This window comes from Frigoribacterium sp. PhB107, assembly GCF_003751515.1.
Taxonomy (GTDB): Bacteria; Actinomycetota; Actinomycetes; order Actinomycetales; family Microbacteriaceae; genus Frigoribacterium.
This window is the reverse complement of record NZ_RJKU01000003.1, coordinates 54562-280760: the sequence shown is the minus strand read 5'-3', so window position 1 is coordinate 280760 and position 226199 is coordinate 54562. Positions and strand designations below refer to the sequence as shown.

The window sequence follows — 226199 nt, the reverse complement described above, 5'->3', positions numbered from 1 at the left end:
CTGACTGAAAGAACAAAACAATCTGACGATTGTTGATTGTCCGTCAATCTCAAAGAAACCTAAACACCATCGACGACCGAAGCCGCCGACAATGCCAGGGTATAATTTGGCATTTGACAATGTGCACGCTGTTGAGTTCTCAAGGACCAAACGCATCAGAGACCCGATCTCATATGAGACCATCGCCCGGAGCGGCTGTGAAACCTTAGCACCGATCTTCGTGATGCAAGACCATCGCTCTTCGACTCCTGAGAGCCGGTGTCGTTCTCACGACGAGCCATGACGCTACACCATCTGGATCAGTGTTCGCAACCCACTTGGTCCGAGGCCAGCTAGCAGAACCAGCAGCAACTCGAGGACTTGGAGGTCAATGTCATCTGGTGGCCGGTGAAGCTTCGCTCCGCCGCACCTCCGTGTTGACAAGAGGAAACATTACAGGCACACCAGGCACATCGCCCAAACCCTGCCGCATCCCGGGCGTGTCGCAACGTCGAACCCCGGAAAATCAAGGGTCGAGGCCGCGTTCGGCCGTCTGGGCCCGGCACAGGGCGTCCCAGGGCGTGGTGAGGATCGCGATCCACCGCCCGGATCGACCCGATCGCTCGGCCGCGCCGAGAGACGAGGGGACTGGGACGAGGGGCGAGGGGCGAGGTCGTCAGCCGAGCGGCAACGCGAGGACGACGAGCAGCGAGACCCCGGCGACGAAGACCCAGGAGCCGAGCCCGACGAGGACGGCGCGACCACCGGTGCGGGCGAGACGCTCGAGCCGGACGCTCGACCCGAGCCCGACGAGTGCCAGGCCGAGCAGGACGGTCTGGACGGTGTCGGCTCCGGTGACCACCGCCTCCGGCAGGTCGACCAGGGTGCGCAGCACGACCGCGGCGAGGAAGCCGACCACGAACAGGGGCACCAGGGGCGGCCGGGTGCCGGCGTCGCCTCCCCCGCGGCGGACCACCGCAGACGTGATCGCGACCACGGGGGCGAGCATCACCACCCGTGTGAGCTTGACCACCACGGCGATCGCGAGTGCCGAGGCACCGGCGGTCTGGGCGGTCGCGACCACCTGGCCCACGTCGTGGACGCTGGCGCCGGTCCATGCGCCGAACTGCACCGGCGTCAGTCCGAGCGCCGATCCGAGCGCGGGGAGGACGGCGATCGCCGCGGTGCCGCACAGGGTGACGAGGGCCACGGGGGTCGCGGCGTCCTTGCCGCGGTCGCGGGTCACCGCCGACATCGCGCCGATCGCCGACGCCCCGCAGATCGAGAAGCCGGCCGCGAGCAGGAGGGGCTGGTCGCCGGGGAGTCTCGCCCACCTCCCGAGCTGCCAGGTCACCAGGAACGTCGCGACCAGGATCCCGACGACGCTGAGCACCGTCGCCCAGCCGAGCCCGGCCACGTCGACCAGGCTGAGCTTGAGCCCGAGCAGCACGACCCCGATGCGGAGCAACCGCTTGGCCGAGAGCGTCAGCCCGGGTGCGAGCACCCCGTCGAGCGTCGGCCGGAACGCCGGGACCTGGCCGAGGACGATGCCGAGGACGACGCAGCCGGTGAGGATCGGGACCGCCGGCAGCACCAGGTGCACGAGCCAGGCGACCCCGAGCACCGCGGCCGCGAGACCGACCCCGGGGAGGACCCGTCGCCGCGGAGGCGCGGCGGACGGTGCCGGGGTCGTCACCGACGGCGCCTAGACGCGGTTCTTGGCGGGGTTGATCAGCGAGCCGATGCCCGAGATCGCGACCTCGACGGTCTCGCCCGCGGTGAACGGGCCGATGCCGGCAGGGGTGCCGGTGAGGATGACGTCGCCGGGCAGGAGCGTGAACACGTCGGTCACGTACTCGATCAGCTCGGGGATCTTGTGGATCATCTGCATCGTCGACTCGCGCTGCTTGACCTCGCCGTCGACGCGGGTCTCGATGGTCGCGTCGCTCCAGTCGAACTCGTTCTCGATGTACGGGCCGAGCGGCAGGAACGTGTCGTAGCCCTTCGCCCGCGTCCACTGGCCGTCGGCCGACTGGACGTCGCGGGCGGTGACGTCGTTCGCGATCGTGTAGCCGAAGACCACGTCCTGGTAGTCCTCGGCCTTGACGCGCTTGGCGATCGAGCCGATCACGATGGCGAGCTCGCCCTCGAAGTCGACCTGACCGATGTCCGGCGGCAGCTGGATCGAGTCGCCGAAGCCGATGACCGTCGTGTTCGGCTTCAGGAACAGCAGGGGCGCCTCCGGCGGGGTCTGCCCCAGCTCGTCGGCGTGGTCGTGGTAGTTCAGGCCGACGCCCACGACCTTCGAGCGCGGGATCACCGGCGCGAGCAGCTTGGCCGAGCGGAGCGAGACGCGCTCGCCCGTCGTCTCGTAGCCGCTGTACATCGGGTCGCCCGCGAGCACGATCAGCTCGCGCTCGTCGACGATGCCGTAGCGGGGGTCTTCTCCGGGGGTCGCGAACCGTGCGATCTTCATGCGTCGAGCCTCGTCATCCATCCGTGGACGTCGTCGCGACGCCCGTACTGGATGTCGGTGAGCTCTTCGCGCAGCGACATCGTGAGGGGTCCGCCCTCGGCGGCGGGCGAGCCGACGTGGAAGCCCTCGCCCTTGAGCTCGGCGATCGGGACGACCACGGCGGCGGTGCCGCAGGCGAAGACCTCGACGATGTCGCCGTTCTCGACCCCGTCGCGCCACTCGTCGAGCGACACCCGCCGGCGCTCGACCCGGTGGCCGCGCGCCTCGGCGAGCTCGAGGATCGAGTCGCGGGTGATGCCCTCGAGGATCGAGTCGCTGTCGGGGGTGACCAGGGTGCCGTCCGCGTAGACCAGCACGACGTTCATGCCGCCGAGCTCTTCGATGTAGGTGCTCTCGGACGAGTCGAGGAACAGCACCTGCTGGCAGCCGTTCTCGTAGGCCTCCTGCTGCGGCAGCAGCGACGAGGCGTAGTTGCCGCCCGTCTTGGCGGCCCCCGTGCCGCCCTTGCCCGCGCGGGCGTAGTTCGTGGTGAGCCAGATCGAGACCGGGGCCACGCCTCCGGTGAAGTAGGCGCCGGCCGGGCTAGCGATGACGTGGTAGTCGACCTGCTGGGCCGCCCGCACGCCGAGGAAGCTCTCGCTCGCGATCATGAACGGCCGCAGGTAGAGGCTCGTCTCGGGCGCGCTCGGCACCCACGAGCTGTCGACCTGCACCAGCTGCTTGACGCTCTCGACGAAGTCGTCGGTCGAGAGCTCGGGCAGCGCGAGACGCCGGGCCGAGCGCTGGAGGCGCCTGCCGTTGGCGTCGGGGCGGAAGGACCAGATCGAGCCGTCCGCGTGGCGGTAGGCCTTCATGCCCTCGAAGATCTCTTGTGCGTAGTGCAGCACCGACGCCGCCGGGTCGAGCTGGAGCGGCCCGTACGGGTGCACGCGGGCAGCGTGCCAGCCCTCGTCGAGGGTCCAGCGGATCGAGACCATGTGGTCGGTGAAGTGCTTGCCGAAGCCCGGGTCGCTGAGGATCACCTCGCGCTCGGCGCTGTCGCGGACCGACTCGGACGGGGTCAGCTCGAAGCTGAGGCCGAACTCGGCGGTCGTCGTGGTGTCGTCGCCGGTCGTGGCGGTGTCGTCGGTCGTGGTGTCGTCGGTCTGGCTCATGATGCGGCCTCCTGGCTGGTGAGGGCGGCGACGCGGTCGGCGATCGCCGTGCCGATCTCGGACGTGCTGCGGCGGGTGCCCGCGGACTGCTGACGGGCGGCGATGTCGGCCTCGACGGCCTCGCGGACCCGCGCCGCCGCCTCCTCCAGGCCCAGGTGGTCGAGCAGGAGCGCGACGGACAGGACCGCGGCGGTCGGGTCGGCCCGCTGCTGGCCGGCGATGTCGGGCGCCGAGCCGTGCACGGGCTCGAACATGCTCGGGAACGCCCCGCTCGGGTTGAGGTTGCCCGAGGCCGCGAGCCCGATGCCGCCGCTGATCGCGCCGGCGAGGTCGGTGAGGATGTCGCCGAACAGGTTGTCCGTGACGATCACGTCGAAGCGTGCCGGGTCGACGACCAGGTGGATGGTCGCCGCGTCGACGTGCTGGTAGTCGACCTCGACGTCGGGGTACTCGGCCGCGACCGCGTCGACGAGGCGCTGCCAGAGACCGCCCGCGAAGACGAGCACGTTGGTCTTGTGCACGAGGGTCAGGCGGCCACGACGGCTGCGCGCCTTCTCGAAGGCGAAGCGGACGACGCGCTCGACGCCGTGCGCGGTGTTGACGCTCACCTCGTTGGCGATCTCGTGCGGCGTGCCGGCACGGAGCACGCCGCCGTTGCCCACGTACGGCCCCTCGGTGCCCTCGCGGACGACCACGAAGTCGACCTCGCCCGGGTCCGACAGCGGCGACGGGACACCTGGGTACACGGTCGTCGGGCGCAGGTTGACGTAGTGGTCGAACGCGAACCGCAGCTTCAGCAGCAGGCCGCGCTCGATGATGCCGCCCTTGAGGCGGGGGTCGCGCGGGTCGCCGCCGACCGCGCCGAGCAGGATCGCGTCGTGCGAGGCCAGCGCCGCGAGGTCGTCGTCGGTGAGGATGTCGCCCGTCTCGAGGTAGCGCGCCGCGCCGAGCGAGAACGTCGTCACGTCGAAGGAGGCGTCGGAGCCTGCCGCGACCTCGAGCACCTTGAGCGCCTCGGCGACGACCTCGGGGCCGATGCCGTCGCCGGGGACGGCGGCGAGGCGGACGGTGCGCGACATGGGACTCCTGGGGTCGGCGAAGCGGGTGACCCTTCACTGTACCTGCGCGGGGAGGGGCGCCGCGCCGCCCGCAGGGGGTCGCGGGCGGCCGTCGGGGACGCGCGCCGCGCCTCCTGGACCGGCCGTCGGGGACGTGACTCGCGCCTCCTGCGGGTCAGTCGTGCGCGGAGGCCCGGCGGAGGGCCACGAGGGCGACCACGACGGCGAGCACCATCACGCCGGCCCCGACCGCCGCGGTCGCGACGAGCCCGGTGTCGAAGGCGTGCGTCGCGGCGTCGAGGAGCGCCGTGGCGAGCGAGGGCTCGAGGGGCTCGGCCGCGGCCACGGCGCCGCCGAGGGTCTCGCGGGCGGCCGCCGCGGCGTCGGCGGGAACCGTGCCGGGCACCACGAGCGCCCCGCGGTAGATCGCCGTGAGCATGCTGCCCAGCACGGCCGTGCCCAGCACCGCCCCGACCTCGTAGGCGGTCTCGGAGACCGCGGAGGCGGCTCCTGCGCGGTCGGCCGGGACCGCGGCGATGATCAGGTCGTTCGAGATCGTCTCGGCCGCTCCCACCCCGAGGCCGACCAGGGCGAAGCTGACGACGAAGACCCACACTGGGGCGTCGGCGCCGGACAGCCACACGGCTCCGTAGGCGACGGCCGCGGCGCCCAGGCCGACCGCGACGATGCTGCGCGGCGCGACCCGGCGGACGAGCGGCACGACCGCCAGCCCGGACAGCACCATGACGACGAGGCCGGGCAACAGGGTGAGCGCCGCGTGCAGCGGGCGGAGGCCCACGACGAGCTGCAGGTGCTGCGTCGTGAAGAAGAGGAAGCCCACCAGGGAGGTGATGGCCAGCAGGTTCACGACGATCGAGCCCGCGAACACCGGGTTCGTGAACAGACGCACGTCGAGCAGCGGACGCGGACGCCGCAGCTGTCGACGGACGAACAGCCAGCCCGCCGTGACGCCGACGACCGCGAGCACTAGCACGTCGAGGCCCGGGCCGTGCGTCGCGAGCTGCTTGATCGCGGCGACGACCGGCGCCATCGCGAGCAGGGAGAGCAGGACGGAGACCAGGTCGAACGGACCGGGCGCCGGGTCACGGCTCTCGACGACGAGGATCGGCGCCGCGACGAGGAGGGGCAGCAGCACCGGCACGGCGATGAGGAAGATCGAGCCCCAGGCGAAGTGCTCGAGCAGGACTCCCCCGACGATCGGGCCGAGCGCGGAGCCGGCCGCGAAGCCGCTCGCCCAGATCGCGATGGCCAGGCGGCGCTGGTCACGGTCGGTGAAGGTGCTGCGGAGCAGCGAAAGCGTCGCCGGCATGATCATCGCGCCGAAGAAGCCGAGCACGGCGCGGGCGGCGATCAGCGCCTCGGCGGTGGGGGCGAAGGCGGCGACGACCGAGACCGCGGCGAACCCGCTGGCCCCGATCAGGAGGAGGCGCCTGCGTCCGAAGCGGTCGCCGAGCGAGCCCATCGCGACGAGCAGGCCGGCGAGGACGAGGGAGTAGACGTCGACGATCCAGAGCTGCGCGGCCGCCGAGGGCTGCAGCGCGGTCGAGATCTCGGGCAGGGCGAAGCTGAGCACCGTGTTGTCGACGGAGACGAGGAGGACCGGGAGCATCAGGACGACGAGCGCGGCCCACTGGCGGGCGCCGGCCCGGGCGGGCACGGGGGCGCGGGTCGTCGCAGGGGTCGTCGTGGGGGTCGTCGGGGCGGGGGTGCGGCGGTCGTCGCGGGTGCTCATGGGGCTCTCGATGGTCGTGGCGGGCGTTCGGGACTGGCTGTACCGTCCGGACGGTACAGCTTGACCGTCCAGACGGTACAGTAACAGGATGAGCCCGCGTCCGTCAGCCCGAGAGAAGATGCTCGACTCCTTCGAGCACCTCGTCGTCGAGACCGGCGAACGGAGCGCCACCTTCGACGCCGTCGCCGCCGCCGCGGACGTCTCGAAAGGCGGGCTGCTCTACCACTTCCCCTCGCGCGAAGCGCTGGTCGACGGTCTCGTCACCCGCCTCGAGGCGCTGCTCGACGACGACGTCGCCCGCATGACCTCGGCTGCCGACGGCGTCGTCGACTACTTCATCCGCACCTCCTCGCGGTCGGCCATCCCCGAGGACGACCCGCTCGACCGGTGCATCACCGCCGTCGCCGGCCTCGGCGCGAGCGGACGCTGGCCGCAGGCCGTCTCCGCGCTGACGGCCATGCAGGACCGCTGGTACCGGGTCGTGCTCGACGAGGTCGGCGACCCCGCCGTCGCCAGCCTCGTGTGCCTCGTCTCGGACGGGCTCTACTTCACGCCCGCGCAGTTCGAGGAGGCGTCGGTCGCGTCGGGCGCACCGGGCGCCTCGGACGCGTCACGTCGCGGGCGAGCGTCGGTCGACGAGGTCGTCGCGCTGCTGCGCAGCCTCGCGCGCTGACCGGAGCTCTCGCGGGTCGGGCGGGTCAGGCGGGTCAGGCGGGGAGGATGCAGGCGGGGCTGCCGAGGGTGAAGACGTCGAGGGGCTCGCCGGGGACGCCCGTCTCGGGGTCGAGCGGCAGCACGGCGACCGTGTCCGAGCCCTGGTTCGCCACGTACATCACGCCGGGCGTGATCGCGAAGTGCCGCGGCCAGGTGCCGCCGCAGGGAGCCTCGCCGACGAGCTCGAGGCGGCCGTCGTCGCCGGGGGCGAGGACGCTGATGCTGTCGCGACCGCGGGTGGCCACGTAGACGCGGCCGCCGTCCACGTCGAGGTGCGAGGGGAAGACCCCGGACGCCGAGGACGAGCCCTCGAAGACCTCGACCGAGTGGTCGACGACCAGCTTCTCGCCGACGCGACGGAGCACGTGCAGGCGGGCGTCGAGCTCGCCGGCGACGACGAGGCGGTCACCCAGCCACGCGACGTGGCGCGGGCCGGCCCCGGCGGGCAGCAGGTGCACGCCGACGATCTCGGGCACGAGGGCGACGGGGTCGACGGCGACCTCGACCAAGCGGTCGGTCCCGAGGTCGCTGACCAGCAGCGTGCCCCACGGGGTGGTCGAGGCCTGGTGGGCGTGCGGGCGCTCCTGGCGCTCCTGCACCGGGCCGTGCCCGACGGGCAGCGCGACGGTGTGCGCGACCCGGCCCGTGAGCGACGGGTCGCTCGAGAGGACGGACACCGTTCCCCCGACGTAGTTCGTGACGACGAGCGCACCGGAGGCAGGATCGAACAGCACGTGGCAGGGCGCGGCCCCGCCCGAGGCGGCGCTCGACGCGGCCACGAGGCGACCGGCGGAGACGGTGTACGACAGGACCCGCCCCTCCGTCGTCTCGGACACCGCGTGCAGAGCGCCCTCGGTCGCGACCAGGAAGGAGGGGTCGTCGGCCTCCACCGTCTGCACCGACTGCCACGGCTGACCCGGCGCGGTGCGCTCGAGCACGGTGATGCCCGCGCCGGAGCCGCCGCTCGAGGCGGTGTACGAGCCGACGTAGAGGCGCTGGGGCGAGCCCGCCTCGACGGCGAACTCGGCCGCGGGCGCGGGGTCGTGCCCGGCTGACCCGTCGCGCCCGGCTGCCGCGTCGGTCACGCCCGGCCCTCGGACGAGGACCCGGCGGCGTCGTTGGCGATGCGCTGGTGGTGCTGGATGACCTCGCCGACGATGAACCCGAGGAACTTCTCGGCGAAGGCCGGGTCGAGGTGCGACTCTTCGGCGAGCTGGCGGAGGCGCTGGATCTGTACGCGCTCGCGCTCGGGGTCGCTCGCCGGCATGCCCGCCGCCGCCTTCAGGTGCCCCACCGACTGCGTGAACTTGAAGCGCTCGGCGAGCAGGTGCACGAGCGCCGCGTCGATGTTGTCGATGCTCTGACGGATGCTCGAGAGCTCGTCGATCGCCTCGCGGTCGTCGGTCGTGAGGGGGCTGTCCGCGCCGAGGGGACTGTCGAGTGCCATGTCCCGACCCTATCGGGGCGCCGCGACGGCAGGCCGGGACGATCGACGACGTTCCGTGTCGCAGGGCGGAGCGAGCAGACGAGGAGGCGCGTCCCGCGATCGCGGGACGCGCCTCCTTCGCTGCTGCTGCGCTGTCGTGCTGCTGCGCTGCTGTGCTGCTGCTGCGTCAGTCGACGAGGGTCAGCGTGACCTCGACGTTGCCGCGCGTGGCGTTCGAGTACGGGCACACATGGTGCGCGGCGTCGGCGAGCTCCTGGCGGCGGTCGGCCGGCACGTTCGGCGTGTAGATGTCGAGCTCGACGGCGAGGCCGAAGCCGCCGTCGCCGTTGCCGCCGATGCCGACGCTCGCGCTGACCGAGCTGTCGCTCGTGTCGACGTCGAGCTTCTTGGCGATGCTGTGCATCGCGCTGAGGAAGCAGGCGGCGTAGCCCGCGGCGAAGAGCTGCTCGGGGTTGGTTCCCTCGCCGGAGCCGCCGAGCTCCTTGGGCGGACGGGTGTCGAAGTCGAGGCGGTCGTCCTCGCTGCGGACGTGGCCGTCGCGACCCCCGCCGGTGGCGTGGGCGATGGCGGTGTAAGCGATCTCCAAAGTCATGAGAGCAACAGTCGACCCCTCATCTGGACGGTTGCTGAACAGTCTCCAGACGCCGCATGAGACCATCCCGGACGCCCGGCCACTCGTCGGCGAGGACGGAGTAGACGGCCGTGTCGCGCCACGAGCCGTCGGCCCGCGGCTGCGTGCGGCGGTGGACGCCCTCGAAGGTGGCGCCGAGCCGGGTGATCGCCGCCCGCGACCGCTCGTTCAGGGCGTCGGCCTGGATCTGGACACGCCCGAGACCGTGGTCGAAGAGCGACCCCAGCACGAGCAGCTTCGTCTCGACGTTGACGCCGGTGCCCCAGACCTCGGGCGCGTAGGCGGTCCAGCCGACGTGGGCGCTCTCGCAGCGGAGGTCGACGAGGCCGACGGTGGTGGTGCCGACGAGCTCGCCGGGCCCCTCGCCGGCCGGGGCCGTGCGGCGGACGCCCCAGACGAGCCCCTCGTCCCAGGGCAGGTAGCCCCGGATGAAGTCGGCCCATCCCTCATAGTCGTCGCGGTAGGCCGCCGCGCCGCCGCCCCAGCCCCCGGCGAAGACCTCGGGCCTGCCGACGGCGCGGTGGAGCTCGGGCAGGTCGTCGTGACGGAGCGGGACGACCGTGACGAGACGGCCGACTAGGGGGACGAAGGGCACCGGTCCGAGCGTGGTCATGCGTCGATCCTGGCAGCGGCGGAGCAAGATGTCAGCGTGACCACACCCCGCACCTTCGGCCAGTCGGCCGAGTCGTTCGTCGACCTCCTCTCGCGAGTCCGCCCCGAGCAGTGGGACGCGCCCGGCCTCGGGCGCTGGACCGTCCGGGACCTGGCGGGCCACACCTCCCGGGCGGTGCTCACGGTGTCGACCTACCTCGGCCTGGACGAGCCGAGCGACGTGACCATCCCGTCGGCCGAGGCCTGGTACTCGGCGTACGCCTCGCAGTTCACCGACGCGGACGGCGTGCACGCCCGCGGCGTCGAGGCCGGCCGGTGGCTCGGCGACGACCCGGCCGCCCGGGTCGCCGAGGCGCTCGTCGAGTCGCGCGGCGCCCTCGACCGGGCCCCCTCGAACCGGATCGTGTCGCTCGGCGGCATGGGGATCCCGCTCGGCGAGTACCTGCGGACCCGGGTGTTCGAGCTCGTCGTGCACACGATCGACCTGTCGCGCGCGACCGGGCTGGCCCACACGCTGCCGACGGCCGCGGTCGCCGACACCGCGGCGCTCGCGGCGCGCACCGCGACGATGCAGGGGCACGGCGAGGAGGTGCTGCTCGCGCTGACGGGACGCGGCCGCCTCGGGGAAGGGTTCAGCGTCGTCTGAGGCGGGCGGCGCCTCCTGGGCTGCCTCCGGTCGAGTCACGGACTCGACTCCGTGACTCAGGAACTCGGGCGTGCGGGTTCCTGAGACGTGCACAGGACAGGAGCCCGAGTCCTGAGTCGTGCGAACTCAGGACCCCTGTTCCTGAATGAGGAGAGCCAGCCCGGGACGGGCGGGTCAGGCGAGGAGGTCGTGGCGGACGACGACGGCCTCGCGGCCGGGGCCGACCCCGATCGCCGAGATGCGGGCGCCGCTCATGGCCTCGACGGCGAGGACGTAGTCCTGTGCGGCCTTCGGGAGGTCGCCGAACTCGCGGGCCCCGGTGATGTCCTCGGTCCAGCCGGGGAACTCCTCGTAGATCGGCACGGCGTGGTGGAAGTCGCTCTGCGACACCGGCACCTCGTCGTGACGCACCCCGTCGACGTCGTACGCGACGCAGACCGGGATCGTCTCGAGGCCCGTGAGCACGTCGAGCTTCGTGAGCACGAAGTCGGTCACGCCGTTGATGCGCGCCGAGTAGCGGGCGATCGGGGCGTCGTACCAGCCGCAGCGACGCGGCCGGCCCGTGGTCGTGCCGAACTCGAAGCCGTTGGCGCGGAGGAACTCGCCGGAGGCGTCGAACAGCTCGGTCGGGAACGGGCCTGCCCCGACACGGGTCGTGTACGCCTTGACGATGCCGATGACGCGCTGGATGCGACCGGGACCGATGCCGGAGCCGGTGGAGGCGCCTCCTGCGGTCGCGGACGACGACGTGACGAACGGGTACGTGCCGTGGTCGACGTCGAGCATGGTCGCCTGGCCGGCCTCGAAGAGGACGGTCTTGTCGGCCTCGAGCGCCTTGTGGATCTCGAGCGCCGTGTCGGCCACCATCGGCTTCAGCCGCTCGGCGTACGAGAGCAGCGACTCGACGATCTCGTCGGCCTCGATCGCGCGTCGGTTGTAGATCTTCACGAGCAGGTGGTTCTTCTGGTCGAGGGCGGCCTCGACCTTCTGGCGCAGGATGCCCTCGTCGAAGATGTCCTGCACGCGGATGCCGACGCGGTTGATCTTGTCGGCGTAGGTCGGGCCGATGCCGCGACCGGTCGTGCCGATCTGGCGCTTGCCGAGGAACCGCTCGGTCACCTTGTCGAGGGTGCGGTGGTAGTGCGTGATGACGTGCGCGTTGGCGCTGACCTTGAGCTTCGAGACGTCGACGCCGCGGGCGATCAGCGCGTCGAGCTCGTCGAAGAGCACCTCGATGTCGATGACGACGCCGTTGCCGATGACCGGCGTGACGCCGGGCGACAGAATGCCCGAGGGCAGCAGGTGCAGGGCGTACTTCTGGTCGCCGATGACGACCGTGTGGCCCGCGTTGTTGCCGCCGTTGAACTTGACGACGTAGTCGATGCGGCTGCCGAGCAGGTCGGTGGCCTTGCCCTTGCCTTCGTCGCCCCACTGGGCTCCGATGATGACTACTGCGGGCATGGTCGTCTCCTCGCGGTCGGCGATCGCACCTGGGTGAGGCACGCGTGCACCGTGTCAGGTGCACTTGAGTCTACCGACGAGGAGGCGCGCCACGCCCGTCCCGCACCGCTCTAGGAATTCGTTGCGCGATACGACAAACTACGGCCATGAGTCTCGTCGCCGGGGTCGACTCCTCGACCCAGAGTTGCAAGGTCGTGATCCGCGACACCGTCACCGGAGAGCTGGTGCGCCAGGGCACCGCCCGGCACCCGGAGGGCACCGAGGTGCCGCCCGACGCCTGGTGGGACGCCCTCGTGGAGGCGATCGACGCGGCCGGCGGTCTCGACGACGTCGCCGCGATCTCGGTCGCCGGGCAGCAGCACGGGATGGTCGTGCTCGACTCCGACGGCGCGGTCGTGCGCGACGCCCTGCTCTGGAACGACACCCGCAGCGCCGGGGCGGCTCGCGAGCTGACCGCCGAGCTCGGGGCGGAGGAGTGGGCGCGACGGACGGGCTCGGTGCCCGTCGCCTCCTTCACGGCCACCAAGCTGCGCTGGCTGCGCGACGCCGAGCCCGAGGCCGCGGCACGCGTCGCGGCGGTCGCGCTGCCGCACGACTGGCTGACCTGGCGTCTGCTCGGGTACGGGACCCGCGCCTCCTCTCCCCTGGGACCCGACCTCGACGAGCTGGTCACCGACCGCAGCGACGCCAGCGGCACCTCGTACTGGAGCCCCGGCGACGAGGCGTACGACCTCGAGATCTTCGAGCGGGCGCTCGGCCGCCCGGGTCGCGTCGCCGGCGGCGACGGGGACGACGCCTCGGCCGTCGTGCTGCCGCGCGTGCTGGGGCCCTCGGAGGCGGCAGGCACCACGGTCGCGCACGGTCCCGTCCCCGAGGGGATCGTCGTCGGGGCGGGTGCCGGCGACAACGCCGGGGCCGCCCTCGGGCTCGACGCCGGGGTCGGCGACCTCGTCATCAGCATCGGCACCAGCGGGACGGCCTTCGCCGTGACGGACGCCCCCACCGCCGACGGCAGCGGCACGGTCGCCGGCTTCGCCGACGCCGCCGGCGGGTTCCTGCCGCTCGTCGCCACCCTCAACGCGGCCCGCGTGCTGTCGTCGATCGGCACGTTGCTCGGCGTCGACCACGACGAGTTCGCGCGGCTGGCGCTCGCCGCGGAGCCGGGCTCCGGCGGGGTCTCGCTCGTGCCGTACTTCGAGGGCGAGCGGACGCCCGACCAGCCCGACGCGACGGCCACGCTCTCGGGGCTGACGCTCGCCTCGACCACCCGCGAGAACCTCGCCCGCGCCGCCGTCGAGGGCATGCTCTCGGCCCTCGCCGACGGTGCCGCCGCCGTGCGCGACCAGGGGGTGGAGGTGCGGCGCGTGCTGCTGATCGGCGGCGCCGCGCTGAACCCGGCCGTGCAGGCCGTCGCGGCCCAGGTGCTCGACGTGCCGGTCACGGTGCCCGCGCCGGGCGAGTACGTCGCGGACGGTGCGGCACGGCAGGCGGCGTGGGCCCTCTCGGGGACGCGACCGGGGTGGGCGTTGTCGACCCGCGCCTCCTCGGAGCCGGACCTCGTGCCCGCGATCGGCGAGCGCTACCGGGCGGCGCAGGCGCTCGGGTCGCTGCCGCGTTGAGCTCGGCCGAGGGCGGGTCAGCGTGGTCGAGGGCGGGTCAGCGGCGACCCGCCCTCGAGCGCGCTGACCCGCCCTCGACGAACGGCATGCGCAAGAGAGGGTGCCGCAGGGGCGCGAGTGGGGGCGCAGGAGGCGGGACCTAGGATCGGGGACATGCCACCGGAACCGGGACCCACCCGCTCGACGATGACCGAGGACTACCTCAAGGTCATCTGGAAGGCCGAGGAATGGGCGGCCCCGGGCTCCCCCGGCATCACGACCAACGAGATCGCGGCGACGCTCGGGGTGGGCGCGTCGACGGTGTCGGGCAACCTCCGCAAGCTCGAGCGCGACGGGTTCATCGACTACACGCCGTACCGCAGCATCGCGCTGAGCGAGCTCGGCCGCCACGTCGCCGTCGGCATGGTGCGCCGCCACCGCCTCATCGAGACGTACCTCGTCGAGCGGCTCGGCTACGCGTGGGACGAGGTGCACGACGAGGCCGAGGTGCTCGAGCACGCCGTCAGCGACCGTCTGCTCGAGGCGTTCGACGTCGAGCTGGGCCGCCCCACAGCCGACCCGCACGGCGACCCGATCCCCCAGGCCGACGGCACCGTCGTGCGGCCCGTCGCCCACACCCTGCAGGAGTTCGTCGAGGGCGAGTGCGGCCACGTCGTCCGCGTCTCGGACGACGAGCCCGAGCTGCTGCGCTACCTGGGCTCGCTGCAGCTGCGGGTGGGCGCGCACGTCCGGGTCGCCGAGCGCCGCGACTACGCGGGGTCGCTGCGGGTCGAGCTCGACGACGGCACGGTCGACCTCGCCGGGCCCGCCGCGGTCGCCGTGTGGGCGACGCGCGACGAGCACGGGCACGCGGCGGCCGCCACGGCCTGACACCGGGCCTGGAGGCGCGGGTCGGGTCAGGAGGCGCGGGCCGGGTCGGCGAGGAGGTCGGCGAACGCCAGCTCGGCGGCTCCGATCATCAGCCGGTCGGCGCCGAGCGCGGCCCGCCGCAGCTGCACGCCGTCACGCGGCCCGGGCAGCGCCTGAGCGGTGACGCGGTCGAGCAGCCGGTCGGGCGCGGCGGCCTGCAGCGACCCGAGGAACCCGCCGAGCACGATCACCGACGGGTTGAAGGCGTTGAGCACGTTGCGGAGCGCCACCGCCACGTAGTCCACCTGGCGCTCGACCTCGCGGCGCACGTCGACGTCGCCCTCGGCGAGCGCCGTCGCCAGCGCGGCGTCGAGCTCGTCCGCCTGGGCGCGGGACAGGCCGGTGACGACCAGCAGCTCGGCCTGGCCGACCTCGGTCTCGAGGCAGCCGACGGCGCCGCAGTGGCAGAGCCGCCCGGCCGACTCGACGAGCGTGTGGCCGATCTCGCCCGCGAAGCCGTCGCGGCCGCGGAGCGGGCGGCCGTCGACGACCACTCCCCCGCCGACGCCGCTCGCGCCGCCGTTGAGGAACACGAGGTCGCTGGCCCCCGCGCCGGCGCCGAAGAGGCCCTCGGCCACGACCGCGGTGCTCGCGTCGTTGGCGGCCCGGGCGGGCAGGCTCGTGGTGTCGGACAGGAGGCGCGCGAACGGCTCGTCGACCCAGCCGAGGTGCGGCGCGAGACGGACGAGGCCCCCGTTCGCGTGCACGAGGCCCGGCACGGCGGCGCCGACGCCGACGACCCGGGCGGCGGGCACCTCGTCGGCGAGCTCCCGGACGAGGCGGGCCGCGATCTCCGCCGCCTCGGCCGCGGTCGGGACGCCGTCCGTCTCGTGGCGGACCCGGCGCTGCACGACCCCGTCGAGCCCGACCCGGCCGACGGTGACGGCGTCGATCTCGGGGTTCACCGCGAAGGCGACGACGTCGGGCGAGGCGGTGACCACCGGGCTGGGGCGGCCGACGCGGTTCGCCGCGACGGGCTCCGACTCGACGACGAGGCCGCGCTCGACGAGCTCGCCCACGAGGGCGGCGATGGTCGAGCGGTTCAGGCCCGTCAGGCGCGTCAGCTCGCTGCGCGAGGTCGGGCCGTCGCCGTGCACGATGCCGAGCACGGCGGAGAGGTTCGAGCCGCGAGGGCGATCGAGGAAGGGACGGGCGCGACCGGCGGGAGGGGCGCCTCCTGCAGTGTCTCGCTCTGCTGCGGCGTCGCCCGGAGTCGCCGGCAGCGTCGCCGACTCGCTCCGGGCCTCACTCGTCTGGTCCTGCACCGTGGCCTCCCTGGTCCACGAGGCTATCGCCCGTGCGGGCGGCGCTCACGCCAGGTGCGGCTCGGCGCCGAGCGGCACCAGCGGGGGCACGTCCGGGCGGGTGACCAGCGTCACGACCGTGCCGGACGCGCTCGACGCGGCCACCGCCTCCGTGATCTCGAGCACGTGCAGGGCGACGTCGCCGGAGGCGCGGTGCGGCTCCCCGGCCGCGACCGCCCGGGCGAGGTCGGCCAGGCCGTACCCGCGACCGGAGTCGGCGTAGCCCGCCGTCGCCGGGACCTCGCGCCAGGTGCGGTCGTCGGCGGTGAGCAGCTCGACGGGGTCGCCGAACATGTTCGCGTCGGGGACGGCGATCGTGCCGAGCGTGCCGAAGAACTCGGTGATCGGCGACCGGGAGCCCCACACCTCGAAGCTCACCGTCACGCTGGACGTCGCTCCCGAGGCGTGCCGCAGCAGCGCGCTCGCGTGCGTGTCGACGTCGACCTCGAGCTGCTCGCCCGCTCGGGGGCCGGTGCCGATCGTGCGACGCCGAGCCGAGCGGGAGACGAGACCGGACACCGAGACGACCGGCCCGAGCAGGTGCACGAGCGTCGTCAGGTAGTAGGGGCCCATGTCGAAGAGCGGACCGCCTCCCGCCCGGTAGTAGAAGTCGGGCGCGGGGTGCCAGGCCTCGTGCCCGGACGCGGTCCACGAGACGGCGGCGCCGACGGGGTCGCCGACCGCTCCCGAGGCGACGAGCTGGGCCGCGGTCTGCACCCCCGTGCCGAGCACCGTGTCCGGCGCCGAGCCGACCCGCACGCCCGCCGCGCGGGCCGCCTCGAGCACCGCGGTGCCGTCGGCGACCGTGAGGGCGAGCGGCTTCTCGCCGTAGACGTGCTTGCCGGCGGCGATCGCCCGCAGCGCGATCTCCGCGTGCGCGGCCGGGATCGTGAGGTTCAGCACCACGTCGACCCGGTCGTCGGCGAGCAGCTCGTCGACGGTCAGGGCGCGGACACCGAGACGCTCCGCCACGGAGGCGGCCCTCGCCCGGTCGAGGTCGGCCACGGCCTCGAGGGCGAGGCCGGGCAGACGCTCGAACGAGGCGAAGTACTGCTCGCTGATGACCCCGACGCCGACGACGCCGACGCGCATCGGCGCCGTGGCCGTGCCGCCGACCGTGCTCTCGCCGACCGTGCTCGTGCCGGTCGTGCCGCTGCCGGCCGCGCCTGCGCCCGCGCCTGCGCTCACGCCGCTCATCGCGAGGCCCACAGCAGGCCGCGCTCGACGAGCGTGCGGACGGTCGGGTGGTCGAGCACGGCCTGCGAGTGCCCCGGGGTGACCACGGCGATGCGGCCGAGGCCCCACTGGCGGGTCCAGACGGCGGGGGAGGTCACCGGGCGGGTCCAGGGGTCGCCGGCCCGCGCCTCCTGCGTGGTCGTCGCGAGCACGTCGAGGTAGTCGTCGTGCAGCAGCCAGTACTGCTCGCTCTCGACCTCGAAGTCGTCGAGGCCCTCGGTGACGGGATGCGTCGCCGCCGCCTCGGTGAAGCGGATCACGTGCCGCACGAAGCCGTCGGTCTCGTCCCCGACCCGGTCGGGCGCGGCCTTGCCGGGGTGCGCCGCGAACTGGCCGCCGATCAGGTGCAGGTAGTCGGCGTCGCCGCGGAACGAGTCGGCGATGCCGCCGTGCCAGCCGGCCAGGCCGGTGCCCGCCTCGACGGCAGCGCGGAGCCCCGCGGTCTGCGGCCCCTCGATCGTCGACATCGTGACGTTCTGCAGCACGAGGTCGGCGCCGCGCATCACGTCGGCGTCGGCGTAGACCGCCGGCCCGTCGTGCAGGCTGACCTCGAAGCCGGACCGCTCGAGGAACGGCACGAACGAGTCGGTCGTGCCGATCGGGTCGTGCCCCTCCCAGCCGCCGCGGACGACGAGCGCGCGGCGGGTCACGAGGTCGCCCCTGCCGTGGTCGCCGCGGGGGTCGTCGGGTCGGCCGCCGACGTCGGGACCGCCTGCAGCGCGGCGCGCACCGAGGTCCACGACTCGAGGCGGGCCCGGACGTCGTCGCGCGCCTCCCGCTCGATCGCCGTCGCGAGCGCCCGCTCGAGCAGGTCGTCGATCACGACCCGCTGCCCGCTGCGCGTCGACTCGATCGCCGCCTCGACCATCGCGAGGCTCATCACGTTCTCGTGCACCTCGCCGTGCGGCACGGCACCGGTGCGCAGGGCGCCGACGAACGCGGCGAGCGAGCCCTCGATCCCGTCGCCGACGGTCGCCAGCCGCGACAGCCGGGGCGACGAGGAGGCGCCCGTCTCGTCCGCGAGGGCGAGCACGGGAGCATCGTCGCCGTCCCAGAGCGCGGTGCCGGCCGAGCCGCCGACCCGCCACGAGCCGTTCCACGAGGTCTCGGCGCCGGGGCTGCACCAGCTGCCCGAGTAGGCGTAGCGCACACCGCCCTCGAGCTCGAAGACGGCGTTCGCGGCCGCGTCGCCGCGGTACCAGCTCCACGACGGGCTGAACGACTCGCACCAGACCGACAGGGGGTCGGCGTCGAGCAGCCAGCGCACCGAGTCGAACGGGTGCACGGCCATGTCGAGCAGCAGGACGTCGTCCATCTGCTCGCGGAAGCCGCCGAAGTGCGGCGCCTTGAAGAACTCGGTCGTGACGACGCCGACCTCCCCGAGCTCGGCGACCTGCTGCTTGAGGGCGACCAGGTGGTCGTCGTAACGACGCGACTGGCTGACCATGAAGAGCTCGCCCGTAACCTCGGCGGCGGCCGCGAGCGAGAGCCCCTCGGCGACGTCGAGCGCGACCGGCTTCTCGCCGAGGACGGGCAGGCCGGCGAACAGCGACTGCGTCGTCACGGGGTGGTGCGCCACCGGCACCGTCACGTCGACCACCGCGTCGGGCGCGAGGTCGGCGATCAGCGCGCCGAGGTCGGTCGAGACGGGCAGCGACGCGTCTCCGTGGTGCTCGACACCTGCCCGGGCGGCGTCGAGGTCGAGGTCGACGATGCCGACCAGCTCGACGTCGGCGCTGTCGGCGAGCGCGCGGAGCCATGCCCGCCCCATGCCTCCTGCACCGACCTGGACGACGCGCAGGGCGCCACCTCGGCTGTCGACCGTGCGGAACGTCATCGCTCGAGGGCCCCTTCGTAGTCGGCTCCCCGGAAGTACTGGCCGGTCTCGTAGCGCAGCAGGGTCGGCGTCTCGCGCTCGCGCTCGGGGCGTGCCCACTCGACGCCGTTCGCGATCACGCGGCGGACGTCGCGGTGGTGGTAGACGGGGAAGTCCTGGTCGCCGGGGCTGAAGAAGAACACCTTGCCGAAGCCACGCCGGTAGGTCATGCCGCTGCGGAACACCTCGCCGCCGGTGAAGCCGGAGATGAAGACCAGCTCGTCGGGGGTCGGCACGTCGAAGTACTCGCCGTACATCTCCTGCTCGGGGATGACGATCGGGTTCGGCACGCCGCGCGTGATCGGGTGCTGCGGGTTGACGGTCCAGACGAGCTCCTGGTCGTGCTCGCTGCGCCAGCGGAGCGTGCAGGTCGTGCCCATCAGCTTCGTGAAGATCTTCGACCAGTGACCGGAGTGCAGCACGATCAGGCCCATGCCGGCGAGCACGTGGCGGTGCACCCGCTCGACGACCTCGTCGCTCACCTCGTCGTGCGCCGCGTGGCCCCACCAGGTCAGGACGTCCGTCTGCTCGAGCGCCTCCTCGCTGAGGCCGTGCTCGGGCATGTCCATCGTCGCGATCGTGATCTGCGCGTCGGGCAGGTTCTCGCCGACGCCCTCGGCGATCGCTCCGTGCATGCCCGTGGGGTAGCGCTCGGCGACGTGCTGCTCGATCTGCTCGTGGCGGTTCTCGCCCCAGACGGTCACGCGGAGGGGGGTGGTGGGGGTGCTCATGGGCCTTCTCTCGGCAGGGACGGGACGGGTCGTGTCGTGTCGGGTCAGGGCGCGGTCGCGAGCCAGCGACTGCCGTCGGCGGCGCTGCGCTCGACGGCGTCGAGCACCCGTTGCACCTGGAGGCCCTCGGCGAAGGAGGGGGTCGGCTGCTCCCCCGCCGCGATCGCGGCGACGAGGTCGCGGGCCTGGTGGCTGAAGGCGTGCTCGTAGCCGAGGCCGTGGCCGGTCGGCCACCACGAGCCCGTGTACGGGTGCTCCGGCTCGGTGACGAGCACGCGCCGGAAGCCGAGCTGGTCGACCGGGGCGCCGGCGTCGTAGACCTCGAGCTCGTTCATGCGCTCGAGGTCGAAGGCGATCGCGCCGCCCGTGCCGCTGAACTCGAGCCGCAGCGCGTTCTTGCGGCCGGTCGCGACGCGGGTGGCCTCGAAGGTCGCGAGGGCGCCTCCTGCGATCTTCGCGGTGAAGAGGGCCGCGTCGTCGACCGTGACCTGCCCGCGCTCGGAGGAGGCGGTGCCGCCGAGGCCGCGGACCTCGCCGAGCAGCGGGCGCTCGGTCGTGAAGGTGTGCAGCAGGCCGCTGACGTCGGTCAGCGCCCGGCCCGTGACGAACTGCACGGCGTCGACGAGGTGCGCACCGATGTCGCCGAGCGAGCCGGAGCCCGCGACGCTCTTGTCGAGGCGCCAGGTCATCGGGCCCTCGGGGTCGACGAGCCAGTCCTGCAGGTACAGGGCCCGGACCTGACGCAGCTCGCCGATCGCGCCCCGCGCCACGAGGTCGCGGGCGAAGGTGATCGCGGGCACCCGCCGGTAGCTGAAGCCGACCATCGCGAGGACGCCTCGTGCGGCGGCCCGCTCGGCGGCCTCGGCCATGAGCTCGGCCTCGGCGACGGTGTTGGCGAGCGGCTTCTCGCAGAGCACGTGCTTGCCGGCCTCGAGGGCAGCGACCGCGATCTCGACGTGCGTCGAGCCGGGCGAGCAGATGTCGACGAGCTGGACGTCGTCGCTCTCGACCACGCGCCTCCAGTCGGACTCGGCCCGCTGCCAGCCCCAGCGCGCCGCGGCGGCACGGGTCGCGTCGGCGTCGCGGCCGACGATCGCCGTCATCCGCGGGACCAGCGGGAGGTCGAAGATCGCGGGCGCCGTGCGCCAGGCCTGCGAGTGGGCGGCGCCCATGAAGCCGTGGCCGATCATCGCGACGCCGAGGTCGCGGCGGGACTCGTCGGGGGACATCTGACTCCTTCGTCACGCGTCACCACGTTCGTTGTGGCCAACAACAAAGTACGGGCGATGGCGGGGGCACGCAACCTGCCCGCACCTCCTCGGGGGATGTCCCGTCGACTCACGGACGTCGGGAGGAACGACGACGACGCTCTTGTGATCACGGGCACGACCGCATATGTTGGAGACGACAACAAACACTCTCGACGACGAGGACCCCGGACATGACGACCACTCCCACCCGCGACGATAAGTTCTCCTTCGGACTCTGGACGATCGGCTACACCGGCGCCGACCCGTTCGGCGGACCGACCCGCCCCGACCTCGACGTGGTCGAGGCCGTCGAGAACCTCGACCGCCTCGGCGCCTACGGCCTGACGTTCCACGACGACGACCTCTTCGCGTTCGGCTCGACCGACGCCGAGCGCCAGAAGCAGATCGACCGCCTCAAGGGCGCGCTCGACGCGACCGGCATCGTCGTGCCAATGGTGACGACCAACCTCTTCAGCGCGCCCGTCTTCAAGGACGGCGGCTTCACCTCCAACGACCGCGGCGTCCGCCGCTTCGCGCTCCGCAAGGTGCTCCGCAACATCGACCTGGCTGCCGAGCTCGGCGCGAAGACCTTCGTCATGTGGGGCGGCCGCGAGGGCGCCGAGTACGACTCCGCGAAGGACGTGCAGGCGGCGCTGTCGCGCTACAAGGAGGGCGTCGACATGCTCTCGCAGTACGTGCTCGACAAGGGCTACGACCTGCGCTTCGCGATCGAGCCCAAGCCCAACGAGCCCCGCGGCGACATCCTGCTGCCGACCCTCGGCCACGCGATCGCGTTCATCGAGACGCTCGAGCACCCCGAGATGGCGGGCGTGAACCCCGAGGTCGGCCACGAGCAGATGGCGGGCCTCAACTTCACGGCCGGCATCGCCCAGGCGCTCTACCAGGGCAAGCTGTTCCACATCGACCTCAACGGCCAGCGCGGCATCAAGTACGACCAGGACCTCGTCTTCGGCCACGGCGACCTGCAGAACGCGTTCTCGCTCGTCGACCTGCTCGAGCACGGCTCGCCCCAGGGCGGCCCGACCTACGACGGCCCGCGCCACTTCGACTACAAGCCGTCGCGCACCGAGGACATCTCGGGCGTGTGGGACTCCGCCGCCGCCAACATGCGCATGTACCTGCTGCTGAAGGAGCGCGCGCAGGCGTTCCGCGCCGACCCCGACGTGCAGGAGGCGCTGGCCGCCTCCCAGGTCGCGGAGCTGTCGACGCCGACGCTCGGCGAGGGCGAGGGCTACGAGCAGCTGCTCGCCGACCGCGCCTCGTACGAGGACTACGACGCGGGCCAGCACTTCGGCGGTCACGGGTACGGGTTCGTCCGCCTGCAGCAGCTCGCGCTCGAGCACCTGATGGGCGCTCGGAACTAGGCAGCTCGCGTCTCGCACCCCGTTGTGGACGATGCACCTCGTAACGACGGGGTGCATCGTCCACACCGGGGTGTTTCGCTGCGCCGGCAGGGTCAGCCGAGGGCGGCTCGGGCACGGTCGGCGGCCTGGCGCGCAGCGGCCGCGTCGGCGTCGGCACGGCGGCGCTCGCGGGTGAGGAACTTCTCGCGGTCGTCGAGCTCGGCGCTGCGACGCTCGGCGGCGGCGAACTCGTCCCGGAGGCGGCGCAGCTGATCGAGGACGTCGTCACGGTCGTGAGCCAGCCGGGTCGCGCGTTCGTCGACCTCGGCGAGCGCCGCCTCCGCGTCGTCGGCCTCGTGCTCGGCGTCCGCGGCCGCCTGCTCGGCTGCTCGTCGGGCGGCCTCGGCAGCCGCCTGCCGAGCGGCCTCCCGGTCGCGTGTCCGTGATCCGCCGCCGGAGGCCGATCCCGTCGCTCCCCCGCCCTCGTCGTCGTGGTCGTCACCGGCGGGGGCAGCGGCGGCGCTCAGCCGCGTCGGGGCGACGCCCTCGGGGGCACGGCCGGCGACGGCGTCGGTGAGGTCCGCCTCCTCGAGGCCGTCGGCGGCGAGCGCCCGCACCAGCCGTCCGCTGCGCACGGCGGCCGCAGCGGCCGCGTCTGCCACGGCGGCACGGAGGGTCTGGTCCACCTCGGTGAGCGCCGGGGCCGAGAGCGGACGGCCCGCGTCGGACGCGAGGAGGCGGGCGCGGGCGACGAGGCCGGCCAGCGCCTCCTTCCGCTCACGGGTCAGGGCGGAGAGCGCGGAGCGGTCGCCGTCGGTCTGGGCGGTGCGGAACCGGTCGCCGAGGGCCGCGAGGGCGACGAGGTCGTCCGGGGCGTCGCGGGCGAGGAGGTCGACGGCCCAGGCGGACGCGGAGGCGCGGCGCAGCAGGCGCACGGAGGTCGCGAGGGCCGCGTCGCCGTCGGACTTCGCGTCGGCGGCCAGGGCGTCGCGGGCGGCGGTGAACTGCTGCGGCGGCAGGGCGTAGAGCTGCCGCGCCGCCTCCTCGAGGGTCATCGCCCGACCCTACCGACGCCTCCTCGTCCCTCTCCCACCCTCACGATCTTGCACACTCGTGTGCAAGATCGTATGATCGGGGACGTGCACTCCCCAGCTTCCCCCTCCTCCCCCACCCGGGCGCCGCGACGCGACGCCGCCGCGAACCGCGAGGCCCTGATGGCGGCCGCCGTGCGCCTCCTCAACGTCGACCCGGCCGTCCCGCTCGAGGCGATCGCCGCCGAGGCGGGGCTGTCCCGACGCAGCGTCTACGGGCACTTCGCGACCCGCGACGACCTCGTGCGCGAGGTGACCCTGCGCGGTGCGGCGCGGATCGGAGCGGCGGCGGTGCCGGCTCCCTCGGACGACCCGGTCGTGCAGCTCGCCGAGCTCGGCGCGCGCCTGTGGGCCGAGGTCGAGCACGTCCGCGTCATGGCGCAGCTCACCGTGCGCGGGCCGCTGATGCGCGACGTGGGCACGGCGCTCGCGCCGCTGCGCGCGTTCCTGCTCGAGACCGTCCGCCGCGGCGTCGCCGACGGCCGGATGCGCGACGACGTCGACGTCGAGACCCTCGCGCACCTCGTCGAGGGGTCGGCGCTGGCCGTGCTCGACGAGGCGACCGTGCGCGACCTCGACCGCGCCGAGGGCCACCGGCTCGTGATGCTCGCCGTGCTCGGCATGGTCGGGCTCGGATGGCAGGAGGCGGGCGAGCTCGTCCGCACCACGCCGGCCCTCGCGCTGCGCACCCCGGAGGACCGCTCGTGAGGCTCGAGCTCGACCACGTCGCCGTCGGCGAGGGGCCCGGGGCGCCGCTGCCCGAGCTGACCGTCGTCGGCGACCGCGGCCTGCCCGGGTTCGTCACCGTCGAGACGGTCGACGCCCCCGTGCTCGCGTCGCTGATCGCCGGCGGGCGCATGGCCCCGACCAGCGGGCAGGTGACCCTGGACGGGAGCGACGACGCGGCCGCGATCCGCGCCTCCTTCGCCCTGGTCGACACCCCGTCGGTGGCCGAGCCCTTCGGCTCGCTCACCGTCGCGCAGGTCGCCCGGGAGGAGCTCGCGCTCGCCGGCCTCCGCAGCGACCGCGCCTCGACCACCCTGCTGCTCGACGAGATCGGCCTCGCCGAGCACCGCCGCACCCGCCTCCAGGCGCTGCCGACGGAGCTGCGCGTGCGCCTGCTCTGCGAGCTCGCCGTGCTGCGCGAGGGCGTGCGGGGCCTCGTCCTCACCTCGCCCGAGCGGCACGGCGGCGACGTCGCCGCGTGGCTCGCCGTCGTGCACGACCTCGTCGCCCGCGGCGTCACCGTGCTGACGATCACCGGGGCCGCGGCGCTGGCCGCCGTCGAGGCGCTGCCGGTGCCCGACTTCGCGGACCTCGACACCACCGACACCACACCCGACGACAGCGCGGTCGCCCCCACCCGAGAGGACCGCTGACCGTGAAGATCATCGCCATCGTCCGAGCCGAGCTGCAGCGGCTGACCTCCACCGGGCTCGCGCGCCTCGCCCTCGTCGCCCTGATGACGGTGCCGCTGCTCTACGGCGGCCTCTACCTGTGGGCGAACCAGGACCCGTACGCGAACCTCGACCAGGTGCCCGCGGCGCTCGTCAACGAGGACCAGGGCTCCGTCGTCGACGGCACCGCGACGAACTACGGCGACCAGGTGACCGGCGAGGTCGTCGACGGCGGCGACTTCGACTGGCACACCGTCTCGTCGGCCGAGGCCGCGGCCGGGCTGCGCGACGGCACCTACGACTTCACCTTCACGATCCCGCGCGACTTCAGCGCCGACCTGACCTCGGCCAGCTCGGACGACCCGCAGCGCGCGCAGATCGTCCTCGCGACGAACGACACGAACAGCTACCTGGCGACGACGATCGCGGGGCAGGCAGGAAAGACCATCCGCGCGTCGGTGGCCGAGAAGGTCGGCAAGGAGGCGGCGTCCACCTTGCTCGTCGGCCTCGCCGACATCCGGACGAACCTCGGCAGCGCGGTCGACGGGGCGTCGCAGCTCGTCAGCGGCGCGGACTCCGCCGTGTCGGGCGCCGACCAGCTCGCGGCCGGGACGGCCGACGCGTCGTCGGGAGCGGACCAGCTCTCGACGGGCGCGACCACCGCGGCGACGGGCGCGCGGTCGCTGGCGAGCGGCACCTCCCAGCTGGCGACCGGCGCGGCGACCCTCTCGACCGGGCTCGACGAGCTGCGCGACCAGACCACCGGCCTGCCCGCCAGCACGCAGCAGCTCGCGGACGGCGCGGCCCAGGTCGCCGACGGCGACCGGCAGCTCGCGACCGCCGTCGGCGACGCGGCGACGGCCAGCCAGGCCGCCGCCGACGCCGCCCCCGAGACGCAGGCCGCGATCGGGCGTCAGCTCGTCGCCCTCTTCGTCTCGCAGGGCCAGACGCAGGAGGAGGCGGTCGCCTCGGCGACCGAGGTCGCCTCGTACTTCGCCCCCGTCACCGACGGGCTGGCCGACGCGAACACGCAGGTGCAGCAGCTGAACGGCCAGGTCGGGGCGCTCTCGACCGGCGCCGACCAGGTCTCCGCCGGCGCGGCGGCGCTCGCCTCGGCGACCCCGGCCCTGACGAGCGGCATCTCCGACGCGGCCGCCGGGGCCGACACGCTGGCGACGGGAGCGCAGAGCGCCGCCTCGGGCGCCTCCTCGTTGTCGTCGGGCCTCGGCACGCTCGAGACGGGGGCGGCCTCGCTGTCGACCGGGCTCGGCACCCTCAGCACCGGCACGGTCAGCCTGCGCGACGGGCTCGGGACGCTCGACGACGGCGCCGTGCAGCTGCGCGACGGGCTGCAGAGCGGCCTCGGCGAGATCCCCGCCAGCACCGAGCAGAGCCGCGACGACCAGGCCTCCGCGATCAGCGACCCCGTCGGGGTCGACGACCAGCCGCTCACGAGCGCCGGCACCTACGGCGCGGGGCTCGCCCCGTTCTTCATCAGCCTCGCGGCGTGGATCGGGATCTACGCGCTGTTCCTGATCGTGAAGCCCGTGTCGAAGCGCGCCGTCACCGCTGTGGCGGCGCCCGCGCGGGTCGTCGCGGCCGGCTGGCTGACGCCCGCGCTGCTCGGCGTGCTGCAGATGGTCGCCCTGTTCGCGATCGTGCGCGGGGCGCTCGGCTTCGAGGTCGCCCACACCTGGGGCATGCTCGGGATGATGGGCCTGGCGAGCGTCACCTTCGCGGCGATCATCATGATGCTCAACGTGCTGCTCGGCAGCGTCGGGCAGTTCTTGGGGCTGGTGCTCATGGTCGTGCAGCTGGTCACTGCTGGCGGGACGTTCCCGTGGCAGACGCTGCCCGGACCGCTCGCCGCGCTGCACTTCGTGCTGCCGATGAGCTACGCGACCGACGGGCTGCGCCAGCTGATGTACGGCGGCAGCACGGCGACGGCGTGGACCGACGCCGGCGTGCTCGCCCTCTGGATGCTCGGCGCGCTGCTGGTGTCGCTGGTCGCGACGGCCCGGATGACGCGGCAGCGGACGCTGCGCGACCTGCGGCCGTCGCTGATCGGCTGAGCCTCAGGGCTGAGTTCCGTCTCCTCGTTCAGGAACTCGAGTCCTGAGTCTGCAGAGATCAGGACCGCGAGTCCTGAAAGGTGCACAGATCAGGAAGCACCAACGGCCTGGTCCTGAAACGTGACGGCGCAGGAGGCGCGGCGGGCGCCGTCAGCGCCGGCCCGCCTCCTCGGCCTCGATCGACGGGGCAGCCGCGGGGTCGGCGTCCGCCAGGAACGTGCCGAGCCGCTCGACCTCGGCGGTCTCGCCGATCGCGGCGGCTCCGCGGCGGAGGGCGAAGAGCGAGCGCAGCACCCCGCGGTTCGGCTCGTGCGACCACGGGACGGGACCCTGTCCGCGCCAGCCGGCTCCGCGCAGCGCGTCGAGGCCGCGGTGGTAACCGACCCGCGCGTACGCGTACGCCTCGAGGTCGGCGCCCCGGGCAGAGGCCTCGTCGCTGAGCAGGGCCCACGCGAGCGACGACGTCGGGTGGGCGACGACGACCTCGGCGAGCGACAGCGTCTCGAGGTCGGCCGTGACGGCAGGGTCGGCGGGCAGGAGGGTCTCGGGCACGCCGAGGAGGTTCGTGGAGGACATGGGTCCATCCTCTCCCGGCTCAGCCGCCGATGAGGCCGCGCTGCGTGGCGGCCTCCACGGCCTCGCGACGGCCGGAGACGCCGAGCTTTCGGTACACGCTCCGCAGCTGCGTCTTGACCGTGTTCACGGAGACGTGCAGCTCGGCGGCGACGGAGGGCAGGCTGCGCTCCGTGGCGAGCGAGCGCAGCACGACCGCCTCGCGCTCTGAGAGCGAGCTGCCGATGGCGTCGGCGGGCAGGTCGCCGGCGAGCGAGCGGCCGGGGCCGAGCATGTCCTCGGCCCGAGGGTCGCCCGACGCGGTCGCCGCGGCGACGAGCTGCTCGAGGTCGTCGCGGGGCACAGTCAGCAGCACGGTGCGGAGGCCGGTGTGGGCCAGCGCGTCGAGCACCGCCGTGAAGGTCGCGAGCGCCGCGGCCGCCCGGTCGAGCCGCAGCTCGGCGACCGCCCTCAGCAGCAGCAGCTGCGACCGGACCCGCTGGTCGGGGACGCCGGCGAGCAGCGCGCCCGAGACGGTGTCGGCGGCACGTCGGGCGTCGGCGCGCAGCAGGTGCGCGGCCCCGCGGCGCAGGACGACCGTGGGGTCGTCGGCCGGTAGGTGCTCCAGCTCCGCCTCGGCCCGGCTCACGCGCCCGACCGCGAGCATCAGGCGCACCCGCGTCGTCGCGAGCAGGTCGCCCGACGCTCCGGCGGTCGGCGAGCGGACGCTCCAGCGCGCCGCCTGGGCGTCGAGGTCGACGAGGTGGCCGGCGACGGCGGTCTGGCCGAGCGAGATCATGGCGGACGCCCGCACGGCGAGGACGATCGGCCAGTGCTCGGACGAGGCCATCAGCGGCTCGACGTCGGGCACGAGCTGCAGGGCCTCGTGCGGCCGGAAGTCCTCGAGCGCGAGCACGGCCCTCGCGAGCCCCACCGGGCCGGCCGTCTCGTCGCCCACCTGGGCGAGCAGGGCGCGGCCGGTGGCGACCTCGCCGATCCACAGGTGCACGAACGCGCTGGCGGCGAGCGACGACGCCCGCTGGGCCGCGTGCTCCGGTCCCGACGCCGCGCCCGACGCCGCGGCGAACGAGCGCAGCGCCTCCTCGGGCGAGCCGTCGAGCAGGGCGGTCACGCCGAGCTGCTGGTGCACGAAGGAGGCGACGGGCGCCATCTCCTCCCGCTCGGCCGGCGACAGGGCCGCGAGCACGACCTCGGCCCGTGCGGCGGCGGCGCGGGCGCGGGCGACGTCGCCGAGCATCCGGCGTGCCTGGGCCTCGACGGCGAGGAGGAACGCCTGGTCGGGCGCGGGGACGGAGCCGACGCGCTCGCCGACGGCCGAGACGACGGCACCGAGGGCCTGCGCGACACGGGCGTGGTGCATGCTCACCGTCGAGAAGGCGAGGGCGGTCATCGCGAGCACGACGGGGTGCCGGGCCGTGCGCCGGCTCGGCAGCGTCCCGAGCACGCCCACCAGCTCGGCCGCGTGCCGCAGGGTGAACGAGGGCCACGACCGCTGCAGCACGCGCGAGAGGAGGGGCATGTCGAGCAGCGCCGCCGCGGCCCTGGCTGCGATCATCGGCTGCTCCGCCTCGAGCGCCCACTCGACGGCCTCCTGGCGCAGCGTGCGGGCGTCGTCGGGCCGCCGGGCGTCCAGCTCGCTCCGCAGCGCCTCGCGCACCGCCGCGTAGTAGGCGAACTCGCCGTGCGCGCCCGTGCTCTCGGTGCGCCAGGCCCCGAGGCCGTCCTCCGCCGCACGGTCGAGCGCGGCCGCGGCGTCGGCGTCGGGCAGGTCGGCGAGGCGCGCCGCGAGCGCCGTGGGCAGGGAGTCGACGACGGAGGTGCGGAGCGCGAACTCCGTGGCGGGCCCGCCACGGAGGTGACGGGCCAGCGAGGCACGGACGTGGTCGAGCGCGCACGCGGCCAGCGCCTCCTCGAACGACCGGCCGCCGCGGTCGACGAGCAGGGTCCGGTCGGCCTCGACACGGTCGGCGACGGCGCGCGCGGACGCCACGACGGCCCCGGCGTGGCCGCCCACGGCGGCGTGCAGCGCGACGACGCGCGAGGCGTCCACGGGACGCCGCAGCACGCCGGTCACGACGACGGCGGCCTCCGCAGGCGTGAGGGCCAGGGCGTCGGGCCCGACCACGACGGTGTCGAGGGCGGCGGCGACGTCGCCCCGCTCGAGCCAGCTGCGGGACCGGGTCGCCACGACCGCCCTGACCCGTCCACCCGAGCCGACGACCGCCTCCAGGTCGGCCCGGGCCGCCGGGTCGTCGAGCAGGTCGAGGTCGTCGAGCACGAGCACGAGGGGCTGGTCGGGGGCGGCGGCGGCCGCGACGAGGGCGGACCGTGAGGGGGCCGGGGCGAGGTCGTCGCCGAGGAGGCGCGCGAGGGCCGACGAGGACCGTCCCGAGGCCCGCAGCGCGAGGCCCACGGCGGCCCAGAAGGCGCGCCGCCGGTCAGCGGCCGGCACGCCGTCGAGCGCCGCGTCGAGGCCGAGCCACAGCACGCGCTCGTCGTCGCGGCGGTGGCGGCGAGCCCAGTCGGCCAGCAGCACCGTCTTGCCGCAGCCCGCCGGCCCGCGGAGCACCACGACGGGCGACCCCGATGCCTCGTCGAGGGCCCTCAGCAGCCGGGGCCGGCTGACCGTCGCGCCCGGCAGCCGCGGCACGCCCGTCGGCGACGCGCCGACCGGCACCGACGCGGCAGGTGCCGACCCGGCGGACGCCGCCGTCGCCGCGCTCGCGGGCACGCCGCTGACGGTGGTCACGCGGCGAAGCGCTCCACGCGCAGCACGCAGCTCAGGTCGGCGGAGTCGACGGCGAGCTGCGCCTCCCACTCGGCGGTCTCGCCCGCGGCGACCGAGTCGAGGTCGACCTGGGTCAAGCCGAGGGTCGCCTGGTCGCCGTCGAGCAGCGACACGTAGATCCGGTAGTGCTGGGCCGCGTCCGTGGGGTTCGCGGCCGTGCCGGTGACCGTGTACGCGCCTCCGTCGAGCTCGCAGGCGGTCTGCTGCACGTCCTGCAGGGCTCCCACGAAGTCGGGCGCCGTGCCCGGGTCGTCCTGGATGTCGGTGACGGCGGGCGCCGCGGCGGCCGTGCTTGAGGGCGTGGGCGACGGGCTGGCGTCGCCGTCGCCTCCCCCGGTGCAGCCGGCGAGGGCGACGACGAGCGCGGCGCCCCCAAGCACGGCCACGGCCGAGCGGGTCAGCGCGGAGCGGGAGCCGGCGGCGGAGGCGCGGAGCAGGGCGGGTCGGGTGGTCATGAGTGTCCTCTCGGGCGAGCGGTCGTCGTGCGCACGTCCCGGTCGCGACGCCGGCCCGTGAGGGCCAGGCCGAGGCCGGCGACCAGCAGCACCAGGGCGAGGAGCGCCGGGGCGGCCACCTCGTCGCCGGTGAAGGCCAGCACGCGGTCGTGGGTCGGGACGACGACGGTGTCGTCGTCGCGGGTCGGGTCGGGGGTCGGGTCGGGGCTCGTCACGGGCGGCACCGTGCCGTCGGGGCCGGTGCCCGTGCCGATCGCGGTCGCCGTGTTGGACACCTCACCGGCTGCCACGTCGGCGGCGGTGACGGTGTACGCGGCGGTCGCGACGACGCGCTGTCCGGGTGCGAGCACGCCGGGCTCGCCGGGCCACGACTCGTACCGTACGTCGCCGAGGCCGGGCATCTCGTCCTCCACGCCGACGCCGACCAGCGTCACCGTGCCGGTGTTGACGACGACGAAGCGGTAGTCGAGCTGCTCGCCGAGGCGTCCGGCGCTGCCGGGCGCGTAGCTGACGGTCTTGGTCAGCTCGACGCCCGAGCGCGGGACCACCGTGACGACGGTCGTGTCCTCGTCGGCGCGCAGGGCGCCTCCCGCGGTCGTCCCGAGGACGGAGGCGGTGTTGCGGACGAGGCCCGCGTCGACGTCGGCCTGGGTCAGCACGTAGTCGGCCGTGGCCGTCACGCCCTGCGCCGGGGCGAGCACGCCCTCGGCGCCGGGCCACGGTCCGAACACGACCTCGCCGAGGCCGGGCAGCTCGTCGGTCAGCGCGAGGCCCGAGAGGGTCTCGTCGCCGGTGTTGACGACCTCGAACCCGAAGCGGACGAGCCCGCCGGCGGCGCCCTCGCCGACGAGGGCGCCGGTCTTGCGCAGCGAGACGCTGGACGAGCCGGGCAGCACGACCCCCGCCTCGTCGACGTCGTCGACCGTCGCGCCGCCGGGCGCCTCGCCCGTGGCGGTCACCTCGGAGGTGACGATCCCCGCGTCGACGTCGCGCTGCGTGAGCACGTACGTGGCGCTCGCGGTCACGCTCTGCCCGGGCTCGAGCACGCCGGGCTCGCCCGGCCAGGTGCCGAACACGATCTGCGAGAGGCCGGGCTGCGCGTCGGACAGCGTCACGCCGCGCAGGGTCACCGAGCCCGCGTTCCGCACGACGTAGCCGAGCTGCAGCACGTCGCCGGCCTTGCCGGTCGCCCCGTCGGCCATGACCTGCGTCTTGGCGACCGTGAGGCCGGCGACGGCGGGCGCGGTGCGCACGGTCGCCTGCGCGGCAGCCCCGACGGCCTCGCCGGTCGGCCGGGTCGAGGAGGCGGTGGCCGTGTTGGTCACGGCGCCCGCGTCGACGTCGGCCTGGGTCAGCGTCGACGTGGCGACGGCCGTCACGGACTCGCCCGGGGCGAGCCTGCCCTCGACGGTCGGCCAGGGGCCGAGCACGAGGGGGCTGAGGCCGGGCAGCGGGTCGGCGACCTGCACGCCCGAGAGCGTGACGCCGCCCTCGTTGCGCAGGGTGATCGTCCAGTCGACGACGTCGTCCGCGAGGCCGGAGCCGCGCAGGGCGCCGGTCTTGGCCATGACCAGGGCGGCGTCCGCGACGAGCGGGGTGCGGCCGTCGGCCGAGGCCGAGACGTCGGCCGGGCCGCCGGGGCTGCCGGGGCCGCCCGGGCCGCGCACGGGCGTGCCGGTCGCGGTGACGGTCGACGCGATCGCGCCGGCGTCGACGTCGGCCTGGGTCAGCACGTAGCCGGCGGTGGCCGTGACGCTCTGGCCGGGGGCCAGCGCGCCGACCGCGCCCGGCCAGGGGCCGACGACGAGGTCGCCGAGACCGGCCTGGCCGTCGGCGAGCCGCACGTCGGTCAGGGTGACCGAGCCGGTGTTCGTGACGGTGAACGTGAAGGGCACGGTGTCGCCGGCGACGCCGGCGGCGCCCTCGGGCAGCACCTGCGTCTTGGTCACGGCGAGGCGCGGCGCGACGTCGGCGGTCGCGATCGTCGCCGCGTCGCTCGCCACGGCCGCGGCGCCGGTCGGGGGGACGCCGGAGGCGGAGGCCGCGTTCACGACCGAGCCCGCGTCGACGTCGGCCTGGGTCACCGCGTACCGGGCCGTGGCGACGACGGACTCGCCGGGGGCCAGCACGCCGGCCGCGTCGGGCCAGCCGTCGGCCGTCCCGCCGGTGTACGTGACCACGGAGAGCCCGGGCAGCGGGTCGCTCACCACGACGTCGGTCAGCGTGACCGTGCCGGTGTTCGTCACGAGGACTCGGTACTCGACCACGTCGCCGACGCGGCCGGAGCCGCCGTCCGCCCACCGCGCCTCCTTGTCGACCGCGAGGGCCGGCGAGGAGGGCAGCACGAGCGGGACGGCGTCGGTCGCCGAGACCGGGGTGGCCGCGGCGTCGTCGCCCACCGCGGTCGCCGTCGCGCGGGTGACGAGCACCCCGGCGTCGACCTCGGCCTGCGTGAGCACGTGCCGGGCGGTGAACGTCGCGGAGGCGCCGGGCGCGAGGACGCGGGCGAAGTCGCCCTGGCCGGTCCACGAGACGAACGAGATGTCGCTGAGGTCCGGCTGCTCGTCGGCGACCGCGACGTCGCGGACGGTGACGTCGCCGGTCGAGGTGACGACCCAGGTGTGGACGACCTCGTCGCCGGCGCGTCCGGTCGCGCCGGGCGCGAGGGCGACCTGCTCGACGAGCCCGAGGCGGGGCCCGTCGGCCGTCAGCGGCACCGTCGTGCGCGCGTCGGCGAGCACGGCTGCTCCCGACGGCGCGGTGCCCGAGACGGTCGCGGCGTTGACGACGCTGCCGCGGTCGACGTCGGCCTGCACGACCACGTAGGTCGCGGTGCCGGTGACGACCTGGCGCGGCGCGAGCACGCCGACCTCGCCCGGCCAGGGGCCGAGCTCGACGGCGGAGACGCCGTTCAGGCGGTCGTCGACCGCGACGCCCGACACCGTGACGGCGCCGGTGTTCGTGATCGTGAAGGCGAACGAGACGCCGTCGCCGACGCGGCCGGTCGTGCCCGAGGGCCCGGCGGTCAGCGCGCCCGTCTTCGTGAGCGCGAGCGAGGCCGTGCCGTCGAGGCGCACCTCCTGCACCTCGGAGGCGCGGACGGCGGGGCCGCTCGGCGGCGTCCCCACGACGCTGCCGCGCGAGGCGACGACGCCGCGGTCGACGTCGGCCTGCGTGAGCACGTAGCTTGCCGTCGCCGTGACCGTCCGGCCGGGCGCGAGGGTGCCGGCCGCCGCGGGCCAGCCGCCGTACGAGACGACGGAGGCGCGGGCCTGGTCGTCCGACACGACGACGCCCGAGAGGGTCGCGTCCCCCGTGTTCGTGACGAGGTACTCGTAGCGGACGACGTCGCCGGCCACCCCGGCGGCCCCGGGCTCCAGGGTCGCCGTCTTGACGATCGACACCGCGGGTGCGGTCACGGCCGCCGCCAGGGCGGCGCCGTCGCGGACGACGAGGGGGTCGCCGGCGCCGGCCGGCGGAGCGGCACGGAGCGTCGCGACGTTCACCAGCGCGCCGGAGTCGACGTCGGCCTGCGTCACGACCCGGTCGACCGTCGTGGTGACGCGCTGGCCCGGGGCGAGCGTGCCGGGGGTGCCCGGCCAGGTCGCCGGCGCGACGACGCCGGAGGGGTCCGCCTCCGTGGCGGCCATCGGGTCGGTCACGACGACGTCGGAGAGCGTCACCGTGCCGGTGTTCGCGACCGCGATCGTGAAGCGGGCGACGTCGCCGACGCGACCGGTGCCTCCGGCGACCCACGACGCCGTCTTGTCGACCGAGGCCGAGGCGGTCCGCGCGAGCTCGACGCCGGCGGCGGCGTCGGACGCGACGACCGAGCCGTCGGGCGTCGTGCCCGTGGTGCGGGCCGGCGAGCTCACGGCGCCGGCGTCGACGTCGGCCTGGGTCAGCACGTACCGCGCGGTGGCGGTGACGCTCTCGCCGGGCAGCAGGCGGTTCGTCGGGCTCGGCCAGGGGCCGAAGACGACCGGGGAGGCGGCGGTCAGGGCGTCCGCCAGGGTCACGCCGGTGAGGGTGGCCGTCCCGGTGTTCGTCACGACGTACGAGAACTCGACCGTGTCGCCGGCGACGCCCGCGGCACCCGTCGCGAGGGCGGCGGTCTTCTCGACGCCGATCGCGGCGGCCGTGGGGGCGGTGGACGCCGTGGCCGTGCTGCGCGCGGTCAGCGGTGCGCCGGTCGGCGGGCTGGCGAGCACCCGCGCCGAGTTCACGACCGAGCCGCTGTCGGCGTCGGCCTGGGTGACCCGGTAGGTCGCCGTGCCGGTGACGGTCTCACCCGGCGCGAGGCGCCCGGCGGTCCCGCTCGGCCAGGTCGCGACGGCCACGGGCGAGAGCCCGACGAGGGCGTCGTCGAACACGACGCCGTCGAGGGTGACGGTGCCGGTGTTCGTCGCGGTGAAGGTGTACCGGAGCGCGTCGCCGGGCGCCGTGCCCGTGGCCGGCGCGACGGTCTTCGCGAACGCCAGCGCGGGCTGCGGCGGCACGACGACGGTCTTCTCGTCGCTCGCGGTCACGGTCTGCGCGGGCGCCGACGAGCGGCCGGAGGTCGTCGCGACGGACGACACCGAGCCGCGGTCGACGTCGGCCTGGGTCAGCACATAGAAGGAGGTCGCCTGCACGGACTCGCCGGGCGCCAGGGTGCCGGCGGTGCCGCCCGGCCAGGTGCCCGTGGTGATCGTGCCGAGGCCCTGCTGGCCGTCGGCGAGGACGACGCCGGTGAGCGTCGTGTTGCCCTGGTTCGTGACGGTGAACGAGTACTCGACCCGGTCGCCGGCGCGACCGGTCGCGCCCTCGGCGAGCTGCGCCTCCTTCGTCAGGCCCACGACCGGGCCCTGCGGCGCCGCCTGCACGGTGGCCGACGCGGGTCGGCGGACGACGGTGCCGTCGGGCGCGGTGGCGAAGGCCGTGGCCGTGTTCGTGATCGCGCCGCCGGCGTCGAGGTCGCTCTGGCGGATCGTGTACGAGGCGCGTCCCATGACCCGCTCGCCCGGGGCGAGCACGCCCACGGCGCCCGGCCAGCGGTCGAACGTCACGTCGCTGAGGCCCGGCATCTCGTCGACGATGTCGAGCAGGCTGAGCGTGACCGTGCCGGTGTTGCGCACCTGGAACGTGTAGTCGACGCCCTGGCCCACCTGGCCGGTCGTGCCGGCGGCGAGGCGCCCTGCCTTGGTGAACGACATGGTCGAGACCTGGTCGACCGTGACTCCGGCCGTGGCGTCGGCGCGCACGGGCGTGCCGCCGGGGCCGGTGCCGGTCACGTGGGAGGCGCTGGTCACGCCCCCGGCGTCGACGTCGGCCTGGGTGAGCGTGTACGTCGTCGTCGCGGTGACGCTCTGGCCGGGCGCGAGGCGACCGGCGGTGCCGCCGGGCCAGGCGCCGAAGACGGGAGCGGGGGCGCCGACCTGGTCGTCGGCGAGCTGGACGCCCGTGACGGTCTGGTTGCCGGGGTTGGTGACGACCCAGCTGAGCTGGACGGCGTCGCCGGCGACGCCGCGCGCCCCCGGCGCGAGCGCCTCGGTCTTGGTCAGCGCGAGGGCAGGTCGTCCGGAGCTGGTCGCGAGCGTCGCGGCGTCCGACGCGCGCACGGTCTCGCCGCGTGCCGGCTGGGCCGAGACCGTGGCGCGGTTCGCGACCGAGCCGGCGTCGAGGTCCTGCTGCGTGAGGACGTAGGAGGCGGCGCCCGCCGCGGTCTCCCCCGGCGCGAGCACGCCCACGACGGCCGGCCACTGCCAGGCGATCGTGCCGAGGCCCGGCAGCGGGTCGGCCACGTCGACGCCCGAGAGCGTCACGGCGCCGGTGTTGCCGACGGTGAACGAGTAGCTGGCGACGTCGCCGACCGCACCCGCGCCTCCTGCGGCGTACGTCACCGACTTGTCGAGCGACACGGCGGCGGGCGCGGTCAGCGGCGTCGACGCGGAGGTGCGCGCGGCGACCGCGTCGCCCTGCGGCGAGGTGCCGGAGGCGACGGCCGGCGACGAGAGACCTCCGGCGTCGACGTCGGCCTGGGTCAGCACGTGGGTGGCCGTCGCGGTGACGCTCTGCCCGGGGGCGAGCGTCCCCGCCGAGGTCGGCCAGGAGCCGACGACGAGGTCGGAGAGCCCGGCCTGCGCGTCGGACAGCACGACGTCGGTCAGCGTCGACGTGCCCGTGTTCGTCACGGTGAACGAGTACGTCACGACGTCGCCGGCCACGCCCGCGGCGCCGACGGGCAGCACCTGGGTCTTGGCGACCGAGAGCGCGGGCGTCGTCGGGGCGAGCGCGAGGGTGTGCACGCCGGTGCCCGTGACGGGCTCGCCCGAGGGCGGTGTCGCGGTGGCGAGCGCCTGGTTGACGACCGCTCCGGCGTCGGCGTCGCCCTGCGTGACCGTGTACGACGCGGTGGCGCGCACCTGCTCGCCGGGGCCGACCTGGCCCACCGGGCCGGGCCACTCGCCGAAGCGGACGTCGCCGACGCCGGCGAGGGCGTCGCGCACCGTCAGCAAGTTCAGGGTCACGTTGCCGCGGTTGACGACGACGAACTCGTAGTCGATGCGGTCGCCGACCACGCCGCGTGCGCCGTCGGCGAGCGTGCCGGTCTTGGTGACCGCGACGTCGGGCCGCTCGACGACCTCGGTGCGCGCGTCGGCGGTGCCGGCGACGCGGGCGCCGCTCGGCGGGGTGCCGCGCGTGGTGGCCGTGCTCGACACGCCGCCCGCGTCGACCTCGGCCTGGCTGAGCACGTGGGTCGCGGTCGCGGTGACCGACCGGCCGGGGGCGAGGGTGCCCGCCGTGCCGCCCGGCCAGGGGCCGAACACGGCGTCGGTGACGCGCGCCTGGCCGTCGCGCACGGTGACGCCGGTGAGCGTGACGCCTCCGGTGTTCGTGACGACGTACGAGTACTGGACGGTGTCGCCGGCGACGCCGGTGGCGTCGGGCGCGAGAGCCTGCGTCTTGACGATGCCGATCGACGGCGCGGCCGAGGTCGCGACGACGGAGGCGGAGGCCCTCGCCGTCGGGGCGGCGCCCGAGCCCGCGGGAGGCGTGCCGCCCGCCGAGGCGGTGTTGACCGCCGCGCCGGAGTCGACGTCGGCCTGCGTGACCACGCGGTCGGTCGTCGCGGCGATCGACTCGCCGGGCAGCAGCGTGCCCTCCGCGGTCGGCCACGTGCCGTACTGCAGCGGCGTCGCGTCGGCCAGCGCCTCGACGATCGCGACGCCGGTCAGCGTCGTCGTGCCGGTGTTGCGCGCCGTCAGCGTGTAGCGCAGGGTGTCGCCGAGCTGGACGGACGGGACGGCCGAGCCGTCGGTCGCGGATGCCCGCTTGTCGAGGACGAGCGCGTTGTCGCGGGTGCTCACGACCGAGCCGTCGGCCTGGTCGGTGACGACCCGCGGGGTGCCCGGGCCGCCGGGCGTGCCCGACGCGCCGGGCGCCGTGCCGCGGGCGACCGCCGAGGAGGCGATGCCCCCGGCGTCGACGTCGGCCTGCGTCAGCCGGTAGGTCGCGGTGGCGGTGATCGACTGGCCGGGCGTCAGGGTGCGGTCCGCGTTCGGCCACGGGCCGAAGACGATCTCGGAGATCCCGGGCTGGGCGTCGGTCAGCTGCACGTCGCTGAGGGTCGTGTCTCCCGCGTTGGTCAGCGTGTACGCGAAGCGCACCTCGTCCCCGGCGACGCCACGGGCGCCTCCGTCGAGCTGCTCGGCCTTGTCGAGCGTGACCGAGGGCGACTGGGCGGCGGTATCGAGGGTGAACGAGCGGGTCGAGGTGATCGGGTCGCCGGCGGGCGGGTTCGCGATGGCCGTGGCGGTGTTCTCGACCCGGCCGCGGTCGACGTCGGCCTGGGTCACCCGGTACGACGCGGTGCCCTGGGCCGAGCTGCCGGGCGCGAGCGAGCGGCCCTCGCCGAGACCCGTGTACGTGACGGCACCGATGCCGGGCAGCGGGTCGCTGACCTCGATCAGGTACAGGGTCACGTTGCCCGTGTTGACGACGTCGAAGGCGTAGTCGACGCGGTCGCCGAGGCGACCGGCCGCGCCGCCGGCGAAGGCGCCGGTCTTCTCGAACGAGTAGCCGGGCGCGGCGGCGACGAGCAGGCTGCGCACGTCGGCGGCCTCGACGCGGTCGCCCGCGGCGTCGACCGAGCGTGCCGTCACGGAGGCGGCGCTCCGGACGCGTCCGGCGTCGACGTCGGCCTGGGTGAGCGTGTACGAGGCCGTGAAGCGCACCGTCTGCCCGGGCGCGATGCGGCTGTCGCCCGTCCACGGGCCGCCGTCGGCGAGGGCGACGTCGCCGAGGCGGGCCTGGTCGTCGCTCACGACGACGTCGGTCAGGGTCGAGGCGCCCGTGTTCGTCACGTCGAAGGTGAACGAGACGCGGTCGCCGGCACGGTGCACCGCGGCGTCGGGGTCGGCGAACAGCTCGGTCTTGACGAGGCCGACCTGCGCGGCGGCGTCGAGCTGGATCGAGGCGCTCGCGACGCCGGTGGGCGTCGTGCCGTCGGGGGCCGACGCGGAGGCGGTGGCCCGGTTGACGAGCCGGCCGTCGTTCGCGTCGACGTCGGCCTGCGTCACCACGTGGCGTCCGGTGCCCTTGACGGACTCCCCCGGCAGCAGCGTGCCGGCGGCCGCGGGCCACGGCCCGAGCTGCACGGTCACGCCTGCCATGTCGTCGGCCACGCCCACGCCGGTCAGCGTCGTGTTGCCCGTGTTCGTGACGAGGAACGAGTACACGACCGTCTCGCCGACGTCGGTCTGCTGGCCGTTGGTCGTCGAGGCGTCGAACGCGGCCGTCTTGGCCAGCGCGAGCGCCGGCGCCCGGGTGACGGGCGCCTCCGCCGCGGCGGACGCCTGGACGGGCCGGCCGTCGGCCGCCGTGCCCGCGGCCGTCGCCGCCGAGCCGATGCGGCCGGCGTCGACGTCGGCCTGGGTCAGCCGGTAGGCGCCCGTCGCCGTGGCGCTCTCGCCCGGCCGCAGCGTCACCGTGGTCGCGGTGCCCGTGCCGAAGGTGACAGCCGAGAGGCGGGCCTGCTCGTCGAGGATCGAGATGCCCGAGACGGTCACGTTGCCGGTGTTGGTGACGACGTAGGTGAAGACGGCACCGTCGTTCGCCGTCGTGGGGCCCGAGGCCGGCGGCGTGACGGTCTCGGTCTTGGTCAGCTCGAGGCGGGGCGCGCTCGTGGCGGTCGCCACGGTCGCGGCCGCGGTGGCCGTGACGGTCCCGCCGCCGGCCCCGGTCGCCGTCGCGCGCGCCGTGTTGACGACGGCTCCCGCGTCGACGTCGCCCTGCGTCAGCACCGAGGAGGCCGTGGCCGTCGCCCGCTCGCCGGGCGCGAGCACGCCGTCGGCGCCCGGCCAGGAGACGACGGGCGTCGTGATGCCGGGCAGGGCGTCGGTGATCGCCGCGCCGGACAGCGTCACCGTGCCGGTGTTGACCAGCACGAAGCGCCACTCGACCGTGTCGCCGACCGCACCGGCGCCTCCTGCGGCCACCTTCCCGGTCTTCGTCAGCTGGACGCCCGGCGCCTGCCGGGTCGTGACCTGTCCGTCGGCGTCGGCGCGCACCACGGCGCCGCGCGGAGCGGTGCCCGTGGCGGTCGCGTTCGAGCCGACCCGCCCGGCGTCGACGTCGGCCTGCACGAGGGTGAAGCTCGAGCTCGCCGTCACCGACTGGCCGGGGGCCAGGGTGCCGGCGGTGCCGCCCGGCCAGGCGCCGTAGACGACGGCCGTGGCGCGGGGCTGCTCGTCGGCCACGCCGACGCCGGTGAGGGTCGTCGTGCCCGTGTTCGTGATCGTGTAGCTGAGGTCGACCGTGTCGCCGACGTCGCCGGCCGCCGTGCCGCGGAGGGCCTCGGTCTTGACGAGCCCGATCGCCTGGCTGCCCACGGCCGTGGGGACGGTCTCGGCGTCGGACGCCGTGACGGTCGTGCCGGGAGCGCCGCCGTCTGCGGCGCCGGCCGGTCCGGTCGCGGAGGCGGTGGCCGTGTTCGCGACGCTGCCCGCGTCGACGTCGGCCTGGGTCAGCACGTAGGTCGCCGTGGCGCGCACGGTCTGGCCGGGGGCGAGCTGGCCGCTCACCGCGCCGGGCCAGGTGCCGTACGAGATCGCGGAGAGGCCGGACAGGCGGTCCTCGACGGTGACGCCCGAGACGGTCTGCGTGCCGGTGTTCGTCACGTCGAAGCGGTAGGTGACGCGGCTGCCGACCGAGCCCGAGCCGGCCACGACGGCCGTCTTGTCGAGCGCGATCGCCGGGGCGGAGCCGATCGGCTGCACGGCCGTAGCCTCGGCCGACGTCTGGACGCCCTGCGGCGTCGCGCCGCGGACGGAGGCGCGGTTGGCCACGCTGCCGGCGTCGGCGTCGGCCTGGGTCACGACGTAGCGGGCCGTGGCGGTGACGGTCTCCCCCGGGGCGAGGCGGCCGGTGGCGCCCGGCCACGTGTAGGCGAGGGGGCCGAGACCGGCCAGCGGGTCGGTGATGCCGACGCCGGTCAGGGTGACGGTGCCGCGGTTCGTCGCCGAGAAGCGGTACTCGAGCGCGTCGCCGGCGCGGCTGGCCGAGCCGCCCGCGACGGGCGCGACCTGCTTCGTGAGCGCGAGCGCGGGCGACGAGGTGATCGGCACGGTCGCGGCGCCGGAGGCGGTGGTCGCCGCCCCGCCGGGGGCCGTGCCGCGGGCCGTCGCCGTGTTGACGACCGCGCCGGCGTCGACGTCGGCCTGCGTCACGGCGGCCGAGGCGCGGGCGACGAGGGCCTGCCCGGGTGCCAGCTGGCCGGGGGTGCCCGGCCAGGTCAGCACGGGCTCGCTGAGGCCGGCGAGCGAGTCGCTCAGCACCACGGAGCCCAGCGTGACCGTGCCCGTGTTCGTCACGCGGATCGTGAAGTCGGCGACGTCGCCGGCGGCGCGGGTCGACCCGGCGCGCAGGGCGCCGCTCTTCGCGACGGCGAGCCCGGCGGTCTGCGGCACCGCGGTCGTGGCCGTCGCGCCCTGGGTCACGAGAGCGTTCTGGGGGGTCCGGCCGGAGGCGGTGGCCGTGTTCACGACGCTGCCCCGGTCGGCGTCCGCCTGCGTCAGGCGGTAGCTGGCCGTGGCCGTGACGGCCTGGCCGGGCGTGAGGGTGCCCGCGGTGCCGCTGGCCCAGGTGCCGTACGAGACGGCCGAGAGACCGGCCAGCGGATCGGTCACGGCGACGCCGCGCAGCGTCACGGCGCCGGTGTTGACGACGCGGAACGAGTAGGTGACGACGTCGCCGGCGGCGCCCGTCGAGCCGGCCGCGAGGGTGCCGGTCTTCGTCAGGCCGAGCGAGCCCGGCGCGCTGATCGGCGCGGTGGCGGAGCTCTGGCCCGAGACGCTGCCGAGGGCGGGGGTCCGGCCGGACGCGGTGGCCGTGTTCACGACGGAGCCCGCGTCGGCGTCCGCCTGCGTCACGGCGTACGTCGCGGTCGCCGTCACGCGCTGGCCCGGCGCGAGCGTGCCGGGGGTGCCGCTCGGCCACGTGCCGTACGACACGGCGGAGAGCCCGGGCAGGGGGTCGGCGACCGCCACCGAGGTGAGGGTCTGCGTGCCCGAGTTCGTCGCGGTGAACGTATAGGTGAGCACGTCGCCCGCGCGGGCCGCGGTGCCCGCGACCGACTTCGTCAGCGCGATCGCGGGGGCCGGGGCGACGGTGACGAGGGCGGACCCGCTCGCGCGCACCGCGCCTCCTGCGGGCGGGGTGCCGGAGGCGGTGGCCGTGTTCGCGACGCTGCCCCGGTCGACGTCGGCCTGGGTCAGCGCGTAGCGCGCGGTCGCCGTCACCTGCTGGCCCGGCGCGAGCGTGCCCGCGGTGCCCGGCCAGGTGCCGTACGTGACGGCCGAGAGCCCGGGCAGCGGGTCGGTCAGGGCGACGCCGGTGAGGCTGACGTTGCCCGAGTTGCGCACGGTGAACGTGTAGTCGACGCGGTCGCCGGCGCGGCCCTGGGCGTCGGCCGCGAGCAGGCCCGACTTGGCGACGGAGATCGCGGGCGACGAGGCGACCGGCACGGTCGCGGCCGCGTTCGAGCTGGCCCGCTGGCCGTTCGCCGGGGTGCCGGTCGCGGTCGCCGTGTTGACGACGGAGCCCGCGTCGACGTCGGCCTGGGTGAGCGCGTAGCTGGCCGTCGCCGAGACCTGCTGGCCCGGTGCGAGACGGCCGGGGGTGCCGCTCGGCCAGGTGCCGAAGGCCACGCGGTCGGCCACCAGCGGGTCGGTGACCGCGACGCCGTCGAGGGTCGAGGCGCCCGTGTTGCGCACCGTGAACGACCAGGTGACGACGTCGCCGACACGGCCGGTCGCGCCCGGGGCGAGCGTGCCCGACTTGGTCAGCGAGACGGTGCTCGCCGCGGCCACGTCGACCGAGGCGGTGGCGGTCTGGCGCACCGCGGCTCCGGACGGCGGGTTGCCCTGCACGGTGGCCGTGTTCTGCACCCGGGCGGCGTCGACGTCGGCCTGGGTCAGCGTGTACGGCGCGGTCGCCGTGACGGCCTGCCCGGGGGCGAGGGTGCCGGCGGTGCCGCTCGGCCAGGTGCCGTACGTGATCGGGCCGACGCCGGCGACGGCGTCGGTGATCGTCACGCCGCGCAGGGTGACGGAGCCGGTGTTGGCGGCGCTGAAGCTCCAGGTGACGACGTCGCCGGCGCGGCCGGAGGCACCGGCGGCGAGTGCGCCGGTCTTCGTCAGCGAGACGGACGAGCCGGTCGAGAGCGGCAGCGTCGCCGCGGCCGCCGACGAGACGGCCGCGCCGCTCGGGGGCGTGCCGGTGCCGGTGGCGCGGTTCACGACCGAGCCGGAGTCGACGTCGCTCTGCCGCACCGTGTAGGTCGCGGTCGCGGTGACCTGCTGGCCGGGGCGCAGGGTGCCGGAGGTGCCGCTCGGCCAGGTGCCGTAGCTGAAGGCCGAGAGACCGGTCAGCGGGTCGCTCGCGGCGACTCCCGTGAGCGTCTGGTTGCCCGTGTTCGACAACGTGACGGTGTACGTGACGACGTCGCCGGCGACTCCGGCGGCGCCTGCGGGCAGCGCGGCGCGCTTGGTGGTGGCGAGGGCGGGCGCGGCGGCGACGGCGACGCTGGTCGAGGCCGTGTTCGACGTGACGGCGGCGCCGCTCGGCGACGCCGCGCGGGCGGTTGCCGTGTTCGGCACGGTGCCGCGGTCGACGTCGGCCTGGGTCAGCGTGTACGGGGCGGTGGCCGTGACCTGCTGCCCGGGGGCGAGGCGGCCGGCCGTGCCGCTCGGCCAGGTGCCGTAGGCGATCGTGCCGACGCCCGCGACGCCGTCGGTGATCGTCGCGCCGGTGACGGTCTGGTTGCCGCTGTTGCGCAGCGTGAAGGAGAAGGTCACGACGTCGCCGGCACGGCCGGTGCTGCCGGCGGGGAGGGCGCCGGTCTTCGTGAGAGCGAGGGCCGGGTTCGCCGGCACGGCGGTGCGGGCGGTCGCGGAGGCGGTGGGCTGGGGGCCGCCGTCGGCGTCGGTGCCGACGACCTGGGCCGTGTTCGAGATCGAGGCGGAGTCGACGACCGCCTGCGTGAGGGCGAAGGTCGCGGTGGCGGTGACCGACTGCCCCTCGCCGAGGGTGCCGGCGGTGCCGCTGGGCCAGGCGCCGTAGGTGAGGCCGGAGAGGCCCGGGAGGCTCGTGTCCGTGATGCTGACGCCCGTGAGGGTGCCGCCGCCGGTGTTGCGGGCGGTGAAGGTGTAGGTGACGACGTCGCCCACGGCCCCGGTCGAGCCGGAGGGGAGCGCGCCCGTCTTCGTGAGCGCGATCGCGCTGAGGTGCACGGTCGTCGTGCCGGTGCTGGTGACGCTGACCGCGCTGTTGCCGGCGGCGGTGCCGGTCGCGGTGGCAGAGCTGACCTGGTTCGCCTGCGTGGGCGGCGGGCCGGTGCAGTTGAAGGTGACCACGGCGCCGACCGCCAGGGTCCCGACGGTCCTCCGGCACTCCGGGTTGTCCGGATCGGCCACGACCACGTTCGTCAGCGCCACGGAGCCCGTGTTCGACACGGTGATCTGGAACCGCGTGTTCTCGGTGGCGACCCGGTACTGGTCGCCGATCGTGCCGTCGAGGCTCTTGACCACCGTCAGGGAGGCGGTGGGCACGCTGAGCACGGCGCTGCGCAGCAGGTACGAGTCGCCGCTGGTGCCGATCTGCAGGTTGATCGAGGTGTCGCCCGCCTGGACGCCGGGAAGGGTCGTGGTCGCGGCGTCGACGCTCGCGTTCGTGAAGACCGGCGTGGCCGCCGACCCGGTCTGCGTGTAGCGCGTCGAGCCGTCGGCGCGGCTGATGCCGACGTTGTCCAGGGCCCCTGCGGCGTTGGGGATCTCGGCGTACGCCCCGGCCTGGCGGTTGTAGCGCATGTAGTCGCCGGTGATGCCCCGGTCGCCCTCGAACAGCGTGTAGCCGAAGCGGGCGGCGCCGAGCGACGAGAAGCCCGAGAACGCGACGGTGAGGTCGGGGTCGGAGGCGCCCTCGCGCACGTGGCCCTCGTAGTAGATGACGCTGTGCGGCTCGGAGGCGGTGTTGCCGGGGACGTAGCTGCCGTAGTCGTAGACGACCGTCAGCGACCAGCCGGCGTAGCAGCCCGCCCCGACGGGGGCCCAGATGTCGCCGGCCGAGACGGCGAGCGCGCTGCCGGTGGCGGCGCCCGCGAAGGCGGCCGTCACGTCGGCGCCGGCGCTGTAGTAGAGCGCCGTGCCGGGGGCCGTGGCGGCGGTGTCCTCGAGCACGCCGGTCGCGGGGACGCTGCGCACGGCGGCCGAGCCGACCTTGAGCTTGGCCGCCTGCGTGCGGTAGCGCGACGAGCTGTCGGGACGGGTCGCCAGCGGCGACTGGCCGCTGACCACCTGGTTCTGCGTCAGAGCGCCGCAGCGCAGCGCGTCGGCTCCGGTGCGCCCCGCGAAGACGCCCGTGTTCGCGCTCCAGCTGAGGAAGGCCTTCGCGACGGTGGCGCCGGAGGGGATGGTGACGGAGGCGGAGCTCGAGTTGGTCGTGAAGCCCGAGACGGTGTTCGAGGCCTGCATCGAGAAGTAGTCGTTGACGTTGTTCGTGGCGGTCGTGGTGCCCGCGTGCAGGTTCGCGCAGGTGCCGGCGCCCGAGACGACGGCCGTGCCGCAGGCGAGCACCCCGTTGCCCACCTGCAGGAAGTCGCCGTTGACCGTGTCCCGCCAGGACGGGGCGGTGCCGCCGGCTGTACCCCACTGGACGACGGCTGCCTCGGCACGTTCGGCGGGGTCGACGAGCGAGAGGCCGGTCACGGGCACGATCACGGCGAGGACGACGGCGACGACGCGCATCGGCAGCGGCCAGGCGCTGCCGCCCGCGCGGTGGCGCGGTCGACGGCGGACGTGGCGGGCGGAGCGGTCACGGCGCGTCGGGGCGTCGGGGGTTGCGGGCACGGCTGATCCTCATTTGTCGGTTCGGCGACCGCGCGCGGCGATCATCGGCCCTCCGGCTCGTGATCGGAGCGGATGCCGAGGCGGGGCTGCCGTCCCAGTAGGCGACCCGGTCCCAGTCTGGGCGACACGTGTACCCCGAACGGCGCGTGTCGGTCAATTCACCCCCACCTTCACCCCGCCCGGTCCCCCGAAGGGCGGACCGAGGACGGCGGCGGACCCGCATGCGGGGGACACGACCCTGGTGAAATTGGAACATCACTGCCATACTCGACATATCACGCGGCCGTCGCCGCTGATCGGGCCGCTCGTGACGGCACGCCGCGTCGATCTCCCCGAGGACCCGATGACCCCCTCTGCCGCTCCTGCCTCCACCTCCGCCTCCGCCCCCGCTCCGGCTTCGGCTTCCCCCTCGCCGGCGAGATCGACCCGGTCGATCTGCCCCCGCTCGTCCACCGCCGTGCTGGCCTACCCGATGCACGGACAGCGCAAGCTGCTCGGCGAGGGGTACCGCACCCGTGACGGCCACCTGATCGAGTGGCTCGGCTCACGCCTCGCCGAGCAGGGCGGCGTGACGGTCGTCTCCCGACCCGAGCCTCCCCTCCCGCGCCGGTCGGCACGCGGCACCGTCGCCGCCGGCACCCGGTCGGTCGAGCCCCGCGCCTGGCGGGTCCCCCACCTCCGTGACCGCCGTCGGTGGTGGCCCGACTCCGTCGCCTCCTACCCTGTGGTCCCCGGCTTTCTCGACTCGACGCCGGCCCTCGTCTGGAACCCCTTCGTCGCGACCGCCCCGACCCGGGCCGATCCGTTCGGCGGGCGACGACGCGTCGTGCTCGACCTGCTCGACGACTGGACCCAGCACTACGCGTTCCGGTCGGTCCGCACCCAGGTGCGCGAGGCCTACGCCGCCGCCTTCGCCCGCGCCGACGTGGTCACGGCGAACGGGCCGGGCACCGCCGAGCTCGCCCGGCGATTCGGCCGGGACGACGTCGTCCTGCTGCCGAACGGGTGCGACCCCGAGCGCTACGACCCGTCGTCCGCGGCCGAGGGCCGGACGACCGTGGGCTACGTGGGCAAGATCGGACGACGGCTCGACCTCGAGGGCATCCTCGCCACCGTGCGTCGGCACCCGACGGCGCACTTCGTCTTCGCCGGGCCCGTCCTCGACGCCGAGTACCGGGCTCCCCTCCAGGGCGCCGCGAACGTCACGCTGCTCGGCGACGTCCACTACGACGACGTACCCGCGCTCCTCCGCACCTTCGACGTCGGCTGGGTCCCCCACCACGTCGGCGAGCGAGAGGTCGGCGGCGACGTCATCAAGACGTACGAGTACCGAGCCGCCGGCCTGCCGGTGCTGAGCACCCCGGTCTGCGGCGCCAGCTCCCGAGGCCTCGACGGGGTCGTCGTCGCTCCCCTCGCCGAGCACGCCGACCGGCTCGCCGCCCTCGTCGGCGACGGCCCCCGGGTGCCGCGGCTGCGGCCGTCCATCCCGGCCGAGGCGACCTGGCAGCACAAGGCCGACGTCGTGCTCTCGGCGCTCGGCCTGCGCTGAGCCGCGCCGCCTCCCTCCCCCCACCTCCTCACCGACCACCACCGGCGTCCCGACGCCGACGACGCAGGGAACCCGACCCATGGAACTCAAGGACTTCATCGCCACCATCCGCAGCTCGTGGCTGCTCGTGGTCGCCGTCACCGCCGTCGCGCTCATGACGGCCGCCGCCGTGACGCTCATGACGCCCAAGACGTTCACGTCGAGCACGCAGCTCTTCGTCTCGGTCGCGCCCCTCGGCACGTCCAGCGCCGGCGACCTCGTGCAGGGCAGCAGCGCCGCCCAGGCGAAGGTCAGGTCGTACGTCGACGTCGTCACGAGCGGCCGGGTGCTCGCCCCCGTGATCGCCGAGCTCGGCCTCGACGAGACGCCCGCGGCGCTGGCCGCCCGCGTGTCGGCCTCCAGCCCGCCCAACACGGCCCTCATCGACCTCTCCGCGAGCGACACCGACCCGGCGGCGGCGGCCGCCCTGACGAGCGCCGTCGCGGCGAGCTTCGAGTCGATCGTCGAGACGGAGCTCGAGGCGCCCGACGGAGGCGTCCCCCTCGTCACCATCGAGAGGCTGGACACGCCCGTCGCGGCCACCCGCCCCTCGTCGCCGTCGCCGGTGCTCGCGCTCTCCGTGGGCGGCGTCCTCGGCCTCCTCGCCGGCGTCGCGGCGAGCCTCCTGCGCCGCACCCTCGACGTCCGCGTCCGCGGCAAGTCCGACGTCGAGTCCCTCACCGACGCGCCCGTGCTCGGCACCATCGGCCAGCACGACGAGTCCCCGACCGCACCCCTCATCGTGCAGAACGAGCCGCGCAGCCCCCTCGCCGAGGCCTACCGCGCGCTGCGGACCAACCTGCAGTTCACCTCGTTCGACCGTGCCGAGCGCTCGTTCCTCGTCACCTCCGCCATGCCGTCCGAGGGCAAGTCGACCACGGCGGCCAACCTGGCGATCTGCCTCGCCGAGACCGGGGCCTCGGTCCTGCTGGTCGACGCCGACCTCCGGCGTCCGCGCGTCGCCGAGCTGATGGGCATCGAGGGCGCCGTCGGGCTCACCGACCTGCTCGTCGGGCGGGCCGAGATCGACGACGTGCTCCAGCCCTGGGGCTCCCAGCGCCTCTCGGTCCTGCCCTCCGGCCCGGTGCCCCCGAACCCGAGCGAGCTGCTCGGCTCCACGGCGATGCGGAGCCTCGTCCAGCACGCCACCGCGATGTTCGACTTCGTCGTCATCGACTCGCCGCCCCTTCTCCCCGTCACCGACGCCGCGGTCGTGAGCCGGCTCGTCAGCGGCGTGATCCTCTCCGCCTCGGCCCGGCGGTCGACGAGGCCGCAGCTCCGGCAGGCCCTGCTCGCCGTCAGCGAGATCGGCAGCCGGACCCTCGGCGTCGTCCTGACGATGGCCCTCCTCCGCGGACGGGACGCCTACGGCTACGGCCACTACGGCGCCTACTACGGCCACGGCACGGGTCCGACGCCCGGGACGGCCGGCACAGCGCCCGTGACGCCCGCCCCGGCCCCGACTCCCCCCGCCACCACCACCCGCGCCGCCGCGCTCTCCCCGTCCGGGGCGCCGGCATGACGGACTTCGTCGTCCTCGCCGTCTGCACGGGCAACATCTGCAGGTCGCCCGTGGCGGCAGCGCTCCTCGACCAGGCACTCGACCACGTCCGCTGCTCCAGCGCCGGCACGCGGGCAGTGGCGGGCGCACCCGTGCCGCCACCGATGCTCGAGCAGGCGTCGCTGCTCGGCCTCGACCTGGCCGAGCACCGGGCGGCCGACCTCACGGCCGAGACCGTCCGGGCGAGCAGCCTCGTGCTCGGCCTGGCCCGCGAGCACCGGGGTGCCGCAGCCCGGGCGGTCCCCAGGGCCGCGCGCTGGGCCTTCACCCTCGTCGAGTTCGCCCGGCTCTCCCGGGCGGTCGACCAGGACGCCCTCGCCCGTGCGGTCGAGTCCCTGCCCGGCGCGGTCGACCGCGTGACGGCTGCGACCGCACTCGTGGCGTCGCGTCGCGGATCGGGCGCGCTGGTCGTCCCCGGCGACGACGACGTCGTCGACCCGTTCGGCCACGGCACGTCCACCTACGCCCGCGCGACGCGTCAGATCACGGCCGCGACCGAGTCCGTCGCCGACTACTTCTCCCGAGCGCTCGCGGTCTGACGAGCCCCCATCGGCACGGACGAGCCCGCACGTGCCCGCGAGCTCGCCGGGCTCCGCTGCGCCGCGGCGTCAGCGCGACCGGCGCCTTCCCCGCCTGCCCCCGAGCGAGCGGAGCTCGTCCTCGTAGGCCTGGCAGATGGCTGGCCAGCTGTAGTGCTCACGGGCTCGCGACCGGGCCGCGTCGCCCATCGTCCTGGCCGCCTCCTCGTCGTCGAGGACCGCCCTGAGACCGGCGGCGATGCTGGCGGGGTCGGGCTCGACGAACGTCCCCGTGTCGGCGAGGACCTCGCGGTTGTAGACCGTGTCGCGCGCGACGACCGGGGTGCCGCACATCATGGCCTGGACCAGCGCGGGGTTCGTGCCGCCGACGCTGTGGCCGTGGAAGTACGCACCCGCGTGCTGCCACAGCGAGAACAACCGGGCGTCGTCGCTGAGGTGCCCGAGCCACTGCACCCGGGGGTGCTCGTCGGCCAGCCGGCGGGCTGCCTCGTCGAGCTCCCCGCCGTAGCCGCTCGAGCCGACGACGACGACGTCGTGGGTCCCCGCGAGCTCCGCCGCGGCGGCGAGGAACTCGGCCACCGTGTTCTCGGGCACGAACCGAGCCACCATGAGGACGTAACGGCCGGACTCCAGCCCCGGCTCCACGGGGAGGTCGTCGACCTCGCTGCCGCCGTAGGGGATGAACACGCCGTCCACGCCCCACATCTCGCTCCAGCGCCGACGGATCTCCTGTGCGTCGCAGACGAGGACGGTGCCCCACCGGGCGGTCATCACGGCACCCGCCCGGAACACGGCACGTGCGGCCCGGCCCCACTTCTCGCGCTCCCACTCGATCCCGTCGACGTTGACGACGACGGGGATGCCCCGGAGGCGGAGGAGCGGGATCCAGAAGCCGTTGGCCACGTTCATGACGAGAGCGACGTCCGGCCGGCGACGCACGGCGTCGACGACGGCCGTGAACCCGTACGACAGGGTGCTGAGCGACTTGGACTCCACGCCGCGGGTGAGCCGGCTGACGACCCGTCCGTCACGAGCGGGGTCGGCGGGGGCGGTCGAGCCGGGGCGGCCGTAGACGGTCACGCCCCAGCCCCGCTCGGCGAGCCACGGCGCCAGGTGGCGCACCGCGGTCTCGAAGCCGCCGTAGTAGCTGGGGTAGCCGCGGGTGCCGATGACGGCCACGTCGAGGGGGCGATCGGCGCCTCGGTCGGCGCCGGAGGGGGATCGGGTCATCGTGACGGACTTCCTGCTCGGGTGGGCCCGACGTGGACGAAGTCCTGCCGGGTCGCGACGTGCGCAGCGCGGGCCGGGGTGCCGGGGGCGACGTCAGGTCGTGGTGCCCATGCTGCCGCCCCGAATGCTAGCGCCGCCATCGAGAACCAGACGAACCAGTCGAAGGAGAACAGCACGACCGCCATCACCAGGAGCACGGCCCGGCCCACGCGCGCGGCCCGCGCGAAGCCGACGACGAGGGCCGCGACCAGCGCGAGGACGCCCACGACGCCGAAGGCCGCGAGGGTCGAGACGAGCTGGTTGTCGATCACCGTGAAGCCGCCCTGCGGCAGCAGCCCCCTCGCGTAGAGCTCCGGCTCGCTGCCGAAGCCCGAGCCGAGCAGCGCCTCGAGCGGGGGCCGGCCGAGGAGCCCCGGCACGCTCGCCAGCGCCCCGACGCGGTTCTCCCAGGAGCCGGAGTTGATCAGGGTGACGAAGCCGTCGGCGATCTCCCCTTCCAGGAGCCACACGACGACGACGGACGCCACGGCCGACGTGATCACGTTGAGGAGCCGCCTGCTCTGGGCCGACGTGACGAGCAGGTGCGTGAGGGCCGCGACGAGCGCCGCGACGACGCTGCGGCTGCCGGAGAGCAACACGCCCACCACGAGGAGGGACGTGAGGGCGAGCACGACCGGCGACGGCAGGAGCCGCGGGTGGGCCAGCAGGACGACGAGGCACACGGCCAAGAACACGGCGTAGGGGATGGGGTGTCCGAGCGTGCCCTCGACGCGGGTGAGGTCTCCGGGGAGGATCCTGTTCGGGCCCGCGAAGACGCTGCCGTCGGCGCGCACCTTGTAGCCCCAGGGCACCGGGCGGTGCAGCACGGTCAGCTCCACGATGCCGAGCAGGGCCTGGCCGACCCCGAGGACGACGAGTCCCCGGACGAGCAGGAGGAGGTCGCGAGCGGACGCCGTGGCGATCGTCCATGAGACGAGCAGGCCGACGGCGGCGAGCTCGGCCATCAGGACGATCGTGGACGGCGCCCGGAGGAGCACCAGCACGACGAGCACGACGAACAGCGCGCCGGTGGCGACGGTGGCCCGCGGCGGCGGGACGAACCAGGAGCGCGGGGACGCCGCGGCGCCCGCGAGCAGGACCACGACGCCGACGACCGCAGCCGTGCGGACGGATTCGGGCGCGGACGGCGAGGAGGCGGAGACGAGCACGGCGACCGCGGCCACGAGGGCGACCCCGCGACGCAGGTCGGACGGCAGCAGCAGGCCGCCCACGAGGGCCACGAGGAGCACGGTCGCCCCCGCCGCGGCAGCGACCATCACGACGACGCCCCGGTGAGGGAGGCACGCGTCGCGAGCACGGGACCGGCTCGACCACCCGCGCCGACCAGCAGCCCCAGCTGCACGACGAGTCCGACGCCCTCGGCGAGCACGAGAGCCGCCACGGCACCGGTCGCCCCGGCGGCGGCACCCGCCGCCAGGACGCCGGGGACGCCCACGAGCGCGGCGGCGATCGCGGCCGTGGTGGTGTGGCCGTGACGCCCCGCGCTCACCAGGGCGAGGCCGGCGCCCCGCGAGGAGCAGATGACGGTGACGAGCGCACCGCCCCACACGGCGAGGTCGCGTCCCACGTCGACCGCGCCCGCGAAGAGCCAGCCGGAGACCGACGGCATCGCGACCGCGAACACCGTCCCCGCGACGACGCCGAGCCCGGTGTTCACCCCGAGCGAGACGGCGCTCCGGCGCCGTGCGAGCTCGGCGTCGGGCGTGCCGACCCAGGTCTGGAGGCGGTCGGGGACGGCGGACAGCACCTGGAGCCCCATGCGGAGCGGGCGGTCGGTCGCGGCGAAGGCCGCCACCGAGGCGGGTGCCGTCACCCCGAGGAGCGCCACGGGGAGGGACTTGTACGTCGTCGTCACCGCGCGTCCCAGCACGAGCACCGCCTGCTCGCGGACGACCAGGGGGACCTCGGCGAACGCCTGTCGGGACGGGAACCGGGCGGCGTCGTCGACGAGGGGGGTGAGCACGGCGGTGGCGACGACGGCCAGCACGAGGCAGGACCCGTAGGCCTCGAGGGGCGCGCCGACCACCAGCGCCGCCGCGGCGGCGAGGGCGAGGACGACGCGAGGGAGCGCCTCCGTCAGCACCACGCGACCCGGACGCCCGAGCCCGACGAAGTACCAGGTGGGGCTCAGCGCGCCGAGGGCCACGCCGACCGCGACCAGGACGGCGGCGAGCACGTGCCGGTCGACCAGCAAGGCCGTGACCACGACGACCACGGGGAGCAGCACCGCCGTCGCGATGAGCTTGCTGGCCAGGGCCCGGGCGAAGACGGCGGCCCGGGCCTCGGGGTCGCGCGCGATCCGCACGGGCCCGACGATGCTCCAGCCGAGCTCAGCCACGACGGCCGCGGCGACGCCGACCGACATGCCCACGGCGACGGCCGACCACCCGGACGCCCCGAACCGCGAGGTCACCGCGGGGATGACCGCGAGGGGCGCCGCGGCGCTGACGGCAGGCACGAGGACGTGGAGCAGGAGGCGAACCACCTGGGACCCGGTGACCCGGCCGGCCACGCGCGTCACGCCCTCCCCCCGCTCGCGAGGACGAACCGGGAGAGGGGACGGTACGACCGGGCGACGAGCGCCTCGAGGCGGTCGTGCACCCCGGGCGAACCGGCGAGGGCCCGGGTCGGTTCGACGGCGACGAGAGCGTCGGCGAGCGCCCCCGCCCGACCCGGCTCGACCTGGACGAGCTGGTCGCCGACCGCCTCGGCGACGTCGTCCAGGGCCGACGAACGCTGGGTCACGACGACCCGGCCGCACGCCAGGCCCTGCCAGACCTTGTTCGCGACCACGGACCGTGCCTTGGGCGACGGGCCGAAGACACCGAGCACGACGTCCGCCCACGCGAGTTGCTCGAGGAGGCCGGACTCGGGGACCGGGTCGACGAAGTCGACGATCTGCCCGAGACCCAGGTCGCGGACGCGCTGCTCCGCCCTGGCCCGTGACGGGCCGTCGCCGACGAAGACCACCTGCAGCTCGCGCCGCGCCGCGGCGAGCGAGAGCGCCTCGACCATCAGGTCGACGCCGTGCAGGGCGATGTACCCGCCGTAGTAGAGCACCCGGAGCCCCGCTCCGGCCGGGGCCGCCGGCTGCCACGTGGCCCACGACGGCGCCCCCACGGCGACGGCCGCGACCTCGCGGGCCCGTGGGTGTCGACGCCGCACCTCGTCGGCGCGGGGATCCGTGTCGATCAGGTAGAGGTCGCTCGCGCGGACGGCGAGCCGGTCGTGCAGGTCGAGACGGCGAGCCCGGAGCGACCGCGCGGGGACGTCGCCCCTGTCGACGACCACGGTCTCGTGCAGGCCGATGAAGCCGTCGACCACGACACGCGCACGGCGGAGCCCGGCCACCACGTGCACGAGCGGCGCGTGGGTGGTGCGGAACTCTGCCAGGACGACGACGTCGGCCCCGCGGGACGCTCGCCAGAGCCCCCGGACGTCGGCGAGGGCCCGACGCGCCCGGGAGCCGGCCCGGCTGCGCGGCACGGTCGCGAGCTCCACGCCAGGGAGGGAGGCGAGGTGCTCGCGCACGCGTCGCCCGCGGGGGTAGTCGAGGTCGTGGGCTCCGTAGTGGACCACCCGCACCGGCGCGCTCACGCAGCCCCCTGCCCGACGCGGCCGAGGTGCCCGAGACGGGCCAGGACGGCGTCGACCGAGCGCCCGATCGTGAGCGTCGACGCGTTGGCGTGCACGTGGTCGCTGAGCCACCGCCTCAGGTCGGCGTCGGAGACCAGGTCACGGACCGCCGTCGCCCAGGGCCGCGGGTCGTCGACGGGGAGGACGAACCGTCGACGGAGCTCGTCGTCGGTGACGAGCAGCGGCGCGGCCCCGTAGGCGTCGCCGAGCACGACGGGCACCCCGGCGAGCGCGGCCTCGACGGCGCTGCGCCCGAAGGCCTCGCGGGAGGCGGTGCCCACGAAGACCGCCGCGTCGGTCCACAGGGCGGCCGGGTCGGCCCAGCCGCGGACGGAGAGCCCGGCGGGCGCCTCACGGCGCAGCTCGGCCTCGAGCGGACCGTGGCCGTACATCGCCCCGGGGACGCCGGTGGCGGCGACGAGGTCGGCGAAGGCGCGGGGCCTCTTGTCGACGTCGAGGCGGGCAGCCCAGACGAGCCGCCCCGACGCCTCGCCACGGCTGAGGCGCGGCGCGGCGGGGACGCCCGCCGGGACGAGCTCGGGTCGCCTGGCCGCCGCGACCGCGTCGGCGAGGACCGGCGTGGTCGCCCAGACGTCGGCGGCTGCGCGGAGCGCGCGCGTCTCGACGAGCCGGAGCACGTGACGACGGAGCAGGGTCTGCTCGCCCTGCGCCGGCCACGGGAGCCCCCTGACCCAGGCGACCCAGGCGGGGCCGAGCGGGGAACGGAGACGTGCCGCGGCGACGTCGCTCTGCGTCACGAGGGTGACGACCACGTCGGCCTCACGCACCTCGGGCGAGTCGAGAAGCAGCTGGGCGACCTCGTCGACGACGCCGAGCCCGTGCTGCAGCACCTCGACCTCGCGCACGCCCGCCGCCGGCGAGCTGACGCCCGCCGCGGCGGCGCGCAGGCCGACGACCGCGGACCAGTCGAGGCCGCGGGACCGGGCCTCGGCGACGAGGTCGAGCGTCGACCGGTACACGCCGCTGCGGGCCATGAGGGGAGCGGCGACGAAGCAGACCCGGAGGCGGGAGGCGAGGGCGGGACTCGAAGGGGGCAACATGTGCAGCTCGTTCCACTCGGTGCGGGACCCCGGACAGGGCACGGGAGTTCTGAGTATATGTGTGATATTTCTCTGAGTCAACGACCTGCTCCAGGTGGCGGTCGATCACATGAGCCCGTCAGGGCCGGGCGAGTTCGTCACGCAGGAGAAGACCGAGTGAACGCGACATCGCCTCCGTGAGGTGCTGCGCATCGGCCCGGATGAGGACTTCCCCCGCCACGACGGGGCACTCGCCGTCGGCCGCGCAGAACCACGACAGGACATCGATGAAGTCGACGTCGACCCCTCGTCCGCGGGCGTCTTCCACCCCCGCGCGTTCTGCCGTGCGTGCATCGAGGCTGAGTCGTTCCGGCGCGGCCACGCACCCCTGTGCGCCGGTGGGCCGCGCGGCGCAGACCACGGGAGAGGGGCCGCGTGGCGGCGCCCCGATCACGACGACCCTCGCACCGCCCAGCGCGAGCTCCGAGACAGCCGTCTCGGTCCCCCGACGCCACTCGGCGATCGCTTCGGCACCGGTGGCGCCGCTCGTCAACCGCCCCAGCCCGGAGACGCTGCCCGAGGTCACGACGAGGTCCGCCCCGGCCTCGGCCGCGAACTCTCGGAGGTCGGCGCGGCTGTCGGCGCACTTCTCGACGAAGGACGAGCCGGCGTTGCCGTCGTGGAAACGGGCGTCGGTGACAGAACAGCTCCCGAAGGCCAGCGCCCGGATCCGCCAGCCACCGCCCAGCGCAGCCTCGAGCGCAGGCAACCAGGAGAGAGCGATCGAGTCGCCCACGAGCACGGCCGTCCGCGGCGCCGCGCCGTCACCGAGATCGCAGGGCTCAGCGACGGCGGCAGCGGTGCCGACGGGGTACCGGCACTCATCCGAGGCCAGCTGGGGCACCAGCGACGCACTCAGGGCCTCGTCGAGCGCACCCGGAGAGCTTCGCTCCGGGTGGAGGACCGACTCGGACAGCGCCTCCGAGAGGGAGGCGGCCGCCCACGGCACGTCCGAGGCCCCGGCCGGCCCTGGTCCGCCCTCGGGCGCGGACCCCACGGCGGCGACCGCGACCCCCGGGTCGATCAGCGCAGCAGGACCCTCGAGCTGAGCCGCGGACATGCCCACGACGACGAGGGTGACCGTCCCGGCCACACCGGCTCGTCGAACGAGGTCGCGACGCCTGTCGGCCCCGTCCACCGGCGCCTCCCAGCCGCGCAGCCACGCTCCGAGACGTGCCGGCTCCTCGACGAAGCGGAACGTGAGGACGCTCAGCACGAGCGTCACGACCAGCCCTCCCGCGACGGCGGGCAGGCCCCGGAGCCCGAGGGACTCGGCGAACACGATCACGGGGAAGTGCCACAGGTAGATCGAGTAGGAGCGGCGGCCCACCCATCGCGCCGGACTCGAGACCAACACGGTCTCGACGCCCCCGAGCCGACCCGAGCCGCCCACCACGATCGCGCAGGCGCCGAGCACGGGGAGCAGGGCCCAGGGCCACGGGAAGGACGAACTCGGATCGATGACGACCAGGCTCAGGACGAGCACCCCCTGGCCCGCCAGCACGACGGCGCGGCGAAGGGGCAGGCACATGCGCTGCGCGACGGGCCGGGCGAAGGCGCAGAGAGCACCTGCCGCGAGCTCCCAGAGGCGGGCGACGGAGTCGAAGTAGGCCGCCCTGGGCGAGGCCTCGCCGCGCCAGACCGCGTAGCCGACGGAGAGGACGACGACAGCGCACGCCACGCCCACGAGGACGTCCCGGCGCGCACGACGGCTGCTCAGCCGAGCAGCGATCGACGTCGCGACGAGCATCAGGACAGGCCAGATCAGGTAGAACTGCTCCTCGACGGCCAGCGACCAGAAGTGCTGGAGCGGGCTCGCCGGCGAGTCGGCTCCGAGGTAGTCGGCTCCGACCGCGATGAGGTGCCAGTTCTGGACGAACGAGAGGGACGCGACAGCGTCGAGGACCGTGCCTGCGAACCGCGGGGTGAACCAGAGGGCTGCTGCCGCGACGAGCGTCGCCAGGATGACGACCACGGCGGCGGGCAGGACCCGCCGGGCTCGACGGGCGTAGAAGGCCGTCAGCGAGATCGTGCCGGACCGGTCCAGCTCACGCAGCAGGACCGCGGTGATGACGAAGCCCGATATGACGAAGAAGACGTCGACTCCGACGAATCCGCCCGGGGGGAGACCGGTGAGATGACCGACCACCACCACCACCACAGCCACGGCCCGCAGGCCTTCGACATCGGGCCTGAAGGTCGGGGACCCCTGGGGGTGCCCCGCAGCGATCGTGGTCGGTGACGGTACGCGACTCATCTCAGCTCCTCTCGTGTCACCTGCGGAGAGGAAGACGGTTCAAAATATCACATCTGTTCAAAATCTTATCTGATATTCGTCCGGAGAGATGTCCCTGGACCGTGCTGACGCCCGATCCGGTTCGCTAGAACCGGTGCTGCCGTACCCACTCGTGCATGACGACAGCTCCTGCGGCGGAGGCGTTGATGCTGCGGGTCGAGCCGAACTGCGAGATCTCGACCACCAGCTCCGCGGCCGCGAGCACCTCAGGGCTGAGGCCAGGGCCCTCCTGACCGAACACGAGCACGCAGCGTTCCGGCAACGCCGTCGTCTCGAGCGGGACCGAGCCGTCGACGTTGTCGACCGCGACGACGACGAGTCCCGCCTCCTGGGCCCAGGCGACGAAGGAGGCGACGTCCGGGTGGTGCTGCACGTGCTGGTAGCGGTCGGTCACCATCGCGCCCCGCTTGTTCCAGCGCCTCCGCCCGACGATGTGGACCGCCTCGGCGGCGAACGCGTTCGCGCTCCGCACGATCGAGCCGATGTTCATGTCGTGCTGCCAGTTCTCGATCGCCACGTGGAACGGGTGCCGGACGAGGTCGAGGTCGGCCACGATCGCCTCGAGGGACCAGTACCGGTAGCGGTCGACGACGTTGCGCCGGTCGCCGTCGCGCAGCAGTTCGCGGTCCCAGTGGTCACCGGCGGGCCAGGCGTCCACGCCGCCGGGCCACGGGCCGACACCGTGTGCCACGACCGGCTCGGCAGCCGGCTCGGCATCGGGTGGGGCGGTGGACTCGGCGGTCGCCTCGTCGGCGGTGTCGTCGGGGGTGTCGTCGGGTTCGGGGTGCTGGTCGGTCACGACGGCCAGCGTAGGTCGCTGGCCGGACCGGCACCGCACCTCCTGCGTTCGTCTGCCCTCAGTAAGGTGTGCCCATGGGTACTCGCGACGAGGTCGAATGCTGGTTGACCGACATGGACGGCGTGCTGGTGCACGAGAACCAGGCCCTGCCCGGCGCCGCGGCGCTGATCCAGCAGTGGCAGGACGAGGGCACCCCGTACCTCGTGCTCACGAACAACTCGATCTTCACGCCGCGTGACCTGAGCGCGCGGCTCCGCGCCTCGGGCCTGCACGTGCCCGAGGAGCGCATCTGGACGAGCGCCCTCGCGACCGCCGACTTCTGCCGCTCGCAGATGCCCGGCGGCTCGGCCTTCGTCATCGGCGAGGCCGGCATGACGACAGCGCTGCACGAGGCGGGCTTCATCATGACCGAGACCGACCCCGACTACGTCGTCGTGGGCGAGACCCGCAACTACTCGTTCGACGCGATCACGAAGGCCGTCCGGCTGATCCTCGGCGGCGCCCGCTTCATCGTCACGAACCCCGACACGACCGGCCCGAGCGCCGACGGCCCGATGCCCGCGACGGGCGCCATCGCCGCGATGATCACGGCCGCGACGAACAAGTCGCCCTACGTCGTCGGCAAGCCGAACCCGATGATGTTCCGCTCGGCGATGAACCGCATCGGCGCGCACAGCGAGAACACCGCGATGATCGGCGACCGGATGGACACCGACGTCGTCGCGGGCATCGAGGCGGGGCTGCACACGATCCTGGTCATGACGGGGATCAGCGACCAGGCCGAGATCGACCGCTATCCGTTCCGCCCGAACGAGGTGCTGAGCGGCGTGCACGAGCTGGTCCGCGCCGAGCCGCTCGAGACCGACACGGTGCCGAGCGAGCTCTAGCTCGACACGCGCCGGCGCCGGCCGGTCCCCATCCCGACGCCGTCCTCAAGGCCCGCGTCACCCGCGTCGACCGCACGGTCCGCGTCACCTGCGCTGCCCGCACGGTCCGCTTCGCCCGCACTGACGGCAGATGCCGACCATTTGGCCCGATCCACTGCCGCAACAGTGGCATTTCCAGCTATAGCGGGCCGCACGGTCGGCATCCGCGGGCAACGAGGGCGCGGCGGGGGCGATCGGAGCGCAGGAGGTGCGGGTCGGGTGGGACGGGTCAGGCCGCGGCCGGCGCGACGCTGGTCGTCATCGGCTCGCCGCTCGCGCGGTCGACGAAGCACCAGTACGAACGGACCCCGGCGGCCCACTCCGCGTCGGTCGACGCCCAGCTCGCGCTGAACTGCGCGTCGGCCCAGGTCGAGGCGGCGGCGAGGTCCAGCGCGCTCGACCCGGTGCAGAGCACCGACATCTGCGACTGCAACGCGTCGCTCCCCGGGTACGCTGCGGCCGGGTCGGCGTCGAGCGCCCCGATCGAGGCCAACTGGGCGACGTGCGGCTGGCCGCAGTCGACGACCTCGTAGTCCTGCTGCCACGCGCTCTCGAAGGTCGAGAAGCACTCGCCGCCCTGCAGGTCGCTCCACGGGTGCGTGCCCGTCGAGAGCGGGCCGGCCGCCGCCTCCTGCGGGAGCTCCGCGGGCGCAGCGGTGACGGTGCGGGTGGCGACGGCCGCGGCGGGGGCCTCGGTCGGCTGCGGCGTCCCGGCGAAGAGCGACCTGCTGAGCACGAACAAGGCGACCAGCGCGAGCACGATCACGAGCGCCGCGGCGACGCCGAGCAGCACCTTGCGGCCGCGGGACCACGACGCGATGCCGCTCCCGGGCCCTGCCGCGGACGATCCCGTTCCGGGACCGGACGACGCCGACGGGGCGGACGGGCCACCGCGCGGAACGAGGGGCGAGACGCCTGAGGAGGCGGCCGCCGGCGCGGACGGCGACCCTGCCTCGACGCTCAGCCCGGGCAGCTCGGCGTCGGTGTGCGGCACCGAGCGAGGGCGTTCCGCGGCGGCGGTCGGCGGCGTCTCCGCCGCGGCGGCGGCCCCCGTCGCCCCGGCGCCCGTCAGGCCTGCGCCGGCGAGGCCTGCGCCCGCGAGGGGCAGCGCCGCCGTGGCCGCGTCCGGGGCGTCCTCCTCGGCCTCGACCTGGAGCGCCGCGAACGGGTCGTCGAGGTCGAGCGGCTCGTCGTCCCGGGCCGGGCTCACGAGCTCGTCGCCCTCGGCGGCGGTGGTCGAGGCGTCCTCGACGGGCAGCTCGTCGCTCAGCGCCCAGGACCCGCCCGCCGGCAGCGGGCCGGGATCGACGAGGTCGCTGCGTCCCGCGTCGGCCGCGGGGTCGCCGGGGGTGTCCTCCAGCGACTCGCGCGCGTCGCCCGACGGTCGCACGATGCCCAGCAGCTCGGTGAACGTGGGCTCCGACCCGTCGGCCGTCGGCGCGGACGCCGCTCCCGACGGCGCGGCGAAGGGCAGGCCCGCAGGAGGTGCGGCGGGGGCCCCGGCAGCGCTCTCGTCGTCAGCAGCCGCGGCCGCAGCCGCAGCAGCCGCACCGTCCGGGGACGCCGCCACCGCGGGCGGCACGACGACCCCCGCGGCTTCGGCCTCGCGGCGCTCTCGCCGGGTCATCTCGTGGTGCTCAGCGATCCACCAGGGCTCCGCGGGCGCGGACTCGGCCGTGCCCGGCTCGGGCTCGTTCGCGGGCTCCGAGGCGAGCTCCGTCGAGGGCTCGGTGTCCGGCTCCGAGGCGAGCTCGGTCGAGGGCTCGGGGTCCTGCTCCGAGGCGAACTCGGTCGCGGGCTCGGCCTGCTCGGACGAAGGCTCGGGCTCGCTCGCCACCTCGGCCACGATCTCGGTCTGCTCCGCTGCGGGCTCGGACTCGGGCTGGGACTGCTCGACCGTGGACTCGGAGTCGAGCTCGAGCACGGGCTCGACCAGGTCGACTGCGGGCTCCGGCGCCGACGCAGGCTCGCTCGAGGCCCGGGGCAGTTCGGCCTCGGTCGCGGACTCAGGCTCGGATGCGGCCTCGGGCGCGAACTCGACCTCAGGCTGGGATGCGAGCTCGGGCTCCGACCCGGCCGACCCGGCCGACGTGGGCTCCGGTCCGACCGGTGTCGATCGGGCCTCCGCCTCGAACGACGCGGACACGTCCCCGGCCGCAGACGGATCAGGCGCAGCAGCAGGGTCCGCGGCAGCCGGGAGGTCGAACGCCCGCGTCTGCGCGTCGTCGGCCGCGTCGGTCGACGGGACGGGCGCCTCCTCGGCGTCCTCGCCCGCGGCGGGCGGCAGGTCGACGTCGTCCCGGGACCCTCCGTCAGGGCCCGGGCCCGCGGCCCGGTCGTCGGACGCCGCCGGGGCGCTCCAGTCGAACGACGACGGGAAGACGGGCTGCGGAGCGATGGGAGGCGTGATCAGGGCGGTGAAGGGGCCGGGCTCGTCCCGCGGCGCAGGGTCGGCCTCGGTCTCCTCGACCGAGGCGCCGTCCGAAGTGACGGGCTCGTCGTCGTCGGCGACCGCGGCCGACGGGTCGGCGGGCGGCAGCGCGGCGGGCGGCACCGGCGCAGGACGCGGCGCGACCGCCGGCGGGACCTTGTAGCGAGGAGGCGCGACGACCTCCGACCGGACGCTCTCGTCCGAGACGGGGTCGGCCTCGTGCTCGACGGCACCCTCGGCGGACGGCGTCGGCTCGGCGGACGGCGTCGACTCGGCGGACGGCGTCGGCTCGGTCGGCGAGGGCGGCGGCATCGTCCCGGCGAGCGCCGAGAGATCGAGGGCCATCGGGTGGCCCGAGCTCTTCACGACCTCGGACTCGGCGGTGGGGGCAGGCGGCACGGTGAACGGCGCGGAGCGGGCGGTCTCGGCCGAGATCGGCGTCGCCCCCGTCCGCAGGCCGCGCTCGGCAGGGTCGCCCTCGGCCGTGTCGTCCTCGGCTACGCCGTCGGCGGCCGGGCGGTCATCGACCACGTCGTCGTGATCGACCACGCCGTCGTCGTCAGCGTCGTCGTCATCGACCACTTCGCCGTCGACCGCGTCGTCGTCAGCGCCGTCGTCGGCGAACTGCGCCGCGAGCCAGTCGCCCGCGTCGAGCCCCGACGTGTCGTCAGCCGGCTCTCGGCTGGCCTCCGCCTCCTCGCCGTCCGGCCCGCGGCCGTCGCGCGCGTCGTTCACGGCTGCAGCCCGAGGTCGTCCAGCCCGATGGCCGCGTAGTAGGGGTAGCCGGCGGCCTCGATGACCTCGCGGGCGCCGGTGCTGCGGTCGACGACGACGGCGACGGCCGCGATCACCGCGCCCACCGCCTCCAGCGCCTTCGCGGCGGCGAGGGGCGAGCCCCCGGTGGTCGACGTGTCCTCGAGGACGACGACCCGCTTGCCCTCGAGGTCGGGGCCCTCGACCTGCTTGCCGCGACCGTGGTCCTTGGGCTCCTTGCGGACGACGAAGGCGTCGTAGTCGCGCCCCATCGCGACGCCCTGGTGCAGCACGGCGGAGGCGATCGGGTCGGCGCCCATCGTCAGGCCGCCCACGGCGAACACGTCGGGCACCTCGGTGATGAGGTCGACCATGACCTGCCCGATCAGGGGGGCGACGCGGTGGTCGAGGCTGACCTTCCGCAGGTCGATGTAGTAGCTCGCCTTCTTGCCGCTCGTGAGCGTGAAGTCGCCGTGGAAGACGGCCTCGGAACGGATGTAGTCGATGAGCTGCGTGCGTGCGTCGGTCACGGTGACCAATGGTAGGGCAGGAGGCTCCGCCCAGGCCGGGTGCGCCTCCTGCCGGTAGCGTGGGCGGCATGCGCGTCGCGACCTGGAACGTCAACTCCGTCCGTGCCCGAGTCGGGCGAGTGGTCGACTGGCTGGTCCGGGAGGACGTCGACGTCGTGGGCCTGCAGGAGATCAAGTGCAAGCCCGAGCAGTTCCCGTTCGACGCGTTCCGCGAGGCGGGCTACGAGGTCGAGCTGCACGGCCTCAGCCAGTGGAACGGCGTCGCCTTCGCGAGCCGCCTGCCGATGGACGACGTCACGATCACGTTCCCGACCCAGCCCGGCTTCGCCAAGGGGCAGGAGGGGCCCGACCAGCCCAAGGAGGCGCGCGCGATCGGCGTCACGGTCGAGGGCGTCCGCCTCTGGTCGCTCTACGTGCCGAACGGCCGTGAACTGGGCGACCCGCACTACGACTACAAGCTCGACTGGCTCGCCGCCCTCGCCGCCGAGACGGAGGCCTGGATCGCCGAGCGGCCCGACCAGCCGCTCGCGCTGATGGGCGACTGGAACGTCGCCCCGCTCGACACCGACGTGTGGGACGTCTCGGTCTTCGAGGGCCACACCCACGTCAGCCAGCCCGAGCGCGACGCCTTCGCCGCGTTCGAGCGCGTCGGCCTGACGGACGTCGTGCGCCCGCGCCTGCCCGAGGGCTACACCTACTGGGACTACAAGCAGCTCCGGTTCCCGAAGAACGAGGGCATGCGGATCGACTTCATCATGGGGTCGCAGCCGTTCGCCGACCTCGTCACCGACGCGTCGATCCACCGCGACGAGCGCAAGGGCGACGCCCCGAGCGACCACGTCCCCGTCGTGGTCGACCTCGAGCTCGACACCGAGCTCGACGACGACCGCCCGATGATCTTCTGAGGCGGCCTGCCTGCCGAGGAGGCGCCTCCTACTTGAGCAGTGCCGCGACCAGCACCAGCAGCGGCACCGACCCGATGGTCGTCACGAGCACGGTGTCGCGGGCGACCACGACCCCGGCCTGGTAGCGCTGGGCGTAGTTGAAGACGTTCTGCGCGCTCGGCAGGCCGGCCAGGACGACGGCGACGAAGAGCTGGTCGTGCCCGAGGTCGAAGACGAAGGCGCCGAGCACCCAGGCGACGACGGGCATGACGACGAGCTTGAGCGCCGTCGCGATCGCGATGTCGGCCCGGCCCTCGCGCGCCTGCAGCGGCTTCGAGCCCGAGAGCGACATCCCGAACGAGATCAGGACGACGGGAACGGCCGCGCCGCCGACGAGCAGCAGCGGCTGCATGACGGGGTCGGGGATCTCGATCTCGAGCACGGCGACGAGCACCCCGAGCGCCGAGCCGATCAACAGGGGGTTGAGCAGCGGGCGCGCGATCGCTCGCCCGAGGCTGCTGCCGCGGTTCGTGACCGTGTCCATCACCGTCAGCACGATCGGCGTGATGACGAGCAGCTGGTAGAGCAGCACGGGGGCCACGAAGGTCGCGCTGCCGAGCACGTAGGTCGCGACCGGGAGGCCGATGTTGTTCGCGTTGACGTAGGCGCCGCCCATCGTGCCCATGGTGGTCTCCGCCGCCGAGCGACGCAGGACGAACCTCAGCAGCACCACCGAGATCACGGCGGCGGCGAGGGAGGCGAGGGCCGAGACCACGAGCAGGTCCGAGAACAGCACGTGCACGTCGGCCCGCGAGATCGTGGAGAAGAGCAGGCAGGGCGTGAGGACGAAGAAGACGAGGCGCGAGAGCACCTGGTGACCGGTCGGGCCGAGCAGGTCGATGCGTCCGACCAGCCAGCCGGCGGCGATGATCACCCCGATGATCCCGAACCCGATCAGCACTCCGCCCATGGGACCATCCTGGTGCAGGCGGCCGACAGCGGGCGACGCGTCAGCCGAGACGGGACATGAGGTGCCGCGCGGTCTGCGCGCCCTCGTCGCCCGTGGACCACGTCACGTGGTCGCCGTCGAGGCCGACGACGTCGAACTGACGGCCGATCTCGAGGCCGGACCGCTCGGCGAGGTCGTCCGCGAGGCGCCGCCCCTCGGGCTCGACGCACGCGGTGCCCTGGACGATGACGAGGGCGCCGTGCCGCAGGGCGGGGGCGAGCCGGGCAGCGGCGCCGCGGAGGTCGGCGTCGGCCGAGGCCGGGTCGGGTACCGCGACGACGGCGACGTCGAACCCGTCGAGCTCGGCGACGCACGGTGCGGCGGCATCGGGGGCGGCGACCGTCGACGAGTCGACGACGACGACGACCTCGGCGCCGAGGGCGGCCGCTCGGTCGCCGGTCTCGCGGAGCGAGGACGACGAGCCGGTGAGGACGAGCTTGGGAGCGTGCAGGAAGAACATGGCGGACCTCTCGGGTGAGGCAGGCTCGGGAGCACTGCCGGGGCTGGGCGACTGTGCTCACCGTCACACTATGTGTATATCTCGAATATCACAAGCTTTTCTTGCAGAGGTCGCAACATGGAGCAGCGCACGGCCACCGGGGGGCGCACGGCCACCGGGGGGGCAGACGGCCACCGGGCGGCAGACGGTGATCGAGCGGCGGACGGTGACCGGGCGGCACACGGCAAGATGGACGCGTGACGCGCCTCCACGATCCCGCTGCCCACACGTTCGCCTCCGACAACTACGCTGGCGCGCACCCCGAGGTGCTCCAGGCGATGATCGAGGCCAACGGCGGCCATGTCGCCTCCTACGGCGCCGACCCCTACACGCGTCGTCTCGGCGAGGTGGTGGCCGAGGTCTTCGGCGAGGGCACCTCCCTCGACCCGGTCCTCACCGGCACCGGTGCCAACGTGGCCGCCCTGCAGGCGCTCGTGCCCCGCTGGGGCGCGGTGATCTGCGCGACCACGGCCCACGTCTACACCGACGAGGGCGGGGCGCCCGAGCGCCTCGGCGGCATCAAGCTGCTCACCGTCCCGACGCCCGACGGCAAGCTCACCCCCGCGCTGATCGACCGTCAGGCCTACGGCTGGGGCGACCAGCAGCGCCCGCAGCCGCTCGCGGTCACGATCACGCAGAGCACCGAGCTCGGCACGGTCTACACGCCCGACGAGCTCCGGGCGATCACCGACCGCTCGCACGCGCACGGGATGACCGTGCACCTCGACGGCGCCCGGCTCGCCAACGCGGCCGCGTCGCTCGGCGTCCCGCTGCGGGCGCTCACGCGCGACGCCGGCGTCGACTCGGTCTCGCTCGGCGGCACGAAGAACGGGCTCGTCCTCGGCGAGTCGGTCGTGACCTTCTCCGAGGAGACGCGGGCCGGCCTGGTCTTCCTCCGCAAGATGGACGCGCAGCTGGCCTCGAAGATGCGCTTCACGTCGGCGCAGTTCCTCGCGATGTTCGAGGACGACCTGTGGCTGCGCTCGGCGACCCGTGCCAACGCGATGGCGACCCGGCTCGCGGCGGCGCTCGCCTCGCTGCCCGGGGTGACGATCACCCAGGCGGTCGAGGCCAACGCGGTGTTCGTCGTGCTGCCGATCGAGGCCGTCGAGCCGCTGCGGGCGGTGCACCACTTCTACGACTGGGACCGCGCGACCGGCGAGGTGCGCCTGATGTGCTCGTTCGACACGACCGAGGAGCACGTCGACCGCCTCGTCGCCGACCTGCGGGCCCTGCTCGGCTGAGCAAAGGGGTCAGGGGGTGCGGGCCGCGGCGACGAAGTCGGCGATGAGCCGGGCGTCCTTGACGCCGCGCGAGGACTCGACGCCCGAGCTGACGTCGACCCCGACGGTGCCGACGGGGCGCAGTGACCCCAGCAGCTCGGCGACGGTGGCGGGGGTGAGCCCGCCGGCGAGCAGCCAGGGGCGCGCGGGCGGGGCGGCGAGCAGGGGCGCCGCGTCGAACACGGCACCGGCACCGGGCTCGACCGCGTCGAGCAGCAGGGCGTCCTCGCCGAACGCGACCCGCTCCTCCTCGGTCTCGTTCGCGTAGCGCGACGCGCTGACCGCGCGGATCACGCGGAACCCCGCCGCCTGCACGGCCGCGACGTCGGCCGGGGCCTCGTCGCCGTGCAGCTGGACGGTCGAGACACCGGAGGCGCGGGCCAGCTCGAGCACCGCCCCCACCTCCTGGCCGCGGAACACGCCGACGGTCTCGACGCCCTCCGGCACCCGGGCCACCAGGGCACGGGCCGTGTCGGCGTCGACCGTGCGCGGGCTGCCGGGCGCGAAGACGAAGCCGACCGCGTCGGCGCCTGCGGCGACGGCGGCGTCGACGGTCTCGGGAGTGGACAGTCCGCAGATCTTGACCCAGGTGCTCATGCGCCCCAGTCTGCCGTGCGGTCCGTCCGAGCCGGCTGACGCCTCCTGCGCTGGCCCTGCTCCCGCGCGCGCGGCTCGAGCGCGCACCCGCTCAGTCGAGGTCGTCGAGCACCTCGGCCGAGGGCTCCCCCACGACCTGCTGCACCACGCTCAACGACTCCCCGTCGGGAGCCACGTCGACGAGCACCGTGTCGCCGTCGGCGATCGAGCCGCCGAGCAGCGCCATCGCGAGCTGGTCGTCGATCTGGCGCTGCATGAGCCGGCGCAGCGGCCGGGCGCCGTAGATCGGGTCGTAGCCGCGCTCGGCGAGCCAGGCTCGCGCGTCGGGGGTCACCGCGAGCGACAGCCGCCGGTCGGTGAGGCGGCGGCCGAGCCGGTCGACGTAGAGCGAGACGATCTGGCCGAGGTCGTCGGTCGAGAGCGTCGAGAACACGACGATGTCGTCGAGCCGGTTGACGAACTCGGGCTTGAAGGCCTGGCGGACCATGCCCTGCACCAGCTCCTCCTTCTCGGGGTCGCTGAGGCCGGGGTCGGTGATGACCTGCGAGCCGAGGTTCGACGTGAGCACGAGGATCGTGTTGCGGAAGTCGACCGTGCGGCCCTGGCCGTCGGTCAGGCGGCCGTCGTCGAGCACCTGCAGCAGGATGTCGAACACCTCGGGGTGGGCCTTCTCGACCTCGTCCATCAGCACGACGCTGTACGGGCGGCGGCGCACCGCCTCCGTGAGCTGGCCGCCGGCCTCGTAGCCGACGTAGCCGGGAGGCGCGCCCACGAGCCGGGACACGCTGTGCTTCTCGCCGTACTCGCTCATGTCGATGCGGACGAGGGCCTTCTCGTCGTCGAACAGGAAGTCGGCGAGCGCCTTCGCGAGCTCGGTCTTGCCGACGCCGGTCGGGCCGAGGAACAGGAACGAGCCGGTCGGGCGGTCGGGGTCGCTGATGCCCGCGCGGGTGCGGCGGACGGCCTCGCTGACGGCCTGGACCGCGGCCCGCTGGCCGATGAGGCGCCTCCCGAGCTCGCTCTCGAGGTGCAGCAGCTTCTCGGTCTCGCCGCTGAGCAGCCGGCCGACGGGGATGCCCGTCCAGGCGGCGACGACCTCGGCGATGTCGGAGTCGGTCACGCTGTCGCTGACGAGGCGCTCGTCGCTCTGCTCGAACGACTCGGCATCGGCGAGCCGCTTCTCGATGTCGGGGATGCGCTCGTAGCTGATGCGCGCCGCGTCCTCGTAGCGGCCCTCGCGGAGGGCACGGTCGGCGTCGATGCGCGCCTCGTTGAGGTCGCTGCGGAGGGTGCCGACGCCCTGCAGCGCCGCCTTCTCGGCCTGCCAGCGCGCGTTGAGGTCGTCGAACGCGGCCTGCTGCTGGGCGATCGTCTCGCGGAGGGTCGCGAGCCGCGCGAGCGACGCGTCGTCCTTCTCCTTCTTGAGCGCGAGCTCTTCGATCTGCAGGCGGACGAGGCCGCGGTAGAGCTGGTCGAGCTCGACCGGCGACGAGTCGATCTCCATCTTGAGGCGCGAGCCTGCCTCGTCGACCAGGTCGATGGCCTTGTCGGGCAGCTGGCGGCTCGGGATGTACCGGTTCGACAAGGAGGCGGCAGCCACGAGGGCGCCGTCGGTGATGGTGACGCCGTGATGAGCCTCGTACCTCTCCTTGAGGCCCCGGAGGATCGCGACCGTGTCCTCCACGGTCGGCTCTCCGACATAGACCTGCTGGAACCGGCGCTCGAGGGCGGCGTCCTTCTCGATGTACTGGCGGTACTCGTCGAGCGTCGTCGCGCCGATCAGCCGCAGCTCGCCGCGGGCGAGCATCGGCTTGAGCATGTTGGAGGCGGCGACCGAGCCCTCGCCGCCGCCTGCGCCCATGAGGGTGTGCAGCTCGTCGATGAAGGTGATGACCTGGCCGTCGCTCTGGGTGATCTCCTTGAGGACGTCCTTGAGGCGTTCCTCGAACTCGCCGCGGTACTTCGCGCCGGCGACGAGGGCGGCGAGGTCGAGGCTGATCAGCCGCTTCTCCTTGAGGGAGTCGGCGACGTCGCCCTCGACGATGCGCTGGGCGAGGCCCTCGACGACGGCCGTCTTGCCGACGCCGGGCTCGCCGATCAGCACGGGGTTGTTCTTGGTGCGGCGGGTGAGCACCTGGCTGATGCGCCGGATCTCGGCGTCGCGCCCGATCACCGGGTCGAGCTTGCCGCTGCGGGCGATCGCCGTGAGGTCGACGCCGTACTTCTCGAGCGCGCTCTTCTGCTTCTCGGTGGAGGCGGGAGCGCCCTGCATGTTCGCCACGGGTGTGCCTTTCTCGAACTTGAGTTGATCTGGCTCAACTTTACGCTGCCCGCGTCGATGCGCAAGGCATAGCACTCGTCAGGTTGTAGACACCGCCCTCGTGTGTCTAATATTTCGCATACCCATTTCGGGCCCGACATCGTTCGAAGGAACCACGCACACATGAAGAAGACCCTCACCAGGGCGGGAGCGATCGGCTTGGCAGCAGCCACGATCCTCACCGGCCTCAGCTTCGGCCCCGCGGCGGCGTCCGCCGCTGCCCCGGACCCCTCGTCCACGGCGACGCGACTCGCGGCGTCGAGCACGATCTCCATGACACTGGCCGGCGGCAAGGCCGGCGCGGTAGGCACCCAAGCCCCCAATGCCTACGGGAACTCCTCAAAGGTGTACGACACGGTAGCGCTGGCTGAAGCCGATGCCCGAGCGGTCGGTGCGACTTACACTTACGACCCGATCAACAAGGTGATCACGATGGACAAGTTCCCGGGACTATGTCTGTACGGCGGCTTCAGCACCCTCTACCAGTTGAGGTGCAATGCGAACGACGCTGGACAGAAATGGGAATTTCCGCGGGACGGTTCAATGCAGGTAGCCGGAACGGACAAGAAGCTGACGCAAGAGACCCCGGACGCCGATGGTCGCCTGTACCTCAACTCGACAGGGACGCCGGCGAAGGTCCGGTTCGCCGCCGCGCGGGAATTGTTCTACGCGGACGTCGTCTCGGTCGATCTCGCCGCACGCACGGCGCAGATCTCCGGCACGGCCGTGCCGGGCTCGACGGTCATCATCAACGACGACCAGCCGGCCGACGTCGACGGCGACGGCAACTGGTCCGCGACCGTATCCGGGCTGACACTCGGCATGAACACGACGATCCTTGAGCAGTACGAAGACGGTACGAAGACCGACGATGCGAGGGTCGAGATCGACCTGGCCGTGGATCCCGTGGACGCGACCGTGACGTTCGACCCCGACGTGACGAAGAAGGCCGTCCTCTCCGGCAGCGCCCACCCCGGCGCCACCGTCGTGGTCGAGGACGCCACCGGCACCGAGATCGACCGGGCCCCCGCCTCCCCGATCGACGGCACCTGGAGCCTCGAGGTCACCGCCCCGAACCTCGGCGGCGCCTACCCCGTGACCATCCACCAGCTGATCGACCACGAACGCAACGGCGACATCAGCCAGAGCATCGCCTACGGTGCCGCGGTCGAGGTCACCCGCCCCGTCCCCGACGCCGCCCACGACGGCGGGCCCCTCGCCATGCGCGGCACCGGCGAGCCCCGCGCACAGCTCCTGGTCCGCGAGCAGGGCCACGCCACGGTCATCGGCAGCGGGGACGTGCTCGTCAACGGCACCTGGAACCTCGCCACCTCCGACCTCGACGCCCGCAAGCACGTCCTCGAGGTCACCCAGACCGGCAAGGGCGGCAACGTCACCACCTCGACGATCACGATCAACCCCGAGGCCGAGACCTTCAAGCCCCTGACCGTCGAGACCCCCGAGAGCGGCTCGACCGTCACCACCAGCCGCCCCGTCTTCACCGGCCACGGCCAGGACGGTGCCAGCGTCACCATCGGCTACGGCGCGACCGCGATCGGCACCACCACCGTCGTCGACGGCGACTGGACGATCACCCCGACGCGCGGCCTCGGCATGGGCGTCAGCGACCTCACCGTCACCCAGGACGCGGGCGGCGAGGTCAGCACCCTCACCCACACCCTGACCCGGGTCGCGGCCGAGCTGCCCCTCGCCGTCACGAGCCACGTCGACGGCCAGACCTACGCCGAGGGCATGACCACCTTCCGCGGCACCGCCCCGGTCGGCTCGACGATCCGCGCCACGAACCAGTGGGGCACCCCGATGGGCACGGCGACGGCGACCGACGGCACCTGGTCGTTCAACCGCATCCTCGGCCCCACCGCTGCCGGCTACGACCTCACCTTCACCGCCACGCCCCCGGTCGGCGACCCCCAGACGGTGTCTCTCAAGCTGAACTACGCGGGAGCCCTCGGCTTCGAGGTCACCAGCCCCGTGAACGACAGCACCTACACCGTGGGCACCACCACCTTCACCGGCACCGCGATGCCCGGCACCGTCGTCACGGCCACGAACCAGTGGTCCACCCCCATGGGCCGCGCCACGGCCGGCCTCGCCGGCACCTGGGCCTTCGACCGCTACCTCGGCCCGACGAGCGCCGGGTACGACATCGCGTTCGTCGCCGCCAAGGGCACCGACACCCAGCGCACCGCCCTGCACCTCGCCACCGCGGTCGTCAACGTGCCCGTCGACGTCACCAGCATCACCGACGGCGCCACGTACCGTCCCGGCCTGAACGTCCTCACCGGCACCGGCACCCCCGGCGCCACCGTCGAGGCCGTCAACGCCACCAACGGCTGGAACGTGCCCATGGGCCGCGCGACCGTGAAGCCCGACGGCACCTGGGCGCTGCCCGAGCGCAACTGGGGCCCCTCGAACGACTACGCCGTCCAGGTCACGCAGACGAACCCCGACAAGACCACCAGCACCACCACGGTCAACGTCAAGGCACCCGTCTTCGCGCCGCTCGTCCTCACCAGCCCCGCGGTCGGCGACACCTACGACACCGGCGTGGCCGCCCGCTTCGAGGGCACCGCGACGCCGTTCGCCACGGTCTCGATCCGCTCCGCCAAGAGCGACACGACCTACCGCACGGTCGAGGCCGACGCCGACGGCCACTGGTCGTTCACCCGAGTCTGGGGCCCCACCCACGACTACGTCCTGAACATCGACCAGAAGGCCCGCAACGGCCAGAGCGACTCCATCACCGGCTTCGCCTGGAACCACAGCGGCAACTAGCGCCAGCAGCACCACCGCACCACCTGCACCACAGCCGGGCCCGGGGAGACGACATGCCTCCCCGGGCCCGGCCCCCACCGCGCCGCCCCAGACCCCGAAAGGCTCCACCATGCACGCGCCCCGCCTCCGCACCGCCACCCTCTCCGCCCTGCTCGGCGCCGTCCTGCTCACCGGCGTCGCCGGCTGCACGAACGCAGCCAGCACCGACGGCACCCCCGACGCGACAGGCTCGAGCACCCCGCTCGCCGAGTCGACCACCAGCCCCTTCGTCACCGAGACCTGCGTCGACGGCAATGCCTCCGTCGTGCTCGACGACGAGACCACCGACGTCGTCTTCACCGAGGCCTGCGACAGCGTGAACGTGATCGGCAGCGACGGCACCGTCACGCTCGCCGACGTCGAGCACGTCGTCGTCGAGGGCACGGGCATCACCGTCACCGCCGACGCCGTCGGCACGATCGACTTCGCCGGCGACGGCAACACGCTCAGCCACACTGGTGACGCGCCCGTCGTCAACGACGCCGGCACCACCGGCAACACGGTGACCGGCCGATGACCGCCCGCGCGGCACGGCGCCGCCCCGCAGCAGCGACCCTCGCCCTCGCCGTCACCGGCCTGGCGGTGCTCGCCGGCTGCACCGCCACGACCGGCCCCGACGACGCCGCGCCCTCGCCCACCGACACGCCCCGGGCGGCCGCCGCCGAGACCGGCACCTGCACCGACGGCTTCATGCTCGTGGACACCGGCACCGGCCCGGACGCCGCGCTCGAGACCGACTCCGGCCCTGAGGCCGAGGCCACGATCGAGGCAGACTCCCCCGTCGCCGTGGTCGACTCCGACTGCGACCTCGTCTCGGTCGTCGGCTCGGGAGGCACGGTCGAGCTCGGCACCGTGGGCACGCTCGTCGTCGAGGGCACCGGCGTCACCGTGTCCGTCGACCAGGTCACCACGGTCCGCCTGGCCGGCGACGACGACGTGGTCACCCACGGCGGCGCCGCCCCCACGGTCGAGGACGCGGGCGAGCGCAACACCGTCGCCCCGGCGGCCTAGGCAGCGGGCGACGCCGTGGGACGCATCCACCCCGCCTTCCGCCCGGCCGCCCTCGTGTCGTCGGCGGCCGTGGCGGCGGCCCTCGCCGTCCTCGCCGGCTGCGCAGCGGTCGAGCCCCCGACGTCGTCGAGCACCACCGCCGCCGCGTCGACAACCCCTCCGACCTCCACGGGCGACCGGACAGCCGCACCGTTCGTCTCCGACGCCACCACGGACGCCTGCGTCGACGGCTTCGCCTGGATGACCTTCCACGACGACGACCCGAGCGAGAAGTCGCTGCCCGGCGGCTGCGACACGGTCGTCGTCGCGGGCGTGGACGGGACGCTGCACAGCGGCCCGGCCCGGGTCGTCGTCGTCATGGGCTCCGGCAACCACGTCGAGGTCGAGACGGTCGCGCAGGTCGACGTCGAGGGCGTCGACAACGAGGTCGTGCACGGCAGCGACTCCGACCCCGTGGTCAACACCGACGGCACGGGCAACACCGTCACAGCCCGCTGAGGCAGGATGAGCCGATGATCACCGTCGACCTCGCCCGCCGCCTCCGCTCCGCCGGGCTCCGCTGGCGCCCCGCGTCCGGGGACCGCTTCGTCGTCGAGCACCTCGCCGACGCCGACGAGGCGCCCGACGTCTTCACGCTGAGCGACATGACCATCGAGGCGCACCACTACCCGACCGGCACCGAGCTCGGCTTCAACGGCACGACCGAGTGGGCGCTCGACTCGGTCTCGGCCGACGCGGCGCTCTGGCTGCCGCGCGAGGACCAGCTGCGGACGCTGCTCGGCCCGGCGTTCGTCTCGCTGACCCACGAGACCGAGGACGACGAGCACCTCGGCTGGACGGTGCTGCTCCGCCCGCGGTCGACGGCAGACGAGCACGAGCACCACGTGGCGGACGACGCCGAGACGGCCTACGCCCTGGCGCTCCTCGCCTACCTCGACGCATCGCTGCGCCTCGACGAGCCCGCCTGACGCGGCAGGACGGCCTGAGCCGCCCCAGGCCGTCCCGCCGCCAGGCCGTCGATCGTCAGGTCGTCAGCGCCGCGTGCTCGCGGTCACCGTGAACTTCGGCGACCGCGAGACCTGCCGCGTCGTCCCCACCGTGCGCTCGAGGGCGCCGCGGTACGACAGCGACGAGTTGTAGACCGTCCAGAGCTCGCCCCCGGGGTGGAGCAGCCGCGCCGCGGCGTCGAACAGCTTCTGCGCGATGGCGGTGTGCACCGCTGCGCCGACGTGGAACGGCGGGTTGAGCAGCACCAGGTCGTCGCCGCCCTCGGGCAGCGAGTCGCCCGCGTCCGCGCGCCGCACCTCCACCTGGTCGGCCAGGCCGGCGGCGGCGATCGTCGCCCGGGCGGAGGCGACCGCCGCGGCCGACTGGTCGGTCGCGACGACCCGCGCTCCCGGTGCCCGGCGCGCGTAGGCCGCCGCGAGCAGCCCGGTGCCGCAGCCCAGGTCGACGACCGACGCGGCCTCGGGCATCCGGTCGACGAGGGCGAGCAGCTGCCGGGTGCCGATGTCGACCCCCGTCCCGGCGAACGCGGCGCCGTGGGCGACCACGGTCAGGCCGAGGTCGGCGTGCCGCTGCGACCGCGGCCACGGCGCCGAGCCGCCCGGACGCGGCACCGAGGCCGTCAACAGCCTCGACTTCTGCCGGGCCAGCCCCGCGGACACCTGGCCGAAGTGGCGGCCGAGCACCTCGTTCATGGCGCGGGTCATGTGCTTGAGGCGGCCCCCCGCGAGCACGACCACGTCCGGGGCGGCGTGGGCCGCCACGAGGGCCGCGACCTCGTCGAGCGCGTCGAGCGAGCGGGGCAGCTGCACGAGCACGAACCGCGCCCCGACGACGAGCGCGGGGTCGAGGTCGTGCTGCACGACGGAGTCGAGCGGCAAGGCGAGCCTGGCCGCGTTGGCCGCGAGGGCGCGCTCGCCCGAGAGCGAGTCCTGGTGCACGCGGACCGAGGAGGCGCCTCCTGCGACCGCGCCCAGGGTCAGGGCTCCGTACCGGTCGCCGACCACGACGACCTCGGACCCTGCGGACAGCCGCGACGCGGCCTCGTCGAGCAGGAGGCGGTCGGTCGCGTCGTGCGCGACCAGGTCGGGGGCCTCGACGTCGGGCCACCGGCGGAGCTGGTCGAAGTCGATCACGCCACGAGGCTACCGGGCACGCGGGGCGAGACACCCCGGAGTGGACGGTGCACCCCCGAACGACGGGGTGCATCGTCCACTCCGGGGTGCACCGTCCACGACGACGGCGGGCCCGCAGCGAGCGGCGGCCGTCGGACCCGCGTCAGCGCTCGGGTCGCCAGACCACCACGGCCGTCTGCCGCCGGGGGCGCATGCCCTGCCGCAGCGGCACGACGCCGCTCTCGCCGGCCGCGAAGACCCGCGCGCCGGGCCGGTTGACCAGCTCGTCGGCCAGGGCCCGCTCCAGCTCGCGCACGCGCGACTGCAGCGACGTGACCTGGTTCTCGAGCTCGAGGATCCGCTTGATGCCCTCGAGTGACACTCCCTCGCCGCCCAGCCGGCCGATCTCGCGCAGCTGGACGACGTCGCGCATCGAGTAGCGACGCGACTTGCCCGCCGTCCGCTGCGGGACGACGAGGCCGAGCCGGTCGTACTGCCGCAGCGTCTGGGCGTGCATGCCCGCGAGCTCGGCGGCGGTCGCGATGGCGAAGAGCGGCGAGTTCTCGTCCATGGTCGTCACGCCTGCGCGCGGGCCCTGACGATGAGGTCGTCGCGGGGGTTCTCGGCCGGGAGGGCCGCGGCCAGCGCCTCGACCGCCTCCTTCGCCTTGTCGCTGAGGTGCGACGGCACGGCCACCTGGACGGTGGCGAGCAGGTCACCGGTGCCCGACTTGGTGACGACGCCGCGTCCCTTGACGCGCAGCACGCGGCCGGACGGGGTGCCGGGCGCGACCCGCAGCCGCACGGGGTCGCCGCCCAGCGTCGGGACCTCGATGGTCGCGCCGAGCGCGGCCTCGGCGAACGTCACCGGCACGTCGAGCCGCAGGTTCTGGCCGTCGAGCTCGAACACCGGGTGTTTGCGCACGGCGATGGTGAGGACCATGTCGCCGCCCTCGCCGCCGTCGGGGCTGGGCTCGCCCTTGCCGCGCAGCCGGATCTTCTGGCCGTCGTGCACGCCCGCCGGGATGCGGACCTTCATCGGACGGCCGTTCGCGCCCTGCAGCGAGATCGTCTCGCCGACGACGGCCGTCTGGAAGTCGAGCGTCGTCGTGGCCGTCATGTCGCGGCCCTTCTGCGGACCGCCGTAGCCGCGGAAGCCGCCGCTCGTCTGGCCGAAGCCGCCGCCGCCGAACATGCCGCCGAAGATGTCGTCGAAGCCGCCGCCGCCCTGCTGGCGGTACTGCGGGCGAGCGCCGCCGGGCTGCCCGCCGCCGAACATGCCGCCGAAGACGTCCTCGAAGCCGCCCCCGCCGCCGCCGGGGCCACCGCTGCCTGCGGTGAAGCGCGCGCCCGAGCCCATGGCCCGGATCTGGTCGTACTCGCGGCGCTGCTCGGGGTCGGAGAGCACCGAGTTGGCCTCGCTCACCTCCTTGAACTTCGCCTCCGCGGCCGCGTCGCCGGGGTTGGAGTCGGGGTGGTACTTGCGGGCGAGCTTGCGGTAGACCTTCTTGAGCTCTGCCGCCGTGACGTCCTTGGAGACACCGAGAACGGCGTAGAAGTCCTTGTCGAACCAGTCCTGGCTGGCCATCCGGCACCTCCTCTCTTGTCTCTGTGCCGTCGCTCGGGAGCGACCGCCGGGGAATGGGGGAGGCGGCGGGCCCCTTCTCGAGGAGCCCACCGCCCGTCGCGACTCGCGTCGCGGATGCCGCTACTGCGGCGTGTGCACCGCGACCTTCGCGGCCCGGATGACCCGGTCGCCGATCTTGTAGCCCGGCTCGATCACGTCGGCCACGGTGTTCACCGTGACGTCGGCGCTCGGCAGCTGGACCAGGGCGTCGTGCATGGTGGGGTCGAAGACCTCGCCCTTCTCGCCGACCTGCACGAGCCCGAACTTGTCGAGCCCGCCGCGGATCTTCTGCGCCACGATGACCATCGGGCCCTCGGCCAGGTCGCCGTGCTTCTCGGCACGGGCCAGGTCGTCGAGCGCGGGGAGGAGCGAGCGCACGACCTCGGCGACCACGGCCTCGCGGTTCGCCTCGCGGTCGCGCTCGACGCGCCTCCGGAAGTTCACCAGCTCAGCCTGCGCCCGGAGCATGTCCTGGCGCATGTCCGCGACGAGGTCGCGGCTGGCCGCGTCGAGGATGGCCTCGTCGTCGGCGCTGAGAGGCTCTGCGCCCTCGGCCTCGCCCTCGGCCGCCATCTCGGCGGCCGCCTCGGCCGCGCCCTCCGGCGCCTCGGCGCCCGCGGGCACCTCGACGTCGGGGGCCTCGGCCTCGATCAGCTCGTCGGGGTCGGTGACCGCGGCGGTGCCGCCGTCCTCGGAGGGGGCGGCCGGCTCGGGACGCACCTCGCCCGTCTCGGGGTCGATGCGGCGCTTGTCGTTCACCACCGGCTCGTCAGGCGTGTTGCCGTTCTCGTCTGCCATGGGGAGACCGTCCTACTTCTTGTCGTTGTCGTCGTCGTCCACGACCTCGGCGTCGACGATGTCCTCGTCGTCGCCCTGGGCCTGGCCGTCGGCGGAAGCACCGTCGGCACCGGCCGCGCCCGCGGCGCCGGCCTCCTCGCCCTGGCTCTGCGAGTAGATGGCCTGGCCGAGCTTCGACTGGCTCTCGTTGAGCTTGTCGAAGGCGGGCTTGATCGCGGAGTCGTCGTCGCCGGCGAGCGCGGTCTTGAGCGCGTCGACGTCGGCCTGGACCTCGGACTTGACGTCGTCGGGCAGCTTGTCGTCGTTCTCCTTGATCAGCTTCTCGATCGAGTAGACGAGCTGCTCGGCGTTGTTGCGGGTCTCGTTGGCCTCGCGACGCGCCTTGTCCTCTGCAGCGTTCTCCTCCGCCTCGCGGACCATGCGCTCGATGTCGTCCTTCGAGAGCGACGAGCCGCCCGAGATGACCATCGACTGCTCCTTGCCGGTGCCCTTGTCCTTCGCGGACACGTGCACGATGCCGTTGGCGTCGATGTCGAAGGTGACCTCGACCTGCGGGACGCCACGGGGGGCCGGCGCGATGCCGGTCAGCTCGAAGGTGCCGAGGTTCTTGTTGTCGCGGGTGAACTCGCGCTCGCCCTGGAAGACCTGGATGGCGACGGACGGCTGGTTGTCGTCGGCCGTCGTGAAGGTCTCGCTGCGCTTGGTCGGGATGGCCGTGTTGCGCTCGATGAGCTTGGTCATCGCGCCGCCCTTGGTCTCGATGCCGAGGCTCAGGGGGGTGACGTCGATGAGCAGGACGTCCTTGCGCTCGCCCTTCAGCACGCCGGCCTGCAGCGCGGCGCCGACGGCGACGACCTCGTCCGGGTTGACGCCCTTGTTGGGCTCCTGGCCGCCGGTCAGCGACTTGACGACCTCGGTGACGGCGGGCATGCGGGTGGAGCCGCCGACGAGCACGACGTGCGCGATGTCGGAGACCTTGACGCCCGCCTCCTTGATCACGTCATTGAAGGGCTTCTTGGTGCGGTCGAGCAGGTCGCTGGTCCACTGCTCGAACTGCGAGCGCGAGATGGTCTCGTCGAGGTTGAGCGGGCCGTCGGCGGTGAGCGTCAGGTAGGGCAGCTGGATGGAGGTGGAGGTGCTCGACGAGAGCTCCTTCTTGGCCTGCTCGGCCGCCTCCTTCAGGCGCTGCTTCGCGATCTTGTCGGTCGACAGGTCGACGCCGTGGGCGTCCTTGAACTTCTTGATGAGGTGCTCGACGATGCGGTTGTCCCAGTCGTCGCCGCCGAGGCGGTTGTCGCCCGAGGTGCTGCGGACCTGGATCGTCGAGAAGTCGTCGTCCTTGCCCACCTCGAGGAGGGACACGTCGAACGTGCCGCCGCCGAGGTCGAAGACGAGGATGAGCTCGTCCTCCTTGCCCTTGTCGAGGCCGTAGGCGAGGGCCGCCGCGGTGGGCTCGTTGATGATGCGGAGCACGTTGAGGCCCGCGATCTCGCCGGCCTCCTTCGTGGCCTGGCGCTCGGAGTCGTTGAAGTACGCGGGCACGGTGACGACGGCGTCGGTCACATCCTCGCCGAGGTACTGCTCGGCGTCGCGCTTCAGCTTGCCGAGGATGCGCGCGCTGATCTCTTGCGGGGTGTACTTCTTGTCGTCGATCTCGACCTTCCAGTCGGTGCCGACGTGGCGCTTGACGCTCGCGATGGTGCGGTCGACGTTGGTGACGGCCTGGCGCTTGGCGGTCTCGCCGACCAGCACCTCGCCGTCCTTCGTGAAGGCGACGACCGAGGGGGTCGTGCGGAGGCCCTCGGCGTTCGCGATGACGGTGGGCTCGCCGCCCTCGAGGACGCTGACGACCGAGTTGGTGGTTCCGAGGTCGATTCCTACTGCACGTGCCATGGGTGGCGCTCCTTCGTTCTGGTGCGGTGCTGTCTGGGGGTGCCCGGCTGACCGGGCGAGGGCCCGGCGGACCGGGAAGACTGCCGCGGACCTTGAGTCCGCTGGCATCAACTTTACTCGCGGCGTCGGACGAGTCAAGTTCTGAACCTGAAAGTTGAGCCAGAACGACTCAAGGAGGCGCGGTGAGGGTCGGCGGGACCGGCGCCTGCCCGGCACCGTGCCCCCGCCGTGCCCCCAGAGGGAGGCAGCGCCTCCTCCGCGACACCGGCGCCGACTAGGTTGACCCCCATGACCGCAGCGCAGACGCTCGCCGACGCCACCCCGATCCCCCGCCGCCGGGTCGTCTCGTGGGCGCTGTGGGACTGGGGCTCCGCCGCGTTCAACGCCGTCGTCACCTCGTTCGTGTTCAGCACCTACCTCGCGAGCGGCGCCTTCGTCGACCCGGAGATCGTCGCGGCGGCGGGCGAGACCGAGGCGCTGGCCGCGAGCGCCACCGTCATCTCGACCGCGCTGACGATCGCCGGCGTGCTGATCGCGCTGCTCGCGCCGGTGCTCGGGCAGCGCAGCGACGGTTCGGGCCGTCGCAAGCTCTGGCTCGCCGTCAACACCGGACTCGTCGTCCTCGCCATGCTGGCGATGGTGTTCGTGGCCCCGGCGCCGGGCTACCTCGTCTTCGGCGCCGCGCTGCTCGCCGTCGGCAACCTCTTCTTCGAGTTCGCCAGCGTCAACTACAACGCGATGCTCGTGCAGGTCTCGACGCCGAAGACGATCGGCAAGGTGTCCGGCTTCGGCTGGGGACTCGGCTACGTCGGGGGCATCGTCCTGCTCCTGCTCCTCCTGGTCGCCTTCCTGCAGAGCTTCGGCGTCGAGGGGCGCGGCGGCTTGTTCGGCGTCGCGACGGGCGCCGACGGCGGCTCGTGGGACGTCCGCCTGTCGATCGTCGTCTCCGCCGTGTGGTTCGCCGTCTTCGCGGTGCCGGTGCTGCTCAGCGTGCCCGAGCTGCCCGCCGCGCCGGGACGGCCTCGGGTCGGGATCGTGGGCTCGTACCGCCTCCTCGGCTCGACCATCGCGAAGCTCTGGCGCACCAACCGCCAGGTGCTGCTGTTCCTGCTGGCGAGCGCGGTGTTCCGCGACGGGCTCGCGGCCGTGTTCACGTTCGGCGCGATCATCGCGGCCCAGGTGTTCGGCTTCACGCCGAGCATGGTGATCTACTTCGCGGTCGGCGCGAACCTCGTCGCCGGCATCGGCACATTCGTCGGCGGCTGGCTCGACGACAAGGTCGGCGCCAAGACGATCATCGTCGGAGCGCTGGCGGGGCTCGTCGTCGCCGCGTTCGCGGTGCTCGCGATCGGCACGGCCACGAACCTGTTCTGGGTGTTCGGGCTCGCGCTCGCCCTGTTCGTCGGGCCGATCCAGTCGGCCAGCCGGTCGTTCCTGGCGCGGGTGACGCCTCCCGGGCGCGAGGGCGAGATCTTCGGCCTCTACGCGACGACCGGGCGCGCGGTGAGCTTCCTGGCGCCGGGGCTCTTCACGCTGTTCGTCGGGCTGACGGGCGACACCCGGTTCGGGATCATCGGCATCGCGCTCGTGCTGCTCGCCGGCCTGGTGCTGATGCTGCCGGTCAAGACGGTGCAGCGCGCGATCGACTGACCCGGCACTGCACGGCGGGCGGCCCGCGCCCTAGCCTGGTCGGGTGACCTCCTTCGACGACGCCTACGAGCTCCGCACCTTCCCCGCCGCGATCGACGACGACGCCACCGCCGCCTGGTTCGCCGCCTGCCGCCTGGGGTTCCACGAGAGCATCGACACCCCGGAGGGCGCGGCCGGCGATGCCCGACGCACGGTCGCCGACGCCCGCGTGCTGACGGGCGCCTGGCCCCGCGAGCCGCGGCCCGGCACCCTCGACGACGAGCAGTGGCCCGTCGCCACGTTCGAGTCGTTCGAGCGCACCCTGCACGTCGGCGGGGGCACGCTGCTGCCCGCGCACCTCATCTCGGGCGTGACGGTACAGCCCACCCACCGCCGCCGAGGCATCCTGCGGCGCATGATGACCGACGACCTCGCCCGCGCCGCCGATGCGGGCCTGGCCGTCGCGGCGCTCACCGCGAGCGAGGCGAGCATCTACCGCCGGTTCGGCTTCGGCACTGCGACCCGCGAGCGCACCGTGACGATCGACCGGCGTCGCCCCGTCCGACTGCTCTCGTCGACGACGGGCACCGTCGAGCTCGTCCCGACCGCCCGCCTCGAGCCCGTCGCCCGCGAGGTCTTCGCGCGGTTCCACGCCCGCACGCCCGGCTCGATCGACCGGCCCGTCGGCAGCTGGGACCGGCGGCTCGGGCTCGCGACGGGCGACGACCAGAAGCCCGACCGCAGCCTGCGGGGGGCCGTGCACCGCGCCTCCTCGGGTCGGGTCGACGGGTACGTCGTCTACCGCGTGACCGGGAAGCCGACCGAGACCGTGCTCGAGGTCGCCGACCTCGTGACGGCGACCGACGAGGCGTACCTCGCGCTGTGGGAGCTGCTGCTCGCGATCGACCTCGTGACGTCGATCACGTGGGCGGCCGCGCCGCTCGACGACCCGCTCGTCCACGCGCTGGAGGACGCACGGGCCCTCACCACGACGCACGAGCAGGACCACGTCTGGTTGCGCCTGCTCGACGTGCCCGCCGCCTTCTCGGCACGGCCGTGGGCCGCCGACGGCGTCGTCACCGTCGCCGTCTCGGACGACCTCGGCCACGCCGCGGGCACCTGGCGGCTGACGAGCGCAGGAGGCGCCGGCACTGTCGAGCGCGCCGCGGTGCGTCGCGCAGACCTCGAGGTCGACGTCGCGACTCTCGGCTCGCTGTGGCTCGGCGGCGTCGACCCGGTGACGCTCGCCGCCGCGGGGCTCGTGCGGGAGCGCCGGGCCGGCGCCGTGCAGACGCTGCGCGCGATGCTCCGGCCCGAGCGGCCGCTGTACGGCGTCACGTCGTTCTGACCGGCGCCGGCGGCTGGCCGTCGCGGCGGCGCGGCCGTCGCCGCGGCCGGGCCGACGCTGCGGCCCGACCGTCGCCGCGGCCCGACTGTCGGTGCGGTGCGACCGCCCTACGACGCGGCGGGCAGGCCGTTCGCCCGCGCGACCTCGCCGTACCAGCGCGCGCTGGGCTTCGGCGTGCGCTCGAACGTGTCGCGGTCCCAGCCGATGAGCCCGAAGGTGGGGCGGAAGCCGCTGGCCCACTCGTAGTTGTCGAGGGCGCTCCAGTGCTGGTAGCCGAGCACCTCGATGCCCTCCTCGATCGTGGCGTGGATGCCCTCGAGCGCGCCCTGCGTGTAGGCGATGCGACGGCTGTCGTCGGCGGTCGCGATGCCGTTCTCGGTGACCATCACGGGCACGTGGCCGCTGAGTTCCCAGGCGCTGCGGATGCCCTCGGCGGCCGCGGCGGGCCAGAACTCCCAGCCGGTCAGGGTCGTCTCGAGCCCCTCGGCGACCGGTCGCGGGCCCTCGGGGCCGACGAAGGTCTGCGTGTAGGCCTGCACGCCGACGAAGTCGTCGCCCGCCGCCATCTCGCTGTACCAGTCGTCGCGGACGTAGCCGTACTCGCGCGTCTTCTCGACGGCGCCCGGCTCGTCGACGGCCTTGAAGGCCTGCGTCGCCACGGTCCAGCCCGACTTCAGGCCGTCGACCTGCGAGAGCACCTCGCGGCTGCGCTTGTGTGAGGCGAGCAGCGCGTCAGCGACCTGCAGGTCGGGGTTCGGCAGGCCGTACGCGACGAGGTTCGACGCGTCCTCTCCCCCGGCGAGCATCGCGGCGATGTTCGGCTCGTTGATGGTGCAGACGTACCGCACGCCCTCGCTGACGACGGGCAGCGCGAGCTCGGTGTACCGCGTGAAGAGGTCGGCGGCGTCGGGCGCGCGCCAGAAGCCGTCGCGCTCGAACCAGCGCGGCACGGTGAAGTGCATCAGCGTCACGATCGGCTCGACGCCGAACTCGTGGCAGGTCTCGACCATGCGGCGGTAGTGCGCGATCTCCGCCTTCGAGACGACGCCGCGCTCGGGCTCGATGCGCGCCCACTCGATGCTGAAGCGGTAGCTGTTGAGGCCGAGCTCGGCGAGGATCCGGATGTCGTCGCGGAACCGGTGGTAGCTGTCGGCGGCGTCGCCGCTCGGCTCGACGATCGTCGTGCCGGGGGCGTGCTCGTGCACCCACCAGTTCGAGTTCACGTTGTTGCCCTCGATCTGGTGCGCGGCGGTCGCGGCGCCCCAGAGGAAGCCGTCGGGGAAGGTCAGCATCGGGTGTCCGTTCTGGTGGTGCGGGGTCGGGCGGGTCAGGAGGCGCGGTGCGTGCGCCGCGGGTTCGGCACGGCGTCGAGCAGGCGCACCGTGTACGGGTCGGTCGGCCGCTGCAGCACCTCGGCGGTGCGGCCGCGCTCGACCACGGCGCCGTCGTGCAGCACCATGACGTCGTCGGTGATGAGCCTCGCGCTGAGCAGGTCGTGCGTGATGTAGAGCATCGAGACCCCCCACTGCTCGCGGAGGTCCTCGAGCAGGGCGAGCACGCCGGCCCGCAGCGACACGTCGAGCATCGAGACGGGCTCGTCCGCGATGATCACCTGCGGGTCGCTCGCGAGCGCGCGGGCGATGACGACGCGCTGCCGCTGACCGCCGGACAGCTGGTGCGGCAGCTTCGCCGCGAACTGCTCGACCGGCGTCAGGCCGACCGTCTCGAGCAGCTCCAGGACGCGGCGCCGCGCCTCCTGCCCTCGCAGCCCCGTGTAGTTCACGACCGGCCGGGTGAGCGTGTACTCGACGGTGTGCAGCGGGTTGAGGGCCGAGTACGGGTCCTGGAACACCATCTGCACGTCGCTCCGCAGGTCGCGGAGGCCGCGCCCGCGCACCTTGGTCACGTCGACGTCGCCGAACGTGATCGTGCCCTCGCTCGGCTTCTCGACACCGGTGACCATGCGCGCGATGGTGCTCTTGCCCGAGCCCGACTGGCCGACGAGCGCGAGCGACTGCCCCGGCTCGAGGGTGAACGACACGTCGCGGACGGCCCGCACGGGCTCCTCGCCGCGACGAGGAGGCGCGTAGGTCTTGCTGACGCCGGTCACGGTGATCGCGCTCTGGGCGACCTTCGTGCTGCGCGTGCCGACGCTCGGCGTGCTGGTGGTCGTGTCGACGCGGCGCTCGCCCCTGGCTCGACGCACCGCCCTGTCCTCGAAGCCTGGCAGCGAGACCACCTCGGCGCGGGGGTCGGCGTAGTGCGACAGCAGCATCTGCGTGTACTCGTGCTGCGGGTCGGCGAGCACGTCGGCGGAGCGGCCGTCCTCGACGATGCGGCCCTCGTGCATCACGAGCACCCGCTCGGTCGCCTCGAGCACGATGCCGAGGTCGTGGCTGATCAGCACGGCCGTGAAGCCCTCGCTCTGCTGCAGCGAGATGATCGTGTCCATCACGGCGTGCTGCACGAGCACGTCGAGCGCCGTCGTCGGCTCGTCGAAGACCATCAGCTGCGGCTCGAGCGACAGGGCGAGGGCGATCGAGACGCGCTGGCGCATGCCGCCGCTCAGCTCGCCGGGGAACCGCGCGAGCACCTTGGGGTCGAGCTCGACCTTCTGCACGAGCTCGGCGGCACGGGAGTCCCAGCGCTCGCGCGGCACGTGGCCGTGGGCCTTGAAGATGTCGACGAAGTGCTTGTGGATCGTGCGCACCGGGTTGAGCGCGTTCATGCCCGACTGCAGCACCATCGCGAAGCCGCCCTGGCGCTGCTGCCGCAGGGCCTCGGCGTCGAGGTCGCGGATGTCGGCGCCGTCGAAGACGATGCTGCCGCCGTTGGTGCGCGCCGGCGGCTTCTGCAGCCGCGTCAGCGCGTAGCCGAGCGTCGACTTGCCCGAGCCGGACTCGCCGACCAGGCCGACGAACTCGCCGCGGCGCAGGGAGAACGACACGTGGTCGACGGCCTGCACCGGCGTCGAGGCGGCCGACTCGTAGACGACGCTGAGGTCGCGCACGTCCAACAACGGGGCGTCGCCGGCGGTCGTCGTCGTCGAGGAGGCGGGCTGGTTCGTGAGGTCTGCGGCGGTCATCGACGCGCCTCCTTCTTCTTGGACGTGCCCTCGCGCAGGCGCGGGTTGCTGACGGCGTCGACGCCGAAGTTGATCAGCGTGAGGCTCATCGCCAGCAGGGCGATGCAGAGGCCGGGGGCGAACAGGAGGATCCACTGCCCGGTGAGCAGGGCGTTGGAGTTCTGCGCCCAGTAGAGGATCGTGCCCCAGCTGACGATCGACGAGTCGCCGAGCCCCAGGAACTCGAGGCCCGCCTCCGCCAGGATCGCGCTGGTGGCCGCTCCGAAGAACGAGCCGACGATCAGCGACGTCATGTTCGGCAGGATCTCGCGGAACACGATGCGGGTCGCGCCCTCGCCCGAGAACCGGGCGGCCTCGACGAAGTCACGCGACCGCAGCGACTGCGTCTGGCTGCGCAGCACCCGCGCGCCCCAGGCCCAGCCGGTCACGACGATCACGGCGATGATGACCGCGATGCCGCCGTTCTGCAGGTAGGCCGCGATCACGATCATCAGGGGCAGGCCGGGGATGACGAGGAACAGGTTGACGACGAAGCCGACCACCTCGGCGGCGGGGCCGCGCATGTAGCCCCAGCTGAGGCCGATCGCGACGGCGACGAGCGTCGCGGCGATGCCGGCCACGAAGCCGACGAACACGCTGATCCGGGCGCCCCAGATCAGCTGGCTGAGGACGTCCTCGCCGGCGGCGGTCGTGCCCATCCAGTGGGCCCAGGAGGCGTCCTGGTTGCGCTCGAACCCGTTCTCGCTGCCGCCGTAGGGGGCGATCAGCGGGGCGAACACGGCCATCAGGACGAAGACGCCGAGGACGACGATGCCGATCTTGGCCTTGGGGTTCGACCACACGACGCCGGCGGTGCGCAGCACGGTCTTCCAGGCGCTGGGCGCGGCCTGCTCGGCGGCGGGGCCGGCAGGGTCGCCGCCCTCGGGGAGACGGACGGACACGGTGGAGGTCATCGGCGGGTCCTTGGGTCGAGCACGCCGTACAAGATGTCGACGAGGAAGTTGGCGACGAGCACGCTCACGGTGATCATCAGGAAGAGGGCCTGCATCAGCGGGTAGTCCTGGCCGATGACGGCGTTGAACAGCAGGTAGCCGATGCCGGGGTAGCCGAAGACCTGCTCGACGAGGATCGAGCCGCCGACCACCCCGCCGAGGGCGAGGCCGAAGCCGGTGAGGTTCGGCAGGATCGCGTTGCGGGCGGCGTAGCGGACGGCGACCGTCCGGCCCTTCAGGCCGTTCGCCTCCGCGAAGGTCACGTAGTCGTCGCCGAGCGTGTTGATCATCGCGTTCCGCATGCCGAGGATCCAGCCGCCGAGGCTCGTGACGAGGATCGTCACCGCCGGCAGCACCGCGTGCAGCAGGGCGTCGCCGACGAACCCGGGCGTGAAGCCCGGCGTGGTCGTCGCGCCGTAGGCCCCCGTGGTCGGGAACCAGTGCAGCACGTAGCCGAGGAAGAAGAGGAGGAGCAGAGCCGTCCAGAAGTACGGGAACGTGCTCATGAAGCTGCCCGAGAGCGTCGGCAGCGAGTCGAGCCAGGTGCCGCGCTTCCAGGCCGCGGCGACGCCGATCAGGGTGCCGACCACGAAGGCGATCACGGTGCACGCGCCGACGAGGATCAGCGTGTACGGCAGCGCCTGCCCGACGAGGTGCCCGACCGTCTCGGGGAAGAACGTGTAGCTCGTCCCGAAGTCGAGCCGGACGACCTGGCCGAGGTAGGCGACGTACTGCTGCAGCACGTTGCCGTCGGGCACGCCGAGCTGGGCCTCGATGGCGGCTCGGGTGGCCTCGGTCACGGGGCCGTTCTGCGAGAGCTTCGCGATCGCGGCGTCGGTGGGGTCGCCGGGCATCAGCCGCGGCAAGATGAAGTTGAGCGTCACCGCCGCCCACAGGGTGAGGACGAAGAGGCCGAGCTTCTGCGCTGCGTACTTCACTGGTCGTCACCGCCCTGGTCGACTCGCTTCAGCTTCGTGAAGATCAGCAGCGGTGCCTGGTCGTAGTTCTGCGGGGCCATGTACGGGTCCTTCTCGCTCGGCCAGCCGGTGAACTTGGAGTCGTTGAACAGGCCCCAGAGGCCGCCGTAGTAGAGGCCGATGACCGGCTTCTGCTCGTAGACGACGTTCTGCAGCGCGTACGACAGCCGCTGCTGCTCGGCGGGGTCGATCGCGGCCTTCCACTCGTCGAGCAGCTCGTCGACGGCAGGGTCGCTGAAGCGGCCGAAGTTCGAGGCCGTCGTCTCGCCGATCGGCGTCGCGAACCCGCTGTTGAGCAGCGTGTTGTAGGCCTGGTAGGTGTTGCCGTTGCCCATGCCGCCGAGCGCCATGTCGAACTCGCCGTTGGCGATGGCCGACTGGTAGCCGGCAGGCTGGGGAGCCTGGATCTGCACGTCGATGCCGATCGCGCCCAGCTGTGCCCGCACCTCCTGCACGGCCCTCAGCCAGTCGGTGTAGCCGTTGGCGGTGAGGATCGTGATGCGCAGCTGCTGGCCGTCCGGGCCGACCAGCTGGTCGCCCTGCTGCGTGTAGCCGGCCTGCGCGAACGCGGCGAGGGCGCCGTCGACGTCCTGGCCGATCACTCCCTCGTCGGGGATCGAGGGGTCGAGGTCGTCCTGCTGGTTGGGCAGGATGAGGCCGGTCTGCCCGGCCGGCTCGAGGTAGCCCTCGGTGGCCGACTCGGCGATCTGGTCGCGGTCGAGCGCCAGCGCGATGCCGTTCCGCACGTTCAGGTCGTCGAAGGGCGCCTTGGTGAGGTTCGGCATCAGGCCGATCACACCGCCCGGCGGGAACCAGTACGAGTTGGTGTCGCTCGCCGCGCCCCAGGTGCCCTCGACGTCGCTGATGAACGAGTACGCCCAGTCGTAGCCGCGCGTGACGGTGTCGAGCTGGTTGTTGGTCGCGGGCAGGATCAGGTGTCCGATGTCGATCTTCTCGGCCTGCCAGTAGGACTCGTTCTTGTCCATCGAGTACTGCATCGCCGAGTAGTTGCCGAGCGTGAACGGGCCCGTGCCGACCGGGTCGGGGTTGCGGTACGTCGCGGGGTCGTCGACCTCGCTCCACAGGTGCTCGGGGACGATCGTCGTCTGGCCGATGATCTCCATCGCCGGGACGTCGTCGGTCTGCAGGTGGAAGACGACGTGGTCGCCCTGCTGCTCGACCGTGTCGATGTGCTGCCAGGCGCCCTTGAGGTCGAGCGCGGGGTTCGCCTTGATCAGGTCGAACGTGTACACGACGTCCTCGGGCGTCATCGGCTCGCCGTCGGACCACTCGACGCCGTCGCGGATCGTCATGTCGACCGTGCGCGCGTCGGGCAGCGTCGTCTCGCTCGCGAGCCACGGCGTGATCTCGCCGTCGAGGGGGTTGATCTCGAGCAGGGGCTCGTAGATCCACGTGGAGGCGGTGCGCTTGTTCGTGAGGAACGGGTTGAAGTTCCGCTCGAACTGCGGGTTGCCCTTGTCGGCGTTGATCAGCATCGTGTCGGCGCCGATCGTCGGGTCGGGCTCGCTGCGGATCTGGATGCTGCAGCCGGTGGCCACGAGCACCACGGCGGTGGCGGCGGCCAGGGCCGCCACGGCGGTGCGCGCTCGGGCGCGGTGTCTGTGCGTGTGCGTCATCGCCACGGTTCTCTCATTCGTCGTCGAGGTGAGCATCGTCAGTGTAAGCGCATACATCGCTGCGGCGCAACGGTGCCGCGGCACACTCGCGGTGGGTCGGCATGAACCGCGTTCCGGACCATGAACCGCGTTTTGTCTCGGTTCATGGTCCGGAACGCGGTTCGGGGCGGGACCAGGGCTGGGCCGGGCCCGGGGGGGGTCAGCGGGCGGGGCAGCTCTCGCGCAGCAGGACCTCGACCGGCAGGGTCACCCGCTGAGGAGGCGCGGTCGGGTCGGTCAGCCGCGTCACGATGGTGCGCACCGCGACCCGGCCGAGGTCGTTCATCGGCTGGCGCACCGTCGTGAGGCGCGGGGTGGAGAAGCGGCCCGCCTCGATGCCGTCGAAGCCCGTCACGGCGACCCGGCCCGGCACGTCCACCCCGTGCGCGACGAACGCGTCGAGCACGCCGAGCGCCGACTGGTCGTTGGCGCAGACGACGGCCTGCGGGAGCGGGGCGGAGGAGGCGACCAGCGCCTCCCCGGCTCGCCTGCCGCCCTCGCGCGAGAAGTCGCCGCGCTCGACGCGTACGCGGACCGGGCCGTGTCCCTGACGCGTGGCGGCCGCCGTGGCCGCCGCGACGGCCTGGTCGAAGCCGCGGTGCCGGTCGGCCTCGTCGGGAGAGTCGCCGGGGCCGGCCACGTAGACGAGGTCGGCGACCGGGCCACGGGCGTCGCCCGGCTCGCGCGCCCCGCCCGCCGCGCGGCCGAGGACGAACTCGGTCAGGGCGCGCATGCCCGCGGCGTTGTCGACGCTGACGTGGTCGAGCTCGTCGCCCGGACGCGAGTCGGCGAGCACGACGACGGGGATGCGGCGCGACACGTGCGCGAGCAGGTCGTCGGGCACGGTCTGGGCGAGGACGGCGAGGCCGTCCACACGACCCGCGATGTCGTTGAGCATGACCTCCCGGCTGGAGCCCCGACCGGCGGCGACCATGAGGGCGAAGCCGCGCCTCCAGGACTCGACCTCCGCGCCGCGGAGCACCTCGTCGAAGTACAGGTTCGCCGGGTTGGACGCGGTGCGGGGGGCGTCGATCGCCGCATCGGTGCCGGTCCCGGTGTGGGTGCCGGTCGGCGCAGGAGGCGTCGGTCGCCCCTCGCGGTCGTCGATCAGCGGGATGCGGCTCGCGTCCGCGACGCGCTCCCAGTCGGGCTCGGGCAGGTCGATGCCGTCGTGCCCGGGGAGGAACAGGCCGAGCACGCCGTGACGACGCCCCGCGAGGCCGCGCGCGGCGCCGCTCGGCACGTAGCCGAGCGACCGCACGGAGTCGAGCACGCGGGCTCGCGTCTCGGGACGCACGTCGTCGGGACGACGGAGCACGCGGGAGACGGTGGCGATCGAGACGCCCGCGTGGGCGGCCACGTCGTAGACGGTGGGGGCCTTGGTCACGGGGTCCGTCCGGCGCAGGGCATGGCGTCCATCCTAGGCACGGGGTGCCGCTCGGGCAGAGGGGCAGGAGGGGCAGAGGGGCAGGGCGGGGCGAGGGGCGCGCGACGCGACGGAGCCGCCCGTCCGGGAAGGACGAGCGGCTCCGTCGCGAGCGAGGCTCGCAGGGCGACCCTGCGGCCTAGCCCTCTACCCGCACGTCGGCGCGACGGCGCAGGCGACGAGCCGCGACGAGCGCGCCGGCACCGGCGACGAGGAGGAGCAGAGCGGCCGACAGGGGCGCGCCCGGCTCCGAGCCGGTGTAGGCCAGGGCCCCGTCACGCGTCGCGGCGACCGGCACGACGCCGGTGCCCGCGGGCGTCGTGACGGGGGCGACGCCGGTGCCCGGCACGGTGACCGGCGGCACGACGGCCGCCGCGGCGACGCTGAACAGCACCGGGTCGGTGAACGTCGACGAGGTGCCGTCGGCGAGGACCTGCAGGGCGGTGGTGCCGTAGTCGCCGGCCGGGACCCCGGTGAAGGAGGCGGTGAACGCGCCCGTCGCGTCGGTCTGGATCGTCGACACCGAGAAGCCGAGGTCCGTGTCGAACGCGACCGGCTCCCCCGCCACGTCGAGCCTGGCGGAGGGCGACGTGGGCGTCACCATCTGCTCGAAGCCCTCGAACTGGTCGGCCGTGGCGAGGACGACCGTGACGAGGGCGCCCGGCTGGGCCGTGCCGGTGACCGTCACGGTGCCGGCTTCCACGGTGGACCCGTCGACGGGAGCGGTGATCGCAGGCCCGGCCACCGCCTCCTCGACCAGCAGGTCGAGCGTCGCGCGGCTGCCCGCGTCGCCGGTCAGCTCGAGCGTCGTCGCACCGGCCGGGAGGAAGGGGCTGAGCACCGCGGGACCGACGAGGCGGCCCTCGGCGTCGGCGGTGAACTCGCCGTCGAGGGGCTCCCCGTCGGGGCCGGTGACCGTGACGGTCTCGCCCGGGACGAAGTTCGCGCCGAGGACGCGGAAGGGACGACCCGCCTGGACCGTGCCGTCGGCGACCGCCGCGACCGGGCCGAGGGCCGGGACGAGATCCTCGGTGACCGCCGCGAAGGCGTTCACGACGCCCGCGCCGTAGAGCGACGGGTCGTCGCGCTTCGTGGCCTGCTGCTTCAGCAGCACCTGCAGCTCGGCGGGCGACGCGTCGGGGTGGGTCGCGGCGAGGAGGGCAGCGACGCCGGCGACATGCGGCGAGGCCATCGACGTGCCGTTGTAGGCCTCGTACAGGCCGCCGAAGACGGTGCTGAGGATGTTCGAGCCCGGTGCGCCGAGGTCGATGACGCCCGCGCCGAAGTTGGAGTACCGGGAGTCGAAGACGGGCTGGCCGTCGTCGCCGAGGCGGAGGGCCGACACCGTGACGACGCCGTCGATCTCGGCCGGGATGTCGGAGCAGCCCTCTGAGACGTCACGACCCTCGACGGGTGTCGTGTCGTTCGGGCTGGAGTCGTTCGTCGTCTTGTTCGCGAGGTCGTAGGACGAGTTGCCGGCGGCGGCGACGTTGAGCACGCCCTGCTGCTCGGAGAACTCGACGGCGCGGGTCACGGACTCGAGCGCCGGGGCCTGGTCGGCCTCGGTCGAGCACCAGAACTCCCACGGGTCGACGTAGTAGCTGTTGTTCGTCACGTCGAAGCCCTGGTCGGCGGCCCACATGAAGCCGCAGAGCGCGTACTCGGGGTAGATGAAGCCGTCGTAGTTGACGACCTTGACGCTCGCGAGCGTCGCGCCCGGCGCGATGCCGACGATGCCCACGCCGTTGTCCGCCGCGGCGATCGTGCCGGCGACGTGCGTGCCGTGCGACTCGGAGTCGTCCACGGGCACCCAGGCGGCCTGCGACTGGTCGGGCTGGCCGTTGACGGCACAGCCGACCGACTTCGAGGCGTCGACCTGACCGGCGAGGTCCGGGTGCGAGACGTCGATGCCGCTGTCGAGCACGCCGACGACGACGCCGTCGCCGTCCTCGATCTCCCGCGCCTCGGGGGCGCCGATCGCGGCCATGTCCCACTGCTGGGCCTCGAGCGGGTCGACCGGGGCGACCTCGGTGCCCAGGGGGCGGTCGAGGGACTGGGGGCCGGCGCCGGTCGCGCCGGCGGCGGGCGCGGTCGCGCCGGAGGTCGCGGGCACCTCTGCCGGCACCTCGACCTCGTCGTCGACGACCTCGGCCGTGCGGGTCGGCCCGGCCGACTCGACGCCGACCGTCCCGCGCATCGTGGCGAGGAAGTCGCCGTCACGGGACTGGGCCGTGACGACGCCGATCTCGGGGTACTGGGAGAGGACCACGCCGCCGGCGGCGACGACCGCGGCGGAGGCGTCCGCGACGGCGTCCGCGTTGCGCACGGTGGTGTTGACGACGTAGTTCATGACGATGCCGTCGGCCACGAGAGCCGACGCGGCGGGGACCTCGGCGGTCACGTCCTCCGTCTCGGCGGCGGGCGCCTCCGTGGCGGGGGCCTCAGCAGCGGGCGTCTCGGCCGGCGCCTCGACCGCGGGCGCCTCGACCGCGGGCGTCTCGGCCTCCGTCGGGGCGGCGGCCGCGGCAGCCGTGTCGGACGCACCCGACGCCGCGACGTCGGTGTCGGTGCCGTCGGCGCCGACCGGCGACACGGCCGGGTCGGCGGCGAACGCGGCGGTGGGTGCGAGCACGAGGGCGCTCGTGAGAGCCAGGGCGGTCGCCCAGCGCGCTCCCCGGCGTCGGGTGGATCTGATCACGTGGTGACTCCTGATGTCGGGCGCACGGCGACGGGCGCGAGCCCCGAGGAGCCTGGTCGCTCGGCCCCCTGGTCGAGCGGCCCCCGAGGCCGGATGTCCCCCAGACTAGGGGCCCCGTGTTTCCGGCGTGTGACGAGTGCGCGAAGCGGCCTGCCCGCCCGTACCCCGCGCACCGCCCCGCGGCTGCGGCCGTGCTCGCCGTCGCCGCCCGAAGCCGAGTGGTCAGGACAGGTCGTTCCTCGGCAGCAGAAAGACCGCATCTGACCACTCGGGGCCTTGGTGCGACGCGGGGCGGAGGAGGCGGCGAGCGCGGCGTTACGCGACGTGACGGGAGGCCCGGTGGGCCGGCCCGCGCCTCCGTACGCTCGGGTGATGGCCCCGCGCGACACCACCACGACCGCCCGCGACACCATCTCGAACCTGCTCGACGAGCGGCGGACGTTCCCGGCCCCGAGCGCGCTGGCCGCCGCCGCGAACGTCACGAGCACCGAGCACGCGCGTGCCGCGGCCGATCCCGTCGCCTTCTGGGAGGAGCAGGCCCGCCGCCTCGAGTGGGAGGCCCCGTGGCACACGGCGCACACGTGGGAGCCGGTCCGCGAGCTCGCCGACGGCAGCCTCACGGTGCCCGAGGCGACCTGGTTCGCGGGCGGCCGCCTCAACGTCGCCGTCAACTGCGTCGACCGCCACGTCGCGGCCGGGAACGGCGAGAAGGTCGCGCTGCACGTCGAGGGCGAGCGCGGCGACCGGCGCGACGTCACCTACGCACAGCTGCAGCGCGAGGTCGTCAAGGCCGCGAACGGCCTCCGCAGCCTGGGGGTCGGCGAGGGAGACCGAGTCGTCGTCTACCTGCCCGTGATCGCCGAGACGATCGTCGTGACGCTCGCGATCGCGCGGATCGGCGCGATCCACTCGCTCGTCTTCGGCGGGTTCTCGGGCGAGGCGCTCAAGTTCCGGGTCGAGGACACGGGCGCGAAGCTGCTCGTCACCACCGACGGACAGTTCCGGCGGGGCGCTGCGGTGCCGGTCAAGGCGAACGCCGACCACGCGGTGAGCGGCGAGAACCAGGTCGAGCACGTGCTCGTCGTGCGGCGCACCGGCGACGAGACCCCCGACGTGCCGTGGACCGAGGGCCGCGACCTCTGGTGGCACGACGTGGTCGACCCTCAGCCAGACACGGACGAGCCCGAGGCGTTCGACGCCGAGACTCCCCTCTTCATCATGTACACGAGCGGCACGACCGGGAAGCCGAAGGGCCTCGTGCACACGAGCGGCGGGTACCTCACGGCCGCGAGCTGGACCCACTGGGCCGTGTTCGACGCGAAGCCCGACGACGTGCACTGGTGCACGGCCGACCTCGCCTGGGTCACGGCACACACCTACGAGATCTACGGCCCGCTCTCGAACGGCCTGACGCAGGTGATCTACGAGGGCACGCCCGACACCCCGCACCCCGCCCGCCACCTCGAGATCATCGAGCGCTACGGCGTCACGACCTACTACACGGCGCCGACCCTGGTGCGGACGCTCGCGTCGTGGTTCCCCGACGGCCTGCCGACCGACCACGACCTGAGCTCGCTGCGCCTCCTCGGCACCGTCGGCGAGGCGATCAACCCGGAGGCGTGGGTCTGGTTCCGCGAGCAGCTCGGCCGGGGCGAGCTGCCGATCGTCGACACCTGGTGGCAGTCGGAGACGGGCGCGGCCGTGATGGCGCCGCTGCCCGGCGTCGACACGCTCAAGCCCGGGTCGTCGCTGCGCGCTCTGCCCGGCGTCTCGACCGCCGTCGTCGACGAGGTCGGCGAGCGCGTGCCGAACGGCGCGGGCGGCTACCTCGTCGTGCAGCAGACGCCGCCGTCGCTGGCCCGCACGGTGTGGGGCGACCCCGAGCGCTACCGCGACAGCTACTGGGCGAAGTACTGGCGGCAGGGCTGGTTCTTCTCCGGCGACGGCGCCAAGTACGACGACGACGGCGACATCTGGCTGCTCGGCCGGGTCGACGACGTCATCAACGTGTCGGGCCACCGCCTGTCGACGATCGAGATCGAGTCGTCGCTGGTCGCCCACCCCCTCGTCGCCGAGGCGGCAGTCGTCGGAGTCTCGGACGCGCGCACCGGGCAGGCGATCGCCGCCTTCGTCGTGCCCGCGACCCGCCCCGCAGGAGGCGCGGTGCGCGACGCCGGCGACGCCTCCGAACCGCAGGTCTGGGCCGCGCTCTCGGGGTCGGCGCCGGGCTCGCTGTCGCCCCTGCTGCGCGCCCACGTCGCCGACCAGATCGGCCCCGTGGCGAAGCCCGCGACGGTGCTCGTCGTCCCCGACCTGCCGAAGACCCGCTCGGGCAAGATCATGCGGCGGCTGCTGGGCGACGTGTCGGAGGGGCGCGAGCTCGGCGACACGACCAGCCTGCAGGACGCGTCGGTGCCGGGACGCATCGCGGCCGTCCTCGCGGAGGTGCAGGGCGCCTCTTGATGTCTGCTGTCGGCTGGCGGATTAGTCGAAGGCTTTGATCGCCGCGCCTACATGAGGACTAGCCTCTTCGGCTCTTGCCGACCTGAGAGGACGCGCTGCGAAGATTGGCAGCAGCGGGCGAGGTCGATTGAGATGTCGTGCCTGATCGGCGCCCGGCGATGCTGCTCACCGTGCCCCACCGGACCGTGTGACCGGGCTTGCGTGGCTCAGGAACTCGTGCGTCAGCTGCGGACATGTCGTTCTCCCTCGTCGCTTGCCTGTCGGTCGGTCCCAGAGTACCCCGGCCGCACAGGAGGAACACCGGACGCTCTCACTCGATTCGCGACCGTGAGGAGGAGAGCCACGACCGTGGAGACACTGGCCACGGTCCACCAGAGGACGTCGATCCACGGAGCCACGAGACCACCGACGATGCTGCCCGCCATCGCGAAGAGCCCAAGGGCGAAAGCGACGTTGACGGAACGGAGCGGGCTCAGCATCCAGGACGAGAGGGAGCTCTCCCTGCGCGCGGCTGCCAGACCGATCAACAACGCCGGCGCGGCCAGCATGAGCGCGGAGCCTCCGTTCTCGCTGTCTCGGAGGACGGACGCGGCGCCTGGCAAGGCGACGGCGAAGACCGAGATGGCCGAAGTCACCAGAGCAGCCGCCCATGTCAGTCGCCATGCCCCCCGACGTCGGACCCGGAGTTCGACCTCGGCCGTCGACGCGTGACCTGTCTCGAATCGACCGTGCGCATGTGCCACGGCTTCGCCGCCCACGTCGCGTGCCGTGGGGGAGGCACCCCCGAGAAGAGTGAGAGCCACGCAGTCGAGTTCGGGCGGCGTGCGGAACTCGAGATGGTAGGACTCAGCGTCAGAGGCGTTCATCATGGGCACGGTGAGCGTCGCCGTCGTGAGACCGAACGCGACGAGCGGGCGAGCGAGCCGCGTCAGCGGGGACGTGTCGACGGGCGGCCGGACCTCCCAGTGGAACGAGAACTTGAGGATCTGGCGTCGCCCCAGGTGCGCAGCCGGCACCAGAGCGACCAGCAGGAAGCTGCGTCCGAGGTCGCGGAGCAGGTCGCCCAGTTCGACACTCAGCTGATGACCGCGCCACAGCTGCTCGCCCGCCCAGGTGCCGTCCTCGGCAAGCGACTCGATGGCAGCCTCGAGACGCGGGCCCTCAGGGCCGACGATGGCTCGGAGTGCACGGTTGACTGCCGAGCTGGTGGCGATGCCCTCGCGACCCAGAGCCCAGGTGAGGACTGAGAAAGCGATCGCCTGCCCGTCGTTCATCGTGAGCAGGGGCAGCGCGCGCCCGTCACTGCCCGTCGCGTCGAGGTGTCGCATCGGTCCTTTCGCGACCATCGCCAGAGGCACGATCGCGTCCCCCTCTACTCTGCTGAGGCGTCGCTTTCGCTCGCGAGGCTCGTAGGCGAGCCGTGCGTCAGGTGGTGGCGTGCAGTCGATCGAGTGGCGGATGCGCCCCCGATCGCCGTCGAGGGGCTGGACACTCTCGACCCGTCGGTGCACCCATTCCCGCCATCTCATCACAGCGTCGAGGACCACCTCGCCCGTCTCGCTCCCGAACCTGTTCGCCGCGCCCGCGCCGTCCATGTCTCTCCCCTCGTGAGTCCTCATCTTGGCGGCGACCACCGACACGGGAGCACCGCGGGCCGGGAATCTTGCGTGCAGGGCAACGGTTCACCCCAGCGGCCCGACGTCGCGCCGGCCGTCCCCTCACCACCACCACGAAAGCCGGTTCACCGTGTCGATCTCCGAGACCACCTCCGCAGCCCCCTCCACCGTCCGCACCGCCGAGACCAGCGTGCCGATCGTCGACCTGCTCGACGAGCGCTGGAGCCCCCGCTCGTTCGACCCGACGGCGACGATCAGCGACGCGCAGCTCGACGCCCTGCTCGAGGCCGCCCGCTGGGCTCCCTCGGCGCAGAACCACCAGCCCCGCCGCTTCGTCGTCGCCCGCCGCGGCACGGAGACCTTCGACACGATCGTCGGCGCCCTCCTCAGCTTCAACGCGATGTGGGCCGGCAACGCCTCCGCGCTGGTCGTCGCGCTGGCCGAGACCTCGACCGTCGAGGGCGACGACCGTCCGACCGCCGAGTACGACCTGGGCCAGGCCGTCGCGCACCTCAGCGTCCAGGCGCACGCGGAGGGCTTCCACACGCACCAGATGGCCGGCGTCGAGTGGGACAAGCTCGTGGCGGCGTTCGACCTGCCCGCGAACCTGAAGCCGGTCACCGTGACCGCCGTCGGCGTCGTCGACGAGGCCGACAAGCTGATCGAGGCGCTGGCCGAGCGCGAGACCGCGCCGCGCGTCCGCCTGTCGCTCGACGAGCTCGTGCTGCGCCGCGACTAGCCCCCCGCTGCGGCCGCTGGCGCTGCCGCTGCCCGCGCACTGCCCGTCCTGACCCCTCGGACCCGCGCGCACCCCTCGGCGCGAGCGAGGGCGTGCGCGGGTCCGAGGGGTCTTTTCGTGATGCGTCCGCGCAGGTCATCCGCACGGGCGACGGCGCAGGAGGCGCGGGTCATCCTGCAGGACCGCACCCGCGCCACCGGCGACGGACGACCGAGGAGGCGCAGCTCCGTAGCGTCGAGGACGGGCCGGTGGACGCCGGTCGCGCACGCGAGGAGACAGCATGACCGACGACCGCACACCTGCCGAGGGCACCGACGACGCCGACCGACACGCGACCGAGGAGCTCGGCCGCTCCGCACCTGACGCACCCCTCGCCCCGCCGGCGCAGTCCGCCCAGCCCGCAGGGCCGGCGCAGCCCGCAGGACCGGCCCAGCCCGCAGGGCCGGCGCAGCCCGCAGGACCGGCGCAACCCGCAGAGCCGGCGCAGCCCGCAGGACCGGCGCAGCCCGCAGGACCGGGGCAGCCGCCGGCCCTCAGCGGCGCGAGCGGCTGGGCGATCGCGGCCCTCGTCGTCGGCATCGGCGCGTTCCTCGTCGGGCTCGTGCCCGTGGTCGGCCTGCTGGTCGCGCTGGTCGGCGTCGCCCTCGGGGTCGTCGCGCTGGTGCGCCGTCGTCGGGCGCAGTCGGGTCTCGGCCTCGGCGTCACCGGCCTGGCGCTGTCGGGTCTCGCCGCCGTGACGAACGTCGCCGTGGTGGCCGTGCTCGTCGTGGCCGTGCCCGTCGGGGCCCGCCTCGCGGACGAGGCCGCGAGCAGCTGGTACGGCGGGGACACCGGGCAGGGCCTCGACGGCGACCCGTACGGCCCCGGCCAGGGCGACGGGTACGACGACGGCGACGGCGCCGCCGACCCCGCCGCCGTGACGACCCCGTGCTGGTCGTTCTCGCTCCCCGACGACGCCCGGGTGTCCGGCGACGACAGCGACGCCGACGCCTGCGCCACGTCCTTCGGCGTGGCCGACGACACCGCCGTCACGCCCGTGCAGGTCGTGACCGTGCCCGCCGCCGTCGCCGCGGGCCTCGTCTCCGCGACGAGCACCGACCGCGTCGCCGACGCCGTCGCCGCCCTGCGTCCGAGCTGGCTGCCCGGCGTCGGCACGGTCGTCGGCGCGCCCGAGCAGACCACGCTCGACGGCCAGCCCGCCGCCCTCGTCCGGCTCGCGACCGGGGACGATCTCGGCACGCCCGCCGCCGTGGTCGTCGCGTGGTCCCCCGCGGACGCGACCGGCACCTCCTCGCTCACCCTCGTGACCGTCGGACCGGACACGGACACGGACACGGACACGGACCTCGGCTACGGCTCGGCCGGCGGCGCGTCCGCCGCCGCTCGCGCCGCGGCGACCGAGCGCACGCTCACGAGCCTCACCGGCACCTGGGACTGGGCCGGCCGCTGAGCCGCCCCGCCGCCGACACGAGACCGGGCCGGCCGCTGAGCCGGCCGGGGCGCGCACCGCACGCGCACCTCCTCGTCCCCTGATGGCGCAGGAGGCGCGGGTGCGGTTGGCTGGGAGCATGTCGATCTCCTCCACGGCCGCGAAGGCCGACCTGCTCCGCTCGCTGCACGTGCCCGGCGACCCGCTCGTGGTCACCAACGTGTGGGACAGCATCACCGCCCGCGTCGTCGCGGGCGCCCCGGGGGTCAGGGCCCTCGCCACCGCGTCGCACTCGATCAGCGAGGCCCACGGCGTCGAGGACGGCGAGGGGCTCGACGTCGACCAAATGCTCGACGCCGTCCGGCTCGTCATCCGCGCGGTCGACCTGCCCGTCTCCGTCGACTTCGAGAAGGCCTACGCGACCGACGCGGCCGGCACGCTCGACAACGTGTGGCGCCTGATCGAGGAGGGCGCCGCCGGCCTCAACCTCGAGGACAGCACGGGCAAGTCCAAGACGGAGCTCTACGACATCGACACCCAGGTGTCCAAAGTCGCGGCCGCCCGTCAGGCCGGCGACCGCGCCGGCGTGCCGATCGTCATCAACGCCCGCGTGGACGCCCTGGCCGGCGACCCCTCGCTCTTCGACGACGCCGTCCGTCGTGCGAACGCCTACCTCGACGCCGGTGCCGATTGCGCGTTCGTGCTCGGCCTGGGCACGGAGGACCTCGTCTCGCGCGCACTCGACGAGATCCACGGCAAGGTCAGCGTCATCTCGGGGCCGGACTCGGTGCCGCTCGCGCGCCTCGCCGAGCTCGGCGTCTCGCGCGTCAGCTTCGGCCCGATGACGATGGGCCTGACGCTGTCGCACCTGCGCGACGCCGCCGAGCAGCTGACCGCCCGCGGCGACTACCCCCGCGAGCTCGGCTTCAGCTTCTAGGGCGCACGACCCCGCGTGGACGCACGCACGGGGCCCCGACGACTGACGTCGTCGGGGCCTCGTGCGTGCGTGTGTGCCGGGTTCAGTCGCGATCCTTCGCGGCGGCCTTCGCCTCGGCCTTGTCGGCCTTGCGCTTCGCCTTGGCCTCGGCCTTCGCCGTGTCGTCGGCGGCGTCGTCCTCGGCCTTGGCCCGGTCGAGGTCGTCGGAGTCGGCGTCCGCGTGATCGTCGCCTCGACGGCCGTTCCCCTCGCGCTCCTCCTCCGCCTCCTGCCGCTCGATCGACTCGGCGGCGGCCTGGCGCAGGCGCATGCCGTCGAGCTCGTCCTGGGCGGCGACGGCCTGCTTCTTGTCGCTCTGGGCGGTGTCGCGAGGCGGCAGCAGGATGTCCTTCTCGGCCTTCATGCCGGCCTGCAGCTCGCGGCCGCGCTCGATCTCGGCGTCGAACTCGGCGCCGAAGAGCAACGCGAGGTTCGTGATCCAGAGCCAGAGCAGGAACACGATGACGGCACCGAGCGAGCCGTACGTCTTGTTGTAGTTGGAGAAGTTGGCCACGTAGAAGCCGAAGCCGACGCTCGCGATCATCCAGATGAGGATGGCGAGGAGCGAGCCCAAGCTCATCCAGCGGAACTTCGGCTGCTTCACGTTGGGCGAGAAGTAGAAGAGCACAGCGACGACCACCACCACGATGACCAGCAGCACGGGCCACTTGACGATGCCCCAGACGAAGACGGCGGTCGAACCGAGGCCGATCACGTCACCGACGGTCTCGGCGACGTCGCCGCTCAGCACGAGGATCAGCCCCGCGACGACGATCAGCACCACGGTGAAGGCCGTGATGGCGAGCATGGTCGGACGGAGCTTCCAGATCGGACGCCCCTCGTCGATGTTGTAGATCCGGTTCATGGCGCGGCCGAAGCCGCCCACGTAGCCGGACGCCGACCAGAGGGCGCCGAGCACACCGGCGACGAAGGCGAACCCCGCGGCCTGCGAGCCGATCAGCTCCTGGATGGGACCGCGCAGGGTCTGGGCGATCGAGTCGCTGCCGAGCTGCGAGAGCAGCTGCAGGACGGCGTCGGTCGTCGGCCCGGCCTGGCCGAAGATGCCGAGCAACGAGACCACGGCGAGCAGGCCGGGGAAGATCGCGAGCACGGCGTAGTACGTCAGCGAGGCGGCGAGGTCGGTGCACTGGTCGGAGCCGAACTCGCGCAGGGTCTTCTTGAGGACGTAGCCCCACGACCGCTTGTGCAGGTCGTCGGGGCTGTCGGGCTTGCGCGCGTCGTCCGGGTCGGGTGCGGTCTGCTCTCGGGCGGAGCTGCTCTGCGCCATGGTCGTGGTCTTCCTGTCCTGGTGGTGCTCGCCCGGCAGGTGGTGCCGAACAGGTCTGTCGTGAGGGCCGTCCGTCCTGGCCCCCGGGTGAACAGTGCGCCGGGACGAGGGGGGCGTGAGCCCTCGTCGCCCCGACGCTGCCGTCAGCGGCGGGTGATCTTGACGATGCCGGCGACGATGGCTGCCGCACCGGCGACGCCGGCGGCTGCGGCCGCGACCACGGGGGCCGGGTCGTCGTCGAGGCGGCGCTTGACGCTCGCCTTGAGGCGCCGGGCGTGGGCGGGCACGCTCAGCTTGTCCTCGATGGCGTCGAGGGTCTCCTTGAACTGCTCGCGGGTGCGGGCGATGTCCAGCTCGATCTCGGGGATGCTCGCGCCCTCGCGCGGGCCGGGCTTCTGGTCGCTCTTCTCGTCGCCCATCAGTCGCTCGTGCCCTTCGTGCTCGTGCTCTTCGTGCTGGTCCCCTTCAGCGCGGCCACGTCGGCCTTCACGCTGTCGACGGCCTGCTGCGGCACGGGCGGCACGCCCTTCTTGAGCGCCTTGACGCCCAGCAGCGCGAGCACGCCGGTGACCACCAGCAGCACGGCCGCCACTATCAGGGCAGCGAGCCACGGCGCCACCACGGTGGCGAGCCCCAACACGCCGGCGGTGATCAGCACGGCGAGGAGGAAGAAGCCGAAGAGCGCGGCGCCGACCAGCAGTCCTGCGCCGACCCCCGCCTCCTTCAGCTTGGTGACGAGCTCGGTCTTCGCGAGCTGGATCTCGCCCCTGATGAGACGGGAGATGAGCTCGGGCAGGCTGCCGAGCAGCGAGCCGAGCGACTTCTTGGTGCTCTGTTCCGGTGCCTTGAGGTCACTCACCGACGTTCACCCCGGGCAGCTTCGCGGCGCCCTCGCTGTCGGAGCCGGCGCTCTCGGCGCGGGTCTTGGCGGAGTCAGCGACGTCGTCGGCCTTGTCCGACGCCTTCGAGGCGACGGACTTGGCCTTCGAGGCCGCGTCGCCGGCGGCGCCCTGCAGCTTCTTGCCCACGACGGGGGCGTTCTCCTTCACGAAGTCCTCGGCCTGGTGGACCGTCTTCTGCACGGAGGGGTTCTCCCACAGGCTCTCGGCCTGCGACTTGATCTTGACGTAGGCACCGCGTCCGGCACGTGCTCCCAGCACGTAGCCCACAGCTGCTCCGGCGACGAAGAGGATCTTGCCCTTCATGAGTGCTCCATTCAGTTCGAGGTCGACCGGGCCCCAGCGGCCCAGGACACCAACGCTGGCACAGACCCCCGGGCACAGACCAGATTCCCAGTACCGAGGCGCGGCCAGGGGTACAACGACGCACCTCAGGAGGGGCGGCGAGCGCCCCGGCTGTGGACGGCTGACAGGGACGAGGCCGAGGAGGCGGAGGTCGTGTCGGCCAGGACGGCCGCGGGGACGGCGACGGCGACGGACCGCACCCGTCGCGACCACCAGCGGGGCGGGAGCTCACGGCCCCATGCGGCGAGCGCCTCCTCGACCAGGCGCAGCACGCACCAGCCGAAGAGCCCGACCAGCAGCACGTTGCGCGCACCGAGCACCGCCACGGCGACCGGGTCCAGGTCGATCAACGGCAGGTAGAGCACCGGGAACACCAGCGTCGTCAGCCCGGCTGCCCACGCCACGATCCTCGCCGGGGCGCGGAACGCGGCGGCGTCCGCCCACAGGCCCGCCGCGACGACCGGCGCGATCCACAGGACGTACTGGGGCGACCCGACCTTGTTGAAGACGATCAGCGTGATCGCCAGGGTCAGGGCCCCGAGCAGGACGAGGCGGGACTCGTGCCCGGCGAGGGCGGCCCCGTCGGCCCCCGCAGGCCCGGCCCCCGCAGGCCCGGCCCCCGCAGGCTCGGCCCCCGCAGGCCCGGCCCCCGCGCTCCCGACACCCTCAGGCGCAGCGCCCGCACGCCCGGCCCGGGCGCGCCCGGCCGCCGCGACCGCCAGCAGCCCGACGAGCACGACCATCACGACGCCCATCGCCTGCGTGCTGCCGTGCACCGCCCAGGTGTCGCCCGGCCCCATCACCTCGCGGGTTGCGAGCCCGACGTTCTCGTACACGGAGGCGCCCGGCACCCCCAGCATCGCCATCCACAGCCACGGGGTCGCGAGCGGCGCCTCGAGCTGCAGCGCCCGGTCCGACTGCATCGTGACGAAGCTGTCGACCGACGCCAGGCCCCCGCCGACGGCGACCACCGCGACGACGACGAGCGTCACCCAGAGGCACGCCCGCACGACCGTCGCGCGTCCCCGGCTCGCGACCACGACGGCCGCGATGACGGCCGCCGGCCAGACCTTGACCCACGTCGCCACGGCCAGCAGTGCGCCGGCCACCCGGGGCCGCGTGCCGAGCAGGAGGAGGGCCGCGACCACGGCAGGCGCGCTGAAGGCCTCGAGCCGGAGGAACGCCACCGGGCTCAGCAGGAACAGCACGAGCAGCCACCACCACGCCGCCGGGGCGTCGACCGTGCGGCGCCCGCGGTCGGTGAGCAGCCAGAGCGACGCGGCGTTCGCGGCCGTCACGAGGAGGAGCCAGACGAGCTGGTAGAGCGACTCCCCCAGGACGTTCGGCAGCACGACGGGCAGCAGCGCGCCGGCCGGGTAGACCCAGGCGAAGTCCATGACGGGCCAGCGGCCCTCGCTGAGGGCGCCGGTGGCCCAGGTGCGGTACAGGGGCAGGTCGCCCTCCGCGCCTCCTCGGAGCATCAGCGGCGTCAGGGCGACGAAGACGGCGGCGTGCAGGGCGACGAAGGTCCACCAGATCGCGCGGGGCTGCTGACGGAACACGCTCCAGACCCCGCGCAGGTGCCGCACGCCGTCGCGGAGACGGGCGGCGGAGCCGCCGCCCCCGTCGGGACCGGGCGTGGTCCCCGGGGAACGCCGGGACGAGGAGGCGGTGGTCCGGGGCGCGCGCGAGCTCACCCTGCGGACGCTAGGGCGCGCACCTTTCGACAAGGTGAACGTCGGGCGTACGATGCCGCGCATGGACCGACGGAGCTCCGACGACGACCCGCGCACGGCTGCGCCCGGGGCCGAGGACGACCAGCCGACGCGCGACGACGAGAGTGCCGACGACAGGCCGGTCGGCTGGTGGCTGACCCGGGTCGAGCGGCTGCTCGACCAGCGGTTCGCCGAGGCGCTGGACGAGCACGGCGTGACGCGCCGTCAGTGGCAGGTGCTCGAGGCCCTCGAGCGCGGCGTCCAGCCTGGCGCCGACGAGTCCCTCGCGGCTGCGAGCGGCTCGACCGCGTCGTCGGAGGGGCCGGCCGACGACGACCAGTCGCTGGTCGACGACCTCGGCGAGCTCGTCGAGAGCGGCTGGGTGGCGGTCGATACCGACGCCCTCGGCGCCAGCCGTCACTGGCTGACCGAGCGGGGCGCGGTGGCGCACGCGAAGCTGCGCGACGTGGTGCTCGGCATCGGCGCGGACGCCTTCGCGGGCGTCAGCCCCGACGACCGCGCGACGGCGCTCCGCGTGCTGCGGCGGGCCGTCGGCAACCTCGGCGGCTGACCCTCCGCTGGGGACCTGGGCGGCCGAGGAGGCGGCGCCGGCTACGCCAGCGCGACCCATCCGATCATCAGCATCGTCGCGACGAACCCCGACACGAAGTTGAGCCAGAGGAACCGCTTCCAGCCCTTGTTCGCGCCCTCCGCCTCGGCGTCGGTGATGTTCCACCAGGGCGCGCAGTTCAGGGCGTAGGCCACGGGGATGATCGCCGCGAACGGCCCGGGTGCGTCGGTGAAGGTGAGCAGGATGCCCGCGAGCAGGTAGGCGACGACGGCGAGCCGGACCGTGGTCCGGGCGCCGATCACGGTGGCGATCGAGGCGATGCCGCCCTCGCGGTCGGCGATGACGTCCTGCACGGCACCGAAGGCGTGGCTCGCTGCTCCCCACAGGAAGAACGCCCCCAGCAGCGCCCAGAGCGCCGGCGTGAAGGTGGCCCCCGCGAGCACGAGGCCGTAGACGGCCGGGCTGACGAAGTGCGTGCTCGACGTGACGGAGTCGACGAACGGGCGCTCCTTGAAGCGCAGCCCCTTCGCCGAGTAGGCGACGACCGCGAACAGGCTCACGGCGAGCACCAGCCAGCTGAGCGGGCTGCCCACCGCGACGAGGAACAGCACGAACGGCACGCAGGTGAGCACGGCCGCCCAGAGCGTCGTGCGGTGCATGCTCCGGTCGAGCAGGGCGCCCTCGACCCCGCCCTTGCGCGGGTTCCGCAGGTCGCTCTCGTAGTCGAAGACGTCGTTGATGCCGTACATCGCGAGGTTGTAGGGCACGAGGAAGAACAGGATGCCGACGACCGCGACGAGCCAGTCCACCTGCGAGAAGTCGAAGGCAGGGGCCGGCCCGGTGAGGACGACCACCGCGGCCGACCCGTCGGCGACGGCGTCGGCGACCGACTGCGAGACGTAGGCGCCGCCCGCGTCGGCGTCCGGGCTCGGCGTGCTGGCCGCGGTGAGGACGTACGCCGCCGCGAACGGGAACGCCGTGTTGATCCAGCTGAGGGGCCGGGAGGACCAGAACAGGGCCTTCAGGGTCGCGGTCACCGCGCCTCCTCGGCGTCCGCCGTGCTGGCGTCGGGGCCGCTCACGCTCCCGCTGCCGGCGCGACGCGACTCCCCCGCGGCCTTCGCGGCCTCCGTCTCGCTCCGCGACCCGAGCAGGGTCCACACGCTCGGCAGCAGCACGAGCGCCGCGACCGCGTAGGCGAAGTCCTCGAGCGGGGCGATGCCGACGAAGGCGCCGCTGATGCGCGACTCGTCGTAGCCGACGAGCCCGACGCCGATCATGACGTTGTCGAAGACGGCGGTCATCACCAGCAGCACCGCGGTCGAGAGCCCGGCGGCGCGCACGACGGCGGCGAGCGAGCCGTGGGTCGAGGAGGCGCGGGTCGACCGGGTGCGCGCCCAGCGCAACAGCAGTGCGGCACCCGCCGTCACGGCCACGAGCCCGAGGAAGACCGCGTTGATCGCCCAGTACGTCACGCGCGGTCACCGCCCGTCGAGAGGGCGGCCGACGCGGCCCGACGGCGCTCCACCGCGTCGAGCACGAGGCGCGAGCCGGCGAGCAGGTTCATCGTGAGCCAGCAGAGCAGCACGAGGAAGAAGACCTCCTCGAGGGGCAGCTCGGGCGCGAGCTGCACGCCCGTCATGAACGACGTCTCGCCACGGAAGAAGACGCCCGCGTCGATGCCGACGATGTCCCAGATGAGGAAGAACACGACGCCGACGAGCAGCGTGACGAACGCCCGCCAGCCGTCTCGCCAGAAGAACAGGCCGAAGCGCCGGTCGAGCATCGCCATGCCGAAGATCGAGATCAGCAGGGCGACGAGGTACGCGAAGCCCATCAGGCGTCGCCGCTCGCGCCGGGCGCGACCCCGGAGCCCGAGCCGACCCCCGAGCCCGTGACCGTAGCTGCGCCGGCGGCCGGCTCGGCCACCGGCCCCGTGCTCGTGTCGCCGCGCATGTTCTTGAGCAGGATCTCGGCGCTGATCAGGCACATCGGCAGGCCGATCCCCGGGCGCACCGAGCCGCCGGCGTAGAAGAGGCCCTGCACGTGCTCGGAGGTGTTGCCGGCACGGAACATCGCGCTCTGCGAGAGCGTGTGCGCCGGGCCGAGCATGCTGCCGCTCCACGCGTTGACGTCGTCGACGAAGTCGCGCGGGCCGCGGGTGCGGCGCAGCACGACGCGCGACGCGAGGTCGGGGATGTCGGCCCAGTCGGCGATCTGCTCGATCACCTGGTCGGCGAGCCGCTCGATCAGCGGGTCGCCGTCGCCGCCGACGTCGCCGCGGCCGAGGGACGGATCGGCGGGCAGCGGCACGAGCACGAAGAGGTTCGTGTGCCCGGCGGGCGCCGTCGAGGGGTCGACCGTGCTCGGCTTGCAGACGTAGAGCGACGGCGGGTCGGGGATCCGCTTGTCGTCGCCGAAGATGCGGTCGAAGTTCTCGTGCCAGTCGCGCGCGAAGAACAGCGTGTGGTGCTCGAGCTCGGGCACCTCGCCCTCGACGCCCAGGTACAGCAGCAGGGCGCTCGGCCCCGGGTCGCGGATGGCCCAGTAGTCGGAGTCGTAGGTGCGCAGGCCCTCGGGCAGCAGCTGCGTCTCGAGGTGCTCGAGGTCGGCCGCCCCGACGACCACGTCGGCCTCGAGCACGTGGTGCCCGCCCTCGGCGTCGCCGTGCTCGACGCCGCGCACGACGGCGGAGCGTCCGGGCCCGGGCGACGTGAGGACCCGGGTGACGGGCGCCTCCGTGACGATCCGGACACCCGCCTCCTCGGCCACCGCCGCGATGCGCTGGATGACCGTCGTCAGGCCGCCCTGCGGGTAGAGCACGCCGTCGTCGAGGTCGAGCGTGCTCATCAGGTGGTACATGCTCGGGGTCGCGAACGGCGACGACCCGAGGAACACGGCCGGGTAGCCGAGGATCTGCCGCAGGCGCGGCTCCTTGACGGCCCTCGAGGCGAACGCGTCCAGGTCCTGCAGCAGCAGGCGGCCGAGCTTCGGCAGCCGGACGACGACGTCGCCGCGCAGCAGCGGGCCGACGGTCTCGAAGCTCGTGTAGAGGAACCGCTGCTTGGCGAGCTCGTAGGTGTCGCGCGCCGACCGCAGGTAGCCGCGCATGCGGTCGCCGCTGCCGGGCTCGATGCCGTCGAACAGCGCGATGTTCTCCTCGAGGCCGCGCGGCACGACGATCGGCTCCTCGCGGGTGCCGTCGGCGCCGGGCTCGAAGAGCACGCGGTAGCCGGGGTCGAGCGGCACCAGGTCGAGCTGCTCGTCGGCGGACGTGCCCATCAGACGGAAGAAGTGGTCGAACACCTCGGGCATCAGGTACCAGCTCGGGCCGAGGTCGAAGCGGAAGCCGTCCTGCTCCCAGCTGCCGGCGCGACCGCCGACCTGCTCGTTCTTCTCGAGCACGGTGACGTCGTGGCCCTCACGGGCGAGCAGCGCCGCGCTGGCCAGGCCGGAGATGCCGCCGCCGATCACGACGACCCGGCGGCCGTGCCGCTCGACGCTCGTGTCGCCGACGGCGCGCTTCAGCCAGGGGGTCGTCACAGGGAGGCTCCAGGAGGTGGGGGTCGGTGGTCGGGGACGGAGGCGACGCGGCCGGCCGTGGCCTGCAGCGCGATCCGCACCTTGACGGGGTCGGGCACGCGGACGCGCGCCCGGACGAGCGAGGAGGCGGGGGTCGCCTCGAGACGCCGGTTCAGCTCGGCGAACAGCCCGTGGGCGAGCGCCACCGCGCGGCGCGACGAGGCGGGCAGCACGGGGATCACCTCGCCCGAGACGCGCAGGTCGTCGTCGATGTCGGCGACGAGGCGCCGCTTCGTGGCCTCGTCGAAGGTCGTCACGTCGACGCCGGGGAAGTAGCTGCGGCCGAGGTGCTCGAAGTCGGCCGCGAGGTCGCGGAGGAAGTTCACCTTCTGGAAGGCCGCCCCGAGCCGCGTGGCGCCCTCGTCGAGCAGCGCCCGCGTCGACTCCGGGTAGCTGTGGCCGGTGAGGAACGCGCGCAGGCACATCAGCCCGACGACCTCGGCCGAGCCGTGCACGTACCGGTCGAACGACTCCTGGTCGTGCTCGCTCGCGCTCAGGTCGGCGCGCATCGACTCGAAGAACGGGCGGGTCAGCTCGGGGCCGAAGCCGGTCGCCCGTGCGGTGCGGGCGAAGGCGTGGACGACGAGGTTGGCGCTGAACCCCTGGGCCATCGCCCGCTCGGTCTCGGCCTCCAGCTCATCGAGGCAGCGACGCGACTCGTCGGCCGTCAGGCCCGCCTCCGTGGCCGGCCCGTCGACGACCTCGTCGGCGACCCGCACGAGCGCGTAGACGTTCTCGACGTGCTGGCGCACGGCGGGGCCGAGCAGCCGCGAGGCGAGCCCGAACGAGGTCGAGTAGCGGCGGATGACGCCGGACGCGGTGCCGTCGGCGGTCGCGTCGTAGAGCGAGAGACCGGTCACCGCACGCGCTCCAGCACGACCTGGACGAGGGGGGCAAGCGCGTCGCGCAGGGCCTCGCCGACGTCGGGCCCGTCGAGCACCTCGAGCGCGCGTCGAGCATGGTCCTCGACGAGCTGCTCGGCGAAGCGCCGGGCGCCGCAGGCCTCGAGGCGGCCGCGCACGACCTCGGCCTCGGCCTCGGACAGGTCGGCCTTGCCGATGAAGGGGCGGATGCCGAACCAGTCGCTGGTCGTGGCCGCGTGCGCGACGAGCACCGTGCGCTTGCCCTCGCGGAGGTCGCCGAGCGTGGTCTTGCCGGTGTCGGACTGCGTGCCGAAGACGCCGAGCAGGTCGTCGACGACCTGGTACGCGACCCCGACCTCGCGGCCGAACTCGCCCAGGGCCCTGACCACCGCCTCCGGCGCCTCGGCCAGCACGGCGCCGGCCTGCAGCGGCGCCTCGAACGAGTAGACGGCGGTCTTCGCGCGCTCCATGTCGAGGATCTCGTCGACGGTCGGCAGGTCGTCCGAGAGCGAGAGCTCGACGTCGATCATCTCGCCGCCGGCGCTGACGAACACGGCCTCGTCGAGCAGGTCGAGGAGGCGCGCCTGGACCGGGCCGTCGCAGGGCACCTGCAGCAGGAGGCGGCTCGCACCCGTCAGCGCGAGGTCGCCGGCGATGACCGCGGCCGACATGCCGCGGTGCTCGGCGGTCGGCGTGGGGATGCCCGCCGTGGTCGCCTCGTCGCGGTAGCTGCCGCTGACGTTGGGGATGCCGCGGCGCGAGAAGTCGCGGTCGATCACGTCGTCGTGGACGATCAGCGCGGTGTGCAGCAGCTCGAAGGCGGCGCCGACGCGGGCCGCGGCCTCGTCGTCGCGGCCGCCGAGGGCCGTGTACGTGGTGAAGACCATGCGAGGGCGGAAGCGCTTGCCACCGCTCGTGTTGCGCTCGAGGACCTTCCAGAGGTCGACGTAGCGGTAGCCGACCGACTCGGCCCGGCGCTTGGCCAGCCGGAAGAAGTCGTCGAGGACGGCGTCGACCCGGGACTGGTCCCGCGCCTCACGATCGACGAGGTCGCCGTCGACGCGGCCCTGCCGGTCGTGCGTCCCCGCACGCTGGTGTTCACCGCTCACCAGGGCAGACTACCTCTCATGACACCCGAGACCTCCGTGCATCCCCAGGCGCTCCGCAGCCCCGTCGCGGGCGGCGGCGACGAGCTCGTGGTACTGCTCGACGAGGCTGGCGAGCCCTGCGGCACGCACCTCAAGGCCACGGTGCACACGGCGACGACGCCGCTGCACCTCGCCTTCAGCTGCCACGTGCTCGACGACCGCGGCCGCGTGCTCGTCACCCGCCGCGCCCTCTCGAAGAAGACCTGGCCCGGCGTCTGGACCAACTCCTTCTGCGGCCACCCCGCACCGGGCGAGACCCCCGAGGAGGCGGTGGCCCGGCGCGCGTCGCAGGAGCTCGGCATCGAGGTCACCGACGTGACCAGCGTGCTGCCGGACTTCCGGTACCTCGCGACCGACGCCTCCGGCGTGGTCGAGAACGAGATCTGCCCGGTGTTCACCGCCCGCGCGGTGGGCGTGCCCGACCCGTCTCCGGACGAGGTGGCCGAATGGGCCTGGACCGACCCCGCGGCGCTGCGCGACGCGGTCGCCGCGACGCCGTTCGCGTTCAGCCCGTGGCTCGGCTGGCAGCTCGAGGCCTGGCCGACGCCGCAGGGCTAGCTTCCGAGCCGGACAGCGCGACGGCGCCTGCCCCCGAGGGGACAGGCGCCGTCACTCTCAGGACCGGACGCCGCTCAGCGGGGGCGGAGCTGTGCCGCTGCCGGGCAGTCGAAGGGGTCGCCGCCCGCGGCGAGGCCGACGCGGTTCAGGTAGCGGATGACGATGCCGTACGACTTGACGGCCGTCGTCTCCTGGTAGGGGATCTCGTGCGCGGCGCAGTGCGCCTTGACCAGCTTCGACGCGGCACGCAGGTGCGGCCTCGCCATGCTCGGGAAGAGGTGGTGCTCGATCTGGTAGTTCAGGCCGCCCATGAACGCGGTCGAGAAGCGACCCGTGATGTTGCGCGAGGTGAGCACCTGCTTGCTGAGGAAGTCGACCTTGGCGCCCTCGGGGATGATCGGCATTCCCTTGTGGTTCGGCGCGAACGACGAGCCCATGTAGAGGCCGAAGACGGCCATCTGCACGCCGATGAAGGCGAAGGCCATCCCGACGGGCAGGAAGAAGAAGACGGCGCCGAAGTAGAGCACCATGCGCGTGGCGATCAGCGTGATCTCGAGCGCTCGGCCCTCGATCTTCTCCTTCGTGAGCAGCACCTTGAACGAGTGCACGTGCAGGTTGACGCCCTCGCCGAGCAGCAGCGGGAAGAAGAAGTACCCCTGACGACGCGTCAGGTGCTTCATGAGGCCGGTCTGCTTCGCCGCGTCCTCCTCGAGGAACGAGACCGTGTCGAACGCGATGTCCGGATCTTTGCCCTTGGTGTTCGGGTTGGCGTGGTGCCGGGTGTGCTTCGACATCCACCACGCGTAGCTCATGCCGACGACGCCGGCGGCGAGCACGCGGCCGACCTTGTCGTTGCGCGTGCCCGAGTCGAAGACCTGGCGGTGCGCGGCCTCGTGGGTGAGGAACGCGAACTGCGTGAGGATGACGCCGAGGGCCGCGGCGATGAGCAGCTGGAACCAGCTGGAGCCGAGCAGGACGAAGCCGGTCGCGGCGCCGCCGAGGCAGGCCACGAGGATGACGAAGACCGTGACGTAGAAGCCGGTGCGGCGGCGGAGCAGGCCCGCCTCGCGCACGCTGGCGAGCAGGGCCGAGTAGGTGCTGGTCGGCTTGCTGGCACGACCGGCGACGGTCGGCCGGAAGCCGGACGAGACCGGGCCGGAGGCGCCGGTGGGGGGTGCGATGACGGACATGGAGCTCCCGCGGGTGTGTCGACTTCCCAGCCGTGGAGGTGAGCGGTGCGCCCCAGATGCCTCTGACGCTAGGGGCACGGTCGGGGTCAGCGCCAGCGCACGCGGCGATGCACAGCGATGCCGGGCGGATGCACAGGTGGACCGGACGGTCGCGCGGGCGGGGGCGCGGACGCGCGCGCGGGCGCGCGCGCGGGCGCGCGCGGGAGGCAGCGGGCGTCGTCGCGGGCGTTCTCGCGGGCCTCGTCGCGGCCTTCGCTGTCGTTCTCGCTGACGGCCCTCGCTCGACGGCGAGCGACCCTCGCCGTCCCGCGCGGGACCTGCCAGGAGGGGGCGGTAAACTCGTCGGGTCCGCCCCGCCCAGGAAGAAGTACCGTGCCGTCTGCCTCCGTGCCCCCCGTGCCGTCCGGCGGCGACACGGCCGACCGGGGCCGCGCCTCCTCGGCTGGCTCCTCGGCGGCTTCCTCGTCGTACTGGCCCGTGCCCCTGGTGCGTGCGGTGCCCCTCCTCGTGACGGCCGCCGTCGTGACCTTCTCGCGTGACCACTCGCCGTTCGTCGGGCTCGTGTCGTTCGGCGTCGCCGCCCTGGTGGGCGGGCTGCTGCTCGCCGTCGGCGTGCTGCTGCGCCTCGACGATCGCAGCAGCCGCACGCTGCAGGTCGTCCAGGGCGTGACGACCGTCGTCGCCGGTGCGGTCGCCCTCGCCGCCTCCTCGGCCGGGCTCGCGTTCTTCGTCGCGCTCGTGTCGGGCTGGGCGCTCGTCGCCGGGGCCCTCGAGCTCGTCGCCGGCCTGCGTCGCCGCGGCCGCTCGCCGCTCGCCCGCGACTGGATCAGCGTCGGGGTGCTCACGCTGGCGCTGGGCGTCGTGTTCCTGGTGGTGCCGCTCGACTACGCCCAGCCGCTCGGTGGCGTCGAGCAGATCGAGGGCGAGCTCACCTCGTCCACGGTGCTGGTGGGGGTCCTCGGCGCCTGGGCGGCGGTCGTCGGGGTGTTCCTGGTTATCGCCGGGCTGTCGCTGCGGTGGCAGACGGACGCGGGTCACGGCGCCGCAGGACACGACGCCGCAGGACACGGCGGCGCGGGCCACAGCACCGCAGGACACGACGCCGCAGGACGGACCGACGCGGGGCCGGCCGGCCGCCGCACGAGCACGACCACTGACAGCAGCATCGACCCGACATCGGACGAGGGACAGCACGCATGACCACACCCAGCTGGCGCGAGCGCGTCCGTCCCGCCGAGTTCCTGGGCCTCAGCGGCGTGTTCGCCGTCTTCGTCGGACTCGTCGTGCTGATGACCACCCGTGAGCTCGAGCTCGCGCTCATCTTCCTCTGCATCGCCTTCATCGTCGCCCTGGTCGTGATCGCGATGCTGGCCCTCGCGGCGAAGCCCAACGAGGACGAGCGCCACGAGATCGACGAGTCGGACCGCCCCAAGGGCCACTGACCCGGGCCCGCTGCTCCGCCCGACCCGGCGCCTCGCTGCCCTCACCTCGTAATTTGAGAGGGATTCGTCTCAGGGCCGCCGGGATCCTGCGTATCCGGCTCCCGTACGCGCGGATCACTCGCGCCTTGCTCGCCCGCACGCGGCGCGGTCCGAGGCCGTTGCGGATAGTGATCCCAAAGCGCGAGCGAGCCGCGCGACGGCTCGCGGGAACGGTGGGCACGCGGCCCGCCGACTGCCGGATCACTCTCAAATTTGAGAGCGACAGGGAGCGGGCGGGTTCGCGAGGGACCATCGCGTCGCGACGGGCGGGGATCGCGGCGCTCCGCGCCCGGCCCGCCGCGTCCGGCGCTCTGCGTGCTGCCCGCGGCGCGGCGCCGCGCGACCTGCACGCATCCCGCAGCCCGCGGCGCGGCGCGACCTGCGCGCGGCCTGTCGCGCGCGCCGCGGCTAGCTCAGGCGGCCGACGAGGTCCGAGGCGAGGCCCGTGTAGGTCGCGGGGGTGAGCGCCACGAGGCGGGCCTTCGCGTCGGCGCCGATGTCGAGCCCCTCGACGAAGGCGACGAGGTCGGCCTGCGAGACGCGCTTGCCCCGGGTGAGCTCCTTGAGCATCGCGTAGGGGTCGGCGATCGACGAGCGCCCGGCGACGACCTCGGCACGGATCACCGTCTGGATCGCCTCGCCGAGCACCTCCCAGTTGCCGTCGAGGTCGGCCTCGAGGGCAGCGGTGCCGACGGCGATCTCGCCGAGCCCGCGACGCAGGTTGTCGAGCGCGAGCACCGAGTGGCCGAGGGCGACGCCGATGTTGCGCTGGGCCGACGAGTCGGTGAGGTCGCGCTGCTGGCGTGAGGTGACCAGGGTCGCCGCGAGCGAGTCGAGCAGGGCACACGAGAGCTCGAGGTTGGCCTCGGCGTTCTCGAACTTGATCGGGTTGATCTTGTGCGGCATCGTCGACGACCCGGTGGCGCCCGCCTGCGGGATCTGCGTGAAGTAGCCCATCGAGATGTACGACCAGATGTCGGTCGCGAGGTTGTGCAGCACGCGGTTGACGTGGGCGATGCGCGAGTAGAGCTCGGCCTGCCAGTCGTGCGACTCGATCTGGGTCGTGAGCGGGTTCCAGCTGAGGCCCAGGGCGTCCTCGACGAAGGACCGCGAGATCTCGGGCCAGTCGGCCGACGGGTCGGCGACGACGTGCGCCGAGAACGTGCCGGTGGCGCCGCTGAACTTGCCGAGGTACTCGGTGCCGGCCACCTGGGCACGGAGGCGCTGGAGGCGGTGCACGAAGACCGCGAACTCCTTGCCGACGGTCGTCGGGGTCGCGGGCTGGCCGTGCGTGTGCGCGAGCATCGGCACGTCGCGGGCGTCCGTGGCCCAGGTCGACAGGGCGTCGACGACGGCGTCGAGCGCCGGCAGCCAGACCTCGGCGACGGCGGCCTTGACGGTCACCGCGTACGAGAGGTTGTTGATGTCCTCGCTCGTGCAGGCGAAGTGCGTGAGCTCGGCGATCGGGTCGAGGCCCAGCTCGGACAGGCGGGCGCGGACCCAGTACTCGACCGCCTTGACGTCGTGACGGGTCGTGGCCTCGAGCCCGGCGAGCTCGTCGATCGCGGGCTGCCCGAAGTCGGTGACGACCGCTCGCAGAGCCTCCTTCTGGTCGGCCGTGAGCGCCTCGGCGCCGAACGCGCCGCGGTCGGTCTGGGCGATCAGCCACTCGACCTCGACGTGCACGCGGGCGCGGTTCAGGCCCGCCTCGCTGAGGTGGTCGCCGAGCTGCCCCACGGAGGCGCGGTAGCGGCCGTCGAGCGGGCTGAGGGGCTGAGGGGGCAACGTCATGAGGGTCCCTTGCGGAGTGCGGGTTCGATCTGGCGGAAGAGGGCGGTGCAGGCTCGCTCGACCATGGCGAGCACGTCGTCGAACATGGCCGGGTCCGAGTAGTAGGGGTCGGGCACGTCGGAGCCGCCCTGCGCCGCGCCCCGGGGGTCGAACGACATGAGCAGCTGCACCTTCGAGCGGTCCGACTCGTTCTCGGCCCACGCCCGGAGCACACGTTCGTGCCCCCGGTCGAGCGCGACCACGAGGTCGTGACGAGCGAAGTCGGCGGTCGAGAACTGGGAGGCGCGGTGCCGGGAGCCATCGTAGCCACGGGCCCGCAGCGCCTCGACGGTGCGCGGATCGGCCCCCTCGCCGACGTGCCAGTCGCCCGTACCCGACGACGACACGTCGAGCGAGTCGGCATGGCCGGCCCGGCGGGCGACCTCGCGCAGGACCACCTCGGCCATAGGCGACCGGCAGATGTTGCCGGTGCAGACGAAGACGACGCTGAGGCGGCTCACCGCCGGCGGTCGCTCGGCTCGACGATCGGGCGGATCACGATCCCGATCAGCCAGGCGACGACCGCGAGGACGAGCGCGCCGAGCACGCCCCACCAGAAGCCGTCGACGACGAGGCCGAAGCCGATCTGCCCCGAGATCCAGGCGACGATGCCGAGGAGCAGCCCGTTGACGATCAGCGAGAGCAGCCCGAGGGTCAGCACGTAGAGGGGGAACGCCACGACGCGGATGACCGTGCCGACGACCCCGTTGACGATGCCGAAGATGAGCGCGACGAGCAGGTAGGTCAGCACGGTCTCGGTCGTGCCGCCGTCGCCGTAGGCGTCCACGCGCACTCCCCCGACGACGAACGTGGTCGCCCAGAGGGCGAGGGCGTTGATCAGCAGCCGCACGAGGAATCGCATGGGTCCATCATGCCGCCCTAAGGTGGCCGGGTGAACGCTCCCGTCAGGCTCCGTCCCGAGATCGCCGCCCTGCCCGCCTACCGCCAGGGGGAGCAGGCCGCCCCCGACGCGTTCAAGCTGTCGTCGAACGAGAACCCGTTCGAGCCGCTGCCCGCCGTCGTCGACGCGCTCCGCGACGCCGTCGCGGTCAACCGCTACCCCGACGCGACGGCCGCGGGCCTGCGCGCCGCCCTCGCCGACAAGTTCGGCGTCACCACCGACGAGGTGCACGTGGGCGCCGGCAGCGTCTCGCTGCTGCAGCAGCTCGTGCTCGCCGCCGCGGCCCCGGGCGACGAGGTCGTCTACGCCTGGCGCTCGTTCGAGGCCTACCCCGGGCTGGTCACCGTCAGCGGCGCGACCAGTGTGCAGGTGCCCCTCCGCGAGGACGGCAGCCACGACCTCGCCGCGATGGCCGCGGCCGTCGGCGAGCGCACCCGCCTGGTGATCGTCTGCTCGCCCAACAACCCCACCGGCACGGTCGTCACGACGACCGAGTTCGAGCAGTTCATGTCGGCCGTCCCCGACGACCTCCTGGTCGTGCTCGACGAGGCCTACGCCGAGTTCGTCACCGACGAGCACGCCGTCGACGGCCCGTCGCTCACCGAGCGGCACCCGAACCTCGTCGTGCTGCGCACGTTCTCGAAGGCGCACGGCCTGGCGGCGCTCCGCGTCGGGTACGCGATCGGCGCCTCCTCGGTGCTCGACGCCGCGCGCTCGACGGCGATCCCGCTGGCCGTGACCGCGCAGGGCCAGGCCGCCGCGCTGGCGTCGCTGGCACACGAGGAGGAGCTGCTCGCGCGGGTGGACCGGATCGCGGTCCTGCGCGACCAGGTCTGGCGCGCCCTCGTCGACCAGGGCTGGGAGCCGCCGCTCGCCCAGGGCAACTTCGTCTGGCTGCCGACCGGCGAGCACACGGCCCACGCGGCCGAGGTGTTCGAGACCCACGGGCTGGTCGTCCGGGCGTTCGCGCCCGAGGGCCTCCGCGTCACGATCGGCGAGCCGGAGTCGGTCGAGCGGGTGCTGCGGGCGGCGCAGGAAGTGCTGGGGAACACATCCGTGTGAGGGCATGCGTGCCCTAGTAGGTTGGTGCGCATGTCCCCGAGCGAAACGAGCCGGCGCCCCGGCACGGTCCAGCTGCTGACGCCCGCCGGCGAGCTGGTCCGCACCGACGACACGGCCGAGTTCCTGCCCTGGGTCGACGCGCTGAGCGACGACCAGCTGCGCGCGATGCACCGCGACATGGTGCTGACGCGTCGCTTCGACCGCGAGGCCGCCGCCCTCGCCCGCCAGGGCCAGCTCGCCCTGTGGGTGCCGAGCCACGGCCAGGAGGGCGCCCAGGTCGGCCTGGCGCACGCCACCCGCCCGCAGGACCACCTGTTCCCGTCGTACCGCGAGCACGCGGTCGCCCTCGCCCGCGGCGTCGACCCGGTCGACATCCTGCGCCTGCTGCGCGGCCACACCCACGGCGGCTGGGTGCCCGCCGAGCACCAGAACTTCCACGTGTACACGCTCGTGATCGGCTCGCAGACGCTGCACGCCACGGGCTACGCGATGGGCCTCGGCCTCGACGGCAAGAGCGGCACGGGCGACCCCGAGGTCGACCAGGCCGTCGTCACCTTCTTCGGCGACGGCGCGACCAGCCAGGGCGACGTCAGCGAGGCGATGGTCTTCGCGACCAGCTTCCAGACGCCCGAGCTGTTCTTCCTGCAGAACAACCAGTGGGCGATCAGCGTGCCGGTCTCGCGCCAGTCGCGCACGCCGCTCGTCGACCGCGCCGCGGGCTTCGGCCTGCCCGCGACCCAGATCGACGGCAACGACGTGCTCGCGAGCTACGCCGTCAGCCGCCGCGACCTCGACGCCGCGCGCTCGGGCTCCGGCCCCCGGTTCATCGAGGCGATGACGTACCGCATCGGCGCGCACACCTCGTCCGACGACCCGAGCAAGTACCGCACCGACGACGAGCTGCAAGGCTGGATCGCCCGCGACCCGATCGACCGCTTCGCGGCGTTCCTCCGGTCGCGCGGCGAGGGCGACGCGTTCTTCGCCGGGCTCGAGGCCGAGGGCGACGACCTGGGCCACGACGTCCGCACCCGCACGACGTCGCTGCCCGCGCCCGACCCGTCGCTGATGTTCGAGCACGTCTACAGCGAGCCGCACCCCGTCATGCGCGAGCAGCACGAGTGGCTCACCCACTACGAACAGGGCCTCGGCGGCGACGCCGGCTCCGACTCCGCAGGAGGACGCGCATGAGCGACGTGACGACCACCACCGCTGCCGCCGCACCGGCCGCCGGTCCGCAGGGCAGCGCCGGCGTCGACGAGCCGACCCGCGCCTCCCTCGAGACCATGCCGCTCGGCAAGGCGATCAACGCCGGCCTCCGCCGCGCCATGGCCGACGACCCGCGCGTGCTGCTCATGGGCGAGGACATCGGCACGCTCGGCGGCGTCTTCCGCGTCACCGAGGGGCTGCAGGCCGAGTTCGGCGAGAACAGGGTCATCGACACGCCCCTCGCCGAGTCGGGCATCGTCGGCAGCGCGATCGGCCTCGCGATGGCCGGCTTCCGCCCTGTCGTCGAGATCCAGTTCGACGGGTTCATCTACCCGGGCTTCGACCAGATCGTGTCGCAGCTCGCCAAGATGACCAACCGCCACGAGGGCTCGGTCACGATGCCCGTCGTCATCCGGGTGCCCTACGGCGGGCACATCGGTGCCGTCGAGCACCACCAGGAGAGCCCCGAGGCCTACTTCGCGCACACGGCCGGCCTGCGCGTCGTCAGCCCGAGCACGCCGCACGACGCCTACTGGATGATCCAGGAGGCGATCGCGTCGAACGACCCGGTCATGTTCTTCGAGCCCAAGAGCCGCTACTGGCCCAAGGGCGAGGTCGACCTCGCCGAGCCGCACGCTCCGCTGCACGCCAGCCGCGTCGTCCGCACGGGCACCGAGGTCACCCTGCTCGGCCACGGCGCCATGGTCAGCGTGCTGTTGCAGGCCGCCGAGATCGCGGCCGCCGAGGGGATCTCGGCCGAGGTCGTCGACCTGCGGTCGCTGTCGCCGATCGACTGGGCGCCGATCCTCGAGTCGGTCCGCAAGACCGGCCGCCTCGTCGTCGCCCAGGAGGCCCCCGGCTTCGTCAGCGTCGGCTCCGAGATCGCCGCGACGGTCGCCGAGAAGGCGTTCTACTCGCTCGAGGCCCCGGTGCTGCGCGTGAGCGGGTTCGACACGCCCTTCCCGCCCGCCAAGCTCGAGACCCTCTACCTGCCCGACGCGGACCGCGTGCTCGAGGCCGTCGACCGCGCTCTCGCGTACTGAGAGGAACACCTCCGTGACCAGTGAGTTCTCCCTTCCCGACGTCGGCGAGGGCCTGACCGAGGCCGAGATCGTCGAGTGGAAGGTCGCCCCCGGCGACACCGTCCAGATCAACCAGGTGCTGGTCGAGATCGAGACCGCCAAGTCGCTCGTCGAGCTGCCCTCGCCCTACGCGGGCGTCGTCGAGAGCGTGCTCGTCGCCAGCGGCGAGACCGTCGACGTCGGCACGCCGATCATCACCATCGCCGACGGCACCGGGCCGGCCACGCCGTCCGACCGGGCCGCCGAGGCCGCGTCCGGCGAGTCGGGCGCGCTGGCCCGCACCGCCCAGATCATCGCGCAGGAGGAGGCGGCGCTCTCCGAGCAGCGCGCTCGCCAGTCCGCGCCCGCCCCTGCTGCCCCGCCCGCACCTCCTGCGCCCTCGGCCGACGAGGTGGCCGCGTCCGGCAGCACGGGCTCCGTGCAGTCCGCCGCGCCGACGGCTCCGTCGACCTCGGCGCCGTCGGTGTCGGGTTCGTCGGCCGACTCCGGCTCGGGCGCCGTGCTCGTGGGCTACGGCGCCGCGGGCGGCCACGGCCAGACCCGTCGCCGCAAGCCGTCGCAGGGCGAGGTCGACGCGCGCCAGCTGCGCGTGGCCGAGCAGGCCCGCCGCCGGCCGACGACCTCGGTGCCCGCCGCGCTCGCACTGCCGATCATCGCGAAGCCGCCGATCCGCAAGCTCGCGAAGGACCTGGAGGTCGACCTCGCGACCGTGCAGCCGACCGGCCTCGCGGGCGAGGTCACGCGCGACGACGTCATCCGCCACGCGCAGCAGGCGAGCGTGTTCCGGAACATCGAGACCCCCGAGTGGAGCGAGGAGCGCGTCGAGCGCATCCCCGTCAAGGGCGTCCGCAAGGCGATCGCCGCCGCCATGACGTCGTCCGCCTTCACCGCGCCGCACGTCAGCCTCTTCGTCGACGTCGACGCGACCCGCACGATGGAGTTCGTCAAGCGCCTCAAGGCCTCGCCGCAGTTCGCGGGCGTCAAGGTCTCGCCGCTGCTGATCATGGCCAAGGCCATCATCTGGGCCGTGCGCCGCAACCCGATGGTGAACTCGGCCTGGACCGACCGCGAGATCCTCGTGCACCACTTCGTCAACCTCGGCATCGCCGCGGCGACGCCCCGCGGCCTGATCGTGCCGAACGTCAAGGAGGCGCAGTCGATGAGCCTGCTCGAGCTCGCCCAGGCGCTCGAGCAGCTGACCCTCACCGCCCGCGACGGCAAGACGAGCCCCGCCGACATGCGCGACGGCACCATCACGATCACCAACATCGGCGTCTTCGGCATGGACACCGGCACGCCGATCCTCAACCCGGGCGAGGTGGCCATCGTCGCCCTCGGCACGATCAAGGCGAAGCCGTGGGTCGTCGACGGCGAGGTGCGGTCGCGCATGGTGACGACGATCGGCGCGAGCTTCGACCACCGCGTCGTCGACGGCGACGTGGCGAGCCGGTTCGTGGCCGACGTGGCGAGCGTGCTCGAGGAGCCGGCGCTGCTGCTCGACTGAGCGGGCGCCTCCTCGGCTCCGCCCGTCGCGGCAGCCTGTTTTGACAATCATTATCAGTAGCAATAGCGTGGCGGCATGAAGACACCGCGCACCCTGTCGCTGCTCGCCCTGCCCGCCGCCGCCGTGCTCGTGCTGAGCGGCTGCGCCTCGGGCGACGGTGGCGGCGGCTCCGGCGCCGGATCCTCCTCGGGCGACGGAGGCGCGATCGCCGTGGTCGCGTCCACGAACGTCTACGGCGACATCGCGAAGACGGTCGGCGGCGACGCGGTCGACGTCACCAGCGTCATCAGCGACCCCTCGCAGGACCCGCACTCGTACGAGGCCGACGCCCGCACGCAGCTCGCCGTCTCGCGGGCCGACGTCGTGATCCAGAACGGCGGCGGCTACGACGAGTTCATGCACACGCTGCTCGACGCCAGCGGATCGGACGCGGCCGTGATCGACGCCGTCGAGGTGAGCGGCCTCGACGCCGACGAGCACGGCGACGAGGCCCACGCCGACGAGTCGGGCGAGGCGCACGCCGACGAGACGGCCGAGGCCGACGACCACGGGCACGACCACGGCGAGTTCAACGAGCACGTCTTCTACAGCCTCCCCTCGATGGCGGCCCTCGCCACCGCGATCGCCGACGAGCTCGGCGCGGTCGACCCTGCGCAGGCCGACACGTTCACCGCGAACGCCGCCTCGTTCGGCGAGCAGATCGCCGACCTGGAGGCGCAGGCCGCAGAGATCAAGACCGCCCACGACGGCGAGTCGGTCGCCTACACCGAGCCGGTGCCCGGGTACCTCTTCGACGCGATGGGCCTCGTGAACGTGACCCCGTCCGACTTCTCCGAGGCGATCGAGGAGGGCGACGACGTGTCTCCCGCCGCCCTGAACGAGACCCTGCAGCTGTTCTCGGACGGCACGGTCGACCTGCTCGCCTACAACGAGCAGACCTCCAGCCCCGAGACCGAACAGGTCGAGAAGGCGGCCACCGACGCCGGCGTCGCGATCGTCCCGGTCACGGAGCTGCTCCCGACAGGGGATGATTACGTCTCGTGGCAGCAGAGCAACATCGACGCGATCACGGCGGCGCTCGACAAGTGACCCCCGGCACGACCGACACCTCCGTCGCCGCCGCCCACCGCGCCTCCTCGGCCGGGGGCGGCGGCGACGCCGTGCTGCGCCTGCGCGGCGCGGGCGTCTCGTTCGGCGACCGCACGCTCTGGTCGGGGCTCGACCTCGACGTGGCCCCCGGCGAGTTCCTCGCCGTGCTCGGGCCCAACGGCGCGGGCAAGACCACGCTGCTGCGCGCCGTGCTCGGCCAGCAGCAGCTCACCGAGGGCACCCTCGAGTTCCTCGGCAGGCCGGTCGGCCGCGGCCACCGCCGCATCGGGTACGTGCCGCAGCAGCGCCTCATGGAGGCGGGCACCCCGCTGCGGACCCGCGACATGATCGCCCTCGGCGTCACCGGGCACCGCTGGGGCCTGCGCCGCGAGTCGGCCGCCGAGCGCGCGACGATCGACGCCCTCGTCGACGAGGTGGGCGCCTCCTCGTTCGCCTCGGCCCCCGTGGCCAGCCTGTCGGGCGGCGAGCAGCAGCGCGCCCGCGTGGGCCAGGCCCTCGCGGCCGAGCCCGCCCTGCTGCTCTGCGACGAGCCCCTGATCTCGCTCGACCTGCGGCACCAGCGCGGGGTCACGGAGCTGATCGACCGCCAGCGACGCGCACGCGGGGCGGCCGTCGTGTTCGTGACCCACGACGTGAACCCGATCCTCGACGTCGTCGACCGGGTGCTCTACCTCGCCGGCGGGAAGTTCCGCGTCGGCACCCCCGACGAGGTGCTGCAGGCGCCCGTGCTCAGCGAGCTCTACGGCACGCCCGTCGACGTGGTGCGCACCATGGGGCGCATCGTCATCGTCGGCGGCCAGGGCCACGACGACCACCACGCCGACGAGCACGACGACGACGAAGGACTCGTGCGGTGACCGACCTCTGGACCCAGCTGTTCTCGTTCCAGGACTTCGGCGAGCTCGTCGTCCTGGTGCGCAACTCGATCATCGCGGGCGCCGTGCTCGGCCTCGTCGGCGGCCTGATCGGGCCGTTCGTCATCACCCGCAACCTGCCGTTCGCCGTGCACGGGATCAGCGAGCTCTCGTTCGCCGGGGCCTCGGCGGCCCTGCTCATCGGCGCGAACGTCGTGGGCGGCTCCGTCGTCGGCAGCGTCGTCGCCGCCCTGCTGATCGGCCTGCTCGGCTCGCGGGCGCGCGAGCGGAACTCGATCATCGCGGTGCTCATGCCCGCCGGGCTCGGCCTCGGCATCCTGTTCCTCGCCCTGTACCGCGGGCGGTCGGCGAACAAGTTCGGCCTGCTCACCGGTCAGATCGTGTCGGTCGACAACCCGCAGTTGGGCTGGCTCATCGCCATCTCGGCCGTCGTGATCGTGGTGCTGCTCGTGATCTGGCGACCGCTGACCTTCGCGAGCGTCGACCCCGACGTCGCGGCGGCGGCGGGCATCCCGGTGCGGGCGCTCGGCCTCGTCTTCATGCTCGTGCTCGGCCTCGCGGTGGCGGTCTCGGTGCAGATCGTGGGCGCCCTGCTCGTGCTCGCTCTGCTGGTCACCCCGGCGGCGGCGGCCCTGCGGCTCACCGTCGACCCGCGCCTCGTGCCCGTGCTCAGCGTCGTGTTCGCCGTCGTGTCCGTGGTGGGCGGCATCCTGCTGGCGCTCGGCGGCGGCCTGCCGATCAGCCCGTACGTCACGACCATCTCGTTCCTCATCTGGCTCGTCTGCCGCATCGTCGGCGGGCGGCGTGAGAGCCGAGGAGGCGGGCGGACAGGCCGAGGAGGCGGCACCGGTCGCCCCCAGGCCGCGCCGGTACCCTCGACGACGACGAAGGCGGCCTGACGTGGTCGGTCCTGCACGAGCGATGCACGGAGGTGCGCAGTGGTAGCCAAGCGGAACACGTGGCAGCGCGAGGCCGTGCGCGAGGCGCTGGGCCGCAGCGAGGGATTCGTCAGCGCCCAGTCGCTGCACGGGCAGCTCCGCGAGACGGGGTCGCCGATCGGGCTCGCCACCGTCTACCGCGCGCTCGCGGACCTCGCCACCGACGGCGCCGCCGACTCGCTGCAGCAAGAAGGCGAGAGCCTCTACCGGGCCTGCACCCCGGGCACGCACCACCACCACCTCATCTGCCGCACCTGCGGCACCACGGTCGAGATCGAGGCCGACGCGGTCGAGACCTGGGCCCGCCAGATCGCCGCCCAGCACGGCTTCACCGAGGCCCAGCACATCGTCGACGTGTTCGGCACCTGCGCGGCGTGCACGGCCGAGAAGGCCGCGGGACGCGACCCTGCCGTGACGCGCGGCGGCGCTGCTGGCTGAGCCGCGCCTCCTGGGCTCGGTGCGCCGCGCCTCCTGGGCTCGGTGCTCGCTGCGCCCTGGCCTCCTCTGCCCACCAGGCCCGTAGTTGACCCGGGTCGGGCGTGTCGCGTAAGCTCTTCCTTTGGTTGGGCGCTCTCTGCGCCCATGTGCACCGACCCCCGAGCACCACGGCCCGTCATGCGGACCGAGCGGGGCGACGCGCGCCGACAAGTGACCTTGGGTAGGAGTCGGTCGTCCCCGGACGGCGAGCTCCTACGGTACCTACGGAGGAAATCATGGCAGCAACCTGCCAGGTGACCGGAGCCATTCCTGGTTTCGGCCACAACATCTCGCACTCGCACCGACGCACCAAGCGCCGTTTCGACCCGAACATCCAGAAGAAGACGTACTACGTGCCGTCGCTGCGCCGGAAGGTGACCCTCCAGCTCAGCGCCAAGGGCATCAAGGTCATCGACGCTCGTGGCATCGAGTCGGTCGTCAAGGACCTGCTCGCTCGTGGGGAGAAGATCTAATGGCTCGTCAGCAGGACGTCCGTCCCATCATCAAGCTCCGCTCGACGGCGGGCACCGGTTTCACGTACGTGACCAAGAAGAACCGTCGCAACAACCCCGACCGCCTGGTTCTCAAGAAGTACGACCCGGTCATCCGCAAGCACGTCGAATTCCGCGAGGAGCGCTAAGCATGGCCAAGAAGAGCAAGATCGCCAAGAACGACCAGCGCGCCGTCATCGTCGCGCGCTACGCCGAGAAGCGCCTCGAGCTGAAGAAGGCCCTGGTCGACCCGGCCGGCACCGACGAGAGCCGCGAGGCCGCTCGTCTCGGCCTGCAGAAGCTGCCGCGCGACGCGTCGCCGGTCCGCCTCCGCAACCGCGACGCGATCGACGGTCGCCCCCGCGGCCACCTCAAGGAGTACGGCATCAGCCGCGTGCGCTTCCGCGACATGGCACACCGTGGTGAGCTTCCGGGCATCACGAAGTCTTCCTGGTAGGTTCGAGCCGTTTCCCGGGGCCTCGGCCCCGGGTCTGAGCTGGACAGTCCGGGGCCCAGGCCCCGGGGCTGAGCTACACGGGCGGAGGGCCCTCGGCCCTGCCGCCTGATCCGAACAGGCACGGTGAACGCCGTGCCATGTCTCACCGAACGAAGTCCGAGGAGGACACCACATGGCTGACAAGTCACTGAACCGCACCGAGCTCGTCGCAGCTGTCGCTTCCGAGTCCGGCCAGAGCCAGGCCGCCGTCAGCGGCGTCGTCGACGCTTTCTTCTCCGTCGTGTCGAAGTCGGTCGCCGACGGCACGAAGGTCACCATCCCCGGATGGATCGCCTTCGAGAAGACGCACCGCGCCGCTCGCACGGGTCGCAACCCGCAGACGGGCGAGGCCCTCGAGATCGCCGCGAGCGACTCGGTCAAGGTCAGCGCCGGCAGCAAGCTCAAGGCTGCGGTCAAGTAGTCCTCCGCTTCTCACGAAGCACCCGGGAGAGGGCGGCGACTTCGGTCGCCGCCCTCTCTCGCGTTCCCGGGCCCGTGCGGCCGGACCGCTGACCATCTGCACGGATCAGGAAGTTGCGAGCCGCGGTGCCTGAACTGTGCACGGATCAGGACTCCGCCTCCCCCCGTTGCGCGACTCAGGAGCGATCTTCCTGAATGAGGACGAGGTCGCTCGGCGGCGAGCGGACCGCTCCCGCTCCCAGTCGGGGCGACCTAGCATGGGACCGATGCCCAGACTCTCCCGCACGGCCGGGCCCGCACTGCTCGTGGTCGTCGCGTTCGCGGCCCTCGTCGCCGCCCTGAAGTTCGGCGGCGCCGCCGACGCGCCGCTCGTCGTCGACCCCGGGCAGGTCGTGCGCTACGGACTGCCGATGGCCAAGATGCTGGGCAACATCGGCGCTGCCGTCACGATCGGCACGCTGTTCCTCACCTGCTTCGCCCTGTCGCGCGACCGGCCCGAGTTCGAGCGAGCCATGGACATCGCCGCCGGCGCGGCCGGGTTCTGGACCGTCGCCTCTGCCGCCACCAGCTTCTTCACGTTCCTCAGCGTCGCCAACGTGCCCGTCACCCTGGACGAGCAGTTCGGCCGGACGCTCGCGTTCTTCCTCACCGACACCGAGCTGGGCCGCGCCTGGCTCATCACGACCCTGATCGCGGCGGCGGTCACCGTGCTCAGCTTCGTGCTGCGGAACATCTGGGCCCTCGTCGCCCTCACCGTGCTCGCGGGCGGCGGGCTCATCCCCCTGGCCCAGCAGGGTCACGCCGCGGGCTCGAGCGGCCACGACGCGGCCGTCACCGACCTCGCGCTGCACCTCGAGGGCGCCTCCGTCTGGCTCGGCGGGCTCGTCGCGCTCGTGCTGCTGCGGAGCACGCTCGAGAAGGGCCGCATCGGCGTCGTGCTGGCGCGGTACTCGACCCTCGCGATCATCTGCTTCGTCGTCGTGGCCGTCTCGGGCGTCGGCAGTGCGGCGCTGCGCATCGGCGACTGGGCGGCGCTGTCGACGGGCTACGGCGTGCTCGTGCTGGTGAAGACCTTCGCCCTGGTCGCGCTCGGGCTGTTCGGCGTCGTGCAGCGGCAGTACCTGGTCAGGCGCATGGAGACGCAGCCGGCCAGGACAGCCCGGTTCTTCTGGTGGTTCGTCACGGCCGAGCTGGCCTTCATGGGGCTGGCCTCCGGCGTCGCGTCCGCGCTCGCCCGCACCGCGACCCCGGTCGAGGAGGTGGCGGCCAGCGACCTCGCCGCCCCGACCCCCGCCGAGATCCTCACGGAGGAGGCGCTGCCGCGGGAGCTCACACCGATCCGCTACCTGACGGAGTGGAACGTCGACCTGCTCTGGGCCCTCGTCTGCGCCTTCGGGATCTTCTTCTACATCGCGGGCGTCGTGCGCCTTCGCCGTCGCGGCGACAGCTGGTCGCTCGGCCGCACGGCCTCGTGGGTCGCCGGGCTGCTCGTGCTCTTCTACGTGACGAGCGGCGCCCCGAACGTCTACGAGCCGTACCTCTTCAGCGCGCACATGCTGTCGCACATGGTGCTCGGCATGGTGATCCCGCTGCTGCTGGTGCCGGGTGCGCCGGCCACGCTCGCCCTGCGCGCCATCCGCAAGCGGACCGACGGCACCCGGGGACCGCGCGAGTGGATCATGATCCTCGTGCACTCGGGCTACGCGCACGTGATCAGCAACCCGATCGTCGCCGCCGTGCTCTTCGCCGGGTCGCTCTTCGTCTTCTACTACACGTCGCTCTTCAGCTGGGCGACGACGACGCACCTCGGCCATTACTGGATGATCGTGCACTTCCTGATCGTCGGGTACCTCTTCGTGCAGTCGATGATCGGCATCGACCCCGTCAAGGGGCGCCTGCCGTACCCGATGCGGCTCGTCGTGCTGCTGGCGACCATGGGGTTCCACGCGTTCTTCGGCATCGGCATCATGACGGCGACCGGGTTGTTCCTGGCCGACTGGTACGGCGCCATGGGACGCACCTGGGGGCCGACCCCGATGCAGGACCAGTACGCCGCCGGCGGCATCGCCTGGAGCGTCGGCGAGATCCCGACCGTCACGATGGCGATCATCGTCGCGATCATGTGGAGCCGCAGCGACGGCCGCGAAGCCAAGCGCAAGGACCGCCAGGCCGACCGCGACGGCGACGCCGAGCTGACCGCCTACAACGAGCAGCTCGGGGCGCTGGCGCGGAGCGACCGGGGCTGAGCCGCGGCGCGCCTGGGCTGCGCCCCGAGCGAGGGGCGCTCGCTCTGGGGGTCGTGCGGGAGGCGCGGGGCGGCTTGGATCGGACGCGGGCGTCACGAGGCGCCCCGACCGGGAGGACGCCCCATGGCCAGCACGATCGCACGCACTCAGCTCGGGGTCGTCGTGCTCGGCATCGCCGCCGCGACCCTCTTCGGGGGCACCCTGCCGCACCGCGACGCGGGCGAGTCCGCCGCGCCGCAGCCGCAGCAGCAGCAGTCGGCCTCGGACACGACTCAGGCCACCGACGCAGGCTCGCGCTAGCGCCGAAGCGAGGGGCTCCCGCACCGACCGTCCCGCCGAGCTCGACCGAGCTCGACCGAGCTCGAAGGCGAAGCCTGGGCGGTCGGGCCCGAGGCACGGGCCCCGGCACGCCGCCGAGAGCCGAGCGCCCGGGCGGTGGCAACCAGCCGATCTGCCCCGCGACCGCCTAGAACGGCGCGACGCCGCTGCGGTCGATGAACGTGCCCGTGGGCCCGTCCGCCCCCTGCGTCGCCAGCTCGACGATCGCGTCGGTGCCCTCGGTGACGGTCTGGTGGCCGCTGTTGCCGTTGAGGTCGGTCGCCGTGTAGCCGGGGTCGGCCGCGTTGACCCGGATGCCCGGCAGCGCCTTGGCGTACTGGACGGTGAGCATCGTCACGGCCGACTTCGACGCCGTGTAGAGCGGCGCCACCACGGTCGACTCGATGCGGTCGGGGTCGTGCACCGCGGTGAACGAGCCGAGCCCGCTCGTCACGTTGACGATGGCGGGCGCCGAGGACGCGCGGAGCAGGGGGAGGAACGCGTGCGTCGTGCGGACGATGCCGGCGACGTTGGTGTCGAGGACGAGCAGCGCGTCGGCGCCCGTCAGGTCGGCGGGGTCGGCGTGCGACCCCGTGATGCCCGCGTTGTTGACGAGGACGTCGAGCCCGCCCGCGGCCCCGACGAGCTCGGCGGCCGCGGCGACCGAGGCGTCGTCGGTGACGTCGAGCTGCACGAAGCGCGCGCCGAGCTCGTCGGCGGCCTGCTGCCCGCGCGACGCGTCACGCGCCGCCATCCAGACGGTGTGGCCCTCGGCCAGCAGGCGGCGGGCGGTCTCGAGCCCGAGGCCCTTGTTGGATCCGGTGATGAGTGTCGTGGTCATGGGTCGAGTCTGCGCGCCGCCGCCGACGCGCGCGTGGCCCGCCCCGGCAGGAGGACTGCCAGTACCAGGCAGCACCTCCCTGGGGAGGAGAGGATGAGCGCATGCCTGCACAGGACGACCAGCTCGGCTGGCTGCTGAAGACCTGGCGCGCCCGCCTCGCCCCCTCCGACGCCGGCCTGCCCGCCGGGGGCCCGCGTCGCGCCGTCGGCCTCCGCCGCGAGGAGCTCGCCGCCCTCGCTGGGCTCTCGGTCGACTACGTCGTCCGGCTCGAGCAGGGCCGCGCCCGGCACCCGTCCGACCAGGTCGCCACCGCTCTCGCCCGCGCCCTGCAGCTCGACGACGCCGAGCGCGACCACCTGTTCCGCAGCGCGGGCCTGCTGCCCCCGACGTCGGCCGTCGTGTCACGGCACATCCCCCCGGGCGTGCAACGGCTCGTGGCACGGCTGCGCGAGACTCCCGTCGCGGTCTTCAGCGCCTCCTGGGACCTGCTCACCTGGAGCCCGCTCTGGGGGCGCCTGCTCGGCGACCCCGAGGGCTGGCCGGCGGGCGAGCGGAACATCGTCGTCCGGGCGTTCCGCGACGCCCGTCGCGAGGCCGACCCGGCTGCCGCCGCGGCGGAGGACAGGACACGGACGAGCGCAGGAGGCGCGGACACGGCGGTGCGGACCCGTCACCTCGACGGGTCGGGCGGCGCCCGCTTCCGGGCCGCCCTCGTCTCCGACCTGCGCCGGGCGCTCGTCGACCACCCGACCGACCCCCGCCTGCGCGCGCTCGTCGACGGGCTGCTCGCCTCCGAGCCGGCGTTCGCCGAGCTCTGGGCCCGGGGCGCGGTCGGCGTGCACGAGTCCTCGCGCAAGGTGATGGACCACCCTCTGGTCGGCCCGCTCGAGCTCGACTGCGACGTGTTCACCGTGCCGGGCAGCGAGCTCGCGATCGTCGCGTACACCGCCGCCGAAGGCACGCCTGCGGCCGCGGCCCTCGACTTCCTGCGGGTCGGAGCCGTGGGCGCCGTGGGGGTCTCCGGCGACGTGTGCGAGACGCCCGACGCGACCGCCGCCTCCTCGTCGCTCTCGGCGCCCTAGGCACAGCGCGGACTGCGAATGCCGACCGGGGAGCCCGCAATAGTGGCATTTCCGGTCGTAGAACGCCATGTCGAGGCCTGACGGTCGGCATCCGCGGCCACGGGGTCGAGACCGGGCGGGCAGCAGAGCGCCCGGCCGCGTGCGAGGTGCGACGGGGCCGGGCGCAGGGTCCGAGGAGGCGCGGGTCCGCTAGGCCAGCATCTCGCGGACCAGCGGCACCACCTTCGTGCCGTACAGCTCGATGCTGCGCATCATCTCCGCGTGCGGCAGGCGGCCCATGCTGTAGCGCATGTCGAAGCGCGTGGCCCCGAGCAGCGCCATGTTCTGCGCGATCTTCGCGGCCACCGTCTCGGGCGAGCCGACGTAGAGGGCGCCCTGCGGGCCCGCGCTCTGCTCGTACTGCGCGCGCGAGTAGGGCGGCCAGCCGCGCTCGCTGCCGAGCTGGTTCGTCTGCGCCTCCTGGTACGGGAACAGCACCTCCTTCGCCTCGGCGTCGGTCTCGAGCACGAAGCCGGGCGAGTGCATCGCGATGGGCTGCGACTCCTTGCCGAACTCGCCGAGGGCACGGCGGTAGAGGTCCGCGTAGGGCGCGAACTGGGCGGGCTGGCCGCCGATGATCGCGAGGAAGAGGGGCAGGCCGTAGTGGGCTGCACGGATGACCGACTGCGGCGATCCGCCGACGCCGACCCAGGTCTTCAGCGTGCCGCTCTCGGGACGCGGGTAGACCCACTGATCGCTGAGGGAGCCGCGCTTGGTGCCCTGCCAGGTGACGGGCTCGTCCTTGAGGAGCTCGGCGAAGAGCTGGATCTTCTCCTCGAAGAGCACCTCGTAGTCCTGCAGGTCCAGGCCGAAGAGCGGGAACGACTCGGTGAACGAGCCACGCCCGAGGATGACCTCGGCACGCCCGTTCGACAGCGCGTCGACCGTCGCGAAGCGCTCGTAGACGCGGACGGGGTCGTCCGAGCTGAGGACCGTCACGGCCGAGCCCAGACGGATCCTCTCGGTGCGGGCCGCGATCGCCGCGAGGACGACCTCGGGCGCGCTCACCGCGAAGTCGACGCGGTGGTGCTCGCCGACGCCGATGAAGTCGAGGCCGACCTGGTCGGCGAGCACGGCCTGCTCGACGAGGTCGCGGATCGACTGGGCGTGCGAGACGAGCTCGCCGGCGCCGTCGACGCCGGCCGGACGCTCGGTGACGTCGCCGAAGGTGTCGAGTCCGAACTCGAGGGGGTGTGCCATGGGGTGCGCTCCGATCCGCTGCGTTTCATGCGTGTGCATGATCTTACGGGATGAACCGTGACCGGCGGCTGGGCATTCCGCGGCACGCGGGGACGGAGCCGGCCGGGCCGCCGCGACCGCGGGCGCCGCTCAGGCGCTCAGGCGCTCAGGCGCTCAGCGGACGGTCGAGCGGGTTCGCCGCGATGCGCCCGGGCATGCCGCCCCGCACCGTGCGGCCCGCCTGGCTGCTGGGCTTGCGCTCGGCCTGGTCGCCGATCGCCGCGGCGAACTCGGCGGCGAAGCCGAGCCGAGGGACGGCCCCGACCAGGGAGGCGACGAACGCCGCGTCCCAGTCCGCACCTCCTGTGCCGCTCACGTCGAGGCTGGTCGCCCGTTCGAGCAGGTGCGCCTCGGGATCGAGCGCGACGTCGACCGACGTCCACATGTGCCGCTCGACCACCTCGGCCAGGCGCCGCTGACGAGCCTCGGGCCAGCCGGCTCCGGCGGCGAAGACGCGGGCGACGGCTCCCCCGGCGTGCTCGAAGTCGACGGCGTGCGCGTCGAACGACGGTACGAGGCCGAGGTCGTGCAGCAGCGACGCGACCCAGAGCAGCTCGGCGTCGAACTGCACGGACTCGCTGCGGCCGAGCTCGGAGGCGAGCGCCCACGAGCGCACGCTGTGGCCCAGCAGGGCAGGGCTTTCGTGGGCTGCGGCGACCTCCCGGGCGCGGGCGGCGACGTCGGTGGGCGGGACGAGGAGGCGCGCGACGGCAGCCGAGGAGGCGGTCGGAGACGAGGACGAGGGCGCGGGCGGGATGGACGACATGCCCCCGAACCTACGAGTGGACGCTGGCCTCGACCAGTGGCAGGATCGCCAACGAACACGTCAGCACTGCCAGATGCCGGGAGGCACCGTGGACCGCATGAAGGTCGTCACCCTCGTCGCCGACGGCGTCGCCCCTTTCGAGTTCGGCGTGCTCTGCGAGGTCTTCGGCCTCGACCGCAGCGCCGACGGCGGCCCGTCGTTCGAGCACCGCGTCGTCACCGAGCGCCCGGGCGTCGTGGCCACGAACCAGGGCTTCGGCATCACCGTCCCCGACGGCCTCGAGGCGGCGGCCGACGCCGACGTGGTCTGCGTCCCGGCGCTCGGAAGCTACGGGGCCGACGGCACGCTCTCGCCGGCGGTGCGCGACCTGCTCGTGGCCGCCGAGGCCCGCGGCGCCTGGCTGATCAGCGTCTGCAGCGGCGCCTTCGTGCTCGCCGACGCCGGGATCCTCGAGGGCCGTCGCGCCACCACCCACTGGATGTACGCCGAGCGGCTGCAGCGCGAGCACCCCGGCACGACCGTCGACCCCGACGTGCTCTTCGTCGAGGACAGGAAGGTCATCACGAGCGCCGGCACCGCCGCCGGCATCGACGCGTGCCTGCACTTCGTCCGTCGTGTCGCCGGGGCCGCCGCCGCGAACGTCGTCGCCCGCCGCATGGTCGTGCCCGCGCACCGCGTCGCCGGCCAGAGCCAGTTCATCGAGACGCCGCTGCCGAAGGAGGCCGACGCCTCGCTGACTCCCCTCACCGACTGGATGCTCGCGCACCTCGGCGAGGAGCAGACCGTCGAGGCCCTCGCCGCGCGGGCCCACATGTCGCAGCGCACCTTCGCCCGCCGGTTCAAGGCCGAGCTGGGCACGACGCCGGCCGCCTGGCTGACGAGGCAGCGCCTCCTGCGGGCCCAGCACCTGCTCGAGGTGACCGGCCTCGGGCTCGACGCCGTCGCCGGGCAGGCCGGGTTCGGGTCGGCCGCCGTGCTGCGGCACCACTTCACGCGGGTGCTCGGGACGACGCCGCGCGCGTACCGGGCGACGTTCCGCGGGGCGGACGCGGCCGACACGGCTGACACGGCCGACGCCGCCTGAGGAGCGCTGCGCTGCTGAGTGGTCAGGAAGTGTCGCTGGCACGCCCCAGGACGACAGTTCCTGACCACTCGACGGTCGGAGGACCGGGCGACCGGGCTGTCAGCGCAGGCAGCGGGCGATCGCTCGCCGCGCCTCCTCGACCTCGCGGGCGAGCCGGTCGGGCCGGCGCTCGAGGGCCCAGCGGACCAGGTCGAGGTGGTGCAGCAAGGCGAGCCGTCGCAGGGTCGGCAGGGCGTCGTCGAGGTCGACCCCGACGCCGTCCGCGAAGCGCCGCAGCTCGTCGACCGTGACGAGGTCTTCGAGGGCGCTCCAGCGGTGCACGCGGTCGAGCTCGAGCCACGGCACGGGGCCCGTCCGCGCCGTGCCCCAGTCGATCAGCACGGGGTCGTCGGCCCCACGGGGCACGAGGTTGCGGGGTGCGAGGTCGCCGTGCACGAGTCCGTGCCGCCACCCTGCGCTCTCGACCTCGAGCTGCTCGAGGGCAGCTCGCAGCGGACCGCGCTGCTGCTCCGTGTAGACACCGAGGCCGAGGAGGCGGTCGCCGGGCACCAGGGAGTCGAGGCCGTACCGCAGGTGGCGGCGCCAGGCCTCCGGCAGGTCGCGGCCGAAGCGGGTGAGGAGCGCGTCGGGCACGCGGGCGTCGCCGTCTGCGGGCCCGCCCGCCGTCGCAGGGTCGAGCGGCACCTCGGCGAGCGTCGCCGCGAGGCGGCCGAGGTCGTGCCACGGGTCGCGGTCGGAGTCGATCGAGGTGACGTGCTCGACGATCATGAGGGGCGCCTCCCCGAACTCGGGCTCGCAGGCGAGCACCCGAGGGGTCGGCACTCCGTGGCGCGCAGCGTGCTCGGCGGCCCATCGCTCGGCCGGGTAGGTGTCGGGTGCCGACCCGGTGAGATCGCGAGGCGTGCGCACGACGACGTCCACGCCGTCTCCCCAGATCCGGACGACGTGGGCGTCGACGCCGGGCAGGAGGGCGCCCTGGCGGGTGCCGCGAGCGGGAGAGACGAGCTTCTCGACCGCCAGGGCGGCGAGGGAGACCAGCGATCCCTCGTCCGGATCGGTGTCGGGAGAGGAGTCCGACTCGATGACGGCCGCGGCCTCGTGGCCGTCGTCGTGCGGGTTCTGGTTCTGGTTCTGGTTGTGGTGCTGGTGCTGGTGCTGGTGCACGGGGCCGGCCGTGCCCCGGCTCAGGCCGAGTTCCCGCCGGCGGCCGACCACGACGACCCGCCGGCCTCGCCCCTCGGGCCGGCCTGCTGCCGCTCGGCGTCGGCCTGGGCGCGGACGCCCGCCCCCGGGTCGGACTCGTCGAGCCTGGCGGCCAGCGCACGGTCCCGCCGGTCGCGGAGCACGATCGCGACGGTGGCCGCGACGATGGCGAGCACGATCAGGGCGATGACGACTGTGGCGGTGTTCATGCGGTGTCCCCTCGACGGCGTCCGCCCACGCTACCGACGACCTCCGCCGCCGTCGAGGGCCGACGCCACGCACAGCACCTGTCGGCGCCTGCTCGTCGACCGTGTCGCGCGCTGAACCGGCGGGAAGCGCTCTCACTGCCCACCGGATGAGCACTTCCTGCCGGTTCAGCGGGTCTACGGGGTGCGGACGAGGGCAGCGTGGGCGGCGGCGGGCGCCGCAGGCGTCGTAGGCGCAGCCGCAGCCGCCTGCGGCCCCGTGCGGAACGGCGTCCCGTTGAGGCGGCGGTCGCCCAGCGCCCGCTCGCGGTGGATCGCGGGGTTGTGCGACGCGATGGTGCGGGCGTTCCGCCAGTGCCGGTCGAGGGCCCGGTCGGCGTCCACGGCGGAGGCGCCTCCCACCTCGAACAGGGCGGTCGCGGCCTCGAGGACGAGCGGCAGCACGACCTGCTGGGCCTCGAAGACCGTGGCCAGCGCCTCCTGGTAGTCGTCGGCCGCGGCGGAGGCACCGTCCGGAGCAGACGCGTCGACGGAGGCCGCCGCAGACGCGGCCGCCGAGGCACGCGCGTCGGCAGCCTCCAGCGCCCGCACCGCGGACAGCGTCACCGCCTCGACCGCCGACGCGATGCTCGACAGCCGGCCGACGACGCCCTGCACGAGCGGGTCCTCGCGCGGCAGCGACACCCCCGCGACGCCGAAGGTGCGGGTGCGGGGCCGGACGAAGTCGACGGCGTCGCGCAGCACCGCCCGGGCGATCCCCGTCTCGGCCGCGAGGAGCACGAGCTGGTACAGCGCCTGCGTGTAGGCGAGCGGGCGGCGCTCGGCGTTGTCGCTCCAGGGCAGCACCTGGGCCGGGTCGACCGTGACGTCGTCGAAGATCGTCGTGCCGCTGCCGGTGAGGCGCTGGCCGAAGCCGCCCCAGTCGTCGAGGCGCGTGACGCCCGGCGCGTCGGCGCGCACGGCCAGCGCGACGGGCTCGTCGCCGCGGAGCGCCCCGACCCAGATCCAGTCGGCGTAGAGGGTGCCCGTGCTGTAGAACTTGCGTCCGTCGAGCCGGAGCCGGCCGTCGACCTCCGTCAGCCGCGTCGTCACGGCGGTCGCGTCGCCGCGCTCGGCCTGCGCGTTGCCGACGAGCACGTCGCCGGCCGCCAGCCGCTCGAGCCACTCGGTGCGCAGCGGCCCGTCCGGCTGCGCCCGCTGCGTCTCGACGAACGCGACGTGCCCGCGCAGCAGCTGCGGCAGGTTCGAGTCGGCCTCGCCGAGGCGCACGAGGAGGCGGAACTCCTGCTCGAGGGACGCTCCCCAGCCGCCGTCCTCGACCGTCACCCGCAGCGCGCCGAAGCCGGCCCGGCGCAGCAGGTCGACCTCGTCGACGGGGAGGCGGCGGCCGCGCTCCCGGGCGACCGCGCCCGCCGCGATCTCGTCGACCAAGGGGCCGAACACCGCCTCGATGCGGTCGTCGAGGTGGCGCGTGCCGGGGCCGGCCGTGGGGTCGCTCGTGCTGTCGGTCATGCGCTCCTTTGTGTCATGCCCGCGCCTCCTGCGACAGGGCCGACGACACATGAAGAAACGTCACGACACATGTCGAAAGAGAGCTCGCGGCGGCCTCCGACGCCGTGGCAGGGTCGGCAGCCATCACCCCGGCACCGGCCACAGCGTCCGGCCCGCCGTCCACAGCACACCGCCCGCCACCCCGAGGAGTCCCCGTGTCCGATCACGACGCACCGCAGTCCACGCCCGCCGCCGACCCGCCCGCCGGCGCTCCCGCCGGGCTCCGCGCCTCCCTCGACGACTCGCGCCGCAAGCGTCGCCGCGGCCTGCTCACCGGGCTCGGCGTGGTCGTCGCCGCGGCCCTCGTCGGCGGCGGCTTCTGGGCCGGCTCGGCCACCGCGGGAGCCGGCGACGGCGCCCAGGCGGCGACCGGCGGAGCCGCGGGAGGCGGCGGCGACCGGATCAGCGTGAAGATCGCCGGCAGCGGCGAGAGCGACCTGCAGGACGCCGTCAAGACGGTCGCCGCCGAGGAGGGCCTGGACGTCACCTGGGTCAACTTCGACGACTGGACCCTGCCCAACTCGGCCCTCGTGGCCGGCGAGGTCGACGCGAACGCGTTCCAGCACACGGCGTTCCTCAGCGCGTACAACGTCGCCAACGACACCGACCTGACGCCGGTCTTCTCGACCACCATCACGCAGTGGGGCGTCTTCTCCGCGACGGTCGACGACCTCGACGACCTCGACCAGGGCGCCCGCATCGCGATCCCCGACGACGCGTCGAACGGCGCCCGCGCGCTGTTCATCCTGCAGGCCGCCGGGCTGATCGAGCTCGGCCCGGACGTCGGCGTCTACCCGACCGTCGACGACGTCGTGTCGAACGACCTCGGCCTCGAGTTCGTGCCGATCGGCGCGACGACGATCCCCACGCAGTTCGACGACCCCAGCCTCGACGCGGTCGTGGTCGGCACCTCCTACTTCGACCCGTCGCAGCAGATCGACGCCGAGGACGCGCTCTACCTCGACGACTCGCTCAGCGACGAGTCGCGGCCCTACGTCAACGCGGTCGTGACCCGGGCCGACGACGCCGACGACGAGGCCTGGACGAGGCTGGCCGACGCCTACGCCGACCCGCGCGTCGCCGCTGCCCTCGAGGAGGAGTCGTTCGGCAACACGGTGCTCGTCGACGTCTCGGCGGCCGACCTGCGCAGCACCCTCGCCGACCTCGAGACCGCCGCGCGCGAGCTGACCTCGTGACCGCGGACCCGGTCGTCTCGTTCGAGCACGTCTCGAAGTCTTACACGGTGCAGGGGCGCCGGTTCGACGCCCTCCGCGACGTCAGCCTGGAGGTGGCGCGCGGCGAGGTCTTCGGCATCGTCGGCTGGTCCGGGGCAGGCAAGTCGACGCTGTTGCGCACCGTGAACGCCCTCGAGCGGCCGACGAGCGGCCGGGTCGTCGTCGACGGCCGCGAGGTCTCGGCGCTCCGCGGCAAGGAGCTCTACGCGGCCCGCCGCCGCATCGGCATGATCTTCCAGCAGTTCAACCTGCTCTCGTCGCGCACCGTCTACGGGAACGTCGCCTACCCGCTGCGCCTCTCGGGCCTCTCCCGCGACGAGACCGTCGACCGGGTCGAGGAGCTGCTCGACTTCGTCGGGCTCAGCGAGAAGGCGCTCGAGTACCCGGCGAAGCTGTCGGGCGGCCAGAAGCAGCGCGTCGGCATCGCCCGCGCGCTGGCGAACCGCCCCGACGTGCTCATCTCGGACGAGGCGACGAGCGCCCTCGACCCGCAGACCACCGGCGAGGTGCTCGACCTGCTGCGCCGCGTCAACGACGAGTACGGCCTGTCGATCCTGCTCGTCACCCACGAGATGGACGTCATCCGCGAGCTCGCCGACAGCGTCGCCGTGATGCAGGGCGGCGAGGTCGTCGAGACCGGCTCCGTCTACGACCTGTTCGCCGATCCGCAGCACCCCACGTCGCGACGGTTCGTGTCGTCCGTGCTGCACCACGAGGCGACGTCCGGCGTGCTCGAGCGCATCCGCAGGGTGCACACGGGACGCATCGTGCGCCTCCACGTCGAGGACCGCGAGTCGAACGACCCGTTCCTCTCCCGCGTCGCGCGCACCCACGGCGTCGACTTCAACGTCGTCTACGGCGGCGTCAGCGAGCTGCAGTCCCGGCTGTTCGGCGACCTCACGGTCGAGCTGCTCGGCGACGACGCGGCGATCGACGCGGCCGTGGTCGACCTGCGCCGCACCACGAGCGTGACGGAGGTGGTCGCCGGTGCGTGACATCGAGCCGGCCGTGCTCTGGCCGAAGATCTGGACCGCCCTGCTGCAGACCCTGCAGATGGTGACGGTGTCGTTCGTGCTGGCGACCGTGCTCGGCGTCGTGCTCGGCCTGGTGCTCTACTCGACCCGGCGCGGCAACCTGCTGCAGAACGCGGCGGTCTTCACGACGCTGAACGCGGTCATCAACGTGATCAGGCCGATCCCGTTCATCATCCTGATCGTCGCCATCTCGCCCCTGACCCGCGTCGTGATCGGCACGAGCATCGGCACCGGCGCCGCGATCTTCGCGCTGACCATCGTGGCGACCTTCTCGATCGCGCGCATCGCCGAGACCAACCTCGTCGCGGTCGACCGCGGATCGGTGGAGGCGGGCGCCGCGATGGGCGCGTCGCCCCTGCGGGTGCTCGTCACCATCGTCGTGCCGGAGGCGCTCGGCCCCCTCGTGCTCGGCCTCACCTACATCTTCGTCGCCCTGGTCGACGCGACCGCGGTCGCCGGCCTCGTCGGGGGCGGCGGGCTCGGAAACCTCGCCATCACCTACGGCTACCAGCGCTTCGACACGTTCGTGATGGTGACCGTGATCGTGCTGATCATCGTGCTGGTGCAGGTGGCGCAGCTGCTCGGCAACGTGGTCGCCCGGAAGGTGCTGCACGAGACCGCGACCGCCTAGCCCTGCAGGAGGCGCCGCCTCCTACCCGGGGAGGCGCCCGGCCAGCAGGGCGTACAGCAGCGGCACCGCGGACGCGACCATCAGCACGGTGCCGAGCACGTCGCCGTCGGCCCGCAGCACCGCTCCCGCGATCAGCAGGCCGCCGAACAGGACTGCGGCCAGCACCCGCCGGGCCGTGCGCTCGATGCGGCCGAGCTGCCGCTCGATGCGGGGGCTGCCGACCTCGAGCGTGCCGTCCTCGAGACGGCCGACGAGATGGTCGAGCCGACCGGGCAGTCGGGCGGCGACCCCGACCGCGTCGGCCGCTCGCCGGGCGACGTCCTGCACGGCGTTGCCGCGCTCGTCGCGCACGAGCCGTGCCGCGTAGGGCTCGACCGAGTCCCAGAGGTTGAAGACCGGGTCGAGGGCGCTGGCCACGCCGGAGGTGAGGGTCACCGCCCGCAGGACGAGCAGGAAGTCCTCGGGCAGCTGGAACGGCAGCGACCGGATCAGGTCGCCGAACTGCCCGGCGAACTCGCGGTACTCGCGCGGGTCGACCTCGCGCAGCTCGGCGAAGCCCATGCCGCCGAAGCGGGCGAACGTGGCGGTGACGGCACGCTCGAGGCCGACCGTGTCGGCGGTCGGGAGGAGCACCCCGAGGTCGCGCATCGCGTTCACCATGCCGCTGCCGTCGCGCGACGCGGCCGCGATGAGCAGCTGACGGAGGCCGTTCCGGGTGCCGGTGGGCACCTCCCCCATCATCCCGAAGTCGATGAAGGTGAGCCGCCACGGGCGCTCGCCCTCGGCGGCCTCGGCGCTGCCGCTCGGCTCGACGGGGGTGACGAAGATGTTGCCGGGGTGCGGGTCGGCGTGGAAGAAGCCGTTGCCGAAGAGCTGGTCGAACATGACCGCGGCGAAGACCGGGGCGACCTCGACCGGGTCGATGCCGGCGGCGCGGAGGCCCTCGGCGTCGGTGATCTTGATCGCCGAGACGTCCTCGAGCACGAGGACACGGCGGGTGGAGCGCTCCCAGACGACGTCGGGCACGCCGACGCGGTCGTCGTCGGCGAAGTCCGCGGCGAAGCGGGCCGAGTTCGCGGCCTCGTGGAGGTAGTCGATCTCCTCGAGGCTGGTGCGGGCGAACTCCTCGACGAGGGCAGGGGCGTCGACGCGGTCGGAGACGAGCCGGACGTGGCTCAGCCAGCCGCCGACCTTGCGGAGCGCGGCGAGGTCGACGTCGACGATGCGGTCGATGCCGGGGCGCTGCACCTTGAGCACCACGTCGCGGAGCCCGGTGTCGGCCGAGTCGACCGGGCCGAGGACGGCGCGGTGCGCCCTGCCGAGGGAGGCGGCCGCGATCGGCTCAGGGGACACGGAGGCGAAGACCCGGTCGAGCGACATGCCCAGCTCGGCCTCGGCGAGCGCCCGGATCTCGGGGAAGGGCACGGGCGTGACCTCGTCCTGCAGCCCCTCCAGCTCTTTCGTGATCTCGGGCGGGAGCACGTCGAGGCGCGACGACAGATACTGGCCGACCTTGATCATCAAGCCGCCGAGGTCGAGCGCGAGGCCGTGGAAGCCACGGGCGAAGCGCTGCATCCGTCGGGCGCGGGTGCGCTCGGCGACCCAGCGGAGCCCGAACCGGGGCAGCACGAGCTCGAACCACCACGTCACCGCGAGGTGGCGGGACGCGAACCGCAGGATGCGGCGGTACCGGGCGCGGCCGGCGCGGTCGCGCACCGCGGGGTCGCGGTCACGTGCCACGGAGCGGCGGTCGCGCTCCGCGGAGCCGCGGTCTCCTGCCGCGGAGCTGGCCTCGTCGGGACGGGGCGACGCCACCCGCGTCAGTCTCGAGCGAGGATCGAGTAGATGCGCCGACGTGCCTCGTCGAGGACCGCCACCGCCTCGTCGACCTGTGCGGAGGTGCCGGTGCGGCCGATCTGGGCGGTCGCGCGGGCGAGCTCGACGCCGGCCTTGGGCAGGGCGGTGCGACGGTCGCCGGAGGAGCGCGGGGCGGCCCACGGGTCGGAGGGGTCGACGCCGGCGGCGGCGCGGCCCGAGTCGGTGAGCGACCAGACCTTGCGGCCGTCGGTCTCCTCGGCGACGATCAGGCCCTCGTCGGCGAGCAGCTGCAGCGTCGGGTAGACGGAGCCGGCGCTGGGCTTCCAGTCGCCGCCGCTGCGCTCGTCGATCTCGTGGATGATCTGGTAGCCGTGCATCGGCCGCTCGCCGAGCAGGGCGAGGATCGCCGCGCGGACCTCGCCGCGCGGGGCACGGGCGCCGTCACGACGGTCGAAGGTGGAGCGGAGCTGGTCCATGGCCTGCCACATCCCGTCGAGGTCCATGCCGAAGGTGCCGGGTGTGCGCGAGGTGCCCATGATGATCTCCTGTCGAGGGTCGAGCGATGCCCGAACGATATACCTCGGGCCTCGGCGGGAGCGGGGCTGGCGCCCAGGGTCGGCGAGCGTGCGCGTCCGTGCCGCGTCCGCGCCGCGTCCGCGCGCCGAGTGGTCGGTTCTGGTCGGTGCCGACGCCCCGAAGCCGTCCTGGGGCTAGCCGGGCGCGTGGGGCACGTCGAGCAGACGTGTTGACAATCGAAGTGAGCGTGCTCATTATTGAGTCAAGTCGACTTCGATGATCGACGCAGCGAACCACCGAGCATCAGGAGTCAGCACCGTGCGAGCCTTCGTCTTCGACGCGTACAGGAAGCCGCTGCACGAGGCCGACGTGCCCGAGCCGACCGTGGGCGACCACGACGTGCTCGTCCAGGTCGCCGCAGCGGGCCTGAACCACCTCGACGCGAAGATCCGCGAGGGCGAGTTCAGGCTGATCCTCCCGTACGAGGCGCCCCTGACCCTCGGGCACGACCTCGCCGGCACGGTGATCGAGGTCGGCGGCTCGGTCCGCAGCCTCAAGCCCGGCGACGCCGTCTTCGCCCGCCCCCGCGACCACCGCATCGGCACCTTCGCCGAGCGCATCGCCGTCGCCGAGTCCGACGTCGCCCTCGCCCCGACCTCGATCAGCACCGTCGAGGCCGCGTCGCTGCCGCTCGTCGCGCTGACGGCCTGGCAGGCCCTCGTCGAGCGCGGGAACGTGCAGCCCGGGCAGAAGGTGCTGATCCACGCGGGCGCCGGCGGGGTCGGCACCATCGCGATCCAGCTCGCGAAGCACCTCGGCGCGCACGTCGCGACCACCGCCTCCTCGTCGAACGCCGAGTTCCTCAGCGAGCTCGGCGCCGACGTCGTCGTCGACCACCGCACCCAGGACTTCGAGGAGGAGCTGTCCGGCTACGACCTCGTGCTCGACAGCCTCGGCGGCGAGAACCTCGCGAAGTCGCTCCGCGTGCTCCGCCCCGGCGGCCTCGCGATCGGCATCCAGGGCCCGCCCACCCCCGCATTCGCGAAGGCCGCCGGCCTGAACCCGGTCGTGCGCCTCGCGATCGCCGGGCTGAGCCGGAAGGTGCGCGCCCAGGCGAAGAGGCTCGGGGTCAGCTACGAGTTCCTCTTCATGCGCGCCGACGGCGACCAGCTCCGCGAGATCGCCGCGCTCGTCGACGCGGGCGCTATCCGCCCGGTCGTCGGCGCGACCCACCCGTTCGCCGAGACGGCAGCCGCCCTCGACGACCTCGGGAAGACCCGCATCCGAGGCAAGGCCGTCGTCACCCTCCCGTAGGTCAGCGCGGCAGGACGACCTCGAGCTGGCGGCGCACCCCCGCGACGATCTCGTCGTCGGGGACGGACTCGTCGACCGCCGACGACATCGCGAGCATCATCACCGCCGACACCACGTGCGCGAGCGCGGCCGCGTCGGAGGGCGTCGCCGAGGTGAGGCGCTCCACGATCCCGGCCACCGCCTCCTCGGTCCTGGCCACGATCGCGAGCGCCTCCGCGTGGTGCGGCTCCGTCGCGTCGCCGAACGCCATCTCGCGGAGGTACGTGCGGCCGTTCTCGACCTGGGCCCGGTTGCAGTGCACGATCGGCTCGAGGACGGCGACGACAGCGTCGAGCGCCGTCGAGGCGGCCGAGGAGGCGCGGATCCCCTCGTCGAGGGACCGCGCGTACGCCGCGTTCTGCGCCAGCAGCAGCAGCTCGCCCTTCGTGCGGGCGTAGAGGAACAGCGTGCCGGCGCCGACGTCGGCCGCCTCGGCGATCTGCTGCGTCGTCACCTCGTCGACGCCGTGCCGGGAGAACAGGTCGGACGCGGCGCGCGTGATGCGCTCGAGCTTCTCCTGCTTGTTGCGCTCGCGCCGGCCGGGCGGCGGGGCTGACGGCGTCATTCGGATCTCCCGGAATAGAAACTGACTGAACTCAATTATGACATGAGTCACCTACGGCGACTCGACCACGAGCCGCCTCATCCTCGCACCACCCCCGGAAGGAACACCCATGACCGACATCACCGGCTCCGTCGTCCTCGTCACCGGAGCGAACGGGGGCATCGGCACCCGCTTCGTCGAGGCCGCCCTCGCCCGCGGCGCCGCCAAGGTCTACGCCACCGCCCGCACCCCGCGCACCTGGGAGGACGACCGCGTCGTGCCCCTCACCCTCGACGTCACCGACGCCTCCTCGATCGCGGCCGTCGTCGAGGCCGCGCCCGACGTGACGATCCTCGTCAACAACGCCGGCGCGAACGCGCCCACGCCGGGCATCCTCAGCCACACCGACGACGAGATCCGCGCGAACGTCGAGACCAACTTCCTCGGACCGCTGTTCCTCGCCCGGGCCTACGCGCCCCTCCTCTCGGCCCACGGCGGCGGCACCGCGATCATCGACATCCACTCCGCCCTCTCCTGGTACGCCGTCGCCGGCGTCTACTCCGCGACGAAGGCCGCGCTCTGGTCGGCCACCAACTCGCTGCGCCTCGAGCTGCAGCCCGCGGGCGTGCAGGTCGTCGGCGTCCACGTCGGCTACGTCGACACCGCCATGGCCGCCGGCGTCACCGACGCCAAGACCGACCCGGCCGCGCTCGTCGCCGACGTCCTCGACGCCCTCCAGGCCGGCGAGCACGAGGTGCTCGCGGACGAGACCTCTCGCCAGGTGAAGGCGGCGCTCTCGGCACCGCTCGAGGCGCTCTACCCGCAGCTCGCGAAGGCCTGATCCAGGGAGTCGGGGGGCTCGGGTCCTGACTCGTGCACGACTCAGGACTGCGGGTCCCCCCGGTGCGCGGATCAGGACAGATGTTCCTGAATGAGGAGAGCGAGGACGCCAGGAGGCGGGCGTCGAGCCGGGTGGCCTAGACTGCGGTCCGACAGTTCGTCTGGCCACGCTCTCTGTGGTCGACGCGACCACGCCAGTGGACGCAACGGACGCCTCCGCCGAAACCCACACGGGCGGCGAGGCGGATCGCCACGTGGTCGATCTCGACGGCGCTCGACAGCGAGTCGCCGACCGAGACCTGAGCCTCCTTCGCCGGTCCCGCCACAGCGGGCCGGGCAGCCCGCCGAGCGGGTCGACGCCGGCAGAACACCGACACCTCCGTGCGGGCACACCTCGCGCGACTCCCCCACAGAAAGCGGCCAGCATGCCGAACGTAGCGACCAAGCACTCCCTCGACCTCAAGAAGCCCCAGCCCCTGAAGCGCGGCGCCCTGCGCGTCACCCCGCTCGGCGGCCTCGGCGACGTCGGACGCAACATGACCCTCTTCGAGCACAAGGGCAAGCTCGTCGTCGTCGACTGCGGCGTGCTCTTCCCGGAAGAGACGCAGCCCGGCATCGACGTGATCCTGCCCGACTTCACGCCGCTGCGCGACCGCCTCAAGGACGTCGAGGCCATCGTGCTGACGCACGGCCACGAGGACCACATCGGAGGCGTGCCCTACCTCCTCAAGGAGCGCCCCGACATCCCCCTGGTCGGCTCGAAGCTCACCCTCGCCTTCATCACGGCGAAGCTGCAGGAGCACAAGATCACGCCGATCACGCACGAGGTCGCCGCGGGCGACCACCACCAGGCCGGCCCGTTCGACCTCGAGTTCGTGGCCGTGAACCACTCCATCCCCGACGGCCTCGCCGTCGCGCTCCGCACGAGCGCCGGCCTCGTGCTGCACACGGGCGACTTCAAGATGGACCAGTTCCCGATGGACAAGCGGATCACCGACCTCAACCACTTCGCCCGCCTGGGCGACGAGGGCGTCGACCTGTTCATGACCGACTCGACCAACGCCGAGGTCCCCGGCTTCACGACCGCCGAGAAGGACCTGGGCGCCGCGATCGACCGCGTCTTCCGCGAGGCGCCGAAGCGCATCGTCGTGTCGAGCTTCGCCAGCCACGTGCACCGCATCCAGCAGGTGCTCGACACCGCCCACAAGCACGGCCGCAAGGTCGCCTTCGTCGGCCGCTCGATGGTCCGCAACATGGGCATCGCCTCCGACCTCGGCTACCTCAACATCCCCAAGGGCCTGGTCGTCGACCTCAAGCAGCTCAGCAAGATGCAGGACAACAAGATCGTCCTGATCTGCACCGGCTCGCAGGGCGAGCCGATGGCGGCCCTGTCGCGCATGGCCAACCGCGAGCACATCATCAAGGTCGGCGAGGGCGACACGATCCTCCTCGCGAGCTCGCTCATCCCCGGCAACGAGAACGCGATCTACGGCGTCATCAACAGCCTGATCCGCTGGGGCGCGACCGTCGTCCACAAGGGCAACGCCAAGGTGCACGTCTCCGGCCACGCCAGCGCCGGCGAGCTGACCTACTGCTACAACATCGTCAAGCCGAAGAACGTCCTGCCCGTGCACGGCGAGTGGCGCCACCTCACGGCCAACGCCGACCTCGCGATCGCCACCGGCGTCGCGGAAGACAGGGTGCTCGTCGTCGAGGACGGCGTGGTCGTCGATCTCGACCGCGGCCGCGCCAGCATCGCCGGGCGCATCCCCGCGCCCTACGTGTTCGTCGACGGCGCCACGATCGGCGTCGCCACCGAGGACGCCCTCAAGGACCGCCTGTCGCTCGCCGAGGAGGGCCACATCACGGTGCTCGGCATCTTCGACCTCGCGACGCAGAAGCTGGTCGAGCCCGTCGAGTTCATCCCGCGCGGCTTCGTCGAGGCCGTCGGCTGGGAGGACCAGGCCGAGGACGTCGCGGCCAAGGCCCTCGAGCAGGCCACCGCACGCGGCCACGTCGACGGCGAGGCCGCCGAGCGCGCCATCGAGGACGGCCTGAGCCGCTGGTTCTTCCGTCGCCACCGTCGCACGCCCGTCATCACGACGGTCGTCATCGACGCCGACTGATCCGGCCCCGGCCCTGACGGGCCGTGAACCGACGAGAGATGCTCCCTGCACCTGTGCAGGGAGCATCTCTCGTCTGTTCGTGGACCCGAAGCGGGACGAGGAGGCGATGGTCCCTTGACAGCGGGAGCGGCGCACGCACGGCATCGGCGGCCTCACCACGGCGACGGTCGAGGGCGCCGCCGACGAGCGGGTCCGCGCCAGCCTCGCGCCCCGCGCACAGGCGCCGGAGGCGCGGGGCGCGTACTGATGGAGGACCCACGTCAGGAGCCCCCATGCCCACAGTCCTCGTCGCCGGAGCGACCGGAGACCTCGGTCGCCGCGTCGTCCGCGAGCTGCTCGCCCGGGGCGCCGACGTCCGCGTGCTCACCCGTCCCGCGAGCAGCTCGGCCGGCCGCCTGTTCGGCGGGACCGACGGCGTGGTCGTGACCCGCGCCTCCTACGGGGACCCGGCGGCGCTGCGCGACGCGGTCCGCGGCGTCGACGTCGTCGTGTCGACCGTCAGCGGGGTGCGCGACGTGATCGTCGACGCGCAGACCGCGCTGCTCGAGGCCGCGGTCGCCGAGGGCGTGCCGCGCTTCGTGCCCTCCGACTACTCGGCCGACTACCGGTCCCTGCCGCCGCGGTCGAACCGGAACCTCGAGTTCCGGCGGGAGTTCGCGGGCGTGCTCGACGCCTCCCCGATCCGCGCGACCTCGGTGCTGAACGGGGCGTTCGCCGACATGCTCACGGGGCAAGCCCCGATCGTGCTGGCCGACCGCAAGCTCGTGCTGTTCTGGTCGGACGCCGACCAGGTGCTCGACTTCACCTCGAAGGACGACACCGCCGCCGTCACGGCCGCCGTCGCCCTCGACGCCTCGGCTCCGCGGTACGTCGAGGTGGCCGGCGACCGCGTCACCGCCCGCGAGCTCGCCCGCACCATGTCGTCGCTGACGGGCGAGCCGTTCCGCGTGCAGTGGGCCGGCACCACGGGCCTGCTCTCGGCGATGAGCAAGGGCATGCGCCGGTTCTCGCGCGAGACCGACGAGGCGTTCCCCGCCTGGCAGGGCATGCAGTACCTCGTGAGCATGTACAGCGGCGACGGCCAGCTCCGCCGCGTCGACAACGACCGCTGGGGCGAGGGACGCGACTGGACGTCGACCCGCGACGTCCTCGCCGCGCACGTCGCCTCGCGCGCCTGACCGGGAGGCCGGGCCCGGCCCCGCCTCCGGCCCGGCCCGGCCCGGCCTCCGGCGGTGAACCGGCACGAACTGCTGCCCGCACACGCCTGGGGAGCACTCCGTGACGGTTCACCTGGGGGCGAGAGGCCGAGCCGAGGAGGTGCCGCCCTGCACCCGAGACCCGTCGCCTGTACCCCGGAACCAGTGGACACCCCTTGACCGGGGGCCACGGTGCCGATAGGAATGACGAGCTGACGGCGCTGTCATCGACGACAGGTGTACCCCGTCATGCACGGCCGCTCCCGAGCGGCCTCACCCAGATCACGGGATCACCCGCAGGAGCACGACGATGGCGTCAGGCCGTTCACAGACCGATCAGCGACCGCAGCACCCCGGGGCGACCTGGCGCACGCGAGCACAGCGGGCGGGGGTGATCGTGACCGCGACGGCCCTGGCGGCGACCGGTGCCCTCGTCGGCGTGGACGCGGCGAGCGCCGCAGGCCGCGGCGGCAGCGGCGGTGCAGGCGGCAGCGGCGGCGACGCGCGTGCGGCCGCAGCCGTGCTCGGCAGCGACTGGCGCACCAGCTTCGAGGCCGACGACACGCAGCCCCTCGCGAGCACGCCCGCGACGCCCGACGACCTCGGCACCGTGAAGGCCTCGAACGGTCTGCCGCCCGGCAGCTTGCTCGGCCACGTGACGGAGGCCTCGGCGAGCGCCGACAACGCCCCGGGCGAGATCGCCGTGAACCTCACGGACGGCAACCCCGCCAGCAAGTGGCTCGCGTTCCAGCGCACCGCGACGATCACGTACCTGCTCGACTCGCCGCAGACCGCGACCGAGTGGTCGCTGACGAGCGGCAACGACGCCCCCGAGCGCGACCCGCGAGCGGTCACGCTGCAGGGCTCCGTCGACGGAGGCGCGACCTGGGTCGACCTCGCCGACCAGCCCGCCGTGGCGTTCACGGGCCGGGGCGCGACGAACGAGTACGCGGTCACCGCCCCGGGCGCCTACGACGCGTACCGGCTCGACATCACGCAGAACGCGGGCGCAGGCCTCACCCAGCTCGCGGACTGGTCGCTCGGCGACGGCACGGAGGCGGCGCCCGAGTCCGGCCCGATGGTGACCGTGGTCGGCGGCGGCCCGGTCAGCGGACCGAACATGAAGCCCGGCGCGGGCTTCAGCGGCACGAAGTCGCTGCGCTACGCGGGCGAGCACACGGCCGCCGCCGGCCGTGCGACGAACGTCCTGTTCGAGGGCCTCGAGCTCGAGATCGGCGACGACACCGAGTTCTCGTACCGGATCTTCCCCGAGCTGGGCGGAGACCTGCAGTACCCCGCCACCTACGCCGCGATCGACCTCGAACTGGCCGACGGCCGCGTCGTGAGCGGCGTGCAGGGCGTCGTCGACGCCCACGGCGAGGGCACCTCGGCCGCCGACCGCGGCTCGTCGAAGATCCTCTACGCCGACCAGTGGAACTCGGTGCGGGTGCCGCTCGGCGACCTCGCCGGCGAGACCGTGACGCGCGTCCTGTTCGACTACGACAACGCCGGCGGCGCGGTCGGCACGACGTTCCAGGGCTGGGTCGACGACCTCGACCTCGACCCGGCACCCGCACGGGTCGACGGCTCGAGCCTCGTGAACTACGTCGACACCCGCCGCGGCACCAACTCGACCGGCGGCTTCAGCCGGGGCAACAACGTGCCCGCGGCGACGGTGCCGAACGGGTTCAACTTCTGGACCCCGATGACGAACGCGTCGAGCCAGACCTGGCTCTACGACTACCAGCGCGGCAACGACGACGCGAACCTGCCCCGCCTGCAGGGCATCGGCGTCTCGCACGAGCCGAGCCCGTGGATGGGCGACCGGAACCAGCTCGCGATCCTGCCCTCGACGACGGCCGTGACCGCCGCGGACGCAGCCGCAGGAGGCGGCACCGCGCCCGACGCCTCGCTCACGGCCCGGGCCCTCCAGTTCGACCACGGCGCCGAGATCGCGCGCCCTGACCTCTACAGCGTCGACACGACGAGCGGCCTCGAGGCCGCCGTCACGCCCACCGACCACGGCGCCGTGCTGCGGTTCGCCTTCCCGGAGAGCACAGCCCCCGAGGGCACGGGCACCGAGGGCGCGGCCGCGGGCGACCGCACCGGCAGCGTGCTCGTCGACCAGGTCGCCGGGAACTCCGGCCTCACCGTCTCCGCCGACGGTCGGGTCTCCGGTTGGGTCGAGGGCGGCTCGGGCCTGTCGACGGGGGCGACCCGCATGTTCGTCAGCGGTCAGTTCGACCGCACGCCCACCTCCGTCGGCGCGGCCGCGGGCGACCGGACGGGCGCTCGGTACGCCTCGTTCGACGTCTCCGCCGCGGGGGCCGGCAGCGCTGCCGGCGTCGTCGAGCTCCGCCTCGCCACGTCGTTCATCTCGTCCGAGCAGGCGGCGCACAACCGCGACCTCGAGCTCACGGGGCGCAGCTTCGACGAGGTGCGCACCGACGCCGAGCGGCAGTGGAACGACCGCCTGGGCGTGATCACCGTCGAGGGCGCCCGCGACGACCAGCTCGCCACGCTCTACGGCAGCCTGTACCGCCTCAACATGTACCCGAACTCGCAGTTCGAGAACACGGGCACGGCCGCCGCGCCGACCTACCGCTACGCGAGCCCGGTCGCCCCGACCGTCGGCACCGCCACGGACACGACGACGAACGCCGTCGTGAAGGACGGCAAGGTCTACGTCAACAACGGCTTCTGGGACACCTACCGCACCGTCTGGCCCGCCTACTCGCTGCTCTACCCGGAGATCGCGGGCGAGCTGATGGACGGCTTCGTGCAGCAGTACCGCGACGCCGGCTGGATCGCCCGGTGGTCGAGCCCCGGCTACGCCGACCTGATGACCGGCACGAGCTCGGACGTCGCGTTCGCCGACGCCTACGTGAAGGGCGCCGTCGACGGCGACCTCGCGCTCGAGGCGTACGACGCGGCGCTGAAGAACGCCAGCGTGCAGCCGACCCAGAGCGGAGTGGGCCGCAAGGGCCTCGACCAGTCGCTGTTCCTCGGCTGGACGCCGTCGAGCACGGGCGAGAGCGTGTCGTGGGGGCTCGAGGGCCACATCAACGACTTCGGCCTCGGCCAGATGGCGGCCAAGCTCGCGGACGACCCGGCCACCCCGGAGGCGCGGCGTGCGCAGCTGAGGGAGGAGTCGGCCTGGCTGCTCGACCGCGCCCGCGACTACGGCACCCTGTTCGACCCGGCGACCGGGTTCTTCCAGGCGCGCGACGCCGACGGCGCCTTCGCCGAGCCCGCCGAGACCTACGACCCCGAGTCGTGGGGCGGTGCCTACACCGAGACGAACGGCTGGAACTTCGCGTTCCACGCCCCGTTCGACGTGCCCGGCCTCGCCGCGCTGTACGGCGGCTCGGAGGGCCTCGACGCGAAGCTCGCCGAGTTCTACGCGACGCCCGAGGAGGCGGACAAGCCGGGCGGCTACGGCGGCGTCATCCACGAGATGGTCGAGGCCCGCGACGTGCGGATCGGCCAGCTCGGCATGAGCAACCAGGTCTCGCACCACATCCCGTACGTGTCGGCAGCCAACGGCGACCCCGCCACGACGCAGCGGGTCGTCCGCGAGATCACCCAGCGCCTCTTCGTGGGCAGCGACATCGGGCAGGGCTACCCCGGCGACGAGGACAACGGCGAGATGTCGTCGTGGTTCCTGTTCTCGGCGCTCGGCTTCTACCCGCTCGCGATGGGCACCGACTCGTACACGATCGGCTCGCCGCTCTTCGACGAGGCGACGATCCACCTCGAGAACGGCGAGGACTTCACGGTCCGCGCCGAGGGCAACTCGACCGAGGCGGTCTACGTCCAGTCGGCCACCCTCGACGGCGAGGCGATCGACACCGCGTCGCTCAGCCAGCAGAGCATCAGCCGAGGAGGCGTGCTCGAGTTCGAGATGGGCACGCAGCCGAGCAGCTGGGCGGCCCACGCACCGGACCCCGCCGACACGGCGGCGACGCTGGTCGACGCCACCACGGCGGGCCAGGGCGTGCTCAGCGCGAGCGACGGCACCGACGTCGCCCGCCTCGCCGACGACTCGGCGAGCACCGCGGCGACGTTCGACCTGCCCGACGCCGACGTCACCTGGCGCTCGGCCTCCGGACCGGTCACCGTGTCGCGGTACACCCTGACGAACGGGCCGGACGGCTCCGCGGCCCCCACGGGCTGGACGCTCGAGGGCTCGACCGACGGCACCACCTGGCTGCCGCTCGACGAGCGCGCGGCGCAGACGTTCCCGTCCGCGCTGCAGACCCGGCCCTTCGCCGTCACCGACCCGCGGCCCTTCACCTGGTACCGGATCGCGACGACCGGCACCACCGACGGACGCGCGGCCACGCTCAGCGAGATCGAGCTCATGGCCGACCCGACGGCACCGGCCGGAGCCTTCACGGTCAGCGGCAAGCCGGGCCTGACGAGCGAGGCGGGCGCCTCGTTCGAGAGCGCGGTCGCCACCGTGACCCGCGCCTCCTCGACGGGGTCGCCCGAGGCCGGCGGCGGCGACGCCGGTGCCGTGCCCGACGGACTCGTCGCGACGGTCGACTGGCTCGACGGCGAGGGCCCGCAGCAGGCGACCCTGACCCCGACCGCCCTCGGCGGCTGGGACGTCACGGCGCCGGCGAAGGTGTTCGACGCCCCGGCGACCTACACGGCGATCGTGACCGCGACCGACGGCACCGACTCCGCGAGCACGACGACCTCGGTGGTCGTCTCGCGGACGGCTCCGGCGTTCGAGGACGCCTTCGACAGCGTCTGCCTCGGCGAGCCCGGACAGGCCGCGAACTGCGACTACCTGGGCAACGGGTTCTCGCGGCCGTCGCTGGCGGGCAAGGGCTTCGTGCAGGGGACCGAGGTGGCCGTGCCCGGCACCGAGCTGACGTTCGACCTGCCGGCGGTCCCCGCGGGCGAGCCGGACAACGCGACGGGGCAGGGCCAGGTGCTGCCGCTCGACCTCGGCGACGACGTGACGCAGCTGTCGGTGATCGGCACCGCGACCGAGAAGCCGCAGCAGACGGTCGGCACGCTGACCTTCGACGACGGCACGACGCAGGAGCTGCCCATCGAGTTCGGCGACTGGACGGGCGGCGTGACCACGCCCTCGTTCGGGAACATCGTCGTCGCGACGTCGGACGGCCGCACGAACGGGGCGAACGGATCCGACACGGCCGTCGCCGGCGTCTACTCGACAGCTCCCGTGACGCTGCCCGAGGGCACCCGTGCCGTGTCGCTCACGATGCCGACGCAGACGGGCGACCCGCGGTCGGCCGGGCGGATCCACGTGTTCGCCATCGCCACGGACGGGACGCGCCTCGCACCGCCGGAGGCGCTGGTCGCCACGGGCGCGGAGGCCGGCCTGGCCGGGACGGCCGGCGTCGAGGTCTCGGGCGCGCTCGCCACCGTGACGGGCGGCGTCGGCGCCGGTGACGGCGCTGGTGCTGGTGCTGGCGCTGGCGTCACCGCGCTCGTGAACTGGGGCGACGGCACCGCGATCACCTCGGGGACGATCGTCGACGGCGTGGTCTCGGGGGCGCACACCTACGCGCTGCCGGGGAGCTACACGGTGACGGTCACGGTCGACGACGGACGCTCGAGCTCGGCCACGACCACGACCGCGGTGATCGCGGCCGCGCCGGTCGACCCGGGCCCGGTGGACCCGGGCACCCCCGGCGACCCCGGGAACCCCGGCACCCCCGGGAACCCGGGCGACCCCGGCACGCCCGGGAACCCGGGCGAACCCGGCACCCCGGGGGCGTGGACGCCGTCGCTCCGGGTCCTGGCCGACTCGGCGACGCGGGGCACGGTCGTCCCCGTCGACGGCGACGGCTTCGCACCGGGCGAGCAGGTGTCGCTGACGCTGTTCAGCGACCCGATCGCGCTCGGCACGCTGACCGCCGACGCGGACGGCATCGTCCGCGGGTCGTTCACGGTGCCCGCGGCCGCGTCGACCGGGGCGCACGAGGTCGAGGCCCTGGGCGCGACGTCGCAGGTGTCGGTGCGGGCGGCCTTCCGGGTCGTCGACACGGCGGCCGCCGACGCCGGTCGGGCCCCGCTGCGGCCCGGCTCGAACGACGGCTCGCTCGCCTACACGGGCGGCGACCCCGAGTCCGCGGTCGACGCCGGGCTGGTCGCGGGCGTGCTGCTCGCGGCCGGCGGGCTGGTGCTCGCGCTCGAGGCGGCCCGCCGCCGACGCCGCCGACACGAGGTCGCCGCGCGGTAGGGCGACCCTGCCCGCGCGACCGGTGCAGCACCTGACGGCCCCCTCCCCCACCGGGGCGGGGGCCGCCTCCTCGTCCGCGTGGCCGCGAACCGGCAGGAACAGCTGCCTGCCGCCTCCTGGAGAGCACGTCGTGCCGGTTCAGCAGGGTCGACCGGCGGTGAGGACGGCCTACTGCTGGAAGGTCAGGACGTCGTCCGTGCCGATGCTCATCGTGTAGCTCACGGTGAAGGGGACGTCCTCGTCGATCGCGTAGCGGCGCCCGTCGAAGAGCGACTGCGCGTCGACGACGAGGTGCGCCGTGCCCGCGGCCTCGGTGACGAGCCACTGTCCCGACACCGTGCCGGGCTGCACGGCCACCTGCGGGTAGGCGACGATGCTCCACGCGGGCTCGCCCGTGACGCGGTCGTCGACCTGCCGCCCGAAGGGGCAGCCGGCGGGCAGCAGCACCGGCTGGGTCACGCAGTCGGTGTCGAGCATCGTGTCGAGCTGCTCCTGCAGCACCTGCGAGAAGGAGGCGCGGGCCACGGTCGCGACGCTGGCCGACGAGGTCGCCCCCGCGCTGATCACCGTCACGGGGACGGTCGGCGCCTCGAGGTACGCGCTCTCGTGCGACAGGACGAAGCGCGAGGGGGCCAGCACCTCGAAGCGCGTGGCGACGTCGCCGCTCTCGGTGGTGACGCGACGGCCGTCGACCGTGAAGCGCGGGTCGTTCATCGGCGTGACGTCGAGGGTCGCGGTCGGGGTCTGCGCGAAGCTCCAGGCGCGGAAGAAGCCGAAGCGCGTGCCGGCCTGCTGCACGACGAACTGCGACTGGCCGGGCGTGCCGTCGAGCGTGTACGAGAGCGTCACGGTGCGGGTGCCGTCGCCGAGGTCGAGCTCGCTCTCCTCCTGCACGTCGGCGAGGCCGCCGAGCGAGGGCACGGTGAGCAGGGCGTCCTCGAGCTCGCCCGTCGGCTCGATGCCGGCGAGGGTGAGCGCGCTGGCGGTGTCGCCGCGGTCGATGGCGTCGAGGTAGCCGCGCGCGAAGCCGCCGGCGCTGTACACGGTCGCGTTCAGCGCCACGACGGTCACGGCGAACCCGATGACCACGAAGAGCGCGGCGCCGCCCCAGATGGCGACGAAGGGCCACCACGACGACGGTCGCCTCCTCTCCCCCACGGACGAAGACATGTCCACAGCATAGGTCGGCCGAGGTCACGATCAGCCGTGCAGCCGAGGAGGCGCGGGTAGATTGGGTGTCCCGCCTCCCCCGCCCGAAAGGTCCGTGCCGCCCGTGTCCGTCGCCCTCTCCGCCGAGCAGCAGGCCGTGTTCGACGCCATCGAGGACACGAAGGAGCACATCTTCGTCACCGGCCGGGCCGGCACCGGCAAGTCGACCCTGCTGAACCACCTGTCGTGGAACACGTCGAAGCAGGTCGTCATCTGCGCGCCGACCGGCGTCGCCGCCCTCAACGTCGGCGGGCAGACGATCCACTCGCTCTTCAGGCTGTCGATCGGGCTGATCGCCGACCACGACATCGAGCAGAAGAGCGAGCTGCGCAAGCTGCTGAACACGATCGACACGCTTGTGATCGACGAGGTCTCGATGGTCAACGCCGACCTGATGGACGCGATCGACCGCTCGCTGCGCCAGGCCCGCCAGCGCCGGTCCGAGCCGTTCGGCGGCGTGCAGGTCGTCCTCTTCGGCGACCCGTACCAGCTGCCCCCGGTGCCCGGCGACGCCGAGGAGCGGGCGTACTTCCGCGACAACTACCGGTCGATGTGGTTCTTCGACGCGCACGTCTGGCACGAGGCGTCGCTGCGCATCTACGAGCTGGCGTTCATCCACCGGCAGACCGAGGGCGACTTCAAGGAGATGCTCAACGCCGTGCGCCACGGCCGCGTCACCGCCGAGATCGCCGGCGCGCTGAACGGCGCCGGGGCACGACCCGCGCCGACCGACGGCACCGCCATCACGCTCGCGACCCGCAACGACACCGTCACCCGCATCAACAAGGTCGAGCTCGAGCGGCTGCCCGGGCGCGTGCTGACGGCCAAGGCCGAGGTCAGCGGCGAGTTCGGCGGACGCACGTTCCCCGCCGACGAGGCGCTCGAGCTGAAGCGCGGGGCCCGGGTGATGTTCCTCCGCAACGACCAGGACCAGCGCTGGGTCAACGGCACCACCGGCACCGTGACGAAGGTGCGCGACACCGTCTTCGTCGAGGTCGACGGCGAGGAGCACGAGGTGCAGCCCGCCGTGTGGGAGAAGTTCGCCTACTCGTGGTCGGCCTCGACCAAGCAGCTCCGCAAGGACGTCGTGGCCGAGTTCACCCAGTTCCCGCTGCGCCTCGCCTGGGCCGTCACCATCCACAAGTCGCAGGGCAAGACGTACGACAGCGCCATCGTCGACCTGGGCACGCGCGTCTTCAGCGCCGGGCAGACCTACGTCGCGCTGAGCCGCATCACCGCCCTCGACGGGCTCTACCTGACCCGGCCGCTGCGGCCGGCCGACATCATCGTCGACCTCGACGTGCGGCGGTTCATGAGCCAGGCGACGCGGGTGCCCGCGATCCGCGCGGCGGAGGACGCGGCAGCAGCGGCGGACGGCGGCGCCTCAGCTGACGGCGTGGGGACGGAGACGGCGGACGCCACCGGGGCCGGCTCGGGTGCCGCGGCGGCGTCCTCGAGCTGAGCCGCGCCTCCTGCGGGGTGCCGCACCTCCCCCGGGGACGCTCTGGCATGATCGGGGTATGACCACGACGACTCCTGCCGCCTACGAGCCCACGATCCGCGAGTCGCCGAACCGCGCGGCTGCACTGACGATCGGCACGATCGTCCTGCTGGTCGGCGCCTGCGCCTTCCTGGCCGAGAACATGGGCTCGTTCTTCGACACCACGGGCGCGGCCTTCGGGTTCCTCAACGTCAACCCGGCGCTCGTGGTCATCTGGGTGCTCTCGGGGGCGGCCCTGCTGATCGCAGGCGCCTCCGGCCGGGGCCCTGCCCGGACCATCAACACCGCCGTCGGCCTGCTCTTCGTGGTGCTGGGCGTCGCCGGGTTCCTCGTGCGCGACACCGAGGTCAACTTCCTCGCGCTCAACCTGGGCGACGACGTCCTGCACCTGGCGGCCGGCGCCGTGCTGCTGCTCACCGCGATCGGTGCGGAGCGCCGCCGCCGCTGAGCTGCTGCTGCTGGTGCCGCGCGGCACCGCGCAGCTGCCGCGTGGTTGCGGGGTCGCCGCGCCGCATCGCACCGCGTTTCGGACACTGCACCGGGTCTAGACCCGGTGCAGTGTTCGTTTCCCGGTGCAGTGCGCTTCCGCGCACGGTGGGCCTAGATCGGCGGGGAGGAGGGACGGGGACGGTGCGGGCCCACGCCTTCCTCGTTCCATGCCTCCTACATAGCCAGGCCAGGCCGGTCGCCGGGCGGGCCGCCGGGCACAGCCGCCGGGGCGGCGCGGCGCCCGCGCTGACATGATCGGGGGATGGAACCGACTCCCCGCCGCCGCGTCGTCGTCGCGATCAACCCGTCGGCGTCGTCCGGACGCGGACGAGGCGTGGGCGACGCCGTCGTCGACGCCCTCCGCGCGGCGGGCCACGACGTCGTCCCGCTCCGCGAGCCCACGGTCGAGGCCCTCGCCGCGGCCGCGCGTGCGCAGGTGCTGACCCTCCCCCACGCCCTGGTCGTCGTGGGCGGCGACGGTGTCGTCAACCTCGGCGTGCAGCTCGTCGTCGGCGTGCCGGTCGCGCTGGGGATCGTGCCGACGGGCACCGGCAACGACATGGCCCGCACCCTCGGGATCCCGCACGACGACCCCGAGGCCGCGACGCGCCTCCTCGTCTCCCTGCTCGACCGGCCGCCGCTCGTGATCGACGCGGGCAGGGTGACGCGCGGCGACGAGTCCACCTGGTTCGGCTGCATCGTCTCGGCCGGCTTCGACGCCGTGGTGAACGAGCGGACGAACGCCCTGCGCTGGCCCGCGGGCCGGCGCCGCTACGACCTCGCCCTGCTGATCGAGCTGCTGCGCCTGCGGCCGCTCTCGTACCGGCTCGAGCTCGACGGCGACTCCCGCGAGGTGCGGGGCACGCTGGTCACCGTCGGCAACGGGCGCTCCTTCGGCGGAGGCATGACGGTGCTGCCCGACGCGCGCCTCGACGACGGCCTGCTCGACGTGCTGATCGTGGAGCGGCTCGGGCGGCTGCAGTTCCTGCGGCTGTTCCTCAAGGTCGCGAAGGGCACGCACCTCGCTGACCCGCGGGTGCACGTGCACCGCGTGCGGAAGGTCGTCATCGAGTCGGGCGACGGGATCGTCGCCTACGCCGACGGCGAGCGCGTCGGGCCGCTGCCGGTCACGGTCGAGGTCGCGCCCGGCGTGCTGCACGTCATCGCGCCGGCCGCCTCGGCCTCCGCCTGAGGGCGCGCCCGACCCCGACCTCCTCCCGCGGGGACAGACGAGAGGCCCCGGATCGACCGTCGCCCGCGAGGGGAGGTCGACTCGGGGCCTCTCGTGAGGGCCGAGGAGGCGTCAGCCGCGCAGGCGGGCCGCCCTGCGACGAGCGCGGACCAGCAGCACGGCGCCGAGGGCGACGAGTCCGCCCGCGAGGGGCAGGGCCCAGGAGACCAGCTCCGAGCCGGTGTAGGCCAGGCCGTCGCGGGTCGTGCCGGCTGCGGTCGACGTGCCCGCGCCTCCTGCGCCGTTCCCGGATCCCGGGGCGCCCGCGCCCGCGCCCGGCGTGCCGGCACCGGCGCCGGCGCCTGCGCCCGGCGCACCCGCGCCGTCGCCCGGCGCGACGACCGGCGGGTCCACCACGATCGGCGGCACGACGACGGGCGGCTCGACCGCCGCGGGCACCGTGATCGCGAAGAGCGTCGTCGTGCCCGAGACCTCGTTGCCGACGGCGAGCATGGGCTCGCCGGTCGCCGAGTCGGCGGCGGGGATGAACGCGAGCCCCTCCGGTCCGAGGTCGCCCGCGGCCGACAGCGCGGCCGGCGAGGCGTCGGCCGGCGGCGCCGTGAAGTCCCGGTTGTTGACGTAGGCCACGAAGGAGGCGGCGGTCGGCACGGTCACGTCGTAGACGGCGATCCCGCCCACGCGCTCGAAGCCGATGAAGGCATAGGTGCGTCCGTCGATCTCGCCCAGGGCGACGCCCTCCGGCTCGGGTCCCTTGTCGTCGCTGCGGCCGTCGAGGGCCGACTCCGTGTGGTTCGAGTTGAAGAACTCGGGCGCGGCGGCCGCGGTGACCTCCTCGAAGTCGGAGCCCGAGTCGAAGACCTGCTGACCGCTCGCGTCGAGGATGCTGAACGACCGCGACCCGAACGTGTAGAGGGTCTCGTAGCAGGAGCCGTCGGCGCTGAGGCCGTTCGCCGTGGTGACGTTGAGGCGGCCGAGCGCGGCGGGCGCCAGCGAGCCGGCGGCGGGCGACGTGGCGCAGACCGGCGGGACGCCGCCCCGGCCGAGGGCGCTGACCCGCGACACCTCGCTGTAGCCGTCCCAGTCGCGCGAGTCGCCCTCGTTCGCCGTGACGACGTAGGTCGAGCCGCCGACCTCGTAGCTGGCGATCGTGTCGGGCATCAGGTAGCCCTCGACGCCGGCCCAGGTGCCGATTGCGATCGCGGGGCCGCCGCCGGCACCGTCACGGTCCGACGGGTCGAAGGGCACCACCGCGCGGTCGACGGTGCCGAGCGGCACGACCTCGGTGACGGTCGCCGAGGCGACGTCGACGATCGCGAGGGCGTTCGCCTCCTGCAGCGAGACCCACGCGGTCGCGCCGTCAGCCGAGAACGTGGCGTACTCGGGCTCGAGGTTCTCGCTCACGGGGAACAGCAGGGGCGACTCGGGCGTGACGGTGCCGGCGTCCTCACGGCCGCCGAAGATCCGCACCTCGGGGTCGAGCACCGAGCTGCCGCCCGCCTCGAAGTCGTGGAAGTCGGCTGTGCTGACGGCCGACTGCGCGGGCGCGGAGACGGTCGCGGGCGCCTCGACGATGCTGATCGTGCCCTCGGGGTCGACCGAGTAGTCCTCGGCGGGCTCGCCCTCGTTCGCGACGATCACCCGGGCGCCGTCGGGGCTGAAGGCGACCATGTCGGGCAGCGAGCCGACGCGCACGGCGCCCAGGGCACCTCCGTCGCCCGCGGCGTCGAAGAAGACGACCCAGCCGAGGTCGGTCTTGTCGTCGCTCTCGACGGCGACGGCGCCGAGGCCGTCGGCCCGCACCGAGACCGAGTTGGCGACGGCGCCCGCGGGCACGACCGAGCCGTCGGCGGCCGTGACGCCCGTGGTCTGCACCGTGAAGCCGGCCGAGACGGGCGCTGAGGGCGTGCCGACGTCGAGGACCTCGACGACCGCCTCCGCCGCGTTGACGACGAGGAGGCGGTGCAGCGTCGTGCCGGAGGCGTCCCGCGCCGGGCCGGTCCAGTGCTCGACGATCTCGGCGGCGCTGGCGTCGAAGGTGCCGGTCTCGTACGAGCCGACCGGCTGCAGGTCGAAGGCCTCCTGGTCGGCGAAGACCTCGATCGGGGCCGCGACGACGGCCGCGCTCGCGGGCGCCGAGAGGCCGATCAGGCCGGCGGCGGCGAGGGCCGCGGTGCCGGTGAGGGCGACGGTGCCGAGCGGGCGCCGGACGCGGGCTGCCCGCGAAGGGGTCGAGGCAGCGGCCGGTGCGGAGGACGGTGTCGTGGGGCGGGAGGCCGGGCGGCGTGCGCGCATGCGGGAGCTCTCTCTGGTGCGGTCGGGTCGACCGGGTCGGTCGTGCGTTCGGGACGGTCGGGCGTCGGGACGCCACGACCATATGCACGACACGTGCCGCAGAGATGGCCGCCGGGTTAACGGCTGGGGCTGTCGTCCTCGTCGTCGAGGCCGAACTGCTCGGTCTCGAGGTCGACGACCTGGGTGCCCCGCGGCACCGACACGGGCGACGGACCGGCGAGCGCGGCCGTCCGGCTCGCGAGCTCGGCGACGAGGCGCTCGTCGAGGATCTCGTCGCCGCGGGCCTCGTCGACGCTGAGCGAGTCGGAGGTCAACATCTGGCTCGCCGGCCCGACGAGGATGCTGAAGACCCGGGGCGCGCCGTTCCGGTCCACGGCGGGGACGTCGATCGAGTCCGACCGCCCCTTCATCGCGAGGGCCTGCGCGTAGGCCATGACCGCGTCGGCGATGTCGTCGCCGGTGACCAGGTGGTCCTCGGCGTAGCTGATGCGCTTCATGCGGGCTCTTCCGGTTCACCCGGGGGAAGGTCCCACGGGCTGAGCGTCCCACGGTACGCGCCCGCGCCTCCTGCGACCCGGGGTGCAGGCCGGTCAGGTGCGGTTCAGCGTCTCGCGCGGGTACTCGTCGAAGCGCTGCACGTAGGAGGCGGAGAAGCGCCCCAGGTGAGCGAACGCCCACCGCTTGGCCACCTCGGCGACGGTCACCGTCTCCGGCGATCCCTCGACGAGCTCCTCCCGCACGCGGTCGAGCCGCACGGCGCGCAGGTACTCGGAGGGCGTCGTGTCGAGGTGCCGGCTGAAGGCCTGCTGCAGCCCGCGAGGGGTGAGCCCGGCGTGCTTCGCGACGCCGCTCGGGGTGATCGGCTCGTGGGCGCGCCCGTGCACGTACTCGACCGCCTGGCGGAGGGACACGTTCCGGGGGGCCAGCACCTCGTCCGGCAGGCGACGGGAGGTGTGCGGGAACGTGTCGAGCAGGACCCTCGCCGCGTAGCGCGCCGTCTCGGCCCGCACCGCGTCGTCGGACGAGTCGTCGAGGTAGGTCTGGGCGATCCGGCGCAGGGCGGAGTTGAAGCGAGCCCGGCCCTCGTCGTCGATCACGGCCGTGTGGTCGAAGCGCACGGAGCCGGGGTAGGCGTCCTCCCGCTCGGACGCGACCTCGTCGAGGACCCGGTCGGAGAGGTGCAGGAGGTTCTGCTCGACGTCGGTCACGCGGAACGAGAAGGGCCGACCCCAGGGGAACGGCATGGGCTGGCCGATCTCGGGCGTGACCTCGTCGCGGCCGATGTCCATGTGGGCCGAGCCGCGGCCGATCCACTGGACGATGCGCTCGCCACGCGGCTGGATGGTGCCGGTGACCTCGCCCGAGAAGTGCGTCGTGCGGAGGGTCAGCTCGCCGTCGCCGCGCGTCGTGTGACGCCAGTGGAACGGGTCGCGGGTCTCGACGAACCGCAGGCCGCCCACCTCGCCGTAGCCCGAGCCGAAGAACCGCTCCGCCCCGGCCAGGTCGTCGCCGTGCGCCTCGACGAGGACTCTGCGTCGGGGGTCGTCGGACATCTCCCTGATCCTTGCGGGCCCCGCGGGCCGGGGACAAGTCGCGAGGGGGGATTGACTCAGGAGGCGCGACGTGCTGTGTCGCAGGTGGCTCACCCCCCGGACGAGTAGCGTCGCGCCCATGAGCGACCTCGACGACATCGACCTGACCACCCTCCGCGGCGAGCACACCCGCTTCGGGGCCTTCACCGACAAGGTGGTGCTCGTCGTCAACGTGGCGTCGCGCTGCGGACTCGCACCGCAGTACGAGAAGCTCGAGCAGCTGCAGAAGACCTACGGCGAGCGCGGCTTCACCGTCGTCGGGTTCCCGAGCAACCAGTTCCTGCAGGAGCTCGGCTCGTCCGAGGCCATCGACGAGTACTGCTCGGCGACCTGGGGCGTGACGTTCCCCATGATGGAGAAGGTCCGCGTCAACGGCCGCTCGGAGCACCCCCTCTACACGGAGCTCAAGAAGACGGCCGACGCCGACGGCAAGGCCGGCAAGGTCAAGTGGAACTTCGAGAAGTTCGTCGTCACGCCCTCGGGCGACGTGCACCGGTTCCGGCCGACGACCGAGCCGGACGACCCCGCGATCGTCGGCGTGATCGAGGCGGCGCTGCCGCAGCAGGCCTAGGCGACGAGAAAGGGACGAGATGACGCGGGGCCCCGCGGCTCCTCGTCCCGTAGCGGCGGGGGCGCTACGCGAGCAGGTCGTTCGCGAGGTAGCCGGCGTAGCCGCCGCGGGTGCGGCCGACCTGGCGGCCCGACGTGAGCACCTCGCCGGCCTCCGACGCGACGACGACCGCCCCGGCGGCACGGGCGCGGGCGACGAGCTCGACGTCCTCGTGCAGGTCGAGCTCGCCGAAGCCGCCGGCCGCCTCGTAGACCGTCGCGCGCAGGCCGAGGTTGGCGCCGTGAACGTGCCCGTTCGGCCGCCCGGGGGTGTGCCGCGACAGCCAGGCCGCGACCTGGGCGTCCGACAGGTCGGCGAAGTCCGGGCGCACCGTGCCCACGACGACGTCCGCGCCCTCGCGGTCGGCGAGGTCGAGCTGCGAGGTCAGCCACGCGGGCGGGACGGCCGAGTCGGCGTCCGTGGCGGCCAGCCAGACGGCGTCGGCGGCGACGCCGTGCTCCGCGAGACGGGCGAAGGCGACCCGGGCTCCCTCGGAGCGGGCGGCCCCGACGGAGCGGAGGCGGGTCTCGACCACCGTCACGTCGGGCACGGCGGCCGCGATCGCGGCCGTGTCGTCCGAGCAGTCGTCGGCCACGACGACGGTGACGACCCGCACCTCCTCGTCTCGGCCCTGCCCTGCCGCCCCGGGACCACCGGCTGCGGCACGACCGGCCAGCAGGAGGCGCGCCTCGCGGATCGAGGCGAGGCACCGCGCGATCAGCTCGGCCTCGTCGCGTGCGGGGACGACGACCGCGACGCCGGAGATGCGCGGCGGGGTCGTGGGCGAGCGAGTCGCGGCCGGCGTCACGGGCTGCGCGGGCTGCGAGATGGCGGGCCGCGCGCTCATCGGAGGCCCGTCCTGCTCGCGACCGATCGGGGGTCACGCGAGAAGACGTCGAGGAGGAAGTCCTCCTCGACGTGGCCGACGACGCGCGTCAGGCCCGCGTCGCGGGCCCAGGCGGCGAGCGCTTCGTGCACCTCGTCGCCGCCCTGCGCGAAGTCGTCGGCACCGTGCCGCCAGTGGCAGGCGACGAGCGAGCCGCCCGGCGCGAGCACGCGGTCGACGTCGACGAGCAGCGCTCCGAGCGCCTCGGGAGACAGGTAGTAGCCGACCTCGCCGAGCACGACGAGGTCGAGCGCGTGGTCGCCCCGGGGCAGTCCGGCCGAGACGTCGGCGACCTCCACGCGCACGTGCGGCTGGGCGGCCAAGCGCTCGCGGGCCCGCCCGACGGCGACCGACGAGACGTCGACGGCGAGCACGGAGTCCGCACGCAGGGCGAGCTGCTCGGTGACGACGCCGATCGAGCAGCCGATCTCGAGCACCCGGCCGAGGCGCTCGTCGGGCAGGGAGGCGAGCACGAGGGCGCGCTTGCGGCGCTCGTACCAGCGCGTCGTGACTCCCCAGGGGTCGTCTCGGCGCGCGTGCGTCGCGTCGAACGACGGCGCGAGCGTGTCGGCGGGCACGGAAGCGGGCGCGGGCTCGGGCGCGGGCGCCTCGACGAAGACCTCCGCGCCGCCGACGAAGTGCTCGACGAAGTCGGGCCGCAGCACGGCCTCGTCGCCGGGCCGGTCGCTCAGCGGCAGCACCTGCGAGGAGTACCGGGCGAGCGCCCGCTGCTTCGCGAGGCCCACCTCCTCGTCGCCGTCGACGCGCACGAACGCGTCCCACGGCACGTCGGGGTGGTCGGGCCCGCCCCAGTGCCACATCCAGATCGGGTACTCGAGGAGGCGGGCGTCCGGCAGCGCGGACCCGTCGCCTCCCACGAGCTCCGCCGCGACCTCGCCGAGCACCCGGTGGTCGCGGTGGCCGTCGCCCCGCCACGGGGCGAGGACGAGGACGGGCCGGCGCTCCGCGAGCAGGTCGGCGAGCTGGCGGCGGACGACGTCGCGGGCCTCGCGGAGACCGCCGTCGGCGACGCCGAGGGCGACCAGCTCGATCGGCGCGCCCAGGCCCGCGGGGTCGACGAGCTCGTCGAGCGCGGCGCGGGCCTCGGCCAGGCGCAGTTCGCGGAGCGACCCGGCCGGTGTCGACGTCGAGCGCGGGTGCGACGCCGCCCCGTCGGTGACGACGACGACCGTCACGGCGCGTCCCTGCCGCACGAGCTGCGCGATCAGGGATCCGGCGCCCAGGGTCTCGTCGTCGGGGTGCGCGGCGAGCACGACCACCGGACCGGAGGCGTCGACCAGGTCGAACGCGCCGGGCGCGTCCGGCTCGGCGACGGCGGGCACGATCGCGGGGTCGAGCGGGCGCGGAGCCGGCAGGGTCGCCCAGCGCGGGTCGGAGCGCCAGGTCGCCACGGAGGTGCCGGGCTCGCGGGCGTCGAAGCTCACCACGGGGCGATCCCCGCGGTGCCCGTGCTGCCCGTGCGGGCGCCGACGACGGTTCCGCCGACGTCGACGGCTCGTCGAGGTGACGCTCCGAGGGCGTCCGGCGCCGCGGGACCCCCGGGGAGCGTCACATCGTCGGCCGCAGGCACGGCGGCGGCAGCAGACGCAGCCGCAGACGCAGACGCAGCCGCAGCCGCAGCCGCGACGGCAGCGTCGCGCACGGCGCCGCCGAGCGACGCGTCGTCCTTCGACGCGTGCCGCTGCCGCAGGTACAGCTCGAGGTCGGCCACGCGCTTGGCGTGCTCCGGGTCGGAGGCGAGCGGCGCCGGGCCGAGCGCTCCGCCGACGGCGGCGAGCACGTCCTCGGCCGCGTGGGCGACGGTCGCGCGCGTCCTCTTCGCCAGGAGCCGCGCCTCCTGCCCGACCGCTCGGCCGGAGTCGACGGCGACGGCCGCCTCCTCCAGTGCGCGACGTGCGTCGCCGAGGCGTTCGTCGACGACGCCGAGCGCCCGGAGCAGCCACGGGTCGGGGTCGCGGGCGACCGCGGACCTCAGCAGGGTACCGGCCACGCCGACCGCGCCGCCGTACCAGCAGGCGGCGACGGCGATGCCGCCCCACTCGAAGCCGGGGCGGCGGAGGTACCAGCCAGGCTCACCGACGGGTGTCGCCGGCACGGACGCGAACGTCACGGGCCCCGACGGGATCTCGACCAGGCCGCGCGCGTGCCAGGCGCCGGGCACGACCTCGACGCCGGGCTGGCGGAGGTCGACGGCGAACAAGCGGCGCTCGTCGCCGACCCAGGCGGTGACGAGCGCGCCGTCGAGCACGCCCGCGAGCGAGCACCACGGCTTGGTGCCGGTGAGCGTCCAGGAGGTACGGTCGTCTCCCGCACCTGCGGCGATCACCGAGCCGGCGGTCGCCGCGGGCTCGGCGGTGGCCGAGCCGGCGGTCGCTGCGGGCTCCGCCACGAGCTTCGCGCCCGGGCCCTCGGCCGCGAAGACGCCCCAGGTGAACCGGTCCGCCGAGGAGGCGCGGGTCGGCAGCACGACCGTGCCCGCCTCCCGCGCCTGGTCGAGGATCGCGGTCGCGTCGAGGTGCGGCTCGACCGCCCGCGCCGCTCCGACGTCGTGGGCCGCGAGGGTCGCGAGGGCCAGCCACAGGTCGGCGGTCGAGCCGGCCCCGGGAACGGGTGCCGCGCCTCCTCGACGGGTCAGGTCGGCGGCGAGCCCGAGGGAGCCGGCCACCGAGCGCGGCAGGCGAGCGCGGACGACAGCCGTGGCCGACCGGGGGTCGACCTCGTGGGAGAGGAACATCCGTCGAATCTACGGCGCTGCCGCCGTGCTCGTTCACGGAGGAGGGGCCCGCGGCTGCTCCGTTCGCCCTGCGACCGAGTTCCGGGCAGCGCTAGAGCGTCAGGCGGCGCTCGACGAGCTGCACGGCGACCTCGACCAGCTTGAGCCGCCGACTGCGGGCGTGCTGACGGATGAGCACGAACGCCTCGTCCGTGCTCACGCCGCGCACGTGCGCGACGACGCCCTTGGCCTGCTCGATCACGACGCGGGTGTCGAGCGCGCCCTGCAGCTGCTCCTGCACGACCGCGCTCTCGCGCAGCGTGCGTTCCTGCAGGATCCCGATCGTCGCGACGTCGGCGAGCGCCTGCCCGACCCTCACGTCGCGCTCGTTGAGGGCGCCCACGGAGGTGCGCAGCAGGTTGAGGGTGCCGATGACCGTCCCTCGGAGACGGAGCGGCACGGCGTGCACCGATCGGAAGCCCTGCTCACGGGCGACGGCGGCGAACTCCGGCCAGCGCCCCTGGTCGACGGCGACGTCGGGCAGCGAGACGGGCTCCGCCGTGGTGAAGCACGTCCAGCACGGGCCGGAGCGAGCGTCCAGCTGCATCGTCTCGACGAGGGTGCTCGCCTCGCTCGTCGACGCGACCACGTCGAGGTCGCCGTCCTCGTCGGCGAGCAGGATGCCCGCCTCCTGGACGTCCAGGACGGACCGGCAGGTCTCGACGAGCGTCTGCAGCAGCTCGATGACGTCGAACCCGGCGACGAGGCTGTCGGCCAGGGTGGCGAAGGCGTCGACGAGGACGGCCTCGCGGCCCGCCTCGCTCACCACTCCTGCTCCCGCTCGTCGGGGCAGGGGTCGTCCGGGGCGGCGGCGAAGCTCACGCGTCCCTCGAGGACGGCGTCGGCGATGTCGGTCATCGACACGCCCTCGGCGAAGGCGCGGCCCTGGAGCAGCAGCTCGGCGTCCTCCACCGAGACGTCGGCCTGGGCGAGCACCATGCCGGTCGCCTGGTGGACGCGACGGCGGGAGTACTTGTCGACCCGCACCTCCTCGGCCTGGTCGTCGGCCACGTCGCGCACGGCACGGCGCAGGAGGTGACGGCTGACGTCGTCGGCCAGCGCGGAGGCGCGGCGCGCGCTCGCGTCGGGGAGCTCGCCCGGACGGTCGCACCACAGGTCCATCGCACCGAGGGCGAGCGGGCCGAGCAGGAGCGGGAACGCGAAGAGGGCCTCGACGCCCTCGTGGTCGAGCAGGGCACGCGAGAAGGCCGGCCAGGAGCGCCGCGGGGCGAGCCGGAGGCTGCCCTCGAGCACGGGACGCCTCTCGGCGACGGCGTCCCAGCAGGGCCCCTCGCCGAGGTCGAACTGGAGCTCGTCCAGTCGCGCCGCCGTCGGGTCGCTCGCCGACACCGTCTCGGTGCGGAGCAGCTCGCCCATCGTCGACACGGAGACGCCGGTCACGGGCAGGGACGCGAGCAGGCTGCCGGCCAGGTCCGTGTCGTCCACGCGAGTGAGGTCGTCCATGGATGTGAGGTTACCCGGCCCCCTGGCGCGGGAGCGCACGTCGTGCGACGCTTGTCGGAAACGTGGGAGACCCCTGGACCTCGGGCCCGACGCGATCGTGCCGCCCTTCCCTCGGCGGCCAGCGACGAGACGAGAGAACCATGGCATCCACCTTCCTGGCCGTCGGCCGCCACGAGTACCGCCTGGCGGCGGACGCCGACGTGTCCGCCCTCAAGGGGCGGGTGCTCGACGCCGTCGTGACGGGCGCCTCGTTCGTGGACGTCCCGACGGCCGACCGGGGCGTCCTCGCGGTGCTCGTGCGCCCGGGCGACCACGTGGCCGTCGGGACGATCGACGACGTCGAGCTCGACCCCGACGCGTGGTCCGACCTCGTCATCGCGGTCGACCTGGAGGACTGGGCGCGCTAGTCGGCCTGGCGAGCCGGCCGCGAGCTGCCGGGTGCACGACCGCCCGTCGCTCAGAGCAGGACGGTGCTGCTGCGGAAAGACCCCGGCGACGTCCCGACCTGCCACACGACCGTCAGGCCGCGGGGTGCCCCGTCGGTCGAGGCCGAGCCCACGGGGATCGTGAACTCGCGGCCCGAGCCGGCCGAGACGGGCTCGTCCACGGGGGTCTCCACCCCGTCGACGAACGCGAACAGGCCGTTCGGGTACCCGACCGTCGAGGGACCGGTCGCGTCCGCCGAGGCCGGCGACGCGAACGAGAGGGAGGCGGGCGCCGAGTCGTCGAAGGGGGCGGCACCCGCGTCCGCGGTCGCGGCGACGTCCTCGGCGCCGACGGCCGGGTTCGTCCACTCGTAGACCGAGTCGCCGGTCGAGGGCACGCCGGCGTCGTCGATGCGGAGGCCCGCCGACGACTCGCGGACGATCCACGCGTCGGCCTCGGCCTCGGTCGTCGCGCTGACGACGGTGACGACGTCCTCGAAGGCCTTCGTCTCCTCGAAGGTCGCCGCGGCGAGCTGCCCGGCCGCCTCCGGAGTGACGGTTCCGTCCCGTCCGAACAGCGAGGCGAACTGCTGCTCGGACGGGTAGAAGGCCTGCGCCTCGGGCGTGAGCAGGGCCCAGGCGGCGGCCGCGTCGCCGGCCGCGGCCGCGTCGAGGTACTCGCGGACGAGCTCGACCGCGGGCGAGGCGGCAGAGGTCGCCGACGCGGAGGGGACGGGGTCGGGGGCGGAGGTGACCGTCACCGTCGGCGTCGTCCCCTCGGCCTCCGCGGAGGTGCAGCCGGCCGTGACCCCGAGCACCGCGACGGCGAGTGCGGCGCCGGTCAGGGTCGCGCGGGCCGACGGCGTACGGGACCGGCGCGTGCGGGGTGACGGCGTGCTGGATGACGGGGCGCTGGGTGACGGGGTGCTGGCGAGGGTCGCGCGGGCTGGGGTCCGGTTCGTGAGAGCTGCTCGTGTCGATCGCATGAGGCGGACGGTAGGCGAGGCGGACGGAGGCCGACCGCGACTCCCAGGGGACCGTGAGCCGCGCCTCCTCGTCCACCGCGCCCACGCCGCCTCAGCGGAAGGACGCCGCGACCCCGTTGCGGTGGTAGTCGAACACGATGCTCGTGCGGGTCGAGGCGACCGACGGCTGGGCGGAGAGGTGGTCGACCACGAAGGTGCGGATCTCGCTCGAGTCGGCCACGGCGATGTGCACGATGAAGTCGTCGTGCCCGCCGAGGAAGAACACCTGCAGCACCTGCGGCAGGCTCCGCACGGCCTCCGAGAAGGCGGTGATGGCGGCCTGCCGCGACCCCGGCCGCAGGGTCACGCCGACGATCGCCTGCAGCGGCAGCCCGAGGCTCCGCTGGTCGATGCTCGTCAGGAACCCCGTCACCACCCCGCGGTCGATCAGCGAGCGCAGCCGCACGTGCGCCGTCGAGGGCGCGACGCCCACCGCCGCGGCGAGCGCGGCGTTCGAGATGCGCGCGTCCGTCCCGAGCACGTCGAGGAGGCGCAGGTCGAGCTCGTCGAGCGGGCCGGGGGCACGAAGATCGTTCGGCCTTGCACTCACGGGGACGTCTTCTCTCGGGTCGGATGCAGCCACGGGGGCATCTTCGCAGAAGATGCTTCGGTCGAAACAGGTCCGAAACGAACGATCGCCACGATCGGGTCACACTGGATGAGCAGGGTCGCGACGAGGCGCTCCTGACGAAGATCGGAGCAACCGTGCGCGTCGGAGTCCCCACCGAGATCAAGAACAACGAGAACCGGGTGGCCCTCACGCCCGCCGGGGCCGACGCCCTGGTGCGCCGGGGCCACGAGGTGCTCGTGCAGGCGGGCGCGGGGCTCGGCTCGCGCATCCACGACGAGGACTTCGCCGCCGTCGGCGCGACGATCGTCGCGACCGCCGACGAGGTCTGGGCCGCCGCCGACCTGCTGCTCAAGGTCAAGGAGCCGATCGCGTCCGAGCACCGCCACCTGCGCGCCGACCAGGTCGTCTTCACCTACCTGCACCTCGCCGCCGACCGGCCCCTGACGGAGGCGCTGGTCGCCTCGGGCACGACCGCGATCGCCTACGAGACGGTGCAGCTGCCCGACCGCTCGCTGCCGCTGCTGCAGCCGATGAGCGAGGTGGCAGGGCGCCTGTCGATCACGGTCGGGGCGTACCACCTGATGCGCGCCTCCGGCGGTCGCGGCACCCTGCTCGGCGGCGTGCCCGGCACGCCGGCCGCGAAGGTCGTCGTGATCGGCGGCGGGGTCGCCGGCGAGCACGCGGCCGCGAACGCCCTCGGCCTGGGCGCGGACGTGACCGTGGTCGACCTGTCGCTGCCGCGCCTCCGTGCGCTCGAGTCGCGCTTCGACGGCCGGGTCGCCACGCGGCACTCGTCGCCGTTCGAGATCGCCGCACAGGTGCGCGAGGCCGACCTCGTGATCGGCTCCGTGCTGATCCCGGGGGCGGCGGCGCCGAAGCTCGTCACCGACGAGATGGTCGCGACGATGAAGCCGGGCGCCGTGCTCGTCGACATCGCGATCGACCAGGGCGGCTGCTTCGAGGGGTCGCGGCCGACCACCCACGATGACCCCACCTTCGCCGTGCACGACACGGTCTACTACTGCGTCGCGAACATGCCGGGCGCCGTGCCCGAGACGTCGACGCGCGCCCTGACCAACGCGACGCTGCCGTACGTGGTGGCGGTGGCCGACCAGGGCTGGGAGGCGGCCACGGCGGCGGACCCGGCCCTCGCCGCCGGGCTCAACGTCGTCGCCGGCGCGGTCGTCGCGCCGGGCGTCGCCGCCGCGCTCGGGATGCCGCTCGGGGCGCTGCCCGCGCGGGCCTGACTCTGCCGCCCCGAGTGTGAGCCACGCCTCGAACCGCGTTCCGAACCATGAACCGCGAAATAACTCGGTTCATGGTTCGGAACGCGGTTCTTCAGGGGCTGAGGCCGGCGTCGAGGAGGGCAGGGGCGAGCGTCCAGGAGGCGGGACCGACGACACGCCGGAGCGGTTGCGCGAGCCGATCCGGCCTGCCTACACTCGCCTCCTGTTCGAACACGTGTTCGAGAGAGAGGCGGCCCCGATGAACATCTCCACGACCCGATCGGCCGTCGCGCTCTGGTTCGTCGACGGCACGCCCGACCGGCTCGTGCACGACGGCACCCGGTGGCGCGTGACGGACACCCCGACCGAGATGTGGCACGAGCCGGCCTTCGTGCCCGCGCTCATCACGCACCCACCACAGCAGTTCGTGGGGTGGCGGTTCCAGGCCACCGACGGCGTCGGCACGACGCACATGTTCGAGGTGCTCCGCGACGGCGCGGGGCAGTGGGTGCTCGGCCGCGTGTACGACTGAGGCCCGATCACGGTCGAGCGCGTCGCCCGGTCCGGCTGCGTCGCGGATCGAGCCCCTCGCCTGATCAGGCCGCGTCGCGGGTCGACCCGCGAGTCGGGCCGCCGACTGAGCTGCGGGCAGACCGCGTCCGGGGTCACTCGAGGCGCTTGCGCTTCTCCACCTCGACCTCGAGGGCGCGCAGGCGGGCCTGCTGCTCGTGGAACTCGATCTCGCGGTCGAGGTCGGCGAGCTGCTCCTCGGTCGTCTTCTGGCGCGGGGCGGCCGGCTGCGACGACCACGAGGAGGCGCGACGCGAGCCCCCGAAGCCGACCCGCTCCGATCGGCGCGGGTCCCCGAACGAGACGTTCTCGGACGACCTCCCCCCGAACGACCCCGCCGCACGGGCGGCGCTCCAGTCGTGGCCGACGATGAACCACAGGGCGCTGCCGAGCAGCGGCACGAACACGACGAGCAGCACCCAGACGAGCTTGGGCAGCCCGCGCACCTGCGAGTCGTCGCGCGACACGATGTCGACGAGGGCGATCAGGCTGACGGCGAACATCGCCACGGTGAAGAGGACGTACACGGTCGGGAGCCTAGCGAGCGCCCCGACCTCGACGCGAGGGGCAGGTGCACCCAGCCCGGGGGTGACCGTCGGGGCGCGCCAGCCTCCCCACAGCATGTGGATAAGCGTGTGGAAAATGTGTGTCGAGAGCGACTCTTTCGGGGGATAACCGAGGAAAGCTGTGGACTACTGTGTGGAAATTACACGGCTGTAACTCAGCTACTTGCCTCTGATCAGGTCTTTAGCGACGCTGTCGCTTGTGGATAAGTGAACAGGTGCAGCGCCTCCTTCATCCACAGCAGGGCCGTGCGCGCGCAACGGGCAGGCGAGACGACCTCGCCACGGGCCGTGCACCGGGCAGCCCGCGCGAGGGACGGGACCGAGCGCGCGGGGCGGCGGCTCGTTCGGGCGGGCCTCGCTCGACGCGCACTCGGTCGTTCCTGGTGTCTCGGGTCCACCAGGCAGGACGATCCTAGCGCCTGGATACCCGTGAGTATGCAAGGAATCCCGGCCCTGCGCGCCGCAGACGACAGCCGTCGCCCGGACGTTAGGGTGACGACATGTCCACGACCGGGAGCGCCCCCACCAAGCGCCCTCCGCGCGCCGAGGTGCGCGAGCGCCTGATCGAGGCGGCGAGCCGGCTCTTCGCGCGCCACGGCGTCCACGCGACGACCCTCGACGACGTGGCCAAGGCGGCCGGGTTCAGCAAGGGCGCGGTCTACTCGAACTTCGACTCGAAGGCCGACCTCGTCGTGACCCTGCTGCGCCGCGAGACGGACGGCGCGCTCCGGGCCCTGCACGAGATGCGCGTGCCCGGCACCGACCTGCCCGACCTGCCCGCCGCGATCCGTGCAGCGTTCGCCCCCTACGGCGCGGGCACGGCCGACGACTTCAGCCTGATGTCCGAGCTCCGCTCGCAGGCGCTCGCCGAGCCGCGCGTCATGGAGGTCTTCGTCGAGCAGCGCCGGGCCGTGCTCGACACGCTGCGCGGCCTCGTCGACCAGGTGTTCCAGGGACGCACGCCCGACGCGACCGGGCTCTCCTCCGACCAGCTGGCGCGCCTCCTCATCACGATCTCGGTCGGCTCCGCCTTCGACGCGCCCGCCACCGGCGACGTCGCGCCCGGCGACCTGATGGGCGACGTCGTCGCGGCGCTGCTGCGTCCGCTGAGGGACGCTCCCCCCGCGGCCTGACCCGCGCCTCCTCCCCGAGGGGAGGTGCCGACGTGAGAGCGACGAACCTCCGCGGGACATCACGGAGGTTCGTCGCTCTCGGGTCGGTTCAGCGCCGCCCGCGCCGGGCTAGGCCCAGAGGAAGGGCACCACGAACAGCAGCAGCGTCACGACCGGCCCGATGACCACCATCGACAGTCCCCAGAACATGAGGTGGCGGTAGAGGCGCGGCCGCTCCTCCTCGACGCCCGAGGCGACGATGGTCGCGCCCGTCGTGCCGAACGGCGCACAGTCGACCAGCGACGCAGAGATGGCCAGCGCGTAGATGAAGCCGGTCATCTCGAGGCCTCCGCCGGGGATCAGCAGGGGCACGGCGAGCGGGATGAGCGCGCCGAGGATGCCGATCGTCGACGCGAAGGCCGACACGAGCCCGGCGATCACGCAGATCACGAGGGCGGCGAGCAGCGGGGAGTCGACCGAGCGGGCGGCCTCGCCGAGCTGGTCGATGGCGCCGAGGCGGGTCAGGACGCCGACGTAGGTGATGATCCCGCCGAGCAGCAGGATGGTGCCCCAGTCGATGCGGCCGAGCGCCTGGCGGCCCACGTCGGGGTTCACGAAGGCGAGCAGCACGGCGATCGTCAGCGCCACGGCGCCGAGGTTCAGGTCGACGTCGAGCAGCGTGATCGTGAAGAAGCCGACGATCAGCACCGGGATCGAGACGAGCACGAGCAGCTGGTAGCCGCTCAGCTTCTCGGCGGGGGCGTCGTCGAGCGAGACGGCACCGGTCGAGGAGGCGGCGGTCGCGGTGGCCGTCGAGGTCGCGGAGGCGGTCGTGGCCGAGGAGGCGGCGCCCGCCTGGGCGCGGTCCGCACCGGTGGCGGCGGCGCCGACGGCGCCCTCGCTCGTGGCGACGGTCGTCGCGAGGCCGGAGCCGCCGATCCCGGGGCCGCCGGCGCGGCGACGCGACGAGCCAGGACCCGAGCCCGAGCCGGAGCCGGAGCCGGAACGACCCGAGCCCGCGGCGGCGGCGGGCCCCGCGGCGCGCGTCCGGGCGATCAGCTCGCGCCCGCCGAACAGGAAGAAGGCGACGAGCACGACGAGCGTGTTGATGCCGATCGACAGCCCGAACATCAGCGCAGGGTTGTAGGGGATCCCCGCGGTGCGGGCCACGGTCATCACGGTGATGCCGTTGATGCTCGTCGGGGCGAGCGCGCCGCCGACGATGGCCGAGCTCATGACGATGCCCATCATCGTCGAGTGGATCTTGTGCTTGTGCGCGAGGCTCATCGCGATGGGGACGATCGTGAACGCGGCGTGCGAGGTGCCGAGGCAGGCGACGAGCGTGCCGATGACGAACATCGCCCACGGGATGAGCGCGACGCGATCGCCGATCAGGCGCACCGAGCGGTCGACCAGCCAGTCGATGGTGCCGGTGACCCGCGCGATGCCGAACAGGTACGTGATGCCGAGCAGGATGAGCAGGGCGTCGACGGGGAACCCGCCGAGCACGTCGTCGAGGCTCTCGCCGACGACGAGCACGCCCACCACGAGGGCGGCGACGAGCGCGAGCGCGCCCATGTGGACGTTGCGCACGGCCGAGATCGTGAAGACGGCGACCAGGACGATCAGCGCGATGATCTCGACGCTCACGAGGTCACCTCGATCGGGGCGGGGGCGGGCGGTGTCGGGCTGAGGGGCATCGTCGTCGATCTCCTGTGCGAGGGGTGGGGGTGATGAGGAAGGGAAGGAGGAGCGGGTCAGGCCCCGAGGGCCAGGCCCGTCCGGTACGCGGCCAGCGCGGCGGCGGGCACGTCGGCGAGGTCGTCGAGGCGCACGAGCTCGCCCGGGGCGACGTCGGCCACGAGCCGCGCGCCGCTGAGCAGGTAGTACGGCGCGACGCCGTGGTCGTCGGGATCGACGATGACGGGTGCGACGCCGGCGATCTCGTGGTGGTGCCCCTCGACGCGGAAAGTCGTGCCCGCGGCGAGCGCCGAGCTCGACCGTGCGGCCAGCACCGTGTGCTGCCGGGGCTCGGCGACGGACGACCCGCCGTCGACGGCTGCCGCGATGGTCAGCGGGGTCTCGACGCCCATGAAGTGGTACGGCCAGTAGATGCAGGCGTACCGGCCGTCGCGGCTGACGACGTGGCCCTTGCCGCGCAGGGTCTCCCACGTGACGGGGTCGCCCGTCCGGACGACGACGAAGACGCCGCCGGCGAAGCTGGCCTCGCCGGGCAGGCGGAGCATCGAGAACACGTCGACGCTGCCGGTGCGGCCGATCAGGCCGCCGTCCTCGCGGGTGGCATAGAGGTCGGCGAGCTCGTGCGGCCGGGCGACGGGGTAGTGCATGCCCTCGACGTCGGCGTGCGCGCCGGTGTAGAGCGACACCACGGTCATCTCGCAGTGGTCGGCCGCGGCGCTGCGCTCGAGCGAGGCGACCTGGGCGGCCCGCGCCTCCACCGTCTCGAGGGGGCGGTCGCCGAGCTCGAGCAGGTCGGTGAGCCCGGGGGCGTCGACGGTCGTGCCGGCCTGGTCGACGACGCCGGTGGCCGGGTCGAAGGCGAGGTCGTACTCGCTCGACTTGCCGAGGGCGACGATGTCGAAGCCGCAGTCGAGCACCCACGCGACGAGGCGCAGCAGGTTCGCGGGCTGGTCGCCGTCGCCGGGCAGGTAGCGGAGGCCGGCGGCGCGGGCCTTGGCGCTGAGGGCGACGCCGGCGACGGACTCGATCTCCTTGCTGACCATGACGACGTGCACGCCGTGGTCGAGGGCCGTGTCGGCGTATCCGTGGCCGGCCTCGATGCGCCCGGTGGCCTCGACGAGCACGTCGGCGGCGCTCCAGTCGACGGCGGCGCCGTCGGCGATCACGGCGACCTGGCCGGCGGCGAGCGCCGCGGTCGTCTCGGCGACGGTGGAGGGGGTCGCGACGCGGTCGGCGGGGACGCCGAGCTCGTCGAGCATCCGCGTGGTGCCGGCGACGTCGGGGTCGACGAGCTGGGTCGCGACCATGTCGTCGAGCCGGCGCAGCTGGTCGAGCAGGGTGCGGCCGTACCCGCCGTTCGCTCCGGTGAGGAGGACGCGGACCGGGGTCTCGCGGGCCTGGGTCGCGCGGCGCGACGTCGAGTGGAGGATCACCGTTGTTCCCGTTCGTTCGAGGTGGCCTGTCGTCCGAGAGGGATCGGTCGGCCGGGGCTTCGTGGGCAACCGTAGCCTGACTTCACAGATTGTCAAAGATCGCACCAAATAGTCACATATGCTGAGATGGCTCCGTCGCGTCCGACGACGGACTACTCGTCTCCACCGGAAGGTCTCCATGCTCACAGGTGCCGTCGCCGACGACTTCACAGGAGCCACCGATCTCGCCGCCGCCCTGCACTCGCGCGGGCTGCGGGCCGCCGTCGTGATCGGCGACCGGCCCGTCCCCGACGAGCAGGTGGCCGGGCTCGACGCCGTCGTCGTCGCCCTCAAGTCGCGCACCGCCCCCGTCGAGGAGGCGGTGCGCGCGTCCCTGGGGGCCGCCGACCGCCTCCTCGGCTGGGGTGCCGACCGTTTCTGGCTCAAGTACTGCTCGACCTTCGACTCGACCGACGAGGGCAACATCGGGCCGGTGCTCGACGCGCTCCGCGAGCGCCTCGGCACCGACCGCAGCGTCGTCGTGCCCGCGTTCCCGGGCACCGGCCGCACCGTGCGCGACGGCTCGCTGTGGGTCGGCGACGACCTGCTCGAGGACTCGTCCATGCGGCACCACCCGCTCACGCCCATGACGCGGTCGCGGCTGCGCGACCTGCTCTCGCCGCAGACGCCCGCCACGGTCACCGAGATCGGGCTCGACGTGGTGCGCCGCGGGGCCGACGCGCTGCGGGATGCGCTCGACGCCGCCCCCGCGGGCTACCTCGTCGTCGACGCCGTCGAGGACAGCGACCTGAGGGCCATCGCGCAGGCGACGGCCGGGCACCGGCTCGTGAGCGGCGGGGCCGGCCTCGCGCTCGGGCTCGACCCGATCACGCCGGGCGCAGCGGGCGCAGCCGACACCGCCGGCGCCCCGTTCCCCTCCTTCTCGCGTCGCCGCCTCGTCGTGTGCGGCTCGGCCTCGACCACCACGCAGGCGCAGGTCGCGGCCGCGGCCGCCGCCGGGCACCCGACCCGCAAGGTCGACATCGCGCAGGCGCTCGCCGACCCCGAGGCCGAGACCGCCTCGCTGGCCGAGTGGGTGCGCGGACTCGACGACGCCTCCGTGCCGGTCGTGTACTCGGTCGGCCAGCCGTCGGACGTCGTGCCCGCGGGGGCACTGCCCGCAGGAGGCGCGGGCGCCGTCGTCAGCGCCTCGGAGGTCGTCGAGACGGTCCTGTCGGGCCTCGTGCTCGACCTCGTCGCCGACGGCACGGTCGACCAGGTCGTCGTCGCGGGCGGCGAGACGAGCGGCGCCGTGGTCGGCTCCCTCGGCGTCGGCCTGCTCACGATCGGGCCCCTGCTCGCCCCCGGCGTCTGCTGGAGCGCGGCCACCACCGACGACGGCCGGGAGGTGGCGCTCGTCCTCAAGAGCGGCAACTTCGGCGCGGTCGACCTCTTCTCGAGCGCCTGGGAGGCGCTGGCATGAGCGGCGCCGACGCACGGACGGCGACGCGGGCTGCGGAGCCCGGGCGCCTCGAGAGCGCGGCGGAGCACGCGTCGGCAGGCCGCCTCCTCGTGGCCGCCGGTCGCGCCCTCGTCGCAGCCGGGCTGAGCCCCGGCAGCTCGGGCAACGTCAGCGTCCGCAACGGCGACCGCCTGCTGATGACCGGCACCGGCACGCAGCTCGGCGACCTCGCGCCGGACGACCTGTCGGTGCTCGACCTGGCGGGCGCGCACCTCGGCGGCCCGGCGCCGTCGAAGGAGGTGGCGCTGCACCTGGCCATGTACGCCAAGGACCCTGCCCACACCGCCGTCGTCCACGTGCACTCCCCGTCGGCGGTCGCCCTGTCGTGCCTCGAGCCGTGGTCGGCCCACAGCGCCGTCCCGCCCTTGACGCCGTACGCGCTGATGCGGGTCGGCCAGGTGCCGCTGCTGCCGTTCGTCGCCCCCGGCGACCCGGCCATGGGCGCGCTCGTCGGCGACAGCCCGCTGCCGTTCCGGGCCGCGCTGCTGTCGAACCACGGCGCCGTCGTCAGCGGCGAGGACCTCGACCGGGCCGTGCAGAGCACGATCGAGCTCGAGGAGGCGTGCCGCATCGCCCTGCTCACCCAGGGCGCCGCCCGCCGCCTGATCGCGCCGGACCAGGTCCGCGCCATCACGGCCGCGTGGGGGATGCCCTGGACCGGTCCCGCGGACGAGGGCGGCGCCTCCTCGGCTGCGGTCTCGCCCGCCTCCTCGGCCCCTGTCCCGCCCGCCGCCGGCGAGGGCCGCGACAACTAGGCTGGCGCGCGTGTCGACCCCCCTCATCCCCGAGCAGCGCCGCGAGTCGATCGTCGAGCACCTGCAGCGCGAGCGGGTGCTGAGCTACCGGCAGCTGACCGAGCTGCTCGGCGTCAGCCAGATGACGGTGCGCCGCGACGTCGCCGCCCTCGAGGACGCCGGCCGAGTCAGCGCGACCGCCGGCGGCGCGAAGCTCGCCTCGCGCCTGGTCGAGGAGCCGAGCCGAGCCGTCAAGCAGGAGGCGGACGTCGCCGAGAAGGAGGCGATCGCCCGCGAGGCGGCCGCCCTCGTGCACGACCACATGACCGTCTACCTCGACGCGGGCACCACGGTGCAGGCGATGCGCCGGCACCTCGACGACGTCTCCGACCTGACCGTCGTGACGAACGACCTCGCGACCGTGCAGGCGTTCCTCGACCACCCCACGGCCGACCTGATCTGCGTCGGCGGACGCGTCGACCGGGCCAACCAGTCGACGATGGGACGCCTCACCGGCGTCGCCCTCGCCGAGCTGTCGCTCGACCTCGCGTTCGTCTCGTCGAGCTCGTGGGACCTCAGCCACGGCGTCACCACCCCCGTCGAGGCGAAGATCGAGGCCAAGCGGGCGGCCCTCGCGGTCGCGGAGCGGACCGTGCTCGTCGCCGCCAGCTCGAAGTACGGGCGCTTCGGCCGGTACCGCGCGCTGCGGCTCGACGAGCTCGACGGCGTGATCACGGACGACGCCCTCGGCGACGAGGCCGCCGCGGCGCTGCGCGACGCCGGCGTCGACCTGCGCCTCGCCGCCCGCTGACCCTCCCCGGTCGGCATCTGCAGGCACGGGTACCATCGGGACGTGACCAGCCACCCGACCGCCCGCAGCACGCGCCGCCAGCGCGCGGCACGGCAGGCGTTCCCGAAGCGGCTCGTCCTGACGAAGCGCACGTGCGGCACCAACGGCTGGATGAGCCTCTGGGGCAGCAACGCCCACGGCGAGATCGCGGGATGTCCGCCGCCCACGGCGTGACCACGCCCGGGTCGTCAACGACCCGGGCGCACTCCCGTGCCCGCCGTTCCGCGACCCCCTCTGAGAGCAACCGTGTCCCCTGACGTCCCCGACGCCTCCTCGTCCGCCCCCGTCCCGTCGGGCCAGGCGCCGTCCACGCCGGCAGCCACGCCTGCGCCGCCCGCGCACGCCCCCGGCCCGCTCGGCCGCGGCGCCCGCCTCGCCCGCTTCGTGAGCCGCGACACGACGGGCGGCCTGCTGCTGCTCGGCGCGACCGTGCTCGCGCTGGTGCTCGCGAACACCCCCGCCGCCGACTGGTACGGCGCCGTCCGCGACACGACGATCGGCCCGGCCGCGCTGCACCTCGACCTCAGCATCGGAGCCTGGGCCGCCGACGGGCTGCTCGCGATCTTCTTCTTCGTCGTCGGCCTCGAGCTGAAGCAGGAGTTCGTGGCGGGCTCGCTCCGCGACCCACGCGCGGCGGCCCTGCCCATCGCCGCGGCGTTCGGCGGCGTCGCCCTGCCCGCCGTGATCTACACGCTCGTCAACCTCGACGCGGGCGGCGACGCCCTGCAGGGGTGGGCCATCCCCGCCGCGACGGACATCGCGTTCGCCGTCGCGGTCATCGCGGTCGTCGGCAAGCGCCTCCCGCCGGCGCTCCGCACGTTCCTGCTCACCCTCGCCGTCGTCGACGACCTGCTCGCGATCTCGATCATCGCCGTCTTCTACACGTCGGGCATCCTGTTCCTCCCGCTGCTGGCGGCGCTCGTCCCGCTCGCCCTCTTCGCGCTGCTCGTCCGCCGCGGCGTCCGCTCGTGGTGGCTGCTCATCCCGCTCGGCGTCGTCGCGTGGGCGCTGGTCCACGCGTCGGGCATCCACGCCACCATCGCGGGCGTCGTCCTCGGGCTGCTCGTCCCGGCGATCGCGACCCGCCGCGCGGGCGTCGACCACACGGGCCCGGACGGCCACGTCGAACGGCACCCGCTGACCCACCACTTCGCCGAGCGCTGGAGCCCGATCTCGTCGGGGGTCGCCGTGCCGATCTTCGCCTTCTTCTCGGCCGGGGTGACAGTCGGCGGCTTCGCCGGTCTCCGTGAGGCGCTGACCGACAGCGTCGCCCTGGGCATCATCCTCGCCCTGGTGCTCGGCAAGTCGATCGGCATCACGCTGTCGTCGCTGCTCGTGACGCGCCTCCCCGGCATCCGGCTCGACCCGAGCCTGCGCTGGCCCGACATCGTCGGCCTCTCGTTCGTCGCGGGCATCGGGTTCACGGTGTCGCTGCTCGTCGGGGAGCTCGCGTTCGGCACCGGCAGCGAGCAGGACGACGTCGTCAAGGTCGGCGTGCTCGTCGGGTCGCTGGTCTCGGCCCTGATCGGCGCCGCGGTCCTCACCGTGCGCGTCCGCCAGCGCGCCCGTACCGACGCCGAGCGCTAGCGGCCCCGCTCGCCCGTGCCCCGGCGACGAGCACCCCGCAGGAGGCGCGGGCCGGGACGATGAACGACTAGCGTCGGGCAGGTGGACGACGACGACACGACCCCCGCCTCTTCGTGGACCTGTCGACGGTCGTCGATCACCCTGCTCGCCCTCGTGGTCGGCATCTCGCCGTTCGCGACCGACATGTACGTCCCGGCGCTGCCGGCCATCGCTCGCGACCTCGGGACCACGACAGCCGTCGCGCAGCTCAGCCTGACCGCGTTCCTCGTCAGCTTCGCGCTGGGCCAGTTCGTGATCGGCCCGCTGAGCGACGGCATCGGCCGACGCCGGGTGCTGCTGATCGGCACCGCGGTCTTCACCGTCGCCTCCCTCGCCTGTGCCCTGGCGCCCGACGCGACGACGCTGATCGTCGCGCGCGTGCTGCAGGGACTCGGCGGCGCGGCGGGCAGCATCGCGGGGCGGGCGATGGTCGGCGACTCCACGACGGGCACGCGCCGCAGCCGACTCTTCGCCTCCCTGGCGGTCGTGAACTCGCTCGGACCGGTCGTCGCGCCCCTGGTCGGCGGAGTCGTGCTGACGGTCGCCGCCTGGCGCTCGCTCTTCGTGGTGCTCGCCGTCTTCGGCCTGCTGCTCACGCTGCTGTCGGCCGCGCGGTTCCCCGAGACGCTGCCCGCCGCCTCCCGATCGGGCGCCTCCCTCGGTGCCGCGGGTCGCCGGATGGGTGAGCTGCTGCAGATCCCGCGGTTCCGCTGGTACCTCGTCACGGGCTGTGCCGCGACGATCGGCTTCTTCTCGTACATCTCGACGTCGTCGTTCGTGTTCCAGGAGCAGTACGGCTTCAGCGAGCTCGGCTACACCCTCGTCTTCGCCTCGAACGCGTCGTGCATGATCCTGTCGACGCTGCTCTTCCGGCGGCTGGTGGGGCGCTTCGCCGAGGACTCCCTCTACACGGCAGGCCTCGTCACCTGCACCGCCGGGTCGGCGCTCGTGCTGGTGGGCGCGGCGACCGGCGTCGGTCCCCTGCTGGTCTGGCCGGCGCTCGCGCTCGTCACGGCGGGCTGGGGCTTCGTCATCCCCGGGTCGATCACGCTGACGCAGGCGCTCGGGCACCGCTGGCCCGGCTCGGCAGCCGCGCTGCAGGGCGGGCTGCAGTTCGGGCTCGGCGGGCTCGCGACTCCGCTCGCAGGCGCCCTCGGCGGGACCGCACTCGTGATGGGCGGGCTCATGACGGCCTTCGTCGGCGTCGGGCTCGCGGTGCAGCTCGCGGTGCGGACGCCCCGGGGCTGACCACCCCCGGGCCGAGCGCTCAGACGGCGGCGGCCCTCGCGGTCCGACCAGCGTCGAAGAAGTCCGCGTAGCAGGGCTCCGGCGGCCGGGCCGACCGCATGGGCGGCAGCACCGTGACCGGGCGACGGCGCTTGGGGTACGCGCCGATCGAGGCAGGGTGCACGCGGGGATCCGAGATGTAGAGGCTCATCGTGTCGTCCTTCCTGTGAGGCGGAGGGGGACGGGCGGCCGAGGCCGTGTCGAGCACGAGGACCGCCCTGTCTGCTCCTCTTGAATCTAGGGAGGGCGACGCGAGACCGTCAGGGGCTTGCGCCCCGAACGAGGGGTGCGCTACGGCCGCGACAGGAAGCGCGAACGGGGTACAGGCGGCTGGCGACCCACCATGCCCGAGGCGGAGTACACCGGATCCCGTGACCTCACCGCTCCTCCTCGCCGGCCTCGCCGGCCTGCTGTCCGGCCTCTCGCTCGTCGTGGGCTCGCTCGTCGCCTGGTTCGTGAAGGTGCCCCGCGAGCTGGTCGCCCTCGTGATGGCGTTCGGCGCCGGCGTCCTGATCTCGGCCCTCGCCTTCGACCTCGTCGACGAGGCGACCAGCAGCGGCGGCTTCGTGCCGACGATCTCCGGCTTCGTCGTCGGGGCGGTCGTCTACGTCGTGCTCGACCAGCTGCTCGAGCACGGCGGTCTCCGTCTGAAGCGGCACCGTCGTCGCCACGACCGGAGCGAGCCCGCGGACGACGCCGCGAGCGACAGCCGCGGAGGTCGTGGCCACGGCGGGAAGGCCGCAGCAGCGAGCGGCGGCACGGGTCTCGGCATCGCGCTCGGCGCCCTGCTCGACGGCGTGCCCGAGACTGCCGTGCAGGGCGTCAGCCTCACGGGCGGCGGATCGCTGAGCGTCGCGGTGCTCGTCGCCGTCGTCATCTCGAACTTCCCGGAGGGGATGTCGAGCACCGCCGACCTCAAGGAGTCAGGACGCGGCGCAGGGTACGTGTTCGGGCTCTGGTCGGGCATCGCTGTGGTCTGCGCGCTGTCGGCGGTCGGTGGGTACGCGCTCCTGGGCGGCGTGCCGGAGGGGGCTCAGTCGTTCGTCATGGCGTTCGCGGCAGGGGCGATCCTCGCGATGATCTGCGACACCATGATCCCGGAGGCGTTCCGGAAGGCGCAGACGCTGACCGGGCTGGTGACCGTGCTCGGCTTCGTCGCCAGCTACGCGGTGCACCAGGTCGGCTAGGCGCCCCTGGCCGTCCGCTCGTGCTGCCCGCCCGCGTGCACGGCACCACTGTCGATCGGCTCGGGCAGCATCTGCAGGCCGGTGCCGCTGTTCGCGGCGTTCGAGAGGACCGTCAGCCAGGCCTGGTTGACGACGGGAGGGCGGCTCCCCTCGAACTTGAAGCGGAGGCTGACCGTGGGGTAGATCCAGATCGTGCTGCGACCGTCTCCCGCCGAGGCGGGCTCCTTCCACGAGAAGGCGAAGCTCTCCTGGCGCCGGAGCTTGTTGATGACCACGATCTGCAGGTGCGCGAGGGTGCGGTCGTCCATGTGGATCTCTGCGGTGTTGCCGTCGTAGATCAGGTAGCCCACGGGGTGTCCTCTCGGTGGCGGTGGTTCCCTGCCGAGGCGACGTCCCAGAAGCGTCGACCATGGAGCACCAGTCGGTTCGGCCACGCAGGGATCATGACCCCCACGGCAGTCGGCTGGGGGCCATGATCCCACGACGGGACCGGTGTCGTACAGCCTCGGCCAGGGCTGGCCGGATCAGCCCTGGGCTGCTAGGCGGGGCGCCGACTCGCTCGCCGCGGGTGCGGCACGCTCGAGGATCCGCACGGCCTCGGCCGAGCTGACCACCCAGCTGAGCGTGGCCGTGACGGTCGCCGTCGACTGCTCGCTGATCTCGTTGTCCAGGAAGTTGACGGACACCTTGCTGATCGTCTCGCTCTGCACGGGCACGGTCTTGAGCGCGTCGACGATCGCGCGGTCGTCGTAGGGGAGGTTGGAGATCGCCATGATGTCGGGTCCGATCGGTCTGGTCGCTCGTGGTCGTGGTCGTGGTCGCGTCGCTGCTCGCCCTCGTCGGCGTCGTCGTGGACTTCCGCGCGACCCTGCCGAGACTACGTCGCGACGTCGCTCGGCGACCGGTGCGGTCCCGCTCGGGCCGGGGCGCGGCGCTACGCGGCCAGCGTCACAGACGTGTCGGTCACGCCGGTCGCGGCCGCCGCCTCCTGCGCGACCTGCTCGGCCTCGACGACGACGGAGGACCCGGGATCGGGCGCGGGACCGGGGTCGGACAGCTCGAGCCCCGCCGCGACGGCGCTCGCCCAGCCGCGGTGCATCGCGCTGAACGAGAAGGCCCGGCGCAGGGTCGTGCCGCCGAGGTCCCAGGAGGGGAAGCCCACGAACTCGACGCCGGCGAACTGGGCGGCGACCTGGCGCAGGGCGTCGTCGACGCGCCTCAGCTGCGAGCCGATAAGGCGGGCGGCGGCGGGGGAGAGCCCCTGGAACTGCGTCATGGGCGGCAGCCCCGCCAGCAGCACGGGCACCTCCCGGCCCGCGGCCGAGCGGACGCGTGCGACGAGACGACCGGCGGAGGCGACGATGTCCTCGCTCGCGGTGAGCTGGAGCACGTCGGGCACTCCGAGGGCGACGACCACGGCGTCCGCGTCGGCCGCAGCTGCGCCGAGCCGGGGGTGGTGCGCGGCTCGGCGGACGGTCATCAGGGGGTCGGCGATCGTCTTCCAGGAGCAGCCCCGACCGGTCCGGCCGGACCAGGCGCCCCCGAGCTGAGCCGGGAACGCCATGCCGTGCAGGAGGACTCCGTACCCCGACGCGGCCAGGTCGCCGACGACGAGGAGGCGGGCTGCGTCCGGGCCCGGCACGGATGCGACGGCCTCGTCCCGGGGGAACGGCGCCCGGCGGATCTTGACGCCGAGCACGCCGAGGTGCAGGGCGAGGTAGGGGCGGGCGAACGCGAGCAGGGTCGCTGCTGTGCGGTCTCGGAGGGTGGTCATGGGCCGTCCTGGCGGTGGTGCCGGGATCCGTCCCGGTCGGGTGGCGCGGTGGCGCTCGCCGACGGTACATGCAGCCGCATCTAGGGCGCCAGCGCCGACCGCTGCCGTTGCGCCTTGCGGACAGACCGAGCGGTCTGCCTCGGCGCGACTGCTCAGCACGGCTCCGACCCGGCCGGCCCGGCCGACCGGGCACCCCGGAGTGGACGACGGGCCCCGACATGACGGGGTGCGTCGTCCACTTCGAGGTGCACGAGGAGGAGCGGGTCAGCTGCCGGTGGCGGACTCGCCGGCGGGGGCAGACGGAGCGTCCGTCGGCGGGGCGGGCGCGTCGGTCGGCGGCGTGGGGCGGTCGCCGCTGCCCGAGCCCTCCTCGCCGGGGGTCGGAGCGTCGGCCGGCGGGGAGGGCGGCGTCGGGCGCTCGGCCCCGTCGGCACCCTTCGCGCCCGGCCCGGGTGCGTCACCCGGCGCGGGTGCGGCCGGGCCGCCCTCGACAGCGGCGCCCGGCGCGCAGCCGGGGCCGCCCGCGAGCGGGTCGGCCGGTGCGTCGCCGTCGGCCTCGTCGCCCTTCGCACCCGGCGCGGCGGGCGTCGGCGACCCCGAGGCGTCCGAGCCGGGGGCCGCGGGGCCGGTCTCGTCCGCGGAGTCCGTGCCGCCTCCTGCGTCCGAGCTCGCGCTGGGGCTCGGCGACGCGCTCGACGTCGCCGCCGTCAGCGTGCTCGCGCCGCCGCCCGACGACGCCACCGCCGCCGTGCCGCCGACGAGCGCGAGCCCGACCGCGGCGACGCCGAGGCCGATCCCGAGCCGCTTCGTCACCCGTCGGCGCGGAGCGGCGGGCACGCCCTGCTCCGACGCGACGCGGGGCGAGAGGGGCAGCTCGCGGGTCGTGTCGTCGGCGGTCGAGTCCTGCCGCGGGGCGCCGAAGGCGTCGCGCTGGTCGCGGTGACGATCGCCGTCGCCGGCGCCGCTGCCGTCGCGGCCCAGGTCGCCGTCGCGGTCGAAGGGGTTCTGCTGGTCGTTCATGTCGTCTCCTGACGAAGGGGGTGATGGTGACGCGGACCGGTCGTCCGCCGCTGTGACCAACCTCGGGAGCGCACCTGAAGCCGCGCTTAAGCCGCCGGGGCGTCCAGCGCTTCCATAGGCGACGGGCGGCGGCGGCGCATCTCGGCCCCGTACCGTCCAGCCGGTGATCTCCACCGCCCGCGTCCTCGTGATCGACGACGACCCTGCCCTGCTCTCGTCCGTCGTCGCCGCCCTCGGCGCGGAGGGCTTCGCCGTGAAGGGGCTGCCCGACGGCTCCGAGCTGGCGGAGGCGCTGCGCGCGTTCGTGCCCGACCTCGTCGTCCTCGACTGGATGCTGCCGGGGGCGAGCGGCATCCGCCTCGCGGCGACGGTCCGCAAGAGCAGCGACGCGGCCATCGTCATGCTGACCGCGCGCGACGAGCTGGACGACCGCCTCCGCGGCTTCGCCGAGGGCGTCGACGACTACGTGGTCAAGCCGTTCTCGGTCGCCGAGCTGCTCGCCCGGATCGGCGCCGTGCTGCGCCGCCGCGGCCGCATCCCCGCGGTCATCGAGGTGGCCGACCTGGTCGTCGATCCGGAGGCGGCGGTCACCACCCGCTCCGGGGTCGCGCTCGACCTCACCGCGACCGAGCAGCGCCTGCTGACGTTCCTCGCCGAGAGCCGGGGCCGCACCGTCTCGAAGACGCAGATCCTCACGCAGGTGTGGGGCTACGACGACTACGACCCGAACCTCGTCGAGGTGCACCTCAGCTCGCTGCGCAAGAAGATGGAGCGGCAGGGGCCGCGGCTCATCCACACCGTACGCGGCCTCGGCTACCGGATGAGCGCGTGATGCGGGTGCCCGCCGGGGCCGCCGCAGCTGCTGTCCCGTCGTGTTCCGAGCATCGCGTCGCGCCGTGACAGGACGGGACGCTCGTAACAGGACGGGACACGACTCCGCGCGACGAGGCTCAGCGCGTCACGAGACCGCGCGGCCCGACGGGCCGCGGCTCCGCACCGGGTCGCTGCGCGCGCGCACCGTCGTCGCCGTGCTCGTGCTGCTCGCCCTGCTGCTCGCCGGGCTGGCCGTCGCGGTCGAGGCGACGCTGGGCCAGCGGCTCCGCGCCCAGGTCGAGGACCGCCTCCGCGACCGCGCCTCGGCCGCCGCCGCGCTCGTCGGCACCGTCGACGGCGACGACCTCGCCGACCGGCTGTCGGCGCAGGGCCTGTCCGTCGTGATCCGGGACGCCGACGGCGGCGCGATCGTCGCCGGGCCCTCCCCCGACGAGCTGCGCGAGGGCCCGCCCGCGCTCGGGGACGGGGACGGCCTGCCGGCCGGACCGGGCAGGGACGCAGGAGGCGCGGGCACCGGCACGCCGACCGGCGACGCCACCGCAGGCCCCGCGGCCCCGGGAGAGGAGGCGACGGGCGCCTCCTCGGATGCGGGTGCAGCCGACGACACCGCGGCCGACGCCGTCACGGTGACCGCCTCGGACGTCACGGCCGACGACGAGGTGACGACGCTCGTCAGCGAGCTGAGCGACGGGTCGACGATCACGTTGACGGCCGACTCGAGCTCGGTCGGCCAGACGCTGACGCAGCTGCGCTGGGTGATGCTCGGGGCGTCGGGCGTGTTCCTGGTCGTGGCCGCCGCGGGGCTCGTGCTCGTGGTGCGCGCGACCCTGCGTCCGCTCGACCGGATGACCGCCGTGGCGCGCTCCATCGCCCACGGCGACCGGGGTCGGCGGCTGCGTCCCGCGAAGGAGTCCACCGAGATCGGCCGCGTCGCCACGGCGTTCGACGAGATGCTCGACGGGGTCGAGGGCGCCGAGCGGACCGCGCTCGAGGCCGAGCGGACGGCACTGGCCGCGGAGCGCACCGCGCTGGAGGCCGAGCAGAGGGTGCGCGCGTTCGTGTCCGACGCGGCGCACGAGCTGCGCACGCCCGTCGCCGGGATGCGCGCCGCCGCCGACACGCTGGTCCGCTCGTCGGCCGACGTCGGGCCCGACGAGCGCGAGCGGCTGGCCGTGCACGTCGTCCGGGAGGCCGCCAGGGCGTCGAGGCTGATCGACGACATGCTGCTCATGGCCCGCGTCGACCGCGGACTCGAGCTCGACGTCGCCCCCGTGGACGTGGAGGCGCTGGTCACCTCGGTCGTGGAGGGCCAGCGGCTGCGCCGGCCAGGTCTGGAGCTGCGGGTCGAGGTGCGGGGGGCTGGCGCCGGTGCCGGTCCTGGCGCTCTGGTCGTCCTGGGCGATGCCGGTCGGCTGGCGCAGGTGCTCGGCAACCTCGTCGACAACGCTGCGCGGGCGACGCACGGGACGGGCACGGTCGTGCTGACGGTCGAGTGCTCGTCGTCGGAGGCGGCCGCCGTGCTCATCGCCGACGACGGCCCCGGCGTGCCGGAGGCCGACCGCGAGCGCGTCTTCGACCGGCTGGTCCGGCTCGACGCGGCCCGGCGGACGGGCGACGGAGGCGCCGGCCTCGGCCTGCCCATCGCCCGCGGCATCGCACGGGCGCACGGCGGCGACCTCGTCTGCGAGCCCGGAGGCGCGGCCGCGAGCGGCGCCGTCTTCCGGCTGACGCTCCCCCTGCCTCGCTGACGCCCGCCCGCCCGCGCACACGTCACACCCCCGAACGAGCAGCACACCCCCGAATTCAGGGGTGTGCTGCTCGTCCGGGGGCGCGAGACGGCAGACGCGTCGGGCCGGGCCGGCGAGCGCTAGGGCCGGGGGCGGTCGAAGCGCGCGCCGCCCGGCTTCGGGCCGAGGATCGCGAGGACGGTGAGCGCGATGCCGCCGAGGTACGGGAACAGGTTGATCAGCAGCAGCCACCCGCTCAGGTCGACGTCGTGCAGCCGTCGGACCCCGATCGAGAGGTACGGGACGATCGTCCCGAAGAACAGGACCGTGAAGACCAAGGCGAAGGGGTAGAAGCCCGGCCCCGGGTCGGACGAGCCGTCGGCGTGGACCTCCATGCCGGGCAGCGCCGCCAGCAGCGAGAGCAGGCCGAGGCCGAACCAGACGACGACCGTGGCGAGCGCCACCCACCAGTACTCGCTCCGGCTCGCGCGGCCGCTGAAGTCGGCGTACTTGCGGAAGAACCGCTTGACCGAGTCGATGGGCCCGGCGCCGTACAGCGGCGCCCAGAGCGGCACGGAGCCGTCGGCGAGGCGCGGGGACACCCCAGGAGGCGCGCCGAACGGCTGCTGCTGGCCGTACGACTGTTGGGCGTGCGGCTGCTGGCCGTACGACTGTTGTGCGTACGGCTGCTGGGCGTAGGGCTGCGCGCCGTAGGGCCCTTGCGGCTGCCCGTAGGGCGGCTGACCCGACTGCGCCTGCCCGTAGGGCGGCTGACCAGACGGCTGCTGCCCGTAGGGCTGCTGACCAGATGGCTGCTGGCCGTACGGAGGCTGCGCCTGCCCGTAGGGCTGCGGCTGCTGCCCCTCGGCCCGGCCCTGCTCGTCGTCTCGTGCGTCGCTCATGTCGTCCCCCTCGATCCGTCGCCCCTCGCGACCTGCCCAGGCTAGCGGCAGCCGACCACCGCGAGAGCGACCCCGAGCCCTGGCGAGGGCGGGTGTCCCGGGCCGAGGGCGGGTCGTGCGCGACCCGCCCTCGAGCCAGGAGACCCGCCCTCGGCGACGCGCGCCGCGCCTCCTACAGCTCGCGGGCGAAGCAGACCGACTCGGCGCTGCCGACGTAGGCCCCGAACAGCGCGACCTCGTCGTACCCCTCGCGGGCGTAGAAGCGGATCGCGTCGGGCTGTCTGGTGCCCGTCTCGAGGACGACGCGGCGAGCGCCGAGGCCGCGCGCCTCCTCCTCGAGGGCCCTGAGCACCGCGACGGCCGCCCCCGACCCGCGGGCGGAGGGGTCGACGAACATGCGCTTCACCTCGACCGAGCCGGGCCCGGCGACGTCGTCGGGCAGCGGGCGGAGCCCTCCGCACGCGACCGCGGCACCGGAGGCGGTGCGTGCGACGACGAAGACGGGCACGTCCGAGGCGCTGGGCGGCGTGCCCGGCTCGTGGTCGTCGCTCCCGTAGCGCTCGTCGAGCTCGCGGCGCTGGGCCCGGCGCAGCTCGACGGCCTCGGGGTGGTCGTAGGGGACGACCTCGATCTGCCAGGTCATGTGCGGCTCCTCTCGCGGACGCCTTCTCGTCCGGCATCCGTAGCAAGCGTTACGGTAACAGATGCTACGGTCTGGGGGTGCCCCGCCTCCGCGACGACGACGCCCGACGCCTCCAGCTCTCCGAGGCGGTCTTCGCGACGCTCGCCGAGCTCGGACCGGGCGGCCTCACCCTGCGCGCTGTCGCCGAGCGGGCCGGCTGCACGACCGGGCTGGTGCTGCACACCTTCCGCGACAAGCAGGCGCTGCTGCTGCACGCGCGCGACGTGCTCCACGAGCGGTCGCGGCTCCGTGCCGAGCGCCTCGAGGCCGAGGCCGACGCCGACGCCGACACCGTGGCCGACCCCGACCCCGCCGCCGCCGTGCGCGCCGTGGCGAGTGCCTCCCTGCCGACCGACGCCGAGGGGCTCGCCGAGGCCCGCGTGTGGGTGGGCTTCGTCGCCGCGGCGCTGAGCGACCCCGTGCTCGCGGAACGCCACTCCGCCGCGAACCGGTCATTCGTCGCCCGGCTCTCGCGCCTCCTCGAGGCCGCCCGGGGCCCGGACGGCACCGATGTCGACGGCGACGCCGGCACCCGCGACCCCGACGGAGCCGCGGACGCAGCCACGCGGGCGTCGGCGCTGGTGGCCGCGATCGAGGGCATCGCCACCCTCACGGCCGGGGACCCGGCCGCCTGGCCGGCGGAGCGACAGCACGCGGCCCTCGCCGTCACACTGACGGCCGTGCTCACCCCCGCCTGAGCCCGGCCGCGCTCACCGGCGCACGACGTCCGTGCTCGACCGCCACGCCTCGAGGCCGCGCCCCACCCGCGAGCGCACCCGTCCGCCTCGCCCGTGCAGCACCAGGGCCACGCCGAGTAGCAGCGACAGCACCGGGGGCAGCAGGTACAGGCGGGTGACGATCACGAGCAGGCCCAGCGTCGACGACGGGACGAACGGGAGCAGCGTGAAGAACACCGCGGCGGCCACCACGGCGACGAGGGCGCGTCGCGGCCACGGCTCGAGGAGGCGCCGGCGGACCACGACGACGACGGCCGCGACCGCGAGCCCGACCGCCACGAGCCGCACCACGCTGAGCGCCGTGCCGAGCGTCAGGGCCCCTACGGACGCCGACGTCGCCAGGTCGCGCAGGAGGGACGACAGCGCCTGGTCGACCACGTCGGGCACGAACAGCAGGACTACGCCCGTCGACGCGAGGGCCGAGACCCGCCCGAGCCCGGTCTCGCCGCGGACGCCGACGACCAGCAGCACCGCGCCCGCGAGCGCGAGCAGCGGCCCCGCGGTGCTCAGCAGCGAGGGGACGGCGACCAGGTCGACGAAGGCGAGCACCGCCGCCAGCCCCACGAGCACGCCTGCCACCAGGGTCGTGCGGGTCGAGCCCGTCATGGCGCTGGACGCGCTCGGCACGCCAGGCACGTCCGGCACGCCCGAGGTGCGCTGGGCGCTCACGCGAACGCCCGCAGCTGCTCGACGACGAGGTCCGGCCGAGTCACGAAGGGGTGGTGCCCGGTGGGCAGCTCGACCGACCGGGTCGCCCGGGCGGCGTGCTCGCGCTGGAGCCCGACCGAGGTGCTGCGGTCGTCCGCGCAGACGAGGTAGGTGGAGTCGACGCCCTTCCAGCCGGCCCGGGTGGTGGGCGTCGTGAAGGAGGCGGCGTCCTGCGGCACGACCCGGCTGAAGGCCTCGCGCTGCTGCTCGGGCGTGCCGTCCTGCAGGAACCGGGCGCCGAACCACGGGGCGTCGAGTTCGCCGACCAGCCCGAGCCGCCCCGCGCCGGCGTCGCCGAGGGGCACCGGGTCCGTCTCGCCGCCCATCACGGCGCCCTGCGACAGCCCGACGTCGGGCAGGTACGACGAGACCAGCAGGAGGTGCGCCACGGCCGGGTGAGCACCGGCCTCGGCCACGACGGTGCCGCCGTACGAGTGCGCGACGACGATCACCTCGCCAGGCCCGCTCGCCTCGTCGAGGGCGCGGCGCAGGGCGGCGGCGTCGGCGACGAGGCCGGTGGTCGTGCCGTCGGCAGCGTCGGAGCCGGCCCGCACGTCGCCGCGGCCGTCGGCCGGGCGCTCCCCGCACGAGGGCAGGGCGAGGGAGCGGCTCCGGATGCCGGTCTCCGCCTCCGCCAGCTCGGCGGTCGGCCGCCACCACCACCGGCCGTCGCGTACCAGGGCGCCGTGCACGAAGAGGATGTCCATGGTGGTCCTTCCGGGGAGGCGGAGCAGCTGCGGCCGCGTCGTCCGGGGACGACGACGGCCTGGCTCGAACCTACGGGAGACCGGCGAGGCCGCGGTAGTGCCCCAGCACACCGGACACGGTGCGGCCGAGCAGCGAGGCGACGAGGCGGAAGTGGAGCGAGTGACGGGAATCGAACCCGCGCTACCAGCTTGGGAAGCTGGAGTTCTACCATTGAACTACACTCGCGCAGCCGTCAGGAGGCGGCGGGCCCGCTCAGGAGCGGGGTGTCCCCACTATAGCGAACCGCGCCTCCTCGTCTCGTGCAGCGCCTCCGCCGCGGGGCTCGTGCAGGATCGGGCCGTGTCCCCCGATGAGCAGACGGGGTACGCGGTTGTCAAGGGCCTGACGCCGGGCGTGCCCCCTGCCTAACGTGGACCGTCCCACTGCTGGCGATCAGGGCGCCGGCAGGCGACACCCCGAGGACGCACCATGGACAACTCCGCCGGCACGACGAGCTCCGACCTGTCCGACCGCACCCGTCTCCGACCCGTCGGCCGCCGCTCGCGGCCCCGGTCGTGGCGCCTCCCCTCCGCGCACGAGCAGGTCGCGGCCCGCCGGAGCCCGTGCCTCGACGACCTCGTCGGCGGCAGCCGGGTCCCGGAGGGGTCCTGACGTGGACGCACACCCCGCCTCCACGACGCAGCAGCTCGATCGCGTCCCCCTCACCGACGTCAGCGAGGTGCACCTGCACATGATCGACGACGGCCAGTGGCGCGTGCTCGACCGTCGCCTGCCCGACGACGACATCGCGGCGCTGCTCGGCTTCGTCGAGCGCGTGGGCCCCGGCTACCAGGCGACCCTGATCGGGCACCCGCTCGAGAAGCACGCGTGCGACGACCTGCTCGCCGTCTGCGCGTGCTTCGTCGCGGGCCCGTGAGCTGCCCTGCGCCCGACCAGGGCACGACCTCCTGTGAATGCGGACGCCGCGCCGCCCGTCGCCGTACGGTCGCCCCATGATCACGAAGAAGACGCTGTTCCCCCTCGCCGCCCTCCTGCTGCTGCCGCTGACGGGCTGCACCGGCGGCGCCCAGGTCGTCGACCCGGCCGGTGACGTGCCCGGCAGCGAGAAGACGGCGACCAGCCCCGCCCAGTCGAACCAGGTCGACTGCACCCGCGTGCTCGACAGCGCGCTGAACGCGCTCGGCGACGAGGTCGACGACGACGTGCTGCTCGCCTACGCCCGTGAGGACGACGGCACCTGGTACGTCGCCGCCCCCGTCGGCGAGAACAACGTGCTCAGCGAGACGGTCGGCCTCTGGACCACGACCGGGGACGTCGAGTCCGACGAGTTCGACGGCACCTTCGAGTCGGTGAACGAGGACGCGCAGTCGTCGTCGACCTGGCCCCTCTCGTCCGATGCGTCGGCCGAGCAGTCCGACGCCGGCCAGCAGGCGCTCAGCTGCATCGCGGACGCGGGCGAGACCGCGCGCTAGCAGGCGGCCACCCGACCTGCCGCACCTCTTACCGTGCACTGCACCCCGATCTCAGGGGTGCGCTGCACCGTAGGGGGTGTGGTGTGCGAGGGGCGAGCGCAGGAGGCGCGGGCCGGCCCTCGCAGGCCGGCCCGCGCCTCCTGGGTTGCACGTCGCGCACCCGCGGCGCAAGCCCCTCGCGCAGAACGGCCCTCGCGCTCCGAGCAGGACGACGATCGACGGCGCACCGCCGTGACCGAGCGGGTGCACCGCTGACAGCCGGAGGACATCGATGTCGAGACCTGCCCCCACCGATGCCGCACCCGCCGCTCCCGACGGAGAACCGGGGACGGGCACCGCGCTGAAGCGTGCCATCACCGGCCCGCTGCTCTACCTCTTCATCCTCGGCGACGTGCTCGGGGCGGGCATCTACGCGCTGATGGGCACGCTGTCCGCGGAGGTGGGGGGTGCGCTCTGGGCTCCCCTGCTGCTGGCGCTGCTGCTCGCGCTGCTGACCGCCGGCTCGTACGCCGAGTTGGTGACGAAGTACCCCAAGGCCGGCGGAGCCGCCATCTTCGCCGAGCGGGCGTACAAGGCGCCGCTCGTGTCGTTCCTCGTCGGCTTCAGCATGCTGGCCGCGGGCGTCACCAGCGCGGCCGGCCTCTCGCTCGCCTTCGCGGGCGACTACCTCGGCACCTTCGTCGACCTGCCGGCGGTGCCCACGGCGATCGCGTTCCTCGCGCTCGTCGCCTGCCTCAACGCCCGGGGCATCAGCGAGTCGCTCAAGGGCAACGTCGTCATGACCGTGATCGAAGTGAGCGGCCTCGTCGTCGTGATCGCCGTGGTGGCGATCATGCTCGGCGGCGGCCGCGGCGACGTCGGCCGCGTCGGCGAGTTCCCCGTCGACGCGAACCCGGCGATCGCGACCCTCGGCGCCGCGATCATCGCCTACTACTCGTTCGTCGGGTTCGAGACGAGCGCCAACGTCGCCGAGGAGGTGCGCGACCCCAGCCGCGTCTACCCCCGCGCCCTGTTCGCCTCGCTCGCCACCGCGGGCGTGGTCTACGTGCTCGTCGGGCTCGCCAGCTCGATCGCCCTGCCCGCCGAGGAGCTCAGCGACTCGACCGGCCCCCTGCTCGCCGTCGTCTCGGCGTCCGGCGTCGGCGTGCCCGAGTGGATCTTCAGCCTGATCGCGCTCGTGGCCGTCGCCAACGGCGCGCTGCTCACGATGATCATGGCGAGCCGCGTCACCTACGGCATGGCCGACCAGGGGCTGCTGCCCCGCCCGCTCGCGGCCGTCCTGCCGCGTCGCCGCACCCCGTGGGCCGCCATCCTCGTCACGACCGCCGTGGCGATGGTCCTGACCACGGTCGGCGACATCAGCGTGCTGGCCGAGACGGTCGTGCTGCTGCTGCTCTTCGTCTTCATCAGCACGAACGTCGCCGTGCTCGTGCTGCGCCGCGACCGGGTGGAGCACTCGCACTTCAGGGTCTGGACCGCCGTGCCCGTGCTGGGCACCGCCTCCTGCGTGCTGCTGCTCACCCAGCAGAGCGCCCAGGTGTGGCTCTTCGGGGCGGTCCTGCTCGCCGTCGGCACGGTGCTGTTCTTCGTCGCCCGTGCCGGGTCGCGTCGCGGCTCGCGTGCCGACGCCGACGCCGACGCTGCGGAGTAGACGGAGACCACCGCCGGCCGGCCAGCCGCCTCGACCACCCACCGCCACCGCCGCCACCACCACCCAGGGCACCGGAGCCCCGACCAGAGGAGCAGCCATGCGAGAACTGAAGATCGTCGAGGCGCTGAGCGCCGTCGAGAACGCCGCACAGCTCGACCCCGTCATCGACGCGGTGGCCGGTGTCGTGGACGCCGTCGTCCAGCCCCGCGCCCTCAAGGACCTGCTGCACGGCGTCCCTGCAGGGCACCCCCTGCACCCGGTGCTGGTGCTCGTGCCGACCGGCGCGTGGATCAGCTCGGCGGTGCTCGACTTCATGCCCGGCCAAGAGCGGGCGTCGCGGGCCCTCGTCGGCGTCGGCGTGCTGGCCGTCGCGCCCGCCGCCCTCGCGGGCTTCGTCGACTGGGCCGCGTCGCACGAGCAGCAGAAGCGCACCGGCCTCGTGCACTCGGTCGCGAACCTCGTGGCGACGGGCCTCTACGGCGCCTCGTACCTCCAGCGGGTCCGGGGGAAGCAGGCGAGCGCCAAGCTGCTCGGCCTCGCGGGCCTCGGCGCAGTCGGCCTCGGCGGCTTCATCGGCGGACACCTCGCCTACCGCCAGGCCGTCGGCGCGAACCACGCGGAGGACGTGCCGCACCTCGTCAGCCCCGGCTGGCACGCCGTCACCCGGCTCGACGCCCTGCCCGAGGGCGAGCTCACCGGGCTCGAGCTCGACGGCCAGCCGCTCGTCGCCCTGCGGCGCGGCGACGAGGTCGAGGTGCTCTCGAGCGTCTGCAGCCACCTCTCGGGACCGCTCTCGCAGGGCGAGGTCGTGCTCGACGCGGGCCGCCCCGGCGAGGCCTGCGTGTCGTGCCCGTGGCACGACAGCGTCTTCTCGATGCGCACCGGCCAGGTCGTGCACGGTCCGGCCACGTCCCCGCAGCCCGTCTTCGAGACGCGCGTCGTCGACGGCGCCGTCGAGGTGCGGCTGCCGAACGCCGGCTGACCCGAGGAGGCGCCGCACCCGCTCCTGGGGCACCCGCAGGAGGCGCCGGCTCGGCCCACTAGGGCACCCGCAGGAGGCGCGTCAAGGGTCGGACGCGACCCCCGGCCGCTGATTCGGTGGAGCCATGAGACGACTGCACTACGCGGGCGGCTACATGCTGCTCGGCGACACCACCTGCAAGGCCGTGCTGCGGTACGCACGAGCGCTCGCCCGGTCCGGCACCTCCGACGTCGTGTCCGTCCCGGTCGTGACCGAGGGCGGCAGCCGCGCCTACGCCCACCTGCTGATCGGCCCGGCCAGCCAGATCTTCTCGACCCCCGTCGAGAACGGCACGGAGGAGCGAGAGGACGACGAGGTCATCCGCGAGCTCGAGGAGGCGACCCTGCGGCTCCAGCCCGGCCGCCCCTCCTGGCCGGAGGAGATGGCCGACATCCCCGACCTGGACTTCGACGGCTACGACTTCGACGCCGCCCACGACTCGGGCGCGGACGACGAGGACGAGCCGCAGCTGAGCGCCCACACGCACGGGTCGGAGGGGGCCTCGTAGGCTGCCCGTGCGCAGGTTGAGTCGCTTCCGCTCAACTTCGTACCGAGACGGGAATGCGACGGGGCCTCCTGCGTTGACTTGAGTCGTACGCACTCAAGTTCACCCAGGAGGTCCCGTGCCTGCACAGTTCGGCTCCGGCAGCAGCGACTCGTTCGACGAGTTCCTCGCCCGCCTCATGAACGGCGCCCGGTCGTCACAGCCCGGCCGTCCGGTCGACATCTCGCGGCTGCTCAGCAGCAGCGCCCACGGCGTCGTCACCCGCGCCGGCGAGTTCGCCACCAGCCACGGGCACGCCGAGGTCGACTCGCTGCACGTGCTCAGGGTGCTGCTCGACGAGTCGCCCGCCGCGGACGTGGTCCGCCACTCCGGCGCCGACCGCGACGCGCTGCTGCGCGCCGTCGACAGCCGCCTCCCCGGCCCCTCGTCGGACACCCCGAGCACCGCGTCGCTGACCCCGGCGGCCCAGCGCGTCCTGCTGCAGGCGGCGCAGGCCGCCCGAGCCTTCGGCTCGACCTACGTCGATCCCGAGCACCTCTTCTTCTCGCTCGTCGTCGACCAGCAGTCCGCCGCCGGCCAGCTCCTCGCCGCCGCGGGCGTCACCCCGCAGGCGCTCCAGGCGTTCGTGCGCGACGGGTCGCCGACCGGCGACGCCGCTGGCACGAGCGGCGCGAGCCACGCGGGCGGCACCCAGGCGAGCGCGCAGGCGACAGGCGAGGCAGGCGCGACCGGCGCCTCCTCGACGCCGACCCTCGACCAGTACGGCAGCGACCTCACGGCCCGCGCCCGCCGGGGCGAGATCGACCCCGTCATCGGCCGCGCGGACGAGATCGAGCAGGCCGTCGAGATCCTGCTGCGCCGCACGAAGAACAACCCCGTGCTGATCGGCGAGCCCGGCGTCGGCAAGACCGCGATCGTCGAGGGACTCGCCCAGCGCATCGTCGACGGCGACGTCCCCGAGCTGCTGCAGGGCAAGCGCGTCGTCGCCCTCGACCTGCCCGGCATGCTCAGCGGCACCCGCTACCGCGGCGACTTCGAGGAGCGCCTGACCACGGTCGTCGACGAGATCGCCGCGCACCGCGACGAGCTGATCGTGTTCCTCGACGAGATCCACACGGTCGTCGGGGCAGGAGGCGGCGGGGGCAGCGGCGACGGTGCGATGGGCGCGGGCGACATCCTCAAGCCCCGCCTCGCCCGGGGCGACCTGCACCTCGTGGGGGCGACCACGCTCAAGGAGTACCGCACCATCGAGAAGGACGCCGCCCTCGAGCGCCGCTTCCAGCCCGTGCAGGTGCCCGAGCCGGGCATCGACGACGCGGTCGCGATCCTCACCGGGCTGGCCCCGCGCTACGAAGCGCACCACGGCGTCACCTACAGCCCGGAGTCGCTGCGCGCGGCCGTCGAGCTGTCGGCACGCTACGTCAGCGACCGGTTCCTGCCCGACAAGGCGATCGACCTGATCGACCAGGCCGGCGCCCGTCGCCGGCTCCGTCTCGGCGGTGTCGCTCGCGTCGACGTCGCGGCGCTCCGGGCACAGCTCGCCGAGCTCGAGTCGTCCAAGCGCGCCGCGGTCGCCGCGGAGCGCTACGAGGAGGCCTCGCAGGTCCGCGACGAGCTCGAGGCCGTGCAGGCGCGCCTCGACGCCGCAGTCGGCGACCCCGACGTCGAGACCTCCCCGGAGGGGCCCGGCACCGAGATCACCGAGGCGGACGTCGCCGAGATGGTCTCCCGCGCCACCGGCATCCCCGCGTCGCGGCTCACCGAGGGCGACCGGGCGCGGCTCGCCCTGCTCGAGCAGGAGCTGCACGCGCGGGTCGTGGGCCAGGACGACGCGGTGACCTCGGTCGCCCGCGCCGTCCGCCGAAGCCGCACCGGCCTCGGCGACCCGCACCGCCCGACCGGGTCGTTCCTGTTCCTCGGGCCGACCGGCGTGGGCAAGACGGAGCTCGCCAAGGCGCTGGCGGAGTCCGTGTTCGGCGACGAGCAGGCCATGATCCGCTTCGACATGAGCGAGTTCGGCGAGCGGCACACCGTGAGCCGCCTGGTCGGGAGCCCTCCCGGGTACGTCGGCTACGACGAGGCCGGCCAGCTGACCGAGCGCGTCCGTCGGCACCCGTGGTCGGTGATCCTCTTCGACGAGATCGAGAAGGCGCACCCCGACGTCTTCACCCTGCTGCTGCAGGTGCTCGACGACGGGCGGCTCACCGACGGCCAGGGCCGGACCGTCGACTTCCGCAACACGGTCGTCGTGATGACGTCGAACCTCGGGTCGGAGTTCCTGGCGTCGCGCGGCGGCGCGCTCGGCTTCACGCCGGCCGGGCCGGTCGGGTCGGACGCCGCGGCCGGGAACGGCTTCGGGTCGGAGAAGGCGCTGCGCGACCGCGTCATGGGCAAGCTCCGCGAGGCGATGCGACCGGAGTTCCTCAACCGGATCGACGAGATCGTGCTGTTCCGCAAGCTCGACAGGGAGCAGCTGCGCGAGATCGTCGGGCTGCTGCTCGGCGCGACCGCCGGCCGGCTGGCTGCGCAGGGCGTCGTGCTCGACGTCGACGCGGCGGCGACGGACTGGATCGTCGACCGCGGCCACGAGCCCGAGTTCGGCGCGAGGCCGTTGCGGCGCACGATCCAGCGGGAGGTCGACGACCGCATCGCCGACCTGATGGTGACGGGCGCGGTCGCCGCAGGCGGACGCGTCGTGGTCCGCGTCGGCGACGACGGCGAGCTCGTCGCCCGGACGGACGAGCCGGCGGCGGCCGCAGCGCTCTAGGCGCTCGCGACTCGAGGAGGCGCGGTGTCGGCACGGCCGGCACCGCGCCTCCTGCGGAACAGGTCACGGATCGCGGGGCGGGCGTATCGTCGCCCCCATGAGCGACCACGACGACACCACACCGGACACCGCCCCCGACGGATCGACGAACGTCACCGACGAGCAGGCCGAGCACACCGAGCAGCTCGCCGACGGCTCGAAGGACGGCCTCGTCGACGACGACAAGGACTCGGACGCCGACAAGGCCTGAGCCCGCTCCCCGCGAGCCCCACGAGAGGCCCCGGTCCGACGTCCCGCAGCTGCGGGCGACGGGTCGGGGCCTCTCGTCACGCGCCGGCCGTCCCGGCGCCGCCCGACGCGTCCCGCGCGCCCGGCGGCTCGTCCCACCCCGTCTGCGGCGTCGTCGCGTCCTCGCGGAACACGTACTGCGAGATGCGCTTCCGCTCGTCGCTGACCCAGTCGATCGCCGGCCGCACGCGTTCCCGGGGGACGTGGCCGATCCGGTACACGGCCATCAGCTCGAGGTCGTCGGGCACCCGCAGCAGCTCGGAGACCTGCGCCCAGCGAGCGGGCGACTCCATCGGGAACGAGATGAACTGGATGCCGAGCCCGAGCGGCACGGTCGCCAGCCAGATGTTCTCGACCGCGGCCGCCATGCTGAACGTCGAGTAGAACGACGTCAGCGAGTCGGGCCGGTACGACGACCGGTCGAGCATCACGCCGAGCAGCAGCGGCGACCCGGCGACCAGGGCCCGGTTCTCCGCACCGAGCGTCTGCGGGACCCGCAGTGCGTTCATCAGCAGCTGGCCCCTCCTCGTGAAGACCTGCCCCGTGAACGGTCGCAGGGGCGCCGGCAGCTTGTCGAACAGCATCCCGTCCCGGTGCCGCGCCATCTCGGCCGCGCTGAAGCGGAAGAACGGCTTGTAGCGCTCGAAGAACGAGCCCGACGACATCGACTCGGTCATGCTCTCGCCGCTGATCCTGGCGATCTCGTCGATGGTCTCGCGCGCCTCGACCAGCACGAAGCGCCACGGTTGACTGTTCAGCTGGCTGGGCGCGCGGCCGGCGAGCTCCATCAGGAGGCGCTGGTCGGCGGCGCTCACGGGCTCGTCCGTGAAGTGGCCGTTGGTGGTGCGGCGGCGGCGGACGACCTCCGTGAAGTCCATCAGCGCACCCCACGGCTGAGCAGCCACGCGGCGACGTAGGCGGGCGCCGCGGCGAGCGCCGTCCGGGCGTGCGGCCCCGTGCGCGCCGAGATGCGCGTCAGCCGGGCGAACGGCGCCGCGACCGACAGCAGCGCCAGGGCGGCGGCGCGCTGCCGGGCAGCCGTCAGGGCGACGACCGCCGCGGACGAGGAGGCGGCGGTCAGCACGAACAGGACGTGGTGCACCCAGCGGGCCCGGTCGGTGCGCAGCACCCCGCGCCGCACGCCGAGGCCCACGCCGCAGGTCAGGAGGTAGGCGGACGCGGCGACGGCCAGGGCGGGCACGCCGGAGGGCGTCGGCGGTGAGGCGACGGACATGGCTGCCATCGAAGCAGCGGCGCCGGGGGCGTCCCCGTGCGGTCGGGGGACATCCCGGACCGGCAGGCATGAGACCGGGCGCACCGGGTAGGGGACGGCAGCACCGTCCGCACCTCCGTCCCCCACCGAAGGAGCCCCCGTGGCGAAGTCCCTCTCGCTCATGATCGCCGTCGTCGTCGGCGGACACGGCCTGATCGGCCTCTTCATCGAAGGCGAGCACATGCTCGGCATCTTCACCGTCGACATCGTGCTCGACGTGATCTACCTCGGCACGGCGCTGCTGCTCGTCGCGGTCGCCGTGCTCGACCTCTCGGCCCTGACGATCAGGATCATCGTGGGCTTCGTCGCCGTCTCGTACTTGGCGCTGCTGCTCGCGGGCCTCGCCGACCGGCAGCTCGCGGGCGCGGCGCCGACGGGACTGACGCTGATGGACGACGTGCTCTTCGCCGGCCTCGCCGCCGCCTGCGCGGTGACCGCCCTGCAGCCCCGGCCGGAGCTGCCGCTCTGGGCCGACGACGCGTCCCACGGGCACCCCCTGTCGAAGCTCTAGACCAGCCCGCGGGCGTGCCGCAGGCTGGCCGGCCCGGCTCGCGAACCTGGGAATCCGTCCCCCGACGCCGTGGAGGCCGCGCGAAAGTAGCAGCACTGCCCGGCCCGGTCCAGGGGGGTGCCGAGGTCCCCGCCCGGTGGCAGCGTCGCCCTCGTCGACGACGGCGGCCAAGCAACGAGCCGCTCCGCCTCAGCTGGGACGAGGACGACGTGAGCACCATCACGACCGCAGGACGCAGCACCACCACCGACAGCCCGACGACCACGACCGGCACGAGCACCGCGCCCGGCGCCGGCCCTGCCGCCTCGCCGCGCAGGCCCACCTCGAGCGCCCACCGCGCCTCCTCGGCACGGTCCCCTCGGGAGGAGGGACGTCGCCTCGAGACGCTCGCCGCCTACCGTCGCGCGGGCCGCGCGTCGCCGCACGAGGTCGGACCCGCCCGCCGCCGTCTGGTCGCCCAGGTCGTCGAGCAGCACCTCGACGTCGCCGACGCGGTCGCCCGGCGCTACGCCTCCGCAGGCGACGAGTGGGCCGACATCCGCCAGGTGGCCTGCCTCGGCCTGCTCAAGGCGGCGCTGCGGTTCGACCACGAGAAGGGCGACGACTTCGTCGCGTTCGCCGGGCCGACCGTGTCCGGCGAGGTCAAGCGGCACCTGCGCGACGCGACCTGGGCCGTGCGTCCGCCCCGCCGCCTGCAGGAGCTGTCGGTCGCCCTCGCCGCCGTCCGCGGCCCGCTGACGCACCACCTGGGCCACGAGCCGTCCGCCGAGGAGCTCGCCCTGCGGCTCGGCGAGCCCGTCGCCGAGGTCCGCCTCGCGCTGCGCGCCCGGCTCGACCGCACCGCCGCCTCGCTCGACCTCCCGATCGGGACCGCCGAGGGCACGAGCCTCGGCGACACGATCGCCGCCGCCGACGAGCACGAGGCGACGGAGGTGCGGTGCGAGCTGCAGAGGGCGATCGCGCAGCTTCCCGATCGAGACCGGCTGCTCGTCCGGCTGCGCTTCGTCGACGAGCTCTCGCAGGCCGAGATCGGCCGCGTGCTCGGCGTGACCCAGATGCAGGTGTCGCGGCTGCTCGCGAAGGTGCTGGGGCGCCTCCGGGGGCTGCTCTCGGTCGACGAGGTCAGGAGCCGGGCCGACTAGGCGGCGTCGTCGAGGCACGGGACCCGGTCGTCCGGCGGGCGGTGTCGTCCACCATGCGACCGGGGGGTCGTGAGCCTCGCCGAGATCCCCGCCTCCACTATCGTGACGCTTGCCGGGACCCACCGGCCCCCCTTCACCCAGACCCCGTGAGGACACCCCTTGGGAACGTTCACCTATGGCCCGACATCGATCGACGTCACGCTCGACGACCGGTTGCTCGCCCATCTCCGCAGCGTCGTCGTCACCAAGCTGCGACGCGGCGAGTGCTTCCTGTTCACCTGGACCGACGACACGGGGCCCGAGCCCGTCGAGGAGTCCCTCTGGATGCACCCGGCGGTGGCCATGCGGTTCCGGGTCGAGAAGGCCGCCGCGGAGTCCATGAACCAGGACTGGCTGGCAGTCCTGATGCACGCCGCCAACAGCGGCTTCGGACTCACCACGAGGCCCGAGCCGGTGCCGGCCCCCGGCTCCCGCCCCGGGGACGCAGCGAAGCATGGCTGACGCCGGACACGACGCCGACATCGCGTCCGTGTTCGTCGAGCTGGTCGAGGCCCTCCGCTCCGGCCGCGAGCTCGTCGACGCGCTCGACCTCCTCGTCCGGGCGTGCACGGACCACACGGGCGCCGTCGAGGCCGCCGTGATCCTCCGTGCCGACGACCGCACCTACCGTGCGGTCGCCTCGACCCACGAACGCACCCTCGACGTCGAGGAGGCCCAGCTCGGCGTCGAGGGCGGACCCTGCATCGAGAGCATCGCGCGCGGCGAGCTGCTCGCCGTCCCCGACGTCCGCACCGTCCACGACAGGTGGCCGGAGTTCACCGAGACCGCCCTCTCAGCAGGGCTCCGGGGCGCCCTGGCCCTGCCCCTCGAGGTCGACGGGACGGCGGTGGGAGGCGTCAACGTCTTCTTGGCCGAGCCCGGAGAGCTCAGCGAGTCCGAGGTGTCGCTGATCACCTCGATGGTCCGGGTCGTCGGCACCGGCCTCAGCCAGCGACGGCAGAACGACGAGCAGACCGCCCTCGCGGACCAGCTGGCCTACGCCCTCGAGAGCCGGGTCGTGATCGAGCAGGCCAAGGGATACCTTTCCTACGAGCGCAGCACGACCGTCACCTCGGCGTTCTCCCTGCTCAGGAGCCACGCACGGTCGCACCAGCTGCCGCTCCGCGACGTCGCGCAGGGCGTCGTCGACCGCCGGCTCGTCCTGTAGCTCGGACGTCGAGAGGCAGGACCCCGTTGTCAAGGGGATGCCCGCGTCGCCTCCCGTGGCGTAGGACGGTGGTCCGACGAGGAAGGACCACCATGCCGATCCCGAAGAAGTCGTGCCCGCACTGCGGCGCGGCGACCTCCATGCACGCGAGCATCGCGCCGGGCGCAGGCGGCCGTCGCGTCCGCTGGGCCTGCCTCGCGTGCGGGCACGCCTACGACACCACCCGCGACTACTGGGCGACGCGCGCCGTGTTCGGGGCGCGGGACTGATGGACCTCGGCATCACGGGCAGGAAGGCCCTCGTCACCGGCGGGCGTCACCGGCGCACAGGGCATGTTCCACGAGATCGACGACGCGGGCTGGGTCGAGACCCTCGAGACCGATCTGCTCGGACCCGTGCGCCTGGTCAGGGAGTTCCTGCCCGACCTCCGTTCCGGGGGCTGGGGACGCCTCGTGCTCACCGCGTCCGAGGACGCCGTGCAGCCCTACGACGACGAGCTCCCGTACTGCGCGGCCAAGGCGGGGGTCCTCGCGTTCGCGAAGGGGCTGTCGCGGTCCTACGCGAGCGAGGGGCTCCTCGTGAACACCGTCAGCCCGGCCTTCATCGCGACGCCCATGACGGACGCCATGATGACGACGCGGGCCGAGCAGACCGGCACCACCTTCGACGAGGCAGTCGAGTCGTTCCTCGACGAGGAACGGCCCCATCTCGAGCTGCACCGACGAGGCGAGGCCGACGAGGTCGCGAGCGTCATCGCGTTCCTCGTCTCCGACCGGGCCAGCTTCGTCAACGGGAGCAACTACCGGGTCGACGCCGGATCCGTCGCGACGATCTGAGCGCCGCCGAGCTCGCCCGCGTCGACCCGCGAGGCCGCTCTCGGGACAGCTGAGGCCGACGGCCTGCGACGACGACGGGCGCCGCCTCCTGGGGAGACGACGCCCGTGCGGCGCAGACGCGGCGACCCTCGAGGAGGTGCGGCGCGACGAGTCGGTCAGCGCCCGTCCGGTGCCTCCCGGTCCGTGGCGTCGGGTGCGACCTCGTCGAGGCGAGCGTCGACCGCCGGGTCGGGCGACACGACGTCCACCCGCAGCGGCGGCTCGGCGACGACCGCGGAGGCCGACACCGCGGACGACGCCTCGCGGCTCGCGGCCGACCCGTCGCGGGCACCCCGGACCCGTCGCTTGACGGCTTCCCACGGGCGGCCGAGGCCGCGGTTCCCCGCCTGGGTCGGCGCGTCGACCTCGAGGCCGTAGTAGGCGCCGACGTGCTCGAGCAGCACGTCGCGCTCGGCTTTGTCGTACGCGCGGCGCTCTCGCGTGAACGCGATGATCGTCGACCAACAGGTGAGCAGCAGCACGATGCTGAACGGCAGGGCAGTCGTGATGGCCGCCGTCTTCAGGGCGTCGAGGCCGCCCGTGAGGAGGAGCGCCACGGCGAGCAGCGCGGCCACGAGCGCGAAGAAGACGCGCAGCCAGTTCTTCGGCTCGATGTCGCCGCCCGAGGCGATCATCGCCATGACGAGCGACCCGGAGTCCGACGACGTGACGAAGAAGACGCCGATGAGCAGGATCGCGCCGAAGGTCAGCACGGTGCCGGCGGGCAGCCCGCCGAGGAGGGCGAACAGCGAGCCCTCGATGTCGACGCTGCCGTCCGCCCCGATCAGGCCGCCCGAGCCGTCGGTCTGCTGGTGGATGGCCGCGCCGCCGAGCACGGCGAACCAGAGGAAGGTGAGCGCGGTGGGCACGAGCAGCACGCCGAAGACGAACTGACGGACGGTGCGGCCCTTGGAGATGCGCGCGATGAAGATGCCGACGAACGGCGCCCACGACATCCACCAGCCCCAGTAGAAGGTCGTCCAGGCGCCCTGCCACTCCTCGCCGGCCGTGCCCTGCTGGGCGGTGACGTTGAACGACAGCCCGACGACGTTCTGCAGGTAGGCCCCGATGGACTGCACGAAGTCGCGCAGGAGGAACTGCGTGGGGCCGACGATGAGGACGAAGAGCAAGAGGGCCGCGGCGAGGACGAGGTTGAAGTTCGAGAGGATCTTCATGCCCTTCGTCACGCCGGTGACGAGCGAGACGATCGTGACGGCGGTGATCACCGCGATGATCGAGATCTGGCTGACGATGCTGCTGTCGGCGATGCCGGCAGCTTCGAGGCCGGCGCCGATCTGGATGACGCCGAGGCCGAGCGAGGTCGCGACGCCGAAGAGCGTGCCGACCAGGGCGATCACGTCGATCAGGTTGCCCCAGCCGCCGCGGACGCGGTCGCCCAGCAGGGGCTCGAGCGCCCACCGGATCGAGACGGGACGGCCACGGCGGTGGATCGCGTAGGCGAGGGCGAGTCCGAGCACGACGTAGATGGCCCAGGCGTGCAGTCCCCAGTGCAGGAACGTCTGGGTCAGGGCCTGCTGGGCGAGCTGGTCCTCGGTGCCCGTGACGCCGGGGCGCGGCGACGCGAAGTGGCTGAGCGGCTCGGAGACGCCGTAGAAGACGAGACCGATCCCCATGCCCGCGGCGAACAGCAGGGCGAACCACGAACCGGTCGAGAACTCGGGCTCGTCCTTGTCCTTGCCGAGCTTGATGCTGCCGAACCGGCTGAAGCCGACGAAGATGCTGAAGCCGACGAAGAACGCCGCGATCAGCACGTAGTACCAGCTGAAGTTGCGGACGATCCCGCTCTGGAGGCCGAGGAACACGGCCTCGGCCGAGGCGGGCGCGATCAGCGTCCAGGCGACGAAGCCGAGGACGACGACGGCGGCTGGCCAGAAGACCCAGCGGCGCAGCTGCGGAGTGGTCGAGACGGGCTCGGTGAGCGCCGAGGGATGGTCGGCGGTGGGCCCGGATGAGGGCGGAGTTGTCGTGGCCATGCCTCCATGGTGACGGCTCGACGACCTGCCGTCACAATCGATCCCTCGGATGAGGCCGGACGGCCACGCCGGAGCGGACGATCAGTCCTGGGTCGCCGCCCAGTCCCCCAGCGACTGGTCGTACCTCTCGAGGGGGCTCCCGCCGAGCGCCGGCTCGACGGACGCCGGATCGAGGTGCAGTGCCAACCTGGCCTCGATGTAGGCGAGCGTCTCCGCGTTGTCCGGCTCGGGCAGCCGGCTCGTCGTGGTCTCCGCCACGAGGGGGACCCCGGTCGACAGGAACAGGGTCGCCTCCACCTCGTCGCCGTCGGGCCCGACGGCGACGATGTCGATCGAGTCGGCCGAGCGCATCTCGCCGAGCACGGCGGCGTACTCGAGGATCGCGTCGGCGATGTCGTTCCCGACGAGGAAGTCCTTGTCTGCGAACCTGACGTGCTTCATGGGCAGAGCCTAGGAACGTCCTCGTCCGGCTGACCCCGGCTTGACGAAACGGCCTCGCCATGGCACGTGCCGGAGCGCACTGGGCCGTCAGCGGCCTGGACGCCCCTCCGGCAGCCGCCGTGTGCGCACGAGCTGCGCCGCGACGTCGCGGAGCTTGACGTTGCCCTGCTGCGAGTAGCGCCGCAGCACCGCGAAGGCCTGGTCGGCGTCGAGGTCGTGGCGCTCCATGAGGATGCCCTGGGCCTGTCCGACGAGCGTGCGCGCCTCACGGACGGTCTCGAGGTCCTCGGCGGCGCGCAGGTCGACCAGTGCCACCGCGACCTGCCGCACCAGCAGCTCCAGCGAGTCGTCGTCCGCCCAGCGCCTCAGCGACCCCGCCTCAGCGGCGTAGAGCGAGAGCAGGCCGAGCGACGAGCCCCGCGCGGCGAGGGGCACGGTCAGCACGCTGCCGACTCCCTCCGCGGCGAGCGCGGCGGCCCACGCGGGCCAGCTCGGATCGTGCGCGGTGTCGTCGACGAGCACGACCCCTTCGACCTCGTCGGGGACGGTCTCGTCGGCGGCGGCTGACCCGTGCTCGTCGCGCAGCCCGTCGAGCCGCTCTCCACGCGACGACGTCGCCGCAGCCCGAGGCGCCGCGGAGCCCCCGACGTGCAGTCGCACCGCCACCTCGTCGCACCGCGTCAGCGCACGGACGTAGCCGACGGCCCGCTGCACCGTCACCCTCAGGTCGGGCTCGGACTGCAGGTCTGCGGCGAGCGCCGCGAAGAAGGAGTCGTCCGTCGTCACGCGCCGATCCCGTCGAGGCTGCGCGCGACCTCCCTGGCCGCGGCGAGCACGTCGGCGGGCTGCACGGCGAGCAGGGCAGGGTCGCACTCGGTGCCGAAGGTGTCGCCGACGCGCAGGCTCGCGTCCGTGAGGACCACGTGCGGGCCACTCGCGGGCGGGCCCCACTCCTCGGGCGGAGCAGGCCCGAAGAGCACGACCGAAGGCGTGGCGTAGGCCGAGGCCAGGTGCGCCGCCCCGGTGTCGACCGAGACCACGACGGAGGCGTCGGCCACGACCGCGGCCATCTCGGCCAGGTCGACCGTGCCGGCGAGCACGTCCGCGGCGACGACCTCGTCGTCGAGTCCGGCGAGCGCCGCGACCTCGAGCGCACGCGGCCGCTCCTTCTCGCTGCCGGTGAGCACGACCCGCCGTCCCTCCTCACGGAGCTCGCGCACGACCGTCGCGAAGCGGTCGACGGGCCAGTGCCGCGAGCCGTAGAAGGCCCCCACGTGCACGACGACCGCACCGGGCGCGGCGCTCGGCAGGTCGGGGCGGGCGATGCCGACGTCCTCCTGGTCGGCGGGCATCCCGTGTGCGTCCGCGAGCCGGGCCCAGCGGTGCCGCTCGAGCACGTGGTCCTCCCACTCGGGGCCGTCCCACCCGGGGCTCGCGTGACCCAGCCGCACCCGCGGCTGCAGCTGCTCGAGCACCCCGCGGCTCTCGGGACCGTCGCCGTGCAGGTTCATCGCCGTGTCGATCCGCCCCGGCTCGATGCCGAGCGGGTGGTCGAGCCCCGGGGTCGGCCAGAGCACGTCGATCCCCCCGACGAGCTCGGCGACCGGCTCGAGCCAACCGGGCACGGCGAGCACCAGGCGGTGGTCGGGCCGCGAGCGGCGGATCGCGTGCAGCGCGGGCACGGCGACGAGCAGGTCGCCCAGCTTGAGGGCGCGCAGCGCCAGGAACTCGGGGGTGTCGTCCTTCTCGGGGAGGCGGTCCATCCCGACAGCCTGCCGTGCCGGACCGCCCGCCGCCCGAACAGGAGGGCTTCGACAGAAAGGTGATCTGTGCACGTTTCGGCGGGGGCGCCTCGGGGCACGGCGCTGGCATGACCTCGTCGACCCGCGCCTCCTCGTGGCCCCTCGCGGTGCCCTCGGCGGTGCTGTTCGACCGCGACGGCACGCTCGTCGTCGACGTGCCCCACAACGGCGACCCCGACCTCGTGCAGCTGGTGCCGGGGGCCGAGGAGGCGGTGGCCGCGGTCCGCGAGGCCGGCGTCGCCACCGGGGTGGTCACCAACCAGTCCGCAGTGGGCCGCGGCCTGATCACCCGCGACCAGGTCGACGACGTCGCCGCGCGGGTCGACGAGCTGCTCGGCGCGTTCGGCACCTGGGCCGTGTGCCCGCACGTCGCCGAGGACGGCTGCCGCTGCCGCAAGCCCGCCCCCGGTCTCGTGCTGCAGGCGGCGGAGACGCTCGGGGTCGACCCCGCGCACTGCGTCGTCATCGGAGACATCGGCGCGGACGTGGGCGCCGCACGCGCGGCGGGGGCGCTGGGGGTCCTCGTGCCCACCCCCGTCACGCTGCCCGCCGAGATCGCCGACGCCGACGTCGTCGCGGCCGACCTTCGCGAGGCGGTCGACCTGGCCCTCGCCCACCTGGCGCAGGGCGCGTCGCACGCCGGCTCGGCGACGTCGCGCGTGCTGCCGTCCCTCGAGCGCGGGGCGACCTCGTGACCCGCCGCGTCCTCGTCGCCCGCCTCGACAGCGCCGGCGACGTGCTCGTCTCGGGCCCGGCCGTGCGCGCCGTGGCCGCCGCCCCCGACACCGAGGTGACCCTGCTCTGCGGACCGCAGGGCGCTGCCGCGGGCCGCCTCCTGCCCGGCGTCGACCACGTGCTGACCTGGGCCGCGCCCTGGATCGTCGACCCTGCCCCCGCCGCGACCCCCGAGCACGTCGCCGCGCTGGCCGAGCTGCTCGCCGAGGCCCGCCCCGACGAGGCCGTGCTGCTCACGTCGTTCCACCAGTCGCCGCTGCCGCTCGCGCTGCTGCTCCGCCTCGCCGGCGTCGAGCGGATCAGCGGAGCGAGCACCGACTACGCCGGCAGCCTGCTCGACGTGCGGCTGAAGCCCGGCGAGACCCTCGACGAGGACCAGCCCGAGCCGCTGCGCGCCCTCGCGATCGCGAGAGCTGCCGGCTTCGAGCTGCCCGCCGACGACGACGGCCGCCTCGCGGTGCTGCCCGGGCCGGACGTGTCCGAGCTGGGCATCGCCGAGCTCGGCGACCGTCCCTACGTCGTCGTCCACCCCGGCGCCGCCGTCCCGGCCCGCGCCTGGTCCCCCGAGCGCAACGAGGAGGCGGTCGTCGCCCTGGCGGCGGCCGGCTGGCGGGTGCTCGTCACGGGCTCCCCCGCCGAGGCCGAGCTGACGCGCGCCGTCGCCGGCACCGCGGGCGTCGACCTCGGCGGCCGCACCGACCTCGCCGGCCTGGCGAGCATCCTCGCCGGCGCCGCCGCGACGGTCACGGGCAACACCGGCCCCGCGCACCTCAGCGCCGCCGTCGGCACTCCGGTCGTCAGCCTCTTCTCCCCCGTCGTCCCGGCCGGGCGCTGGGCGCCGTTCGGGGTCCCGGTCGCGCTGCTCGGCGACCAGCAGGCCGCCTGCCGCGGCACGCGGGCGCGCGAGTGCCCCGTGCCCGGGCACCCGTGCCTCGGGCAGGTGACGGCGCACGACGTCGTCGCCGCGCTCACGGACCTGGTGGGCGTGCCCGACGCGACCTCGTCGGGGAGCGCGACCGGCGCGACCGGCGCGACCCGCGCCTCCTCGGCGCCCGCCGCCGTCCCCGACGCCATCCCGGCCCCGACCCTCGAGGAGGCGACCCGATGAAGATCCTGCTCTGGCACGTGCACGGCGGCTGGGCCGACGCGTTCGTCCGCGGCCGTCACGAGTACCTCCTGCCGACGACGCCCGCGGGAGGCCCGTGGGGCCTCGGCCGCGCAGGTCGCGACTGGCCGGAGAACGTCCGCGAGGTGCACCCCGACGACCTGCGCGACGCCGACGTCGACCTCGTCGTGCTGCAGCGGACAGACGAGTTGGCCGAGGCGGAGCGCTTCCTCGGCCGCCGGCTCGGCACCGGCGCGGGCCGCGTGCCCGCCGTGTTCGTCGAGCACAACGCCCCCCGCGAGTCCGTGCCGAACTCGGTCCACCCGCTGTCAGGTCGCGACGACGTGCTCGTCGCGCACGTGACCGCGTTCAACTCGCTCTTCTGGGACTGCGGCGACGCACCGACCGTGACGATCGAGCACGGCGTCGTCGACCCCGGGCCCCTCTACACCGGCGAGCGCGCCCGCCTCGGCGTCGTCGTCAACGAGCCGGTGCGCCGCTGGCGGATCACCGGCAGCGACCTGCTGCCGCGCTTCGCGGAGGCCGCCCCCCTCGACGTCTTCGGCATGGGTGCCGACGGGCTGCCCGACGCCCTCGGCCTCGGCGCCGACTCGATGACGGTGGTGGGCGACCTGCCGACCGCGCGCCTCCATCGCCGCCTCTCGGAGTGCCGCGTCTACCTGCACCCGATCCGCTGGACGTCGCTCGGCCTCTCGCTGATCGAGGCGATGCAGGCCGGGATGCCCGTCGTCGCGCTGGCCACGACCGAGGCGTACCGGGCGGTGCCGGCGCGCGCGGGGGCGGTCTCGACCGACCTCGACGTCCTGGTCCGCGCGGCCCGCGAGCTCGTCGCCGACCCCGACGCGGCCCGCGCGGCCGGCGAGGTCGCCAGGGCGCACGCGCTCGAGCGGTACGGGCTCGGACGGTTCCTGGCCGAGTGGGACGCCGTGCTGGAGGCGGTGATCGCGGACGGCCCGCGTGCTGCGGCCGGCGCGGCTGGGACGAGCACGAGCACGAACGAGAGGACGAACGCATGAGGATCGCGATGGTCTCGGAGCACGCCAGCCCCCTGGCCGTGCTCGGCGGCGTCGACGCCGGCGGCCAGAACGTGCACGTCGCGGAGCTGTCCGCCGCGCTCGTCCGCCGCGGGCACGACGTCGTCGTCTACACGCGGCGCGACGACGCCGGCCTGTCCGACCGAGCCGTGATGCCGTCGGGCGTCACGGTGGTCCACGTCGCGGCGGGCCCGGCCGAGCACGTGCCCAAGGACGAGCTGCTGCCCCACATGGCGGCCCTCGCCGACGGCCTCGAGCAGGCGTGGCTCGCGGACCGGCCCGACGTCGTGCACGCCCACTTCTGGATGAGCGGCGTCGCGTCGCTCGACGCCGCCCGCCGCCCCTCGGTGCGCGACGCCGGCCAGGGCAGGACGGTCCCGGTCGTGCAGACATTCCACGCGCTCGGCCACGTCAAGCGCCGCCACCAGGGCCTCCTCGACACGAGCCCGCCCGAGCGCGCGCAGCTCGAGCCGCAGGTCGGCCGCACGGTCGACACCGTGATCGCGACCTGCTCGGACGAGGTCTTCGAGCTGCGCGGCATCGGCGTCGGCGCCGACCGCATCGACGTGGCGCCCTGCGGCGTCGACACCGCGCTCTTCACCCCCGAGGGCCCTCAGGAGGCGCGGCGCCGGCCGACGAGGATCGCCACCGTGGGCCGCCTGGTCACCCGCAAGGGCCACGGCACCGCGATCAGCGCGCTCGCCCGGCTCGTCGACGAGGGCCGCGACGTCGAGCTGCTCGTCGTCGGAGGGCCGCCGCGCGAGCGCCTCGCGGAGGACGAGACCTACCGCGCACTGGCCGCCCTGGCCGACGAGCTCGGCGTGCGCGACCGGGTCGAGTTCCGGGGCCAGGTGCCCCAGGCCGAGCTGCCGACGGTGCTCCGCTCGCTCGACGCCCTCGTCTGCGCCCCCTGGTACGAGCCGTTCGGCATCGTGCCGCTCGAGGCGATGGCCTGCGGCGTGCCCGTGGTCGCCGCCTCCGTGGGCGGGCTGATCGACACCGTCGTCGACGGGCGCACCGGGCGGCTCGTGCCGCCGCGCGACCCCGAGGCGGTGGCCGGGGCACTCGGCGTCCTGCTCGACTCGCCCGCCACCGCCGCGCAGTACGGGCGCGAGGGCCGGCGCCGTGCCCGCAGCCGCTACTCGTGGGACCGCGTCGCCGCCGGCACCGACCGCAGCTACCAGTCGACGGTCGCCCGCACGCGCGCCGCAGGCCCCGCCGGGCGCACCGACCACACCGACCGCACCGACTTCGCCTCCACGAAGGGAGCCACCCTGTGACCTCGCTCGTCCGCAGCCGGCCGATCACGATCGTGCGCACGGCCACGAGCCCGGCAGAGCACGCCGCGCCCGACGCGCCACCGATCACGGGACCCGCGGCGGTGCCGGCTGGGGCGCCTGCGACGGCGACGGCTGCGCCCGCGCCCGCGCTCGACCTCGCCGAGGTCGTCCGTGAGCACCTCGTCACCCTCGACCCCGTGCTGCGGGCGCTCCGCGACGAGGCCGAGCACCTCCGCGACTGGGGCGTGGAGCTCGCCGAGCGGCTCTGCGGGGGCGCCCGCCTGCTCGCCGCCGGCAACGGGGGCTCGGCCGCCGAGGCCCAGCACCTCACGAGCGAGTTCGTGGGCCGGTTCGCCGCGGACCGCCCCTCCTTCTCGGCCATCTCGCTGCACGCCGAGTCGAGCGCGGTGACCGCGATCGGCAACGACTACGGCTACGAGCAGGTCTTCGCCCGCCAGGTGCGCGGCCACGGACGCGAGGGCGACGTGCTCGTGCTGCTCTCGACGAGCGGCGCCAGCAGCAACCTGATCGAGGCCGCCGAGGCCGCCCGCGGGATCGGCGTGACGACCTGGGCGCTGACCGGCCCCGGCCCGAACCCGCTCTCGTCCGTCTGCGACGACGCCGTCACCCTGCCCGGCCCCTCGTCGAACGTGCAGGAGGCGCAGCTGATCGCCGTGCACGCCCTCTGCCTCGTGTTCGACGCGGAGGTGGAGCGCACCGGGTCGACCGGTCCCGACCGTGCGGGGCTGCGTCCCGCGGGGGCGCGCCCGTGAGCGGCGGCGGCGTGCGCGGAGGCGGCGGCGGCATGCGTGGCGGCGGGATCGTCGTCGTCGGGGACGCCCTGCTCGACGTAGACGTGGTCGGCACCGCGACTCGCCTCAGCCCCGACGGCCCCGTGCCCGTGCTCGACGTGTCGTCGCGCACCACGAGGGCAGGAGGCGCTGGCCTGGTGGCCGCGATGCTCGCCCTCGACGGCACGGCCGTGCGCCTGGTCACGGCCCTGTCCGACGACGCCGGCGCCGACGACCTGCGACGTGCCCTCGGCGCCGTGCCCGTCGTCGCGGGTGACCTGCGCGCGGGCACCCCCACCAAGACCCGCGTGCGCGCCGAGGGCGGGCACGCGATCGCCCGCGTCGACGACCACTGCGGCGCCGCCCCCGCGCCGCTCGTCACCGACGAGATGGTCGACGCCGTGCTCTCGGCCGACGCCGTCGTCGTCGCCGACTACGGCCGCGGCCTGACCGGTGTCCAGCGGCTGCGCGAGGCGCTGCGACAGGTCGCCGAGCGCGGCACGCCGGTCGTCTGGGACCCGCACCCGAAGGGCTCCCCTCCCGTCGTCGGCTGCACGGTCGTCACCCCCAACCAGGGCGAGGCCTCCGCGCTGCACGGCTCGGTCGTCGGCGACGTCGCCTCGGCCGGCGCCGTCGCGGGCGACCTCCGCGACCGATGGCAGGTCGGAGCCGTCGCCGTGACCCTCGGCGCACGCGGGGCGGTGCTCGCCACGGCAGGGTCCGCCGGCGTGCCCGCTCACGTGCCGGCGCCCTCCGTCGACTCGGCCGACCCGTGCGGCGCAGGCGACCGGCTGGCGTCCGCCCTCGCGGTGGCGCTGCACGGCGGCTCGTCGCTCGACGAGGCGCTGGCCACGGCGGTGCGGTCGGCGGCGTGGTTCCTCGGCGCGGGCGGGGTCGCGGTGCTCGACCTGGAGGCGCTGCGGTCCGGGACGGGCGCCGGGTCCGAGCCCGCGCCTCCTGCGCCCGTCGCCCTCCCCGGCGTCGACGCCCTGGCCGTCGCGCGACGGGTGCGCGCCGAGGGCGGCACGGTCGTCGCGACCGGCGGCTGCTTCGACCTCCTGCACGCCGGCCACGCGCGCACCCTCGCCGGCGCCCGCGCCCTCGGCGACTGCCTGATCGTGTGCCTCAACAGCGACGAGTCGGTCACGCGGCTCAAAGGGCCCGAGCGGCCGATCATGTCGCAGGGCGACCGCGTCGACCTGCTGCTCGCGCTCGAGTGCGTCGACGCCGTGGTCGTCTTCGACGAGGACACCCCGCACGCCGTGCTCGACCGCGTCCGGCCCGACCTGTGGGTGAAGGGCGGGGACTACTCCGCCGACACCCTGCCGGAGGCCTCGCTCGTGGCCGGCTGGGGAGGGCGCACCGTCACGGTGCCGTTCCACCCCGGGCGGTCGACGACGAGGCTCGCGTCGGCGCTGGAGCGCGTGGGCTGACCCGCGCCTCCTCGTCGTCGCCCGTGCACCGGGCCGCCCGCGCCGCACGACACCCCTGTCCCCTACGGAAGGAACCACCCATGACCTCGACCGACACCAGCACGACCGACACCGGCACCGGCGCCGAGGGCCGTCGCGGCCCCGGCCGCGTGATCGTGACCGGCGGTGCCAGCGGGCTCGGCGCGGCCGTCGCGCACGCCGTGCTCCGGGCCGGCGGCACGCCGATCGTGCTCGACCTCGACGTCTCCCGCGTGGCCGAGGGCGTCGAGGCGCACCAGGTCGACGTGTCCGACTCGGCAGCCGTGGAGGCGGCGGTCACGTCGGCCGCGGAGGCGCACGGCGGCCTCGACGCGGTCGTCACCGCCGCGGGCATCGACACCCCCGCCCCGCTCGACGGCATCAGCACCTCGCGCTGGGAGGCGATCGTCGGCGTCAACCTGTTCGGCACCGTCTCGACCGTGCGCGCCGCGCTGCCGCACCTCAAGCAGTCGCACGGCAAGGTCGTCACCGTGGCGTCGTCGCTCGGCATCAAGGCCGTCGGCGACGCGACCGCGTACTGCGCCTCGAAGTTCGGCGTGGTCGGCTTCACGCGCTCGCTCGCGGCCGAGCTGAAGGGCGTCGTCGGCGTAACGACCCTGATCCCCTCCGGGATGAAGACGCGCTTCTTCGACGCCCGCGACGAGCAGTACAAGCCGCAGGACGACTCCCGTCTGCAGGATCCGTCGGACGTCGCGGACGCCGTGCTCTACGTGCTCGGGATGCCCGCGACCAGCGAGATCCGCGAGCTCGTCGTGACGCACCCCGAAGAGGACAGCTGGCCCTGATCGGCCTCGTCGAGCTCGTCGTGCTCGAGTGGTCAGTTCCCGTCCTTCCGCGCGCCGGGGAGGACAGGAGCTGACCACTCGCCGTCGCCGCAGGCGGGCGTACCCCGGCGTGAACGTTCACGCCGCCGAGGCGTAGCGTCGACGGCGGTGCGCAGCGGAGCGCCCCCGACAAGGAGAACCCCATGGAATTCAGGTACCTCGGCAACTCAGGACTCAAGGTCTCCGAGCTCACGTTCGGCAACTGGCTGACCCACGGCTCGCAGGTCGAGAACGACACGGCGACCGCATGCGTGCGCGCCTCGCTCGACGTCGGGATCTCGACCTTCGACACGGCCGACGTCTACGCGAACACGCAGGCGGAGGTCGTGCTCGGCGAGGCGCTGAAGGGCGAGCGCCGCGAGTCGGTCGAGATCTTCACCAAGGTCTACGGCCCGACCGGCCCCAAGGGCCACAACGACACCGGCCTCAGCCGCAAGCACGTCACCGAGTCGATCAACGGCTCGCTGAGGCGGCTCCAGACGGACTACGTCGACCTGTACCAGGCGCACCGCTACGACGTCGAGACTCCCCTCGAGGAGACGATGGAGACGTTCGCCGACCTGGTCCGCCAGGGCAAGGTGCTGTACATCGGCGTCTCCGAGTGGAACGCCGAGCAGCTGCGCGAGGCGCACGCGCTCGCCCGTGAGCTCAAGATCCAGCTCGTCTCGAACCAGCCCGAGTACTCGCTGCTCTGGCGGGTCATCGAGGAGGAGGTCGTCCCGGCCTCGAAGGAGCTCGGCATCTCGCAGATCGTCTGGTCGCCCGTCGCCCAGGGCGTGCTCACCGGCAAGTACACCAAGGGCGGCGAGCTGCCCTCGGGCAGCCGGGCCACCGACCAGAAGGGCGGCGCCGCGATGATCGAGCGCTGGATGGGCGACGACGTGCTCGACGCCGTCGCCCAGCTGAAGCCCGTGGCCGACGACCTCGGCCTCACGCAGGCGCAGCTGTCGCTGGCCTGGGTGCTCTCGAACGAGAACGTCGCCTCGGCGATCATCGGCGCCTCGCGTCCGGAGCAGGTCGAGTCGAACGCGAAGGCGTCGGGCGTCGTGCTCGAGGCCGACGTGCTCGCGAAGATCGAGTCGATCTTCGAGGGGCTCGCCGAGACCGACCCCCGCAAGACGCAGATGCCCGCCGGCCGCGAGGTCTAGGCCGCCGCCCCGGCGCTGACCACTGGCCGACCGCCTCCTGGGAACATCCCGAGCGGCGGCCCGTGGTGGCGCTGCGGGCCTACCGTCCACGACACAGCCGGGACATCCCGGGAACTCAGCAGGAGGAGGAACCGCATGTCCATCGGAGACAAGGCCAAGGACGCAGTGCAGAAGGCAGCCGGACACGTGGAGGAGGCCGTCGGCAAGAAGACCGACGACGCCGAGCTCACTGCTCAGGGACAGAAGGACAAGTCGATGAGCGAGGACCGTCTCGCCACCGAGCGCGCCAAGGACGGCGACCAGCACTGACCCACCCGGACGCCGACACGTCGAGCGTCCACCCCGGTCCGAGCCCGGCACCTGCACAGGTGCCGGGCTCGCCTGCTGCCCGGGCCCGGCTCGGCGTGGCGCGCGGCTCCGCAGATGCCGACCGCACGCGCTGCGATACGGGGACATCCGGGTACGACGGACAGTGATCGACGCGAACGGTCGGCATCTGCGGGCCGAGCGGGTGTCGGGGGCGAGCCGTACGGTGAGGGGCATGAGCGACCACGCCGAGCCCGACGCCGCCCGCCTCCGAGGAGCACGCTGGGCCGTGACCGGCGCCGCGGGCCGCATCGGGCTGCACCTCCGCTCCGCGCTGCACGAGCTCGGCGTCGAGCTCGTCTCGACCGACGTCGTCGAGGTGCCGCCGGTCGGGGGCGACGCCGTCGTGCCCGACGCCGCCAGGTCCGACGCCGCCCCGGGCCCGGCCGCCGAGCGGCGCGAGGTCGTCGACGTCGCCGACCTCGAGGCCCTCACCGAGCTCTTCGCGGGCTGCGACGGCGTCGTCCACCTGGGCGGCATCAGCGACGAGGCGGACTTCCACGACCTGGCCACGGTGAACGTGGTGGGCACCTACCACGTGCTCGAGGCGGCCCGCCGGGCAGGGGTCGGCCGGGTGGTCTTCGCGAGCAGCAACCGCCTCACGGGCTCGTACGACACCGACACGACCGTCGACGTCGGCATGCCGCCGCGCCCCGACGGCTTCTACGGCGTCTCGAAGGTCGCGGGCGAGGCGCTCTGCCGCCTCTACTCGGACAAGTTCGGGCTGAGCACGGTCTCCGTCCGCATCGGGAGCTGGGGCGAGGCCCCGGAGGACACCCGCCACCTGCACACCTGGCTCAGCGAGCCGGACGGGGTGCGCGCGTTCGTCGCCGCCATGACGACCGACGTGCACGCGGCCGTGTTCTACGCCGTGTCGGCCAACGCCGAGGGGTGGTGGGACCTCGCGGCAGGCGAGGCCGTCGGCTTCCGGCCGCAGGACGACGCCTCGACGGTCCTCGACGGCCCCCTGCCCGAGCCCGCCGGCACCGTCCCTCCCGAGACCGGGGAGCCGGCCGAGCCCGCGGGTCCCCAGGGCGGGCCCTTCGCCTCCTCGACCTTCTCGCTGGACCGCATGACGCGCTGAGCGACGCCTTCACCGCGACCTCCCGCTCAGGACCGGGCTTCCTGGACGGGGAGAGACGTGCCGCGGCCCGCGAGCACACCGTCGAGCAGCTCCCGGGTGTTCTCCCACACCTCGTCGAGGCCCACCCCGTCGACGACGCTCGCGTCGTGCTCGCAGCGCTCCGCCGTCCAGCCGACCTGGGTGATGTCGACCCCGCAGACCGGGCACGACGTGCTGAACGCCATCGCGACACGGTGGCTCGTGCGGCCGAGGGCACCCGCGTTGATCACGTTGCCGAACCAGAAGACCGCGCTCGTCGCCGTCCCGACGGCCTCGGCGACGTGCCGGGGACCGCTGTCGTTCCCGACGAACGCGTCGACCGACGCGAGCACGCCCACCAGGCCGGAGAGGTCGAGCTGCCCCGCCAGCGACGACACGAGGGAGGCGCGGCTCGGCCGGCGCTCGTGGGCCACGGTCGTGACGCGGTCGGCCAGTGCCACGTCGTCGCCCTCGCCGACGACCACGACCCGCACGCCGTGGTGCGCGAGGCGAGCGGCGAGCTCGCCGAACCGGTCGGCCGACCACCGCCTCCTCGGGTCGCTCGCCCCGGGGTGGATCGCGACGACCGGGCGCCCGTCTCCGCCGGCCGACGTGCCGGCCGGACCACCGCCGACGAGCGCCGCCCCACGGCCCCGCTCGGCCCGGGTCGGCGAGAGCACCGGACGCCCCGACGAGGAGGCGCCGGCGAGCGCCACGACCTCGAGGGCGCGCAGCACCTCGTGCTGGTAGTAGACGTAGGGGATCGTGCGCTCGAGCGGGATCGCGTCGGGGGTCCGCGTGCCGATCGTGTGCCGGGCGCCGAGCCGGTGCAGGAACGGGTTCGAGTTGCGTCCCCCGCCGTGCACCTGCACGGCCAGGTCGTAGCGGCGCGCACGGTGGCGAGCGACGAACTCCTCGGTGGCGACGGCGTCGACCTCGGTGCCCGACGCGTCGCCGACGCCCGGGACGACGGGGAGCACGTCGACCTCGTCGACGCCGGAGGTACGTCCGGCGAGCAGGGCCCGGTGGACGGGCGAGCCGAGCAGCGTGAGGCGGGCCGCGGGGTACGCCTCGGCGAGCGCCTCGATCGCAGGCAGGGCGAAGACGAGGTCGCCGATGCCTCCGCCACGGAGGACGGCGATCTCGTGGACATCGTCGAAGCGCGGGTGCAGCTCCGGCAGGCCGGGGACGGGCTGGGACGACGCGGGACGGTCGGGGGCCGGGCGGGCGAGTGCCGGACGGGCGGGTGCGGTGGTGTCGGGCTGCACGGGGTCCTCTCTCTCGTCGGTCCCCTGCCCTGCGCGCCTCGTGGCCAAACGCCCTCCTCCTCGCCCTCCTCCTCCTGCGCCGTCCGCCCCCGGCACCCCGACCCCGACGCCGACCACGTGTGAGGCGCGCCGAGCCGGGGTAGGGCACGAGCACCGACACGAGAGGACGCCTCCATGACGACCTGGGCCCCTGGCACCCGCCCCGACGACGCCGTCGACGCGCGCCCGCACGACGACGCGCACGACCACCGGCCCGGCCCCGCCGTCGGCACGTCGGCGGCCGGCGGCGTGCTGACCGTCCTCGACCCCAGCGACGGGTCGACGGTGGGCGAGATCCGCGAGGCCGACCGCGACGAGGTCGTCGAGGCCGTGCGCCGGGCGAGGGCCGCCCAGCACGGCTGGGAGCGCACGCCCGCCGCGGACCGCGGCGCCCAGCTGCACGGCGCCGCCGCGGCCCTCCGCGAGCACGCCGCCGAGCTCGCCGCGCTCAACCAGCGCGAGACCGGCAAGCCGTTCGACGACTCCCTCGGCGGGGTGCTCGCCGGTGCCGACACCCTGCGCCAGTACGCCGAGCTCGGGCCCGTGCACCGCGGCCTCAGCCTCGTCGGGGGCCGAGAGTCCGCCGACTTCACGATCGACCAGCCCCGGGGCGTCGTCGCGGCGATCACCCCCTGGAACGACCCCGTCGCCGTCGCCTGCGGCCTGATCGGTGCCGCGCTCGTCACGGGCAGCACGGTCGTGCACAAGCCGAGCGAGCGCTGCCCGCACGTCGGCGAGCTGCTCGGCCGCGTGCTCGCCGAGACGCTGCCGCCCGACGTGCTCGTCACCGTCTCGGGAGGCGGCGGCGTGGGCGCCGCGCTCACCGAGCAGCCGGGCGTCGACGCCGTCGCCCACGTCGGCTCGACCGCGACGGGCCGGCGCATCGCGCGCATGGCCGCGCTGACCGGCGCCCACGTCGTGCTCGAGAACGGCGGCAACGACGCCCTCATCGTCGACGGCGACGTCGACCCCGTCTGGGCGGCGGAGCAGGCGGCGATCGGCTCGTTCGCCAACGCGGGCCAGATCTGCACCAGCGTGGAGCGCATCTTCGTGCACCGGGACGTCGCCGCCGCATTCGTCGAGGCGCTCGTCGCCGAGGCGGCCCGGCGCCACGACCGGCTCGAGATGGGCCCGCTCGTCGACGCCCGCCTCCGTGCCGAGGTGCAGCGCCAGGTCGACGAGGCCGTCGCCGACGGGGCGACGGTCGAGATCGGCGGCACGACCCCCGAGGGCCCGGGGTCGTGGTGGCCCGCCACGGTGCTGACGGGCTGTCGGCCGCACATGACGATCATGCAGGAGGAGACCTTCGGCCCCGTCGCCCCCGTGCAGGTCGTCGACGACTTCGACGAGGCCCTGCGCCTCGCCTGCCACGACCGCCACGGGCTCGCGGCGACCGTGCTCACGGGCTCGATCGCGCACGCGAACCGGGCTCTGGCCGACCTGCCCGTCGGCACCGTCAAGATCAACGCCGTCTTCGGCGGAGCACCGGGCGGATCAGCCCAGCCGCGCGGCGAGAGCGGCTCCGGCTACGGCTACGGCCCCGAGCTGCTCGACGAGCTGACGCTGACGAAGGTCGTGCACTACGGGGTCCCCGTGCTCGCGGCCGACGGCGGGCACCAGGAGGTGCGGGGCACCTCCTCGGCACCGCTCGCCGCGGGCGACCAGGTCGGGGGCCAGGACTCGGCCGAGGCGCCGCACGGCGCCGCCACGACCGGCACCTCTACAGGCCGCACCCGGCACCCGCAGGAGCCCGCCGAGGGCGGCGACCCCGACGACACGGCGCACACCGGCACCGGCAGGGGTGAGGACGACGCCGAGCCCCGCGTGCACCCCTCCTCCCCCGCCGAGGGCGACTGACGTGGCGGGCCCGATCGACCTCGGCCAGGTCCGGGGGCTGAGCCCCGAGGTGGTGCGCGCCCTGCGCGACGCCGCCCCGGTCGTCAGCGTCGTCGGCGACCTCGTGCTCGACGGCTGGTGGCAGGGCACGACCGAGCGCATGACGCGCGAGGCTCCCGTGCCCGTCGTCGAGGTGGCCGACCGCCGGTTCGTGCCGGGCGGCGCCGCCAACACGGCGGTCAACCTCGCCGCCCTGGGCGCGCGGGTGCGGCTCGCGGGGATCGTCGGCGACGACGAGGCCGGCCGACGGCTCACCGAGCTGCTCGCCTCGCACGGCGTCGACACCACGGGAGTGGTGCGCGTGCGCGGCCGTGCCACCGTCGCGAAGAACCGGGTGCTCGTCGACGACCAGGTGCTCATCCGGCTGGACGACGTGGAGTCGGAGCCCGCGCCGGCCGCCTCCCTCGCGATGCTCGCCGAGGCCGCGCTCGCGCAGGCCCACGGCGCCGACGCCGAGCTCGTCTGCGACTACGCCTCCGGGTGCCTCACCGGCCTCGTGCTCGACGCCCTCGTCGCCCGGCCCGCCGCCGACCGCCCGCCGCTCGTCGTGGTCGACGCGCACGACCTCGCTCCCTGGGCGCGGCTGCGGCCCGACCTCGTCACGCCGAACGCGGGCGAGAGCGGGGCCCTCGCGGGGATCGCGATCGGCGACTCGCTGCCCACCGACGTCCGCGTCGAGCGCGTCGAGGCCGCCGCCTCCTCGTTGCTCGAGCGCTCGGGGGCGGCCGCCGTCGTCGCGACGCTCGACCACGACGGGTCGATGCTGCTCGTGCACGGCGGCGCGACGGCGGGTCAGCCCGACGTCGCCCTCGACCGCGGCGACGGCAGCCCGCAGGAGGCGCGGGTGCAGCACCGGACCTGGGCGCGTCGGGCGCGCGAGCGGCAGGCCTCCGGCGCGGGCGACTCGTTCGTCGCCGCGCTGACCGTCGGACGGGCAGCCGGCCTCCCGCTGACGACGAGCGTCGACCTGGCGCAGGCGGCGGCGGACGTCGTCGTGCGGCGCTTCGGCACCTCCGTGTGCTCGACGGACGACCTCGTCGGGCACGTCGACCGCACCGGCGACCTCATGCTGGGCCTGGACGAGCTGGCGCGCCGGCTCGACGAGGAGCGGGCGGCGGGCCGACGCGTCGTCCTCACGAACGGCTGCTTCGACGTGCTGCACCGAGGCCACACCACCTACCTGACGCAGGCGAAGCAGCTCGGGGACGTGCTCGTCGTCGCGCTCAACGACGACGACTCGACCCGGCGTCTCAAGGGCCCCGGCCGACCGATCAACGCGCTGGCCGACCGGGCCGGCGTGCTGTCCGCGCTGAGCTGCGTCGACTACGTCACGTCGTTCGCCACGGACACGCCGATCCCCCTGATCCGTCGCGTCCGACCCGACCTCTACGCGAAGGGCGGCGACTACACGCCGCAGATGCTCGAGGAGACGGCCTCGGTCGTCGAGGGAGGCGGCGAGGTGCGCATCCTCGACTACGTCGCCGACCACTCGACGACGGGCATCGTCGACCGCATCCGCCAGTCGCACGGTGCCGGCGCCGACGGCGACGGCCCGGGACGGGGACGCGCGTGAGCGGCAGCCGGCGCTGGTCGGGGGCGTGGGCGTCGGCGTCGGGATCGGTCCTCGACGCGCAGGGGGCGCCTCCTGCGCTCGTCGACGTGCTCGTGCCCACCGCCGACCGCCCGGCAGAGCTGGCGGTCACGCTCGCCGGGCTCGCCGCCCAGGACGACCCGCCGTTCTCGGTCGTGGTC

198 protein-coding genes, 1 tRNA gene and 1 pseudogene (1 of these 200 running past the window's edge) are annotated in these 226199 nt (G+C 73.8%); 98 read left to right on the top strand and 102 right to left on the bottom strand.

From position 1 onward, the window contains the following. Window positions 1-655 precede the first annotated feature (655 nt). The 5 genes from EDF18_RS14770 to EDF18_RS14750 form a co-directional block, all read right to left on the bottom strand. Entirely contained in the window at window positions 656-1675 is a 1020-nt protein-coding gene (locus EDF18_RS14770) for a YeiH family protein (RefSeq protein WP_123548571.1), read from the bottom strand. 9 nt (window positions 1676-1684) lie between these two features. After that, window positions 1685-2455 carry a fumarylacetoacetate hydrolase family protein gene (locus EDF18_RS14765; protein WP_123548570.1) on the bottom strand — a complete coding sequence of 257 codons (771 nt, stop codon included), beginning with the start codon at window positions 2453-2455 and terminating at the stop codon, window positions 1685-1687. Beyond that, window positions 2452-3609 (bottom strand): branched-chain amino acid aminotransferase, encoded by a 1158-nt coding sequence (locus EDF18_RS14760; protein ID WP_123548569.1) that lies wholly within the window; start codon window positions 3607-3609, stop codon window positions 2452-2454. Before EDF18_RS14760 ends, EDF18_RS14765 begins: the two co-directional genes overlap by 4 nt. Then, window positions 3606-4688, bottom strand: a complete 1083-nt coding sequence (locus EDF18_RS14755) for a 3-isopropylmalate dehydrogenase (RefSeq protein ID WP_123548568.1) — start codon at window positions 4686-4688, stop codon at window positions 3606-3608. The genes EDF18_RS14760 and EDF18_RS14755 overlap by 4 nt, the downstream gene beginning before the upstream one ends. 154 nt (window positions 4689-4842) lie before the next feature. Beyond that, window positions 4843-6420: an MFS transporter gene (locus EDF18_RS14750; protein ID WP_123548567.1), complete on the bottom strand. Its 1578-nt coding sequence runs from the start codon at window positions 6418-6420 to the stop codon at window positions 4843-4845. An 88-nt stretch (window positions 6421-6508) separates the two neighbouring features. On the opposite strand from EDF18_RS14750, the gene EDF18_RS14745 reads away from it, so the two are divergent. Next, window positions 6509-7093 carry a TetR/AcrR family transcriptional regulator gene (locus EDF18_RS14745; protein WP_233569189.1) on the top strand — a complete coding sequence of 195 codons (585 nt, stop codon included), beginning with the start codon at window positions 6509-6511 and terminating at the stop codon, window positions 7091-7093. A 34-nt stretch (window positions 7094-7127) separates the two neighbouring features. On the opposite strand, the gene EDF18_RS14740 is transcribed toward EDF18_RS14745, so the two are convergent. The 4 genes from EDF18_RS14740 to EDF18_RS14725 form a co-directional block, all read right to left on the bottom strand. Further along, window positions 7128-8219, bottom strand: coding sequence for a beta-propeller fold lactonase family protein (locus tag EDF18_RS14740; RefSeq protein ID WP_123548565.1), 1092 nt, complete (start codon window positions 8217-8219; stop codon window positions 7128-7130). Continuing rightward, window positions 8216-8581 carry a chorismate mutase gene (locus tag EDF18_RS14735; RefSeq protein WP_123548564.1) on the bottom strand — a complete coding sequence of 122 codons (366 nt, stop codon included), beginning with the start codon at window positions 8579-8581 and terminating at the stop codon, window positions 8216-8218. Before EDF18_RS14735 ends, EDF18_RS14740 begins: the two co-directional genes overlap by 4 nt. A gap of 166 nt (window positions 8582-8747) precedes the next feature. Further along, complete coding sequence (locus EDF18_RS14730) at window positions 8748-9167, bottom strand: organic hydroperoxide resistance protein (RefSeq protein ID WP_123548563.1); 420 nt, start codon at window positions 9165-9167, stop codon at window positions 8748-8750. 25 nt (window positions 9168-9192) lie between these two features. Then, a complete protein-coding gene (locus EDF18_RS14725) occupies window positions 9193-9825 on the bottom strand; it encodes a GNAT family N-acetyltransferase (protein WP_123548562.1) in 633 nt (210 codons plus the stop codon). Window positions 9826-9861: 36 nt separating this feature from the next. On the opposite strand from EDF18_RS14725, the gene EDF18_RS14720 reads away from it, so the two are divergent. Further along, window positions 9862-10470, top strand: a complete 609-nt coding sequence (locus tag EDF18_RS14720) for a maleylpyruvate isomerase family mycothiol-dependent enzyme (protein ID WP_158614699.1) — start codon at window positions 9862-9864, stop codon at window positions 10468-10470. 174 nt (window positions 10471-10644) lie between these two features. On the opposite strand, the gene EDF18_RS14715 is transcribed toward EDF18_RS14720, so the two are convergent. Then, complete coding sequence (locus tag EDF18_RS14715) at window positions 10645-11931, bottom strand: adenylosuccinate synthase (RefSeq protein WP_123548613.1); 1287 nt, start codon at window positions 11929-11931, stop codon at window positions 10645-10647. Window positions 11932-12077: 146 nt separating this feature from the next. Between EDF18_RS14715 and EDF18_RS14710 the strand changes: the two genes are divergently transcribed. Together EDF18_RS14710 and EDF18_RS14705 are read left to right on the top strand one after the other, a co-directional pair. Next, window positions 12078-13550, top strand: a complete 1473-nt coding sequence (locus EDF18_RS14710) for an FGGY family carbohydrate kinase (protein WP_123548560.1) — start codon at window positions 12078-12080, stop codon at window positions 13548-13550. Window positions 13551-13703: 153 nt separating this feature from the next. Next, window positions 13704-14420, top strand: a complete 717-nt coding sequence (locus EDF18_RS14705; protein ID WP_123548559.1) for a metal-dependent transcriptional regulator — start codon at window positions 13704-13706, stop codon at window positions 14418-14420. Window positions 14421-14446: 26 nt separating this feature from the next. On the opposite strand, the gene EDF18_RS14700 is transcribed toward EDF18_RS14705, so the two are convergent. The 6 genes from EDF18_RS14700 to EDF18_RS14675 form a co-directional block, all read right to left on the bottom strand. Continuing rightward, complete coding sequence (locus EDF18_RS14700) at window positions 14447-15568, bottom strand: ROK family transcriptional regulator (protein ID WP_233569188.1); 1122 nt, start codon at window positions 15566-15568, stop codon at window positions 14447-14449. Between the two features lie 201 nt (window positions 15569-15769). Further along, window positions 15770-16855, bottom strand: a complete 1086-nt coding sequence (locus EDF18_RS14695) for a Gfo/Idh/MocA family protein (RefSeq protein ID WP_123548611.1) — start codon at window positions 16853-16855, stop codon at window positions 15770-15772. A 101-nt stretch (window positions 16856-16956) separates the two neighbouring features. Further along, window positions 16957-17649: a ThuA domain-containing protein gene (locus EDF18_RS14690; protein WP_123548610.1), complete on the bottom strand. Its 693-nt coding sequence runs from the start codon at window positions 17647-17649 to the stop codon at window positions 16957-16959. Further along, window positions 17646-18836 carry a Gfo/Idh/MocA family protein gene (locus EDF18_RS14685; protein ID WP_123548558.1) on the bottom strand — a complete coding sequence of 397 codons (1191 nt, stop codon included), beginning with the start codon at window positions 18834-18836 and terminating at the stop codon, window positions 17646-17648. Before EDF18_RS14685 ends, EDF18_RS14690 begins: the two co-directional genes overlap by 4 nt. Beyond that, the gene (locus tag EDF18_RS14680) at window positions 18833-19606 is read right to left on the bottom strand and encodes a ThuA domain-containing protein (RefSeq protein ID WP_123548557.1); all 774 of its coding nucleotides are present in this window, start codon (window positions 19604-19606) and stop codon (window positions 18833-18835) included. The genes EDF18_RS14685 and EDF18_RS14680 overlap by 4 nt, the downstream gene beginning before the upstream one ends. Window positions 19607-19650: 44 nt before the next feature. Beyond that, the gene (locus tag EDF18_RS14675; RefSeq protein ID WP_123548556.1) at window positions 19651-20835 is read right to left on the bottom strand and encodes a Gfo/Idh/MocA family protein; all 1185 of its coding nucleotides are present in this window, start codon (window positions 20833-20835) and stop codon (window positions 19651-19653) included. A gap of 212 nt (window positions 20836-21047) precedes the next feature. Between EDF18_RS14675 and xylA the strand changes: the two genes are divergently transcribed. After that, window positions 21048-22241, top strand: a complete 1194-nt coding sequence (gene xylA / locus EDF18_RS14670) for a xylose isomerase (RefSeq protein WP_123548555.1) — start codon at window positions 21048-21050, stop codon at window positions 22239-22241. 92 nt (window positions 22242-22333) lie between these two features. Here xylA and EDF18_RS14665 read toward each other — a convergent pair whose 3' ends face one another. Beyond that, complete coding sequence (locus tag EDF18_RS14665) at window positions 22334-23275, bottom strand: transposase (protein ID WP_123548554.1); 942 nt, start codon at window positions 23273-23275, stop codon at window positions 22334-22336. A gap of 84 nt (window positions 23276-23359) precedes the next feature. On the opposite strand from EDF18_RS14665, the gene EDF18_RS14660 reads away from it, so the two are divergent. The 3 genes from EDF18_RS14660 to EDF18_RS14650 are packed head-to-tail and all read left to right on the top strand — an operon-like array spanning window position 23360 to window position 26780. Then, on the top strand, window positions 23360-24019 hold the full coding sequence (locus EDF18_RS14660; RefSeq protein WP_233569187.1) for a TetR/AcrR family transcriptional regulator: 660 nt from the start codon (window positions 23360-23362) through the stop codon (window positions 24017-24019). After that, window positions 24016-24690 carry a hypothetical protein gene (locus EDF18_RS14655; RefSeq protein ID WP_123548552.1) on the top strand — a complete coding sequence of 225 codons (675 nt, stop codon included), beginning with the start codon at window positions 24016-24018 and terminating at the stop codon, window positions 24688-24690. The genes EDF18_RS14660 and EDF18_RS14655 overlap by 4 nt, the downstream gene beginning before the upstream one ends. 2 nt (window positions 24691-24692) lie before the next feature. Then, the gene (locus EDF18_RS14650) at window positions 24693-26780 is read left to right on the top strand and encodes a YhgE/Pip family protein (protein WP_123548551.1); all 2088 of its coding nucleotides are present in this window, start codon (window positions 24693-24695) and stop codon (window positions 26778-26780) included. 150 nt (window positions 26781-26930) lie between these two features. Here the strand turns inward: EDF18_RS14650 and EDF18_RS14645 are convergent, their stop codons facing one another. Genes EDF18_RS14645 through EDF18_RS14630 form a run of 4 tightly spaced genes read right to left on the bottom strand, consistent with a single transcriptional unit; the run spans window position 26931 to window position 45982 of the window. Continuing rightward, window positions 26931-27356: a DUF3151 domain-containing protein gene (locus EDF18_RS14645; protein WP_123548550.1), complete on the bottom strand. Its 426-nt coding sequence runs from the start codon at window positions 27354-27356 to the stop codon at window positions 26931-26933. Window positions 27357-27375: 19 nt separating this feature from the next. Next, window positions 27376-30102, bottom strand: coding sequence for a LuxR C-terminal-related transcriptional regulator (locus EDF18_RS14640; RefSeq protein ID WP_158614698.1), 2727 nt, complete (start codon window positions 30100-30102; stop codon window positions 27376-27378). Further along, window positions 30099-30596, bottom strand: coding sequence for an FxLYD domain-containing protein (locus tag EDF18_RS14635; protein ID WP_233569186.1), 498 nt, complete (start codon window positions 30594-30596; stop codon window positions 30099-30101). The genes EDF18_RS14640 and EDF18_RS14635 overlap by 4 nt, the downstream gene beginning before the upstream one ends. Next, a complete protein-coding gene (locus tag EDF18_RS14630; RefSeq protein ID WP_123548548.1) occupies window positions 30593-45982 on the bottom strand; it encodes a DUF11 domain-containing protein in 15390 nt (5129 codons plus the stop codon). The genes EDF18_RS14635 and EDF18_RS14630 overlap by 4 nt, the downstream gene beginning before the upstream one ends. 343 nt (window positions 45983-46325) lie before the next feature. Here EDF18_RS14630 and EDF18_RS14625 point away from each other — a divergent pair, with 343 nt between their 5' ends. The 3 genes from EDF18_RS14625 to EDF18_RS14615 all read left to right on the top strand — a co-directional run bounded on the left by EDF18_RS14625 (window position 46326) and on the right by EDF18_RS14615 (window position 49670). Then, window positions 46326-47531 (top strand): glycosyltransferase, encoded by a 1206-nt coding sequence (locus tag EDF18_RS14625; protein WP_199732459.1) that lies wholly within the window; start codon window positions 46326-46328, stop codon window positions 47529-47531. 79 nt (window positions 47532-47610) lie between these two features. Beyond that, window positions 47611-49092 (top strand): polysaccharide biosynthesis tyrosine autokinase, encoded by a 1482-nt coding sequence (locus tag EDF18_RS14620; RefSeq protein ID WP_123548547.1) that lies wholly within the window; start codon window positions 47611-47613, stop codon window positions 49090-49092. Continuing rightward, entirely contained in the window at window positions 49089-49670 is a 582-nt protein-coding gene (locus EDF18_RS14615; RefSeq protein ID WP_123548546.1) for a low molecular weight phosphatase family protein, read from the top strand. The genes EDF18_RS14620 and EDF18_RS14615 overlap by 4 nt, the downstream gene beginning before the upstream one ends. Window positions 49671-49739: 69 nt before the next feature. Here EDF18_RS14615 and EDF18_RS14610 read toward each other — a convergent pair whose 3' ends face one another. From EDF18_RS14610 to EDF18_RS14580, 7 genes are all read right to left on the bottom strand, one after another. Continuing rightward, on the bottom strand, window positions 49740-50900 hold the full coding sequence (locus tag EDF18_RS14610) for a glycosyltransferase (protein WP_123548545.1): 1161 nt from the start codon (window positions 50898-50900) through the stop codon (window positions 49740-49742). Beyond that, window positions 50897-52219 (bottom strand): hypothetical protein, encoded by a 1323-nt coding sequence (locus tag EDF18_RS14605; protein ID WP_133738775.1) that lies wholly within the window; start codon window positions 52217-52219, stop codon window positions 50897-50899. The genes EDF18_RS14610 and EDF18_RS14605 overlap by 4 nt, the downstream gene beginning before the upstream one ends. Next, the gene (locus tag EDF18_RS14600) at window positions 52216-53481 is read right to left on the bottom strand and encodes a hypothetical protein (RefSeq protein ID WP_123548543.1); all 1266 of its coding nucleotides are present in this window, start codon (window positions 53479-53481) and stop codon (window positions 52216-52218) included. The genes EDF18_RS14605 and EDF18_RS14600 overlap by 4 nt, the downstream gene beginning before the upstream one ends. Continuing rightward, on the bottom strand, window positions 53478-54557 hold the full coding sequence (locus EDF18_RS14595) for a glycosyltransferase (protein ID WP_133738776.1): 1080 nt from the start codon (window positions 54555-54557) through the stop codon (window positions 53478-53480). The genes EDF18_RS14600 and EDF18_RS14595 overlap by 4 nt, the downstream gene beginning before the upstream one ends. After that, window positions 54554-55657, bottom strand: coding sequence for a glycosyltransferase (locus tag EDF18_RS14590; protein WP_123548541.1), 1104 nt, complete (start codon window positions 55655-55657; stop codon window positions 54554-54556). The genes EDF18_RS14595 and EDF18_RS14590 overlap by 4 nt, the downstream gene beginning before the upstream one ends. A 118-nt stretch (window positions 55658-55775) precedes the next feature. Next, window positions 55776-57953 (bottom strand): acyltransferase family protein, encoded by a 2178-nt coding sequence (locus EDF18_RS14585; RefSeq protein ID WP_123548540.1) that lies wholly within the window; start codon window positions 57951-57953, stop codon window positions 55776-55778. Window positions 57954-58077: 124 nt separating this feature from the next. After that, the gene (locus EDF18_RS14580; protein ID WP_123548539.1) at window positions 58078-58791 is read right to left on the bottom strand and encodes an RNA methyltransferase; all 714 of its coding nucleotides are present in this window, start codon (window positions 58789-58791) and stop codon (window positions 58078-58080) included. 74 nt (window positions 58792-58865) lie between these two features. Between EDF18_RS14580 and EDF18_RS14575 the strand changes: the two genes are divergently transcribed. Further along, window positions 58866-59678, top strand: a complete 813-nt coding sequence (locus EDF18_RS14575) for an HAD-IIA family hydrolase (RefSeq protein ID WP_123548538.1) — start codon at window positions 58866-58868, stop codon at window positions 59676-59678. Window positions 59679-59946: 268 nt separating this feature from the next. On the opposite strand, the gene EDF18_RS14570 is transcribed toward EDF18_RS14575, so the two are convergent. Beyond that, the gene (locus tag EDF18_RS14570) at window positions 59947-62883 is read right to left on the bottom strand and encodes a septum formation family protein (RefSeq protein WP_123548537.1); all 2937 of its coding nucleotides are present in this window, start codon (window positions 62881-62883) and stop codon (window positions 59947-59949) included. Continuing rightward, window positions 62880-63431: an orotate phosphoribosyltransferase gene (gene pyrE / locus EDF18_RS14565; protein ID WP_123548607.1), complete on the bottom strand. Its 552-nt coding sequence runs from the start codon at window positions 63429-63431 to the stop codon at window positions 62880-62882. Before pyrE ends, EDF18_RS14570 begins: the two co-directional genes overlap by 4 nt. Window positions 63432-63499: 68 nt before the next feature. On the opposite strand from pyrE, the gene EDF18_RS14560 reads away from it, so the two are divergent. Next, window positions 63500-64336: an exodeoxyribonuclease III gene (locus tag EDF18_RS14560; protein ID WP_123548606.1), complete on the top strand. Its 837-nt coding sequence runs from the start codon at window positions 63500-63502 to the stop codon at window positions 64334-64336. Between the two features lie 28 nt (window positions 64337-64364). Here the strand turns inward: EDF18_RS14560 and EDF18_RS14555 are convergent, their stop codons facing one another. Both EDF18_RS14555 and EDF18_RS14550 read right to left on the bottom strand, forming a co-directional pair. Continuing rightward, window positions 64365-65285: an AEC family transporter gene (locus tag EDF18_RS14555; protein ID WP_123548536.1), complete on the bottom strand. Its 921-nt coding sequence runs from the start codon at window positions 65283-65285 to the stop codon at window positions 64365-64367. Between the two features lie 40 nt (window positions 65286-65325). Next, entirely contained in the window at window positions 65326-65784 is a 459-nt protein-coding gene (locus EDF18_RS14550; RefSeq protein WP_123548535.1) for a hypothetical protein, read from the bottom strand. 236 nt (window positions 65785-66020) lie between these two features. Between EDF18_RS14550 and EDF18_RS14545 the strand changes: the two genes are divergently transcribed. Next, window positions 66021-67067, top strand: a complete 1047-nt coding sequence (locus EDF18_RS14545) for a low specificity L-threonine aldolase (RefSeq protein ID WP_123548534.1) — start codon at window positions 66021-66023, stop codon at window positions 67065-67067. Window positions 67068-67076: 9 nt separating this feature from the next. Here EDF18_RS14545 and EDF18_RS14540 read toward each other — a convergent pair whose 3' ends face one another. Then, the gene (locus tag EDF18_RS14540; RefSeq protein ID WP_123548533.1) at window positions 67077-67703 is read right to left on the bottom strand and encodes a phosphoribosylanthranilate isomerase; all 627 of its coding nucleotides are present in this window, start codon (window positions 67701-67703) and stop codon (window positions 67077-67079) included. 91 nt (window positions 67704-67794) lie between these two features. Continuing rightward, the gene (locus tag EDF18_RS14535) at window positions 67795-69984 is read right to left on the bottom strand and encodes an ATP-dependent Clp protease ATP-binding subunit (RefSeq protein WP_279586176.1); all 2190 of its coding nucleotides are present in this window, start codon (window positions 69982-69984) and stop codon (window positions 67795-67797) included. Window positions 69985-70146: 162 nt separating this feature from the next. On the opposite strand from EDF18_RS14535, the gene EDF18_RS14530 reads away from it, so the two are divergent. The 5 genes from EDF18_RS14530 (at window position 70147) to EDF18_RS14510 (ending at window position 74837) form a co-directional block, all read left to right on the top strand. Continuing rightward, window positions 70147-72819 (top strand): hypothetical protein, encoded by a 2673-nt coding sequence (locus tag EDF18_RS14530; RefSeq protein ID WP_148050107.1) that lies wholly within the window; start codon window positions 70147-70149, stop codon window positions 72817-72819. Between the two features lie 109 nt (window positions 72820-72928). Continuing rightward, entirely contained in the window at window positions 72929-73375 is a 447-nt protein-coding gene (locus tag EDF18_RS14525; RefSeq protein ID WP_123548531.1) for a DUF3060 domain-containing protein, read from the top strand. Next, entirely contained in the window at window positions 73372-73869 is a 498-nt protein-coding gene (locus EDF18_RS14520; RefSeq protein ID WP_123548530.1) for a DUF3060 domain-containing protein, read from the top strand. The genes EDF18_RS14525 and EDF18_RS14520 overlap by 4 nt, the downstream gene beginning before the upstream one ends. A 15-nt stretch (window positions 73870-73884) precedes the next feature. Beyond that, window positions 73885-74367: a DUF3060 domain-containing protein gene (locus tag EDF18_RS14515; protein ID WP_123548529.1), complete on the top strand. Its 483-nt coding sequence runs from the start codon at window positions 73885-73887 to the stop codon at window positions 74365-74367. Window positions 74368-74381: 14 nt separating this feature from the next. Further along, window positions 74382-74837 carry a pilus assembly protein CpaE gene (locus tag EDF18_RS14510; RefSeq protein ID WP_123548528.1) on the top strand — a complete coding sequence of 152 codons (456 nt, stop codon included), beginning with the start codon at window positions 74382-74384 and terminating at the stop codon, window positions 74835-74837. Window positions 74838-74900: 63 nt separating this feature from the next. Here EDF18_RS14510 and EDF18_RS14505 read toward each other — a convergent pair whose 3' ends face one another. The 5 genes from EDF18_RS14505 to dnaK all read right to left on the bottom strand — a co-directional run bounded on the left by EDF18_RS14505 (window position 74901) and on the right by dnaK (window position 80306). Next, window positions 74901-76010, bottom strand: coding sequence for a class I SAM-dependent methyltransferase (locus EDF18_RS14505; RefSeq protein WP_123548527.1), 1110 nt, complete (start codon window positions 76008-76010; stop codon window positions 74901-74903). Window positions 76011-76152: 142 nt separating this feature from the next. Next, window positions 76153-76560: a heat shock protein transcriptional repressor HspR gene (locus EDF18_RS14500; protein WP_123548604.1), complete on the bottom strand. Its 408-nt coding sequence runs from the start codon at window positions 76558-76560 to the stop codon at window positions 76153-76155. A 5-nt stretch (window positions 76561-76565) separates the two neighbouring features. Further along, window positions 76566-77576 carry a DnaJ C-terminal domain-containing protein gene (locus tag EDF18_RS14495; RefSeq protein WP_123548526.1) on the bottom strand — a complete coding sequence of 337 codons (1011 nt, stop codon included), beginning with the start codon at window positions 77574-77576 and terminating at the stop codon, window positions 76566-76568. 120 nt (window positions 77577-77696) lie between these two features. Next, window positions 77697-78413 carry a nucleotide exchange factor GrpE gene (locus EDF18_RS14490; protein WP_123548525.1) on the bottom strand — a complete coding sequence of 239 codons (717 nt, stop codon included), beginning with the start codon at window positions 78411-78413 and terminating at the stop codon, window positions 77697-77699. A gap of 12 nt (window positions 78414-78425) precedes the next feature. Further along, window positions 78426-80306 (bottom strand): molecular chaperone DnaK, encoded by a 1881-nt coding sequence (gene dnaK / locus EDF18_RS14485; RefSeq protein ID WP_123548524.1) that lies wholly within the window; start codon window positions 80304-80306, stop codon window positions 78426-78428. A gap of 288 nt (window positions 80307-80594) precedes the next feature. Here dnaK and EDF18_RS14480 point away from each other — a divergent pair, with 288 nt between their 5' ends. Both EDF18_RS14480 and EDF18_RS14475 read left to right on the top strand, forming a co-directional pair. After that, complete coding sequence (locus EDF18_RS14480) at window positions 80595-81956, top strand: MFS transporter (RefSeq protein WP_123548523.1); 1362 nt, start codon at window positions 80595-80597, stop codon at window positions 81954-81956. 43 nt (window positions 81957-81999) lie between these two features. Beyond that, window positions 82000-83283: a GNAT family N-acetyltransferase gene (locus tag EDF18_RS14475; protein WP_123548522.1), complete on the top strand. Its 1284-nt coding sequence runs from the start codon at window positions 82000-82002 to the stop codon at window positions 83281-83283. Between the two features lie 107 nt (window positions 83284-83390). On the opposite strand, the gene EDF18_RS14470 is transcribed toward EDF18_RS14475, so the two are convergent. The 7 genes from EDF18_RS14470 to EDF18_RS14440 all read right to left on the bottom strand — a co-directional run bounded on the left by EDF18_RS14470 (window position 83391) and on the right by EDF18_RS14440 (window position 94137). Then, a complete protein-coding gene (locus EDF18_RS14470; RefSeq protein WP_123548521.1) occupies window positions 83391-84575 on the bottom strand; it encodes a glycoside hydrolase family 1 protein in 1185 nt (394 codons plus the stop codon). Between the two features lie 35 nt (window positions 84576-84610). Continuing rightward, window positions 84611-86368 carry an ABC transporter ATP-binding protein gene (locus EDF18_RS14465; RefSeq protein WP_123548520.1) on the bottom strand — a complete coding sequence of 586 codons (1758 nt, stop codon included), beginning with the start codon at window positions 86366-86368 and terminating at the stop codon, window positions 84611-84613. Beyond that, window positions 86365-87321, bottom strand: a complete 957-nt coding sequence (locus tag EDF18_RS14460) for an ABC transporter permease (RefSeq protein ID WP_123548519.1) — start codon at window positions 87319-87321, stop codon at window positions 86365-86367. The genes EDF18_RS14465 and EDF18_RS14460 overlap by 4 nt, the downstream gene beginning before the upstream one ends. Further along, window positions 87318-88298: an ABC transporter permease gene (locus EDF18_RS14455; RefSeq protein ID WP_123548518.1), complete on the bottom strand. Its 981-nt coding sequence runs from the start codon at window positions 88296-88298 to the stop codon at window positions 87318-87320. The genes EDF18_RS14460 and EDF18_RS14455 overlap by 4 nt, the downstream gene beginning before the upstream one ends. Then, complete coding sequence (locus tag EDF18_RS14450; protein ID WP_123548517.1) at window positions 88295-89974, bottom strand: ABC transporter substrate-binding protein; 1680 nt, start codon at window positions 89972-89974, stop codon at window positions 88295-88297. Before EDF18_RS14450 ends, EDF18_RS14455 begins: the two co-directional genes overlap by 4 nt. A gap of 199 nt (window positions 89975-90173) precedes the next feature. Further along, complete coding sequence (locus tag EDF18_RS14445) at window positions 90174-91400, bottom strand: LacI family DNA-binding transcriptional regulator (protein ID WP_123548516.1); 1227 nt, start codon at window positions 91398-91400, stop codon at window positions 90174-90176. A gap of 178 nt (window positions 91401-91578) precedes the next feature. Beyond that, a complete protein-coding gene (locus tag EDF18_RS14440) occupies window positions 91579-94137 on the bottom strand; it encodes a S8 family serine peptidase (RefSeq protein ID WP_148050106.1) in 2559 nt (852 codons plus the stop codon). Window positions 94138-94509: 372 nt separating this feature from the next. Between EDF18_RS14440 and acs the strand changes: the two genes are divergently transcribed. Then, window positions 94510-96600: an acetate--CoA ligase gene (gene acs / locus EDF18_RS14435; protein ID WP_123548514.1), complete on the top strand. Its 2091-nt coding sequence runs from the start codon at window positions 94510-94512 to the stop codon at window positions 96598-96600. Window positions 96601-96821: 221 nt separating this feature from the next. Here acs and EDF18_RS14430 read toward each other — a convergent pair whose 3' ends face one another. Then, complete coding sequence (locus EDF18_RS14430) at window positions 96822-98234, bottom strand: hypothetical protein (RefSeq protein ID WP_148050105.1); 1413 nt, start codon at window positions 98232-98234, stop codon at window positions 96822-96824. Window positions 98235-98352: 118 nt separating this feature from the next. Here EDF18_RS14430 and EDF18_RS14425 point away from each other — a divergent pair, with 118 nt between their 5' ends. The 3 genes from EDF18_RS14425 to EDF18_RS14415 all read left to right on the top strand — a co-directional run bounded on the left by EDF18_RS14425 (window position 98353) and on the right by EDF18_RS14415 (window position 101321). Then, the gene (locus EDF18_RS14425; RefSeq protein WP_123548603.1) at window positions 98353-98955 is read left to right on the top strand and encodes a nitroreductase family protein; all 603 of its coding nucleotides are present in this window, start codon (window positions 98353-98355) and stop codon (window positions 98953-98955) included. Between the two features lie 280 nt (window positions 98956-99235). Next, on the top strand, window positions 99236-100405 hold the full coding sequence (locus tag EDF18_RS14420; protein WP_123548512.1) for a DUF4190 domain-containing protein: 1170 nt from the start codon (window positions 99236-99238) through the stop codon (window positions 100403-100405). Between the two features lie 118 nt (window positions 100406-100523). Beyond that, complete coding sequence (locus tag EDF18_RS14415; protein ID WP_123548511.1) at window positions 100524-101321, top strand: isocitrate lyase/phosphoenolpyruvate mutase family protein; 798 nt, start codon at window positions 100524-100526, stop codon at window positions 101319-101321. Window positions 101322-101403: 82 nt separating this feature from the next. Here EDF18_RS14415 and EDF18_RS14410 read toward each other — a convergent pair whose 3' ends face one another. The 5 genes from EDF18_RS14410 to EDF18_RS14390 all read right to left on the bottom strand — a co-directional run bounded on the left by EDF18_RS14410 (window position 101404) and on the right by EDF18_RS14390 (window position 105589). Then, complete coding sequence (locus tag EDF18_RS14410) at window positions 101404-102648, bottom strand: YihY/virulence factor BrkB family protein (RefSeq protein WP_199732458.1); 1245 nt, start codon at window positions 102646-102648, stop codon at window positions 101404-101406. Between the two features lie 143 nt (window positions 102649-102791). After that, complete coding sequence (locus EDF18_RS14405; protein WP_123548510.1) at window positions 102792-103067, bottom strand: DUF3618 domain-containing protein; 276 nt, start codon at window positions 103065-103067, stop codon at window positions 102792-102794. Beyond that, on the bottom strand, window positions 103067-103507 hold the full coding sequence (locus EDF18_RS14400) for a phage holin family protein (RefSeq protein WP_123548509.1): 441 nt from the start codon (window positions 103505-103507) through the stop codon (window positions 103067-103069). The genes EDF18_RS14405 and EDF18_RS14400 overlap by 1 nt, the downstream gene beginning before the upstream one ends. Further along, window positions 103500-103853: a YtxH domain-containing protein gene (locus tag EDF18_RS14395; RefSeq protein WP_123548508.1), complete on the bottom strand. Its 354-nt coding sequence runs from the start codon at window positions 103851-103853 to the stop codon at window positions 103500-103502. The genes EDF18_RS14400 and EDF18_RS14395 overlap by 8 nt, the downstream gene beginning before the upstream one ends. Window positions 103854-103978: 125 nt before the next feature. Beyond that, window positions 103979-105589, bottom strand: a complete 1611-nt coding sequence (locus tag EDF18_RS14390; protein ID WP_158614696.1) for a glycosyltransferase 87 family protein — start codon at window positions 105587-105589, stop codon at window positions 103979-103981. Window positions 105590-105650: 61 nt separating this feature from the next. Between EDF18_RS14390 and EDF18_RS14385 the strand changes: the two genes are divergently transcribed. Continuing rightward, complete coding sequence (locus EDF18_RS14385) at window positions 105651-106178, top strand: MarR family winged helix-turn-helix transcriptional regulator (RefSeq protein WP_123548506.1); 528 nt, start codon at window positions 105651-105653, stop codon at window positions 106176-106178. Between the two features lie 41 nt (window positions 106179-106219). On the opposite strand, the gene EDF18_RS14380 is transcribed toward EDF18_RS14385, so the two are convergent. The 6 genes from EDF18_RS14380 to EDF18_RS14355 are packed head-to-tail and all read right to left on the bottom strand — an operon-like array spanning window position 106220 to window position 111731. After that, the gene (locus EDF18_RS14380; RefSeq protein WP_233569185.1) at window positions 106220-107215 is read right to left on the bottom strand and encodes a prenyltransferase; all 996 of its coding nucleotides are present in this window, start codon (window positions 107213-107215) and stop codon (window positions 106220-106222) included. After that, window positions 107212-107652, bottom strand: a complete 441-nt coding sequence (locus tag EDF18_RS14375; protein WP_123548505.1) for a lycopene cyclase domain-containing protein — start codon at window positions 107650-107652, stop codon at window positions 107212-107214. The genes EDF18_RS14380 and EDF18_RS14375 overlap by 4 nt, the downstream gene beginning before the upstream one ends. Then, complete coding sequence (locus tag EDF18_RS14370) at window positions 107649-108014, bottom strand: lycopene cyclase domain-containing protein (protein ID WP_123548504.1); 366 nt, start codon at window positions 108012-108014, stop codon at window positions 107649-107651. The genes EDF18_RS14375 and EDF18_RS14370 overlap by 4 nt, the downstream gene beginning before the upstream one ends. Continuing rightward, window positions 108014-109720, bottom strand: a complete 1707-nt coding sequence (gene crtI / locus EDF18_RS14365; RefSeq protein ID WP_233569184.1) for a phytoene desaturase family protein — start codon at window positions 109718-109720, stop codon at window positions 108014-108016. Before crtI ends, EDF18_RS14370 begins: the two co-directional genes overlap by 1 nt. Next, the gene (locus tag EDF18_RS14360) at window positions 109717-110619 is read right to left on the bottom strand and encodes a phytoene/squalene synthase family protein (RefSeq protein ID WP_123548503.1); all 903 of its coding nucleotides are present in this window, start codon (window positions 110617-110619) and stop codon (window positions 109717-109719) included. The genes crtI and EDF18_RS14360 overlap by 4 nt, the downstream gene beginning before the upstream one ends. Then, a complete protein-coding gene (locus tag EDF18_RS14355; protein ID WP_123548502.1) occupies window positions 110616-111731 on the bottom strand; it encodes a polyprenyl synthetase family protein in 1116 nt (371 codons plus the stop codon). The genes EDF18_RS14360 and EDF18_RS14355 overlap by 4 nt, the downstream gene beginning before the upstream one ends. Before the next feature lie 18 nt (window positions 111732-111749). Here EDF18_RS14355 and idi point away from each other — a divergent pair, with 18 nt between their 5' ends. Next, on the top strand, window positions 111750-112328 hold the full coding sequence (gene idi, locus EDF18_RS14350) for an isopentenyl-diphosphate Delta-isomerase (protein ID WP_123548501.1): 579 nt from the start codon (window positions 111750-111752) through the stop codon (window positions 112326-112328). A gap of 74 nt (window positions 112329-112402) precedes the next feature. On the opposite strand, the gene EDF18_RS14345 is transcribed toward idi, so the two are convergent. Beyond that, entirely contained in the window at window positions 112403-113518 is a 1116-nt protein-coding gene (locus tag EDF18_RS14345; protein WP_123548500.1) for an acyl-CoA desaturase, read from the bottom strand. Between the two features lie 372 nt (window positions 113519-113890). On the opposite strand from EDF18_RS14345, the gene EDF18_RS14340 reads away from it, so the two are divergent. Continuing rightward, window positions 113891-114718, top strand: coding sequence for a DUF308 domain-containing protein (locus tag EDF18_RS14340; RefSeq protein WP_233569183.1), 828 nt, complete (start codon window positions 113891-113893; stop codon window positions 114716-114718). Beyond that, complete coding sequence (locus EDF18_RS14335; protein WP_123548498.1) at window positions 114715-114960, top strand: hypothetical protein; 246 nt, start codon at window positions 114715-114717, stop codon at window positions 114958-114960. Before EDF18_RS14340 ends, EDF18_RS14335 begins: the two co-directional genes overlap by 4 nt. Before the next feature lie 447 nt (window positions 114961-115407). Here the strand turns inward: EDF18_RS14335 and purB are convergent, their stop codons facing one another. The 3 genes from purB to EDF18_RS14320 are packed head-to-tail and all read right to left on the bottom strand — an operon-like array spanning window position 115408 to window position 117691. Beyond that, window positions 115408-116790, bottom strand: a complete 1383-nt coding sequence (gene purB, locus EDF18_RS14330; RefSeq protein WP_123548497.1) for an adenylosuccinate lyase — start codon at window positions 116788-116790, stop codon at window positions 115408-115410. After that, window positions 116787-117236: a low molecular weight protein-tyrosine-phosphatase gene (locus EDF18_RS14325; RefSeq protein WP_123548600.1), complete on the bottom strand. Its 450-nt coding sequence runs from the start codon at window positions 117234-117236 to the stop codon at window positions 116787-116789. Before EDF18_RS14325 ends, purB begins: the two co-directional genes overlap by 4 nt. 50 nt (window positions 117237-117286) lie before the next feature. Next, a complete protein-coding gene (locus EDF18_RS14320; protein WP_123548496.1) occupies window positions 117287-117691 on the bottom strand; it encodes a phage holin family protein in 405 nt (134 codons plus the stop codon). A gap of 30 nt (window positions 117692-117721) precedes the next feature. On the opposite strand from EDF18_RS14320, the gene EDF18_RS14315 reads away from it, so the two are divergent. From EDF18_RS14315 to EDF18_RS16410, 14 genes are all read left to right on the top strand, one after another. Then, a complete protein-coding gene (locus tag EDF18_RS14315; protein ID WP_123548495.1) occupies window positions 117722-118792 on the top strand; it encodes a histidinol-phosphate transaminase in 1071 nt (356 codons plus the stop codon). A 30-nt stretch (window positions 118793-118822) separates the two neighbouring features. Then, window positions 118823-119980: a thiamine pyrophosphate-dependent dehydrogenase E1 component subunit alpha gene (locus tag EDF18_RS14310; protein ID WP_123548494.1), complete on the top strand. Its 1158-nt coding sequence runs from the start codon at window positions 118823-118825 to the stop codon at window positions 119978-119980. 95 nt (window positions 119981-120075) lie between these two features. After that, window positions 120076-121041, top strand: a complete 966-nt coding sequence (locus tag EDF18_RS14305; protein ID WP_123548599.1) for an alpha-ketoacid dehydrogenase subunit beta — start codon at window positions 120076-120078, stop codon at window positions 121039-121041. 13 nt (window positions 121042-121054) lie between these two features. Then, the gene (locus EDF18_RS14300) at window positions 121055-122584 is read left to right on the top strand and encodes a dihydrolipoamide acetyltransferase family protein (protein WP_123548493.1); all 1530 of its coding nucleotides are present in this window, start codon (window positions 121055-121057) and stop codon (window positions 122582-122584) included. 75 nt (window positions 122585-122659) lie between these two features. Next, window positions 122660-123673, top strand: coding sequence for a metal ABC transporter solute-binding protein, Zn/Mn family (locus EDF18_RS14295; RefSeq protein WP_123548492.1), 1014 nt, complete (start codon window positions 122660-122662; stop codon window positions 123671-123673). A 74-nt stretch (window positions 123674-123747) separates the two neighbouring features. Continuing rightward, window positions 123748-124551 carry a metal ABC transporter ATP-binding protein gene (locus EDF18_RS14290; protein WP_197980844.1) on the top strand — a complete coding sequence of 268 codons (804 nt, stop codon included), beginning with the start codon at window positions 123748-123750 and terminating at the stop codon, window positions 124549-124551. Beyond that, entirely contained in the window at window positions 124548-125468 is a 921-nt protein-coding gene (locus tag EDF18_RS14285) for a metal ABC transporter permease (protein ID WP_123548490.1), read from the top strand. The genes EDF18_RS14290 and EDF18_RS14285 overlap by 4 nt, the downstream gene beginning before the upstream one ends. A 39-nt stretch (window positions 125469-125507) precedes the next feature. Further along, entirely contained in the window at window positions 125508-125945 is a 438-nt protein-coding gene (locus EDF18_RS14280) for a Fur family transcriptional regulator (RefSeq protein WP_123548489.1), read from the top strand. A gap of 275 nt (window positions 125946-126220) precedes the next feature. Then, window positions 126221-126457 carry a 50S ribosomal protein L28 gene (gene rpmB, locus EDF18_RS14275; RefSeq protein ID WP_123548488.1) on the top strand — a complete coding sequence of 79 codons (237 nt, stop codon included), beginning with the start codon at window positions 126221-126223 and terminating at the stop codon, window positions 126455-126457. Next, window positions 126457-126624, top strand: coding sequence for a 50S ribosomal protein L33 (rpmG, locus tag EDF18_RS14270; RefSeq protein WP_043595944.1), 168 nt, complete (start codon window positions 126457-126459; stop codon window positions 126622-126624). The genes rpmB and rpmG overlap by 1 nt, the downstream gene beginning before the upstream one ends. 2 nt (window positions 126625-126626) lie before the next feature. Next, window positions 126627-126932, top strand: a complete 306-nt coding sequence (gene rpsN / locus EDF18_RS14265) for a 30S ribosomal protein S14 (protein ID WP_056058637.1) — start codon at window positions 126627-126629, stop codon at window positions 126930-126932. 172 nt (window positions 126933-127104) lie between these two features. Continuing rightward, entirely contained in the window at window positions 127105-127392 is a 288-nt protein-coding gene (locus EDF18_RS14260) for an HU family DNA-binding protein (RefSeq protein ID WP_043595940.1), read from the top strand. 265 nt (window positions 127393-127657) lie between these two features. Continuing rightward, window positions 127658-129637 carry a cytochrome c oxidase assembly protein gene (locus EDF18_RS14255; protein ID WP_123548598.1) on the top strand — a complete coding sequence of 660 codons (1980 nt, stop codon included), beginning with the start codon at window positions 127658-127660 and terminating at the stop codon, window positions 129635-129637. Window positions 129638-129760: 123 nt separating this feature from the next. Further along, window positions 129761-129937, top strand: coding sequence for a hypothetical protein (locus tag EDF18_RS16410; protein WP_158614695.1), 177 nt, complete (start codon window positions 129761-129763; stop codon window positions 129935-129937). Between the two features lie 166 nt (window positions 129938-130103). Here EDF18_RS16410 and EDF18_RS14250 read toward each other — a convergent pair whose 3' ends face one another. Beyond that, window positions 130104-130796, bottom strand: coding sequence for an SDR family NAD(P)-dependent oxidoreductase (locus EDF18_RS14250; protein WP_123548487.1), 693 nt, complete (start codon window positions 130794-130796; stop codon window positions 130104-130106). A gap of 101 nt (window positions 130797-130897) precedes the next feature. Between EDF18_RS14250 and EDF18_RS14245 the strand changes: the two genes are divergently transcribed. Continuing rightward, window positions 130898-131878 (top strand): helix-turn-helix transcriptional regulator, encoded by a 981-nt coding sequence (locus EDF18_RS14245; RefSeq protein ID WP_123548486.1) that lies wholly within the window; start codon window positions 130898-130900, stop codon window positions 131876-131878. A gap of 189 nt (window positions 131879-132067) precedes the next feature. Here the strand turns inward: EDF18_RS14245 and EDF18_RS14240 are convergent, their stop codons facing one another. Continuing rightward, entirely contained in the window at window positions 132068-133117 is a 1050-nt protein-coding gene (locus tag EDF18_RS14240; protein WP_123548485.1) for an LLM class flavin-dependent oxidoreductase, read from the bottom strand. Between the two features lie 145 nt (window positions 133118-133262). Beyond that, window positions 133263-133922: an HD domain-containing protein gene (locus tag EDF18_RS14235; RefSeq protein WP_123548484.1), complete on the bottom strand. Its 660-nt coding sequence runs from the start codon at window positions 133920-133922 to the stop codon at window positions 133263-133265. Between the two features lie 97 nt (window positions 133923-134019). Here EDF18_RS14235 and EDF18_RS14230 point away from each other — a divergent pair, with 97 nt between their 5' ends. Then, the gene (locus EDF18_RS14230; RefSeq protein WP_123548597.1) at window positions 134020-135006 is read left to right on the top strand and encodes a GlxA family transcriptional regulator; all 987 of its coding nucleotides are present in this window, start codon (window positions 134020-134022) and stop codon (window positions 135004-135006) included. 99 nt (window positions 135007-135105) lie between these two features. Here EDF18_RS14230 and EDF18_RS16405 read toward each other — a convergent pair whose 3' ends face one another. The 3 genes from EDF18_RS16405 to EDF18_RS14210 all read right to left on the bottom strand — a co-directional run bounded on the left by EDF18_RS16405 (window position 135106) and on the right by EDF18_RS14210 (window position 137927). After that, the gene (locus tag EDF18_RS16405; RefSeq protein ID WP_158614694.1) at window positions 135106-136170 is read right to left on the bottom strand and encodes a phosphotransferase; all 1065 of its coding nucleotides are present in this window, start codon (window positions 136168-136170) and stop codon (window positions 135106-135108) included. A 20-nt stretch (window positions 136171-136190) separates the two neighbouring features. Further along, window positions 136191-136418: a hypothetical protein gene (locus EDF18_RS14215; RefSeq protein ID WP_123548481.1), complete on the bottom strand. Its 228-nt coding sequence runs from the start codon at window positions 136416-136418 to the stop codon at window positions 136191-136193. A gap of 174 nt (window positions 136419-136592) precedes the next feature. Beyond that, on the bottom strand, window positions 136593-137927 hold the full coding sequence (locus EDF18_RS14210; RefSeq protein WP_123548480.1) for an acyl-CoA dehydrogenase: 1335 nt from the start codon (window positions 137925-137927) through the stop codon (window positions 136593-136595). A 194-nt stretch (window positions 137928-138121) separates the two neighbouring features. Here EDF18_RS14210 and EDF18_RS14205 point away from each other — a divergent pair, with 194 nt between their 5' ends. Genes EDF18_RS14205 through EDF18_RS14195 form a run of 3 tightly spaced genes read left to right on the top strand, consistent with a single transcriptional unit; the run spans window position 138122 to window position 140866 of the window. Further along, entirely contained in the window at window positions 138122-139162 is a 1041-nt protein-coding gene (locus EDF18_RS14205; RefSeq protein WP_123548479.1) for a MetQ/NlpA family ABC transporter substrate-binding protein, read from the top strand. After that, window positions 139159-140196, top strand: coding sequence for a methionine ABC transporter ATP-binding protein (locus EDF18_RS14200; RefSeq protein WP_123548478.1), 1038 nt, complete (start codon window positions 139159-139161; stop codon window positions 140194-140196). Before EDF18_RS14205 ends, EDF18_RS14200 begins: the two co-directional genes overlap by 4 nt. Further along, window positions 140189-140866 carry a methionine ABC transporter permease gene (locus tag EDF18_RS14195; RefSeq protein ID WP_233569182.1) on the top strand — a complete coding sequence of 226 codons (678 nt, stop codon included), beginning with the start codon at window positions 140189-140191 and terminating at the stop codon, window positions 140864-140866. Before EDF18_RS14200 ends, EDF18_RS14195 begins: the two co-directional genes overlap by 8 nt. 21 nt (window positions 140867-140887) lie before the next feature. On the opposite strand, the gene EDF18_RS14190 is transcribed toward EDF18_RS14195, so the two are convergent. Together EDF18_RS14190 and EDF18_RS14185 are read right to left on the bottom strand one after the other, a co-directional pair. Next, window positions 140888-142606, bottom strand: coding sequence for an AarF/ABC1/UbiB kinase family protein (locus tag EDF18_RS14190; protein ID WP_123548595.1), 1719 nt, complete (start codon window positions 142604-142606; stop codon window positions 140888-140890). An 80-nt stretch (window positions 142607-142686) separates the two neighbouring features. Next, the gene (locus EDF18_RS14185) at window positions 142687-143220 is read right to left on the bottom strand and encodes a PadR family transcriptional regulator (RefSeq protein ID WP_228506932.1); all 534 of its coding nucleotides are present in this window, start codon (window positions 143218-143220) and stop codon (window positions 142687-142689) included. A 298-nt stretch (window positions 143221-143518) separates the two neighbouring features. Here EDF18_RS14185 and EDF18_RS14180 point away from each other — a divergent pair, with 298 nt between their 5' ends. Beyond that, complete coding sequence (locus EDF18_RS14180; RefSeq protein WP_123548477.1) at window positions 143519-144514, top strand: NADP-dependent oxidoreductase; 996 nt, start codon at window positions 143519-143521, stop codon at window positions 144512-144514. A 1-nt stretch (window position 144515) separates the two neighbouring features. On the opposite strand, the gene EDF18_RS14175 is transcribed toward EDF18_RS14180, so the two are convergent. Then, window positions 144516-145118 (bottom strand): TetR/AcrR family transcriptional regulator, encoded by a 603-nt coding sequence (locus EDF18_RS14175; protein ID WP_123548476.1) that lies wholly within the window; start codon window positions 145116-145118, stop codon window positions 144516-144518. Window positions 145119-145227: 109 nt separating this feature from the next. On the opposite strand from EDF18_RS14175, the gene EDF18_RS14170 reads away from it, so the two are divergent. The 4 genes from EDF18_RS14170 to EDF18_RS14150 all read left to right on the top strand — a co-directional run bounded on the left by EDF18_RS14170 (window position 145228) and on the right by EDF18_RS14150 (window position 155482). Beyond that, window positions 145228-145938 carry an SDR family oxidoreductase gene (locus EDF18_RS14170; RefSeq protein WP_123548475.1) on the top strand — a complete coding sequence of 237 codons (711 nt, stop codon included), beginning with the start codon at window positions 145228-145230 and terminating at the stop codon, window positions 145936-145938. A gap of 424 nt (window positions 145939-146362) precedes the next feature. Next, window positions 146363-148063, top strand: coding sequence for a ribonuclease J (locus tag EDF18_RS14160; RefSeq protein ID WP_123548473.1), 1701 nt, complete (start codon window positions 146363-146365; stop codon window positions 148061-148063). 272 nt (window positions 148064-148335) lie between these two features. Beyond that, complete coding sequence (locus EDF18_RS14155; RefSeq protein ID WP_123548472.1) at window positions 148336-149241, top strand: NmrA family NAD(P)-binding protein; 906 nt, start codon at window positions 148336-148338, stop codon at window positions 149239-149241. A 415-nt stretch (window positions 149242-149656) separates the two neighbouring features. Further along, window positions 149657-155482 carry a GH92 family glycosyl hydrolase gene (locus EDF18_RS14150; protein WP_233569181.1) on the top strand — a complete coding sequence of 1942 codons (5826 nt, stop codon included), beginning with the start codon at window positions 149657-149659 and terminating at the stop codon, window positions 155480-155482. A 168-nt stretch (window positions 155483-155650) separates the two neighbouring features. On the opposite strand, the gene EDF18_RS14145 is transcribed toward EDF18_RS14150, so the two are convergent. Further along, window positions 155651-156652 carry a hypothetical protein gene (locus EDF18_RS14145; RefSeq protein ID WP_148050103.1) on the bottom strand — a complete coding sequence of 334 codons (1002 nt, stop codon included), beginning with the start codon at window positions 156650-156652 and terminating at the stop codon, window positions 155651-155653. A gap of 103 nt (window positions 156653-156755) precedes the next feature. Here EDF18_RS14145 and EDF18_RS14140 point away from each other — a divergent pair, with 103 nt between their 5' ends. From EDF18_RS14140 to EDF18_RS14130, 3 genes are all read left to right on the top strand, one after another. Beyond that, a complete protein-coding gene (locus EDF18_RS14140; RefSeq protein WP_123548593.1) occupies window positions 156756-158153 on the top strand; it encodes an ATP-dependent RecD-like DNA helicase in 1398 nt (465 codons plus the stop codon). Between the two features lie 58 nt (window positions 158154-158211). Beyond that, window positions 158212-158640 carry a DUF4383 domain-containing protein gene (locus EDF18_RS14135; RefSeq protein WP_123548470.1) on the top strand — a complete coding sequence of 143 codons (429 nt, stop codon included), beginning with the start codon at window positions 158212-158214 and terminating at the stop codon, window positions 158638-158640. Window positions 158641-158943: 303 nt separating this feature from the next. After that, window positions 158944-159873: a diacylglycerol kinase family protein gene (locus EDF18_RS14130; protein WP_123548469.1), complete on the top strand. Its 930-nt coding sequence runs from the start codon at window positions 158944-158946 to the stop codon at window positions 159871-159873. 111 nt (window positions 159874-159984) lie between these two features. Here the strand turns inward: EDF18_RS14130 and EDF18_RS14125 are convergent, their stop codons facing one another. From EDF18_RS14125 to EDF18_RS14115, 3 genes are all read right to left on the bottom strand, one after another. Next, complete coding sequence (locus EDF18_RS14125) at window positions 159985-162165, bottom strand: choice-of-anchor I family protein (protein ID WP_199732456.1); 2181 nt, start codon at window positions 162163-162165, stop codon at window positions 159985-159987. A gap of 116 nt (window positions 162166-162281) precedes the next feature. Next, window positions 162282-162662: a hypothetical protein gene (locus EDF18_RS14120; RefSeq protein ID WP_123548468.1), complete on the bottom strand. Its 381-nt coding sequence runs from the start codon at window positions 162660-162662 to the stop codon at window positions 162282-162284. A gap of 93 nt (window positions 162663-162755) precedes the next feature. Further along, a complete protein-coding gene (locus EDF18_RS14115) occupies window positions 162756-163718 on the bottom strand; it encodes a helix-turn-helix domain-containing protein (protein ID WP_133738830.1) in 963 nt (320 codons plus the stop codon). A 118-nt stretch (window positions 163719-163836) separates the two neighbouring features. On the opposite strand from EDF18_RS14115, the gene EDF18_RS14110 reads away from it, so the two are divergent. Then, window positions 163837-164328: a glutathione peroxidase gene (locus EDF18_RS14110; protein ID WP_123548466.1), complete on the top strand. Its 492-nt coding sequence runs from the start codon at window positions 163837-163839 to the stop codon at window positions 164326-164328. A 64-nt stretch (window positions 164329-164392) separates the two neighbouring features. Here EDF18_RS14110 and EDF18_RS14105 read toward each other — a convergent pair whose 3' ends face one another. The 5 genes from EDF18_RS14105 to EDF18_RS14085 form a co-directional block, all read right to left on the bottom strand. Then, the gene (locus EDF18_RS14105) at window positions 164393-165214 is read right to left on the bottom strand and encodes a glycosyltransferase family 2 protein (RefSeq protein ID WP_123548465.1); all 822 of its coding nucleotides are present in this window, start codon (window positions 165212-165214) and stop codon (window positions 164393-164395) included. Then, window positions 165211-166701, bottom strand: coding sequence for a bifunctional PIG-L family deacetylase/class I SAM-dependent methyltransferase (locus tag EDF18_RS14100; RefSeq protein ID WP_123548464.1), 1491 nt, complete (start codon window positions 166699-166701; stop codon window positions 165211-165213). The genes EDF18_RS14105 and EDF18_RS14100 overlap by 4 nt, the downstream gene beginning before the upstream one ends. Continuing rightward, window positions 166695-168008 carry an acyl-CoA dehydrogenase gene (locus EDF18_RS14095; protein WP_123548463.1) on the bottom strand — a complete coding sequence of 438 codons (1314 nt, stop codon included), beginning with the start codon at window positions 168006-168008 and terminating at the stop codon, window positions 166695-166697. Before EDF18_RS14095 ends, EDF18_RS14100 begins: the two co-directional genes overlap by 7 nt. 91 nt (window positions 168009-168099) lie before the next feature. Next, complete coding sequence (locus EDF18_RS14090; protein WP_123548592.1) at window positions 168100-168813, bottom strand: GAF and ANTAR domain-containing protein; 714 nt, start codon at window positions 168811-168813, stop codon at window positions 168100-168102. Continuing rightward, the gene (locus tag EDF18_RS14085) at window positions 168810-169511 is read right to left on the bottom strand and encodes an ANTAR domain-containing protein (protein WP_158614693.1); all 702 of its coding nucleotides are present in this window, start codon (window positions 169509-169511) and stop codon (window positions 168810-168812) included. Before EDF18_RS14085 ends, EDF18_RS14090 begins: the two co-directional genes overlap by 4 nt. A gap of 140 nt (window positions 169512-169651) precedes the next feature. Here EDF18_RS14085 and EDF18_RS14080 point away from each other — a divergent pair, with 140 nt between their 5' ends. After that, window positions 169652-169918, top strand: a complete 267-nt coding sequence (locus EDF18_RS14080; protein ID WP_148050102.1) for a hypothetical protein — start codon at window positions 169652-169654, stop codon at window positions 169916-169918. Window positions 169919-169968: 50 nt separating this feature from the next. Here EDF18_RS14080 and EDF18_RS14075 read toward each other — a convergent pair whose 3' ends face one another. Together EDF18_RS14075 and EDF18_RS14070 are read right to left on the bottom strand one after the other, a co-directional pair. Then, the gene (locus EDF18_RS14075; RefSeq protein ID WP_148050101.1) at window positions 169969-170922 is read right to left on the bottom strand and encodes a hypothetical protein; all 954 of its coding nucleotides are present in this window, start codon (window positions 170920-170922) and stop codon (window positions 169969-169971) included. Window positions 170923-171013: 91 nt separating this feature from the next. Further along, window positions 171014-171544, bottom strand: coding sequence for an Lrp/AsnC family transcriptional regulator (locus EDF18_RS14070; protein ID WP_369878380.1), 531 nt, complete (start codon window positions 171542-171544; stop codon window positions 171014-171016). Between the two features lie 122 nt (window positions 171545-171666). On the opposite strand from EDF18_RS14070, the gene ald reads away from it, so the two are divergent. Continuing rightward, window positions 171667-172779 (top strand): alanine dehydrogenase, encoded by a 1113-nt coding sequence (gene ald / locus EDF18_RS14065; protein WP_123548458.1) that lies wholly within the window; start codon window positions 171667-171669, stop codon window positions 172777-172779. A gap of 238 nt (window positions 172780-173017) precedes the next feature. Further along, a complete protein-coding gene (locus EDF18_RS14060) occupies window positions 173018-173290 on the top strand; it encodes a hypothetical protein (protein WP_123548591.1) in 273 nt (90 codons plus the stop codon). 133 nt (window positions 173291-173423) lie between these two features. On the opposite strand, the gene EDF18_RS14055 is transcribed toward EDF18_RS14060, so the two are convergent. Then, window positions 173424-173855, bottom strand: coding sequence for a PLDc N-terminal domain-containing protein (locus EDF18_RS14055; RefSeq protein WP_233569180.1), 432 nt, complete (start codon window positions 173853-173855; stop codon window positions 173424-173426). A 539-nt stretch (window positions 173856-174394) separates the two neighbouring features. Here EDF18_RS14055 and EDF18_RS14050 point away from each other — a divergent pair. Next, window positions 174395-175027 carry a TetR/AcrR family transcriptional regulator gene (locus tag EDF18_RS14050; RefSeq protein ID WP_123548457.1) on the top strand — a complete coding sequence of 211 codons (633 nt, stop codon included), beginning with the start codon at window positions 174395-174397 and terminating at the stop codon, window positions 175025-175027. Window positions 175028-175135: 108 nt separating this feature from the next. Here EDF18_RS14050 and EDF18_RS14045 read toward each other — a convergent pair whose 3' ends face one another. Further along, complete coding sequence (locus tag EDF18_RS14045) at window positions 175136-176656, bottom strand: SLC13 family permease (protein WP_158614692.1); 1521 nt, start codon at window positions 176654-176656, stop codon at window positions 175136-175138. A 107-nt stretch (window positions 176657-176763) separates the two neighbouring features. Further along, window positions 176764-178140 (bottom strand): homoserine dehydrogenase, encoded by a 1377-nt coding sequence (locus EDF18_RS14040; protein ID WP_233569179.1) that lies wholly within the window; start codon window positions 178138-178140, stop codon window positions 176764-176766. Window positions 178141-178318: 178 nt separating this feature from the next. On the opposite strand from EDF18_RS14040, the gene otnK reads away from it, so the two are divergent. From otnK to EDF18_RS14015, 6 genes are all read left to right on the top strand, one after another. Further along, a complete protein-coding gene (otnK, locus tag EDF18_RS14035) occupies window positions 178319-179602 on the top strand; it encodes a 3-oxo-tetronate kinase (protein WP_123548455.1) in 1284 nt (427 codons plus the stop codon). Beyond that, complete coding sequence (locus EDF18_RS14030) at window positions 179599-180396, top strand: class II aldolase/adducin family protein (protein WP_123548454.1); 798 nt, start codon at window positions 179599-179601, stop codon at window positions 180394-180396. The genes otnK and EDF18_RS14030 overlap by 4 nt, the downstream gene beginning before the upstream one ends. A 10-nt stretch (window positions 180397-180406) precedes the next feature. Beyond that, entirely contained in the window at window positions 180407-181186 is a 780-nt protein-coding gene (locus EDF18_RS14025) for a DeoR/GlpR family DNA-binding transcription regulator (RefSeq protein ID WP_233569178.1), read from the top strand. 42 nt (window positions 181187-181228) lie between these two features. Next, window positions 181229-181399, top strand: a complete 171-nt coding sequence (locus EDF18_RS16400) for a hypothetical protein (RefSeq protein WP_158614691.1) — start codon at window positions 181229-181231, stop codon at window positions 181397-181399. 72 nt (window positions 181400-181471) lie between these two features. Continuing rightward, window positions 181472-182812, top strand: a complete 1341-nt coding sequence (nhaA, locus tag EDF18_RS14020) for a Na+/H+ antiporter NhaA (RefSeq protein WP_123548452.1) — start codon at window positions 181472-181474, stop codon at window positions 182810-182812. 81 nt (window positions 182813-182893) lie between these two features. Then, window positions 182894-184099, top strand: coding sequence for a multidrug effflux MFS transporter (locus tag EDF18_RS14015; protein WP_123548451.1), 1206 nt, complete (start codon window positions 182894-182896; stop codon window positions 184097-184099). Between the two features lie 19 nt (window positions 184100-184118). Here EDF18_RS14015 and EDF18_RS16395 read toward each other — a convergent pair whose 3' ends face one another. Continuing rightward, entirely contained in the window at window positions 184119-184289 is a 171-nt protein-coding gene (locus tag EDF18_RS16395; protein ID WP_158614690.1) for a hypothetical protein, read from the bottom strand. Window positions 184290-184509: 220 nt separating this feature from the next. On the opposite strand from EDF18_RS16395, the gene EDF18_RS14005 reads away from it, so the two are divergent. Further along, entirely contained in the window at window positions 184510-185325 is an 816-nt protein-coding gene (locus tag EDF18_RS14005; RefSeq protein ID WP_123548449.1) for a ZIP family metal transporter, read from the top strand. Here the strand turns inward: EDF18_RS14005 and EDF18_RS14000 are convergent. The 4 genes from EDF18_RS14000 to EDF18_RS13985 form a co-directional block, all read right to left on the bottom strand. Beyond that, window positions 185322-185675, bottom strand: a complete 354-nt coding sequence (locus EDF18_RS14000; RefSeq protein WP_123548448.1) for an ATP-dependent DNA ligase — start codon at window positions 185673-185675, stop codon at window positions 185322-185324. The genes EDF18_RS14005 and EDF18_RS14000 overlap by 4 nt on opposite strands. A 174-nt stretch (window positions 185676-185849) precedes the next feature. Beyond that, window positions 185850-186098 carry a hypothetical protein gene (locus EDF18_RS13995; RefSeq protein WP_123548447.1) on the bottom strand — a complete coding sequence of 83 codons (249 nt, stop codon included), beginning with the start codon at window positions 186096-186098 and terminating at the stop codon, window positions 185850-185852. 161 nt (window positions 186099-186259) lie between these two features. Next, window positions 186260-187099 (bottom strand): GDSL-type esterase/lipase family protein, encoded by an 840-nt coding sequence (locus tag EDF18_RS13990; RefSeq protein WP_123548446.1) that lies wholly within the window; start codon window positions 187097-187099, stop codon window positions 186260-186262. 264 nt (window positions 187100-187363) lie between these two features. Continuing rightward, window positions 187364-188119 (bottom strand): hypothetical protein, encoded by a 756-nt coding sequence (locus EDF18_RS13985; protein WP_123548445.1) that lies wholly within the window; start codon window positions 188117-188119, stop codon window positions 187364-187366. Window positions 188120-188282: 163 nt separating this feature from the next. Between EDF18_RS13985 and EDF18_RS13980 the strand changes: the two genes are divergently transcribed. Both EDF18_RS13980 and EDF18_RS13975 read left to right on the top strand, forming a co-directional pair. Next, window positions 188283-188951 (top strand): response regulator transcription factor, encoded by a 669-nt coding sequence (locus tag EDF18_RS13980; RefSeq protein ID WP_123548444.1) that lies wholly within the window; start codon window positions 188283-188285, stop codon window positions 188949-188951. A 64-nt stretch (window positions 188952-189015) separates the two neighbouring features. After that, window positions 189016-190701: a HAMP domain-containing sensor histidine kinase gene (locus EDF18_RS13975; protein ID WP_123548443.1), complete on the top strand. Its 1686-nt coding sequence runs from the start codon at window positions 189016-189018 to the stop codon at window positions 190699-190701. A gap of 119 nt (window positions 190702-190820) precedes the next feature. Here EDF18_RS13975 and EDF18_RS16760 read toward each other — a convergent pair whose 3' ends face one another. After that, a complete protein-coding gene (locus tag EDF18_RS16760) occupies window positions 190821-191582 on the bottom strand; it encodes a DUF805 domain-containing protein (protein WP_123548442.1) in 762 nt (253 codons plus the stop codon). 172 nt (window positions 191583-191754) lie between these two features. Further along, the gene (locus tag EDF18_RS13965; RefSeq protein ID WP_123548441.1) at window positions 191755-192225 is read right to left on the bottom strand and encodes a GNAT family N-acetyltransferase; all 471 of its coding nucleotides are present in this window, start codon (window positions 192223-192225) and stop codon (window positions 191755-191757) included. A 77-nt stretch (window positions 192226-192302) separates the two neighbouring features. Between EDF18_RS13965 and EDF18_RS13960 the strand changes: the two genes are divergently transcribed. Further along, window positions 192303-192962 carry a TetR family transcriptional regulator C-terminal domain-containing protein gene (locus EDF18_RS13960; protein WP_123548440.1) on the top strand — a complete coding sequence of 220 codons (660 nt, stop codon included), beginning with the start codon at window positions 192303-192305 and terminating at the stop codon, window positions 192960-192962. Between the two features lie 12 nt (window positions 192963-192974). Here EDF18_RS13960 and EDF18_RS13955 read toward each other — a convergent pair whose 3' ends face one another. The 3 genes from EDF18_RS13955 to EDF18_RS13945 form a co-directional block, all read right to left on the bottom strand. Further along, entirely contained in the window at window positions 192975-193670 is a 696-nt protein-coding gene (locus tag EDF18_RS13955; RefSeq protein WP_123548439.1) for a hypothetical protein, read from the bottom strand. Next, window positions 193667-194416 (bottom strand): alpha/beta hydrolase, encoded by a 750-nt coding sequence (locus EDF18_RS13950; protein WP_123548438.1) that lies wholly within the window; start codon window positions 194414-194416, stop codon window positions 193667-193669. Before EDF18_RS13950 ends, EDF18_RS13955 begins: the two co-directional genes overlap by 4 nt. Before the next feature lie 152 nt (window positions 194417-194568). Further along, a tRNA-Gly gene (locus EDF18_RS13945) sits at window positions 194569-194642 on the bottom strand. A gap of 243 nt (window positions 194643-194885) precedes the next feature. On the opposite strand from EDF18_RS13945, the gene EDF18_RS13940 reads away from it, so the two are divergent. From EDF18_RS13940 to EDF18_RS16390, 8 genes are all read left to right on the top strand, one after another. Continuing rightward, complete coding sequence (locus EDF18_RS13940) at window positions 194886-195068, top strand: hypothetical protein (RefSeq protein ID WP_123548437.1); 183 nt, start codon at window positions 194886-194888, stop codon at window positions 195066-195068. A gap of 1 nt (window position 195069) precedes the next feature. After that, entirely contained in the window at window positions 195070-195333 is a 264-nt protein-coding gene (locus EDF18_RS13935) for a hypothetical protein (protein ID WP_123548436.1), read from the top strand. A gap of 76 nt (window positions 195334-195409) precedes the next feature. Further along, entirely contained in the window at window positions 195410-195889 is a 480-nt protein-coding gene (locus EDF18_RS13930; RefSeq protein ID WP_148050100.1) for a hypothetical protein, read from the top strand. 271 nt (window positions 195890-196160) lie between these two features. Next, entirely contained in the window at window positions 196161-197540 is a 1380-nt protein-coding gene (locus EDF18_RS13925; protein ID WP_123548434.1) for an APC family permease, read from the top strand. 97 nt (window positions 197541-197637) lie between these two features. Continuing rightward, complete coding sequence (locus tag EDF18_RS13920) at window positions 197638-198522, top strand: Rieske (2Fe-2S) protein (protein ID WP_123548433.1); 885 nt, start codon at window positions 197638-197640, stop codon at window positions 198520-198522. A 124-nt stretch (window positions 198523-198646) separates the two neighbouring features. Further along, on the top strand, window positions 198647-199069 hold the full coding sequence (locus EDF18_RS13915) for a hypothetical protein (RefSeq protein WP_123548432.1): 423 nt from the start codon (window positions 198647-198649) through the stop codon (window positions 199067-199069). A 115-nt stretch (window positions 199070-199184) separates the two neighbouring features. Continuing rightward, window positions 199185-201833, top strand: a complete 2649-nt coding sequence (locus EDF18_RS13910) for an ATP-dependent Clp protease ATP-binding subunit (protein WP_369878375.1) — start codon at window positions 199185-199187, stop codon at window positions 201831-201833. Between the two features lie 97 nt (window positions 201834-201930). Continuing rightward, entirely contained in the window at window positions 201931-202083 is a 153-nt protein-coding gene (locus EDF18_RS16390; RefSeq protein WP_158614689.1) for a hypothetical protein, read from the top strand. Window positions 202084-202159: 76 nt separating this feature from the next. On the opposite strand, the gene EDF18_RS13905 is transcribed toward EDF18_RS16390, so the two are convergent. Further along, complete coding sequence (locus EDF18_RS13905) at window positions 202160-202999, bottom strand: nitroreductase family protein (protein ID WP_123548431.1); 840 nt, start codon at window positions 202997-202999, stop codon at window positions 202160-202162. Continuing rightward, on the bottom strand, window positions 202999-203355 hold the full coding sequence (locus EDF18_RS13900; RefSeq protein ID WP_123548430.1) for a hypothetical protein: 357 nt from the start codon (window positions 203353-203355) through the stop codon (window positions 202999-203001). The genes EDF18_RS13905 and EDF18_RS13900 overlap by 1 nt, the downstream gene beginning before the upstream one ends. Before the next feature lie 139 nt (window positions 203356-203494). On the opposite strand from EDF18_RS13900, the gene EDF18_RS13895 reads away from it, so the two are divergent. From EDF18_RS13895 to EDF18_RS13875, 6 genes and pseudogenes are all read left to right on the top strand, one after another. After that, a complete protein-coding gene (locus EDF18_RS13895; protein WP_123548429.1) occupies window positions 203495-203905 on the top strand; it encodes a hypothetical protein in 411 nt (136 codons plus the stop codon). A gap of 209 nt (window positions 203906-204114) precedes the next feature. After that, the gene (locus EDF18_RS13890; protein ID WP_158614688.1) at window positions 204115-205047 is read left to right on the top strand and encodes a sigma-70 family RNA polymerase sigma factor; all 933 of its coding nucleotides are present in this window, start codon (window positions 204115-204117) and stop codon (window positions 205045-205047) included. A gap of 159 nt (window positions 205048-205206) precedes the next feature. Then, on the top strand, window positions 205207-205548 hold the full coding sequence (locus EDF18_RS13885; protein ID WP_123548427.1) for an ATP-dependent DNA ligase: 342 nt from the start codon (window positions 205207-205209) through the stop codon (window positions 205546-205548). Then, the gene (locus EDF18_RS13880) at window positions 205541-206254 is read left to right on the top strand and encodes a GAF and ANTAR domain-containing protein (RefSeq protein WP_123548426.1); all 714 of its coding nucleotides are present in this window, start codon (window positions 205541-205543) and stop codon (window positions 206252-206254) included. The genes EDF18_RS13885 and EDF18_RS13880 overlap by 8 nt, the downstream gene beginning before the upstream one ends. Before the next feature lie 92 nt (window positions 206255-206346). Further along, window positions 206347-206523 (top strand): hypothetical protein, encoded by a 177-nt coding sequence (locus tag EDF18_RS16385; protein WP_158614687.1) that lies wholly within the window; start codon window positions 206347-206349, stop codon window positions 206521-206523. Window positions 206524-206574: 51 nt separating this feature from the next. After that, window positions 206575-207090: pseudogene (locus tag EDF18_RS13875) on the top strand (SDR family NAD(P)-dependent oxidoreductase); the annotation flags it as partial. Between the two features lie 155 nt (window positions 207091-207245). On the opposite strand, the gene EDF18_RS13870 reads toward EDF18_RS13875, so the two are convergent. From EDF18_RS13870 to EDF18_RS13855, 4 genes are all read right to left on the bottom strand, one after another. Then, window positions 207246-209123, bottom strand: coding sequence for a BCCT family transporter (locus EDF18_RS13870; protein WP_123548425.1), 1878 nt, complete (start codon window positions 209121-209123; stop codon window positions 207246-207248). 81 nt (window positions 209124-209204) lie between these two features. Continuing rightward, the gene (locus EDF18_RS13865; protein WP_123548424.1) at window positions 209205-209564 is read right to left on the bottom strand and encodes a hypothetical protein; all 360 of its coding nucleotides are present in this window, start codon (window positions 209562-209564) and stop codon (window positions 209205-209207) included. An 87-nt stretch (window positions 209565-209651) separates the two neighbouring features. Continuing rightward, on the bottom strand, window positions 209652-210350 hold the full coding sequence (locus EDF18_RS16665) for a GAF and ANTAR domain-containing protein (RefSeq protein ID WP_158614686.1): 699 nt from the start codon (window positions 210348-210350) through the stop codon (window positions 209652-209654). Continuing rightward, window positions 210347-211327, bottom strand: coding sequence for a glycosyltransferase family 9 protein (locus tag EDF18_RS13855; protein ID WP_123548422.1), 981 nt, complete (start codon window positions 211325-211327; stop codon window positions 210347-210349). The genes EDF18_RS16665 and EDF18_RS13855 overlap by 4 nt, the downstream gene beginning before the upstream one ends. A gap of 107 nt (window positions 211328-211434) precedes the next feature. Between EDF18_RS13855 and EDF18_RS13850 the strand changes: the two genes are divergently transcribed. From EDF18_RS13850 to EDF18_RS13805, 10 genes are all read left to right on the top strand, one after another. Then, entirely contained in the window at window positions 211435-212061 is a 627-nt protein-coding gene (locus EDF18_RS13850) for an HAD-IIIA family hydrolase (RefSeq protein ID WP_123548587.1), read from the top strand. Next, window positions 212058-213209, top strand: a complete 1152-nt coding sequence (locus EDF18_RS13845) for a glycosyltransferase family 9 protein (protein ID WP_123548421.1) — start codon at window positions 212058-212060, stop codon at window positions 213207-213209. The genes EDF18_RS13850 and EDF18_RS13845 overlap by 4 nt, the downstream gene beginning before the upstream one ends. After that, window positions 213206-214243, top strand: coding sequence for a glycosyltransferase (locus EDF18_RS13840; RefSeq protein ID WP_123548420.1), 1038 nt, complete (start codon window positions 213206-213208; stop codon window positions 214241-214243). The genes EDF18_RS13845 and EDF18_RS13840 overlap by 4 nt, the downstream gene beginning before the upstream one ends. After that, the gene (locus tag EDF18_RS13835) at window positions 214240-215541 is read left to right on the top strand and encodes a glycosyltransferase (protein ID WP_123548419.1); all 1302 of its coding nucleotides are present in this window, start codon (window positions 214240-214242) and stop codon (window positions 215539-215541) included. Before EDF18_RS13840 ends, EDF18_RS13835 begins: the two co-directional genes overlap by 4 nt. Beyond that, complete coding sequence (locus tag EDF18_RS13830) at window positions 215538-216314, top strand: SIS domain-containing protein (protein WP_369878373.1); 777 nt, start codon at window positions 215538-215540, stop codon at window positions 216312-216314. Before EDF18_RS13835 ends, EDF18_RS13830 begins: the two co-directional genes overlap by 4 nt. 32 nt (window positions 216315-216346) lie before the next feature. Beyond that, a complete protein-coding gene (locus EDF18_RS13825) occupies window positions 216347-217765 on the top strand; it encodes a PfkB family carbohydrate kinase (protein ID WP_123548585.1) in 1419 nt (472 codons plus the stop codon). A gap of 80 nt (window positions 217766-217845) precedes the next feature. Then, window positions 217846-218589 (top strand): SDR family oxidoreductase, encoded by a 744-nt coding sequence (locus tag EDF18_RS13820; RefSeq protein WP_123548418.1) that lies wholly within the window; start codon window positions 217846-217848, stop codon window positions 218587-218589. 182 nt (window positions 218590-218771) lie between these two features. Beyond that, window positions 218772-219776 (top strand): aldo/keto reductase family protein, encoded by a 1005-nt coding sequence (locus EDF18_RS13815; RefSeq protein WP_123548417.1) that lies wholly within the window; start codon window positions 218772-218774, stop codon window positions 219774-219776. 135 nt (window positions 219777-219911) lie between these two features. Further along, on the top strand, window positions 219912-220085 hold the full coding sequence (locus tag EDF18_RS13810) for a CsbD family protein (RefSeq protein ID WP_123548416.1): 174 nt from the start codon (window positions 219912-219914) through the stop codon (window positions 220083-220085). A 232-nt stretch (window positions 220086-220317) separates the two neighbouring features. After that, on the top strand, window positions 220318-221226 hold the full coding sequence (locus tag EDF18_RS13805) for an NAD(P)-dependent oxidoreductase (protein WP_123548584.1): 909 nt from the start codon (window positions 220318-220320) through the stop codon (window positions 221224-221226). Window positions 221227-221252: 26 nt separating this feature from the next. Here the strand turns inward: EDF18_RS13805 and EDF18_RS13800 are convergent, their stop codons facing one another. After that, window positions 221253-222512, bottom strand: coding sequence for a glycosyltransferase family 9 protein (locus tag EDF18_RS13800; RefSeq protein ID WP_233569177.1), 1260 nt, complete (start codon window positions 222510-222512; stop codon window positions 221253-221255). A 174-nt stretch (window positions 222513-222686) separates the two neighbouring features. On the opposite strand from EDF18_RS13800, the gene EDF18_RS13795 reads away from it, so the two are divergent. The 3 genes in view from EDF18_RS13795 to EDF18_RS13785 are tightly spaced (at most 1 nt apart) and all read left to right on the top strand, a layout consistent with a single transcriptional unit that may run on beyond the window. Beyond that, entirely contained in the window at window positions 222687-224408 is a 1722-nt protein-coding gene (locus tag EDF18_RS13795) for an aldehyde dehydrogenase (protein WP_123548415.1), read from the top strand. Between the two features lies 1 nt (window position 224409). Then, entirely contained in the window at window positions 224410-226020 is a 1611-nt protein-coding gene (gene rfaE2, locus EDF18_RS13790) for a D-glycero-beta-D-manno-heptose 1-phosphate adenylyltransferase (protein WP_233569176.1), read from the top strand. Next, window positions 226017-226199, top strand: the 5' portion of a protein-coding gene (locus EDF18_RS13785) for a glycosyltransferase family A protein (protein ID WP_123548413.1). The gene runs 735 nt beyond the window's last position; the window shows 183 of its 918 coding nt (coding positions 1-183); it begins with the start codon at window positions 226017-226019; its stop codon lies beyond the right edge, outside the window. The genes rfaE2 and EDF18_RS13785 overlap by 4 nt, the downstream gene beginning before the upstream one ends.

Coding starts and splice junctions, on each gene's coding strand:
- EDF18_RS14765 (WP_123548570.1), bottom strand. CDS start 2,455: ATGAAGATCGCACGGTTCGCGACCCCCGGAGAAGACCCCCGCTACGGC.
- EDF18_RS14760 (WP_123548569.1), bottom strand. CDS start 3,609: ATGAGCCAGACCGACGACACCACGACCGACGACACCGCCACGACCGGC.
- EDF18_RS14755 (WP_123548568.1), bottom strand. CDS start 4,688: ATGTCGCGCACCGTCCGCCTCGCCGCCGTCCCCGGCGACGGCATCGGC.
- EDF18_RS14750 (WP_123548567.1), bottom strand. CDS start 6,420: ATGAGCACCCGCGACGACCGCCGCACCCCCGCCCCGACGACCCCCACG.
- EDF18_RS14745 (WP_233569189.1), top strand. CDS start 6,509: ATGAGCCCGCGTCCGTCAGCCCGAGAGAAGATGCTCGACTCCTTCGAG.
- EDF18_RS14735 (WP_123548564.1), bottom strand. CDS start 8,581: ATGGCACTCGACAGTCCCCTCGGCGCGGACAGCCCCCTCACGACCGAC.
- EDF18_RS14725 (WP_123548562.1), bottom strand. CDS start 9,825: ATGACCACGCTCGGACCGGTGCCCTTCGTCCCCCTAGTCGGCCGTCTC.
- EDF18_RS14715 (WP_123548613.1), bottom strand. CDS start 11,931: ATGCCCGCAGTAGTCATCATCGGAGCCCAGTGGGGCGACGAAGGCAAG.
- EDF18_RS14710 (WP_123548560.1), top strand. CDS start 12,078: ATGAGTCTCGTCGCCGGGGTCGACTCCTCGACCCAGAGTTGCAAGGTC.
- EDF18_RS14705 (WP_123548559.1), top strand. CDS start 13,704: ATGCCACCGGAACCGGGACCCACCCGCTCGACGATGACCGAGGACTAC.
- EDF18_RS14695 (WP_123548611.1), bottom strand. CDS start 16,855: ATGCGCGTCGGCGTCGTCGGCGTCGGGGTCATCAGCGAGCAGTACTTC.
- EDF18_RS14685 (WP_123548558.1), bottom strand. CDS start 18,836: ATGACGTTCCGCACGGTCGACAGCCGAGGTGGCGCCCTGCGCGTCGTC.
- EDF18_RS14680 (WP_123548557.1), bottom strand. CDS start 19,606: ATGAGCACCCCCACCACCCCCCTCCGCGTGACCGTCTGGGGCGAGAAC.
- EDF18_RS14675 (WP_123548556.1), bottom strand. CDS start 20,835: ATGTCCCCCGACGAGTCCCGCCGCGACCTCGGCGTCGCGATGATCGGC.
- xylA (WP_123548555.1), top strand. CDS start 21,048: ATGACGACCACTCCCACCCGCGACGATAAGTTCTCCTTCGGACTCTGG.
- EDF18_RS14665 (WP_123548554.1), bottom strand. CDS start 23,275: ATGACCCTCGAGGAGGCGGCGCGGCAGCTCTACGCCCTGCCGCCGCAG.
- EDF18_RS14645 (WP_123548550.1), bottom strand. CDS start 27,356: ATGTCCTCCACGAACCTCCTCGGCGTGCCCGAGACCCTCCTGCCCGCC.
- EDF18_RS14635 (WP_233569186.1), bottom strand. CDS start 30,596: ATGACCACCCGACCCGCCCTGCTCCGCGCCTCCGCCGCCGGCTCCCGC.
- EDF18_RS14625 (WP_199732459.1), top strand. CDS start 46,326: ATGACCCCCTCTGCCGCTCCTGCCTCCACCTCCGCCTCCGCCCCCGCT.
- EDF18_RS14620 (WP_123548547.1), top strand. CDS start 47,611: ATGGAACTCAAGGACTTCATCGCCACCATCCGCAGCTCGTGGCTGCTC.
- EDF18_RS14615 (WP_123548546.1), top strand. CDS start 49,089: ATGACGGACTTCGTCGTCCTCGCCGTCTGCACGGGCAACATCTGCAGG.
- EDF18_RS14610 (WP_123548545.1), bottom strand. CDS start 50,900: ATGACCCGATCCCCCTCCGGCGCCGACCGAGGCGCCGATCGCCCCCTC.
- EDF18_RS14590 (WP_123548541.1), bottom strand. CDS start 55,657: ATGTTGCCCCCTTCGAGTCCCGCCCTCGCCTCCCGCCTCCGGGTCTGC.
- EDF18_RS14585 (WP_123548540.1), bottom strand. CDS start 57,953: ATGAGTCGCGTACCGTCACCGACCACGATCGCTGCGGGGCACCCCCAG.
- EDF18_RS14575 (WP_123548538.1), top strand. CDS start 58,866: ATGGGTACTCGCGACGAGGTCGAATGCTGGTTGACCGACATGGACGGC.
- EDF18_RS14560 (WP_123548606.1), top strand. CDS start 63,500: ATGCGCGTCGCGACCTGGAACGTCAACTCCGTCCGTGCCCGAGTCGGG.
- EDF18_RS14555 (WP_123548536.1), bottom strand. CDS start 65,285: ATGGGCGGAGTGCTGATCGGGTTCGGGATCATCGGGGTGATCATCGCC.
- EDF18_RS14550 (WP_123548535.1), bottom strand. CDS start 65,784: ATGTTCTTCCTGCACGCTCCCAAGCTCGTCCTCACCGGCTCGTCGTCC.
- EDF18_RS14540 (WP_123548533.1), bottom strand. CDS start 67,703: ATGAGCACCTGGGTCAAGATCTGCGGACTGTCCACTCCCGAGACCGTC.
- EDF18_RS14530 (WP_148050107.1), top strand. CDS start 70,147: ATGAAGAAGACCCTCACCAGGGCGGGAGCGATCGGCTTGGCAGCAGCC.
- EDF18_RS14525 (WP_123548531.1), top strand. CDS start 72,929: ATGCACGCGCCCCGCCTCCGCACCGCCACCCTCTCCGCCCTGCTCGGC.
- EDF18_RS14520 (WP_123548530.1), top strand. CDS start 73,372: ATGACCGCCCGCGCGGCACGGCGCCGCCCCGCAGCAGCGACCCTCGCC.
- EDF18_RS14510 (WP_123548528.1), top strand. CDS start 74,382: ATGATCACCGTCGACCTCGCCCGCCGCCTCCGCTCCGCCGGGCTCCGC.
- EDF18_RS14500 (WP_123548604.1), bottom strand. CDS start 76,560: ATGGACGAGAACTCGCCGCTCTTCGCCATCGCGACCGCCGCCGAGCTC.
- EDF18_RS14495 (WP_123548526.1), bottom strand. CDS start 77,576: ATGGCCAGCCAGGACTGGTTCGACAAGGACTTCTACGCCGTTCTCGGT.
- EDF18_RS14490 (WP_123548525.1), bottom strand. CDS start 78,413: ATGGCAGACGAGAACGGCAACACGCCTGACGAGCCGGTGGTGAACGAC.
- dnaK (WP_123548524.1), bottom strand. CDS start 80,306: ATGGCACGTGCAGTAGGAATCGACCTCGGAACCACCAACTCGGTCGTC.
- EDF18_RS14480 (WP_123548523.1), top strand. CDS start 80,595: ATGACCGCAGCGCAGACGCTCGCCGACGCCACCCCGATCCCCCGCCGC.
- EDF18_RS14470 (WP_123548521.1), bottom strand. CDS start 84,575: ATGCTGACCTTCCCCGACGGCTTCCTCTGGGGCGCCGCGACCGCCGCG.
- EDF18_RS14465 (WP_123548520.1), bottom strand. CDS start 86,368: ATGACCGCCGCAGACCTCACGAACCAGCCCGCCTCCTCGACGACGACG.
- EDF18_RS14460 (WP_123548519.1), bottom strand. CDS start 87,321: ATGACCTCCACCGTGTCCGTCCGTCTCCCCGAGGGCGGCGACCCTGCC.
- EDF18_RS14450 (WP_123548517.1), bottom strand. CDS start 89,974: ATGACGCACACGCACAGACACCGCGCCCGAGCGCGCACCGCCGTGGCG.
- acs (WP_123548514.1), top strand. CDS start 94,510: ATGGCCCCGCGCGACACCACCACGACCGCCCGCGACACCATCTCGAAC.
- EDF18_RS14420 (WP_123548512.1), top strand. CDS start 99,236: ATGACCGACGACCGCACACCTGCCGAGGGCACCGACGACGCCGACCGA.
- EDF18_RS14415 (WP_123548511.1), top strand. CDS start 100,524: ATGTCGATCTCCTCCACGGCCGCGAAGGCCGACCTGCTCCGCTCGCTG.
- EDF18_RS14410 (WP_199732458.1), bottom strand. CDS start 102,648: ATGGCGCAGAGCAGCTCCGCCCGAGAGCAGACCGCACCCGACCCGGAC.
- EDF18_RS14405 (WP_123548510.1), bottom strand. CDS start 103,067: ATGGGCGACGAGAAGAGCGACCAGAAGCCCGGCCCGCGCGAGGGCGCG.
- EDF18_RS14395 (WP_123548508.1), bottom strand. CDS start 103,853: ATGAAGGGCAAGATCCTCTTCGTCGCCGGAGCAGCTGTGGGCTACGTG.
- EDF18_RS14385 (WP_123548506.1), top strand. CDS start 105,651: ATGGACCGACGGAGCTCCGACGACGACCCGCGCACGGCTGCGCCCGGG.
- EDF18_RS14370 (WP_123548504.1), bottom strand. CDS start 108,014: ATGGGCTTCGCGTACCTCGTCGCCCTGCTGATCTCGATCTTCGGCATG.
- idi (WP_123548501.1), top strand. CDS start 111,750: ATGACACCCGAGACCTCCGTGCATCCCCAGGCGCTCCGCAGCCCCGTC.
- EDF18_RS14345 (WP_123548500.1), bottom strand. CDS start 113,518: ATGTCCGTCATCGCACCCCCCACCGGCGCCTCCGGCCCGGTCTCGTCC.
- EDF18_RS14335 (WP_123548498.1), top strand. CDS start 114,715: ATGACCACACCCAGCTGGCGCGAGCGCGTCCGTCCCGCCGAGTTCCTG.
- purB (WP_123548497.1), bottom strand. CDS start 116,790: ATGACGTTGCCCCCTCAGCCCCTCAGCCCGCTCGACGGCCGCTACCGC.
- EDF18_RS14325 (WP_123548600.1), bottom strand. CDS start 117,236: ATGGCCGAGGTGGTCCTGCGCGAGGTCGCCCGCCGGGCCGGCCATGCC.
- EDF18_RS14320 (WP_123548496.1), bottom strand. CDS start 117,691: ATGCGATTCCTCGTGCGGCTGCTGATCAACGCCCTCGCCCTCTGGGCG.
- EDF18_RS14310 (WP_123548494.1), top strand. CDS start 118,823: ATGTCCCCGAGCGAAACGAGCCGGCGCCCCGGCACGGTCCAGCTGCTG.
- EDF18_RS14305 (WP_123548599.1), top strand. CDS start 120,076: ATGCCGCTCGGCAAGGCGATCAACGCCGGCCTCCGCCGCGCCATGGCC.
- EDF18_RS14295 (WP_123548492.1), top strand. CDS start 122,660: ATGAAGACACCGCGCACCCTGTCGCTGCTCGCCCTGCCCGCCGCCGCC.
- rpmB (WP_123548488.1), top strand. CDS start 126,221: ATGGCAGCAACCTGCCAGGTGACCGGAGCCATTCCTGGTTTCGGCCAC.
- rpmG (WP_043595944.1), top strand. CDS start 126,457: ATGGCTCGTCAGCAGGACGTCCGTCCCATCATCAAGCTCCGCTCGACG.
- rpsN (WP_056058637.1), top strand. CDS start 126,627: ATGGCCAAGAAGAGCAAGATCGCCAAGAACGACCAGCGCGCCGTCATC.
- EDF18_RS14260 (WP_043595940.1), top strand. CDS start 127,105: ATGGCTGACAAGTCACTGAACCGCACCGAGCTCGTCGCAGCTGTCGCT.
- EDF18_RS14255 (WP_123548598.1), top strand. CDS start 127,658: ATGCCCAGACTCTCCCGCACGGCCGGGCCCGCACTGCTCGTGGTCGTC.
- EDF18_RS16410 (WP_158614695.1), top strand. CDS start 129,761: ATGGCCAGCACGATCGCACGCACTCAGCTCGGGGTCGTCGTGCTCGGC.
- EDF18_RS14250 (WP_123548487.1), bottom strand. CDS start 130,796: ATGACCACGACACTCATCACCGGATCCAACAAGGGCCTCGGGCTCGAG.
- EDF18_RS14245 (WP_123548486.1), top strand. CDS start 130,898: ATGCCTGCACAGGACGACCAGCTCGGCTGGCTGCTGAAGACCTGGCGC.
- EDF18_RS14240 (WP_123548485.1), bottom strand. CDS start 133,117: ATGGCACACCCCCTCGAGTTCGGACTCGACACCTTCGGCGACGTCACC.
- EDF18_RS14235 (WP_123548484.1), bottom strand. CDS start 133,922: ATGTCGTCCATCCCGCCCGCGCCCTCGTCCTCGTCTCCGACCGCCTCC.
- EDF18_RS14230 (WP_123548597.1), top strand. CDS start 134,020: ATGAAGGTCGTCACCCTCGTCGCCGACGGCGTCGCCCCTTTCGAGTTC.
- EDF18_RS14215 (WP_123548481.1), bottom strand. CDS start 136,418: ATGAACACCGCCACAGTCGTCATCGCCCTGATCGTGCTCGCCATCGTC.
- EDF18_RS14210 (WP_123548480.1), bottom strand. CDS start 137,927: ATGACCGACAGCACGAGCGACCCCACGGCCGGCCCCGGCACGCGCCAC.
- EDF18_RS14185 (WP_228506932.1), bottom strand. CDS start 143,220: ATGGGCACCTCGCGCACACCCGGCACCTTCGGCATGGACCTCGACGGG.
- EDF18_RS14175 (WP_123548476.1), bottom strand. CDS start 145,118: ATGACGCCGTCAGCCCCGCCGCCCGGCCGGCGCGAGCGCAACAAGCAG.
- EDF18_RS14170 (WP_123548475.1), top strand. CDS start 145,228: ATGACCGACATCACCGGCTCCGTCGTCCTCGTCACCGGAGCGAACGGG.
- EDF18_RS14160 (WP_123548473.1), top strand. CDS start 146,363: ATGCCGAACGTAGCGACCAAGCACTCCCTCGACCTCAAGAAGCCCCAG.
- EDF18_RS14155 (WP_123548472.1), top strand. CDS start 148,336: ATGCCCACAGTCCTCGTCGCCGGAGCGACCGGAGACCTCGGTCGCCGC.
- EDF18_RS14145 (WP_148050103.1), bottom strand. CDS start 156,652: ATGTCTTCGTCCGTGGGGGAGAGGAGGCGACCGTCGTCGTGGTGGCCC.
- EDF18_RS14135 (WP_123548470.1), top strand. CDS start 158,212: ATGACCACGACGACTCCTGCCGCCTACGAGCCCACGATCCGCGAGTCG.
- EDF18_RS14130 (WP_123548469.1), top strand. CDS start 158,944: ATGGAACCGACTCCCCGCCGCCGCGTCGTCGTCGCGATCAACCCGTCG.
- EDF18_RS14125 (WP_199732456.1), bottom strand. CDS start 162,165: ATGCGCGCACGCCGCCCGGCCTCCCGCCCCACGACACCGTCCTCCGCA.
- EDF18_RS14120 (WP_123548468.1), bottom strand. CDS start 162,662: ATGAAGCGCATCAGCTACGCCGAGGACCACCTGGTCACCGGCGACGAC.
- EDF18_RS14115 (WP_133738830.1), bottom strand. CDS start 163,718: ATGTCCGACGACCCCCGACGCAGAGTCCTCGTCGAGGCGCACGGCGAC.
- EDF18_RS14110 (WP_123548466.1), top strand. CDS start 163,837: ATGAGCGACCTCGACGACATCGACCTGACCACCCTCCGCGGCGAGCAC.
- EDF18_RS14105 (WP_123548465.1), bottom strand. CDS start 165,214: ATGAGCGCGCGGCCCGCCATCTCGCAGCCCGCGCAGCCCGTGACGCCG.
- EDF18_RS14095 (WP_123548463.1), bottom strand. CDS start 168,008: ATGTTCCTCTCCCACGAGGTCGACCCCCGGTCGGCCACGGCTGTCGTC.
- EDF18_RS14085 (WP_158614693.1), bottom strand. CDS start 169,511: ATGGACGACCTCACTCGCGTGGACGACACGGACCTGGCCGGCAGCCTG.
- EDF18_RS14080 (WP_148050102.1), top strand. CDS start 169,652: ATGGCATCCACCTTCCTGGCCGTCGGCCGCCACGAGTACCGCCTGGCG.
- EDF18_RS14075 (WP_148050101.1), bottom strand. CDS start 170,922: ATGCGATCGACACGAGCAGCTCTCACGAACCGGACCCCAGCCCGCGCG.
- EDF18_RS14060 (WP_123548591.1), top strand. CDS start 173,018: ATGAACATCTCCACGACCCGATCGGCCGTCGCGCTCTGGTTCGTCGAC.
- EDF18_RS14050 (WP_123548457.1), top strand. CDS start 174,395: ATGTCCACGACCGGGAGCGCCCCCACCAAGCGCCCTCCGCGCGCCGAG.
- otnK (WP_123548455.1), top strand. CDS start 178,319: ATGCTCACAGGTGCCGTCGCCGACGACTTCACAGGAGCCACCGATCTC.
- EDF18_RS14030 (WP_123548454.1), top strand. CDS start 179,599: ATGAGCGGCGCCGACGCACGGACGGCGACGCGGGCTGCGGAGCCCGGG.
- EDF18_RS16395 (WP_158614690.1), bottom strand. CDS start 184,289: ATGAGCCTCTACATCTCGGATCCCCGCGTGCACCCTGCCTCGATCGGC.
- EDF18_RS13995 (WP_123548447.1), bottom strand. CDS start 186,098: ATGGCGATCTCCAACCTCCCCTACGACGACCGCGCGATCGTCGACGCG.
- EDF18_RS13990 (WP_123548446.1), bottom strand. CDS start 187,099: ATGACCACCCTCCGAGACCGCACAGCAGCGACCCTGCTCGCGTTCGCC.
- EDF18_RS13985 (WP_123548445.1), bottom strand. CDS start 188,119: ATGAACGACCAGCAGAACCCCTTCGACCGCGACGGCGACCTGGGCCGC.
- EDF18_RS16760 (WP_123548442.1), bottom strand. CDS start 191,582: ATGAGCGACGCACGAGACGACGAGCAGGGCCGGGCCGAGGGGCAGCAG.
- EDF18_RS13965 (WP_123548441.1), bottom strand. CDS start 192,225: ATGACCTGGCAGATCGAGGTCGTCCCCTACGACCACCCCGAGGCCGTC.
- EDF18_RS13950 (WP_123548438.1), bottom strand. CDS start 194,416: ATGGACATCCTCTTCGTGCACGGCGCCCTGGTACGCGACGGCCGGTGG.
- EDF18_RS13940 (WP_123548437.1), top strand. CDS start 194,886: ATGGACAACTCCGCCGGCACGACGAGCTCCGACCTGTCCGACCGCACC.
- EDF18_RS13930 (WP_148050100.1), top strand. CDS start 195,410: ATGATCACGAAGAAGACGCTGTTCCCCCTCGCCGCCCTCCTGCTGCTG.
- EDF18_RS13925 (WP_123548434.1), top strand. CDS start 196,161: ATGTCGAGACCTGCCCCCACCGATGCCGCACCCGCCGCTCCCGACGGA.
- EDF18_RS13920 (WP_123548433.1), top strand. CDS start 197,638: ATGCGAGAACTGAAGATCGTCGAGGCGCTGAGCGCCGTCGAGAACGCC.
- EDF18_RS13915 (WP_123548432.1), top strand. CDS start 198,647: ATGAGACGACTGCACTACGCGGGCGGCTACATGCTGCTCGGCGACACC.
- EDF18_RS16390 (WP_158614689.1), top strand. CDS start 201,931: ATGAGCGACCACGACGACACCACACCGGACACCGCCCCCGACGGATCG.
- EDF18_RS13905 (WP_123548431.1), bottom strand. CDS start 202,999: ATGGACTTCACGGAGGTCGTCCGCCGCCGCCGCACCACCAACGGCCAC.
- EDF18_RS13900 (WP_123548430.1), bottom strand. CDS start 203,355: ATGTCCGTCGCCTCACCGCCGACGCCCTCCGGCGTGCCCGCCCTGGCC.
- EDF18_RS13880 (WP_123548426.1), top strand. CDS start 205,541: ATGGCTGACGCCGGACACGACGCCGACATCGCGTCCGTGTTCGTCGAG.
- EDF18_RS16385 (WP_158614687.1), top strand. CDS start 206,347: ATGCCGATCCCGAAGAAGTCGTGCCCGCACTGCGGCGCGGCGACCTCC.
- EDF18_RS13870 (WP_123548425.1), bottom strand. CDS start 209,123: ATGGCCACGACAACTCCGCCCTCATCCGGGCCCACCGCCGACCATCCC.
- EDF18_RS13865 (WP_123548424.1), bottom strand. CDS start 209,564: ATGAAGCACGTCAGGTTCGCAGACAAGGACTTCCTCGTCGGGAACGAC.
- EDF18_RS13855 (WP_123548422.1), bottom strand. CDS start 211,327: ATGGACCGCCTCCCCGAGAAGGACGACACCCCCGAGTTCCTGGCGCTG.
- EDF18_RS13850 (WP_123548587.1), top strand. CDS start 211,435: ATGACCTCGTCGACCCGCGCCTCCTCGTGGCCCCTCGCGGTGCCCTCG.
- EDF18_RS13840 (WP_123548420.1), top strand. CDS start 213,206: ATGAAGATCCTGCTCTGGCACGTGCACGGCGGCTGGGCCGACGCGTTC.
- EDF18_RS13835 (WP_123548419.1), top strand. CDS start 214,240: ATGAGGATCGCGATGGTCTCGGAGCACGCCAGCCCCCTGGCCGTGCTC.
- EDF18_RS13825 (WP_123548585.1), top strand. CDS start 216,347: ATGCGTGGCGGCGGGATCGTCGTCGTCGGGGACGCCCTGCTCGACGTA.
- EDF18_RS13820 (WP_123548418.1), top strand. CDS start 217,846: ATGACCTCGACCGACACCAGCACGACCGACACCGGCACCGGCGCCGAG.
- EDF18_RS13815 (WP_123548417.1), top strand. CDS start 218,772: ATGGAATTCAGGTACCTCGGCAACTCAGGACTCAAGGTCTCCGAGCTC.
- EDF18_RS13810 (WP_123548416.1), top strand. CDS start 219,912: ATGTCCATCGGAGACAAGGCCAAGGACGCAGTGCAGAAGGCAGCCGGA.
- EDF18_RS13805 (WP_123548584.1), top strand. CDS start 220,318: ATGAGCGACCACGCCGAGCCCGACGCCGCCCGCCTCCGAGGAGCACGC.
- EDF18_RS13795 (WP_123548415.1), top strand. CDS start 222,687: ATGACGACCTGGGCCCCTGGCACCCGCCCCGACGACGCCGTCGACGCG.